This is a genomic window from Streptomyces sp. NPDC096324 (assembly GCF_044763015.1).
In the GTDB taxonomy this organism is placed as follows: domain Bacteria; phylum Actinomycetota; class Actinomycetes; order Streptomycetales; family Streptomycetaceae; genus Streptomyces.
The window spans coordinates 1-230,686 of record NZ_JBIWFK010000013.1 but is presented as its reverse complement, the minus strand read 5'-3'; the positions used below and the strand labels follow the sequence as shown (position 1 = coordinate 230,686).

The window sequence follows — 230,686 nt, the reverse complement described above, 5'->3', positions numbered from 1 at the left end:
GCGGGAAGGCGAAACGGGAGCGGGAACGGCGAAGGGCGTCCAGGGACGATGTCCCTGGACGCCCTTCGGGTGGCTCCGTCGGTCTCCGTCGGAGCCGCCGGCCTCCGTCAGCCGTTCTTGATGCGGTTCGTGAGCTCGGTGACCTGGTTGTAGATCGAGCGGCGTTCGGCCATCAGCGCCCGGATCTTGCGGTCCGCGTGCATCACGGTCGTGTGGTCGCGGCCGCCGAACTGCGCGCCGATCTTCGGCAGCGACAGATCCGTGAGCTCACGGCACAGGTACATGGCGATCTGCCGAGCCGTCACCAGGACACGGCTGCGCGAGGACCCGCACAGATCGTCCACGGTGAGCCCGAAGTAGTCGGCGGTGGACGCCATGATCGCGGTCGCGGTGATCTCGGGGGCCGAGTCCTCGCCGCCGGGGATCAGGTCCTTGAGGACGATCTCCGTCAGACCGAGGTCCACCGGCTGCCGGTTGAGCGACGCGAACGCCGTCACCCGGATCAGCGCGCCCTCCAGCTCGCGGATGTTGCGCGAGATCCGGGACGCGATGAACTCCAGCACCTCCGGCGGGGCGTTGAGCTGCTCCTGGACCGCCTTCTTGCGGAGGATGGCGATACGGGTCTCCAGCTCGGGCGGCTGGACGTCGGTGATCAGACCCCACTCGAAGCGGTTGCGCAGCCGGTCCTCGAGCGTGACGAGCTGCTTGGGCGGCCGGTCGCTGGAGAGCACGATCTGCTTGTTCGCGTTGTGCAGGGTGTTGAAGGTGTGGAAGAACTCCTCCTGCGTCGACTCCTTGTCCGCGAGGAACTGGATGTCGTCGACGAGCAGGATGTCCATCTCCCGGTACCGCTTGCGGAAGCTGTCGCCCTTGCCGTCGCGGATGGAGTTGATGAACTCGTTGGTGAACTCCTCCGAGCTCACGTACCGCACCCGGGTGCCCGGGTAGAGGCTGCGCGCGTAGTGCCCGATCGCGTGCAGCAGGTGCGTCTTGCCGAGTCCCGACTCCCCGTAGATGAACAGGGGGTTGTACGCCTTCGCCGGCGCCTCGGCGACGGCCACGGCGGCGGCGTGCGCGAAGCGGTTCGAGGCGCCGATCACGAACGTGTCGAAGAGGTACTTCGGATTCAGCCGCGCGGTGGGCTCGCCCGGGCCCGGGACCGGCCCGGGCTGCGCCGACTTCGAGCCGGGGGCCCCGCCCGTGGACGGCGGAGAGGGGACGCCCCTGCGCCCCTGGCCGCCGTCGGAGGGGTTCTGCAGATCGCGGCGGTCGGAGCGCTGGTCGTAGTCGGGGCGCTGCTGCTCGTAGGGCGGGCGCTCCACCGACTGGGGCCGGTAGTCCTGCGGCGGCGAGGCGTAAGGGTCCCGCTCGGGGAAGCCGAGGCGCTGCTGCTGCCAGCCGTAGTCGTCCTGGGAGTGGCGCGGCCAGGCGCCCGGTTCCGGGCGCTGGTAGTCCGGGTACGCGGGACGGGCGGTCGGGAGCTGGTCGCCCGGGGCACCGGGCAGCGGTTCGGCGCGGCCGCCGCGGTGGTCGTCCGCGCGGTGGCGGCCGTAGCCCTCGTAGCCGTCGCGACGGGAGTCGTACGGAGCACGGTCCTCACGGCCCTGCGGCTCGTACCCGCCGCGGTCGTCGCGGCCCTGATCGGCGTCGTAGCCGCCGCGCTCGTCCCGTCCCTGGCCCTCGTACGCCCCGCGCTTGTCCCGCGGCTGTGCGCCGTCGTACGCGCCGCCCTCGTAGCCGCCGCGGTCCTCGCGGCCCTGACTCTCGTACGGGTCACGGCCCTGGGCCGGTCCGGCGGGGAGCTCGGGCTCCTCGTAGCGGGGCGGGGCGGGCATGGAGGGATCGCCCGCGGAGTCGTCGACCGTGATGGCGATCCGGATGGGGCGCCCGCACTCGCGGCTCAGGGTCTCGCTGACGATCGGGGCGAGACGGCCCTCCAGTACGTTCTTGGCGAACTCGTTGGGAACGGCGAGCAGAGCGGTGTCGGCGACCAGGGCCAGGGGCTGACAGCGCTTGATCCAGTGCTCGTCCTTCCCCTCGACACCCTGCCCGCGGCCCTCACCCAGCAGTTGTTCCATCACGCGTGGCCACACTGCGGCAAGATCGGCAGGTACGTCAGCCACGGGGCACGCTCTCTCACGGGTCCCACGAACGTGTGGTTCTGGGAACAGGTTGGGAAGTCAGTCGCTTGGGGCGGGGGGAACAAAACCGCTGGGGCGGCGGGAAGGGAACGAATCGGAGTCCAGCCACGGTAGTCAGGGCGACGGGTACGGTTCAAGTTGTTGTCCCCAGCCTGTGGATAGTGTCCCCTGCCGGAGGTTGGTTTGACCGGATGGCGTAGCCGCGCGTACCGTAACCAGGTCGAGTTGTCGATGGCTGCTGCCGCCTGCCTCCGATGGGCACAGATCGCGAAGAGCGATCGGGAAGCGGTGCACTCGGGCGTAATGCGAGTTTCCTCGTGGGCGCACGGTGACAGCCAGGACGGCACCCCGCCACCACCGATTCTTTCTGGAGCCCCCGAGTGAGCAAGCGCACCTTCCAGCCGAACAACCGTCGTCGCGCCAAGACCCACGGCTTCCGCCTGCGGATGCGCACCCGTGCCGGCCGCGCGATTCTCGCGAACCGCCGTGGCAAGGGTCGCGCGAGCCTGTCCGCCTGATTACTCACAGGTCATGATCTCGTGCTGCCTACCGAGCATCGGCTGAGGCGGCGCGAAGACTTCGCGACCGCGGTACGCCGAGGACGCCGGGCCGGACGCCCGCTTCTCGTCGTCCATCTACGTAGCGGTGCACCGGACCCGCACGCGCCTGGGGAGAGCGCTCCCTCGACGCGTGCGGGTTTCGTCGTGAGCAAAGCCGTGGGCGGAGCGGTCGTCCGCAACAAGGTGAAGCGCAGACTTCGCCATCTGATGCGCGACCGAGTCGCCCTGTTGCCCCCCGGTAGCCTGGTAGTCGTACGAGCGCTGCCCGGTGCGGGTGACGCCGACCATGAACAGCTGGCCCGAGACCTGGATGCCGCCCTGCAGCGGCTGCTGGGAGGGGGCGCGCGATGAAGTACCCACTGCTTGCTCTCATCAAGCTGTACCAGTGGACGATCAGCCCGTTGCTCGGGCCGGTCTGCAAGTACTACCCGTCGTGCTCCCGATACGGCTACACAGCCATCGACCGGCACGGTGCGATCAAGGGAACGGCACTAACCGCCTGGCGCATCCTGCGGTGCAACCCGTGGTCGCTGGGTGGTGTGGACCATGTTCCGCCGCGCAAGCGTCCGCGCTGGCACGAATTGCTGCGTAACGCCTGGCGTGCACGCAGGGGCGGGACCTCCGCCGCCGAACCGGCCATCGGGGAGCCCACTGCCCCGAGCCCGGCCGCCGAGACCCCGTCCCATGCTCAAGGAGCTTGATTAGTGGACACGATTGCCAATCTGTTCAGCTTCATCACGACACCCGTTTCCTGGGTCATCGTCCAGTTCCACACGGTGTACGGCCACATCTTCGGCCCTGACACCGGGTGGGCCTGGGGCTTGTCCATCGTGTCCCTGGTGATTCTGATCCGCATCTGCCTGATCCCGCTCTTCGTGAAGCAGATCAAGGCGACCCGGGCCATGCAGACGCTGCAGCCCGAGATGAAGAAGATCCAGGAGCGCTACAAGAACGACAAGCAGCGCCAGTCCGAAGAGATGATGAAGCTGTACAAGGACGCGGGCACCAACCCGCTCTCCTCGTGCCTTCCCATCCTGGCGCAGTCCCCGTTCTTCTTCGCCCTGTACCACGTGCTCAACGGCATCGCGTCCGGCGAGACCGTGGGTGTCATCAACCAGAGCCTCCTGGAGAGCGCGCAGAAGGCACACATCTTCGGCGCCCCGCTGGCCGCGAAGTTCCTGGACAGCGCCGAGACCGTCGAGAAGCTCGGCGCCTCGCTGACGGACGTCCGCGTCGTCACCGCGATCATGATCGTGCTGATGTCGGGGTCGCAGTTCTACACGCAGCGTCAGCTGATGACCAAGAACGTCGACACGACGGTGAAGACGCCGTTCATGCAGCAGCAGAAGATGCTGATGTACGTCTTCCCGATCATGTTCGCCTTCTTCGGTATCCGCTTCCCCGTCGGTGTCCTCATCTACTGGCTGACCACGAACGTGTGGACCATGGGCCAGCAGATGTACGTCATCCGCAACAACCCGACGCCGGGCTCGAAGGCTCAGGCCGCGTACCTGGAGCGCCTGCAGAAGCACGTCACGCAGCACGGCAAGACGCGTGGCCGGGGCGAGAAGGCCATCGTGAAGGCCATCGTCGCCAAGGGCCGTGACCGCAACGAGTTCGAGCGCAAGTTCGTCAACGGCCTCACCAAGGCGGGTCTCGTGGCCCAGCCCGACGGTGCCGTGGTGGCCGGTGAGAACACGACGGTCGTCGAGTCCGAGGACGGCACCACGACCACCGCGGCCGCTGCTCCCAAGCGTCAGCAGCCGAAGCGTCAGACCAAGGCACAGCGTCAGTCGGGCGGAGCGTCCGGCAGTGCGTCGGCCGACACGTCGGCCGAGGACGCGGAGCCGAAGACCTCGCTGACCAAGTCCGACGAGCCGCAGGACGCCAAACCCTCCGCCGCCGCCAAGCCGGCCTCCGGGGGCGGCAGCAAGCCCGGCACCGGTACCCGCAGCAAGGCCCAGTCCGGACAGCGCAAGGGCCCGCAGCGGCCCAAGTCCCCGTCCAAGAAGTAAGAAGGAGTCCATCCCGTGACGGAAGGCACCACCTCCGCCGCCGCTGAGGGCGACACCCTGACCCGCCTGGAGCAGGAAGGCGAGATCGCCGCGGACTACCTCGAGGGTCTGCTCGACATCGCCGATCTCGACGGCGACATCGACATGGACGTCGAGGCCGACCGCGCCGCTGTCTCGATTGTCAGCGACTCGGGCGGCCGAGACCTGCAGAAGCTGGTCGGCCGCGACGGCGAGGTGCTGGAAGCACTTCAGGAGCTCACGCGTCTGGCCGTGCACCGGGAGACCGGAGACCGCAGCCGGCTGATGCTGGACATCGCGGGATTCCGGGCCAAGAAGCGCGAGGAGCTCTCCGAGCTGGGTGCCAAGGCCGCCGCCGAGGTCAAGAGCTCCGGTGAGCCGGTGAAGATGGACCCGATGACGCCCTTCGAGCGCAAGGTCGTGCACGACGCGGTCAAGGCCGCCGGCCTGCGCAGCGAGTCCGAGGGCGAGGAGCCGCAGCGCTTCGTCGTCGTGCTTCCTGCCTGATCGGTACGTACGTTCCTTCGGCCCCGTCTGTTGCGCAGACGGGGCCGAATTTTGTCAGCCTGATAGTCCTGGTGATCAGCGCCCAGTGCGCTCAAGCGGTACGGAAGGACGGTCCCCCGTGACGGAGGCAGCGGAGCTTCCCCCCGCGCCCGAGCAGGCGCGCGAGGTTTTCGGTGATCGCTTCGCGGACGCGGTCCGGTACGCGGAACTGCTGGCCGAGGCGGGAGTGCAGCGCGGGCTGATCGGCCCGCGGGAAGTGCCCAGGCTCTGGGAGCGGCACCTGCTGAACTGCGCGGTGCTCTCCGAGGTCGTGCCCGAGGGTGTGACCGTGTGCGATGTCGGTTCCGGTGCGGGACTGCCCGGCATTCCCCTGGCGCTCGTCAGGGAGGACATCAAGATCACACTGCTCGAACCCCTGCTGCGTCGGACGAACTTCCTCACGGAGGTCGTGGAACTGCTCGGTCTCGACCATGTGACCGTCGTCCGCGGCCGAGCCGAGGAGGTCATGGGCAAGCTCCAGCCGGTTCACGTGGTGACCGCCAGGGCCGTCGCTCCGCTCGACCGGCTGGCGACCTGGGGCATCCCGCTGCTGCGCCCGTACGGCGAGATGCTGGCCCTCAAGGGCGACACCGCGGAGGAGGAGCTGAAGGCCTCTGCCACGGCGCTGAGCAAGCTCGGTGCCGTGGAGACGTCCATCCTGCACGTCGGCGAGGGCATCGTGGATCCGATGTCCACCGTGGTGAGGGTGGAGGTGGGTGAGAGCCCCGGCGGCGTGCGCTTCGCCGCGAAGCGGGCCAAGGCCGCCAGGACGGGCCGGACGCGTCGTCGACGCTGACCCAGGTTCGATGCGAGCATCGCGACTCCCGGTTCCCCAGTGAGGGGGCCGGGAGTTTCGCGTTGAGAGCCGAAGCGGGCCGGGAAGGTCTCTGTTCGGAGCCGAGAGGGTGCCGTTCTCCGTGCGGAGTCAGGAGTTGTTTCTCACTCGGGCTCACTCCGGGCGGAGCGAGCCCGATGATGCGACCTATTGCGCAAAAGCTGCCAAACCTGCGCATATCGGAGTGTCGCGCCGCGATGATCCGGGCGGCTAGGCATCGTGTTTCACGTGAAACGTCGCTCACTGTTGCACGGCATCATCAGTCGCGGCCGAGCTGCGGCCGAACCCCGCGATCGGCGGCCTCTCGGGGCACTCGGAGGAGGTCCGGAGTTGTCCACAGAGGTGGATTTCTCCACAGAACAACGGGCCTCGCTGGTTCGCGACCCCAAAGGCATGGGAGGCTCTGTTCATTGCGAGCCTGAAGTCGAGGAGAGTGAATCCTTGCGGTCCGACGCCAACATCGCGGGACCGATGACCGATCCGGTCCCCGGTCCCCGTACCGAGTCAATGGGGGACGATGTTTCACGTGAAACACCGCCCCCGATGGACGACACTCCCATCGGTCGTGCTGCCCAACTGGCTGTGGAGGCGCTAGGTCGCGCCGGCGAGGGCCTGCCACGGCCCGAGCAGACCCGAGTCATCGTGGTCGCCAACCAGAAGGGTGGGGTGGGTAAGACCACGACCACGGTCAACCTTGCCGCCTCGCTGGCACTGCACGGCGGCCGGGTCCTGGTGATCGACCTCGACCCTCAGGGCAATGCCTCCACGGCGCTGGGTATCGATCACCATGCCGAGGTTCCATCGATCTATGACGTGCTGATCGACAGCAAGCCGCTCTCCGAGGTTGTTCAGCCGGTCCCCGATGTCGAGGGTCTTTTCTGTGCCCCCGCCACCATCGATCTCGCCGGTGCGGAGATCGAGCTGGTGTCGTTGGTGGCCCGTGAGAGCCGGCTGGAACGAGCGATCCTGGCGTACGAGCAGCCGCTGGACTACATCCTCATCGACTGCCCGCCGTCGCTCGGTCTGCTGACGGTCAACGCCCTGGTGGCCGGCGCGGAGGTGCTCATCCCTATTCAGTGCGAGTACTACGCACTCGAAGGCTTGGGGCAGCTCCTGCGCAACGTCGACCTGGTGCGCGGGCACCTCAACCCCGACCTCCACGTCTCGACGATTCTGCTCACCATGTACGACGGTCGGACCCGCCTCGCGTCCCAGGTCGCGGAGGAGGTGCGCAGCCACTTCGGCAAGGAGGTGCTGCGAACGAGCATTCCGCGCTCAGTGCGTATTTCGGAGGCCCCGAGTTACGGTCAGACGGTTCTGACCTACGATCCGGGTTCGAGCGGTGCTCTCTCGTACCTTGAGGCGGCGCGCGAAATCGCCCTTCGAGGAGTCGGAGTGGCGTACGACGAGCAACATGCCCATCTGGGCGGACAGAACGATCAGAGCATGGTGGAGGGGATCCAGTGAGCGACCGACGACGGGGTCTGGGGCGGGGCCTGGGCGCGCTGATCCCTGCGGCTCCGACAGGCGAGCGGCCGGGTGTTTCGGCGAGTGGGTCTCCCTCCTCGCAGACTGCCGTACCGGTACTCACCGCGGAGCGCGGGGTCGCGGCGGCGAAGGTGACCACGCTGCCGTCTGTTTCACGTGAAACGGACGAGGGGGAGGGCAACGCGTCGCTGGAGACGCTTCAGGCTCCCGTCGGGGCCCACTTCGCCGAGCTGCCCCTCGACGCCATCACGCCGAATCCGCGCCAGCCGCGTGAGATCTTCGACGAGGACGCTCTCGCCGAGCTGGTCACCTCCATCAAGGAGGTCGGACTCCTCCAGCCCGTCGTCGTACGCCAGGTGGGTTCCGGGCGCTACGAGCTCATCATGGGAGAGCGTCGGTTCCGGGCCTGCCGTGAGGCGGGGCTCGAGGCCATTCCCGCGATCGTGCGCGCGACGGAGGACGAGAAGCTTCTCCTGGACGCGCTCCTTGAGAACCTCCACCGGGCTCAGTTGAACCCGCTGGAGGAGGCGGCGGCCTACGACCAGCTCCTCAAGGACTTCAACTGCACGCACGACCAGTTGGCGGACCGGATCGGGCGGTCGCGTCCTCAGGTCTCCAACACCCTGCGGCTTCTGAAACTCTCCCCGTCGGTTCAGCGTCGCGTGGCTGCCGGAGTTCTCTCCGCGGGGCACGCCCGGGCGCTCCTCGCGGTCGACGACTCGGAGGAACAGGACCGCCTGGCTCACCGCATCGTCGCGGAGGGTCTCTCGGTACGGGCTGTGGAGGAGATCGTGACCCTGATGGGGTCGCGTCCGCAGACCGCTCAGCGCTCCAAGGGGCCGCGCGCCGGCAGCCGGGTCTCTCCGGCGCTGAGCGATCTGGCGACGCGCCTCTCCGACCGCTTCGAGACGCGGGTGAAGGTCGACCTCGGGCAGAAGAAGGGCAAGATCACTGTCGAGTTCGCTTCGATGGAAGACCTCGAACGCATCCTCGGCTCCCTCGCTCCGGGAGAAGGACCGGTCCTTCAGAAGAGCCTTCTGGACGACGACTCGGACGACGCGGAAGCCTGAGTCGGCTTTCGGTGGTCCGATGTCCGATCGGGTTCACCTGAAGAGCGGGCCGTGTCCGGCGTGTGCCGGAATACGGTCCGCTCTTTGCTTTCCGGCGGTATCGATGGAATCGCTTCGTGGATACGATGCGATGGGTATGGCGCATCCACCTGGCAGCACCTTCATCGGGGAGGCGGGGGTCATGCAGACCGTGAGCCGTACCGGACTGGTGACCGCGGGTCTGGGTCTGGGAGCGGTCGGCGGGTTCGTCGGCAGCCTGCTCAGAGAGCGGAGCCATCTGACAGCCGCCCGTGAGGCCGCGGGCGAGGGAAGCGAGGAACAGCCTTCATGGGGCGCCGGTTCGTACCGCTCACGCTGGACAACCTTCCGGACCTTCCCCAGCGCTGTCGCACGTGCGTCTTCTGGGAACTGGATCCTGTCAGCGGTGAAGCCGCGCTGAAGGCGGGCACGAGCACCGTGGAGAAGGAATCGTGGATCTCCTCGGTGCTGCTGGACTGGGGGTCCTGCGGCCGGGTCGCCTACGTGGACGAGGTGCCGGTGGGCTACGTGCTCTACGCGCCGCCTGCCTACGTCCCCCGTTCCACGGCGTTCCCCACAAGCCCCGTGGCGCCGGACGCGGTTCAGCTCATGACCTCGTTCATCATGCCGGGCTACCAGGGACAGGGGCTGGGGCGAGTCCTGGTCCAGACGGTGGCCAAGGATCTGATCCGTCGCGGATTCAAGGCGATCGAGGCTTTCGGAGACGCCCGGTGGAAGGAACCCGCCTGCGTGCTCCCCGCCGATCATCTCGTCGCGGTCGGCTTCAAGACCGTGCGCCCTCACCCCAGATACCCGCGCCTGCGGCTGGAACTGCGCACCACGCTCTCCTGGAAGGAAGACGTGGAGTTGGCGCTGGACCGTCTCCTCGGAGCCGTGCAGAAGGAGCCTGCGCTTCGTCCTCTGTGACGTCGGCCGACTACTGCGTTCGCGTCCGGGGTCAGCGTGTCCTTCCGACCGTTCGGCCGCCCTCCGGCAAAGCGAATTCGGCCGCCCTCCGGCAAAGCGAATGGGCCAGCCCGCTCGGGCTGGCCCATTCGTGTTTCACGTGAAACACACGCGCCGCATGCGCGGCCGTCGCCGACTACTCGGCGATGAAGTCCTCGAGGTCGCGCACGATCGCGGCCTTCGGCTTCGCACCGACGATGGTCTTGGCGACCTCGCCACCCTGGTAGACGTTCAGGGTCGGGATCGACATGACGCCGTACTTGGCGGCCGTCGCCGGGTTCTCGTCGATGTTGAGCTTGACGATCTCGATCTTGTCTCCGTGCTCGGCGGCGATGGCCTCGAGCGACGGGGCGATCTGGCGGCACGGACCGCACCAGGCGGCCCAGAAGTCCACCAGGACGGGCTTGTCGCTCTTGAGGACGTCCTGCTCGAAGGAGTCGTCAGTCACGTTCTTGAGGGTGCCGGCCACGGCGGGCTCCTTAACTTGTTGGTGCGGTGGGGAGGAGGGAGGTGATCAGACGGTGGCGGCAGCGGTCTCGCTGTCCGTCAGGGCGGCGAGGTAACGCTCGGCGTCGAGGGCGGCGGAGCAGCCGGTACCGGCCGCGGTGATCGCCTGGCGGTACGTGTGGTCGACGACGTCACCGGCGCCGAAGACACCCGTCAGGTTGGTGCGGGTCGAAGGCGCGGCGACCTTCAGGTAGCCCTCGCCGTCCAGGTCGAGCTGACCCTTGAAGAGCTCGGTGCGCGGGTCGTGGCCGATCGCGATGAACAGACCGGTCACCGGCAGTTCGGAGGTCTCCCCGGTCTTCAGGTTGCGCAGCGTCAGACCGGCCAGCTTCGGGTCGCCCTTGATCTCGGCGATCTCGCTGTCCCAGATGAACTTGATCTTCGGGTCCGCGAAGGCACGCTCCTGCATCGCCTTGGAGGCGCGCAGGCTGTCCCGGCGGTGAACGATGGTGACGGACTTGGCGAAGCGCGAGAGGAAAGTGGCTTCCTCCATCGCGGTGTCGCCACCACCGATGACGGCGATGTCGTGGTCCTTGAAGAAGAAGCCGTCACAGGTCGCGCACCAGGAGACGCCACGCCCGGAGAGCGTGTCCTCGTTCGGGAGACCGAGCTTGCGGTGCTGCGAACCCGTCGTGACGATGACGGCCTTGGCACGGTGCACCGTGCCGGCGGTGTCCGTGACGGTCTTGATCTCGCCCGTCAGGTCGACGGCGACGACATCGTCCGGGACCAGCTCGGCACCGAAGCGCTCGGCCTGGGCGCGCATGTTGTCCATGAGCTCGGGGCCCATGATGCCGTCCTGGAAGCCGGGGAAGTTCTCGACCTCGGTGGTGTTCATCAGCGCACCGCCCGCGGTGACGGCGCCTTCGAAGACCAGCGGCTTCAGCGACGCGCGCGCGGTGTAGAGCGCCGCCGTGTAGCCGGCGGGCCCAGACCCGATGATGATCACGTTACGGACGTCGCTCACGGCTTGATTCCTCGTCTCTGGAGACTGCTGCGTTCCGGTGGGAGCATCTCTCAGTACTCTCACCCCACCCAACGGATCCTAAGGGGCTTCAATTCCCGCTGTGTCGGGGCACACGGAGACCGTTCAGGAACGGCCGTACGACCGGGTCAGGAGCAGCTTGCCGGGCGACGGAGAGGACTGCTTCTCACAGGAGGCGTCGACGAGGTAAGCGGTGACCTTCGTCTTGTCGGCGGCGTCGGACACCACGAGGAGATAGACGTTCTTCCCCTTGAACGAGCCCGTCTTGGCGGCGAGGAGCGCCCCGGGGTCTCCGGTCCCCTGCTGGACGCACTCGGGAACCGCCGGGGTGGGGGTGATCAAGGTCTTCACCCCGCCCGAGTCGGTTCCGGCGTCCTGCGACTCGGCACTCCAGGGCTTGACGCTGGGCGAGCCGTCACCCGACGTCTTGTTCTTGGCGAGAAGGTTCGAGACCTCGCCCTTCAGCGTCTCCGCGGAGAAAGCCGTGGGCGATCCCGACTCGTGCCGCGTCGCCGTCTGGCCGGTCTTTCCGGAGCCGTCGCCGTCCAGGGACTGCACGAGGATCGCGCCCAGGCCCAGAGCCGCCGCCGCGAAGGCGGCGGTGAGGAGGGCCGTCCTGCGGCGGCCGTGGCGGGCCCGGTGGGAGCGACCGGGGCCGGTGGCCCCACGAGGATGTCCGGAAGGACTGCCGGCGGGTGACGCGGTTGATGCGGGTGACGCGGTCGACGTTTCACGTGAAACATGAGCACGGTCGTCGTCGGCGGCGGTCACTTCGTCGGGAGCTGTGGAGCTCAGCAGAGCTTCCGCGGCCAGGGCGGCGTCGATGCGTTCGGCGACATCGTCCGGCATACGCGAGGGACCAGGCAGGGTGCCGAGCAGGCCGCGGATCTCCTGCAAGGAGTCGTAGACGTCTGCGCAGAGCTCGCACTCGTCGAGGTGCTGGCGCACGTCCTCGGTGCGGGAAGGCGAGAGCAGACCTTCGGTGAGGTCGGAGATCTCCGCGACGTCCGGGTGTCCGGCCTTGTCCGTCGTGGATGTCACGCCCGCCCACCTCCGCCCTTCACAGCCGCTGAATCGCTTGGCCCTGTCTCGCGGGCACCCGACGAGGGAGGTCCCGCTGCGGGTGGGACGGATGTCCCCTGCGTCCGGTTCCGTCCGCCGCCCGACTTCTTCGTCTCCTCGTCCCCCGGGCTCTCCGTGCGGAGATGGGTGAGCAGAGGAAGGAGTCTGGCTCTGCCACGCGCGCAGCGGCTCTTCACGGTGCCGGTCGGTACATCGAGGATGCGGGCCGCCTCGGCCACGGGGTAGCCCTGCATGTCCACCAGGACGAGGGCGGCGCGCTGATCGACGGGGAGGGTGCCGAGGGCGCCGATGAGCTCGCGGTGGAGGTCGTTGCGCTCGGCGGGAGCGGCGGCGGACTCGTGCGGTTCGAGAAGCTGTTCCAGGCGCTGGGTGTCGTCGACGGGCGACGTCTTCCTGGAGGCTGCCTTGCGGGCGCGGTCCAGGCAGGCGTTCACCGTGATGCGGTGCAGCCAGGTCGTGACGGCCGACTGGCCCCGGAAGGTGTGGGCGGCCCGGTAGGCCGAGACGAGTGCGTCCTGGACCGCGTCAGCGGCCTCCTCGCGGTCTCCCAGCGTCCGCAGGGCCACGGCCCACAGTCGGTCGCGATGGCGCCGCACAAGCTCACCGAAGGCGTCCGGATCGCCTTCGACGTGGCGGGCCAGGAGATCCTGATCGCTTGCTATGCCGTGTTCGGCTTCATCGGCCATCGGACCCCCCTCCCCTCCGTCGACGAGCGTCAGCCGCTGAACTTCACATCCGTGATGCCCTGCTTGTAGCCGGCGCCGCTGTACTGGTCACCGGATGCGTAGGGCATCGCTGTGATCCAGAGCAGTACGTACTGGGTCGGCGCCTTCTTGGTGACGGTGATCTTCGCCGTGGTGCCGTTCGATGTGATGGTCCCGATCTTCGTCATCGAGTCCACCGGTGTCGAGGAGCTCGTGGAGTCCGTCGCGTAGAGGGTGATCGTGGTGTGATCACCGGCGTAGCGGAGCCCTATCGAAGCCGCGGACACGGTCTGCTTCGAGCCGAGGTCGTAGACGATGCCGACGCCGGGCTTGAAGGACGGCTTCATCTCCGGACCGTCCAGGAAGCTTCTGCTCCGCCAGTACGTGGAGCTGGCGCCGTCGTACGTGTTGTGCACGTCTTCGGGGGCCTGGGCGTCGCCCTTCGCGACATACTCCTCGGCACCCTTGATCGCGATCGGCTTGAGCGGCGCGGGCTTGGTGCCGCCCTTCTCGTTGCCGTCCGTCGTCTGGGTCTTCTTGGTGTCATCGGGCTTGCTGTGGTCCATGAGCGCGTCAGCGAGCTGCCAACTGCCCAGGCCCAGTGCGGCGATGAGGAGAGCCGAGACGGCCCACTTCAGGGCTGTGCCGGTACGGCTCTGCAGCGGGGGCGGCGGAGTCGGCAGGACCTGGGTGGCGCCGGGACGCGGCGACTGACGGCCGTAGGTGCCCTGCTGGTACGTCGTGCGCTGGTACTCGGGCGGTGCGGTGAACGCGGGCTCCGGCGGGCGGATGCGCGGCATCTCGCCGATCGCCTTCACGAGCTCCTCCGGCGTGGTGCACGGGGACTCATGGCGGGAGGCGGTCGCACCGTCGTTGGCGAGCGCGCGCATGGCGAGCTCCGACAGGCCCCGGTGGACACCGGCACGCACCTGGTCGGGCGCGATGAGGCCGACGCCCTTGGGCAGCCCCGACAGGCCGTAGGCGTCGCTCTCGTACGGCCAGCGCTGGGTGAGGGCGGCGTACAGGAGTGCGCCGATCGCCTCCGTGTCGGTGCGCTGCGGGGTGTCCGAACTGATACCGCGCAGCGCCGCGTTCACGGCGAGCCCGCGGATGCGCCACTGGCCGGTGGAGGTGCGCAGCACGGCACCCGGGGTCAGCTTGAGATGCGCGAGGCCCTCGCGGTGCGCGGCGGCCATGGCCCCCGAGACCTGACTGACCATCTGGTAGGCCTCGTGCACCTCGAGGGGCCCCGAGGCGAGGAGGGCGGTGAGCTCCGTGGCGTCCGGCAGCCACTCGTGCACCACGTAGACGAGGTCGTTCTCCTCGACCGCGTCCAGGACCTGGACGAATCGGGGATCGCCCAGCAGGGCGGAGGAACGGGCCGCCGCCAGGACGGAGCGGGCACGCGGATGACTGGCGGGCAGCAGGTGCACTCCGACGGCGCGGCGGAGCTTCTCGTCCATCGCGCGCCAACTGCTGAAACCGTCCAGTCGGGTGACGCACTCTTCGAGGCGATAGCGCCTGGCGAGTTTGTGACCACTGTGCAGTTCGGGCGGTGAGGCCTTTCCGGGACCCTCGGTCCCGCCGCTCCCCTGTGCCTCTTCGCTGTCCGTGTCCCGCTCCTGGTTGAGGGCCACCCCGTCGGACGTGGTCTGGTCCGCCTTGGCGGTCAGCGGTTCGTCACCGCTGTTGTCTGCCACGTCGACGGCAGCCGTGCTCCGTTCCGCCACCGTCGTCCCTGCCTCCCCATCCATTGCGCGCTGTCCGACGCAGAAACCAATTGTGCCCACAGTCCGGCGCTATGCACGACACACGGCGACGGACGATGGTTGTGCGCCTACCCCCGCCTCAGCGCCCCAGGCGCCCGCGGACCATTCCGACCATTGAGTTGAGTTCTTCGATGCGCATCTTGCGCGCCGCGACGTAGAAGACACCGAGCAGGGCGATCGATCCGAGGACGAGCGCCGCGATCGAACCGAACACGCCGTACCCGAGGACTCGGGTGATCGCGAAGCCTACGGTGCCGCCCACCACGGCGCCAGGGACGGAGGCCAGGCACAGACGCGCGTACGTGCGCAGCACGCGGGCACCGTCCAGGTCGCCGCCCAGCCGCCTGCGCAGTCGCTGCCAGGCCACACCGACGCCCACGGCGTACGCCAGTCCGTAGGCGCCGGCCATGCCGACGACCGCCCACTGCGCGGGCAGGACCATGTAACAGGCGGCCGAGGCGGCCGCGTTGACGGCGGCCACGATGACCGTGTTGTAGAACGGCGTGCGGGTGTCCTCGTAGGCGTAGAAGCCGCGCAGGATCACGTACTGCACCGAGAACGGGATCAGGCCGAGGGCGAAGGCCATGAGGACGTAGCCCTGGGACTGGGCGGACTGCAGGCCGCTGGAGCCGAAGAGCAGGGTGCACATGGGGACGCCCAGGGCGACGAACATGAAGGCCACCGGGACGATCGCGACGGCCGAGGTCCGCAGACCCTGCGAGATGTCGTCACGGACGGCTCCCGGGTCTCCGTCGTGGGCCGCTCGCGAGATCCGCGGAAGCATGGCCGCCATGACGGAGACCGTGATGATCGCCTGCGGCATGCCCCAGATGAGCTGGGCGTTGGCGTAGGCCATGATGCCCGCGCCGCTCTTGCCCGAGGCCTTGCCCGCCGCCGTGGCGAGCTGTGTGACGACGAGAACGCCGGCCTGGTTGGCGAGGACGAAGAGCACGGTCCACTTGGCGAGCTTGATGGCCTTGCCGAGGCCGTGGCCCCGCCAGTCGAAGCGCGGACGGAAGCGGAAGCCGGCCTCGCGCAGGTACGGAACCATCGCCGTGGCCTGGACGACCAGGCCGAGCAGGGTGCCGATGCCCAGCAGGCGGACGCCGTCCGGCGGGATGTTGGTGACCGCCATCCCGGAGTGCCGGGCGGTGCCGTAGACCCAGAGGAACATGCCGAACGTGAAGATCATGACGATGTTGTTCAGGACCGGGGTCCACATCATCGCGCCGAACTTCCCGCGGGCGTTGAGGATCTGGCCCATGACCACGTGCACGCCCATGAAGAAGATCGTGGGCAGGCAGTACCGGGCGAACGTGACCGCCACGTTGTTGGCCGCGGGGTCGCTCGCGATGGGCGACGACATCAGCTTGATCAGCAGGGGCGCGATGAAGACCGCGGCGGTGACGATCACACCGAGGGCGACCATGACGAGGGTCAGCAGGCGGTTGGCGTATGCCTCGCCCCCGTCGTCGTCCTCCTTCATGGACCGCACGAGCTGGGGCACGAAGACCGAGTTGAGGCCGCCGCCGACGGTGAGGATGTAGATCATCGTCGGCAGGGTGTACGCGACGGTCCAGGCGTCACCGAGGGTCGCCGCACCCAGGGCGGCGGTGATGATCATGGTGCGTACGAAGCCGGTGAGACGGGACACCAGCGTGCCCGCCGCCATCACGGCGCTCGACTTCAGCAAGCCGGAGGCGCGGCCGCCCGACTTCGCCTGAGCGGCCGCGGGCGGCTGAGCGGCGGCCGGAGCCGGCTCAGGGGCCGGTGCCGGGACCGCGGGGGAGGCGGCGGGGGCGTAGCCGTGTCGGGCGCCGCCCTGCTGCTGGTCGCGGAAGAGATGAGCGAAGGCGTCGGGCTCATGCTGTTCCTCGCCGGCCTGGGTGACCAGATCGTCGACGCCCACGTACTGGGTGGTCCGGGCGTCATCGCCGTACGGCAGGTGACGCGTCGGCCCGGCCGGCTCCGGAGGAGGTGTCTGGGCCCACAGTCGCGGGTCGGGCGCGTACTGCGACGCGGGCGGCTGTGCGTAGAGCGGCTGCTGGGGGGCGTACGAGCCGGGCGGCGGCGGAGGGTGCGCGGCACGGTCGTAGAGCGCCTCCGCGACCGGGTCCTGTGCCGAGAGGTCCTGAGCCCGGTACGGATCCTGGTCGTAGGCGTCCTGGAGGTACATGTCCGCGGGAGACCCCTGCGGCATCTGAGCGTTCTCCGGCGTGCCCTCGGGGTGGCCGGGGCGGCCCGAGGCCCGGTCCGGGTGGTCCTCGGGGTAGCCCGAGGATCCCGCGCCCTGGCCGCGGTCACCGTCGTACGGCGCGTTCATGGTTACCCCACCTCATCGTCCCCGGGCCCACCGGCCACGACATCGCTCAACGGTCCACTCTCTCACCCGTGCCGGACGGGTCGGCGCTTTCCGGTGCGGTGTCCGGTGACGGGTCACTCGGCTGCTCCGGGTCGTCTGCCCCGGACTCCGGGGCGGAAGCCCGTTCGGGACCGGCCTCGGAATCTTCGGTGGAGTCAGTGTCCACGGTGGCTGCGGCGTCCTCGCCGTCGCCCCCCGCCTCGGGACCGTCCTCCGCGTCCTCCTCGGCCCGCCGGGCCGCGGCGCGCTTACGCTGCGTGTACATCCGGAAACCGGCGAGTACGAGAAGCAGGACGCCGCCGCCGATGACGAGCATCACGGTGGAGGTGATCTCGGTGACCTTCACCTCGAAGGGAACCGGGTCGCCGTACGGCTGCCCGTCCTCCGTGTAGAGCTGGGCGACGACCTGCACCGGGCCGTTGGCCTGGGTGGACGTCGTGAACTTGACCGACTGGCTGTGCTCGCCCGCGACCTGGATCTTCTGCTCGTCGTACGGGCCGTTGCCGATCTTGAGTCGGGTGGGCTGCTGCGAGGTGAGGCGCAGCACCAGATGGCCGACACCCTGCACGAGGTTGTTCTGGACCGTCACGGGGATCGTGGCGCTGCGCCCGGAGAGCTTCGCGTCCGACTTCTGGATGAGGTGCACGAGGCCCATGAGCCCGTCGAGGTAGGTCTCCACGCCCTGCCGGAAGTCCGCCGCCTCAGCGGTCCGACCGCGCCAGGACGACGACATCCCCCGCTCTATGGCTCGTCCGAACGGCGTGACCACACGGGACTCGTCGGTCAGGATCACGCGGAACTTGTCGAGCTTGGCCTGGGTCGCCTGGATCCGCTCGAACGCAGAGCGCGGCAGCTCCCGGTGGCGCAGCGAAGAAGGGTACGAGGACCCGGAGGGCACCCTCGTGGTGGCGCCGGGGTCCGGCTTGGCCTTGGCGGCCTCGGTCAGGCTCTGCGACTGCGACCAGTTCCCCTGCTGGAGCGCCCGCAGGGCCTCGGCCATCGACTGTGCCTGGCTCGCCGTGGGCGTGCGCTGCGGAGCGACGACGATGCTGCGCTCCTTCTTCGGCTCCTGCAGGTTGATCATCAGGCTCTGCGCGAGGAACTTCTGGACGGCGAGGGCCGAGGTGTCCGCCTTCATCATGTCGCCCTGGAACGCGGTCGACATCCGCTCGTCCGCGACCACCGCCGTGGTCCCGCCGCCGATGGGGCGGGCGGCGCTGGGCGTGTAGGACAGGCCGCCCGTCTCGCGGAGGCTGTCGCTGCGGGCGATCACCTTGTCCGCGCCGGCCGACGTGGCCACCTTGATGATCGACGGGTCCACCGCCCCGTCCGCGGGCCAGGCGAACTCCGTGCTCGGCTTGACGTGGACGATCGTCTCGACCGTGTCGGCCGCCACATCGGTGGCGTCCTTGAGGTGGCTCAGGGAACCGGTGACGTCCTTGCCGTGATGGGCCAGCGACGCGAGATCGGGGTCGGCGAAGGGGAGGGCCACCAGGCTCTGGCCCTGGACCGCCTTCTCCAGCTTGTCGAGCCAGGCAGTGGCCACCGCCTGGTTCTTCCCGGCGACGGTGGTGCCGTTCTCCTGCTGGATCCGGTAGCCGCCCCTCATCGCGTCCACGGAGGCCAGCAGGTCGGGGTCGAGGACCCAGGTGACATCGAGCTGGCTGCCCAGCGACAGGAGCTGGTCCAGGCGGCCGCCCGGGGAGATCTCCTTGGCCAGGTCGTCGTTCTTGAAGACGGGCGTCTGCTGCGCGTCCGAACCCGTCTCCGCCGTGAGGTGGACGGTGGAGATGAGCGGCCAGAGGTACGTCGTCTTCGTCTTCGTGTCCGCGGCGTCGGGCTGCCAGGGCAGGAACGTCCGCTCGATGCCGAGGACCTGGTCCCACGGCTGTGCGGTGGTCCGGCCCGTGAGCGACACACCGAGCTGGTAGACCCCGTCGGAGCCGAGGTCGAGATCCTTCACCGGGACCGAGAGGGAGAAGTGCTGCGAGCTGCCGGCAGGGAGCCTGGTGACCTTCGCGACGTACTTGCCGCCGATCTCCAGCGGGTCGACGCCCGGCTGGAAGCTGGAGCGCTTCGCGACCGTGTCGATGGCGGTGCGGGTGTTCAGGGACGGTCCGACCCGGATGCCCACGTGGGCGTCGGTGACCGTCTGCTTGCTCGTGTTGGTGACCGAGCCCGAGACCGTGACCGTGTCGCCGTCGGTGGGGGTGCTGGGCGTCAGCGCGTCGAGGCTGACGTCCACGGGGCCGGACGACCCCGAGGCAGTGGCCATGGACTCGGAGGCGGTGGTCGCGGAAGCCTTCTCGGCGGCCTGTGAGGGCGTACTCAGGGGGAGCTGGAGCAGCCCGGCCAGCAGCGGCGCCCCGGCCAGCAGTGCACCGCCGCGCCGGAGCCACCGGCGGGCAGGTGAGGGACTCGTCCCTTGGAAGTCTGCCGCCTCGGCCACGCGCTCGCCCGTCCCTCGTCGTCGTCAGTGGTCGTCGGAATGTGCGTCCACGCATGGTAACGAGGTGCGCTGAGAGTAAGTGCCGCGGAGTGGTCCGCAAGATCAGGGATGAGGGCCGACTGTCCTGTATGTGCGCGTATTCTGCCCGCGAAAAGATTGTGGGGCACGGGTGTGGGATTTATCCGGGCGCCCCCACCCCCTCGGCCACGTACCCTTTTCTGTTGTGCCGAACGCCAACGAAGACAATTCCAGTGCCCTGAGCCAGGTGCAGCGCCGCGCGGTGAGTGAACTGCTGCGGGTGTCTCCTGTCGCCGACGAGCTCGCCCGCCGTTTCCAGGAGGCCGGGTTCTCGCTCGCCCTGGTCGGCGGCTCGGTCCGGGACGCGCTCCTCGGCCGGCTCGGCAATGACCTGGACTTCACGACGGACGCCCGGCCCGAGGACGTACTGAAGATCGTCCGGCCCTGGGCGGACGCGCTGTGGGAGGTCGGGATCGCCTTCGGCACGGTCGGTGCGCAGAAGGAAGCCCGTGTGGGCGATGTGGAGCAGTCGTTCCAGATCGAGATCACGACCTACCGCTCCGAGGCGTACGACCGGACCTCGCGCAAGCCGGAGGTCTCCTACGGCGACTCCATCGAGGAAGACCTCGTGCGTCGCGACTTCACGGTGAACGCCATGGCCGTCGCGCTGCCGGAGAAGGAGTTCATCGACCCGTACGGCGGTCTGGACGACCTCGCCGCCCGTGTTCTGCGCACCCCGGGCACCCCGGAGGCGTCCTTCTCCGACGACCCGCTGCGGATGATGCGCGCCGCGCGGTTCGCCGCGCAGCTCGACTTCGAGGTGGCACCCGAGGTCGTCGCCGCCATGACGGACATGGCCGGGCGTATCGAGATCGTCTCCGCGGAGCGGGTGCGGGACGAACTGAACAAGCTGATCCAGTCCGCCCACCCGCGCAAGGGTCTGACGCTGCTCGTGGACACGGGGCTCGCCGAGCACGTACTCCCGGAGCTTCCCGCCCTGCGCCTGGAGCGGGACGAGCACCACCGTCACAAGGACGTCTACGAGCACACGCTGATCGTTCTGGAACAGGCGATGGCACTGGAGGAGAACGGGCCCGATCTCACGCTCAGGCTCGCCGCGCTGCTCCACGACATCGGCAAGCCGCGGACCCGTCGCTTCGAGCAGGACGGGCGGGTCTCCTTCCACCACCACGAGATGGTGGGTGCCAAGATGACCAAGAAGCGGATGACGGCGCTCAAATACTCGAACGATCTCGTCAAGGACGTCTCACGTCTGGTCGAGCTGCATCTGCGATTCCACGGGTACGGCACGGGTGAGTGGACGGACTCGGCCGTCCGCCGCTATGTACGTGACGCCGGCCCGCTTCTCGACCGCCTCCACAAGCTGACCCGCTCCGACTGCACCACGCGCAACAAGCGCAAGGCGACCGCCCTCTCCCGCGCCTACGACGGGCTGGAGGAGCGCATCGAGCAGCTCAAGGAGCAGGAAGAGCTCGACGCGATCCGCCCGGACCTCGACGGCAACGAGATCATGGGAATCCTGGGTATCGGCCCCGGCCCCGCGATCGGCCAGGCCTACAAGTTCCTGCTGGAGCTGCGGCTGGAGAACGGGCCGATGGAGCACGACGCGGCGGTGGCGGCGCTCAAGGAGTGGTGGGCCGAGCAGGGCTGAGAGAGCGCCGGACCGTCATGTTTCACGTGAAACATTGACGTCGGCCAACGCGAAGGGGCGGTGTTTCACGTGAAACACCGCCCCTTCGCGTTGGCGCCCGGCCCTACTTGGCGGAGAGCTCCTCCAGGCAGAGGGTGAAGTCGTCCTTGCCCGTCTCGGTGTACTCGGCGTACTTGGTGCGGTCGCAGCCGGAGTTGTCGGTCTTCTTCTGCGCGACCTTGTACTTCGCCTTGGCGTCGCCGCAGCCCACGACCTTCAGGCCCGGGTCCGTGCTGCTGTCCGGGTTGCTGATGCTCATGCAGTCGCCGACCTTGGCGGTGTCCGGGTCGTGCCGGCTCGCCAGGTAGCCCACGCCGGCGGCTATCACGGCAGCGATGATGACGGCGCCGCGCAGGTACTGCTTGATGCCGCGCTTCGGGCGCTGCGGCGGGGCCGGGGCGAAACCGGCGGCCGGCTGCTGCGGGAATCCGGGCTGACCCGGCTGCTGCGGGTATCCCTGCGGGGGCTGCCCCTGCGCGAACGGGTTGCCACCCTGGGGCGGCTGCCCCTGCGCGTAGGGGTTCTGGCCCTGAGGCGGCGGCGGAGTTGTCACTGGAGTTCCCCCTGGAACGTAGGTGCGTGACGCGAACGTAAGACGCACGTAAGTTATCGGTCCCCTGTGACAACGCAGTAGTCAGAAGTGGCTCTGTGGCATTGATGTGACACTTACTGAAGCTCAAAGCGGGCCATAGCGGCCGCAATTGTTGCGTAGACCGCCGCCACGGTGAGGACGAGGGAAACGGACCGCCCGTCAGAAGGCAGCATCAGCGCGGCGACTGCGGCCGCTCCGACGAACGCGACGTTGAACAGGACGTCGTAGACGGAGAAGATCCGGCCGCGGAAACCGTCGTCCACGGAGGACTGCACGATGGTGTCCGTGGCGATCTTCGCGCCCTGGGTGATCACACCCAGCACGAAGGCGGCGCCCAGTGTGGGTGCGGGGGCGAAGGGCAGACAGAGCCCCGGTACCAGGACCGCGGCGGCGCCGGCGCAGACGGCGATCCAACGCCCCGGTCCCAGCCGTCCGGCGGCCGAGGGCGTCACCACGGCGGCGACGAAGAAGCCGGCTCCCGAGACGCCCACGGCCAGCCCCAGGAGAGCGAGCCCGTCGTCCGAGCCGGACGCCCACGCGTAGCGGCAGAGCATCAGTACCATGACCGTCAGGGCGCCGTAGCAGAAGCGCATCAGGGTCATGGTCATCAGAGCCCAGGCCGCCTCCCGCCGTGGGAGCTCCGCGAGATGGCGAACGCCGCCGGCAAGGCCCCGCGCGGTGCCGGCGAGGGCCGTGCCCACATAGGGACGGACCAGTTCCTGGTCGGGCCCGAGGATCGCCGGGGCGATACGCAGCGAGGCGAGGGCGGCGCACAGATACAGCGCCGCCCCCACGAGGACCACCGCCGCGTCGGAGTCGGCGACGAGCAGTCGTACGGCGAACGCGAGGGCCGCGCCCGCGGTGGCCGCGAGCGTTCCGGCGGTCGGCGAGAGCGAGTTGGCCACCACCAGACGGTCGGTGTCGACGACGCGGGGCAGCGCGGCCGACAGCCCGGCCAGGACGAAGCGGTTGACGGCGGTGACACAGAGCGCGGAGGTGTAGAAGAGCCAGTCCGGCGCCGGGCTCAGGATCAGGAGGGCCGTCACGGACGCCAGTGCCGCGCGCAGCAGATTGCCGTACAGGAAGACCTGTCGCCGTCGCCATCGGTCCAGCAGGACGCCCGCGAAGGGACCGACGAGGGAGTACGGGAGGAGGAGCACCGCCATCGCGGAGGCGATGGAGGCCGCGGAGGTCTGTTTCTCCGGCGAGAAGACCACGTAGGTGGCCAGCGCGACCTGATAGACGCCGTCGGCGCCCTGGGACAGCAGCCGTACACCGAGAAGGCGTCTGAATCCCTGGAAGCGCAGGAGGACGCGCAGGTCACGCACGACGGCCATGGGTCACACCCTCACATACGAGGAGGGTCCCCGGGCAGTAAGCCTGGGGACCCTCCTCAGCAGCGAGCACGGAATCGTGCTTAGCGCTCGACCTCGCCCTTGATGAACTTCTCGACGTTGGCGAAGGCCTCGTCGTCGAAGTACTGGACCGGCGGGGACTTCATGAAGTAGCTCGACGCGGAGAGGATCGGGCCGCCGATACCGCGGTCCTTGGCGATCTTCGCGGCGCGCACGGCGTCGATGATGACACCGGCCGAGTTCGGGGAGTCCCAGACCTCGAGCTTGTACTCCAGGTTCAGCGGGACGTCGCCGAAGGCACGGCCCTCGAGGCGGACGTACGCCCACTTGCGGTCGTCGAGCCAGGCCACGTAGTCCGAGGGACCGATGTGGACGTTCTTCTCGCCCAGCTCACGGTCGGGGATCTGCGAGGTGACGGCCTGCGTCTTCGAGATCTTCTTGGACTCGAGGCGGTCGCGCTCCAGCATGTTCTTGAAGTCCATGTTGCCGCCGACGTTGAGCTGCATGGTGCGCTCAAGACGGACACCGCGGTCCTCGAACAGCTTCGCCATCACGCGGTGCGTGATGGTCGCGCCGACCTGCGACTTGATGTCGTCGCCGACGATCGGGACGCCCGCCTCGGTGAACTTGTCCGCCCACTCCTTGGTGCCGGCGATGAAGACCGGGAGAGCGTTGACGAAGGCGACCTTGGCGTCGATGGCGGCCTGGGCGTAGAACTTCGCCGCGGCCTCGGAACCGACGGGCAGGTAGCAGACGAGGACGTCGACCTGCTGGTCCTTCAGGACCTGGACCACGTCGACCGGGGCCTCGGCGGACTCCTCGATGGTCAGGCGGTAGTACTTACCGAGACCGTCCAGGGTGTGACCGCGCTGGACCGTGACGCCCTTGTTCGGGACGTCGCAGATCTTGATGGTGTTGTTCTCGCTGGCACCGATAGCGTCGGAGAGGTCGAGGCCGACCTTCTTCGCGTCGACGTCGAACGCGGCGACGAACTCGACGTCACCGACGTGGTAGTCGCCGAACTGGACGTGCATCAGGCCGGGCACCTTGGTCGCCGGGTCGGCGTCCTTGTAGTACTCGACGCCCTGAACCAGCGAGGCGGCGCAGTTGCCCACGCCGACGATGGCTACGCGAACCGAACCCATTCCGGTTGCTCCCTGTGTCTATCGGTGAAACCCCGAGCGGGGTCTCACGTGGCGGTGTCGTCGGACGGATCCGGCCGGGGGCTGTCCCGGTGCCGGGGCAGGCCGCCCGTCTCTCCAGATGAATTGTCCTGCTGAGCGGAGCCTTCGAGGCCGGGGCGTTTGACGTCCCGGCCGGCCCGCTCACTCTCGATGAGCTCGTTCAGCCAGCGCACTTCGCGCTCCACGGACTCCATTCCGTGGCGCTGGAGCTCAAGCGTGTAGTCGTCGAGGCGCTCCCGGGTGCGCGCCAGCGAGGCGCGCATCTTCTCGAGGCGCTCCTCCAGACGGCTGCGGCGACCTTCCAGTACGCGCATGCGTACATCGCGTGACGTCTGCCCGAAGAAGGCGAAGCGAGCCGCGAAGTGCTCGTCCTCGTACGCGTCGGGACCCGTCTGCGCGAGAAGCTCCTCGAAGTGATCCTTACCTTCCGCCGTCAATCGATAGACGATCTTGGCGCGACGCCCCGCGAGTGTTGCCGACAGGGCGTCTTCGGGTGTGGATCCCTCCTCCTCGATCAACCAGCCGTTGGTGACCAGCGTCTTGAGGCAGGGGTAGAGCGTTCCGTAACTGAAGGCACGGAACACACCCAGTGACGTATTGAGTCGTTTGCGCAGCTCATAGCCGTGCATCGGAGACTCGCGGAGCAGGCCGAGTACGGCGAACTCGAGGATCCCGGCACGCCGGCTCATCGTCGCCTCCTCCCTGTCGCTGTCTCGTCGGCACGGTCTTTATGCCGCACTGATGTATCGACTCGATACATCAGCACGATAGAACGGCCCTGCGGATGCGACAAGAGGGAGCAGAGTGAACGGCGTCACATCACCGATTCATACGAAGCAAGTTGCCTGATTTGGGGTGAACTTCGATGCTAGGTGGGTTTTGACGGTGCGTACTCTGTGCGGGATGGACACCACCGGGAACCGAGTGACGTCTGAGAACGTCAACGTCTTTGGTGCAGTACGGGTGAATGCGCAATCGACCGCATCCGTACTTCGGGGGGACCGGAAACCAGCCGCCGTTTCCAGGCGCGCAAAGGTGCGCCTGCCCGAGGAGTAATCGTTCGATGAGCGAGCACCGTCGCAAACCGCCGCAGCCGCAGGGCGGCGGACGTGCCGCGGCCCGGCGCGGCCAGCCGCAGGCAGGCCCGTCCGCAGGCCGCCGCGATGCACCGCGAGACGCCACCGGGTCTCCTTCCGCTCCGTATGGCCCGGGAGGTGAAGAGAGCCCGTTCGGCAGCCGTGCCGAGGCGCGGCGCGCCCCGCAGCGCGGGGGCGGCGGAAGCCGGCGCAGAGCCGCCGACGGCGCGGGTCACGGCGGCGGCCCCGGTGGAGGGGGCGGCCGACGCGGTGGTCCCCCGGGCCCGGGCGGTCCCGGACGCGGCCGCGGCCGCGCTCCCGAGCCCGCCAAGAAACGCATCATCGACTACCCGCGCGCGGGCCGGTACGGCGCCGCGCGCTGGGTGCCGTCCTGGAAGCTCGTGACGGGCCTGTTCATCGGGTTCTGCGGCAGCATGGTCGCGGCCGCCGGTGTCGGGTACGCCCTCGTGGGCATCCCGGACATCGGCAAGACCGCCAAGGCGCAGAACAACGTCTACTACTGGGCCGACGGCAGCGAGATGGTCGCCACGGGTGGCGAGGCCAACCGTCAGATCATCGGCTACGCGCAGATCCCCAAGGAGATGCGCTGGGCGGTGATGTCGGCCGAGAACAAGACGTTCGAGACCGACAGCGGCGTCGACCCGACGGGTATCGCCCGTGCCTTCGTGAACATGGCCAAGGGCGGTCAGACGCAGGGTGGCTCCACCATCACCCAGCAGTACGTGAAGAACGCGATGCTGGAGGACCAGTCGCAGACGGTCTCCCGCAAGCTCAAGGAGCTGTTCGTCTCCATCAAGGTCGGCGCCAAGGTTCCCAAGGAACAGATCATGGCCGGCTACCTGAACTCCGCGTACTACGGACGTAACGCCTACGGCATCCAGGCCGCGGCCCATGCGTACTTCAACAAGGACGCCACCGACCTGAACCCGAGCCAGTGCGCGTTCCTGGCGGCGGTGCTCAAGGGCGCCACGTACTACGACCCCCAGGGCCAGGTGTCGATCGACCCGGTCAACGCCACGCCGGAGAAGAACCGCAAGCGTGCCGAGGAACGCTGGGGCTGGATCCTCGACGAAGAGGTCAAGGACGGTCGTCTGGACGCGGCGACGCGCGCCAAGTACACGAAGTTCCCCTCGATCCAGTCGCCGCGGTCGAACGCCGCGCTCGGCGGGCAGGTCGGCTACCTGGTCGACCTGGTCAACTCCTACCTGGTCAAGAACAGCGGAGACACCGGGATCACCGAGACCAAGCTCCGCCAGGGTGGTTACCAGATCCACACGACCTTCGACAGGAACAAGGTCGACGCGCTCGAGAACGCCGTGAAGAAGGTGCAGAAGGCCAACATCAAGCCCGAGCTGCGCCCGAAGAACGACAAGTACGTCCAGTTCGGCGGGGCGTCTGTCAACCCGGACACCGGCGCGATCGAGGCCATCTACGGCGGTGAGAACGCGACCAAGCACTTCACCGACAACGCCGACCAGACCGGTGCCCAGGTGGGTTCGACGTTCAAGCCCTTCGTGCTGGCCGCCGCCATGACCTGGGGCGTCCGGGATCCCGACAAGGGCCCGGAACAGGCACAGGACGAACGCACCATCGCCTCGCCGAAGAGCCTGTACAGCGGCAAGAACAAGCTCAAGATCAAGGACTACAACGGAACCGACTGGACGGACGACAAGGGCAAGGAGTGGCTGCAGACGAACGACGGCGGCCAGTCCCTCAACCCGCCCACGTACCAGATCGACCTGCGTGAGGCCATGCGCGAGTCCGTCAACTCCGCCTACGTCCAGCTCGGCATGGACGTGGGTCTGGACAAGGTGAAGGACTCCGTCCTGCGCGCGGGCATCAAGGAGTCGAGCCTCGCCAGCTCCAGGTTCCCCTCGTTCTCGCTGGGTACCTCCTCCCCGAGCGCGATCCGTATGGCCGGCGCGTACGCGACCTTCGCGGCCAGCGGCAAGCAGCGGGACCCGTACTCGGTGGAGAAGGTGACCAACAAGGACGGCACCGTCTTCCAGCACGACAAGATCGCGAAGGCCGTGGATGCCTTCACCCCGGCGGTCGCCGACAACGTCACCGACGTCCTGAAGACCGTGGTCGAGAAGGGCACCGGCACCAACGCCCAGCTCCGGGGCCGCGAGGTGGCCGGCAAGACCGGTACCACCGACGGCAACAAGTCCGCCTGGTTCGTCGGCTACACCCCGCAGCTCTCGACGGCGATCGGCATGTACCGCCTGGACGACGACGAGACCAAGAAGCACCGCGAGTTCCTCCAGATGTACGGCACGGGTGGCGAGAAGACCATCCACGGTGCCTCGTTCCCGTCCCAGATCTGGCGGGACTACATGGAGGTGGCGCTCAAGGGGGAGAAGGCGGAGTCCTTCCCGGTGCCCGAGGACATCGGTGAGGTCCTCAACGACGCTCCGAGCCCGACGCCGACGCCCTCGGCCACCGAGAGCGCGACGGAGAGCCCGAGCCCGACCCCGAGCGCGACGCTGACGTCTCCCACGCCCTCGGCGACCGAGACCTGCCGGAAGTTCGACTTCAACTGCAACAACAACGGCGGGACGGTCAACGGCGGGACCGACACCGGTGGCACGGACACCGGCGGCACCGATACCGGCGGCACGGACGGTGGTGTGAGCACGTCACCATCGGCCACCGCCACGACCGGTACCAACAGAGGAAACGGCAACGGTAACGGAGGCCTCTTCGGAGGCTCCGGCTGACGGTCGCCGACCTTCCTTCGCGCGTGCGCCCCCTCGGGGCGCACGCGCGAAGCCGTTTCCGGGCCCCGATCCGCGGCCCGGAGACCCGGCCCCGGGCGCCGGGTGACCACGAGGGACGTGAACCTGGGTCGTCCCTGCTTCCCTTCTCAGACACGTACGGCAGGATGTGCGGCATGCCAGGTGCAGAGACGACGCGAGCGAGCGTTCACGAGCCGGAGCCGGTGCGGCCGACCAGGGATGACGAGGTGGCCGCCGGCGGCAGTGAGCTGATCGGCGGCCCCATCGGGCGGCGGGCCGTCCTCGGGACGTCCTGGTGGACGCCCGTGCGGGTGGTGGCGCTGGTGATGATCGGCATGTTCGCCCTCGGCATGGTGCAGAAGATGCCGTGCTACGACGGCGGCTGGTTCTTCGGCGCCAGCTCGCAGTACACCCACGCGTGCTACTCGGACATCCCGCACCTCTACCAGGGACGGGGTTTCGCCGACGGACTCGTGCCGTACTTCGACAAGATCCCCGGCGACATGGACTACCTCGAATACCCGGTGCTGACCGGCGTGTTCATGGAGGTCGCGGCCTGGCTCACGCCGGGCGGCGGGAGCATCCAGCACCAGGAACAGATCTACTGGATGGTCAACGCGGGGATGCTGATGGTGTGCGCGGCCGTCATCGCCGTATGCACCGCGCGCACCCACCGCCGTCGCCCCTGGGACGGCCTCATGGTCGCCCTGGCGCCCGCCTTCGCGCTCACGGCCACGATCAACTGGGATCTCCTCGCCGTGGCCCTGCTCGCCGCCGCGATGCTCATGTGGTCCCGCGGACGCGTCCTGGCCTTCGGCGTCCTGATCGGCCTTGCCACGGCCGCCAAGTTCTACCCGTTCCTGCTCCTCGGGCCGCTCTTCCTGCTGTGCTGGCGCACCGGCAGATGGCGTGAGTTCGGTACGGCGCTGCTCGGCGCCGTGGGCGCCTGGCTGGCGGTGAACCTGCCCGTCATGTACCTCGCGCCCGAGGGGTGGGCGAAGTTCTACAGCTTCAGCCACGACCGCGGCGTCGACTTCGGTTCGGTCTTCCTGTTCGTCTCGCAGTGGCTGAAGATCGCGATCACACCCGACACGGCCAACGCCTGGGCGCTGGTCCTGATGCTGATCATCTGTGGGGGGCTGAGCGCCCTCACGCTCGCCGCTCCCCGCCGCCCCCGCTTCGCCCAGCTCGCGTTCCTGATCGTCGCGGCCTTCATCCTCACGAACAAGGTCTACTCGCCGCAGTACGTGCTCTGGCTGGTCCCGCTCGCGGTGCTGGCCCGGCCGCGATGGCGGGACTTCCTGGTCTGGCAGGCGTGCGAGGTCGGGTACTTCCTCGGTATCTGGATGTACCTCGCTTACACGACCAGCGGCGAAGCCCACAAGGGTCTGCCCACCGACGGCTACCAGGTCGCCATCGCCGTCCATCTGCTGGGGACGCTGTACCTGTGCGCCGTGGTCGTACGGGACATCTTCATGCCGGAGCACGACGTGGTGCGCCGTGCCGGCGACGACGACCCGTCCGGCGGGATCCTCGACGGCGCGGAGGACGTCTTCGTCCTCGGCCCGGCCGCCCATCCGCCGCGGCACGCGGCGCACTTCGACGCGGTCCCCCACGGCGACTGGCCCGAGGACCCGGCCCCCGGAGAGCGTTCGCTCTGAGCGAACAAGCCGCGGAAGAGTCACGCGAAAGGCCGTACACGGTGTCCGTGTACGGCCTTTCGTCGGTCCGGAGCGCGCCGGATCCGGGGTCAGCGCTCGACGACGCGGTCGAACTGCGTGGTGGTGTGCCGCAGATGGGCCACCAGCTCGTCGCCGACCTTCGGCTCCGTGGCGTCGTGCGGCACGAAGAGGATCGAGACCTGCATGTGCGGCGGCTCGGCGAACCAGCGCTGCTTGCCCGCCCAGACGAACGGAGAAAGGTTCCGGTTGACCGTCGCGAGGCCGGCGCGCGCTACGCCCTTGGCGCGCGGCATGACGCCGTGCAGGGCCTTGGGGGCCTCCAGGCCCACGCCGTGCGACGTACCGCCGGCCACGACCACCAGCCAGCCGTCCGAGGCCGCCTTCTGCTGCCGGTAGCCGAAGCGGTCGCCCTTGGAGACACGGGTGACGTCCAGGACGGCTCCGCGGTACTCCGTGGCCTCGTGGTCCCCCAGCCACAGCCGCGTCCCGATGCGGGCGCGGAAGTGGGTCTGCGGGAACTGCCGCTGGAGCCGTGCGAGTTCTTCGGCCTTGAGGTGGCTGACGAACATCGTGTGGAGGGGCAGCCGGGCCGCGCGGAGGCGGTCCATCCACCCGATGACCTCCTCGACGGCGTCCGAGCCGTCGGTGCGGTCCAGCGGCAGGTGGATCGCGAAGCCCTCCAGTCGGACGTTCTCGATGGCGGAGTGCAGGTGCGGCAGATCGTCCTCGCTCACGCCGTGCCGCTTCATCGAGGACATCACCTCGATGACGACACGGGCGCCCACGAGGCCGTACACGCCGTCGATGGACGACACGGAGCGGATGACGCGGTCGGGCAGCGGCACGGGCTCCTCGCCGCGCCTGAACGGCGTCAGGACCAGCAGATCGCCGCCGAACCAGTCCTTGATCCGGGCGGCCTCGTACGTGGTGCCGACGGCGAGGATGTCCGAGCCCAGACGGGTGGCCTCGTCCGCGAGCCGTTCGTGGCCGAAGCCGTAGCCGTTGCCCTTGCAGACGGGGACGAGCCCCGGGAACTGCTCGGACACCTGCTTGTGGTGTGCCCGCCAGCGCGCGGTGTCGACGTAGAGCGTGAGCGCCATGGCCGGTCCCGGAACCTTTCTCGTGGCTGCGGTGTATCAGAGGTATGAAAAGGAATTGTCGCTGATTCGCCGGGCCGATGGGGCTGTCCCGGGCCGGTTGGGCGGCCCGGGATGAGATTCGGGGCGGATCGGCGGCCCGGGAGGCTGTCCCCGGGACGGCTCAGCGGCGAGACATGTACATGTCGAGAGCCTTGTGGAGCAGCTTGTTGAGCGGGAAGTCCCACTCGCCGAGGTACTCGGCCGCCTCGCCGCCCGTACCCACCTTGAACTGGATCAGACCGAAGAGGTGGTCGGTCTCGTCCAGCGAGTCGGAGATGCCGCGCAGGTCGTAGACCGTGGCACCCAGCGCGTACGCGTCGCGCAGCATGCGCCACTGCATCGCGTTCGAGGGGCGGACCTCACGGCCGATGTTGTCCGAGGCGCCGTAGGAGTACCAGACGTGGCCCCCCACGACGAGCATCGTCGCGGCGGACAGGTTCACGCCGTTGTGACGCGCGAAGTACAGCCGCATGCGGTTCGGGTCCTCGGTGTTGAGGGCCGTCCACATGCGCTGGAAGTACGAGAGCGGGCGCGGGCGGAAGTGGTCGCGGATCGCGGTGATCTCGTAGAGCCGCTGCCACTCCTCCAGGTCCTGGTAGCCGCCCTGGACGACCTCGACGCCCGCCTTCTCGGCCTTCTTGATGTTGCGGCGCCAGAGCTGGTTGAAGTTCCTGTGGACCTCTTCGAGGGAACGATTGGCCAGCGGCACCTGGAAGACGTAGCGGGGCTGGACGTCGCCGAAGCCGGCGCCGCCGTCCTCACCCTGCTGCCAGCCCATGCGACGCAGCTTGTCGGCGACCTCGAAGGCGCGCGGCTCGATGAAATCGGCCTCGATGTCGCGCAGGCGCTTCACGTCCGGGTTCTGGATGCCGCCCTTGATGGACGTGGCCTCCCAGCGCCGGATGATCACCGGCGGGCCCATCTTCACGGAGAAGGCGCCCTGGTGCTTGAGGTGCGCGAGCATCGGCTGCAGCCAGTCGTCGAGGTTCGGCGCGAACCAGTTGATGACCGGGCCCTCGGGCAGATAGGCGAGGTAGCGCTTGATCTTGGGAAGCTGGCGGTACAGCACCAGGCCCGCGCCGACCATCTGGCCGGTCTTGTCGTCGAACCATCCGAGGCTCTCTGAGCGCCACTCCGCCTTCACGTCCGCCCATGCGGGGACCTGCATGTGGCTGGCCGCGGGCAGGCTCTGGATGTATGCCAGATGCTGCTCTCGGCTGATGGTCCTCAGGGTCAGGCTCATTCGGGGCGCTCCTCGGGCTGGTGTGTCCCCATGGGTACAAGGGCTCCGGCTCTCGCGCCGAAGCCTACTGCGCCCTGCGAGCGCCCCGAATGGCCGTATGGAACCTGGGCCCCGGGGGTGCCGTGCGAAGCCCCCCGAGGTCAGGGGAAAACGGACGTTCGACTCAGATCACACCGCCGAAGAGGCCTCCGTGGGCCAGCCCGAGGTAGAAGCCGACGCCCGAGAGACCGAGTCCGACGATGAGTCCGAAGCGTTCCCGGGTCGTCTCGGAGATGAACTGGCCGTAGGCGCCGGTGAGGATCCCGACCAGGCCGGCCCACGAGCTGAGCAGATGGAGGCTGTGGAACATCGACGTGACGAACGCCAGGACTCCGCACACCAGGGTCACCACGAGCAGGGTGTCCTGGAGCGGATGCGGCTTGCCGTCCGTGGCGAAGAGTGAGCCGGTCGTGCTGGGACGCATTACCTGTGCCATAGGGCACCTCCTGCGGAAGGCGGCGCATCGTAGCGCCATACACACCCGATGTGTACAGATTGACCGCCAACCCGGCCGGATTTCAACCGGAAGCGGGTGTGCAGGTAGTCTGTACCCTCTGCACCGGTGTCTGCCCAGGCTCAACGCCAGGTCACGACAGGGATCACCGCTCGGTTTCACCGATCGGCGGCCCGATTGTCAGTGGCGGCCGATACCGTTGCGTACGCATCACAACCCTCCTGCCACGGAACGACCGTGGCCGCTGAGTCCAAAGGAGGTGGGTTCCACATGCGTCACTACGAAGTGATGGTCATCCTCGACCCCGATCTGGAGGAGCGCGCTGTCGCCCCCCTGATCGAGAACTTCCTCTCCGTCGTCCGTGAGGGCGCCGGAAAGGTCGAAAAGGTCGACACCTGGGGCCGTCGTCGTCTCTCGTACGAGATCAAGAAGAAGCCCGAGGGCATCTACTCGGTCATCGACCTGCAGGCCGAGCCTGCGGTCGTCAAGGAGCTCGACCGCCAGATGAACCTGAACGAGTCGGTCCTCCGGACCAAGGTCCTCCGTCCCGAGACTCACTGAGCTTCCCAGCTCAGCTGATCTCGGGCATCGAGTAGCACCAGCAGCCAGCAGCAAACCCGCCGAGAGGTTCCCCCATGGCAGGCGAGACCGTCATCACGGTCGTCGGCAATCTTGTCGACGACCCCGAGCTGCGCTTCACCCCTTCCGGTGCGGCGGTCGCGAAGTTCCGTGTCGCGTCCACCCCCCGCACCTTCGACCGTCAGACCAATGAGTGGAAGGACGGCGAGAGCCTGTTCCTGACCTGCTCGGTCTGGCGGCAGGCGGCGGAGAACGTCGCCGAGTCGCTCCAGCGCGGCATGCGCGTCATCGTGCAGGGCCGCCTGAAGCAGCGGTCCTACGAGGACAACCAGGGCGTCAAGCGCACGGTCTACGAACTGGACGTAGAGGAAGTCGGCGCCAGCCTGAAGAACGCCACGGCCAAGGTCACCAAGACCACGGGCCGCGGCGGTCAGGGTGGTTACGGCGGCGGTGGCGGCGGCCAGCAGGGCGGCGGCCAGCAGGGCGGTGGCTGGGGCGGAAGCTCCGGCGGTGCCCCGCAGGGCGGCGGCGCTCCGGCCGACGACCCCTGGGCGACCGGCGCTCCCGCCGGTGGCAACCAGGGCGGCGGCGGTGGCGGCGGCTGGGGCGGAAGCTCCGGCGGCTCCGGCGGTTCCGGTGGCGGCTACTCGGACGAGCCCCCCTTCTAGGCCTCAGGGCCGAGGGTGGGCCGTACTCCCACTTCTTGATCACACAGGAGATACACCATGGCGAAGCCGCCTGTGCGCAAGCCGAAGAAGAAGGTCTGCGCGTTCTGCAAGGACAAGGTCACGTACGTGGACTACAAGGACACGAACATGCTGCGGAAGTTCATTTCCGACCGCGGCAAGATCCGTGCCCGCCGCGTGACCGGCAACTGCACGCAGCACCAGCGTGACGTCGCCACGGCTGTGAAGAACAGCCGTGAGATGGCACTGCTGCCCTACACGTCCACCGCGCGATAAAGGAAGGGTGACCGACACATGAAGATCATCCTTACCCACGAGGTCTCCGGCCTCGGTGCCGCCGGCGAAGTCGTCGACGTCAAGGACGGCTACGCTCGCAACTACCTGATCCCGCGGAACTTCGCGATCCGCTGGACCAAGGGTGGCGAGAAGGACGTCGAGCAGATCCGTCGTGCTCGCAAGATCCACGAGATCGCGACCATCGAGCAGGCCAACGAGATCAAGGCCCGCCTCGAGGGTGTCAAGGTCCGTCTGGCCGTCCGCTCCGGCGACGCCGGTCGTCTCTTCGGCTCCGTCACCCAGGCCGACGTCGCTTCGGCGATCAAGGCTTCCGGTGGCCCCGAGGTCGACAAGCGCCGCATCGAGCTGGGCTCGCCCATCAAGACCCTGGGCGCCCACGAGACGTCCGTGCGTCTGCACCCCGAGGTTGCCGCGAAGGTCAACATCGAGGTTGTCGCTGCCTGAGTGCAGCACTCGGCATAGCTGAGAGGAAGGGCCGCACCCTCGGGTGCGGCCCTTCTGCTTGTCCTGGAGTCGTGAGGGGCGTGGGTGTTCTCTGGATGCCGGGACCGCCGTTTCACGTGAAACCGGCGGCTTGTTTCCCGTGAAACGTCCGGCGTGTGTACGACGAGGTGCTTCCCGTGTGTCGACCCGCGTACGTCAGCGGGTGCGCGGCCCTGAAACGTCCGGCGTACGTCAGCGGGTCGCGCCCGTGACGATCCAGCGGCCCGAGCGGGAGCGCAGCCACAGGGTCAGCATCCGCACCGCCATCATCAGCGTCATTGCGCCCCAGAGCGCGGTCAGTCCGCCACCGAGGACGGGCACGAGCAGGGCGGCGGGGGCGAACACCGCCAGGGTGAGCAGCATGGCCCAGGCCAGGTACGGCCCGTCCCCCGCACCCATCAGTACGCCGTCCAGCACGAAGACGATCCCGCAGATCGGCTGGGAGACGGCCACCATCACCAGGGCCGGCAGAGCGGCGTCCCGTACGCCCGGGTCACCGCTGAACAGCGGAAGGAAGAGGGGGCGAGCGGCCATGACCAGCACGCCGAGCACGAGCCCGGTGACGAGACCCCACCGCAGCATGCGGCGGCATGCCTCACGGGCGCCGCGAACGTCGTCCGCACCGAGATGGCGCCCGATGATGGCCTGTCCCGCGATGGCGATGGCATCGAGCGCGAAGGCGAGCAGACTCCACAGCGACAGGATGATCTGGTGGGCCGCCATGTCGGCGTCCCCGAGCCGGGCGGCGACCGCCGTGGCGATCAGGAGGATCGCCCTGAGCGACAGCGTTCGGACGAGCAGCGGGGTGCCGGCCTGGGCGCAGGCTCGGATGCCGGCCGCGTCCGGGCGCAGGGAGGCGCCGTGCTTCCGTGCTCCGCGGAGGACGACGTGGAGATAGACGGCGGCCATGCCGCACTGGGCGATGACCGTTCCCCAGGCGGACCCGGCGATGCCCAGACCGACTCCGTAGACGAGGACGATGTTGAGGGCGGCGTTGGCCGCGAACCCTCCGACGGCGACATACAGCGGGGTCCTCGTGTCCTGGAGTCCACGCAGGATGCCGGTGGCGGCCAGCACGACCAGCATGGCGGGGATCCCGAGCACCGAGATCCGCAGATAGGTCGTCGCGTACGGGGCGGCGGAGCCGGACGCGCCGAACCATTCCATGAGGGCGGGTGCCGTGGGCAGGGCGACGGCGATCACCGCCATGCCGATGAGCAGGGCGAGCCAGATGCCGTCCATGCCCTGGCGGATCGCGGCCCGCGGATCACCGGCCCCGACACGGCGGGCGACCGCGGCGGTCGTTGCGTAGGCGAGGAAGACGAAGACTCCGACGGCTGTCATGAGAAGAGCCGATGCGACGCCGAGTCCGGCCAGCTGCGCGGTGCCGAGATGGCCGACGATGGCACTGTCGGCCAGCACGAAGAGGGGCTCGGCCACGAGTGCGCCGAACGCCGGAACGGCCAGGGCGACGATCTCACGGTCGTGCCGGTGCCGGGCGGTCCTGGGCGCCGTTGAAGCCTGTGTCATGGGCATCAATCTAATCTTCCACAGGTAAGAGATGCAAAAGGCAAAAGACCCTTACTCGATGGCGTGCGGGCTGTGGTGTGGCGCACTGTTCGAAGGGATCTTGATTCTGCTGGGGAAGTTTTTCTTCTGCACAGCCAGTGGACGGGAAAACACCAGGTCAGCAGTCATTCTTCCGAAACCCTGAGGGCTTGTTCACAGGGCTGTCCACCGGCTCGTGCACAGGTTTCACGGAGTTCTCCACAGCATCGGGGCCGTCGTCCACATGGCCTGTGGATAACCAGATTGGCTGACGGTGCCCGCGGGCCTAACGTGGTGCGGCGCCCGTTCTCCTCTCCGTCCTCGGAAAGCACGCAAAACCGACGCGCGAGATCCGGAGTCGGGCCGCTCACTTGTCAGTGCCGTGCCGTAGAAATTGAAGGCACTGCTAGGTCCGCTCTGCGGACGGGAGGAGGTGGCTCGGTGACTATTTCCGAGCCCTTGGACGACCCCTGGGCGGACAGCGGACCCAGTGATCGTCTGCCCTCGTCCCGTCGCCGCGGGAACGGCGGCCGAGGCCGCGACGAGCAGCACGACCGGGACAACGGGTCCTGGGAGAGCGGCGGTTCGTCCTTCGAGCGAGTGCCGCCGCAGGACCTCGACGCCGAGCAGTCCGTCCTCGGTGGCATGCTCCTGTCGAAGGATGCCATCGCCGACGTCGTCGAGGTGCTCAAGGGCCACGACTTCTACCGTCCGGCGCACGAGACCATCTACGGAGCGATCCTCGACCTGTACGCGAAGGGCGAGCCGGCCGACCCCATCACGGTCGCGGCCGAGCTCACCAAGCGCGGCGAGATCACCAAGGTCGGCGGAGCGCCGTATCTGCACACCCTGGTGCAGACGGTCCCGACCGCGGCCAACGCCGAGTACTACGCGGAGATCGTGCACGAGCGCGCGGTCCTGCGCCGCCTGGTCGAGGCCGGCACGCGCATCACACAGATGGGGTACGCGGCCGACGGAGACGTCGACGAGATCGTCAACAGCGCCCAGGCCGAGATCTACGCGGTCACCGAGCAGCGCACCACCGAGGACTATCTGCCGCTCGGCGACATCATGGAGGGCGCGCTCGACGAGATCGAGGCGATCGGATCGCGCTCGGGGGAGATGACCGGTGTACCGACCGGCTTCACCGACCTCGACTCGCTCACCAACGGTCTGCACCCCGGCCAGATGATCATCATCGCGGCCCGTCCCGCCATGGGTAAGTCGACGCTGGCCCTGGACTTCGCCCGTGCCTGCTCGATCAAGCACAACATGCCCAGCGTGATCTTCTCGCTCGAAATGGGCCGCAACGAGATCGCGATGCGCCTGCTGTCCGCCGAGGCGCGCGTGGCGCTGCATCACATGCGGTCCGGCACCATGACCGACGAGGACTGGACCAGGCTCGCCCGGCGTATGCCGGACGTCTCGGCCGCCCCCCTTTACATCGACGACTCCCCGAACCTGTCGATGATGGAGATCCGCGCCAAGTGCCGCCGCCTCAAGCAGCGCGCCGATCTCAAGCTCGTGGTCATCGACTACCTCCAGCTCATGCAGTCCGGCGGCAAGCGTTCCGAGAGTCGCCAGCAGGAGGTCTCCGACATGTCGCGAAACCTGAAGCTGTTGGCGAAGGAGCTCGAACTGCCGGTGATCGCGCTGTCCCAGCTCAACCGTGGTCCCGAGCAGCGTACGGACAAGAAGCCCATGGTCTCCGACCTGCGTGAGTCCGGGTCGATCGAGCAGGACGCGGACATGGTCATCCTGCTCCACCGCGAGGACGCGTACGAGAAGGAGTCCCCGCGCGCCGGTGAGGCGGACATCATCGTCGGCAAGCACCGTAACGGCCCGACGGCGACGATCACGGTGGCCTTCCAGGGTCACTACTCGCGCTTCGTGGACATGGCCCAGACCTGATCCGCCGCCCCACGGGGCGGCTTCGGTTCAATCCGCTCGACGTCCGGGGCCCGGGCGGGTGGACTGGTGTCATGACGACATCCCACGATGATCTGCTTCCCGGTACGCGCCGGGCCCTGCTGCACCGCATTGCCGTCGCGCAGAGCGAGGGACGGGCGCCGTCGCTCGTCGCCTCGGTGGTACGGGACGGGAAGGCGGTGTGGAACGGAGCACGGACGTCGGTGGCCGGTCACGGCCCGGACGAGAACGTGCAGTACCGGATCGGGTCCATCACCAAGACCTTCACCGCCGTTCTGGTGCTGCGACTGCGTGACGAGGGCGTCCTGGACCTCGGCGACCCGCTGGAGAAGCATGTGCCGGGCACCGGCGCGGGGGAGGTCACCATCTCCCAACTGCTCGCCCACACCGGAGGACTGGCCGCCGAGTCGCCGTCGCCGTGGTGGGAGCGGACACCCGGCTCCCTGCGTCCCGAACTGACCGACGTCCTGGGCGAGCAGCCCTTCCGTCATCCGGTCGGACGCCGGCACCACTACTCGAACCCCGGCTACACGTTGCTCGGGGCGCTGGTCGAGGAGGTGCGCGGCGCGCCCTGGGAGGAGGTGCTGCGCCGCGAGATTCTCGAACCGCTCGGCCTGCACCGTACGAGCGCTCACCCGCAGGCGCCGCACGCGGGGGGATGGGCGGTCCACCCCTGGGCGGACGCGATGATGCCCGAACCCGCTGAGGACCTCGGACGGATGGCTCCGGCCGGACAATTGTGGTCCACCACCGGGGACTTGGCCCGCTTCGCCGTCTTTCTCGCGCACGGTGACGACCGGGTGCTGAGCGCGGAGTCCGTCAGGGAGATGCACGCGCCCGCCGCTCCGCCCGAGACCGCGGATCTGGCGGCGGGGGCCTCGTACGGACTCGCCCTGCAGATCGTGCACCGTGACGGCCGGACCCTCGTCGGGCATTCCGGATCCTTGCCGGGATTCCTCGCCGGACTGGTGATCAGCGTGGAGGACGACGTGGCGGCGGTGGTGCTCTCCAACTGCACCTCTGGGCCGCCCGTGTTCACCGTCGCCGCCGACCTGGTGCGGATCGTCGCCGAGGCGGAGCCTCGGATCCCTGAGCCCTGGAAGCCGCTGCCCGAAGTGGACCACAGTGCCTTGGAGTTGGCGGGCCAGTGGTACTGGGGGACTCAGGCGTTCGGGCTGCGGTTGCCGGCCGACGGGGGGCTCGTACTGGGCCCGCTCTCGGGTGTCGGCCGGGGAGCCCGCTTCCGGGCGAACGGCGACGGGACATGGACGGGGCTCGACGGCTACTACGCGGGCGAGCCATTGCGGCCCGTACGGCGGCCTGACGGCACCGTGAGCCATCTGGACCTCGGGTCCTTCGTGTTCACGCGGCAGCCGTACGACGAGGGCGCCCCGGTGCCCGGTGGAGTGGACCCCGAAGGCTGGCGAGGAGTCCGGTAGGCGCCGCCGGACGCGAGGCGGCCTGTTTCACGTGAAACAGGCCGCCTCGCTGCGTTTGGCCGCCAACTGCTCTCAGAGGGGCAGCTTGAAGCCGACGTGTGAGGCCTCGAAGCCGAGCCGCTCGTAGAAGCGGTGGGCATCGGTGCGGGAGACGTCGGAGGTGAGCTGGACCAGTTGGCAGTCCTGACGGCGGGATTCCTCGACCGCCCACTCGATGAGCTCCGTCCCGAGACCGCTGCCGCGCTCGTCGGCCTGGATGCGTACCGCCTCGATGATGGAGCGCGTGGCTCCTCTGCGGGAGAGTCCGGGAATCACGGTGAGCTGCAGGGTGCCGACAATGCGGCCGTCGCGGACGGCGACGACCAGGTGTTGGTTGGGGTCGCGGCTCAGCCGCTCCAGGGCGGCCAGATAGGGGCCCAGGTCGTCGGGTGATTCACGTCGGGCACCCAGTGGGTCGTCGGCCAGCATCGCGACGATGGCGGGCAGGTCGTCGGCGACCGCGGCTCGTATCTCAAGATCTGCCATGAGCGCACCCTACGAGGGCACGCCCACGGAAGGCACGGGCTGGACGGGCGTGCTCGCCGACTCCACGACCCGGACCAGGGGTGCCAGGTCAGGGTTCTCGGCCGCGTCGTCGAGTGCCTCGCGCAGTGCGGCGTCATTGGTGGGCCGCGCTTCGGCGAGAAGCGTCAGTCCCGCGTCGCTGACGTTCGTGTAGATGCCGCGCCGGTCGGTCGGGCAGAGATAGCGGGCCAGCAGTCCGCGGTCCTCGAGGCGGGTGACCAGTCGTGTGGTGGCGCTCTGGCTGAGCACGACCGCGTCCGCGACCTGCTTCATCTGGAGATGACCGCCTTCACCGTCGTGCTGACGGCTGAGGACGTCGAGCAGGGAGTACTCACGGGCGCTGAGCCCGTGCTCGGCCTGCAGGGCCCGCTCGATGTGGGCCTCGATCCTCCCGTGCAGCAGGGAGAGCGCGCACCATCCCTGGGCGAGGGCGGTCAGCGCGGGGTCCGTGGCTGTCATGGCGTTTCCTCCGTCCAGGAGCGGCTGAATCCAGGATAGAGCACAGGCGCAATAGCCCGCGCTTGCATATAGCCAGCGCCTGCAACTATTGTGAACGCAGGTAAAGCGCTCGTGCAATTTTCTGGAAGGTGTACCCACCATGCCTCTCGCGCTCCTGGCCCTCGCGATCGGGGCCTTCGGAATCGGAACGACCGAGTTCGTGATCATGGGCGTTCTGCCCGAGGTCGCGGGAGACTTCGGAGTCTCCATCCCCACGGCCGGACTGCTGGTCACCGGCTATGCCCTGGGGGTCGTCATCGGTGCGCCGATCATGACCGCGCTCGGCACGAAGGTGTCCCGCAAGCGGATGCTCATGGCGCTGATGGGACTGTTCGTCCTCGGCAATCTGATCTCCGCGGCGGCTCCGACGTTCTGGCTGATGTTCGCGGGCCGGGTGGTCGCCTCCCTCGCGCACGGTGCCTTCTTCGGCATCGGGTCCGTGGCCGCCGCCGAACTGGTCGCGCCCGAGAAGAAGGCCGGCGCCATCGCGATGATGTTCAGCGGACTCACGATCGCCAATGTCGTCGGTGTCCCCCTGGGAACCCTGATCGGGCAGTCCGCCGGCTGGCGCGTCACGTTCGCCGGAGTCGCCGCGCTCGGCGTCGTAGGACTGCTGGGTATCGCCAGGCTGGTCCCCGAGATGCCGAAGCCCGAGGGCGTGCGTCTGCGTCATGAACTGGCCGCCTTCAAGAACGTCCAGGTCCTGCTCGCGATGGCGATGACCGTGCTCGGATTCGGCGGAGTCTTCGCGGCCGTCACCTACATCGCGCCGATGATGACCCACGTCGCCGGTTTCGCCGACGGATCGGTCACCTGGCTGCTGGTCCTCTTCGGCCTCGGCATGGTCGGCGGGAACCTGATCGGCGGCAGGTTCGCCGACCGCGCGCTGATGCCGATGCTGTACACGTCGCTGGGCGGCCTCGCCGTCGTGCTCGCCCTCTTCACCGTCACCGCGCACAACAAGATCCTGGCGGCCGTCACGATCGCCCTCATCGGCGCTCTGGGCTTCGCGACCGTGCCGCCCCTGCAGAAGCGCGTTCTCGACCAGGCGCACGGCGCCCCCACCCTGGCCTCGGCCGTGAACATCGGCGCCTTCAACCTCGGCAACGCCCTCTCGGCCTGGCTCGGCGGCGTCGTCATCGCCGCGGGCCTCGGTTACACCGCCCCCAACTGGGTCGGCGCGGCTCTCGCCGCCGGCGCACTCGTCCTCGCCGTCATCTCGGCCGCTCTGGAGCGCCGCACGTCCAGGCCCGGCGTCGTGGTCGCCGGAGGCGTCCCCGCCGAACCGCGGACCGCCGTCCACCACTGACCGGAATCGGGCCCGCCGCGGGACCGGGGCCGCTTCCGCGGCGCTTCGGTCCGGCACGTTCCCGACCCGACACAGAACACCCCCACAAGGAGAACAGCCTGATGAGCACCACCACCGCCGTCACCCCCCTGAGCATCGAGGACGCGGAGGTCCTCGTGACCGCCGCCCGACGCGCCGCCGAGGCCGCGGGTGTCCGCGTCAGCGTCACCGTCCTCGACGCGGGCGGCCACCTGCTCGCCTTCCGGCGCGACGACCGGGCCGTGCTGATCTCGGGAGAGACCAGCACGCGCAAGGCCTACACGGCACTCCAGCTCGACTCGGCCACCGTCGATCTCGTCGACGCGGTACAGCCCGGGGGCCTCTTCCACACCCTGCCCACCGCGCTCGACCGGCCCCTGCTGTTCATCGCGGGCGGCGTACCGGTCCGCCGCGACGGCCGGCTGATCGGCGCGATCGGCGTCGGCGGCGGTATGCCCGAGCAGGACCATGGCTTCGCCGCCGCCGCGACCGAATCGCTGGTCTGACCCCCGCCGGACAGGCCGCCCGTCCGACGGGTGACGGATGACGGATGACGGATGACCGACGACGGTCCGGCTGTGCCGGTCCCCCTGTGCTCCGGGGGACCGGCACAGCCGTGCGCCTGGAGGGGCCTTCGTATCGCCGGCGCTAGCCGGCGGCCACGGTCAGCGGCGCGAAGCGGCGGGTCCAGTCACCGGGCAGTTCCGGGATCCGGTGCGTCATCACCGCGTTGAAGCCGACGGAGGCCAGCCCACGCTCCTTCAGCCAGCCCAGCAGGTCCTCGTGGCGCATGTCGATGTCGGTGCGCAGCGGCCGGTCGGTGTGGGCGGCAAGGGAGGAGACGAGGGCCTTGGCCGTCTTCGTGTCCCGGGCGATCAGGGGGCCCACGACCTGCGTGGCCATGTTGGGCCAGGCGGCCGCGTAGCCGATGATCCGGCCGTTCTCCTCGGCCACGCGGAGCTGGTCGGCGAAGGCGGGCAACCGCGCGATCATGTGGGTGCGGTCGGTGCCGAAGACCTCTTCGTCCAGCCGCAGGACGGAGGCGAGATCCTCCGCCGTGGCCGGGCGGGTGAAGACACCGGAGTCGGAGTCGTCGGAGATGAAGACACCGCGGACCATCTCCGCCCGGCCGATGGCCTTGAATCCCAGCTCCTCGTAGAGCGGGCGCCCGTACGCGGTGGCGTGCAGGGTCAGCGGGGTCGTGCCCGTCTCCTCGACGACGTGCCGCATCAGACGGCGGCCGACACCTTGGCGCGCGTGTCGCCCGGCGACGAGGACCATGCCGATCGCGGCCAGTTCGGGACGCTCACGTGGTCCGTATTCCGTCACCACGCACGCGGTGACGAGACCGCCGGCGGGGTCGTCGATGCCGTATCCGGTTCCCCCGGCGAGCAGGAGACCCCACTTGTGCTCCTCACGGGGCCAGCCCCGGTCCTCGGACAAGTCGGCACAGGCGACGAGGTCGCGGGGCGTCAGGCGGCGAATGGGCAGAGCGGAGAGGGAAGGAATCGACACGCAGGTCAGGCTGTCCGAGATCGACCCCTGTCGTCCACCGCTTTCCCGGTACTCCCACCGGCTTTTGGCCATGCTCAGCGCCGACAGCGATGAGCGGCAGGGGTTTCACGTGAAACGCCGCTCCCTGAAAGCCGATTGGGCCAGTAGCCTCCACGGACATGGCGAGACTTCACCTCTTCGACCTCGACGGGACGCTGCTCCACGGAAGCACCGCGCCCTTGGAGATCTCCCGGCAACTCGGTCTGGAGGCCGAGACCATCGCGCTCGAAAGGGCCATCTCCGAGGGGCGCATAGGCCCGCCGGAGTACGCGACCCAGGTGCACGCTCTGTGGACGGATCTCACCGAGGCGCATGTGACCGCTGCCTTCGACGGTGCCCCCTGGATGTCGGGGATCGAGGACGTCTGGAGGGAGATCCGGCGAAACGGCGACTACTGCGCCGTCGTCTCGCTGTCGCCCTCCTTTTTCGTGGAGCGCCTGCTGACGTGGGGAGCGCACGCGGCTCACGGCTCGCGCTTTCCCGCGGTGCCGTTCGCGGAGCCGTTGGACCCGGCGGGTGTTCTCAGCGCCGCAGCGAAGGTGCAGATCGCGGATCTGCTCTGTGCGGAGTTCGGGGTGAGCCGGGCCGACTGCGTCGCCTACGGCGACTCGGGCTCGGACAAGGAACTCTTCGGTGTCGTACCGGTGTCCGTCGCGGTCAACGCGGACCGGCATCTGAGCGGCCTCGCCACGCATGCCTACGAGGGGCGGGACTTGGGCGCCGCCTATCGACTGGTACACCGCGCCGGGTGACCGAGGGCCGCCGGAACGGCGTTGGGTTCTCTCCGGATCAGCCCAGGTCGGGCGCGTGCATGGCGCGTACGCCCTCGATGTTCCCGTCGAGGTAGTGCCTCAGCGACAGGGGTACGAGGTGGACGGAGGCGATCCCGACCCGGGTGAACGGGACGCGGACGATCTCGTATTCGCCGATGGGCTCGTCAATCTCGGGACCGTGCCGCAGGGACGGATCCATGGACTCCAGCCGGCAGACGAAGAAGTGCTGGACCTTCACACCGGTCGCGCCGCCGTCGTCGCCGATGTGCTCGACCGTGTCGACGAAGCAGGGAACCACATCGACGATCTTGGCGCCGAGTTCTTCGTGCACCTCGCGATGGAGTGCCTCGACGACAGTCGTGTCCTCCGGTTCGACCCCGCCACCCGGTGTGAGCCAGTAGGGATCGATGCCGGGCTTGGTGCGCTTGATCAAGATCAGGTCGTCGCCGTCGAGCAGGACGGCACGTGCGGTTCGCTTGACCACGGGTCGGACGGTCATGGGAGAAATGTGGCCCGGCTGGTTCCACGTGAAACATCGCGTGGCCGCGATTCCGTGTGAAAGCCCCGAAGAATCTCCGGAGTCCCGGAGTCCCGGAGTCCCGGAGTCCCGGAGTCCCGGAGTCCCGGAGCCCGAGCCCTGGGGGTGTGGGGGTCCGGGGCTGCGGCTTTCCGCCGGTACCCGCCTCAGCTCCAGTCGGCGGCCGCCCTCAGCAGCCATGCGTGCGCTCGGGCGATGTGCGGCATCGCCAGCGTTCCGGTCCGCGCGACCAGGAAGTACGTACGCAGCGGGGGCACCGCGGGATCGAGGAGCGCCACGACGTCTCCGCGCTCGATGGCGCCGGAGCAGAGGTACTTGGGCAGGACGGCCAGGCCCGCGCCCGCGGAGGCGCAGGCGAGGACCGCTCGGAGATCCGGGACGATCACCGTGCCCGAGGCGGCGGGGCGGCAGTCGAAGACCGAGGCCCAGTAGCGGGCGACGAGCGGCAGCGACTCGTGGACCTCGACGAGGGGAAAGTTTTCGAGAGCGTGGGCGCCCTTGCGGCGGAGTTTGCCCGGTCCGATCTCGGCGGCCCAGCGCGGAGCGGCGACCAGGACGTGCTCCTCGTCGCAGAGCGGAGTCGCGGTGAGCAGCGCACCCCGTGGCTGGGCCGTCGTCATGGCCAGATCATGATGTCCGGCGGCGAGCCCCTCCATCGTCTCCTCCGCGTTTCCGAAGGAGGCGCGCAGCGCGAAGCCCTGGCCGTCGTCGCCGGTCAGTTCCATGAGAGCGGGCAGCGCGCGTTCCGCGGTGAACTCGGGTGGCCCGGCGAGATGCAGCGTGCGCAGCGACGAGTCCTCGTCGAGACCGGTCTCGGTGATCTCCACGAGAGCGTCGAGATGCGGCGCCGCCTTGTGAGCGAGTTCGTCGCCGATGGTCGTGGGCGTCACGCCGCGCGCCTGGCGCAGAAACAGCGGCCGCCCCAACTGGCGCTCCAGCGTGCGGATCTGCGAGGTGACGGCCGGCTGGGACAGGCCGAGCAGTGCGGCGGCACGAGTGAAGGAACCGGCCCGGTGCACGGTCACGAACGTGCGCAGCAAGGCCAGGTCCATGGTGCCTCTCCCCTTTCAGCACCCCGCGCGAGCCCCAACTATAAATAAGTCGATAGGTCTCTGTCGCTACTGTGATTGGACACTGACACAGAGTCAACTAGCCTTGTTCGCGCGGTTCTTCGCGCGCAGAACCGGGACGGTCCGAGCCACGAGGGGGGAGGCTCGGACCGTCCGTTGTGCGTAGCGGGGGTACTGATCCCGTGGTGAGGGGCGACCTACTCCGCGGAGGCGTCGAGGGCCCTCAGGATGTCCGCGACCAGGTCCTCGGGATCCTCGGCACCGGCGGACAGGCGGATGAAGCCCTCCGGGACGGCGTCGCCGCCCCACCGGCCGCGCCGCTCGGCCGTGGACCGCACCCCGCCGAAGCTGGTGGCGTCGTCGACCAGGCGCAGCGCGTCGAGGAAGCGCTCCGCGCGCTCGCGCGAGGGCAGCGTGAAGGAGACCACGCAGCCGAAGCGGCGCATCTGCTGCGAGGCGATCTTGTACGAGGGGTCGTCGGGCAGTCCCGGGTACCGCAGCCCCGTCACCTCGGGGCGGTCCCGCAGGACTTCGGCGATCGTTTTCGCGGTGGCCGTCTGCCGGTCGGCCCTGAGCTGGAGCGTCGCGAGCGATCGGTGGGCGAGCCAGGCCTCCATGGGCCCGGGGATGGCTCCGACGATCTTGCGCCAGCGCCGTACGGGAGCCATCAGATCGGCGTTCTTGCCGGTGACGTACCCGAGGAGGATGTCGCCGTGCCCGGTGAGCATCTTGGTTCCGCTGGCCACGGAGAAGTCGGCGCCCAGCTCCAGCGGGCGCTGTCCGAGCGGGGTGGCCAGCGTGTTGTCCACGGCGACGAGCGTGCCCTGCGCGTGCGCGGCGGCCACGAGGCGGCGCAGATCACAGACGTCGAGTCCCGGGTTGGACGGTGTCTCGATCCACAGCAGCTTCGCGCCGTCCAGCACCTCGAGCTGAGCGTCGCCGGCGGTGGGAGCGGTGCGCACCTCGACTCCGAACGCGGTCAGTTGCTCGCGCACCAGCGGCAGCACCTGATAGCCGTCGTCGGGGAGGACGACGACGTCGCCGGAGCGCAGATGGGAGAAGAGCACCGCGGAGATGGCGGCCATGCCGGAGGGGAAGGACAGCGTCTCGACGGACTCCTGCCCCGGAGCCTCCAGCTCCCCGATGGCGCGCTCCAGAAGCGTCCAGGTCGGGTTCTCGTCGCGGCCGTAGGTGTAGGGGCCGGTGGGGTCACCGGGCAGATGGAAGTGCGCGGCGAAGACCGGGCCGGGGAGGGTCGGCTCGTACTTGACGGGTTCGGGCAGCCCGGCACGTACCGCCCGTGTGCCGTCGCCCTGGACCCTCGCCCACGTGTCCGCGCGCCCGTCCGTGGGGCCGGTGCCCTCGTCGTCCGCCGTGACGAAATCCCCTGACGTCATACCGCTCGTTCCTCCATCTGCTCTCGTACCGCGGCGAGCAGCCCGGGGCTCGCCGCCTCCACCATCTCAAGACATTCCTCGAAGCCGCCCATCTGTCCGTAGTACGGATCGGGGACGTCCAGGTCGTCGCCCGCGGCGGGGTCGTACGAGCGCAGCAGCCGGACCTTGCCGGCGTCCTCCGCGCTGTTCGCGAGGCGGCGCAGGGCCTTGAGATGGCCGGTGTCGAGGGCGATGACGAGATCGAGACGGGAGAACCACCCGGCCTGGAACCGCCGGGCCGCGTGGTCGCTCTCGTAGCCGCCGGCCTCCAGCACGGCGACGGTGCGCTCGTCGGCTCCGTCGCCCTCGTGCCAGCCGTCCGTGCCCGCGCTGTCGACCTCGACGAGTTCGTCGAGTCCGGCCCGCGCCACGTGGGCGCGGAAGACGGACTCGGCCATCGGCGAGCGGCAGATGTTGCCGGTGCAGACGAAGCAGACGCGGTAGGTCATCGGACCCTTTCGGTCGTTTCAGTCGCCGTCGGGCAGCACGACATTGAGCGCCCAGGAGACGACGGAGATGATCAGGCCGCCCAGGACGGCGGTCCAGAAGCCCTCCACGTGGAAACTCAGGTCGAGTTTGTCGGCGACCCACGAGGTGAGCAGCAGCATCAAGGCGTTCACCAGCAGGGTGATCAGGCCGAGGGTGAGGATGAAGAGCGGGAAGGTCAGTACCTTCACGACCGGCTTGACCAGGAAGTTCACCAGTCCGAAGACCAGTGCGACGAGGATGAGCGTGCCTATCTTCTTGCCCGTGCTGTCGCCCGTCAGGGTGATCTTGTCGAGCAGCCAGACGGCGACGGCCAGGGCCCCCGCGTTGGCGAGCGTCTTGACTACGAAATTCTTCATGTGTCTGATCGTGGCAGAGAGATCGACTGGCCAGAAGAGGCTGTGGAAACAGCCTTCGGTGTACAAGAGCGGACGAGGGCGATGAAGGCATTCCGGCTGGATGAACTGGAGGCGGAACGCGCCGCCAACGACGGTGCCTACCTGCAGTTTCTGCGTGAGCGGAACATGTCGGTCGGGCTGTACGCGCTCGACGCGGGCGCCTTCGATCCACAGAAGCCGCACGCCCAGGACGAGGTGTATTTCGTCGTCAGCGGACGGGCGTCGGTCACGGTCGGCCTGGAGACCACGCAGGTGGCCCGGGGCAGCGTCGTCTACGTGCCCGCCGGGGTCGCCCACAAGTTCCACCACATCACCGAGGACCTGCGGGTCCTGGTGGTGTTCTCTCCGCCCGAGAGCTGACCCCGCGTCTCAGGGTTCCCTAGGGGAACGGTCAGGGGAGGACAAGGGATGCGAGGCCACCGTACGGGCCTCCTCCGGCCTAGCATCGGATGCGAGACAACCAGAGAACCCGGAATGAGTGTCCCGGAGTCGGGGCCACGGGCGAGGAGAGGTAAGGACAGGGCGATGCAGGAGATCTTCGGCGGTATGCCGTGGTGGGTGAAGTGGGTCGCGGTGCCGGTCATCGCCCTCGTGGTGTTCGGCGGTCTGATAGCGAGCGTCGTCGGGTTCGTCATCGGCCTGCTCTTCAAGCTGCTCGTCTTCGTCGCGCTCGTCGGCGGGCTGATCTTCGTGGTGCGGAAGTTCATGTCGGGTTCCTCCTCGCGCAGCGACTGGTGAGGCGCGCGGGGGCGGGTGACAGGTAACGGAGAAAGGGGAAAGGGAACCCAAGGTTCCCTCGGCCGGGGGAAGTTTTCCGGTGAGGCCCTGTCTGAGCGGTGACGGGCCGTTAGAGTCCGGAACTCGACGCGGGGCCGACCCCGCGGGCAGCGCACAGCCCCCTCCCGTGACTCCCCGCACGGGCGGTCCTCCTCGCTCTTCGGAGTGCTCCTTGGCCACGGTTGACATCGCACCCGTACCATCCGTCGCTCCACCCTTCCGGCGACCGGGTACGCCCGCGGCGGCACGCGTTCCGCCGGTCCAGCCGCGTACCTCGCCGGGGGAGCCGACCCCCTCGCACACCCCGCCCAGGAAGCGGGCCGAGGGCCGGGCCCCGGCGACCGGGGAACCCGCCCGGCGGGCGCGCACTCGGTCGGCGGAGCCGGAAGCCGCTCCCCTGGACTCGCACACCACCACGTTGATCGGCTCGGTCCAGCGCGCCATGCGTCTGCTGGAGGCCGTCGCCTCCCGTGAGCAGGGCGCCCCCGCCAAACAGCTCGCCCGGGAGGCGGGACTGGCGTTGCCGACCGCCTACCACCTGCTGCGCACCCTGGTCCACGAGGGCTATCTGCGGCGCGACAGGGGGCTGTTCTTCCTCGGCGAGGCCGCCGAGCGGCTCGGCAGCAGCGGAGCCCGGCAGAAACGTCGCAGCACGGTGCGGGACACCCTCGAGCACTGGCGCGACGCGATCGGCGCACCTGTGTACTACGCGGTCTACCGCGAGGGTGAGATCGAGGTCATGTGCGTCGCGGACACCCCGGCGAACCCCGCCGTCGAGGAGTGGGCCGACTTCCGCGAGACCGGGCACGCCCACGCGGTCGGCCAGTGCCTGCTGGCCCAGTTGGACGACAAGTCCCGGCGCGACCATCTCGACCGCTACCCGGTGCGGGCGCTCACCCCGTACACGGTGCGTGACGAGGACCGTCTGCTGCGCCGGCTGGAACGGACGGGCCGGATGGAACCGGTGATCGAGCGGCAGGAGTACGCGCTGGGCACGGTCTGCGCCGCGATCCCGGTCACGGTGGGCAGTTCGGCCGCGGTCGTCGCCTTCTCCCTCCCGTCCCACCAGGGCGACCGGCTGATCCCCACGGCACGGAGGCTCCAGAGCGAGGTGGGCCGCCTACTAGGAACACTCGCCATCTCTATCAGTATCTGAAAACTCACTCCTTGTAATTAGGCATGCACGTTGAGCAATATTTCCAGCAGTGTCAGGTGGGACGACTGCTGGCCAGTCGACAGCAAACGACGGGGTAGGCGATGCGCGAGTCGGTGCAGGCAGAGGTCATGATGAGCTTCCTCGTGTCCGAGGAGCTGTCCTTCCGCATTCCTGTCGAACTGCGATACGAGACCTGTGATCCGTACGCGGTGCGGTTGACCTTCCACTTGCCCGGCGACGCGCCGGTGACCTGGGCGTTCGGGCGGGAACTGCTCATCGACGGGGTGGGCAGGCCCTGTGGTGACGGCGATGTGCACATCGCTCCGGCCGACCAGGAGGCCCTGGGAGAGGTGCTGATCCGGCTTCAGGTCGGCGGTGATCACGCGCTGTTCCGGTCCGGGACCGCGCCGCTCGTCGCGTTCCTCGACCGGACGGACCGGCTCGTGCCGCTCGGGCAGGAACGCTCTCTCGAAGGATTCGACACATCCCTCGACGCGGTGCTCGACCGCATCCTCTCGGAGGAGCAGAGCGCGGGCTGACGCCCCGGTCGGCCCGAAGCGGAGGAACGCTTCCTCACAAGGGCCGCCGGTGCAGGATGGTTTCAGCGCTTACTGGGCACGCGTCAGTGCTTGCGGCGACGTCCCTTGCCGCTCCGCGCCGGGGTCCTGTCGGCCGTGGACTGGGCGGGGACGGGCGCGCCGTCCTCACGGTCCGCGGCGACCACCAGGGCGGCCAGCGCGGTCGTCACCGGCACCGCGGCGACCAGACCGATCGATCCGACGAGCGTCCGCACGATCTCCTCGGCGACCAGCTCGCTGTTGGCGACGGTGTCCACGCTGCTCTGCGCGATCGAGAAGAGCAGGAGCAGCGGCAGCGCGGCGCCCGCGTAGGCCAGGACGAGCGTGTTGACGACCGACGCGATGTGGTCCCGGCCGATACGGATACCCGCCCGGTACAGGGCGCGCCGGCCCATCGTGGGGTTCGCCTCGTGCAGTTCCCAGACGGCGGACGTCTGTGTCACCGTCACGTCGTCCAGGACGCCGAGCGAACCGATGATGACGCCGGCCAGCAGCAGACCGCTCATGTCGATGGACGGGTACAGGCCGTGGATCAGGCCGGTGCTGTCGTCGGTGTTGCCGGTCAGTACGGCCCAGTCGATGAAGAACGAGCCGAGGAAACCGATCAGCACCAGCGAGAGCAGGGTGCCGACCACCGCCACGGACGTCCGGGCCGACAGACCGTGACACATGTAGAGCGCGATCAGCATGATCGCGCTGGACCCGACAACGGCCACGAGCAGCGGGTTCGAGCCCTGCAGGATCGCGGGCAGGATGAAGAAGTTCAGGATCACGAAGCTGATGGCCAGGGCGACCAGCGCCATGATGCCGCGCATCCTGCCGATCACCACGACGACCACCGCGAAGATCACGGCGAGCAGCGTCAGCGGCAGCTTCCGGTTCGCGTCCGTGACCGAGTACTGGAGGTCCTTGGGAGCGGACGGCTCGTACGCGACGACGACCTTCTCGCTCTGGTGCAACTGCCGTGACTGGTCCGGCTGGACGATCTCGGTGAACGTGCGGCCCTTGTCCTTTCCGGTGTCGATCCGGACGGTCGCTTTCTTGCATTCCCTCGAGGACCCGCTCCGAGCCGAGGAACCCCCGGTCGCGGAGGTGTCGCCCACCGAGGTCCCCGAGGAGGCGTTCACGGACTTGCAGTCCACTTGGTCGATCTTCGTGACCGTCGCCTGCTGGGTCTGCCGGTCGAAGCCGACACCGGTGCGCTCGTGGGCCGGTGCGCCGCCGGGCCACAGGAGCACGAGACCCGCCACGACCGCCGCCGCGAAGGGGATCAGTACCGCGGCGATGACCTTGCGCAGATGCTTGGAGACCGGCGCCGCGGGACCGTGGCTGTGGGAATGCCCGTGCCCGGCACCCGCAGGTTCGCTGTGCCCGCGGCGGGAACCCGGCTCGTGCCCGTCGCCCGAACCGTGATGATCACCGTCCGGTCCGTGCCCATGTCCGTGCCCATGTCCGTGCCCATGTCCGTGCCCCTGCTCATGCCGGTGCTCGGGGCCGGTGCCGGAGCCATGTCCGCGGCCGCCGTCGGAGCCGGGACGGCGTGGTGGCTCGGACGGGGGGAACGAGTGCTGCCGGGTCGTCGTCACCGCCCGATCATCGCAAGAACGTCAAGGGCCCTCTGTTCACCGCGCCAAATATGGCGCTAGCGTGGAGGCACCTTTGCACACGCGGGAGCTCGGAGCACCGGGCTGAGAGGACGCTGACCTCCGTCTTCGCGATGTTTCACATGAAACATCGGCGATCGGAAGCCGCTGCGTCGACCGCTGAACCTGTTACCGGGTAATGCCGGCGTAGGGAGTAGGTCAGATGACCGACAAGGATGTACGCATGCCTGCCTCCGGGCGGACGGACGGGGCTTCCCCGCTGTCTCCGGACGGCCAGGACAGGCAGTCCATCGGCTGGCACAAGGCGTACGTCGGGGGCACACGCCCCGATCTGCGGGTGCCGGTCCGCCAGGTGCACCTCACCAACGGGCAGTCCGTGACGCTGTACGACACGTCCGGCCCGTACACCGATCCGACCGTCGACACCGATGTGCGCAGGGGGCTGGCGCCGCTGCGTGAGAACTGGATCATCGCGCGCGGAGACACCGACGAGTACGCGGGCCGCCCCGTCCGCCCCGAGGACGACGGGATCAAGCACACGTCCCCGCGCGGAGGACTGCGCAACCTCGACGCGGTCTTCCCCGGCCGGCCGCGACAGCCACGCCGTGGGCGGCCCGGCCAGGCGGTCACCCAACTCGCCTACGCGCGACGCGGGGAGATCACGCCCGAGATGGAGTTCGTGGCGCTCCGCGAGAACGTCGATCCCGAGGTCGTACGGGAGGAGATCGCCGCGGGCCGAGCGGTGCTGCCCGTGAACGTCAACCATCCGGAGATCGAGCCGATGATCATCGGCAAACGGTTCCTGGTGAAGGTCAACGCCAACATCGGCAATTCCGCGGTGACTTCCTCCATCGAGGAGGAGGTGGAGAAGATGACCTGGGCGACCCGCTGGGGTGCTGACACGGTCATGGACCTGTCCACCGGTCGCAACATCCACACCACCCGTGAATGGGTGCTGCGCAACTCCCCCGTACCCATCGGCACCGTGCCGCTCTACCAGGCGCTGGAAAAGGTCGACGGTCGTGCGGAGGAGCTGACCTGGGAGATCTACAAGGACACCGTCGTCGAACAGGCCGAGCAGGGCGTGGACTACATGACGGTCCACGCGGGCGTGCGCCTGGCGTACGTACCGCTCACCGCGAACCGCAAGACCGGCATCGTCTCGCGCGGCGGCTCGATCATGGCCGCCTGGTGCCTCGCGCACCACAAGGAATCGTTCCTGTACGAGAACTTCGAGGAACTCTGCGAGATCCTCGCCGCGTACGACGTCACCTACTCGCTCGGCGACGGGCTGCGGCCGGGTTCCATCGCGGACGCCAACGACGCCGCGCAATTCGCCGAGTTGAGGACGCTCGGGGAACTCAACGCGGTCGCGAAGCGTTTTCAGGTACAGACGATGATCGAAGGCCCGGGACATGTCCCGATGCACAAGATCAAGGAGAACATCGACCTTCAGCAGGAGATCTGTGATGAAGCTCCGTTCTATACCCTCGGCCCGCTGACGACGGACGTCGCGCCGGCGTACGACCACATCACTTCCGGCATCGGTGCCGCGATGATCGCCTGGTGGGGCACGGCCATGCTCTGCTATGTCACGCCCAAGGAGCACTTGGGCCTGCCCGATCGTGACGACGTCAAGACCGGCGTCATCACCTACAAGATCGCCGCCCACGCAGCCGACCTCGCCAAGGGGCACCCAGGTGCGCAGGAATGGGATGACGCGCTCTCCGACGCCCGCTTCGAGTTCCGGTGGGAGGACCAGTTCAACCTGGCTCTCGATCCGGACACGGCGCGGGAGTTCCACGACCAGACTCTGCCGGCCGAGCCCGCCAAGACGGCCCACTTCTGCTCCATGTGCGGGCCGAAGTTCTGCTCGATGAAGATCAGCCAGGACATCAACGAGCGATTCGGCGGTGAAGCGGCCGACGGCGCCTCCGCCGCGGAGATCTCCGAGGGCATGCTCCAGAAGTCCCGGGAGTTCGCGGAGGCCGGCAACCGCGTGTACCTGCCGCTGGCCGACTGAGCCATCCCGCGGGGGCGCGGTCCGGGGAGCACACCCGGACCGCGGTCCCCGGCCCGGTCACGGTGTGACGTCCTGCGGGTACCAGCGCAGTTCGACGGTGTTGGCGTCCGGGTCCCGGACATAGACCGAGGTCGCGGTGCCGCGCGCGCCGAAGCGTTCCACGGGCCCTTCGAGCACGGTGAAGGATCCCGACGCGATGACCCGGTCCCAGTCCAGCGGTTCCACGGTGAGACAGATGTGGTCGACGTTGGACCCCTCAGGGGCATGGGCGATCAGGTCGATGATGGTTTCCGCGGTGACCCTCACCGACGGGAACGGGGCCTGCCCGAGACGCCATTCGGCGACGCGTACGGGTTCCAGGCCGAGAAGTCCGGTGTAGAAGTCCAGGGACCGTTCGACGTCCTCCACCTTGAGGACCAGATGGTCGAAGGCCTTCACGCGCAGGGTGGTCATGTCGTCTCCAGGGCGACGGCGTGGCGAAGCCACGCGCTGAACAGGTCGGGGTCGATCTCGTCGGCTCGGCCGAGCTTCACCGAGGCCATCCGGCGGGCGCCGGCGACCAGCCGGCCCGATGGGTCGGCCACGTCCTGGCCGCGCCACAGGCCGAAGGTGACGTAGGACGTGTGGGCTTTCAGCAGGCAGACCGGGGTCCGGCCCGGCCTGTCCCCGAGGCTCCAGGCGGGATGGCCGTGCCACATCGCGCCGGAGCCGTCGGGGAGGACCGAGTCGATGACGTGCCTGGCCCTCTCGCCGATGTCGCGCAGTGGGCCGTCGAGCCCGTTCAGATGGGCGGTGATGTCCGCGGAAGTCATGGGGTCCCCGCTTCGGAAAGGGTGTGATGGGGGTGGCGGACGCGGTGGGCGGAGCCGGGCACGGAGGCGCCGTGCCCGCGGAGTGCCGGGGACTGTCCGGCTTCCTCCCCCGGCCGGGTGGACGCCTTCTACGATCCGCCGTGGGACGGACGCCATCAAGGCATGATCGCTGCACGACCGTTGAGCTGGATTTAACGCTGGGGGGTTCATGCTGGAGCGCCTGGAGATCGAGACCTTTCTGACGCTGGCCGAGGAACTGCACTTCGGCCGGACCGCCGAGCGGCTACTGATCACCACCGGGCGGGTCAGCCAGGTGATCAAGACGCTGGAGCGCAAAGTCGGCGGCCTGCTGTTCGAACGCACCAGCCGTTCGGTCCGGCTCACCCCGATCGGCCGACAGCTCGCGGACGACCTGACGCCCCTGGTCGCCGGGATCGAAGCCGCGCTGCGCAGGGCCGCCGACGCGAGCCGGGGCATCACCGGAGAGCTGCGGGTCGCCTTCCTCGGTGAGTGGACGGCGCCCGCGCTTCTCAGAGCGGTCGCCCTGTTCGGTGAGCGTCACCCGGACTGCCGGGTCGACGTGCGGGAGGTCCAGCTCTCCAACTCCCGTGCGAGTCTCGTGGACGGTTCGGTCGACGTGCTGCTCGCCTCGTTCCCCTTCGACGGAATGGCCCGCGGACCCGCCCTGCTGCGGGAGGAAAGGGTCCTGGCGGTCGCGGCCGGTCATCCGCTGGCCGGTGAGGAGCGGCTGTCCCTGGAGGTGCTCGCGGAACACCCCGTGGTGCAGTACCCCGCGGTGACCTCGGCGGGGTTCAAGCGGGACCGCACACCGGACCACACCCCATCGGGCAGACCCGTCCCGAAGGGCCCGGTCGGCGGTTCGTTCTCCGAGATGCTGACCCTGGTCGCGATGGGCCGGGGCGTCCTTCCGGTCGGAGAGCACTCGCGGCAGTACTACCCCCGGCCCGACATCGCCTACGTACCCCTTCACGACGCCCGGCCGATCGAGCGGGGACTGGTGTGGAGGGAGAGCAACACCACCGAACGCCTGCGTGAGTTCGTCCGGGCCGCCTTGGACGCGGCCGGTTCCTCCCACGCGCGGGCCCATCGGTCGGATCCACCGACGGCTTCTCCAGGGAGACTGGGCGCATGACACCGACATCGATGAGCAAGGGTGCCAACCTTCCCGTTGCCGCGCAGGCGGTGCGGGTCGTACTCGGCTGGACGGGAGGCCCCGGCGCGCCCGACGCCGATGCCTCGGCCCTGCTGCTGCGCGCGGACGGGAAGGTCCGCGACGACGGTGACTTCGTCTTCTACAACCAGCCCCGGCATGCCTCCGGCGCCGTGCGCCACGCGGGCAAGCGGCGGGAGGGCGACGGGACGACGGACACCGTCGAGGTGGATCTGCGCGCCCTGGAGCCGGAGATCCAGCGGGTGGTCCTGGGTGCCTCGGCGGACGGAGGCACCTTCGGCGAGCTGTCGGGACTGAAGCTGAGGCTGCTCGACGCCGGAACCGGCGAGGAACTGGCGTTCTTCGAGATGGAGGCGACGACGGAGACCGCCTTCATCGGAGGCGAGCTGTACCTGCGGGGCGGTCAGTGGAAGTTCCGCGCGGTGGGCCAGGGGTATGCCTCCGGACTCGCGGGCCTGGCCACGGACTTCGGGATCAGCGTGGACGAGGAGCCGGGCGCTTCCGGGAGCACGGACGCGAGGAGCGCGTCCCCCGGAACCGCCTCACCGGCACTCCCGTCGGCAACGACTCCGCCGTCGGTCCCGATGAGCCCCGCCGCGCCCGTTCCCCCGTCACCTCTGTCACCTCCGCCGGCACCGGCACCCCCGCAGGCCCCCGCGGCCCCGCCGACCCCTGTGCCCCCGGCCGCGCCCCTCCCGTCTGCACCCCTGGCACCCCCGGTGCCCCAGGCGCCCCCGGCCCCGGGTTCCGGCTCGGCTCCTCGTCTCGTCAAGGGAGAGGAGCGGTTGCCCGTGGACATGCGCAAGCGGCTCTCCCTGCGCAAGGAGCAGGTGGCGGTCAGTCTGCGCAAGCACGGGGCCGTGGGCATCAGAGCCCGCGTCATCCTGGTCCTGGACGCCTCCGGCTCGATGTCGTTCCTGTACTCCAGGGGCGTCGTGGCCGACGTCGTGGAGCGGATGGCCGCGGTGGCGGCCCAGTTGGACGACGACGGGGAGATGCAGGCGTGGACGTTCGCGTCGAACCCGGCCCGGCTGCCGGACCTCGCCCTGGGCGATCTGCCGGAGTGGCTGGAGCACCATGTCCGGGTCGGTGAACTGACGCTGTTCCGGCGGAAGAAGCCGAGGAAGGGCCTGCTGCCGGGCCAGGTGGACATGCGGGCGGTGGGCATCCAGAACGAGGAGCAGAAGGTGATCGCCGAGGTCCGGGCGTTCGTCCGCGCGCATTCGGCCGCCGATCCCACGCTGGTGCTCTTCTTCTCCGACGGCGGCGTCTACCGCAACAAGGAGATCGAGAACGAGCTGCGCGAGGCGGTGGAAGAGCCGGTCTTCTGGCAGTTCGTCGGACTGGGGCGCTCCAACTACGGCGTTCTGGAGAGGTTCGACACCCTGCCGGGCAGGCGCGTCGACAACGTGGGCTTCTTCGCGGTCGACGACATCAGCGACGTCCCGGATCCGGAGCTCTACGACCGGCTGCTGTCCGAGTTCCCGTCGTGGGTGAAGGAGGCGCGTCGGCTGGGCATCGTCTGAGACGGCCCGACAGACGGAGGGGGGAGCCCGCGGGACGGCGTCGACAGATCCCGGGGCAGCCGTGAGAGCCCGCCGGTGCCGGTGGCCGGAAAGCACCGCACCGGCACGGGTGTACGGGCCCGCGCACCCGCGCGGGCCCTCTCCTGCCTCGGACCCGGCCGTCGGCCGGCCGGGTCACTCGGGCTGGTGTTCCGGTCCTCCGAAGTCCGGGCTGGTGAAGTCCGGGCTGGAGAAACTCGGGCGCGGGCCCGCCGCGGGTCCGCCGTCGGGACTGCTGAACCCCGGCCGGCCGTACCCGAGGTGGGGCATGCGGCTGGGGGCCGGTGCGGGTCGGCTCAGTGCCGCCGAGCCCGGGTCCGCGAGGGCTTCCCGGAGGAACGGCATGATGCCGCGCTCCAGCAGGGCGTCACGCCAGGCCTCCTTGGCCCGGGCGACCTGTCCGGTCAGCTCGTCACCCGCTCCCGCATGGAGGGAGGACGAGCTGTTGCGCAGGGCGGTCAGCAGCAGTCCGGCCGCGGCGACCAGAATGGCGGCCGCCGTGACCGCGCCGAAGACCCATCCGGTGGTGAGAAGGGTTCTGGCGATGGTCGGCTCGGGATCGAGCATCCTCAGGACGTAGCCCACGAGCAGGAATATCGCCGCGGCTGTCCCGGCGAGGACGGGGGCGAGCACCGCGACGACGGCGACGGCACCGGCCCCGGCGGTCTCGGTGACCTCCCCCACGGTGGCGGCGAGCCCCATCGCGGTCGTGCCCGGCTCCGTGGAGCCGGCTTCCTCGCTCACGGCCGGGGCGGACCGCACCGGCCGGCGCAGTTCGCTGCGGATCTTCACATAGTGCGCGTACTCGTCCGACGCGGCCGTCGTGATGAGGGCCGTGGCGTTGAGCGCCATGGTGCGCAGTTGTTCGAGGTTGAGCCGCTGGCCGACAGCGGCGAGTTCCGGGCGGTGTGGTGCGGAGCGCAGCGCCTCATCGAGGATCCGCTCGTATTCCTGGCGGTCCTCGCTCAGCAGGTGCTGCGGAACGCTGTTCATCTGCATCCCCCGATGCTCCGTAGGGCTGGTGGCTCGCACGCTGACGAGCCGTCGGGCAGAAACGGAGGGGAGCCTGCTACGGATAAGCCGATGGTAGAGCGGCGACGGCACGCCGTGACAGGGGGTTTCCAGAAATTGGCCCCTGTCCGGAGTGGTCCGTCGGCCGGACGCCTGCCCGGTGAACGCTCAGATATCCAGCGGAAGTTGTTGGACCAGCAGCTTTCCGGCCATGGTCACTCCACCGTCCATCGCGATGGCCAGACCGTCGGCGTAGACGTGCGGTCCTTCGATGACGGGACCCGCTCCGGCCTCGCCGTCCTCCGGGTTCACCTCGCCGAGGAGGTAGGGAATGGGGCTGTGGCCGTGGACGATGCGGGTGCCGCCGTACGCGCCGAGCAGTGCGTGGACCGCCTCGGCGCCCTCGTCGCGGAAGGCGAAGCGACGGGTGAACTTGCGGAACAGGTCCCAGCAGTCCTCGGCGTCGTTGCGGGTGAGGGTTTCGCGGACGGTGTCGTTGACCGCTTCGATTGAGTCGCCGTAGTCGAGGTAGGCGGTGGTGTCGGAGTGCACCAGAAGGTGTCCGTCGACCAGTTCCATGGCGTCGAGGCGGGCCATCCACTGCAGGTGGTGGTCCTGGAGGCGGTCCATGTCCGTCTTCTGGCCGCCGTTGAGGAGCCAAGCGGCCTGGAAGGTGGCGGTGCCGGCGCCGGAGCTGACCGGGGTGTCGCCGAACCGCTTGGCGCCGAGCAGCAACAGCTCGTGGTTGCCCATGAGCGCCTTGCAGTAGCCGCCGGCCGCGGCCGCCTCGGCGGACAGCCGCATCACGAGGTCGATCACGCCGATGCCGTCCGGACCCCGGTCGGTGAAGTCGCCGAGGAACCACAGGCGCGAGGTGCCGGCCGACCAGTTGCCGGCGGCGTCGACGAGGCCCTTGGCCTGGAGCGCGGCGACGAGCTGGTCGAGATAGCCGTGCACGTCCCCGACGACGTACAGCGGGCCGGGTCCGGCGCCGGGTGCCGGGGCGGGTGCGCCGGAGGGGTCGACGACGACCTGCTGGGTGTCGCCGCGGTGGATGACCGGCAGATCGCGCTGCGTGGGCGTGTACCCCTCGGAGAACTCGCCCGGGAACTCCGGCGGAGCCTCCCCGGACGCGTACGGGGAGGACTCTCCCGACGCGTACCGCGCGGTCATGGGTCCGGCGCCCTCGCCGTGAGGCGTGTCCTGCGCATACGGACCGGTCTCGTGGACGTACCCGGGTACCCGGAAGTCGCGCAACGTCGCCGTCCGCACCACCTCGGGTCCCTGACCGGCCCCCTGAGTCATCGACCCCTCCACCACCATCGCGCCGCATCTGCACCCGTTCGGACTGCCTGGTCGCAGCGGCCCGCGGTGTCGTCCGCCCATCATAGGAATGCGGATCGCGCCATGTGATGACCCAGGGGTGGTGAATCGGAACAGGAGCCCAGTTCACCGCGGTTTTCGCCCGAATTGGGCGGAGCTCGCCCCACCCCGTTCGGATCGTGCCTCAGCCCTGCTCGGGTGATCGTGGCGGACTGACGGTCGTCCGGGGCGGCCGCCGCTGCGACGAGGTCCGCACGATCAGCTCCGTGGGTATCACCTGCTCGACCGGTTGGTCCGATTCGACCCCCTCGATGGCGTCGATCAGCAACTGGACGACCGCCGTGCCGATTCTGCGCGGTTTGAGGGACAGCGTCGTGACGGGTGGCTCGGTGCTGGCGTAGACGTTCGACTCGCTGCAGCACACCAGAAGCAGGTCGTCGGGTACGCGCAGACCGTAGCGGCGGGCGGCCGCCAGCAGGTCGGTGCCGTTCGGGTCGAAGAGGCCGTAGACGGCGTCCGGCCGGTCGGGCCGGGCGAGGAGCCGGTCGGCGGCCACCGCTCCGGCGCATGGATCGTGCGCCGGATAGGCCTCGTACACCGGATCCTGGCCCACGCGCTCGCACCAGCGCAGGTACGCGGTGGTGGAGAGGCGGGTGTACGTGTCCGTGGTGGTGCCGGTGAGGAGGCCGATACGCCGGGCTCCGGCGTCGGCCAGGTGGTCGAGGATGCCGAGGACCGCGGCCTCGTGGTCGTTGTCCACCCAGGCGGTGACCGGGAGCGATCCCACGGGCCGGCCGTCGGAGACGACGGGCAGCCCCTGGCGGACCAGCTCGCTGACGACCGGATCCTGGTCGGACGGGTCGATGACCACGGTTCCGTCCAGGGCGACGTTCGACCACACGTCGTGGCGGGAGGTCGCCGGGAGGATGACCAGGGCGTATCCCCGGGCGAGCGCGGCCGAGGTGGCGGCTCTGGCCATCTCGGCGAAGTACGCGAACTCGGTGAAGGTGAAAGGTTCATCCCCGTACGTGGTGACGGTCAGGCCGATCAGGCCCGACTTGCCGGTACGGAGGGTTCGGGCCGCGGCCGAGGGGCGATACCCCAGCCGGTCGGCGACTTCGCGGACATGGCGTCGGGTGGCGTCCGGGAGCCGCCCCTTGCCGTTGAGGGCATCGGACACGGTTGTGATGGAGACCCCTGCTGCCGCGGCCACGTCTCTGATGCCCGCCCGGCCCGGCCGACCGCCTCGGCGGGAGGTCTCCGCCCGGCTCACCTGGTGCTTCCCTGCTGCTGTCATGGCGAGCCGATAGTAGGGCTCATACGGTGGGGTAGTGCGGACGCATATGCACGCGTTGACAGGCACGTTTCTGCATGATCGAAATGCGCTAACTCCCTTTGAAGCGAAGGTAGTTGAGCGATCCCATCCCGATACGTGACTTGTCGGCGTGCGCGCGCCTGCCAAGCGGGTCATGTTTCGAAGAGGTCTCAACTCACCTGTACGAGGGATGCGCGCCACGGCGTGAGCCACCGGCGCATGTGGTAGCCCTCGACGCGCCCCCTTTTCGTACGACTTCGTACGAGGAGGGGGCCCCGGGTGGGCGACGGCGACGCCCCGACCGGATGTCACCGGCGTCCGCGGATGATCACCCGGCGGGGCGCGCGGCGGTGTCGGGTTGTCCACAGGCCATTCGCAGCGGCGCGGAATCCTCATAAGGTGAGAAGTATTGGTAGCCGGTGGTGGTCATGAGCCGCTGGTGGTCACGAGGAGGACTGCGGTGAGCGACACGAACCCCAAGCTGCGTGCCGAGCTGGCGGGGATCCCCACCTACAAGCCCGGCAAACCCGCCGCCGCCGGCGGCGCCGTGGCGTACAAGCTGTCCTCCAACGAGAACCCGTATCCGCCGCTGCCGGGCGTGGTCGAGAGCCTGACCGCGGCGGCCGGTTCGTTCAACCGCTACCCGGACATGGCGTGCACCGGGCTGATGAACGAGCTGGCGGACCGTTTCGGCGTCCCGGTCTCCCACCTGGCGACCGGCACGGGCTCGGTCGGTGTCGCGCAGTCGCTGCTGCAGTCCACGAGCGGTCCCGGTGACGAGGTCATCTACGCCTGGCGGTCCTTCGAGGCGTACCCGATCATCACGCAGATCAGCGGGGCGACCTCGGTGCGGGTGCCGCTGACCCCGGGCGAGGTGCACGACCTGGACGCGATGGCCGACGCCATCACCGACCGGACGCGGCTGATTTTCGTCTGCAACCCGAACAATCCGACCGGCACGGTGGTCCGCCGGGCGGAGCTGGAGCGGTTCCTGGACCGAGTGCCGAGCGATGTGCTGGTCGTCCTGGACGAGGCGTACCGCGAGTTCATCCGTGACGTCGAGGTGCCGGACGGTGTGGAGATCTACCGTGACCGGCCCAACGTCTGTGTACTGCGCACGTTCTCCAAGGCGTACGGGCTGGCCGGACTCCGGGTCGGCTTCGCGATCGCTCACGAGCCGGTGGCGGCCGCGCTCCGGAAGACGGCGGTGCCGTTCGGCGTGAGCCAGCTCGCCCAGGACGCCGCGGTGGCGAGTCTGCGGGCCGAGGACGAACTGATCGGCCGGGTCGGTTCGCTGGTCTGCGAGCGCACCCGGGTGGTCGACGCCCTGCGCGGTCAGGGCTGGACGGTGCCTGAGACGCAGGCCAACTTCGTGTGGCTGCGACTGGGGGAGCGCACTCTGGACTTCGCCGCGCACTGCGAGCAGGCCGGGGTCGTCGTGCGTCCCTTCGCGGGTGAGGGCGTCCGCGTCACGATCGGTGAGACCGAGGCGAACGACATCTTCCTGAAGGCGACCGAGAGCTTCCACAAGGGGCTGTAGTCACCCGCCGAGGGGCCCGTACGCGTCGATCGCGTACGGGCCCCTCGGCGTTGGGGCCGTTCGGTCCCGGTTAAGGACCCCCCGCCCCTACGCCGTCGAACGAGCATGCGTCATAATTGCTTGTGAATGTGAACGCGTTCACAAGCGTGTCCTGTTGCTCCCATGATGTCTGTGACGAAGCGGGCACACTGCCGCTGTGACAACGGCGACGTAAGGAGACTGACGACGTGGAATTGGCTTTGGCGCCAGAGACCATGGCGCGATGGCAGTTCGGAATCATCACCGTCTACCACTTCTTTTTCGTGCCCCTGACGATCTCGCTCGCGGCGCTCGTCGCCGGCCTGCAGACCGCCTGGGTGCGTACGGAGAAGCCGAAGTACCTGAGCGCCACCAAGTTCTGGGGCAAGCTGTTCCTGATCAACATCGCGATGGGCGTGGTCACCGGCATCGTCCAGGAGTTCCAGTTCGGTATGAACTGGTCCGCCTACTCACGCTTCGTCGGCGACATCTTCGGCGCTCCGCTCGCCTTCGAGGCCCTGCTCGCCTTCTTCTTCGAGTCCACCTTCATCGGGCTGTGGATCTTCGGCTGGGACAAGCTGCCTAAAAAGCTCCACCTCGCCTGCATGTGGATGGTCTCCATCGGCACCATGCTGTCCGCGTACTTCATCCTCGCGGCCAACTCGTGGATGCAGCACCCGGTCGGCTACCGGATCAACAAGGAGAAGGGGCGCGCGGAACTCACCGACTTCTGGCATGTGCTGACCCAGAACACCGCGCTCGCCCAGGTGTTCCACACCCTGACCGCGGCGTTTCTGACCGGCGGCGCCTTCATGGTGGGCATCGCCGCGATCCACCTGGTCCGCAAGCGGCACGTCGCCGTCATGAAGACCTCGCTGCGCCTCGGCCTCGTCACCGTCGTCGTCGCCGGTCTCCTCACGGCGATCAGCGGCGACACCCTCGGCAAGATCATGTTCAAGCAGCAGCCGATGAAGATGGCCGCCGCCGAGGCGCTGTGGGACGGCCAGGACTCCGCGCCCTTCTCGATCTTCGCGTACGGAGATGTCAGCAAGGGCCACAACACCGTCGAGCTGTCGATCCCCGGGATACTGTCGTTCCTCGCCGACGACGACTTCAACTCGTACGTCCCCGGCATCAACGACACGAACAAGGCCGAGCAGGAGAAGTACGGCCCCGGCGACTACCGCCCCATCATCCCGGTCACCTTCTGGGCGTTCCGCTGGATGATCGGCTTCGGCATGGCCTCCTTCGCGATCGGCATCGTCGGACTCTGGCTGACCCGCAAGAAGTTCATGCTGCCGCAGCACCTGAGGGTCGGCGAGGACGAGGCACCGCATCTGGTCCTGTTCAAGAGCAAGGCACTCGGCCCGAAGCTCACCAAGTGGGGCTGGCGCATCGCCATCTGGACCCTGGCCTTCCCGCTGATCGCCAACTCCTGGGGCTGGATCTTCACCGAGATGGGCCGTCAGCCGTGGGTCGTGTACGGCGTTCTGCAGACGCGGTACGGGGTCTCCCCCACCGTCTCGCAGGGCGAGGTCATCACCTCCCTGACCGTCTACTCGCTGATCTACGCGATCCTCGCCGTCATCGAGGTCAAGCTGCTCGCGAAGTACGTCAAGGCAGGTCCGCCCGAGCTGACCGAGTCCGACCTCAACCCGCCCACCAGGATCGGCGGCGACTCCAGGGACGCCGACAAGCCGATGGCCTTCTCCTACTAGGCTCAGGGAGCTGCTGAGTCATGGAACTTCACGACGTCTGGTTCGTCCTCATCGCGATCCTCTGGATCGGCTACTTCTTCCTGGAGGGCTTCGACTTCGGAGTCGGCATCCTCACCAAGCTGCTGGCCCGCGACCGCATCGAGAAGCGGGTGCTGATCAACACGATCGGCCCCGTGTGGGACGGCAACGAAGTGTGGCTGCTCACGGCCGGCGGTGCGACCTTCGCGGCCTTCCCCGAGTGGTACGCCACCCTCTTCTCGGGCTTCTATCTGCCCCTGCTGATCATCCTGGTCTGTCTGATCGTGCGAGGCGTCGCCTTCGAGTACCGGGCGAAGCGACCCGAGGAGCGCTGGCAGCGCAACTGGGAGACAGCGATCTTCTGGACCTCGCTGCTCCCGGCGTTCCTGTGGGGTGTGGCCTTCGGCAACATCGTGCGCGGAGTGAAGATCGACAGGAACTTCGAGTACGTGGGCAACTTCTGGGACCTGCTCAACGTGTACTCCATCCTCGGTGGTCTGGTGACACTCACTCTGTTCACCTTCCACGGAACGGTGTTCGTCGGACTCAAGACGGTCGGAGACATCCGGGAGCGGTCCCGGAAGCTCGCCCTGCGGGTCGGCCTGGCCACGGCCGTGCTGGCGCTGGTGTTCCTCATCTGGACGCAGATCGACAACGGTGACGGCGCGTCGCTGGCCGCGCTGATCGTGGCCGTGGTCGCCCTGGTCGCGGCGCTGGCGATGGTCAGCGTCGGTCGTGAGGGATGGGCGTTCATTCTCTCGGGGCTCACCATCGTGGCCGCCGTCGCGATGCTCTTCCTGTCGCTCTTCCCGGACGTCATGCCGTCCTCGCTCAACGAGGACTGGAGCCTCACGGTCACCAACGCCTCGTCGAGCCACTACACCCTGACGATCATGACCTGGTGTGCCGTGATCGCCACGCCGATCGTCCTGCTCTACCAGAGCTGGACCTACTGGGTGTTCCGCAAGCGCATCGGCACGCACCACATCGCCGTGGACGCGTCGCACTGAATCCGATGGGTCGGCATGTTTCACGTGAAACGTGCCCTGATGGGCCAAAGGTGTGTTTCACGTGAAACCTATCGATCCGCGTCTCCTCCGGTACGCCCGGGCCACCCGCGGCTTTCTTGTCGCGGTCGTGGGGCTGGGTGTCGCCGGAGCGGCTCTGGTCATCGCTCAGGCGATGCTCATCGCCGAAGTGGTGGTCGGCGCGTTCCAGCACGGGTCCTCCGTCACCGAACTGCGTACCCCCCTGATCCTGTTGACAGCGGTGGCGCTCGGGCGCGCTTTGGTGGCCTGGCTCACCGAGCTCGCCGCACACCGCGCGAGTGCCGCGGTCAAGTCGGAGCTCAGGGGACGGCTGCTGGAGCGGGCCGCGTCGCTCGGGCCCGGGTGGCTCAGCGGCCGGCGCACCGGCTCCCTGGTCGCCCTCGCGACACGCGGTGTCGACGCGCTCGACGACTACTTCTCGCGCTATCTGCCGCAGTTGGGCCTCGCGGTGGTGGTCCCGGTCGCCGTGCTGGCGCGGATCGTGACCGAGGACTGGGTGTCCGCGGCGATCATCGTCGCCACCCTGCCGCTCATCCCCCTGTTCATGGTGCTGATCGGCTGGGCCACTCGCAGCCACATGGACCGCCAATGGCAGATGCTGTCCCGGCTGTCCGGCCACTTCCTGGACGTGGTCGCCGGGCTGCCCACGCTCAAGGTGTTCGGCCGGGCCAAGGCGCAGGCCGAGTCGATCCGGAAGATCACCGGCGAGTACCGCCAGGCGACCATGAGGACGCTCCGGATCGCCTTCCTGTCGTCCTTCGCCCTGGAACTGCTCGCCACCATCTCGGTCGCCTTGGTCGCGGTGACCATCGGAATGCGGCTCGTCCATGGCGAGATGGATCTGTACGTGGGGCTCGTCATCCTCGTGCTGGCGCCCGAGGCCTATCTGCCGCTCAGGCAGGTGGGAGCCCAGTACCACGCCGCCGCCGAAGGGCTCGCGGCCGCCGAGGCGATCTTCGAGGTGCTGGAGACCCCGGCGCCGGGCTCCGGTTCGCGGCACATGCCCGCGGGGGAGATCGTCTTCGACGGCGTGACCGTGCGCTATCCGGGACGCTCCACGGACGCGGTCTCGGACGTCTCCTTCACCGTCGGACTCGGTGAGACGGTCGCCCTCGTCGGCCCCAGCGGGGTGGGCAAGTCGACCCTGTTGAACGTCTTGCTCGGGTTCGTGGAGCCCACCGCCGGCCATGTCCGCGCCGGGGGAGCCGACCTCGCCGACGCCGACCTCGCCGAGTGGCGTTCGCGGATCGCGTGGGTGCCGCAACGGCCGCACCTGTACGCCGGCTCCATCGCCGAGAACGTACGGCTGGCACGGCCCGACGCCGACGACGCGGCGCTGCGCACGGCGCTCGCCGACGCCGGTGCGGCGGAGTTCGTGGACGCCCTGCCCGCCGGGGCCGACACGGTCCTCGGCGAGGACGGCGCCGGACTGTCGGCCGGCCAGCGCCAACGCCTGGCACTCGCGCGGGCGTTCCTCGCGGACCGGCCCGTGCTGCTGCTCGACGAACCGACGGCCGCGCTCGACGGGGCGACCGAGGCCGAGGTCGTCGCGGCGGTCCGGCGGCTGGCCGTGGGACGGACCGTGCTGCTGGTCGTGCACCGGCCGGCCCTCCTGGACGTCGCGGACCGGGTCGTCCGTCTGGAAGCAGCCGTCGTCGGCGCGCCGAGGCCGGCGCCCGAGGCCGGTGTCGCAGGCTCCCCGACGCCGACACGCACACAGGCGCCCCGAGGAACCGCGCCGGAGAGCCTGTCCCCGGCAGAAGGACCTGTCGCGATGCCTCGGGGCCGCGACGGCGTGCTCGCCCGCGTCCGGGCGATGGCGGCACCCAGGCGTGGCCCGCTCGCGCTCGCCCTGCTCCTCGGCAGCCTCGCCCTCGGGAGTGCCGTCGGCCTGATGGCGATCTCCGGCTGGCTCATCTCACGGGCCTCCCAGCAACCGCCCGTCTTCTATCTGATGGTGGCCGTGACGGCCACCCGGACGTTCGGCATCGGACGGGCGGTGTTCCGGTACGCGGAACGGCTCGTCTCGCACGACGCCGTGCTGCGGATCCTGGCCGACACGCGGGTCGCCGTCTACCGGCGTCTGGAACGGCTCGCGCCCGCCGGACTGCGGACCACCAGGCGCGGCGACCTGCTGTCGAGGCTCGTCGCCGACGTCGACGCCCTCCAGGACTACTGGCTGCGCTGGCTGCTGCCGGCCGGAGCCGCTGTCCTGGTCTCCGCCGCCTCCGTCGGGTTCACCGCCTGGCTGCTCCCCGAAGCCGGAGCCGTTCTCGCCGCCGGTCTGCTGGCGGCGGGTGCCGGAGTCCCCCTGGTGACCGGTGCCGTCGCGCGCCGCGCCGAACGACGGCTGGCTCCCGCCCGTGGCGAGCTGGCCACCCAGGTGGCCGATCTGCTCACGGGGACCGCCGAACTGACCGTCGCGGGCGCGCTGCCCGCCCGCACCGCCCAGGCACGGCAGGCCGACGGCGTCCTCACGAGGATCGCCTCCCGGGCCGCCACCGCGACCGCCCTCGGCGACGCGCTGACGGCACTCGTCTGCGGGCTCACCGTCGCGGCCACCGCTCTCGTCGGCGCCCAGGCGGTCGCCGCGGGGCGTCTGCACGGCGTGCTCATGGCCGTCGTCGTCCTCACCCCGCTCGCCGCCTTCGAGGCCGTCATGGGACTGCCGCTCGCCGTCCGGTACCGGCAGCGGGTGCGCAAGAGCGCCGAGCGCGTGTACGAGGTGCTGGACGCCCCCGATCCCGTACGCGAGCCCGCGCAGCCGCGGCCGGCACCCGCGTCACCGTTCCCGCTCCGGGTGTCCGGACTCCGGGCCCGGTACGCGGGCCGGGACCGGGACGCGCTGGCCGGACTCGACCTGACCCTCGAAGAAGGCCGCAGGATCGCCGTGGTCGGCACCTCCGGAGCCGGCAAGACGACGCTCGCGCAGGTGCTGCTGCGGTTCCTGGACCCCGAAGCGGGGACGTTCACGCTCGCCGGGGCGGACGCGTACGGCATGGACGGGGACGCCGTGCGCCGGCTGATCGGACTGTGCGCCCAGGACGCGCACCTCTTCGACAGCACCGTGCGCGAGAACCTGCTGCTCGCCCGCAAGGACGCGACCGAGGGCGCGCTGCGCGACGCGCTCGGGCGGGCCCGCCTCCTCGACTGGGTGGACGGACTGCCCGACGGGCTCGACACCCCGATCGGAGAACACGGGGCACGGCTGTCCGGCGGCCAGCGCCAGCGGCTCGCCCTGGCACGGGCGCTGCTCGCCGACTTCCCCGTGCTCGTCCTCGACGAACCGGCGGAACACCTCGACCTGCCGACGGCCGACGCGCTCACCGCGGACCTGCTGGCCGCGACCGAGGGCCGCACGACCCTGCTGATCACGCATCGGCTGGCCGGACTCGACGCCGTGGACGAGGTGATCGTGCTCGCGCGGGGCCGCGTGGTCCAGCGCGGTTCGTTCGCCGAGCTGTCGGCCGTCGATGGGCCGCTGCGGGAGATGGCGGAACGGGAGACCGCCGCGGACCGGCTGGTGAGCGCCGTGGCGCCCTGAGCGGCGCACGGGCGGATCGTGGGCGGTGTCCACCGTGGGCGGGAGCGGGGTGTCCGGGGGAGGTGTCCGCAGTTCCGCTCCCTCCCGGCATCCATCCGACTTTCCCTGACAAAAGGTACTCATTAGGCTCAAGGCATGTCAGCGGCGAGGGGCTCCCCCGTCCCGGGCGACGACACGGGCGCGGCGGCCCCGGCGGCTCGCGCTCCGGGAGCGCCGACCGGCGAGCCGGACACCCGGGTCCCCCGGCTGCTGGAGGCCGTGCGGTCGGTCGGATCGGGACTGGAACTGCACTCCAAACTCGACCGGATCTGCGAGACGGCCGCCGACCTCACGGACGCGCGGTACGCGGCCATCGGAGTCGTGGACGAGAGCGGTGAGGGCCTTTCGGACTTCATCCAGCGCGGCGTCGACGAGGAGACCGCCCACCGGATCGGCCGGAGGCCCGACGGCCACAAGGGGCTGCTGGGCGCGCTCATCCGCGACCCCGATCCGGTGCGCCTCGCGAACCTGACCGACGACCCGCGCTCCTGCGGGTTCCCGGCCGGCCATCCACCGATGCTCAGCTTCCTCGGCGTACCGATCCGGGTACACGGGGAGATCTTCGGAAACCTGTACCTCACCGAGAAGCGTGGTGGCGGCACCTTCGGCGACGACGATCTCCACATGGTCCGGGTACTCGCCACCGAGGCCGGTATCGCCATCGGCAACGCCCGCCTGTACGAAGCGGCGAAGCAGCGGGAGCGTTGGATCGACGGTTCGGTGGCCGTCACCACCGCACTGCTGGCGGGCGGCGACGCCGAGGACGCGTTGCAGATCGTCGCCGAACAGGCCCGTCGGCTCTCCGGGTCCGCGGCCGGGATCGTGCTGCTCCCCGCGGAGGACGGCGGCCTGGAGGTCGTGGCGGTGGCCGCGGACCACCCGTCGAAGGCGCTCGGCGTGGTCGTACCGCCGGAGAGCGAACTGGTCGGCGAACTCCGCGACGGGAATCCTGTGTTCCTGGCGGACGCGTCCGCCGACCCGCGTCTGCGAACGGATCTCACCCACGCCTACGGGCCCGTCATGATGCTCCCCCTGCAGTGCGACGGACGGGTCCTCGGCGCCCTCCTGACCCCGAGGCCGCGCGACGGACGCCAGTTCACCGGGACCGAGCGGACCGTCGCCACGCAGTTCGCCTCCCAGGCGGCCCTGGCGCTGATGATGGCCGAGAGCCGGCGTGACCGGGAACGCCTTGTGGTGTACGAGGACCGCGACCGGATCGCCCGCGACCTGCACGACCTTGTCATCCAGCGGCTGTTCGCCACCGGAATGATGCTGGAGAGCGCGCAGCGCAGGTCGGACGTGCCCGAGGTGCGGCGGGGTGTCGGCAAGGCGGTCGATGAACTCGACGTCACCATCCAGGAGATCCGCACCGCGATCTTCGCGCTCCGGCAGGGTCCCGCCGAGACGCCGTCCGGACTGCGCACCCGCGTCCTGCGCGAGATCAACATGGCCGCCGTCCCCCTCGGTTTCCACCCCGGGCACCACTTCGCCGGGCCCGTCGACACGCAGGTCGGCGAACTCACCGCCAAGAACCTCATCGCCGCGCTGCGCGAAACCCTCTCCAACGCCTTCCGGCACGCGGGAGCCTCCCGGATCGAGGTCTCCGTCGACGCGGACGTGCCGCTGCCGGACGGGCGACCCGGTGTCCGCCTCGCCGTCGCGGACGACGGGGTCGGCATTCCCGAGGGCGGCCGGCGCAGCGGCCTGAAGAACCTCAAACGGCGTGCCGAGTCGCTCGGCGGGGCGAGTTGGTACGGGCCGGGGATCGGTGAAGGCGGTGGCGGTACGACGGTGGTGTGGCAGGTCCCGCACTGAAGCCCCTTGTGCGGGTGCCCCGTTCACGAACGGCCTCGCCCGACGCGCGTCGTCCGGCCGAGCCGCTGAAGAGCCGTCAGACCCGGCCGCTGGGCCATTCGTGAGGTCCTGTCCCCCAGGTGTACGCCTTGAACGGGCCGGGCCCGCGGGCGCGGGCCACGATCGCTGTCATGCGCTCATCTCGCCGCCATCCCCTTCTCGTACCGGCCCTGTTGTCCGCTCTCGTGATCGTCGCGGCGCGGCCGGCGATGGCCGACGGAGACGGCGTGGACCTCGACATCAGCGCCCAGGTGGCGCGGCTGTACGAGGACGCCTCGGTCGCGACGGGGCAGTACGAGGCGGGGCGTCAGGACGCCGAGGCGCAGCGCGGGCGGGCGGAGCAGGCCGAGCGCCGTCTCGTCCGGGAGCGGCAGGAGATCGCGGTGCTCCACGAGGATCTGGGCCGTATCGTGCGCGCCCAGTACCGGCAGGGCGGCGGGCTGCCGTACACGGCGCAGATCCTGTTCGCGAAGGACCCCGACGGCCTGATGCGCGGTCAGCACGCCGTGCGGCGGGCCGATCTGGCTGTCGCCGGCGCCGTCGCGAAGAGCCGGCGTGCCGAGGTCCGGCTCGCGGCGGACGAGGGGAAGGCCCGTTCCGAGTGGCAGGCGCTGGAGAAACGGACCGGGGAACTCGCCGCGGTCAAGCGGACCATCGAGGCCAAGCTCGACGAGGCGCGGTCGGCGTTGCAGAGCCGGGCGGACGCCTCCGTGGCGGCCGGCTCCTGCCGCGGGGCGGTCCGTCTCGACCAGCCGCCGTCGGCGTTCACGAGCGCGTGGGTCGCGCCTGTGGAGACGTACGAACTCTCCGCGGGGTTCGGCAGCGGAGGCGAGCACTGGGCGCACCGGCACACGGGGCAGGACTTCGCGGTGCCCATCGGCACCCCGGTGCGGGCGGTCGGGGCGGGCCGGGTGGTGAAGGTGTCCTGCGGTGGCGCGTTCGGCATCGAGGTCGTGGTCGAGCACCCCGACGGCTACTACACGCAGTACGCGCATCTCGCGTCGGTCGCCGTCGACCAGGGCCAGCGGGTCTCGACCGGGGAGTGGATCGGCCAGTCGGGCACGAGCGGCAACTCGACCGGTCCGCATCTGCACTTCGAGGTGCGGGTGACGCCGGAGATGGGATCGGCGATCGACCCGGTCCCGTGGCTGGCGGAACACGGGGTCGTCGTCTAGGACGCCGGCCCCCGTCGAGGCCTCCGGCACGGATGCCGGAAACCCTCCGCCGGACCGGCGGAGGGTCGCGCACGGGAGGCCGGAAGCCCGTCAGCCGGACCGGCGGAGGCCCAAGCGTGGATGCCGACGAGGCCCGGCCGTACCGGCAGCGGGCACACGCGGATACCGGAGGCCCTCGGTGTCGGCCGCGAAGGGCTACGCGCCGTCCGCCAGGATCCGCTCGATGACGACCGCCACCCCGTCCTCGTTGTTCGCGACCGTGCGCCCGGAGGCGGCGGCGATCACGGCGGGGTGGGCGTTGCCCATGGCGTACGACCGGCCGGCCCAGGTGAGCATCTCGACGTCGTTCGGCATGTCGCCGAAGGCGACGACCTCCTCGGGCGTGATGCCCCGCTCGGCGCAGCACAGCGCGAGGGTGCTCGCCTTGGAGATGCCGGGACCGCTGATCTCCAGCAGGGCGCTGGGGCTCGACCGGGTCACGTTCGCCCGGTCTCCGATGGCGGGGCGGGCGACGGCGAGGAATTCGTCCGGGTCCATCTCCGGGTGGAACGCGAGCACCTTGAGCACCGGCTGATCGGCGTCCATGGCGTCCTCGGCGAGGAGCTTCTCGGCGGGCAGGACGATCTCCGGGGGCTCCATGTGCATCAGGGGGTAGCCCGGTTCGAGATGGAGGCCGTACGTCCGCTCGACGGCGCACACCGTGCCGGGTGCGGCGGTCCGCAGGATCCGGACGACGTCCAGCGCGATGTCGGGCGTCAGCTCGCGGATCTTGACGAAGCGATGGGTGCCGGGGCCGCCGTGCAGGTCGACCACGGCGGCGCCGTTGCCGACGATGGCCAGGCCGTGCCCGTGGACGTGGTCGCTGACGACGTCCATCCAGCGGGCGGGGCGGCCGGTGACGAAGAAGACCTCGATGCCGGCCTGCTCGGCGGCGGCGAGGGCGGCGATCGTGCGGTCGGACACCGATTTGTCGTCGCGCAACAAGGTGCCGTCGAGGTCCGTGGCGATCAGCCGGGGCGGGACGGTGTGGGCCGGGGTCTCGGGCCGGCGAGTCGCTGAGGTCACGTGCCCAGTCTCCCGCATATATGCGCACGGTCGTGCGGCGGTCCGCACACTTGAGTGGTAACCGTCCTCACGCCGCCTCACCTCGTCCCTCCCTCACCCCACCCGTGCCGTCGTTCCACCCGTGTTGTGGTGCCCGGCCGGGCCACGGGGGCGTGGCGGCCGGGTTCAGCGGAGCTGGGCCACCGCTTCCATGGCGATCCTCTCGAAGACCTTCGGGTCGGCGGCGAAGTCCGAGTCGGGGATCGGCCAGTGGATCACGATGTCGGTGACGCCCAGTTCGGCGTGCCTGCCCGCGAAGTCGACGAACGCGTCGAGGGACTCCAGGGGACGGCCCCGGTCGGGGGTGAAGCCGGTGAGCAGGATCTTGTCGAGCTCCGCCACGTCCCTGCCGATCTCGGCGCACGCGTCGGCGAGCTTGCCGATCTGTCCGCGAATGGCCTGAACCGACTGTTCGGGGGTGCCCGTCTCGTACAGCTTCGGGTCACCGGTCGTCACCCACGCCTGCCCGTGCCGGGCGGCGAGCTTCAGTCCGCGCGGGCCGGTGGCGGCCACGGCGAACGGCAGCCGGGGGCGCTGGACGCAACCGGGGATGTTGCGGGCCTCGTGCGCCGAGTAGAAGTTGCCGCCGTAGGAGACGGAGTCCTCGGTGAGGAGCCGGTCGAGCAGGGGCACGAACTCGGCGAAGCGGTCGGCGCGCTCCCGCGGGGTCCACGGGTCCTGTCCGAGCGCGGTGGCGTCGAAACCGGTGCCGCCGGCTCCGATGCCCAGCGTGATCCGGCCGTCGGAGACGTCGTCGAGGGAGATCAGGTCCTTGGCGAGGGTCACCGGGTGGCGGAAGTTCGGCGAGGTCACGAGCGTGCCGAGGCGCAGCCGGTCGGTGACGGCGGCGGCGGCGGTCAGGGTCGGCACGGCCCCGAACCAGGGGCCGTCGCGGAAGGTCCGCCAGGAGAGGTGGTCGTAGGTGAACGCGGTGTGGAAGCCGAGCTGCTCCGCGCGCTGCCATGCGGAACGCCCGCCCTCGTGCCAGCGGACGTACGGCAGGATCACGGTGCTCAGACGCAGACTCATGCGTCGAGCGTAGACGGATCCGGGGCACGGTCGCCGCAGGGCGGTCCGGCGGGGGCCGGCGTCCGGGGTCGGCACGGACCGGCGCCCGGGATCGCTGCGGGCCGGCGCCCCGGGATCGGTGTGGGCCGGCACTCCGGGATCGGTGCGGGTCGACACCCCGAGATCGGTACGCACCGGGACCTGGACCGGGACGGGGACCGGGACCGGTTCGGACGGTGTCCGGGATCAGTGCGAGCCGGGAAACCGCAGATAGCGCGGGGGCACGGCCTCGGTCAGCCAGACTCCGTTGGCGCTGACCCTGAAGACATGGCCGTCACGGTGCATGGCGCCGGCGTCCACGGAGAGGACGACCGGCCGGCCGCGGCGGGCGCCGACGCGGGTGGCCGTCTCCCGGTCCGGGGAGAGGTGCACGTCGTGCCGGTTCATGGCTCTCAGGCCCTCGGCGCGGATCGCGTCCAGGCTGTGGGCCACGGTCCCGTGGAAGAGGTACGCCGGCGGGGTCGCCGGGGGCAGCCCGAGGTCGACCTCGACGGAGTGGCCCTGGCTGGCCCGGATCCGGGTGCCCTCGACGGCGAAGCGCCGCTTGTCGTTGGTGGCCACCACATGATCGAGCTCGGCGCGGGTGATGCGGAAGCCGTGCCTGGTGGCCGCAGAGATCAGGGTGTCGATCTCGACCCAGCCGCCCTCTCCGAGCGTGAGCCCGATCCGCTCGGGCTGGTGCCGCAGATGCTTCGAGAGGTACTTCGACACCTTTACGGTGCGCTTCTCGTCCATCGGTTCATCGGCCTGTCTTTCCGTCCGATCATCCGCCTGCTCATGTTCTTTCATCCTCCCAGCGTGCCTGGAGAGAGGCGGATCACGCATTTGATTTTGGGTCGGAGGTTTGATCCACAACCAAGTGTCGTTATCCACAGGCGAATTGACGAATCTGTGGACAACGCGCATGTGATTTACGGTGTTTCGTCAACAACTGTGGAGAGAGGGCCGTTTGCCGTCAACCGGTCCAAAGTCCGTGCCTGTACCTCACGTTCGGCGGCTGCCGTCACGAACGCCGCCGCGTGCTCGACGCCAACCAGACGCTCCACGGCCCGCATTGTCCCGGCCGCTACCTCCACCCGACGCGCGCCGTCCGGTTCCACAGGCAACTGCCCCGCCGCGAGGTGCCGGCTCAGGTGGCGTGTCGCGAACAGCCTCATGGCCCTGGCCAGTTCGGCGTCCACCGTCTGCTGTGCGAGCGGCCGCAGCCGTCGTACGAGCGAGGCCGCCTCGGTCGCCTCCGCGTCGCTCGGCGGATGTTCTCCCAGATAGCGCGCGAAGACGTGCTCCGTCGTGAACTCCAGGAAACGGGAGGCGATGTGCTCGACCTGTCCCCTCAACTCCCTTAGATGACAGGTGATCGCGGACAGCGGAACGCCCGCGCGGTGCAACTCGACCGCCGCGGACAGCTCTTGAGGGCTCGGGACGAGGAAGGTGTCCTCGTCGCCCGGAACGGGCTCCAGCACGCCCAGCTCCACAGCCTCCGCGACCGACGCGTCGTCGGGACGGCCGCCGAACCGCTCCACCAGCTCGGCCCGGGAGATCCGGGCGGCCTCCTCGTCGGTCCACGGACCGTGGACCTCCGCGACCAGGCCGAGTATCCCGCCCAGCCCCCGGCCCGCGTCCCAGGCCTCCAGCAGCTCCTTGATCGAGGCCAGTGTGTAGCCGCGGTCCAGGAGATCGGCGATCTGCCGCAACCGCGCCAGATGGGCGTCCGCGTACACGTTGGCCCGCCCGCGCCGCTCGGGGCGGGGCAGCAGTCCGCGGTCCTGATAGGCGCGGATCGTCCGGACCGTGGCACCACTGCGGTGGGCCAGGTCCTCGATGCGGTAGGCGACGCCGCCCGGCTCGTCACTCATCTCTCCCGCCCTCCCGGCCCTCCCGACTCGGAGAAGCGGCCGCCCGCCCGATCGCTTCCGCCGCCGACGGCCGGCCGGCCGCTCACAAGGGTGGCTCCATGCGGGCGATCGCGCGCAGCGTCCGGGGCGCGAAGCGGTGCAGGAGATGGGCGCCGCGCGCCTCCGGGGTGACCGGAACCACCGCCTCGTCGCGGACGACCGCGCGCAGGATCGCGTCGGCGACCTTCTCCGGCGGGTAGTTGCGCAGTCCGTAGAGCCGTGCGGACTTCTTCTGGCGCCGCTTCTCCTCGGCCGCATCGACCCCGGCGAAACGGGCGGTCGCGGTGATGTTCGTGTTGACGAAGCCGGGGCAGACCGCCGAGACGCCGATGTCCTTCCTGGCCAGCTCCGCGCGCAGACACTCGCTGAGCATCAGCACGGCCGCCTTGGAGGTGCTGTAGGCGGGCAGCGCCTTCGAGGGCTGGTACGCCGCCGCCGACGCGATGTTGACGATGTGTCCGCCCTGCCCGCGCTCGGCCATCCGCTTCCCGAAGAGCCGGCAGCCGTGGATCACCCCCCACAGATTGACGTCGAGGACCTTCCTCCAGTCCTCCGCCGTGGTGTCGAAGAACGAACCGGAGAGTCCGATGCCGGCGTTGTTCACCAGCACGTCCACCACGCCGTACTCGGTGGCGACCTTGTCGGCGAGTTTCTCCATGGCCTGCTCGTCGCTGACGTCGGCCGTCTCCGGCCAGGCCGCGGGCGAGCCGATCAGCCGGGCCATCTCCGCCGTGCGGGCCGCGGCCTCCGCGTCCCGGTCGACGGCCACCACCCGGGCACCCGCCTCGGCGAACGCGAACGCGGTGGCCCGCCCGATACCGCTGCCGGCGCCGGTGATCAGCACGAGCTGCCCGCCGAACCGTTCCGCGTACCTTCCGGAGGCTGTCGGCCCGGGCGCGGGCACCCCGGCTTCGCGACCCTCGTGGACCGTCACGAACTCGGATATCCAGGAGGCCAGTTGGTCGGGCCTGGTCCGCGGGACCCAGTGCTTGGCCGGGAGCGTGCGGCGCACCGATTCGGGGGCCCACTTCTCCAGTTCGTCGTAGAGCCGCTCGGAGAGAAAGGCGTCCCCCAGGGGCGTGATGAGCTGCACGGGCGCGTGCGCGTACGCGTCGTCGCGGGGGCGGCCGAGCCGGGACCGTACGTTGTCGCGGTAGAGCCAGGCGCCGTGCGCCGCGTCGGAAGGCAGTGACGCGGTCGGGTAGTCGCCCGCCGGCACCTTCTCGATCCGCTGGAGGATCTTCGGCCACCGCCTGCCCAGGGGGCCGCGCCAGGCCAGCTCGGGCAGCACCGGCGTGTGCAGCATGTACACGTACCAGGACTTGGCGCCCTGCCCGAGGAGCTGGCCGATCCTTCGCGGAGTGGGCCGCCGCATCCGCCGCTTGATCCAGTGGCCGAAGTGGTCCAGGGACGGTCCTGACATCGAGGTGAAGGACGCGATCCGGCCCTCCGTACGGGCGACCGTGACGAACTCCCACGACTGCACCGAACCCCAGTCGTGGCCCACGAGATGCACCGGCTCGCCGGGGCTGACCGCGTCGACCACCGCCAGGAAGTCGTCGGTCAGCTTCTCCAGCGTGAACCCGCCGCGCAGGGGCCGCGGCGCCGTCGACCGGCCGTGGCCCCGCACGTCGTACAGCACGACATGGAAGCGGTCGGCGAGCCGCACGGCGACCTCGGACCACACCTCCTTGGAGTCCGGATAGCCGTGCACGAGCACCACGGTCGGCTGTCCGGCGTCACCCAGCTCGGCGACACACAACTCGACCCCGCCCGTCCGCACCCGGCGCTCGCGCGCGCCCACGAGACTCACTTGTCCTCCGCCCAGCGCCGCACGTGCGGCAGATCGTCGTCGAGCCAGAACGCGCTCTGCTCGGGGTCCCGGGAGTCCGTGACGACCAGGAGCTCCTCGAACTTGGCGCCCGTACCCCGGAATCCGAGGTGCGGTTCGACCGCCCACAGCCCCGGCCGGGGCGGGTGGTCGGAAAACGTGTACGGCGACCACAACGGGGACCAGCCCTCCCGGTGCCCGCGCAGCGCGTCGCCCGCCAGTCCCTTCAGGGACTGGACCCCGAACCCGAACAGACGCGGCGACCAGGGCCGCTCCCGCACCCGGTCCACCTTGTGCGCGATCACGCCGAACGGATACGCCCGATGCCGGTTGGCGTGGCCCTGCCGGACCATCAGCCGGTCCACGTCCTCGTAGATCTCCCGCAGCGACCGCCGTTCGCGCACCTCGCGCAGGATCAGCTCGCGGTGCGCCTCCAGGTCGGCGAGCAGCTTGTCCTGCACGGGGTTCGGGCCCAGCGAGCCCGAGTAGCCGATGTCCGCGGTGAAGCCCTTGTGCACCGGCGCCATGTCGAGGATGAACGGCATCCCCGGCTCCAGCCGGCGGCCGGTGGGGAAGAACTGCAGCGGGATCCGGAAGCCGGCGAAGGCCGTGCGGTCACCGAACCAGGCGAACGGCAGATGGAACCAGTCCCGCACCCCGCGCTCGCTCAGCCACACCCGCTGCATGCGCGCCGCCTCGCGCTCGGTGACGCCGGGCTTCAGCTGTGCCGCGACGGCCTCCGCGCACTCGTACGCGAGGCGCTGCACCTCTCTGAACCCCCGCAGCTCCGCGGAGACTTCGCCTGCCACTGCCGTCGTCATGCCACCGCCTCACCCTGTCCGCACCGACTGCGGTACGTGCCCGTAACGTGACACTGGCGAATGTGACAGTTGTTAGAGGCTGCGTCAATAGGGGTGCGGGGAACCTGTGGACAACCGGCCGGTTATGGATGACCGGCTCCCCAGGGACCGTGGCTGAGGGTGATCCCTGCGGGTTTGTGCGGTTCGAGGTTCACGCGGATCGACCACGGAATGTCCTGGCCGGTGCAGGACCTTCACCACACCAGGCGCGTGCTTCCACCTGCTCCAGCCTCGTCCGTGGCCTCAAGCGATCGTCTGGCCTCAGCCCCCGTGCTCCGTCTCGCCCCTAGCTCCGTACCCTGCCGTAACGCCAGAGAGCCCAGGTCGCTTGGACGACCTGGGCTCTCTGGCGCCATCAACCACCTACGCCGGAATGAAGCATCTGCCCAGACCACGTAGCGAAACGCTACTCAAGTAGGTTGCACAGCTCCCCTGCCAAGCCGCATTGGGCCGGCACTGGACACGTTTGATCAAGCGATCAGGTCGCAAGATACGGGCCCCCTCATTCGTTAACCAGGTATCCACAGGCGGATAAAGCCCGCAAGATCGGCCAACCAAGCGAAACCGGGAAGTGAGACACTTCACGTTTGCTTTACGAATTCATCATGGTTCGGTACGCGCGTCCAAATTGTCATGTACGCCTCGTGTTGGCCTCGAAAACCTCGCCACGTACCAAGTGGGGGCAGGTGGTCGCCTTGCTCCACCACGCGGTCTCACGCCGTGTCCGGCCTCCGTGACGAGCACCCCCGCCGCGTGCGCCCCGGTCCCTGCCGGGAAGCACCCGTACCTGAGGCTGACCCCTACGGGCCCGTACGACTGGAGGCTGACGCGGATCCACCTCCGTGGGCTGACGACCCCTGTGGTGTGCGCCACTACCGTCGAACCGTGACTGTGATCGTGACCGAAAGCCTGAGCAAGCGGTACCCCCGGGTGACCGCGCTTGACCGGCTCTCCGTGGACGTCGGGCCCGGTGTGACCGGACTCGTCGGAGCCAATGGAGCCGGCAAGTCCACACTGATCAAGATCCTGCTGGGTCTGTCCCCCGCCACCGAGGGCCGCGCACACGTGCTCGGTCTCGACGTCGCCACCGAAGGCGCCGCCATCCGCGAGCGGGTCGGGTACATGCCCGAGCACGACTGCCTGCCGCCCGACGTCTCGGCCACCGAGTTCGTCGTCCACATGGCGCGGATGTCCGGACTGCCGCCGGCCGCGGCCCGCGAGCGCACCGCGGACACCCTGCGCCACGTCGGTCTGTACGAGGAGCGCTACCGCCCCATCGGCGGCTACTCCACGGGCATGAAGCAGCGCGTCAAACTCGCGCAGGCCCTCGTCCACGACCCCCGGCTCGTCTTCCTGGACGAGCCGACCAACGGCCTGGACCCGGTCGGCCGCGACGACATGCTCGGACTGATCCGCCGCATCCACACGGACTTCGGCATCTCGGTCCTGGTCACCTCGCACCTCCTGGGCGAACTGGAACGCACCTGCGACCACGTCGTGGTCGTCGACGGCGGCAAGCTCCTGCGCTCCAGCTCCACCACGGACTTCACCAAGACCACGACGACCCTCGCCATCGAGGTCACCGACAGCGACGAGCACCCGAACGGCACGAGCGCCGTTCGCGACGTGCTCCACGCGCGCGGGATCGAGACCCACGACGGCGGCGGACTCCCGGGCGCCGGACACATCCTGCTGCTCACCACCGAGAGCGAGGACACGTACGACCTCGTCCGCGACGTGGTCGCCGACCTCGGCCTCGGGCTGGTCCGCATGGAACAGCGCAGGCACCACATCGCCGAGGTCTTCACCGACAGCGACGCACAGCGGAAGGAGGCGGTCGGCCATGGCGGTTGAGCACCCCCTCACCCAGCCGGGTGAGCAGACCCGTATCCACAACATCGGCTACCGCAACTACGACGGACCGCGCCTCGGCCGCGCCTACGCCCGCCGCTCCCTGTACTCGCAGTCCCTGCGCGGCGCCTACGGACTCGGCCGCTCGGTCAAGTCCAAGGTCCTGCCGATGCTGCTCTTCGTGGTCATGTGCGTCCCCGCACTGATCATGGTGGCGGTCGCCGTCGCCACCAAGGCGAAGGACCTGCCCGTCGACTACACGCGCTACGCGGTGATCATGCAGGCGGTCATCGGCCTGTACGTCGCCTCGCAGGGCCCCCAGGCGGTCTCCCGGGACCTGCGCTTCAAGACGATCCCGCTGTATTTCTCGCGCCCCATAGAGACCTCCGACTACGTGCGCGCCAAGTACGCGGCCCTGGCCTCGGCGCTGTTCGTCCTCACGGCCGCCCCGCTGGTCGTCCTCTACGTGGGCGCGCTGCTGGCCAAGCTCGACTTCGCCGACCAGAGCGAGGGCTTCGGACAGGGACTGCTCTCCGTGGCCCTGCTGTCCGTGCTCTTCGCCGGCATCGCCCTGGTCATCTCGGCGATCACCCCGCGCCGCGGCTTCGGCATCGCGGCCGTCATCGCCGCCCTGACCATCTCCTACGGAGCCGTCTCCACCGTCCAGGCCATCGCCTTCGAGCGGTCCAGCAGCGGAGCCGTCCCCTGGATCGGGCTCTTCTCGCCCATCACGCTCATCGACGGAGTCCAGACGGCCTTCCTCGGGGCGTCCTCCGCCTTCCCCGGCCAGGTGGGCCCCTCGTCCGCACAGGGCGTCGTCTATCTCGTCGTCGTCCTCGGTCTCATCGCCGGCTGCTACGGCCTCCTGGTGCGCCGCTACCGAAAGGCCGGGCTGTGACCACGCTCAGCATCGACCACGTATCGCGCTGGTTCGGCAACGTGGTGGCCGTCAACGACATCACGATGACGATCGGCCCCGGTGTCACCGGCCTGCTCGGCCCGAACGGCGCCGGAAAGTCCACCCTCATCAACATGATGGGCGGCTTCCTCGCCCCCTCCACGGGCACCGTCACCCTCGACGGCAAGCCGACCTGGCGCAACGAGGACATCTACCGGCACATCGGCATCGTCCCCGAGCGGGAGGCGATGTACGACTTCCTCACCGGACGCGAGTTCGTCCTCGCCAACGCCGAACTCCACGGACTCGGCCCGAAGGCCGCCGACCGCGCGCTGGCCACCGTCGAGATGCAGTACGCGCAGGACCGCAAGATCTCCACGTACTCCAAGGGCATGCGTCAGCGCGTGAAGATGGCGTCCGCGCTGGTCCACGACCCCTCGCTGCTGCTCCTCGACGAACCGTTCAACGGCATGGACCCGCGCCAGCGGATGCAGCTCATGGACCTGCTGCGCCGCATGGGCGACGAGGGCCGCACCGTGCTGTTCTCGTCCCACATCCTCGAAGAGGTGGAGCAGCTCGCCGCCCACATCGAGGTCATCGTGGCCGGACGGCACGCGGCGAGCGGCGACTTCCGGCGCATTCGCCGGCTGATGACCGACCGCCCGCACCGCTATCTGATCCGCTCCAGCGACGACCGGGCACTGGCCGCCGCCCTCATCGCCGACCCGTCGACCTCGGGCATCGAGGTCGACCTCGCCGAAGGCGCGTTGCGCGTCCAGGCCGTCGACTTCGGCCGGTTCACCACCCTGCTGCCGAAGGTCGCGCGCGAGCACGGCATCCGGCTGCTGACGGTGTCGCCGTCCGACGAGTCGCTGGAATCCGTCTTCTCGTATCTCGTCGCGGCGTAGGAGGCCAAGATGTACGACCCCACAGTCGCCCGGCTCACCTACCGGGGCCTGCTCGGCCGCCGGCGGGCCCTCATCCTCGGCGTCCTGCCCGTCCTGCTCATCGTGATCTCCCTGGCCGTCCGGAGCTTCTCCGGAGCCGACGACCAGGTGGCCTCGGACCTGCTCGGCGGGTTCGCCCTCGCCACCATGGTGCCGATCATCGGCGTCATCGCCGGCACGGGAGCGATCGGACCCGAGATCGACGACGGCTCGGTGGTGTACCTGCTGGCCAAGCCCCTGAAGCGGCCCACGATCATCTTCACCAAGCTGATCGTCGCGATCGCCGTCACCATGGCCTTCTCGGCGGTGCCGACCTTCATCGCGGGCATGATCCTCAACGGCAACGGCCAGCAGATCGCCGTCGCCTACACCGTGGCCGCCCTGGTCGCCTCGATCGCCTACGCCGCGATGTTCCTGCTGCTCGGGACCGTGACCCGGCACGCGGTGGTCTTCGGGCTCGTCTACGCGCTCGTCTGGGAGGCCCTGTTCGGGTCCCTGGTGTCCGGCGCGCGCACCCTCAGCGTCCAGCAGTGGGCGCTCGCCGTGGGCCACAAGGTGACCGGTGGCGACATCGTCACCTCGGACGTGAGCCTGCCGACCGCGACGGTCCTGCTGATCGTGGTCACCGTCCTCGCCACCTGGTACGCCGGTCAGCGGCTGCGCTCGCTGACCCTGGCCGGCGAGGAGTGAAAGAGGGCTCCCCGCGCGCGGTGTCCGTCACCGGCACCGCGCGCGGGGAGCCCTCCTTTCCTTGACAGCGGCTTCACCCCGGTCCGGGCACACTGGGCCGAACGGGGGACGTACGGCCGGGAGGAACGGGGATGACGACCGAGGAACCGGGAAGGGAACCGGCGGGGGAGCCGTGGGACGACCTCGTGCTCGACGAGGACTTCGTCCGGTCCGCCGAGACGACCGAGCCGTCGGCCCGCGCGCGCATGCTCGCCGCCCGATGGCGCGAGGGCGGCCCCGATCCACAGCCCTGGCGCTCCGACGAGCCGCCCGCCGGCTGGTTCTTCAGCAAGGGGCGCCGGCGCAGATGGCGCCGCAAGTGAGCCGGCGGGAGCGCGCCCTTTAATCAGTGGCGCCCAAGTCGGCGTACGGGCACAGTGGTTGCTGTCCACGCCGCCGCGTCGAGCCGGCGCCACACGCTGGGAGAGGAGCGCGACGATGTTCATCAGGAGCAGTACGTCGAGCTCCCGACAGGGCAGCCCGCGGCAGGTTCCGGAGTAGTCACTACCTCCGTCGAACCCGCTCCGCAGGGGGAGTTGCCCGGGGCGGCCGCTTCGAGCGCGCGTCACGCGCGGGCCGCCCACCCGGAGGATTGGCCGAGTGGAAAGGCACCGGCTTGCTAAGCCGTGGTCGGGGGTGAAACCCCGCGCGCGTTCGATCCGCGCATCCTCCGCACAACCGTGAAGCACGGGGCACCACCGCGTCGGCGGTCGTGCCCCGGCGTCCGGCCGACGCTACGGACGCGTCAGCAACCGCTCCAGCACTACCGCGATCCCGTCCTCCTCGTTCGAGGACGTCACCTCGTCCGCGATCGCCTTGAGATCGTCGTGGGCGTTGGCCATGGCCACGCCGTGGGCCGCCCAGGCGAACATCGGGAGGTCGTTCGGCATGTCGCCGAAGGCGATGGTGTCCGCGGCCTTGATGCCCAGGCGCCGGGCCGCCAGGGACAGCCCTGTCGCCTTGGAGAGGCCGAGCGGAAGCAGCTCCACCACGCCCGGGCCCGCCATCGTGACACCGACGAGTCCGCCCGCGACCTTCACGGCCACGGCCGCGAGCTCGTCGTCGGAGAGCTCCGGATGCTGGACGTACACCTTGTTCAGGGGCGCCGACCACAGGTCCGCCGCGTCCTTGATCGGGACGACCGGCAGCGCGCCCTCCAGCCTGCGGTAGCCGGGGCCGACCAGTACCTCGCCGTCCAGCCCGTCGCGACTAGCGGCCAGCAGCAGGGGGCCGACCTCCGCCTCGATCTTGGCGAGCGCGAGACCGGCGAGCTGCCGGTCCAGCGTCACGGACGTGAGGAGGCGGTGTTCTCCCGCGTGGTAGACCTGCGCGCCCTGACCGCAGACCGCGAGACCCTCATAGCCGAGCGCGTCGAGGATGTGCCGCGTCCACGGCACCGCCCGCCCGGTGACCACGATGTGGGCGGCGCCCCGCTCGGTCACCGCGGCGAGCGCGTCACGCGTGCGCGGCGATACCGTCTCGTCGGAACGCAGCAGCGTCCCGTCGAGATCGGTCGCGACGAGCTTGTACGGGAACGCCCCGGGCCCGGTGGCCCCGGACGCTCCCGTCGAACCGGTGGTGCTGGTCACTTGGAGATCGGCTCCAGAACCTCGCGGCCGCCCAGGTACGGACGCAGCAGCTCGGGCACCCGCACCGAACCGTCGGCGAGCTGGTGGTTCTCCAGGATCGCCACGATGGTGCGCGGGACGGCGCACAGCGTGCCGTTCAGCGTGGCGAGCGGCTGGACCTTCTTGCCGTCGCGCATACGGACCGACAGACGGCGGGCCTGGAAACCGTCGCAGTTCGAGGCCGAGGTCAGCTCGCGGTACTTGCCCTGGGTCGGGATCCACGCCTCGCAGTCGAACTTGCGGGAGGCCGAGGCCCCCAGGTCGCCGCTGGCCACGTCGATCACCTGGAAGGGCAGTTCGAGGCCGGTCAGCCACTGCTTCTCCCACTCCAGGAGCCGCTGGTGCTCGTTCTCGGCGTCCTCGGGAGCCACGTACGAGAACATCTCGACCTTGTCGAACTGGTGCACGCGGAAGATGCCGCGGGTGTCCTTGCCGTACGTGCCGGCCTCGCGGCGGAAGCACGGCGAGAACCCGGCGTAGCGCATCGGCAGCTTGTCGGCCTCGAGGATCTCGTCCATGTGGTACGCGGCGAGCGGGACCTCGGAGGTGCCGACGAGGTAGTAGTCGTCCTTCTCCAGGTGGTACACGTTCTCCGCGGCCTGGCCGAGGAAGCCGGTGCCCTCCATGGCGCGCGGGCGGACCAGCGCCGGGGTCAGCATCGGCGTGAAGCCGGCCTCGGTGGCCTGGGCGATCGCCGCGTTGACGAGGGCGAGCTCCAGGAGCGCGCCGACACCGGTCAGGTAGTAGAAGCGGGAGCCGGACACCTTGGCGCCGCGCTCGACGTCGATGGCGCCGAGTGCCTCGCCGAGCTCCAGGTGGTCCTTGGGCTCGAAGCCCTCGGCGGCGAAGTCGCGGATGGTCCCGTGCGTCTCCAGGACGACGAAGTCCTCCTCGCCGCCGACCGGGACGTCCGGGTGCACCAGGTTGCCGACCTGGAGGAGGAGCCGCTTGGTCTCCTCGTCCGCCTCGTTCTGGTCGGCCTCGGCGGCCTTGACGTCGGTCTTGAGCTGCTCGGCCTTCTTCAGTAGCTCGGCGCGCTCGTCCGGGGTGGCCTTGGGGATCAGCTTGCCGAGCGACTTCTGCTCGGAACGCAGCTCGTCGAAGCGGACGCCGGACGACCTGCGCCGCTCGTCGGCGGAGAGAAGGGAGTCGACGAGCGCGACATCCTCTCCACGGGCGCGCTGGGAGGCGCGAACACGGTCGGGGTCCTCACGGAGCAGGCGAAGGTCAATCACCCCTCAAGGCTACCGGTGCGGATCTCCGGCCAACGACCCGATATTCCAGAGCGTGACGGCTGTCACGGTATGAGTGAAATGCCGGATCGAATCCCTTGATCACCGAACAGCGTCAAGGAAAAGGGGCCCATCCCCCGGAACGGGGCAGACGACCCCACACCGGTTGACCGGATTTCCTTGCGAGCGGCGGGACTTGCTGTGTGGGTTGTCCACAGGGTTAGGCCCTCGATGAGAGTTATCCACAGGGTGTGTGGATGATCTGTGGATGTCGGAATTGATCATTCCGATACCCCTTCGGTGGCCGTGGAATTCCCGGTTCAAACCCTCCGCACAGCCACTTTCGGGTGTAAATGATTCGCCCCATCGGGTTGATCAATGGAAAAGGGTAGACGAAGAGGGACGTGCGAGGGTGTGGACGGACTTGGGTCGAGTAGCCGATTTGTCGACCATGTAGTGCTTCGTTGTCGACTTGTCCCCAGGTCGAGAAGCATGCCTGTGGATAACTCTGTGGATGACGAAAATCGGCAGGCGGGACCTGGGGGAAACGCTCGGACGGGCGTGGATCCGCCGTTCAGAACCGGCCGTCGGCGCAGCGCGCCAGCCAGTCCGAGGCCGAGGAGAACTCGTTGTCCGACGTCCCCGGACGCAGCGGGCGTACATCCTCCAGGGCGACGCCGGCGCGCGGATAGGAGCCGAGGAAGCGCACCTGGGGACAAATCCGCTTGAGGCCCATCAATGCCTCGCCCACCCGGCGGTCGGTGATGTGTCCCTCGGCGTCCACCGAGAAGCAGTAATTGCCGATGCCCTGGCCGGTCGGGCGAGATTCGATCCGCATCAGGTTGACGCCGCGCACGGCGAATTCCTGGAGCAGTTCGAGCAGCGCTCCGGGGTGGTCGTCGCCGAGCCAGATGACCACGGACGTCTTGTCGGCGCCGGTCGGCGCGGCGGGCCTGGCCGGTCGGCCGACCAGCACGAAGCGGGTCTCGGCGTTCGCCGCGTCGTGGATCTCGGTCACCAGCGGTTCGAGGCCGTACGTGGCTGCGGCGAACTCGCCCGCGAAGGCCGCGTCGAACCGGCCCTCCTGGACCAGTCGGGCGCCGTCCGCGTTCGAGGCAGCCGACTCCCAGACGGCCTCCGGCAGATGCGCGGCCAGCCAGTTGCGCACCTGCGGCTGGGCGACGGGGTGTCCGGTGACCGTCTTGACGTCCTTCAGCGCCGTGCCGGGCCTGACCAGCAGGGCGAAGGCGATCGGCAGCACGACCTCGCGGTAGATCATCAGCGGGTCGCCCTTGGCGAGCTCGTCCAGGGTGGCGGTGACACCGCCCTCGACGGAGTTCTCGATCGGGACGAGCGCGCCCGCGGCCTGGCCGCCGCGTACCGCGTCGAGCGCGGCCGGGACGGACACCATGGGGACCAGCTCCCGCGTCGCGGCCTCGGGAAGCGTGCGAAGGGCGGCCTCGGTGAACGTACCCTCGGGGCCGAGATAGGTGTAGCGCGTCGCCGACATACCGTCACCCTAATGGGCCCCGTCCGACGCGTCCGACGCCCGCGATCCCCCGGAAGCGGGCCTGGTACGGAGACCGGTACCGCGGTACGGGACTCGGTACGGAACTCGGTACGGACCCTCATCCCTCCAGCAGGCGCTGCCCCACGTACTCGCCTTCCGCCGCGCCGCCCGGCACCGCGAAGAGACCGCTCGACTCGTGGCGGATGTACGTCGAGAGCGCGTCGCCCCGGTCGAGTTTGCGCTGGACGGGGACGAACCCGCGCACCGGATCGGCCTGCCAGCACACGAAGAGCAGACCGGCGTCGGGCGCCCCGGTGGCGTCGATGCCGTCGTGGAACGAGAACGGGCGGCGCAGCATCGCGGCGCCGCCGTTCTGGTCGGGCCGGGTGATGCGGGCGTGCGCGTTGACCGGCACGACCAGGTTGCCGTCGGCGTCGGTCTTGTCCAGGTCCATCGCGGTGGTCTCGGTGCCGCCGCTCAACGGCGCGCCGGTGGACTTCTTCCGCCCGATGACGTCCTCCTGGGCCGGGCCCGAGAGCTTCTCCCAGTCGTCGAGCAGCATGCGGATACGGCGGACGACGGCGTAGGAGCCGTTCGCCATCCACTCCGGCGTGCCGGAGGCGGGGACGAAGACGCGTCCGTCGAAGTCGGGCTCGGCGGGCTTCGGGTTACGGGTGCCGTCGATCTGGCCCATCAGGTTGCGGGCGGTCATCGGTTCGGCGGTGGCGCCCGGGGAACGGTTGAAGCCGTTCATCTGCCAGCGCACCCGCGCCGCGGCGCCCGCGTCCTTCTGGATCGCGCGCAGGGCGTGGAAGGCGACGAGGGCGTCGTCCGCCCCGATCTGCACCCACAGGTCGCCGTCGCTGCGCGCCTTGTCGAGGTGGTCCGAGGAGAAGTCGGGCAGGGGGTCCAGGGCCACCGGGCGCTGCTTCTCCAGTCCTGTCCGGGCGAAGAAGCTGTGGCCGAAGCCGAAGGTGATGGTGAGCGAGGACGGGCCGGCGTCCCGCGCGATGCCGGTGTCCTCGTGGGCCGCGGCCTCGCCCGCCATGAGCCGCTGAGCCGTCACCGACCAGCGGCGCAGCAGGGCGGCGGCCTCCCTGCGGCCCGAGCCGGCCGTCAGGTCGAAGGCGACGAGGTGGCCGCGTGCCTGGAGCGCGGTGGTGATGCCCGGCTGATGTTTCCCGTGAAACATTGCCATGTCCGCGCCGACCGAGGTCAACGGGACGGTTTTCGCGGGGGAGGGTGCCGCCGCGTATCCCACGGCCGCGCCCGCCGCTCCGAGGGTGAGCCCGGTGGCTCCGGCGGTGCCGAGCAGCCGGCGCCGTGACATGACCGCCTGCGGGGCGTCACCCGGCGACACGGTGCCGGGGGACGGGGTGCCGGGCGACGCCTCGGAGGACGGGGCCGTTCGGGTGGAGCGGGCGGAGGTCCCGGGGGTGGACTGGTCAGCCATGGTCAGGTTCAGCCGATCTGCGCGTTCTTGTTCACGGTGGCCTGGTCGATGTCGGAGGTGCGCACGGTCACCGCGATCTTCCAGTCGCCCGCCAGGGGGATCTGCACGGCGCTCGCCGCCCAGTGCCCCGTGGCGACCCGGTCGGGGGTCACGGGCAGCGGGCCGATGTCCTTGGCCTTGAGGGTGAAGGCGACCTTCACCTCGGGGACGTCGAAGGCCTTGCCGTTCGGCCGGAGCACGAAGACGTGCATCTGGTTGCCGCCGACGCGGGCCGGATCGAAGGTGACCTCCACCGTGCCCTTGCCGTCCTCGCCGCCCGTGTCGAACGGCATCTTCAGGGACAGCGGTCCGGAGCGCTGCGAGGCCGACGCGGTGGCCCGGCTGGCCGCTTCCGCCGTGCGTCCGGGCTCGGTGGCCGTCAGCGCGGTCGTGACCGCGAGCAGGACGACCGCGACCCCGGCCTCGGCGAGCACCGAGCGCCGCAGGCCCGAGCGCTGCGGGTCCGCGTCACGGACCCGCTTGTCGCGCGTGGAGTCCACGGCGGCCTGCTGCCGGGCGAGCTGCGCGGCGCGCCGGGAGTCCGTCCCGGCGGGGACGGTGGCGGGCGTCCTCAGCTCGGTGCGCTGCTCCACGACGACGGCGGCCTCGGGATCGGTGGTCTCGGCGAGCTGGGCCGTCCAGCGCCGCGAGATCCACGCGATGCCCACGAGAACGGCCACCAGGCCGACCTTGACGAGCAGCAGTTGTCCGTACGACGTGTCGGTGAGCGCCGACCAGGAGCCGAGCTGTCGCCACGACTGGTAGATCCCGGTGGCGACCAGGACGAGGACGGCGCCGAACGCGAGGCGGGAGAACCGGCGGACGGCCGCGGCCTCGACGGGTGCCTCGGCGGGAGCCCGGAACAGGGCCACCACGAGCGTCGCCAGACCGCCGAGCCAGGCGGCGACGGACAGCAGGTGCAGGACGTCGACGGGCATCGCGATGCCCGGTTGGACGCCGGTCGAGGCGTGCTCGGCCATGGCCCAGGTCGCGGCGAGGCCGGCGGCGACGACCGTGCCGCCGACGGCGAGCCCGAAGGTGAGGTCGTTCTTCTCCGCGGCCAGGTGCCCGGCCTCGTCGGTCGGGTCCCCGGCGGCGGTGGCCTCGGCGGTGTCCGCGGCACCGGCGTCCGTTCCCCCGGCCGGTTCCGCCTCACCGCTGTTCTCGCCGTCCGCGCGCTCGTCCTCGTCGCGTCGGGCGTAGGCGCCGAACAGCACCGCGATGAACAGCGCCGCGGCCGCGAGCAGGAGCAGCCTCGACACCAGCGCCGCGCCCGACTTGGTCTGCAGCACCTCGCCGAGCAGGTTCAGGTCGAAGATGTCGCCGGCCTTGCCCGACCCGACGTAGGAGCCGCGCAGGAGCAGCAGGGCGAGGGTGGAGGCGGTGAGCGTGAGCCATCCGCCGACCACGAGCCGCTGTACCGGCCGGATGCCCGACCCACGCTGCCAGCAGGCCAGTACGAAGGCGGCGCCGCCGACGAGCAGGATGAAACCGGCGTACGACAGGTAGCGCGCGGCTCCGTAGAGGAAGCCCACCAGGCCGCCGCCCACCGCCTGGCCGGACAGTGCGACGGAGGTCTGCGAGGGGGCGCCGACGGAGAAGGTGAAGGCGCCCGAGACGGGGTGGCTGTCCGCCGACACCACTTGGTAGGTGACGGTGTACGTGCCGTCGGGCAGCCCCGGCCGGACCTTCAGACCGTAGGTGTCGCCGCCCAGGTCGCTCGCGCCGCCGGTGTCGACCCGCTTGCCCCGGGGGTCGAGCACCTGGAGCGAGCCGTCGTTCAGCGAGACCTGTTCGGAGAAGGTGAGCGAGACCTGGGCGGGTGCCTCGTCGACCACCGATCCCTGCGTCGGGTTGCTTCCGGTCAGCGCGGCGTGCGCGGAGGCGGGCGCGGCGCCCGCCAGGAGCGCTCCGGTGACGGCGAGGAACAGCAGCAGGAGAGTCCTGAGGCGGGGGGCGATGGTCGGTGTCACGGTGATGCCTCCCTCAGCGTCCGGTCTTCGGGTTGTAGGTCGCGGGCTTCACCGGCATGGAGATCCTGACCGTGCCGGACTTGGCGAAGTGCAGTTCCACGGACACCTTCTCGCCCTGTCCGGGCTTGTGGGTGAGCTTTGCGAACATGAGGTGGTTGCCGCCGCTGGCGAGGTCCAGGGTGCCTTCGGCGGGTATGGCGAACGACCTCCTCTCCTCCATCGCGCCGTCCACGGTCGCGTGCATCGTCACGTCGTCCGAGAGGTCGCTGGTGACCGAGGTGAGGGTGTCGGCGCCGCCGGAGTTGGTGACGGTGAAGAAGCCCGCCGCCATGGTGTCCATGCTCGGGGCGGGCATGTAGGCGCCGGTGACCTTGAGTTCGGGAGCGGCGGAGGACGACGAGGAGCCGTCCGAGCCGCAGCCCGCCAGTGTCCCGGCGGCCAGGACGAGGGAGCAGACGGCGAGGAGTCCCGTACGGCGGCTCACGGGGTCTTCCCCTCGGCGATCTCGGGCAGGTCCTTGGTGTAGTCGTCGACGGTGGCGCCCTCGCCGTACAGCACGTAGCCCGCGTCGGTCTTCGGCGAGAAGGCGATGACCTGGGTGCCGTGCACCGAGACGGTCTTGCCGTTCTTGTCCTTGCTCGTCGGCTCGATGGTGATGCCGAGGCGGCGGGCGCCGGCCTGGATCGTGGCGAAGTCGCCGGTGAGGCCGATGAAGTCGGGGTCGATGCCCTTGAGCCAGGTGCCGAGCGCGGCGGGTGTGTCGCGGGCCGGGTCGGTGGTGACGAACACGACGCGCAGCTTGTCCTGTTCGGCCTTCGGGAGCTGCTTCTTGGCGACGGCGAGGTTGTTCATCGTCAGGGGGCAGACGTCGGGGCAGTGGGTGTAGCCGAAGTAGATCAGCGTGGGCCGGCCCTTGGTCTCCGCGCGCAGGTCGTACTTCTTGCCGGTCGTGTCGGTGAGCACGAGGTCCGGCTTCTCGAACGGGTTGTCGAGGACCGTCGCGGCCTTGGTGGCACCGGCGTCGGCGGACACGGCGGCGACCGGCTCGTCGCCGGCGCCGTCACTGCCGCAGGCGGAGAGGGTCAGAGCGGCGGCGGCGAACAGGGCGGCCACCGCGTACGTCTTCTTGCGCATAGAAAAATGTCCCAGATGTGAGCGCTCCGGTGGACACCGGGGGTCGGACGGGGCCGAGGGCCGGGCCGGACGGGGCCCAAGGGCCGGGCCGGCCGGCGGCCGGCCCGGAGAGCCGCGTCCGCGACCCCCCGGTGCCCACCAGGAGCGTTTTGTGTCTCAGTGCCTCAGATGCGTGCGGGCACCTCAGGCGTTGGTACGCCGCCGGCCGGCCAGAACGCCGTACGCCACGCCCGCCAGGCCGACGAGGATGCCCACGACGCCGAGGACGCGCGCGGTGGTGTCGCTGCTGTCACCGGCGGAGGCGGCCTCGTCGGTGTGCTCGGCGGTCTCCTCCGTGTGGGAGGCGTCCTCGGCGGCGGCACCACCGTGGTGTCCGCCCTCGGTCGCCGCGCTGAGCGCGAGGGCCGGCGCCGGGTGCTCGGGCTCCTCCGCACCCTCCTTCTGCGGCTCGATCCAGCGCACGACCTCCTTGTCGGAGTACGTCTGGATGGCCTTGAAGACGAGTTCGTCGGTGTCCTCGGGCAGCGCGCCGATGGAGAGCGGGAACTTCTGGAAGAAGCCCGGCTCGATGCCCTTGCCGTCGGCGGTCCAGGTGACCTTGGTGACGGCCTCGCCGATCTTCTCGCCGTGCGCGGTGACCGGCTTGTCCAGCTTGGACTTGGTGACCTTCACGGTCCAGCCGTCGAGGGGCTGGGGCATGACCGAGGCCAGCGGGTGGTCGGCCGGGAGGTTCACCTCGACCTGGGTGGTCGAGGCGTTGTCGCGCTCGTTGGGCACCTTGAAGTTCACGACGGTGTAGCCGCCCTTGGCGGCCACGCCCTCGGGCTGCACGCTGACGTGCGCGAACGCGGGGGCGGACAGGGCGAGAACGGCCGTGGCGGCGACGGTGCCGGCGGCGGCGAGACGAGAAGCCTTCATGTGAGGAGACACTCCACTTTCAGTCCGGTGACGAAGGGGACGCGCGTGCGCCTCGGTGTCCCGTGGAAGGGGCGGAAGGACGCCCGGGGGGAGACCCGGCGGGCACGCGCGCGTGCGGCACGACCGCGTCCCCTCCGAGAAGGTCCGTGAAGTCCCGCCGGGCCGGTGGGAGTCGAGGACTCCGGGGACCCGGGGAATTCCGTGGATTTCCGTGAAGTGGCGCGTCGTGTCAGGCGACGAGGGAGAACGCGGCGGCGGGCGGCCCGCGCCGGACGACGGTGTGCTGAAGCGCGGTCGTCCGTGGAGTGAGGGGCGCGAGCAGCGCGGTGCACGGCGTGCGCGCGATCTCGGGTGCCCCGGGAAGTCCCGTACGCAGGGCGCGTACGAGGGTGAGGGCGGCGCGCAGGGAACGTACGAGCGCCGCTTCCGTGACTCCCTGGGCCGACAGGCGCATGAGCCGCAGGAGGGCCAGGTCGCCGTGGCGCAGCACCCAGCCGGCGGCGAGGGCCGCGAGCACGTGGCCGAGCAGCATCGGCAGGGAGGGCAGCACCGGCATCGAGGTGCCCGCGGCGGTGGGCAGGGCGTCCGCGGCGTGGCTCATGGACGACGTCATGCCCGTCGTCCCGGTCGCGCCCGTGTCGATCCGCGCGTCGGCGAGGATCTTCATGGCCTGCGCCGGGCTGATCGCCGCCGCGGCCGTCCCGCACACCAGGCGGGCGGCCCGCTCGACGAGTGTGGCGTCGGACATCGGCATTCCCGGCGCCATCGCGCCCATGGACGACCCGCCGGCCGCCGCGCCGCTTACCGGGCCCAGTCCGAAGAGGGTGTGCAGCACCGTCTGGCCGAGCGCGAGGAGCGCCACGATGCCCGGCAGTGCACGTTCCCGGCCCGCCAGCGTCCCGGCGACCGCGAAGACCGCGAGGAAGCCGGCGCCCAGGGTCCACGGGGGGACGGTGGCGCAGGAGGCGATTCCGTGACCGGCCGCGGCCAGCACGACGCAGACCGCGGCGAACACCGCGGCCCTCAGGGTCCGGAGGCCTGCTCCGGAACGCGCCGAACGCTGGTGGGGGGCAGTCATGGCGCGCTCATCATCGCACTGGGCCCCGACACCTCGTGCGGCAGGTCCGATTGACGGCTTGTGACCGGTCCGTCCTCCGTGCGGCGGACGCCCGGAAGGGCCACTGTCCGGCCGAAGATCACGCGTGCATACACCGTCGACTCATGTGAGCGCGTCGGCCGTATGGGCGGCATCACGTCGCGTATGCGATTGCGCACGGGTGGTTGCGGCAATACGTAACGGTATGTCGAGCCGCGGCCGGGAGGCTGGAGCATGAGCATCTGGTGGTCACTCCATTTGCGGCGCGAGGCTGCGAGTGTTCCGCTCGCCAGACGCCTGTTGCTCGGCACGATGGAGAGCGCGGGCGTGGACCCGGACATCTCGTACGACCTGTCCGTCGCTCTCACGGAGGCCTGCGCCAACGCCGTCGAGCACGGCGGGGACGACGTCCGGGGCTCCTCCTGCGGGGCGTACCGCGTGACGGCCTATCTCGACGGTGACCAGTGCCGTATCGAAGTCGCCGACTTCGGCCCCGGTTTTCCGGCCGGGAACGCCCGCGCCGTCCTCCGCACGGCCGGCGAGGACGCGGAGCACGGCCGGGGGCTGTGCCTGATCCGTGAGCTCGCCGACCACGTCCACATCGGCAACAGGCCGGGACGCGGCGGCGCGGTGGTGAGCTTCGACAAGATCCTCAAGTGGAGGACGGCCCCCTCGCTGCTGCCGGCCTGACCCGCCGGACGACGCCGGCCCCTGGGAGTCGTCCCGGACAGGCCGATGACCCTTCGTGAGCTGCCCCGGACAGGCCGATGGCCGGGAGCCTCGGAAGGCGCCCGGCCATCGGTCGCGTGTCCGCCCTCGCGGGCACGCTGTCGGCCCATGTCAGCCCTTGAGGGACGCCATCCAGGCCTCGACCTCGTCCGAGCGGCGCGGCAGGCCGGCCGACAGGTTCCGGTTGCCGTCCTCGGTGACCAGGAGGTCGTCCTCGATCCGGACGCCGATGCCGCGGTACTCCTCCGGCACGGTCAGGTCGTCCGCCTGGAAGTACAGGCCCGGCTCGACGGTCAGGCACATACCCGGCTCCAGCGTGCCCTCGACGTACGTCTCCGTGCGCGCGGCGGCGCAGTCGTGGACGTCCATGCCGAGCATGTGGCCGGTGCCGTGCAGGGTCCAGCGGCGCTGGAGACCGAGCTCCAGGACACGCTCGACAGGACCTTCGAGCAGACCCCACTCGACGAGCCGCTCGGCCAGCACGTGCTGCGCGGCGTCGTGGAAGTCGCGGTACTTGGCACCCGGCTGGACGGCCGCGATACCGGCCTCCTGGGCGTCGTACACGGCGTCGTAGATCTTCTTCTGGATCTCCGAGTAGGTGCCGTTGACCGGGAGCGTGCGGGTGACGTCGGCGGTGTAGAGGGTGTGGGTCTCCACGCCCGCGTCCAGCAGCAGCAGGTCGCCGGAGCGGACCGGGCCGTCGTTGCGCACCCAGTGCAGGGTGCAGGCGTGCGGTCCGGAGGCGCAGATCGAGCCGTAGCCGATGTCGTTGCCCTCGACCCGCGCGCGCAGGAAGAAGGTGCCCTCGATGAAGCGCTCGCTGGTGGCCTCGGCCTTGTCCAGGACCTTCACGACGTCCTCGAAGCCGCGCACGGTGGAGTCGACGGCCTTCTGCAGCTCGCCGGCCTCGAACTCGTCCTTGACGAGTCGTGCCTCGGACAGGAAGACGCGCAGTTCGTCGTCGTGCTCGCGGGTGACCTTGTCGGTCAGCGCGGCCTCGATCGCGGCGTCGTAGCCGCGCACGACACGGACCGGACCGGTGGCCTCGGTCAGCGCGGCCGGCAGTTCGCGGACGTCCGAGGCGGGGATGCCGTAGAGCTGCTCGGCCTCGGCCAGGGAGTGGCGGCGGCCGACCCACAGCTCGCCCTGCCCGGACAGCCAGAACTCGCCGTTCTCACGGTTGGAGCGCGGCAGCAGGTAGATCGTGGCCTTGTGGCCCTCGGCGGCGGGCTCCAGCACGAGGACGCCGTCCTCGGTGAGGTTGCCGGTGAGGTACGCGTACTCGACCGAGGCACGGAAGGGGTACTCCGTGTCGTTCGAGCGGGTCTTCAGGTTGCCCGCGGGGATCACCAGGCGCTCGCCCGGGAAGCGCGCGGACAGCGCGGCACGGCGGGCCGCGGTGTACCCGGCCTGGGCGATGGGCTCGAGGCCCCGCAGCTCGGTGTCGGCCCAGCCGGACTTCATGCTGTCGGCCAGCTCGTCGGACACGCCCGGGTACAGGCCGTTCTTGCGCTGCTTGATGGGCTCTTCCTCGCCCGCTTCGTCAGCGGCTTCGTCGAGCACGGCTTCCGGGGTCTCCGGGGTGAGCGCCTCCGACACGGTCTGCCTCCTTCATACGACTTTGGACCTCCCCATCGTACGGTCGTACTGAAGGGGGCCCAGGGCCGGAAGGCCTGTTACACCGGGTGAGGGCGCTCTCAGTCGAAGCGGGCCGCCAGGAGGACGACGTCCTCGTCGCTGTCCGCCTCGTCGAGGCCGTCCGGCAGCACACCGCGCAGCACGTGGTCGGCGATCGCGCCGGGGTCGTCGCGCAGCGCCCTCGGGACGCTCGCCGCCGCCGCGTGCAGCCGGGCGAAGGCGCGGTCCATCGGGTCGCCGGTGCGGTGCAGCAGACCGTCGGTGTAGATGAGCACGGTCTCGCCCGGGTCCGCGGTCAGTTCGACGCTCGGTGCCTCCCAGCAGGCGAGCATGCCCAGCGGCGCGGACAGGGAGGTCTCCACGAACTCGGTGCGCCGCGGGCCGATCACCAGGGGCGGGCTGTGTCCGGCGCCGGCGAGCGTGAGCTTGCGCAGGGCGGGCTCGCAGTACGCGAACAGGGCGGTGGCGGAGCGCGCGGGTTCGGTCAGTCGCAGCAGCAGTTCGAGGTCGGAGAGAACGGCGACCGGGTCCTCGCCCTCCATGACGGCGTAGGCGCGCAGGGAGGCCCGCAGCCGGCCCATGGCGGCGACGGCGCTGGGGCCCGAGCCGGTGACGGAGCCGACCGCGAGGCCGAGCGCGGCGTCGGGCAGCGGCAGCGCGTCGTACCAGTCGCCGCCGCCGCGCGGGCCGGTGCGGTGCCGGGCGGCGAGCTGGACGCCGGAGACCCGGGGCAGCCGTGGGGGAAGCAGTTCCTCGGACATCGTCGTCACGCACGCGCGGGCGCGTTCGAGTTCCAGCAGCCGGGCGAGGTGCTCGGTGGCGTAGCGGGCGTAGAGGCCGATGAGGTGGCGCTGGCGTTCCACCGGCTCGGCGGGCTCGTCGTAGAGCCATACGGCGGCACCGAGACGGCCGGCCGCCTCGGTGGACAGCGGGAGCGCGTAGCTGGCGGCGTAGCCGAGGCGGGCGGCGACCTCGCGGTGGCGCGGGTCGAGCCCGTCCTCCGAGAGGAGGTCCGGCTGGGTGATCTCGCCCTCGCCGCCCGGCAGCCCGTCGAGGATCTTCCCGTACGACATGGAGCTGCGCGGCACCGTCTCGATGTGGCCGAGATCGGCTCGGGCGAGGCCGAGGCCGATCGTGGTGTCGGGGCCCAGTCCGTCGCCGGGTTCCAGGACGACGAGACCGCGCCGGGCACCCACCAGAGCGGCTCCGGCGCGCAGCAGTTCCTGCAGCGCCTCGTCCAGTGTCGCGGTGCGGGCGACGCGCTCGGTGAGTTCGTGGAGCGTGGTGAGATCCGAGACCCAGCCCGCGAGGCGGTCCTGGAGGGCCGCTCCGGGGCCGGCCGGCGGGGCGGCCGAGGAGGCGCCCGCGGGCGCGGGCGTCGGCGCGACAGTGTGCGCGGGCGAAGGAACCGTTGAATCGATTCCGGCCACTTTGGGAAGGTGAGGGGCGGTCATGACGTCCGGCTTTCCGACCGGTGCGTTTTGCTCAATAGCATCGCAAACCCCCATGTCGTTCTGCGCCGCTAGCGGTGTCTCCACATGTACACGTACTCGTGAGGGGATGTCCAGCATTGTCCTGCCGGGATTCCTGGTGTCCGTGCGACCGGTGGTAACCCTTGCGGGAAATTGGAATTGGCCTAAAACTGACTCGGGCAACGGCTTATTGAGGTCGACTGGCCTCGTTCGACGGAGCGTCACAGCGGTCGTGGTGGGTACGTACTCGGTGAAGGCCAGGGGTGGTTGAGATCCGCCCGGAACCTGGCGACGGACCCGGGCGTCCTAACCACCGACGACCGTGCCCCATCCTCCCGTGGCGGAGGCGGCTAGGAATACGCGGGACGTAAAACGCCAGGCGCCGCCACCCCACGCCACGCCCATGCTTTGGATGTACGCGGTATGGGCGCGGACACAGCCACATGCTCGGCCCAGAGGGGTTCCCCTTGTCTCCAGCAGGGGTGTGATGCGCCAGCAGGTACGCACAGTGAAGTGATCGACACATGGTGTGATGTGATCCTCGGTGTTGCCAGGCGTGCAACGGAAAGGAACGAGCGCTCATGCGCGAGATCCTCGGAAGGCGACGCAGGCTCCTGTCCAGGCGAAACAACGGGAGGCCTGAGATGCTCAGCGCGGCCCTGACGTTCGCGGCCGCATGGCGGTGGCCCGTACTCCCGGGTGTGGCGGCCGACCCGCAGGGGCGTGCCCGCTGCGGCTGCCCCGACCCGGAGTGCACGGTGCCGGGCGCCCATCCCTTCGACCCCGGCCTCCTCGCGGCCACCACGGACGAGCGCATGGTGCGCTGGTGGTGGACCAACCGGCCCTCGGCCCCCATCGTGCTGGCCACCGGCGGCGGCGCCCCGTGCGCGGTGAGCCTGCCCGCCGTGGCGGCGGCCCGCGCGCTGGACGCCCTCGACCGCACGGGCATGCGCCTCGGCCCGGTCGTCGCGTCCCCCTCCCGCTGGGCGATCCTCGTCGCCCCGTACTCCATGGAGCAGCTCGGCGAACTGCTCTACGCCAAGGACTTCGTCCCCGGCTCCCTGCGCTTCCACGGAGACGGCGGCTACATCGCGCTGCCGCCGTCCGAGACGGGCCAGGGCCAGATCCGCTGGGAGCGCGCTCCGCTGCCCGGTTCGGCCGCCCCCTGGGTGCCCGGCGTGGAGGCCGTGGTGGATGCCGTCGTCGAGGCACTCACTCGTACGGGTGTGAGCGCGCCCGAGTTGTAGGGGCGTCCGGCGCGCGGCGTGCCGCGCGCCCTCCCCCGCTCGTTATCGTCCGCCCATGCAGCGTCATTCCGGGGCGTACGGGGCCGAGGTGCCGCCGGGCGGCGGGCCGGACCCCCGACGAGTCCGCCTGGTGGCCCTGGCCGGAGTCGTGGCGTTCGTCCTCGCCGTGCCGCTGGCCGTGGCCTCGGCCGGTCCGGTGGGCGACGCCGGCTCCCCGGCGGCGGTGCGCGCGGCGGCTCCCGCCGACGACCGGCCGTCCGCGTCCGGACCGCGGCGCTCTTCCGCGCGGCTCGGGCTCGGTCTCGCCACCGCCGCCCGGTGCGGCCCCGAACTCTCCTCGCCCGACGGCGTCGAGGCGCAGACCTGTGTCCTGACGCAGGGCGAGGAGACCTGGGCGCGTACCTACTACCGCAACGCGACCGGAGACGCGCTGAGCTCCGCCCTGACGTTGATGGGTCCCGGCGGCCGCACGGTGCAGATGAACTGCGCCGTGGACGCGGAGGACGACCCGGGTGCGTGTGAGACGCCCAGGGAACACGTGGCGGGGGATCCGATGGCCTACTCGGCGGTAGTGGAATTCGCGCGGAGTGGCGACGGGCCGCTGCTGCTGCGCTCGGGCAGCAACTCGGTTCGCGGGCAAGCCGATTGATATTGTTCGGGATTCCGAACATGGAAAGACCCGGTTGCTGGCGACGGGGGATGCACCAGCAACCGGGCTACTCGAACGGTAACAAGAGATCGGCGGTTCGCAAATTCGATCTCGGCTATTCGGACACGGATTTACCTGTCACAACGGGGAGTTGTGACAGGAGTCACCCGTTTCCGAGGCCCTGACGAGCTGACCGGTCGGTCAGTTTCGCGTTCTGTGGGTTCGCTGTGGACTAGCTGAGTGTCACCTGGCGGTTGGTGAGACCCCCGCGTGCGCGGCGCTCGTCCGCCGTCAGCGGCGCGTCCGTGGCCAGAGCGGTGGCGAGGCGCTCGGCGAACTCGGCCGCCGGCTTCTCGACGTCGTCCGCCGTGACACCGCTCGGCAGGTCCCAGACCGGCACCGTGAGCCCGTGCGCCCGGAAGGAACCGACCAGCCGGGTGCCTTCCCCGAGGCTCGAACGGCCCTCGGCGTGCAGCCGCGCGAGAGCGTCCAGAAGCCGCTCCTCGGCGTGGGGCATGACCCAGCGCAGGTGGTTCTTGTCCGGCGTCTCGCACCAGTAGGCGGCGTCGACCCCGGACAGCTTCACCGTCGGGATGGCGGCGGCGTTGGCCCGCTCCAGCGAGGCGGTCACCTCGGGCGTCGCGTTCTCCGCGTCCGGGACCCAGAACTCGAAGCCGCTGTGCACAACTGGCTCGAAGGCGCCTTCGGGGTCGAGCAGGTCCTGGAGCCGGGGACCGTCCGCCGGGGCGCGCCGCCCCTCGACCGGGGTGCCGGGCGGCGCGACGAGCGCGCGCCGGAGGGTGTCGGCCAGGTCGCGGCTGATGTCGCCCGACGGCGTGTCGTTCTGCAGGCCGAGCAGCACCGAGCCGTCCTCGCGGCGCAGCGCGGGCCACGCCATCGGCAGGACCGTGGCGAGGGTGACCGAGGGGACGCCCTCGGGCAGGCTCTCCTTGAGCGTCAGCCCGACCGTCGCGGCGGGCACCAGTTCGCGCAGCGCGACCCAGTCGCCCTCGCCCCGCAGGCCCTCGAACGGGCGGTGCACCAGCTCGGTCGCCGCGTGCGCGGCGGTGCGGCCGTGGCAGGCCTTGTACCGGCGGCCGCTGCCGCAGGGGCAGGGCTCGCGTGCTCCGACGACCGGGATCTCGCCGCCGTCCGTCAACTGCGGCTGCTTGGCCTTGGTCTGGGGTCGCTTCTTGGCCATCGTGGGTGTCTCCCGATCACGGCTCGTCTCGTACTGGCGCGAGCCTAGCCGTTCGTACGGAGACGGACGGGATCCTGTGGACAACGCACCGCGTGGCCCGTGGCCCGGCGGTCCGTCCGCGCGTCCCGGTGCGTTCGGCCGAGGTCGTCCGGTCCGGCTCAGTCGAGGTCGTCGAAGGCGTCCGCGAAGTCCAGACCGGGGATCCCGGACACCCTCGGTGACGCGACGCGCGTAGCGAAGTCGTCGTGCCGGTGGGCCCTTTGCACATCGTCCTGGACGACCACCCACACGGTGACCTCGCCGTGGACGTCGTCCCGGACACCCCAGTCCTTGGCGAGCGCCGTGATGATGTTCAGCCCGCGGCCGCCGCGGGCCGTGACCGACGGGGTGGCGGGCACGGGGCGGGTCGGACCGCCGCCGTCCGTCACCTCGACCGTCAGCCGGCCCGCCGGGTCGACGCGCCAGGCCGCGCGCACGTCCCCGTCGCCCGCGAGGGCGTCGCCCAGGGGCCTGCCATGCCGGCACGCGTTGCTGAGCAGCTCGGAGAGGATCAGTACGGCGTCGTCGATGACCGTTTCCGCCACACCCCCCGAACGCAGTTGATCGCGCATCCGGTGTCTTGCCTTCCCCACGCCCGCAGGGCCATGGGGTACGGCCATGCTCGACGACGTGGGCACCTCCTGTGCCACCACCAACGCCACCCCCGAGACCTCCTTCACCCCACGCCACGGTGTGAATGCCCCTCTGGACTGGACCGGAAACCGGCCAGTGGGCGTCTGCTGACGCACTCGTAACCATCGATCGCGGAACGAACGCGCCGGAGCACTCCCTGTGACCGGGTGGCTGATTCTCGATGGTTTTCGATGGGCGATCATGGTGATTTCCGGGGGGTCGCCGGCCTTGGGCCGGGCCAGGTCAGCGGCCCAGTTGGCGGAGCACCGCGCGCGGGCGGTTGGTGATGATGGCGTCGATGCCCAGTTCAACGCAGAGATCGACGTCCTCGGGCTCGTTCACGGTCCAGACGTGCACCTGGTGACCGGCGCGTTTCAGCCGTTCGACGTATCCGGGGTGACTGCGGACGATCCGCATGGAGGGGCCCGCGATCCGGACACCGGCGGGCAGTCGTCCGTCCCGCAGCCGGGGGGAGACGAACTGGAGCAGATAGACCGTCGGCAAGGCCGGGGAGGCGGCCCGGACGCGGTGCAGCGAGCGCGCCGAGAAGCTCATGACCCGTACCGCGGACTCGGCCGGGGAGGCGGGGGCGTCCAGGCCGAAACGCTTCAGCAACTGGAGCAGCCGCTCCTCGACCTGGCCGGCCCAGCGGGTCGGGTGCTTGGTCTCGATGGCCAGTTCCACACGGCGGCCGGCGTCGGCGACGAGTTCGAGCAGGCGCTCCAGGGTCAGGACGGAGGTGTCCGTCAGACTCCCCGGGGCATGTTCCCAGTCGGGCGACTCGTCGCGGTTTTTCCACGAGCCGAAGTCCAGTGCGGCGAGCTCGGCGAGCTCCAGGGCGGAGACGGCTCCGCGGCCGTTGGACGTCCGGTTCACGCGGCGGTCGTGGACACAGACGAGATGGCCGTCGGCGGTCAGCCGTACATCGCACTCGAGGGCGTCCGCACCGTCCTCGATCGCCTTCTTGTACGCGGCCAGTGTGTGCTCGGGGGCCTCTTCGGAGGCTCCGCGGTGGGCGACGACCTGAATCGGGTGCTGTCGTGCGAGGGTCACCGCGTCATGGTGCCACCGTCGCCGGATCTGTGTGAGGTGAGATATGTCGCAAAAGATTACGTTTGGTAATAAAAGTCCGTTATAAAGAATGGCCTCGGACGCACAGCCACCGCTTATGGTGCCCTGACGCCCTGTGGGAAAAGCTGTCGGCGTACAAAAGCACATGCACAGCTGCATCGCGCCGGGCCATCGACAAGCGTGAGTGGGCGTGACCGAGTGCGACCGAGAACAACAGCCGTGGATCGAGGAGAAGAGCTGTGAGCACCGAGAACGAGGGCAACGCAGTACCCCCGGCCCCGTCCGCACCTCCCGTGCCGGTGGAAACTCCCGCTGCTTCCGCGCAGGGCGCCTCGCACCCGGGGGGCGCGCCGACCGCTCCGATCCCCGCGGTGCCCGGCACTCCCGGCGCACCGGAGCACCCGTCGGCGCCCGCGGGCATGCCGGCGTACGCGTCGAACGGCGCCGGGCAGGGGGCCGACCCCTACGGACAGGCCCCGACCCAGGGCTCCGCCCCCGAAGCGGGCTGGCCGCCTCCGCCGCCCGCCACCCCCTCGTACGCCGACGGCGGCGGCTCGGGTGACGGCGGCTGGGGTTCCTCCTACCAGCAGCCCGCGCCGCAGCCGAAGAACAGGCGCGGCGGTCTGATCGCCGCCGTCCTGGTGGCCGCGCTGGTCGCCGGCGGTGTCGGCGGCGGCATCGGCTACTCGCTGGCCAAGAACGACGACAACTCCACCGACTCGACGACCGTCTCCGCCCCGAGCGGCAGCGGCGAGGTCAAGCGCGCCTCGGGCACGGTTGCGAACGTCGCGGCCAACGCGCTGCCGAGCACCGTCACCATCGAGGCCCAGAGCAGCAACGGCGAGGGCGGCACCGGCACGGGCTTCGTCTTCGACAAGCAGGGCCACATCCTCACCAACAACCACGTGGTGGCGGACGCGGTCGACAGCGGCAAGCTCACCGCCACCTTCCCGAGCGGCAAGAAGTACGACGCCGAGGTGGTCGGCCACGCGCAGGGGTACGACGTCGCGGTCATCAAGCTGAAGAACGCGCCCTCGGACCTGAAGCCGCTCGTCCTCGGCGACTCCGACAAGGTGGCCGTCGGCGACTCCACGATCGCGATCGGCGCGCCCTTCGGGCTCTCCAACACCGTGACCACGGGCATCATCAGCGCCAAGAACCGCCCCGTCGCCTCCAGCGACGGCAGCGCCAGCAGCAAGTCCTCGTACATGAGCGCCCTGCAGACGGACGCCTCGATCAACCCGGGCAACTCCGGCGGTCCCCTGCTCGACGCCTCGGGCGCGGTGATCGGCATCAACTCGGCGATCCAGTCGTCGAGCAGCGGCGGCCTCGGCGGCTCCGGCCAGTCCGGTTCCATCGGCCTGGGCTTCGCGATCCCGATCAACCAGGCCAAGCACGTGGCCCAGCAGCTCATCCAGACCGGCAAGCCGGTGTACGCGAAGATCGGCGCGTCGGTCTCCCTGGAGGAGGGCACCGGCGGCGCGAAGATCACCGAGCAGGGCGCGAGCGGCACCTCGGCGGTCGAGTCCGGCGGCCCGGCCGCCAAGGCGGGCCTCAAGCCCGGCGACGTCATCACCAAGCTCGACGACCTGGTGATCGACAGCGGACCGACCCTGATCGGCGCGATCTGGACCCACAAGCCGGGCGACACCGTCAAGCTCACCTACACGCGCGACGGCAAGACCCACACGGTCGACGTCACCCTCGGTTCGCGAGAGGGCGACAGCTGATCGTTCGATCCACCGCGCGAGGGGTGTCTCCCAGGGGGAGGCACCCCTTCCGCGTTGTCAGACGCGCGGCTTCTTCGCGGACGACGACCCCTTCTTGCCGCCCGCGCGCTCGGGGGGCGCGGGCGGGCAGGGACGCTGCCGGTGGCGGGACGTGCTCTGGCGGGGCGGCCGGGTCAGCGTGATCTGACGGATTAACTGCTGGAAGCAGGTCAACGACGCGAGGGCGGGGACGACGGCGGTGGCCACGCCGGTGATCGTCTGGTGGGCGTCGGCCACACAGAACATCATGGCGACGGACGAGAACAGCAGCACCACGTACCACGAGTGCACGGCACGGCGCTGGTGCAGGGCGGCCCGCAGGATGGAGAGCGAGGCCACCATCCAGGGGCCGTAGATCAGCAGAGGCCACCAAGGCCCCGTGCCGCTCTGCGCGTTGGAGGCGATGCGCTGCAACGGCGAGTAGGCCACCATGCCGCTGAAGACGCTCACCATCGACACGGTGGCGGCGGCGACCGCGGCGAGCACGAAGCTGACGGTCTGCAGCCAGTTGCGGTGATTGCGGACCCGCACCTTGCGGTGCCCGGCCGAAGAGCGTCGGATGGGCGGCAACTCGGCGGTGATCTGTACCAGGTTGTCCATCGGGTCGCCGGTGAACTCGTCCGTGTAGTCCGCCTCGCCGCGCGGGGACGGCACGGTGGCTTCCTGGTCCGCCGCCGCGGCGTCCTGCAGGAGGTAGGTGAGTTCCTCGACGGGGTCCCAGCCCTGTTCGTTGAAGGGGGTCACGGGATCGCCGTACGGGCCGGTCTCCGTCCCGGCGGGATATCCGGGATTCTGGCCGTACCGGGCGAACGAGAGGTTCGGGTAGTCGTCATTCACGGAATTCGCCCCGGTCACGTGAGCGGCGCGACGGCCGTGCCTGCCGGCGGTGCGTGCCGGTCGCGCACGACGGGCCGCGGACGTCGGGCGACGCGCACGCGGCGGCGTACGCGCCGGCGCGTCGCCCGGCCGGTATGGCAGGGGACGGGGATGACATCGCGGGGGCCGGGGCCGGGGCCGGCGCCACGGGGGCCGGCCGCTCTGCCGTCGCCCCAGGGACGGTCGGAGCGAGAGATCTTGCTTTCGCCATGTTCCGCTAACGCGGCTCCCCTGCCTCCAGGTGTGCGGCAATCGAGTGAGCGGGCGGCGGCGGAGGTATTCACCAAAGCGGCTTTTCGTGTACGTCGGCGCGGTCGTCCGGCGCGTCGCCCGGCGGCCCCCGCCGACACCCGGCCGGGGACTCCCGCGAGCCGGATCGGTGCTGGTGGATCCGGTGTGGACCATGCCCCCGCGACACACTCGGAGGCGGGTACTCTGTACCCGCTCCACCCGCCTGGGCGGGAGCGGGGTGGGTTGCCCGAGCGGCCTAAGGGAACGGTCTTGAAAACCGTCGTGGCGCGAGTCACCGTGGGTTCAAATCCCACACCCACCGCAGGTGAAGGCCCCTGACCGGGAGAAACGGTCGGGGGCCTTCGTCGTGTCCGTCCACCGCGGTCCGGGCGCGTTCACCCGGTGCGGGATCACCCCCCGTCGGGCTGCCGCCGGGGCGGAGGGGCGGTCATCCGGGCCGCCGAGGCGATCGTGGAGCGGGCCTCTCGTTCGGTCAGGCCCGTGCGGACGGCGGCCCGGACGAGCGGGGCGGTGAGCTGGGGGCCGAAGCCGTTCTCGTAGGCGCGGCAGGCGGCCCAGAAGAGACGGGTGTTCCGCTGGCCCTCGTGGGCGGCGAGGACGAACTGGACCAGCCCCTGGCCCTGTCGTTCGTTCACGGAATGCGCGGAATGCGCGGAATGCGCGGAGTCCGTGGAGCGGCGGTCGCGGGCCGGAGGCGTGGGCGGGGGCAGGAGCAGACGCAGGAGTTCGGGCGGGCAGGGCGCCGGTGCGAGCCCGGAGGTGCCGGGAGCCGTTCCGTACACGCCCTGTTCGGTGCGTGAGCCGGGGCCGACGAGGTAGCCGCCGGCGCCGCGGATGTCGATGCCGGGGGCGAGCCGGCTCGCCGAGTTGGGGACGACGACGTCCGGCGGTCCGCTCAGCCACAGATGACGGCCGCCGCTGGGAGTCACGACGACGACCGTGTCCGGGATCGTGAAGAGATGGCGCAGGGCCAGTTCGCGCAGGGCGGTCGAGGAGTCGGTGTCGGACTTGGTGTCGAGGTCGACGCCGATGAGGTGGTGCGGGTGCAGCCCGCAGGCGATGCCGTAGCCGGTGGCCCAGGGGGCGGCGGCGAAGAGTTCGCGGATGCGCCGGGGTTCGATCGAGGCGTCGTACACGCCGTGCCCGAAGCGGCCGCATTCGCCGTGGCACGGTCGGGGGTCGGGGTCGTCGCGGTGGGGGGAGCGCAGGGCCGGGAGCTTCGTACGGGACAGCGGGATCACCGCGAGTCCGCGCTCAGCTGCGGACAGGGCGTGAGCCAGGGCCAGAGTGGTGGCCCGCCGGTCGATGGTGGCCATGGCTCCATAATCGTACGAGTGTTCGAGAAAGGGAAGGGCTCTTCCGGTCCGCTCGGGGGCCGGTCGGGTGAGAGGCGGGAACGGCCGGAAAGGTGCCGGAACGCTTCAGCGGTTGCGGGGTCAGGGCCTCTCGGTCGGCAGGGGTCTGAGCAGGGGTTTCGTGTCCGTGAAGGGGGTTTATCGACATGTCCTCACGCTTGCGGGGGAATAGCGGCTTCCGGTGTGGTTCACCCGGGATGACCTGGGCAACTCTGGACTCGCGACGTCGTGGACAGCGCCGGGGCGGCCGGCCAACCGCCCTGGAACAAGCCGAATTTCCCGTACGTCCGGCTCGACGCCGGTGCGTGCGACCGCTTCTGGAGGAACTCGCATGGCAACCATCCGTACCGCTCGCGTTCTCGCCGCCGCCGCGGCCGACAACGGCGCCGTCGCGGACACCGGATCGAACGCGGGAGTGGCGACCGCCGGCGACGGAGTCGGACGCGACAACAGCGGCAACTCCTCCGGCACCCAACAACAGGCGGTCGGCACCGGAGCCTCGAATCAGAGCGATACGGCCCAGGTGAACGGCTCCGCGCCCACGGCCCTCAACCAGGGCAACGCGAACGTCGTCGTCACCTTCGCCCGACTCTGACGAGCGGGGCCGACGGACTTCCGTCGGCCGGGGGGGCTTGTTCGTGGGGTGGGGTTCCGGGGCGGGGGTGCTGCGCCGGGGTGCAGCGAGGCGGGACGGGGTGGAGTGGGGCGGGATGGGGTGGGACGGGGTGGAGTGAGGCGGGGTGGGGCGGGACGGGGGGATTCTCAAGGTCCGCGCGACGGTGCTTCGGCGCCGTCGCGCGGACGTGTCCCGGGGCCGGGCCCACGACCTTGACAGGCAACGGTATCTGACGGACAGTCAGAAAACCTTGTTCGTACGAGGTCCGGGAGGGCCGCCGCCGTGCACCTCGCCCCCACCGAGCGCCAGCAGCGGCTGCGCGCCGAACTCCGCACGTACTTCCGGGATCTGATGCCGGACGGACCGCCGTCCGCCGACGACCCCGCCCGGCAGCGGGCGCTGCTGCGCCGCATCGGGGCCGACGGTCTGCTCGGGCTCGGCTGGCCGGTCGCGTACGGCGGGCAGGGGCGCGGAGCGGACGAGCAGTTCGTCTTCTTCGACGAGGCCCACCGGGCCGGCGCGCCCGTCTCGATGGTCACGCTGAACACCGTCGGACCGACCCTCATGAAGTACGGCAGCGAGGAGCAGAAGGAGTTCTTCCTGCCGCGCATCCTGAAGGGCGAGCTCGTCTTCGCCATCGGGTACTCGGAACCGTCGGCCGGCACCGACCTCGCCTCGCTGCGCACCCGCGCCGTCCGCGAGACCGGGGAGAACGGCGCCGGGGGAGGGCTCTGGCGGATCGACGGGCAGAAGATCTTCACGTCCAACGCCCAGAACGCCGACTGGATCTGGCTCGCCTGCCGGACCGACCCGGAAACGCCCAGGCACCGCGGCATCTCGATCCTGCTCGTCCCCACCGACGTTCCCGGCTTCTCGTGGACACCGATCGAGACCGTGGGCGGCCAGATCACCACGGCGACCTACTACGACGGGATCCGCGTCCCGGCCGGGAACCTCGTCGGCGAGGAGAACGGCGGCTGGGGACTCATCACCAGCCAGCTCAACCACGAGCGGGTCGCGCTCGCCGCGATCGGCATGCAGGCAGAGGACTTCTACGCGGCCGCGCTGGAGGCGGCCCGCACCCCCGACCCGGTGACGGGGAGGCGCGCCGCGGACGAGCCGTGGGTGCGCTCGCAGCTCGCCGAGGTGCACGCCCGGCTGGCGGCGTCCCGCCTGCTCAACTGGCGTCTGGTGGGGGACGTGGGGGCGGGCGGACCGGCACCCGGGGACGCGAGCGGCGTGAAGGTCATGGGGACCGAATCCGCGGTCGCGGTGTACCGGATGTGCCAGCACGTCGTGGGACCGGAAGCCCTGGTCCGCTCCGGCTCCGCCGGGGCGTTCGGGGGCGGCGCACTGGAGCGGATGAACAGGGCGGCCCAGATCAACACGTTCGGGGGCGGGGTGAGCGAGGTGCAACGGGAGATCGTCGCGACGATGCGGCTCGGTATGCGGCGGGGGCGGCGGTGAGCGGCCGGGCCGCGCCCGGCGAGGGCCAGGCGACGGGACACGGCGTCGTGCCAGACGGCGTGGCGCGGGAAGAGACAGGGCGGGACGAAGCCGGGCGGGAAGGGGCCGGGGGGTCCATGGCCGGGCGGGAAAGGGCCGGCCGGGACGAAGCCGGGTCCCGGGGCGGCGGGCCCGACGGGGACGAGCTGTCGGCGCGTCTGAAGGAGTACCAGGGGCGTGAGGCCACCGCCGGGGGCGTCGGCCGGGACCCGGTCAACGCGCCGATGATCCGGCACTGGTGCGAGGCCATGGGCGACACCAACCCGGCCTACACGGGGCCGGACGCGGTGGCCCCGCCCACCATGCTCCAGGTGTGGACGATGAGCGGCCTCTCCGGCCACGCCGGCCGGCCGGGCCGTTCAGAGACCTACGACGAGCTGTTCGCCCTGCTCGACGGCGCCGGATACACCTCGATCGTCGCCACCGACTGCGAACAGGAATACCTGCGGCCGCTGCGCCCCGGGGACGAGATCACCTTCGACTCGATGATCGAGTCGGTGTCCGGACGCAAGACGACCAAACTCGGCACGGGGTACTTCGTCACCACGCGGATGGACATCCGGGCGGGCGGCGAACTCGCCGGGACGCACAGATTCCGCATCCTCAAGTACGCGCCGGCGCGCCGGAGTCCGCGAGACGCGGACGCCGCACCGGTCCCGGCGGACAGAGCGGAGCCGCGGAGCGGGCGTCCGCGTCCGGTGGTCAACCGGGACAACGCCGGGTTCTGGGAGGGCGTCGGACGGCATCGGCTGCTCATCCAGCGCTGCACCGCGTGCGGGACGCTGCGGTTCCCCTGGCTGCCCGGGTGCGGGGCGTGCGGCGGCCCGGACTGGGACACCGTCGAGTCGGGCGGCGAGGGGACCGTGTACTCGTACGTCGTCATGCATCATCCGCCGTTCCCGGCCTTCGACCCGCCCTACGCCGTCGCCCTGGTCGAGCTCGCCGAGGGCGTGCGGATCGTGAGCAACGTGGTGGGGGTGCCGTACGACGAGGTGCGGATCGGGATGCCCGTGCGGCTCGAATTCCGGCGCTACGGCGAGGACGTGGAACTGCCCGTCTTCCGGGCCGCCACCGCTGCCGTCGGAGCCCCGGGCGAAGGGAGCTGACATGGACTTCACGCCCACCGAGGAGCAGTCCGCCGCCGCGGACCTGGCCGCGCGGATCCTCGGCGACCACTCCACCCACGAACGCCTCGCCGCGGCCGGTACGGGCAGTGACGCCGGACTGTGGAAGGAGCTGTGCGCCGCCGGACTCGTGGGGGCCGTCGCGGACACCGGGCTCCTCGGGCTCGTCCTGCTGCTGGAGGAGCAGGGGCGGGTCACGGCCCAGGTGCCGTTCGCCGCGAGCTGTGTGTACGGACTGCTCGCGGTGACGGCGCACGGGTCACCGGAGCAGCGCGAACGGCTGCTGCCGGGGATCGCCGACGGAACGGTGGTGGTGACCGGCGCGATATCGGACGCACCAGCCCCGTCCGCCTCCGCACCCCTCCCCGGTTCCTCCTCCCCCTCCCCCTCTTCCTCCCCCTCCTCCCCCTCCTCCCCCTCTCCCTCTTCCCCCACTGTCTCCTCCCCCTCTTCCTCCCGCTCCGTCTTCGGGATGCTGACCGGGGTTCTTCCCGCCGTGCCCTGGCTGCGCGAAGCCACCCATGTGCTCGTCGCCGACGACCGCCGCCGACTCTGGCTGGTCCGCACGGCGGAGGCGGCGGCGAGCGAGCCGGTCGAGCTGACCGCCCCCTGGTCGGCGGGGCGGCTGACGCTGGACGGGACGCTGGGGGAGGCGCTGGGCGCGGCGGGGGCGTACGAGGACCTGCTGGCGACGGCCCGTACGGCCTTCGCCGGGCTCCAGGCCGGGGTGTGCGCGGGTTCGCTGGCCCGGGCGGTCGAGCACACCAACACGCGTGAGCAGTTCGGGCAGCCGCTCGCGGCCCGGCAGGGAGTCCAACTGCGCGCCGCCGACGCGTACATGGACATCGAGGCGATACGGGTGACGGCGTACGAGGCCGCGTGGCGACGCGACGAGGGGCTGCCGTACGCGACGCACGCTCTCACGGCCGCCTGGTGGGCGTCCGAGGCCGGTCGGCGGGTGGTGCACACGGGCCAGCATCTGCACGGAGGGGCGGGCGCCGACCTCGGGCACCCCGTGCACCGGCACTTCCTGTGGGGCAGGCAACTGGACGCGTATCTGGGCTGCGGAGGCGAACTCCTCCAGGAACTGGGGGAGTTGATCGCGAACGGGAAGGTGGAGACATGAGAGTGGGCGACGTGCTGCCGCCGCTGGAGATCGAGATCACCCGCACGCTGATCGTGGCCGGGGCGATCGCCTCACGGGACTACCAGGACGTCCATCACGACGCGGACCTGGCGCGGGCGAAGGGATCGCCGGACATCTTCATGAACATCCTGACGACCAACGGCCTGGTCGGCCGGTACGTGACCGATCACTTCGGTCCGGCCGCCGTGCTGCGCGGGGTGGCGATACGGCTCGGCGCCCCCAACCACCCAGGAGACACGATGGTGTTGACGGGCTCCGTCGAGGAGGTCGAGGGCGACACGGCGACGGTCAGGATCCTCGGCGCCAACGGCATCGGCCGGCACGTCATGGGCACGGTGACGGTGACGGTCCCGGCGGGCGGTGCGGCATGAGCGTGCGCAGGCGGGACGGCCTCGGCGGGCGGGCGGCGATCGTGGGTATCGGGGCCACCGAGTTCTCCAAGGATTCGGGGCGCAGCGAGCTGCGGCTGGCGGTCGAGGCGGTGCGGGCCGCGCTCGACGACGCGGGACTGACGCCGGGGGACGTGGACGGCCTGGTGACGTTCACGATGGACACCAGCCCCGAGATCACCGTCGCGCAGGCCGCCGGGATCGGAGAGCTGTCGTTCTTCTCGCGCGTCCACTACGGCGGCGGCGCGGCGTGCGCGACCGTCCAGCAGGCGGCGCTCGCGGTCGCCACCGGCGTCGCCGAGGTCGTGGTCTGCTACCGGGCGTTCAACGAGCGGTCGGGGCGCAGATTCGGCTCGGGAGTGCAGCGGCGGGAGCCGTCGGCGGAGGGCGCGGCGCTGGGCTGGGCCCTGCCGTTCGGTCTGCTCACCCCGGCCTCCTGGGTGGCGATGGCGGCCCAGCGGTATCTGCACACGTACGGACTGACCCCCGAGGCGTTCGGTCATGTCGCGGTGGTGGACCGGAAGTACGCGGCGACGAACCCGGCCGCGTACTTCCACGGCAGACCGATCACGCTCGCCGAGCACGCGGCCTCACGGTGGATCGTGGAGCCCCTGCGGCTGCTGGACTGCTGTCAGGAGACCGACGGCGGTCAGGCCCTGGTGATCACCACCGTGGAACGGGCCCGCGACCTGCGGCGCCCTCCGGCGGTGGTCGCGGCCGCCGCCCAGGGAGCGGGCCGCGCCCAGGAGCAGATGACCAGTTTCTACCGCGACGAGCTGACCGGGCTTCCGGAGATGGGCGTGGTGGCCCGGCAACTGTGGCGCACCGCGGGGATGAGCCCGGCGGACATCGACGTGGGCATCCTGTACGACCACTTCACGCCGTTCGTCCTGATGCAGCTCGAGGAGTTCGGCTTCTGCAAGCCGGGGGAGGCCGCGGACTTCGTCGCCGAGGAGAGGCTGCCGCTGAACACGCACGGGGGCCAGCTCGGGGAGGCCTATCTGCACGGGATGAACGGGATCGCGGAGGCCGTACGACAACTGCGCGGCACGTCCGTGAACCAGATACCGGGCGCCGGCCGCGTCCTGGTGACCGCGGGAACCGGCGTCCCGACCTCGGGCCTGATCCTCGGCTCCGACGCCTGAGAACCCTGCCACCAGGAATCACCCCCGCTGAGGCCCGGTGGCCACCGGCGGCTTCCCGGCCCCGAAGGACCGCCCCGCCCGGCCGGGCGAGACTCCGACCCGCCCGCCCGGGGGACCCCACCCCTCTTCTCTCGCCCCCTCCGCCCCTACCCTCCCCCAAGGTCTCGGCTTCGCTCGACCAGGGGGGACCCCCATCGCACCTGGGGCTCCGCCCCAGACCCCGGCTCCTCAATCGCCGGAGGGGCTGAATCTTGCCCGGCACCCGAAAAGGCGCCCCGCGGGGAGGCCGCCCCCTGGGGCTCCGCCCCAGACCCCGCTCCTCAAACGCCGGAGGGGCTGAAACTTTCCCCGGCCGGCGCTGAAACTCGCTGCGGCCGGGGTTGGGACTTCCCCGGCCGGGGCTGTGACCGTCTGGATCCCGCACCCACAGCCGGGAACGCGCCGTCGGGGACGTGCCGGTACATCGATGCCCGTCGCCACCGACGGGCACATCTCCGTCCAACGGCGACGGGCTGATGCACCGGCACGGCCCCGACCCACCCACCGGACCGAACCGCGTCCGGCGGCCGTCTCTCAGGGGTCAACCCTCAGACGGGCTGACCCGCTTGTCCACCTTCAGGAGGTGGGACCGACCCCGTCTCTACAACCTGAGGCGGACACCGCTTCGGGACCTGCGGCCGATCCGCCGGACGAGGGGGCGAACCTAGCGTGGAGCCATGACCACACTCGTCTGCACGAGCGCCGCGAACGCCGCCACCGGGGCGGCCCGGACCCTTTCGTACCCGTCGTTCTCGTCGTACGTGAAGGCGCGGCAGCCGGTCCTGCTGCGTACCGCCCGGTCGCTCACCGCGAACCCGAGCGACGCGGAGGACCTGCTGCAGACGGCCCTGACGAAGACGTACGTCGCCTGGGACCGGATCGAGGACCACCGGGCGCTGGACGGCTACGTACGGCGCGCGCTGCTGAACACACGGACGTCGCAGTGGCGCAAGCGCAAGGTCGACGAGTTCGTCTGCGAGGAGCTGCCGGAGCCGGAGGGCCTCCCGGCCGCCGACCCCGCCGAGCAGCAGGCCCTGCACGACGCGATGTGGCGGGCGATCATGAAACTGCCGGCGCGGCAGCGGGCGATGGTGGTGCTGCGCTATTACGAGGACCTGAGCGAGGCTCGGACCGCGGAGGTCCTCGGGGTCTCCGTCGGCACGGTCAAGTCGGCCGTCTCCCGTGCGCTGGGCAAACTGCGCGAGGACCCCGAGCTGATCCCCGTCCGTCAGGAAGTGGCCCGTCCGCCGGTCGCCCCTCAGCAGGGCCTCCGTCCGGCCGCCGAGCAGGCCCTGAGGTGATCGATCATTCCGGGGCCTAGTGACATACCGCGCGGTATGTGCGCAGAATCAGCGCAACCATTACTACCGCGTAGGCAATGTCGCCCCCGGGAGGACGCCGTGCTGAGCACGATGCAGGACGTACCGCTGACTGTGACCCGCATTCTGGAGCACGGGGCGCTGGTGCACGGAGGGTCGCAGATCACGACCTGGACGGGCGAGGCCGAACCGCACCGCCGCAGCTTCCGCGAGGCCGCCCGGCGCGCGCACCGGCTCGCGCACGCCCTGCGCGACGACCTGGGGGTCACGGGCGACGAGCGCGTCGCGACCCTGATGTGGAACAACGCCGAGCACGTCGAGGCGTACTTCGCGATCCCCGCCATGGGCGCCGTGCTGCACACCCTGAACCTCCGCCTCCCGGCCGAGCAGCTCGTCTTCATCGTCAACCACGCGGCCGACCGCGTCGTCCTCGCCAACGGTTCGCTGCTCCCGCTCATCGCGCCGCTCCTCCCCCAGCTCCCGACGGTGGAGCACGTGGTGGTCTCGGGCCCCGGAGACCGTTCGGTGCTCGACGGGACGGGCGTGCGGGTCCACGACTACGAGGAACTGCTCGCCGGCAAGCCGGACGTCTTCGACTGGCCGGAGATCGACGAACGGCAGGCCGCGGCCATGTGCTACACCTCCGGGACCACCGGGGACCCCAAGGGCGTGGTGTACTCCCACCGTTCGATCTACCTGCACTCCATGCAGGTGAACATGGCCCAGTCGATGGGGCTCACCGACTGCGACACGACCCTCGTCGTGGTCCCGCAGTTCCACGTCAACGCCTGGGGCCTGCCGCACGCGACCTTCATGTCCGGCATCAACATGCTGATGCCGGACCGTTTCCTCCAGCCCGCGCCGCTCGCCGAGATGATCGAGAGCGAGCGGCCCACGCACGCCGCCGCCGTCCCGACGATCTGGCAGGGACTGCTCGCCGAGCTGACCGCGAAGCCCCGTGACGTCTCCTCCCTCGCCCAGGTCACGATCGGCGGCTCGGCCTGCCCGCCCTCGCTCATGGCCGCCTTCGACGATCTGGGCATGCGGGTCAGCCACGCCTGGGGCATGACCGAGACCTCCCCGCTCGGCACCGTCGCCCGCCCGCCGGCCCACGCGGTGGGCACGGAGGAGGAGTTCGCCTACCGCCTCACCCAGGGCCGCTTCCCGGCGGGCGTCGAGGCCCGTCTCACCGGCCCCGGCGGCGAACGGCTCCCGTGGGACGGCGAGTCCGCGGGCGAGCTGGAGGTCCGGGGGCCGTGGATCGCCGGCGCCTACTACGGCGGCAACGACGGGGAACCGCTGCGCCCCGCCGACAAGTTCAGCGAGGACGGCTGGCTCAAGACCGGTGACGTCGGCACGATCAGCGCCGACGGCTTCCTGACCCTCACCGACCGCGCCAAGGACGTCATCAAGTCGGGCGGCGAGTGGATCTCCTCGGTCGACCTGGAGAACGCCCTCATGTCCCACCCGGACGTGACCGAGGCCGCGGTCGTGGCCGTCCCCGACGAGAAGTGGGGCGAGCGCCCGCTGGCCACCGTCGTCCTGAGGGAGGGCTCCGCCGCCGACTTCGAGACCCTGCGCGCCTTCCTCGCCGAGGAGGGCAGGATCGCCAAGTGGCAGCTCCCCGAGCGCTGGTCGATCGTCGAGGCCGTCCCGAAGACGAGCGTCGGCAAGTTCGACAAGAAGGTGATCCGCAAGCAGTACGCCGAGGGCAGCCTGGACGTGACCAAGCTCTGAGGACGACCTGAACGCGCAGGCCGGGCGGGGAACCCCAGGGTTCCCCGCCCGGCCTGCGCGTGTTCACGGTCGTACGGGCACGGGGCCCCACGGCGCGGTCGTACGACGGCTCGTACGGCCTAGTTGGTGCCGATACGGGCCAGGAGGTCGACGATCCGGTCCTGGACCTCGTCGCTCGTCGAGCGCTCGGCGAGGAACAGCACCGACTCCCCCGCGGCCAGCCGCGGCAGCTCGGACGCGTCGACGGCGGCGGTGTAGACGACGAGCGGTGTGCGGTTCAACTGCCCGTTTGCACGCAGCCAGTCGACGATCCCGGCCCGTCGGCGCCGTACCTGCAACAGGTCCATCACCACGAGGTTCGGCCGCATCTGCGCGGCCAGCGTGACCGCGTCCTCGTCCGTCGAGGCGCGCGCGACCTGCATCCCGCGCCGCTCCAGCGTCGCCGTCAGCGCGAGCGCGATCTCCGCGTGCTCCTCGATGAGGAGCACGCGCGGCGGGTGCTGCTCGGAGTCGCGCGGAGCGAGCGCCTTCAGGAGCACGGCGGGGTCGGCGCCGTACGCCGCCTCGCGCGTCGCCTGTCCGAGTCCGGCCGTCACCAGGACAGGAACCTCCGCCGCCACGGCGGCCTGGCGCAGCGACTGCAGCGCCGTGCGGGTGATCGGACCGGTCAGCGGGTCGACGAACAGCGCCGCGGGGAACGCGGCGATCTGCGCGTCGACCTCCTCGCGCGAGTTCACGATGACCGGCCGGTAGCCGCGGTCGCTCAGCGCCTGCTGGGTGCCGGCGTCGGGCGCCGGCCACACGAGCAGCCGCCGCGGGTTGTCCAGCGGCTCCGGGGGCAGTTCGTCGTCCACGGGCCGCGGCTGCGGCGCGTCGGCGACCTCGACGGCACCGCCGGGACCGTCGAGCGGCTCGGGGCCCTCGGCGGCGTTCTCGTCCGGCGCTCCTATGGCGTAGGACCGTCCGGCGCCCTCGGTGGTACCGGGCCGCCGGGGTCCGCCACCGGGCTGGGTGCCCTGCGGAAGGGCGCGAGCGGCGGTCTCCGGGCGCTCGGCGGCGGGCTCGGGCGGAGTGGCGAGCTTGCGGCGGCGGCCCGCGCCGTTCGTCGCGTGCGGGGGAGGAGTCGGGGCCTGGACGCCGCTGCCCGGATGGGCCGCCGGGGCCTGACGGGCGAACGGGACGCCCTGGCCGAGCGTGCGCACGCTTATGGCACGGCCCTGCGTCGAGTTGGGGTCGGCTGCTGCGGACGTGGGCGTCGCCTCGGCGGGCAGCGGCTGGGCGACCCGCGCGGCCGGGCGCTCCGGGGGGAGCGGGGCGGGAGCCGCCGCCGGAGCGGCCGGGGCCGCCCCGTTCACCGAGGTCGCCGCCGGGAGCGCGGGCTGCGCGCCGGCGCCGGTGGTGTTCGCGTCCGGCCAGGGCTGGGCCGCCGGAGCGGGCGCGGAACCCTGCGCCGGGACGGCCTGCGCGGAAAGCCCCTGTGCCGGAACCGCCTGCCCGAGCGCGGGAACCGGCTGCCCGGGAAGTCCGAGCGCGGGAACCGGCTGCCCGGGAACACCCTGCGCCGGAACCGCCTGCCCCAGCGCGGGAACCGGCTGCCCGGGAACACCCTGCGCGGGCACTGGCTGTCCGGGAAGTCCCTGCGCGGATACCGGCTGTCCGGGAACGCCCGGCACCGGAAGGGCCTGGGCGGGTGCCCCGGGTGCCGCTTCGGGCGCGCCCTCGGCGAGCTGACGGGCGCGTCGCCGGCCCGTCGGGGCGGCGGCCGGGTGCGGCTGCGCCGGGGTGTGATCGTCGTCGGGGTCGTGCCGCATCGCGTCGTGGCGGCCGTCGGGCTGCTGGGCCAGCGCCACCTGGGCCTGCACCTGGTCCTGCGCCGCCTGGGCCACCTGCGCCCGCGCGGCCTGGACCTCGGCCGCGTGGGCCTCGGCGGCCTGTTCCTGCGCGGCCTGCGCCTGCGCCGCGGCCTGGACGTACTCCGGCGAACGGTCCGCCTCCGCCGGCGGCAGCGCGAACACCGCACGGGAGCCCGTCTCCTGCGAGGCGGCACGCTCGGCCGCCGCGGCCAGCGCACGGCGGCGCCGCCCGGTCGGCCGGCCCGCCTCGTCGAGGGCGCCGTCGTCCTCGTCGGGACCGTCGGCCGGGGCCGCCGCGGCGTGTGCCGCCGGCAGCGCGTTCTGTTCGCCGTCCCGGCGCGCACGCCGGCCGGAGGGCGCTGGCACTCCCTGCGGAGGCACCGTCCCGCCCAGCCCGGACCCCGCGGCGGCGGTTCCCGCCCCGTGCTCGCCCGCCATCACGACCGCGCCCTCGGCGACCCCGTCGGGCGCGCCCGGGGCGTCGCCCGCGCTGGGCCGGCCACGACGTCGTCCGGTACCGCCGGAGCCGTCCTCGGAGCCGTCGCCCTGCTGCTCCTGCGCGGGAACCGGCGGCTCGCCCGCCGCCTGTTCCTCCGCGGCACGCCGGCGACGGCGCCCGGTGGGAGCGGTCGCGCCCGCCGCCTCGACGGCGTTCGCGCCGGACTCCCCCGACTCCTCGCTCTCCAGGAAGGCGTCCGTCGAGGCACGCCGGGCCCGCCGTCGGCCACCGCTCTGCTGCGGGGCCTGCTCGGGAAGGGCGACCTCGGCGCCGACGGGTGCCACGGCGTCGAACGGGACCGCGCCCGCCCCACCGCCGATGGGCACCTCCAGGACGTACGCGCTGCCGCTCATCCCCGGCACCTCGTGCGTCTGGAGCACACCTCCGTGCGCGCGCACGATCCCGCGCACGATCGGCTCGTGCACCGGGTCTCCCCCGGCGTACGGCCCGCGCACCTCGATACGGACGACCTCGCCGCGCTGCGCGGCCGCCACGACGACCGTGTTGTCCATGTAACCGCCCGCCGACACCGGCGCGTTGCCGGTCGCGTCGACACCCGCGACGTCCGCGACGAGGTGGGCGAGGGCGCGCGCGAGGCGCTGCGGGTCGACCTCGGCCTCGATGGGCGGCGCGTGCACGGCGAACTGCACGCGTCCGGGCCCGATCAGGTCGACGGCACCTTCGACACCGGCCGCGACCACGGCGTCGAGCATCACGTTCGTACGGAAGATCGTCTCGACGCCCGCGTCCAGCCGCTGGTAGCCGAGGACGTTGTCGACGAGCGTCGTGATCCGCGAGTAGCCGGCCGCGAGGTGGTGGAGCACCTGGTTGGCCTCGGGCCACAGCTGCCCGGCGTCGTCGGCGGCGAGCTTGGCGAGTTCGCCACGGAGCTGGTCGAGGGGGCCGCGCAGGGAGTGGCCGAGGACGGCGAGCAACTGCTCGTGCCGGGCGGTCAGCGCCTCGAACCGGTCCTTCTCCCGCTCACCGAGCGCCGCGTACCGGTCCTCGCCGGCGGCGAGTTCCTCCTCGTGGCCCTCGGTCAGCCCGGTGAGCTCGGCGGTGTGCCGCTCACGCAGCTCCGCCAGTTCGGCGGCGTGCTCCTCGCCGATCCGCTCCAGCTCCTCGGCGTGCCGGGTGTCGGCCGCCTCCTTCTCCTCGACCAGGGTGTCGTACGGCCGCCGGTCGGTGAAGGTCATGACGGCGCCGACGAGCTGCTCCCCGTCGCGCACCGGAGAGGTCGTCAGGTCGACCGGGACCTTGTCCCCGGACTTCGACCACAGCACCTGGCCGCGCACCCGGTGCTTGCGCCCGGAGCGCAGCGTGTCGGCGAGCGGCGACTCCGCGTAGGGGAAGGGCTCGCCGTCCGCCCGCGAGTGCAGGATCAAGGTGTGCAGTTCCCTGCCGCCGAGATCGCTGGCCCGGTATCCGAGGATCTGGGCGGCGGCGGGGTTGACGAGAACGACCCGGCCGTCGGTGTCCGTCCCGACGACACCCTCGGCCGCCGCGCGCAGGATCATCTCGGTCTGGCGTTGCGAACGCGCGAGCTCGGCCTCGGTGTCGACGGTGCCCGACAGGTCGCGCACGACGAGCATGAGCAGCTCGTCGGGGAGGGGGCCGTAATTGTCGTAGGCCTGCTGGCCGCTCTCCAGATTCGCACTGGTGACCTCGACCGGGAACTCCGAGCCGTCGGTCCGCCGCGCGATCATCCGGGTCGGCTTGGTCCGCCCGCGCTCGTCGGTGCTGTCGGGGCGCCGCATCGAGCCGGGGATCAGCTTCGAGTCGAACTCGGGAAGCAGATCGAGGAGCCCGCGGCCCACCAGAGCCGTGCCCGGGGTCTCGAAGGCCTCCAGGGCGATCGTGTTGGCGTTGACGACGGTCCCGTTGGCGTTGACCAGGACCAGCGCATCAGGCAGCGCGTCCAGTATGGCTGCGAGGCGAGCAGCGCCTCGGGATGGCCTGCTGCTCACGAGACGCTTCCTCCCTGTTACTGCACCTTGCCGACCGCGGAGGCCATCTTGCCAACCGGCCCGCGGCGTGTCACGCGAGGGAGTCTACGGGCAGAGGTTGCGCTCGCGATGCCGGATGAGAGGGAGGTCGCACACATATGAGACGCAGAAGCGGCGTAGAACCTGTGACCACGCATTTCACCGTACGGAACCGTGAGAGCACCGTGAGATCACTGTGACTCCACCGTGTCCTCGGCCCTCCGGCATTCAGGAGCGGGCGTCGGGCAGCACGGGCACGAGGGCGTTCCAGCGCGAGATCTCGCACCCGTTCGCGCGGTCGTAGCGCGCGTCGACGGGGCGCCCCGCCCAGGTTCCGGTGACATGCGCGGTGGCCGGGCCCCCGTAGACCATCGTGCACAGGGCGTCCGGCGGCACCGGGGCGAAGGTGTCCTTGCCCCAGGTGGTCATCCGGTCCAGCCGGTCGCAGGCCTCCGCCGCGCGCGGATGGGTGCCGCCGGCGGGGTGGCAGTCCAGCTCGAACGTCCCGTCCGCGCCGCCGCCCGCACCGGCGACGGTGACGGTCAGCCGGTCGGAGGAGTCCTCCGGACGGGCCGGCGGGGGCATGAGCGCCGGCAGGACGACGCCGGACGCGGCGGCGACGGCCCGCGCGGACGGCGTTCCGGCGGGGAAGAGCGACGATCCTCCGCCGGTGAACGAGGCAGAGGATCCGGAGGGGGACGCCGCCGGTAGAGGGGACACGCCGGGGGCGTGGGAGAGAGTCCCGGCGACGGCGCCGGGCACCGAGGAGAGCGCGGCGGAGGCTGACACGGCGGCGGTGAGGAGCAGTCGGCGCAACATGACCTGCCTAACGCGGGGCGACCCGCCCGGTTGCGTGTCCGCGGGGGCTTTGCAGTGCGGCGTATCGGCCTAGTACCGTAGGGGGCGATTGGTGACACCGCGCTCGTCTGTGTCATCATCTGCACGCACCACTCGCGCTCGCGTGAGGGGTTGTGCGGGAGGCGTCGCCTAGTCCGGTCTATGGCGCCGCACTGCTAATGCGGTTTGGGACTTCAATCCCATCGAGGGTTCAAATCCCTCCGCCTCCGCGCGAAGATCCGAAACCCCGGTCCACTGGACCGGGGTTTCGGCGTTCCAGGGGTCGGTGAGACCCGCCGAGCGTGTCGGCGTCCAAGGTGTCCAGGAGCGCCCAGAAGCACGTTTGCCCAGCTCACAAGGGGTGAGGCAAATGGATTTCACATGGCGGCGGCAGTCATGTAATGTTCTTCCTGTCGCCGCGAGCGGGGCAAAAGCCCGGGGAGCGAAGACAAGAACAAAAACAGAACAAGCACTCGTAGCTTAACGGATAGAGCATCTGACTACGGATCAGAAGGTTGCAGGTTCGAATCCTGCCGAGTGCACACAGATCAAAGGCCCCGCCGGTTGAACCGGTGGGGCCTTTGGCGTGAGCGGGGGAGATCAACCCCTCGGGAACCGTGAGCGGTTCGGTCGGGGCGCCTTCGAGGCCGGAACGGAAAGAGACGCCTCAGTGCCTCGCGGGCTCCTGGATCCAGCGTCCGGGTGAATCGGCGTACCGGTAGAGCGGGAGCCCCGCGATGCCGGAGGTGCGGAAGGGGCGGCCGTGGTCGTCGATCCGGATCGTGCCGGTGGTGCCCTGCGAGGACCAGTCGAGATCGAGGTACCAGTCGCACGCGCAGTGCTCGGTCCCCGCCTTGACGAGCAGCACTTCCGGGTCCTCCACGGAGACCCGGTACGGGAGGCGCCTCGCGGGCAGGGTCACGTCCCCCTTGCTCCCGGCCACGGCCCGGGGGACGGGGGTGTGCGCGTCGAGATTCACCGCGAACGAGCTGGGCTTGACGCCCCCGGCGCAGCCCAGGTCCGTGTCGTAGACGAAGGCTCCGTCACCGGGGGGCGCGGCACGGCGCACCACCCGGACGTGCAGGGCCTCCAGGACGACGGCGGCCGAGCTGCGCCCCCGCACCGACACCCGCACGATCGTCTCCCCGCCGTGCACCGCGTCCTGGGCGTCGGCCCACACCTCGGCGTCCTCGGCGGGCGGGGGCGGCGGGACCTGGGCCGGGGGTTTGGCGATGACGTAGTCGTGGCCGCAGTCCTCCTCCCACACATGGGAGTTCACGGTCCAGGTGAACGGGAGGGCTTGGGCGGACGGCCCGGCCGAGGCCTCGGCGGTCGACGCCGCCGGACCGCTGCGCGGGGTGGTGTCGCCGCCGGGCGAACCGTGCGCCGGGAACCCCGGGAACGCGTTGAACGCCGCGAACCCGGCGGCGGTCAGGAGGAACACGCCACCGAGGACGGCCGACACGACGGCCGGCCGCCGTCGCCGGTACCAGGATCGGGAGGACGGCTCGCCGGAGCCCGGGGTTCCGGATGCCACGTCCGGTGCGGGTGGTGTCTTCGACCCGTCTGACCCGTCTGACCCGTCTGACCCGTCCGACCCGTCCGACCGACGCGACCCGTTCGGCCGGTGGGGTTCGTCCGACCCGTTCGGCCGGTGCGACCCGTCCGGCCCGTCCGGCCCATGCGACCGACGCGACCCGTCCGGCTCGTGCGATCGGTCCGACCCGTCCCGCGTGGGGTGCGGGTCCGCCGCGTCCGGCGCGGATGAGGCGAGGGGGCCGGGGCTCGCGGGGGGCGTGGACAGGGCGGCGGTCGGACGGGAGCGCCTTCGCTCCGCGACCGCCAGGATCCACAGGCGGTGCAACTCCACCCGCTCCTGGGGCGAGGCTCCGCACAGCGCGGCGAACCGCTCCACAACGGCGAAGTCCAGCGGCACCGCCTCGCCCGCGCAATAGCGGTGCAGCGTGGAGGCGTTCATGTTCAGGCGCCGGGCCAGGGCCGCGTAGCTGCGATCCGTACGGGCCTTGAGCCGCGCCAGCAGCTCCGCGAACCTCGTCACGTCGTCGTCGGCCGCGGCCATGGCGCGTGCCCACCTCCGCTCGTATCGGTCCGTCCCGTCCCGGAACGGCATCCCAGGGGACCCACTTCTCTGCACGTCAACTGCCCTGGGATGGTTCCACTGTTGCGGATCCGGCGGCGGTGATTGCCGCGGCTTCCCAGGGCCGCCGATGCTCTTGGTGTCGCCACCAGCGGTACGGCCCGACCGGCCGGCCTGTTCAGGGGAGCGGCATCCAGACCACGCACTCGTCCACGGGACTCCCATGGCCGGACGCACCCTCGACGGAGCGCCGGCGGTCCCCCGCGACGACGTACAACGAACCGGAACGAGGGACACGCCATGCACGGCAACACCACCGGACGCCGCGGCCTCCGCCGCATCGCCGCCATCACCGCCGGCCTCGCCCTGGGCCTGGGGCTCGGCGTCTCGGCGCACGCCTCGCAGACCGACGCGCCGCACCGCTCCGTACAGGCGGCCGCCGCCACCCCGCGGACCGTGAGTGGCAAGACCGGCGACGCCCTGACCGGCATCGCCGACTTCTACGGCGCCTACATCGACGCGCAGAACGATTCCGACCCCGCCAGCAAGCTGATGAAGGACCTGCGCGCCCACTACCTGGACCCCGCGTTCAGCAAGCGGCTGGCGGCCTGGGAGCGCACGAACCACGCGGACGGCGTCCTGCGCGCCCAGAGCATCCCGGCCCGCTGGACGGTGACCGAGAAGAGCAAGGGCGACTCCACCGAGGCCCTCGTCACCCTGACCTGGAGCCAGGGAGGCGGCGCCGTCAAGCTCTCGGTCGTCATGACCCCCAATCACCGCATCGTCAGCATCAGCCCGGCCAAGTAGCCGACGGTTGCCGCAGGCCCGTGCGTCCCGGGCCCGTCCGTCCCGTGCGTGTTTCCACAGGTCAGGGTCTATGTCAGTGGGGACCTCTACTGTCGTTGTGTGCGGCGGGTGTGGGTGTGTTCGGGGGTGCGGTGGTCGGGGGACGGGGCCGTGCTGGTGTGGGGCGGGGGGCGGACCAGCCCGCTGGTCCGGGGGCGGCGGATCGCGTTCGGTGTCGTGGACGGGGGTGTGCGGACATGCGTGGGGGCTCGGGGGAACGCGTGTCCCGTGCGGGCCGTCGTGTCGCCGCGCGGCACGGGCGCCCGGTGCGAGGAGTGCGCGCGCCTGGACCGCGCGCACTCCGTGGCCGCCGACACGCTGGCCGACGACCCCCGGCCGTACCGCGTGTATCTCGCGTGGTTCGGGCCCGGCCTGGTCAAGGTCGGGATCACCCGGGCCGAGCGGGGTTCCGTCCGGCTCCTGGAACAGGGTGCCGTCACCTTCACCTGGCTGGGGCAGGGGCCGTTGATGGCGGCGCGCCGGGCCGAGGAACTGTTGCGCGCCGCGCTCGGGGTGCCGGACCGGATTCCGTACGCCCACAAGCGGGCGGTGCGCGCGGTGCTGCCGGGGGCCGGGGAGCGCGTCGCCGAGATCCGGGAGCTGCACACGCGGGCCGGGGCTCTCGACGGCTGGCCCGAGTCGCTCGCTCGCGCCCCCTTCGAGCCCGTGGACCACACGGACCTGTTCGGGCTCGCCGGGCTGCCGCCCGCGCAGGCGGTCGTGCGCGAACTGGCCGAGGGCGGCTCCGTCGCCGGCGAGCTGTGCGCTGCCGCGGGTCCCGACCTGCACCTCCTCACCGGGCGGGGAGTCGTCGTCCTCGACACCCGGCTGATGACGGGGTGGGACCTGACCGGCGTCGAGGCCACGGACGCGGAACCGGGCTCCGGAATCACCTTTCCCGTACGGGAGTTGCCCGCGCCGGACGCCGGCGTTCAGGACGGGCTGTTCTGAAGGGCCGGAAGAGGGGAGGAGAGAGGGGAGAGGAAGGAGAGGGGGAGCCCAAGGGCGTGCGGCGAGGCGGAGGGCGGGAAGGTCAAGACTTCGATCCCTTTCGGATCCCGTTCGGAAAGGCGCTGGACGACGGGGCGCGCCCGGAAGGAGAGTGGCGGACATGAGCGATCACTCTCCCGCGCCTGTCGCGGCCTTCGAGCCTCCCTACTACGCCGCCGTGTTCACCTCCATGAGGACCGAGGGCGACGGCGGGTACGGGGAGACCGCCGAGCGCATGGACGAACTGGTCAAGGAGATCCCGGGCTTCCTGGGAATGGACTACGCGCGGACACCGGGCGGACTGGCCATCACCGTCGGGTACTTCCAGGACGAGGACGCCATCAAGGAGTGGAGCGCGCACGCCGAGCACCGGGCGGCACAGCGGCGCGGCCGTGCCGAGTGGTACGAGCGCTACACCCTGCACATCGCCAAGGTCGAGCGGAGCCACGGGTTCGAGCGTGCCGACGGCTGACCGGGAGGGCGCGGCGGGCGAAGGGACCGAGGACGTGGACGTGCGGGACGAGGCGCGGGACGTGCGGGACTTCTGGCAGGGGCTCGGGCTGCCCGGACTCGTCGACGTCCACACGCACTTCATGCCCGAGCGGGTCCTGCGCAAGGTGTGGGACTACTTCGACGGACTCGGTGAGCTCACCGGCGGCATCGAGTGGCCGATCGCCTACCGTGCGGACGAGGACGAACGGCTGGCGCTGATCCGGGAGTTCGGCGTACGCGCTTTCACGGCGATGCTCTATCCGCACAAGGCCGGCATGGCCGAGTGGCTCAACTCCTGGGCCGTCGACTTCGCCCGCCGGACGCCGGACTGCCTGCACACCTCGACGCTCTTCCCCGAGCCGGGCGTCGAGCGGTACGTACGCGAGGCGGTGGAGGCGGGCGCGCGCGTCTTCAAGGCGCACGTCCAGGTGGGCGCGTACGACCCGGCGGACGAGCTCCTCGACCCGGCCTGGGGGCTGCTCGCCGAGGCGGGGATCCCCGTGGTGATCCACTGCGGATCGGGGCCCTCGCCGGGCAAGTACACCGGCCCGGCACCCGCCGCGGCCGTCCTTCGCCGGCATCCCCGGCTGCGGTTCGTCTTCGCGCACATGGGGATGCCCGAGTACGAGGACTTCCTCGGGCTCGCCGAGCGCCACGACGAGGTGCGGCTCGACACGACCATGGCGTTCACCGACTTCAGCGAGCGGCTCGCGCCGTTCCCGCCCGGACTCCTGCCCCGCCTCGCGGACCTCGGGGACCGGGTGCTCCTCGGCACGGACTTCCCGAACATCCCGTATGCCTACGTCCACCAGTTGCACGCGCTGCGACGGCTCGGTCTGGGGGACGACTGGCTGCGAGCGGTCTGTCACGAGAACGGCGCCCGCCTCTTCGGTCTGCGCGACACCTGAGAGTCCCCCGCGCCCGGCACCCGAGGGCTTCGGCCTGCGCCCGCGCCGGAAAGCGGTACCCAGCAGTTTCCTGAGAGGCGCCTGTGTGTTTCTCAGGGAAATCACAGGTTGGCGAAAGGATGCTCTCAGCGGGGCCCACCAAGGTGTTCGCTATGACCACGACCTCGCCCCAGGGGCGCACCGAACTGCTGAGGCCGGACGGGAGCCCCGTCCGAGTGCTTGTGGTGGACGACGAGCTGTCGATCACCGAGCTGCTGTCCATGGCCCTTCGCTACGAAGGCTGGCAGATCCGCAGCGCGGGTGACGGAACCGGCGCGGTGCAGGCCGCGCGCGAGTTCCGGCCCGACGCCGTCGTGCTCGACATGATGCTGCCCGACATGGACGGCCTGACGGTGCTCGGCCGGCTCCGCCGTGAGCAGCCCGACGTCCCGGTGCTGTTCCTGACCGCGAAGGACGCCGTCGAGGACCGTATCGCCGGTCTCACCGCCGGTGGCGACGACTACGTGACCAAGCCGTTCAGCCTGGAGGAGGTCGTGGCCCGGCTGCGCGGCCTGATCCGGCGTTCCGGCGCCGCCGACCGGCGGTCCGAGTCCGTGCTCGTCGTCGGGGACCTCGCCCTGGACGAGGACAGCCACGAGGTGTCGCGCGGCGGGGAGAACATCCACCTCACCGCGACCGAGTTCGAGCTGCTGCGCTTCCTGATGCGCAACCCGCGCCGCGTGCTGAGCAAGGCGCAGATACTCGACCGCGTGTGGTCGTACGACTTCGGCGGTCAGGCCAATGTCGTCGAGCTCTACATCTCGTATCTGCGCCGGAAGATCGACGCCGGGCGGGAGCCGATGATCCACACCCGGCGTGGGGCCGGTTACCTGATCAAGCCCGCCACGTCATGAGCGGACGACGACGGCCGCGGGCACAGAAGAGGCGGGGACGACAGCCGCGCACCCTTCGGACGCGGCTCGTCGTCTCGGCGGTCGCGCTCATCGCGGTGGTCTGCGCGATGATCGGCACGGTCACCACCATCGCGCTGGACCGGCATCTGTACAACCAGCTGGAATCGCAGGTCACCGACGCGGGCCGACGGCTCTCGGGTCCGCCCGGGGACGTGCGGGGCGTGAATCCGGGCGACGGAAGCCAGACTCCCGGCAAGCCGAACGGCGACGGGCTGCCGGCTTCCGCCCTCGGTTCCTCCGGCGAGGACAGGCTCAAGAACTTCGTCACCATGGGCGGAACCCAGACGAAGACCATAGCGGCCGAACTCGGCACCGACGGAGCGGTCGACGAGGCGGTCGTCGCCGCGGAGCAGTCCAGCAGCAGCGTCGGCTTCCAGCGGATGAAGCCCGTCGCGCTCAGCGACGCGCAGAAGGCCGCGCTCGCCTCCGTCTCCAAGGACGGCGACCCGCACGCTACGGACATCCCGAGCCTGGGCGAGTACTACGTCATGTATGTGACCGGTGCTCACGGCAGCTACTACGTCGCCCTGCCCACCGAGTCCGTGAACAACACCGTCAACACCCTCATCCTCGTCGAGGCGAGCATCACCGGAGCCGGACTCGTCGCCGCCGGCATCGCGGGCAGCGTGATCGTCGGCCTGGCCCTGCGCCCCCTGCGCAAAGTCGCCGCGACCGCCACCCGGGTCTCCGAACTCCCCCTGCACACCGGCGAGGTCACCCTCTACGAGCGGGTGCCGGAGTCCGAGGCCGATCCGCACACCGAGGTCGGACAGGTCGGAGCGGCGCTCAACCGCATGCTCGACCACATCCACGGCGCGCTGCACGCGCGGCAGCAGAGCGAGATGCGCGTACGCCAGTTCGTCGCCGACGCCAGTCACGAGTTGCGCACCCCGCTGGCCTCCATCCGCGGGTACGCCGAGCTGACCAGACGCGGCCGCGAGGAGACCGGGCCCGACACCCGGCACGCGCTCGGACGGATCGAGTCCGAGGCCGGCCGGATGACGCTGCTCGTGGAGGATCTGCTGCTGCTCGCCCGCCTCGACGCCGGGCGGCCGCTCCAGTGCGAGCAGACCGACCTCGTACCCCTGGTGATCGACGCCGTGAGCGACGCCCGGGCCGCCGGGCGCAGCCACAACTGGCGGCTCGAACTGCCCGAGGAGCCCGCGCTGGTGTCGGCGGACGCCGCGCGCGTGCAGCAGGTCATGGTCAACCTCTTCGCCAACGCCCGCACGCACACCCCACCGGGGACGACCGTCACCGCGCGGGTGCACCGGCACGGGCCGTGGCTGTGCGTGGACGTCCAGGACGACGGACCCGGCATTCCGCCCGATCTGCTGCCGCGTGTCTTCGAGCGGTTCGCGCGCGGCGACTCGTCGCGCTCGCGCGCCTCCGGATCGACCGGTCTCGGGCTCGCCATCGTGCAGGCCGTCGCGGCCGCCCACGGGGGCGCGGTGACGGTGGACAGCGTCCCCGGAAGGACCGTGTTCACCCTGCATCTGCCCGCCCTCGCCCCCGAAACGTCCTGGCAACAGCACTCACAGGCACAGCACAGCACCAGCACATGGGTGCAACAGCGCGCTTGACGAGAGTCGGTTCCATGCGAACCGAACCTTCTCCCGGCAACCTGCCGGCGCGGGAGCACCTCCCGGCCGCGGACGCGGGTACGCCTGTCCTGGATGTCGTGATCCCCGTCTACAACGAGGAGAAGGACCTCCAGCCATGCGTCCTCAGACTGCACGACCACCTCAGGCGCACGTTCCCGTACACGTTCCGCATCACGGTGGCGGACAACGCGTCCACGGACAGCACCCCGCTCGTGGCGGCCGGGCTGGCGGCACGGATCCCGGAGGTCAGGTCCTTCCGGCTGGAACAGAAGGGCCGCGGCCGGGCGCTGCGGACCGTCTGGTCGGCGTCCGACGCGCCGGTCCTCGCCTACATGGACGTGGACCTGTCCACCGATCTGAACGCCCTGCTCCCGCTGGTCGCCCCGCTGATCTCCGGTCACTCGGACCTCGCGATCGGCTCCCGGCTGTCCCGCTCCTCGCGTGTGGTGCGGGGAGCCAAGAGGGAGTTCATCAGCCGCGCCTACAACCTGATCCTGCGCGGCTCGCTCCAGGCCCGCTTCTCCGACGCGCAGTGCGGCTTCAAGGCGATCCGCCGTGACGTCGCCCAGGTGCTGCTGCCGCTCATCGAGGACACCGGCTGGTTCTTCGACACCGAGATGCTGGTCCTGGCCGAGCGCGCCGGGCTGCGCATCCACGAGGTCCCGGTCGACTGGGTCGACGACCCTGACTCGACCGTCCACATCGTGAAGACCGCGACGGACGACCTGAAGGGCGTGTGGCGGGTGGGCAGCGCCCTGGCCACCGGCTCCCTCTCGCTCGACCGGCTCGCCCGGCCCTTCGGGGACGACCCGCGCGACCGCGAACTGACCGACGTACCCAAGGGACTGGCCCGCCAGCTCGTCGGCTTCTGCGTCGTGGGCGGCCTGTCCACCCTCTTCTACCTGCTGCTCTACAGCGTCTTCCGCTCCTTCTCCGGGGCGCAGGTCGCCAACGCGCTCGCGCTGCTCGTGTCGGCCGTCGCCAACACGGCGGCGAACCGGCGGCTCACCTTCGGCGTGCGCGGCCGGGGCGGCGCCGTCCGGCACCAGGCGCAGGGCCTGGTCGTCTTCGGCATCGGGCTCGCCCTGACCAGCGGATCGCTCGCCGCGCTCAACGCCGCGACGAGCGACCCCGGGCACTCCACCGAACTGGCGGTGCTCATCGCCGCCAACCTCGCGGCGACCGTGCTGCGCTTCCTGCTGTTCCGCGCCTGGGTCTTCCCCGACCGGCAGAGCGGGACGCCGTCGCCGTCCCCGGTGGTGGCCTCGCGCCGGCCGTCCCCGCCGTTCCGCGCGCCGGGGGTACGGCAGGACGCGGACGCCCATCCCCTGCTGCCCCAGCGCCCGACGGCACCCTCCTCCCACCACGACACCGACAGGTTCCGCGCCGACGAGGCCGCGGAGCGCTCCTGGCGGGATTCGACCATGCAGTTGCAGGCAGTGCGCCCGCACGATCACGATCCGAGGAACGCGCGATGACGACACAGCCCTACACGAGCGCCGGTACCGGTTCCGGTGGCGCCGTCAGTCCCTCCGGTCACGGCTGGGGTCCTTCCGCCACGGCTCCGCCCCCGGAACATGCCCCGCCGGCGGCCGCCCCCGAATCCGGCGAGCCCCGGCAGCCCCTCTTCCGGCGGGTCTGGAGAGGCCGGCCCGAGGATCCCCGCTGGGCGCGCCCCGCCTTCCTGGGACTGCTGCTCGCCACCGCGGTGCTGTACCTGTACGACCTGAGTGCCTCCGGGTACGCCAACTCCTTCTACTCCGCGGCCGTGCAGGCCGGCAGCCAGAGCTGGAAGGCCCTCTTCTTCGGCTCGCTCGACTCGGCCAACGCCATCACCGTCGACAAGCCCCCGGCCTCGCTGTGGCCGATGGCCCTGTCGGTCCGGATCCTCGGCCTCAGCTCCTGGGCGATTCTCGCTCCCGAGGTGCTCATGGGCGTGGCCACGGTCGGCGTCCTGTACGGGGCCGTACGCCGCCGGTTCGGCGCCGCGGCGGGTCTGATCGCCGGCGCCGTGCTCGCGCTCACTCCGGTCGCCGCGCTGATGTTCCGGTTCAACAACCCGGACGCGCTGCTCGCGCTGCTCATGACCGTCACGGTCTACTGCGTGATCCGCGCCCTGGAGGACGGCCGTACGAAGTGGCTGCTGTGGGCGGGCGCCGCGGTCGGCCTCGCCTTCCTCACCAAGACGCTCCAGGCGTTCCTGATCCTGCCGCCGCTGGCCGTGTTGTACGCGGTCTGCGCGCCGGTGCCGGTCCGCAGGCGGTTCACGCAACTGGGGCTCTCGGCCGCCGCGATGGTCGTCGTCGGCGGCTGGTGGGTCGCGATCGTCGAACTGTGGCCAGCGTCCTCCCGCCCGTACATCGGCGGCTCGCAGAACAACTCCTTCCTCGAGCTGACCTTCGGCTACAACGGGCTCGGCCGCATCAACGGCGACGAGACCGGCAGCGTCGGTGGCGGTGGCGGTGGCGGCGGCACCGGGCAGTGGGGCGAGACCGGCTGGGACCGCATGTTCAACTCCGAGATCGGCGGCCAGATCTCCTGGCTGCTCCCGGCGGCCCTGATCCTGCTGGTGGGCGGCCTCGTCCTGACCCGGAGGGCGAAGCGGACCGACCTGGCCCGTGCCTCGTTCCTCGCCTGGGGCGGCGCGCTGCTGATGACCATGCTGGTGTTCAGCTACATGGCCGGCATCTTCCACCAGTACTACACGGTGGCCCTGGCCCCCTACATCGCCGCCGTGGTCGGCATGGGCGCGACGGCGCTGTGGGCGGAGCGGGGCAGGGTGTGGGCGGCGCTCACCCTCGCCGGTTCGGTCACCGCGACCGCTGCCTGGGGCTACGTTCTCCTCAACCGCACCCCCGACTACCTGCCGTGGCTCAAGTGGCTGGTCCTCGTCGGCGGTCTGACCGCCGCGCTCGGTCTGATCTTCGTGGCCCGGCTGGGCAGGCAACTCGCCCTCGCCGCGGCCGGACTGGGCTTCGTGGCGGCGGTAGCGGGTCCCACCGCGTACACGCTCTCCACGGTGAGCACCGGGCACACCGGCTCCATCGTGACGGCCGGTCCGGCCGGGGCGAGCATGATGGGCGGCCGGGGCGGCGGTCCCGGTGGCGGCGGTGGCATGGGGGGCGGTTTCCCCGGCGGCCAGAACCGGCAGAACGGCAACGGCGGCACGGCGAACGGGCAGCAGGGCATGCCCGGTGGCGGCACGGGGCAGCCCCCGACAGGCGGCACCGGGGGCCTTCCCGGTCAGAATCAGCAGGGCAACGGCGGTACCCAGGGCGGGAATCAGCAGGGCGGAATGCCCGGCGGCGGCACGGTCGAGGGCAGTATGGCCGGCGGCGGTGCCGGAGGACTGCTGAACGGCGCGAGCGTCAGCTCCGAGGCCGAGGCGCTGCTGTCGAAGAACGCCGGGGACTACACCTGGGCGGCGGCCGCGATCGGTTCCCAGAACTCCGCGAGCTACCAACTGGCCACCGGCAAGCCGGTGATGGCGATCGGCGGCTTCAACGGCACCGACCCGTCTCCGACTCTCGCCCAGTTCAAGAAGTACGTGACGGACGGCAAGATCCACTACTTCATCTCGGGCGGCGGTATGGGCGGTGGTATGGGCGGTGGCGGCACCTCCGGCACCACCTCCACCTCCTCGCAGATCAGCTCGTGGGTCACGGCCAACTTCAAGAAGGTGACGGTGGGTTCGGCCACCTTCTACGACCTGACGCAGCCGACCGGATCGAGCTGACCGGTTTCGGCGGGCGGGTTTCGGCAGGCGGGTTCCGGTGGTCCGGTTCCCCGGTGAACGGGCGGCGGTCCGGGGCGAGTTCGCTCCGGACCGCCGCCCGTTCCGGTAGGCCTTCCGACAGCCGTTCCCGTGGCTGTTTCCGGCGGTGGGCCGGCCGTGTCCGTGCGGGGCCCGCTTAGCATCGTCGGGGAGGGTGACCGGGGAGTCCGGCCCGGTCCGTGGTCGAGTTCCGAGGGAGGGGCGCCATGGTGGGGGCAGCGGACAGGGCGAAGCGGCTGGCCGGGCTCGACCGGGAGCGGGTCACCGCGGCCGCGGTGCGGTTGCTGGACGCGGAGGGGCCGGCCCGGTTCTCCATGCGGCGGCTGGCGGCCGAGCTGAACGTCACCGCCATGTCCGTGTACTGGTACGTCGACACCAAGGACGAGCTGCTGGAGCTCGCGCTCGACGCCGTGTTCGGTGAACTGGAGCTGCCGGACCCCGAGTCGGAGGCGGACTGGCGGGATCGGCTCCGGGGGCTGGCGACCGGGTACCGGGCGATGCTGGTGCGTCACCCGTGGGTGTCGGCGCTGATCGGGAACCCGGTGGACGTCGGGCCGTGTTCGGCGGCGTTCTCGGAGTGTGTGCGGCGGGTGGCCGCGGACACCGGGATCCCGCCGTACGGGCAGGTGGGGGCGGTGTCGGCGGTGTTCCAGTTCGTGTACGGGGCGCAGTTCGCCGGTGCGGAGTCGGGGGAGCGGGATTCCGAGTTCGCGCTGGACCTGCTGATCGCGGGCATCGAGGCGATGGTGGCGCGGTCCGGGCGGTGACGCCGGTGGGTGGGTCGGGGCCGTGCCGGTGCATCAGCCCGTCGCCGTTGGACGGAGAGGTGACCGTCGGTGGCGACGGGCATCGATGTACCGGCACGTCCCCGACGGCCCACGGCCGACTGCGGGTGCGTCGTGGTGACGGCGCCGATCCCTTTGGCGCGCGTCCGGCTGCGGGTGCGTCGTGGTGGCCGGTCCATATTTGAGCCGCGGCCGGTCCACATCTCAGCCGCGGCCGGTCCACACTCTTTGCCCGGCCGGGCAAAGTTCCAGCCCCGGCCGGGAAGATCCAGCCCCTCCGGCGTTTGAGGAGCGGGGTCTGGGGCGGAGCCCCAGGTGCGATGGGGGTCCCCCCTGGTCGAGCGAAGCCGAGACCTTGGGGGAGGGTAGGGGCGGAGGGGGCGAGAAATAGGGTTGAGCCAGGCCGACTTGGCGGGTCAGTCCTGGGGGGCCAGGTGGGCCGGGAAGCCGCCGGTTGCCACCGGGCCCCAGCGGGTGGGGGTGATCCGGATGATCGACTTGGCCTGCTTGCGCATCGCCGCGCGATATTCGTCCCAGTCCGGATGCTCACCCGCGATGTTCCGGTAGTAGTCGACGAGCGGCTCGACGGAGTCCGGGGAGTCGATCACCTCGGCGGTGCCGTCGACCTGCACCCAGGGCCCGTTCCACTCGTCGCTGAGGACGATCAGACCGACCCGCTCGTCCCGCTTGGCGTTACGGGTCTTGGCACGCTCGGGATACGTCGACACGACGATGCGGCCCGAGTCGTCGACACCACAGGTCAACGGGGACCCCTGGGGCCCGCCGTCGGCGCGGCGGGTGAGCAGGATCGCCCGGTGGCGGGGGCGTACGAAGTCCAGCAACTCGTCGAGGGAGACGGAGGTGTTCGTCGCGATGTTGGGTGCCATGCGATCAGCGTAGGGCGCGTGCCCCGCGATCGCCCGCGGGCCGGGCCGGTGGGCGGCACCCGACCTCGGCAAAGCGGCTAAAGTGCTCTTCATCCTGTGCTCGCAGTCGGGAATGTGCTGCGGAGCTCTCCTGCGCATGGCCGTATGGCTTTGCATGCCGAAGAGGTTCGTGGTGGCTGCGTCTGACTTTTCTGAATTGTCCCGTTCTGATACGGGTTTTGATCTGGCCGAGGGCCTCACGGCCGCCGCTCAGCAGTTGCACGAGACATCGAGCCCCCACGCCACTCTGCGCACCGCCGTCCGGCTGGCCGTGCGCATCCTGCCCGGCGTCGAGTACGCGGGCATCTCCGTCATCGAGCCCAAGGCCGACCGCCAGACGCTGGCCTGGACGGACGAGGTCGTCCGTTCCGCTGACGCCCTGAACGCGGGCCGTGAGCATCCCCCGTACTGGAACCGGCTGTGGACGTCTCCGGTGGCCGGGATCGAGGACAGCGCCGCGCAGGGCGGCGACGGGGATCTCGCCCTGTCGGGCCTCGGGCTGAGGTCGGTGCTGTCGCTCCGGCTGCGGGCCGACCGGCGTCGGCTGACCGTCCTGACCGCGTACGCGCGGGCGCCGCGCGCCTTCGACGAGTCGGCCACCCGGATAGGGCGGCTGTTCACCGCGCACGTCGGCATCGCGCTGGACTCGGCGACCCTGCGCGAACAGCTCACCGAGGCGATGCGCACCCGGGATCTGATCGGGCAGGCCACGGGCATCCTCATGGAGCGGCTCGACATCGACGCGTCCGAGGCGTTCGACAGCCTCGTGCGCACCTCCCAGCGGGAGAACGTCAAGCTCCGTGACCTGGCCCGACGGATCGTCGACGCCAGCGAGGGCGAGTGAGCCGGGCTCAGACGGCCGGCAGCGACTCGCCCTGCACGGCCTGGATGTCGAGCTCCACCTTCAGGGTCGTACCGATGGCGGAGATGCCCGCCTGGACGATCTGGTTGTAGTGCAGGGCGAAGTCCTCGCGGTGGAGCTCGGCGGTCGCGCGGAACGCGGCGCGGGTGCCGCCCCAGGGGTCGGCGCCGGTGCCGAGGTAGGCGAGATCGAGGTCGACGGGACGGACGACACCGTGCAGGGTGAGCTCGCCGTGCACGGTCCAGCGGTCGGAGCCGGCCGGTGTGAGGCCCGTCGAACGGTAGGTGATCAGCGGGTACTTCTCGGCGTCGAGGAAGTCCGCCGACCTCAGGTGCCCGTCGCGCATGCCGTTGCCGGTGTCGATGGAGGCGGCCGTGATCGTCGCCTCGACCCGGGAGGCGGTCACGTCGCCGGGGGCGATCTCGATGCGGCCGGTGAAGTCCGTGAAGCGGCCGTGCACGCTGGAGATCCCCAGGTGCTGGGCGACCGCGCCCACGGAGGAGTGCGCCGGGTCGACGGTCCAGGGTCCCGGCGGGGGCAGTTCGGTGCCGCCCCGACGGGCCAGCGTCACCTGGCCGACCTCGGCCCGGCCGGCCGCCGTGACGATGGCCCCGGAGGCGGCGGGCGCGTAACCGAGCGCGGTCACGATCACGGTGTAGGCGCCCGGCGGAAGGCTCGTGGTGTCGCGTACGGCTCCGTCGGTGTCCGCCTCTGCCCGCAGCACCTGCGCGCCGGTCGAGTCGGTCACCGTGACGACCGCGTGCGACACGGCCCATCCGTCCCGTGTGCGGATCTTCGCGGTCAAGCCCATGGCAGTAACTCCTTGCGGTGTACCAATGAAAACCGGCCCGTGGGGGGCGCACCTCCGCTCAGAGTGCGCGCATCCCCACGGGCCGGGGCTCGGACTACTCGCCCGGGTGGGCGAGTTCGATGTCGTGGTCGTCCGCCCCACGGCCGCCGACGGTCAGCGCGGTCGCCACCGGCGGGTAGCCCGCCGCGATGACGGTGTACTCGCCGCCGTCCAGATCGGTGAAGGCGTACGCCCCGTCGCTGCCGGTCCTGGCCGTGCCGACCACGTTTCCGGCCGCGTCCACCAGCGTCACGCGGGCGTCCGACAGCGGGCCGTGCGGGGCCCGTACGACACCCTGGACCTGGGCGCCCGAGTCGAGGTCGACCTCGATGCGGGTGACGCCGGTCCCGCCGACCTCGACGGGCAGCGCCCGCGGCCGGTGGCCGGCGGCGTTCACCGCGACCGTCACGACGCCGGGCACCAGCTCGGTGAAGGCGAACTGGCCCTGCTCACCGGTGGTTCCGGTGGCCAGCACGTCACCGCGCACGTCGGTCACGACGACCATGGCGTCCTTGACAGGGGAGGCGCCTTCGGCGGCCCGGACGACACCGCTCAGCCCGCTGGTGCCGCTCAGCAGGATGTCGTACGCGAGCGGCTCCTCGTGCACGACGATCGTCGCGGCCTGCGGCTGGAAGCCGTCGGCGGAGGCGATCAGGACGTACGAGCCCACACCGGGCGCGTCGAGGGCGTAGGAACCGTCGGCCTGCGCGACCGAGCGGCCGAGCTGGCGCCCCTCGGGCGAGATCAGCGTGACCGCGGCCTGCGGCACGGGCGCGCTCTCGGCGCCGCGGACCTGACCGTGCACGCTGATGCCGCCGGACGCGGGCAGGGGGTCGCTCTCCCGCGTCGCGGTGGCGACGGCGGCGAGCTGCCGGGTGCCCTCGGGAGCGGTCTCGGCGGCGGCTTCGGTGGTGGCGACGGCCGGGGCGAGGGCCGCGGTGGCCGCGGCCTCGACGGCCTCGGCGACGGGCGACTCGGTGACCGGGGCCCCGGACTTCTCCGCGGCGGCCTGGGCCATCGCGCCGGACGTCCGCAGCGGGACCTCCTTGATGAACAGCACGATGAGGAAGGCGACCAGCGCCAGACCGGAGGCGATCAGGAAGACGTCCGCGATGCCGTGGCCGTACGCGCTCTCCATCACGGTGCGCAGTGGCGCGGGCAGCTTGTCCATGTCCGGGATGCTGGAGCTGGAGTCCGAACCGGCTGCGAGGGCCGCGTACTTGGGACCGAGGTGGGTCAGGCCGTCCTTGGCGTAGTCGGTGATCCGGGTGGCCATGACCGCGCCGAGCGCGGAGACACCGATCGCACCGCCGAGGGAGCGGAAGAACGTCACAGTGGAGCTGGCCGAGCCCAGGTCGGCCGGCGCCACCTGGTTCTGCGTGGAGAGCACCAGGTTCTGCATCATCATGCCGACGCCCAGGCCCAGCAGCGCCATGAAGATCGCGATGTGCCAGTACGTCGTGTCGTAGCGGATCGTGCCCAGCAGGCCGAGGCCCGCGGTGACCAGGAAGCCGCCGCTGACCAGCCAGTACTTCCACCGTCCGGTCTTGGTGATGACCTGGCCGGAGACCGTGGAGGAGATGAACAGGCCGCCGATCATCGGGATCGTCATGACGCCCGACATCGTCGGGGACTTGTCCCGGGCGAGCTGGAAGTACTGGCTGAAGAAGACGGTGCCGGTGAACATCGCGACACCCACGAAGAGCGAGGCGAGGGAGGAGAGGGTGATCGTGCGGTTGCGGAACAGCCGCAGCGGGATGATCGGTTCGCTCGCCCGGGACTCGACCAGCACGAACAGCAGGCCGAGCGCGATCGCGCCGCCGACCATCGTGAACGTCTGCCACGAGACCCAGTCGTACTTGTCACCGGCGAAGGTGACCCAGACCAGCAGCAGCGAGACCGCGGCGGAGATGAAGAACGCGCCGGCCCAGTCGACCTTCACGTCCCGCTTCACGACGGGCAGGTGCAGGGTCTTCTGCAGCACGATCAGCGCGATGACCGCGAACGGCACACCGACGTAGAAGCACCAGCGCCAGCCGAGCCAGCTCGTGTCGGTGATGACACCGCCGAGCAGCGGGCCGCCCACAGTTGCGACGGCGAACGTCGCGCCCAGGTAGCCGGAGTAGCGCCCGCGCTCACGCGGGGAGATCATCGCGGCCATCACGATTTGCGCGAGGGCGGACAGACCACCGACGCCGATGCCCTGGACCACACGGCAGGCGATGAGCATGCCGGGGTTCTGGGACAGACCGGCGGCGGCCGATCCCAGGACGTAGATGATCAGCGCTATCTGGACGAGCGCCTTCTTGCTGTACAGGTCGGACAGCTTGCCCCACAGGGGCGTGGTCGCGGTCATGGCCAGCAGCGAGGCGGTGACGACCCAGGTGTAGGCGGACTGGCCGCCGCCCAGGTCGCCGATGATCTCGGGGAGCGCGTTGGTGACGATCGTCGACGACAGGATCGCGACGAACATGCCGAGCAGCAGCCCGGAGAGCGCCTCCATGATCTGCCGGTGCGTCATCGGAGCGCCGTCGGCGCCTCCGTGCTTGGCGTGAGAGCCCCGCACACCGGCTGGTGTGGTCGTTGCCATGGGGTTCCTTTTCTTACGCGGGTGTACGGGTGGTCGGTTCTGATACGTCTGTCGCGTACGGGGGAGGGTGCGCGGGCGTCCACTGCGGGGAGCGGCAGTCGCCGAAGCTCTCGCGCAGCCGGCCCATCAGCTCGATGAGCAGTCCGACCTCGTCGTCGGACCAGTGGCTCAGCCGGTCGGAGAGCAGTTGTGACGTGCGCAGGGACAGCTCGTCGAGCTGGGCGTGCCCGGCCGCGGTGAGGCGCAGGATGCGTGAGCGTTTGTCAGCCGGGTCGGGGGACCGTTCGATCCAGCCACGGTCGGCGACGTGCGCGACGTGGCGGCTGGTCACCGACATGTCCACGGACAGCAGCTCCGCGAGCCTGCTCATCCGCATCTCGCCGTACCGGCCGAGCAGGGTGAGCACGGCGGCGGATCCCGCGGGGCAGTCGGGCGGCAGGATCCGTCCCATGCCCCGCTTCACGGCACCGATGGCACTGAGCTGACGAGCCAGTTCCTCGTACTGCGCCTGCTCGGCCATCGCACCCCCTTATTCGTTGCTTAGGGCAACCATAAAGAAGTTGGTTGCCGCAGGCAAACGAGTTCGAGGCTTCAGGGCTAAAAAGTTGGCAAAGGCAAGTGTTGGCGAACGGAAACGTGCAGGCGGGAGGGGTGGACGGGGCGGGAGATATGGACGGGACGGCCTTCGAGGTGAGGAGGTGGCGCGGAGGCGGTGAGCGTGCTGGTCGCGGGTGGTGTGCGGTCGGTCGGGATCGGCGTGAAGGGGAGCCCGGCACTTGGGCAGCCCGCGCGCATTCGCTAGGGTCCGGCCTATGGCAAACACCCAGGGCCCCGAGGGCAACTACGACCCCGCGGGCAGCACTCAGATGTTCCGTGCGTTCGTCGACGAGGCCCCCCAGGGCCGGCAGCAGCAGGCGGCCGCTCCGGCAGGCCCCCGCGTGGGTCTGATCGTCGGCGTCGTCCTCGCCGTCGCGGTCGTCGCCGCGGTGGCCTGGCTCGCCTTCATGTGATCGGTCGGGACCGTGTGACCGCGCGGGAACGCGTGGGTGTGCGGGATCGGCGGGCCGGGAGCCGTGCGGGGATCGTACGGGCGTGCGTGACCCGTGGGTTCCGCGCGGGACGGTACGGGCGTGCGCGTGCGGTGGGTTCCGTGCGGGATCGTACGGGCGTGCGTGACCGGTGGGTTCCGTGCGGGACGGTACGACCGTGGTCCCGGCGCGACCGGCGTGTGAGCGGGGCGTCGTGACCCGGCAGGGCCGCGCCCCTACTTCCACTCGACGGACACGTCCTGCGTCTCGACGTGCATGCCGAGCGGCACCCGCCAGGAGTCGACGCACACCGTCCAGGTCCCGCTCTTCCTCGCGCCGGCGGCGATCGGTGCCGGAAGGGACTCGGTCGACCGGATCGTCGCCCAGTCGATCCCGAGCGCCCCGATGATGTGCGTCCCGAAGGTCACCGTGCCCGAACGGACCGCCGTACCACCGGTGTTGCTGAAGGAGAGCGTGACCTTCTCGCACCACCGCTGACCGGTGGCCGCGCGCGTGGGCTCACTCACGGAGAGCGCGGCGGGCCGGGCACTCGCCGTCGGGCCGGGCGCGGGCGGCGCCGAGGAGTTTCCCGAACTCCCGCCCGCACGACCGGAGTCGGTGCCGGAGGACGAGCCGGTCGACGAGCCGGAAGACGAGGAGGGCCCGCCGTCGGCGCCGGTTCCCGTGCTTCCCGAACCGTCCGTCCCGGTTCCGGAGCCGCTTCTGCCGGCATCCGGGCCGCCCGGACCGGCGGAACCGACCGCGGAACCGTCCGCGTCATCCGTCCCGCCCGTCGAGGCCCCGCCGCCCGGACCGGTGCCCGACGACTTCTTGCCGGACCCGGAACTCCCCCTGGTCCCGCTGGGATTGGAGCCGTCCAGGGGTGCCAGGGACACCTCCCCCGACGGTGCCACCGCCGCCCCCGACGCCCGCGGGGAGCCGTCCGCGGCCCCGACTGCGGCATAGCCGCCGTCCCCGCCGGTCCCGCACGCGGCCAGCAGCCCGCCCAGACACAGCGCGGCCGCCGAGGTGCTCACCAGGAGGCCTCGGCGACCGCTTGTCGATCGGTGACGCATCGGCTCGTGACGCATCGCGCCAGTGTGGCTGACGAGCCGTCAATTATGAACCCCGCGTGGGACGGTCAGTCGGAGATGAGGCCTTCGCGGAGCTGCGCCAGTGTGCGGGTGAGCAGTCGGGAGACGTGCATCTGCGAGATGCCGACCTCCTCGCCGATCTGCGACTGGGTCATGTTCGCGAAGAAGCGGAGCATGATGATGCGACGCTCGCGGGGCGGCAGCTTGGCGAGCAGCGGCTTGAGCGACTCGCGGTACTCCACGCCCTCCAGCGCGGTGTCCTCGTAGCCGAGGCGGTCCGCGAGGGAGCCCTCGCCGCCGTCGTCCTCGGGGGCGGGCGAGTCGAGCGACGAGGCCGTGTACGCGTTGCCGACGGCGAGGCCGTCGACCACGTCCTCCTCGGACACCCCGAGGGCCGTGGCGAGTTCGGCGACCGTCGGCGAACGGTCGAGCTTCTGCGAGAGCTCGTCGCTGGTCTTGGTGAGGGCGAGCCGCAGCTCCTGGAGCCGGCGCGGAACGCGGACGGACCAGGAGGTGTCACGGAAGAACCGCTTGATCTCACCGACGACGGTCGGCATCGCGAAGGTCGGGAACTCGACACCGCGTTCGCAGTCGAAGCGGTCGATCGCCTTGATCAGGCCGATGGTGCCGACCTGGACGATGTCCTCCATCGGCTCGTTGCGGGAGCGGAAGCGGGCCGCCGCGTACCGGACGAGCGGGAGGTTGAGTTCGATGAGGGTGTCCCGGACGTAGCCGCGCTCAGGGCTGTTCTCGGCGAGTGCCGCCAGCCGCAGGAACAGGGAGCGGGACAAGGTCCGGGTGTCGATGGCGCCCGAGGACTCGGGGACCAGAGCGGCTACCGGGGCCTCGGCGGCAGGGACGTCGTGAAGCGCGGCGTGCGCCTCGGGCACTGCGTCGCTCTTCGTGAGCGTGAGCACCTTCGAGCTGCCCTGATCTGCGGACATGCCACCCCCTTTGGGTCGCGGACGGTCGCGGCAGTCGCTCCCGTCGGAGGAACGCAGCCTCCACCTGAATACCGGAGGCGAGGCCGCGGCAAACGCGCTCCCGGAAGAATGTCACATGTCGGCAACACGCTGTAGAGACTTGTCGACATGTAGAGGGTGGATCGGCCCTGGAAAAAGGGGGTCTGACAGATAATCAGCGCTGAACCGACGTAAAAAACGACCTTGGGCGATTAACTCTTTCCGGTCACGCTTCGATCCTGTTTGCGGATCGAAGACGCGCGAAGCTGCGGGCGAGGAGCCTTGACACATGCATCTGGGAGACACCCAGCTCCGCGCTGATCTGTGACTGGGTGAGATTGCTGTAGTAGCGGAGGAGCAGGATCCGCTGCTCGCGCTCGGGCAGTTGTACGAGCAGATGCCGTACGAGGTCGCGGTGTTCGACTCCGTCGAGCGCGGGGTCCTCGTAGCCGAGCCGGTCGAGCAGCCCCGGCAGGCCGTCGCCCTCCTGGGCCGCTTCGAGGGAGGTGGCGTGGTACGACCGTCCGGCCTCGATGCAGGAGAGCACCTCCTCCTCGCTGATGCGCAGCCGTTCGGCGATCTCCGCGGTGGTGGGCGAGCGCCCGAAGGCGGTCGTCAGGTCCTCGGTGGCGCTGTTCACCTGCACCCACAGTTCGTGCAGCCGGCGCGGTACGTGGACGGTCCGAACGTTGTCACGGAAGTACCGCTTGATCTCGCCGACGACCGTCGGCATCGCGAAGGTCGGGAACTGCACGCCCCGGTCCGGGTCGAAGCGGTCGATGGCGTTGATCAGGCCGATGGTGCCGACCTGGACCACGTCCTCCATCGGCTCGTTGCGGGAGCGGAAGCGGGCCGCCGCGTACCGGACGAGCGGCAGGTTCGCCTCGATCAGGGCGCCGCGGACCCGGTTGTGCTCGGAGGTGCCCGGCTCCAGCACCTTGAGTTCGCCGAAGAGCACCTGGGTGAGGGCCCGGGTGTCGGCGCCCCGGCGCCGCTCCTGAGGGGCCTCCTGGACCGTTTCGGGGGCGGCCGGGGGGTCCTGGGTGCCCGGTGCGGCGTTCGGTGCCGTGGTCTGCGTCGTGGACTGTGCCGGGGGTGACGGCGGGGTGGAGGCGAGGGCCGTCGCCCGGCCCTGGGCCGGGGCTTCCTCCTGGGGCGGCGCAGTACTGGCCGGCACGGTCAACGCCACCTCTTCGTTCGTCAACGATCCGTCGACGTATCCGTCAACTCATCCGTCAAAAGCGGTCATAGCATCACAAGACATGTGCACTGTGTGCAAGCACCGCATAACGCCGTGTTGAGAGTGAATTGGAGGTGAGTTGGGGTTCAAGACGTCGAAAACCCCTGACCGGTTGCGGTCAAGGGCTCGGTAAGAGTGTGCGATCAAAAACGGTCAGAACGGGTAGTCGGCGATCACCCAGGTGGCGAACTCGCGCCAGAGGGCGACGCCGGCCACGTGGGCCGGGTGCTCCAGGTAACGCTTGAGGGCGTCGGCGTCCTCGACGGCGGCGTTGATGGCGAAGTCGTACGCGATGGGCCGGTCGCTGATGTTCCACTCGCACTCCCAGACCCGCAGCTCGGGGATCTGCCCGCCGAGCGCGCGGAAGGCGGCGACGCCCTCGACGACGCGGGGCTCGTCACGGCCGACGCCGTCGTCGAGCTTGAAGAGGACCAGATGGCGGATCACGGGTACTCCCTGGTGATGAGGTGGTTCTTCGCACGGTCGCGCCCTCGCGGGGACGCGTCTCGTTCCGTCGGGCCTGCTCGGTGCCGGGTGGGCGGAGTCCCTGGCGCGCCGGCGTCGGTGCCGGACGTCAGTTCTTCGCTCCGTCGGCGATCCAGGTCATGAAGTCGCCTATCGCCCCGGCGGCGCTCGATATGCCCTCGAACGCTATCTGGACGTAGTCGGCGGCCTTGGCCGGATCCGTGATGATCACGTAGAGCGCGAAGACCACGAGCACGTAGATGGCGATCTTCTTCGAATTCACCGCCATGGCGGCCTCCCCTGTGACTCCTGCGCCCGTCGGCCCCCTGCTGCCGGCGGTGAGTGTAACCTTCACGCCGCCTTTAAGGACCAACGGCCCGCTGGTAGAGGTCCTTTGCGGGGCCTGGGTGGCGTTCTCGCGGTCCAGGATGGAAGGGAGCCCCGGCGGGAACCGTCAGGAGTCCCCGGGGCCGGGAGGGACCCCACTGCGGGGTTCTCGCCGCCCGACTTTCCCCCGAGACGGCGGCGTGGACTTGCGGGTCCTTTCGTGGGGGAAGGGGCGCCCCCCGAATTGCGCCCCTTCCCCCTCCTCTGTGGGAGCGGAGAACCCTTTCGGGTGCGGAAGCCCCGGCGACCGAGCGGCGCCGGGGCTTCTCCGCGTCACGGCCTCCGCCCCGGAACGCAAGAAGGGCCCCGTCTTTCGACGAGGCCCTTCGGAAGCGGTAGCGGAGGGATTTGAACCCTCGGTGACTTGCGCCACACTCGCTTTCGAGGCGAGCTCCTTCGGCCGCTCGGACACGCTACCGAGGGAGACCCTACCCCAAGGTGGCCCGTGGTCTGAAATCGTTTCGGCGGCCCGGTCAGCGGTCGCGGAAGAAGTCGGTCAGCAGTGCGGCGCAGGCGTCGGCGAGAACGCCCTCGATGACCTCGGGCCGGTGGTTGAGCCGCCGGTCGCGGACGAGGTCCCAGACGGATCCGGTCGCGCCCGCCTTCTCGTCGCGGGCGCCGTAGACCACCCGCTCGACACGGGACTGGACGAGCGCGCCCGCGCACATCGTGCAGGGCTCCAGGGTGACCACGAGCGTGCACCCGGACAGCCGCCACTCGCCGAGTCTCGCGGCGGCCCGGCGCAGCGCGAGGACCTCGGCGTGCGCCGTCGGGTCACCGGTGGCCTCGCGTTCGTTGTGCCCGGCCGCCAGCACGGTCGTCCCGTCCGGGGACAGCACGACGGCGCCGACGGGAACGTCCCCGCCCCGGACGGCCAGCCGCGCCTCGTCCAGCGCGAGCCGCATCGGGGCCCGCCACCGGTCGCGTACGGGATCGGGCGGCGGGGGTACCTGACGCGGGGTGCTCATCCGGGGAACCTAGCGGAATCCCGCCTGGTACGGCGGAAGGCCAGGAGCCGGTGAGCGGCGGACGGCAGGCGAGGGTCCGGCCCGCTGGATCGGGCCGGTTCGCCGGTACGGGGGCAGGGACGCGGGGCGCGGGCGGAGGGGCCGGGCCCGCCGTTGCCGGAGGCCCTGACCTGTTCCGGAGGTCCTAGCGGACGGTCTCCAGGACCTCTGCCGCTCCCAGGGCCTCGGCGATCGTGCCGAGCGCGTCGCCTTCGTCCAGGGCCAGCAGTTCCTTCTCGCTCACTCCGAGGTCCGCGAGGATGTAGCGGTCCCCGACGGGGCTGTGCGAGACGGCGTCGCCGGACACGCTCCCCTGGTCCTCGTCGTCGTCCTCGGATTCCCCTGGTTCACCGTCCTCGGTGCCGTCCAGATCGAGGGAGTCCAGGTCGGCGTCGTCGTCGCCGGGCTCCCGTCCTAGTAGTTCGTCCGTGAGCAGGATCTCGCCGTACGAACTGCGGGCGGCAGCGGCGGCGTCCGAGACGTAGATACGAGGATCCTCCTCGCCGTCCACGCGGACGACGCCGAACCACGCGTCCTCCTGCTCGATGAGCACGAGCACCGTGTCCTCGTCCGAGACCTCACGGGCCAGATCGGTCAGATCCGACAGGGTTTCCACATCGTCGAGCTCTGTATCGCTCGCTTCCCACCCGTCTTCGGTGCGCGCGAGCAGTGCGGCGAAGTACACCGTGACTCTCCCACTGGTCATAGGTGTGCCGGTTGGGGTTCCCCCCGGCGGAGGCTGTGGGCGAGGAGTGCTGCTGCTCCGAGTCCCGCCCACTCGGAATCGTGGCAGAAAGACAGCGTTGAGGGGACGTCTTCGGCCTGCTGTGTCCGCCTCTTTTGATCGCTAACAGCGGATCGTACGCGGATGCTCGCGCCGTGTGGACACCTCATCGCCCGACACGTCCGCCACACGGCCCCTCGTGGGGCGGGCGCGGCCCGGTTCCGTGGCGGGCGCGCGGCCGGGTGCGTCCGCCCGCGCGCCGAACGGCGAGCGGGCGCGTTCCCTTGTCGGGGCGGGTGTGCCACGGGTGCCGGCGCGGCTCGGTCGCGGGAGGGGGGCCGGTTCGTCCGCGCCGACTCCCTGCGTGGGCGTGTCGACCGGGTGCGGCGCGGCGGGTCCGGGTCGGCGCCGTGCGCGGGCTCAGGTGGTGGCGCGTCCGGTCACCAGCGGAACGTGCGCATGCGCATCGCGTGGCGCAGGCGGGCCGTCTTGGCCCGGCGGGGCTGGACACGGTCACGCAGTTCGCGTGCCTCGGCCAGGTCGCGCAGGAACTGGGCCCGCCGCCTCCTGCGCTCGGCGTCGCTCTCCAGCCGTTCGGACGACTCCTCTTGCTGGTTCCGCATAGGCACACCACCCCAGGTCCGTCCCTCCCACCTTCCCTCCGATGGATGGTTTGATGCCAGCGGACGGGTGATGCCGGGGGACGGGCCTTGCCGGGCGGGTCAGTGGCGGGTGCCGTGGGCCCCGCTACTGTTGTGGACATGCGTCTTCACGTCGTCGACCACCCCCTGGTCGCCCATAAGCTCACCACCCTGCGCGACCGGCGCACCGACTCCGCGACCTTCCGGCGGCTGGCCGACGAACTGGTCACGCTCCTCGCCTACGAGGCCACCCGCGACGTGCGCACGGAGCAGGTCGACATCGTGACGCCGGTCTCCCCGACCACGGGCGTCAAGCTCTCCTACCCGCGCCCGCTGGTCGTGCCGATCCTGCGCGCGGGCCTCGGCATGCTCGACGGCATGGTCCGGCTGCTGCCGACCGCCGAGGTGGGCTTCCTGGGCATGGTGCGCGACGAGGAGACGCTCGAGGCCTCCACGTACGCCACCCGGATGCCGGACGACCTCTCCGCCCGTCAGGTGTACGTCCTGGACCCGATGCTGGCGACCGGCGGCACGCTCGTCGCCGCGATCCAGGAGCTGATCAAGCGGGGCGCCGACGACGTCACCGCCGTGGTTCTTCTCGCCGCCCCCGAGGGTGTCGAGCTCATGGAGCGCGAGCTCGCCGGCACCCCGGTCACCGTGGTCACGGCCTCGGTCGACGAGCGCCTGAACGAGCACGGCTACATCGTGCCGGGCCTCGGCGACGCGGGTGACCGCATGTACGGCGCCGCCGAGTAACCCCGTGGCTCCGCGGCACCCGCGGAGCGCCCCGGTACGCACACGACTCCGAAGCCGGCGCCTCGCACGCGAGGGCGGCTCCGGAGTCGCGGGTGCTTCTCCGTGACCGGTCCCGGGGTCAGCAGTTCTTCTTCGAGCCGGCCGCCGCCGGCTTGGGCTGCGTCAGGACGGTCAGCGCCTTGTCGGCGTCCTCCTTCTTCGACAGCGCCTTGAAACCGTTGCCGATGATCAGGTCGACCGTGGTGGCCTGGGCGCGGCCGTCGGTCTTCAGCTGGGCGCCGGAGAGCTGGGTGTTGAGGACGGGCAGCGCGGCCTGGCCGGCGGCCTTGGCGCCGAGCAGTATCCCGGCGCCCGTGACCTTCTTGTCGTACGCGGCCGTCGCGTTGCCCACGTCACCGATCTTGAAGCCGCGCTTCTTCAGCTCGTCCGCCGTCTGCTTCGCGAGCCCGCTGCGGGGTGTCGCGTTGAGGACGTTCACGGTGATCTGGGCGGGCTTCGGCAGCGTGGACGCGACCGCGGCGGCGGCAGCGGCGGACGCCTTCGCCTCCGGCGTGACCTTCGACGCGCAGTCCGACTTGGTCCCGGCCGCCGTGGCCTCGCTGCCGCCCGTGTAGATGTCGATGAGCTGCAGCGACCCCCACCCGATCAGCCCGAGGACGGTGACGGACGTGATGCTCACGAACACGAACTTGCGACGCCCGCGGGGGCGGCGCATCCGCGGGTACTTGTCCCCCGTGATCCGATACTGGCCACCCATGCCAGGGGGAGTAAGCATGCTCATGGGCGCAGCGTAGTGCGCCGGGGCGCCAATGCCTACTAGATGATCATTGCCCGGCGTTCAGTTCAACCCATTGGGGTCAAGCCGTGGCCATTAGTCCAGTTCAAGAACGCGCGCGTGCAGCACCTGGCGCTGCTGCAGCGCGGCGCGGACGGCGCGGTGCAGGCCGTCCTCCAGGTACAGATCGCCCTGCCACTTGACGACGTGGGCGAAGAGGTCGCCGTAGAAGGTGGAGTCCTCGGCGAGGAGGGTCTCCAGGTCGAGCTGGCCCTTCGTCGTCACGAGCTGATCGAGGCGGACCGGGCGCGGCGCGACGTCCGCCCACTGCCGGGTGCTTTCCCGGCCGTGGTCGGGGTACGGCCGGCCGTTTCCGATGCGCTTGAAGATCACACGGAAAGCCTACCGGTCAAGACCTTCCGGGCGCAGCCATGGCGGCGGAGTGCGACGCTGGAAAACATGTCGTAAATCCTTGCAAACCGGGAACAGGGGTCTGATATGAGTGACGGTGAGACCGTCCGGTCGGCTGCCGCCGGGACCGCTCCCGAGCGGGCCGGCGGCGCCCCCGCGCTCCCGCGGGAGGCCCTGGACATCGCGGCCGGCTACGCCTTCGCGGGCCCCGCTCTCGACCTCGGCGCGCTGCTCTGGGACGGGGCGTGCCTGCCGGACGCGCAGATCCGCGTTCCGCTGCCGATGCTCAACCGGCACGGCCTGGTGGCGGGCGCCACCGGCACCGGCAAGACCAAGACGCTCCAGCTCATCGCCGAGCAGCTCTCCGCACAGGGGGTCCCCGTCTTCCTCGCCGACATCAAGGGCGACGTCTCCGGGATCTCGGCTCCGGGCGAACCGGGGACGAAGGTCCGGGAACGGGCCCAGGAGGTCAACCAGGAGTGGACACCGGGCGGCTGCCCGGCCGAGTTCTACGCGCTCGGCGGCCTCGGCCACGGCATTCCCGTACGCGCCACGGTCACCAGCTTCGGGCCGGTGCTGCTGTCCAAGGTGCTCCAGCTCAACCGGACCCAGGAGCAGTCGCTCGGGCTGATCTTCCACTACGCCGACCAGAAGGGCCTGGAGCTGGTCGACCTCAAGGACCTGCGCGCGGTCGTCGCCTTTCTGACCTCGGACGAGGGCAAGCGGGAACTGAAGGGGATCGGCGGGCTGTCCACCGCCACGGCGGGTGTCATCCTGCGCTCGCTGACGGCCTTCGAGGCGCAGGGCATGAGCCCCTTCTTCGGGGAGCCGGAGTTCGACACGAGCGAGCTGACGCGGCTCGCGCCGGACGGCCGCGGCGTGGTGTCGGTCCTCGAACTGCCCGCCGTGCAGGACAGGCCGCAGCTCTTCTCGACGTTCCTGATGTGGATGCTCGCCGATCTCTTCCACGACCTCCCGGAGGTCGGCGACGCGGACCGGCCGAAGCTCGTCTTCTTCTTCGACGAGGCCCATCTGCTCTTCAGCGACGCGTCGAAGGCGTTCCTGGACTCGATCACGCAGACGGTCCGGCTGATTCGCTCGAAAGGAGTCGGCGTCTTCTTCGTGACGCAGACGCCGAAGGACGTACCCGCGGACGTTCTCGCCCAGCTCGGCAACCGCGTCCAGCACGCGCTGCGGGCCTTCACGCCGGACGACCAGAAGGCGCTGAAGGCCACCGTGAAGACGTTCCCCGACTCCCCGTACGACCTCGAAGAGGTCCTCATGGGGCTGGGCACCGGCGAGGCCGTGGTCACGGTGCTGAGCGAGAAGGGCGCCCCGACGCCCGTCGCGGCGACCCGGCTGCGCGCGCCGGGGTCGTTGATGGGTCCGGTGGAGGCGGACGCGCTCGACCGGGCGGTGCGGGAGTCGCCGCTGTACGGGCGGTACGCGCAGGCGGTGGACAGGGAGTCGGCGTACGAGAAGCTGACGGCGGCCGAGGCCTCCGAGGCGCGGCCCGCGCCTTCCGCGTCGTCCTCGCGAGCGGGGGGCGGGACGGACACCCGGCCCGCGTCCGGGGCCGGACGCTCCGGCGGTCGGAGCGCGCCGAAGGAGGAGCCCTCCATGGTCGAGCAGGTCGTCGGCAGCGGGCTGTTCAAGTCCCTGGCGCGGTCGGTGGGTACCCAGATCGGGCGGGAGATCACCCGCTCGGTCTTCGGAACGGCGCGCAGGCGGCGCTGACACCGCTTCCGGTTTCCGTGGACGTCCGGAGGCCGGGCCGGCGCTCGGCGGGTGGGAAGCCGCGCAGGTCCCTCGGGCTGTCAGGAAGCGGTCCCCCCCGGCGGCCGGAAGCGACCCGTGCCCCCGGGCGGCCGGGAAGCCGCGCCGCCCCGGCGGAGGGGAGCGGGGTGGGCCGGGTCAGCCGCGGGCGGCCTTCGCCGCCGCCTTCATCTCCTGCTTGTGGGCGCGGACCTTGGTGAGGGACTCCGGGCCGGTGATGTCGGCGACCGAGCGGAACGAGCCGGATTCGCCGTACGGTCCCGCCGCCTCGCGCCAGCCCTCGGGAGCGACCCCGAGCTGCTTGCCGAGGAGGGCCACGAAGATCTGGGCCTTCTGCGCACCGAAACCGGGCAGTTCCTTGAGCCGGCGCAACAGCTCCGCGCCGCTCTCGGCGTCCTTCCAGACGGCGGCGGCGTCTCCGTCGTAGTGCTCGACGAGGTACTGGCAGAGCTGATGGATGCGCTTGCCCATCGAGCCGGGATAGCGGTGCACGGCGGGTTTGGCCGAGAGCAGCTCGGCGAACTTCTCCGGGTCGTACGAGGCGATCTCGTGCGCGTCGAGATCGTCCGCCCCCATGCGCCGGGCGATCGTGTACGGGCCCGCGAAGGCCCACTCCATCGGCACCTGCTGGTCCAGCAGCATGCCGACCAGGGCGGCGAGGGGGCTGCGGCCGAGCAGTTCGTCGGCCTCGGGCTGCTGGGCGAGGTGAAGCGTGACGTCCATGGACCGATGATCCCGCGTACGGGGGCGGGCCGCGCGGTCGCGGCCGTGCCGGCCGACCGGCTTCACCGGGTCCTCACCACCGACGTACGATCCCCAAGATTAAATTAGGTTAGCCTAACCTGACATGACTGGGGATGGACCGTGACCGCCGAGATCTACCGTGACCCCTGGGGCATCCCGCACCTGCGCGCCGGCAGCGCCCCGGAACTCGCCCACGCCCAGGGCCGGGTCACCGCCCGGGACCGCGCCTGGCAGCTCGAGGTCGAGCGGCACCGCTACCAGGGCACCTCGGCCGCGTTCCTCGGCGCCGAGTCCGTCGGATGGGACCGGTTCGCCCGGCAGGCCCGGCTCGACGACACCGCGCGACGCTGCTTCGCCGCCCTGGAGCGACGCGATCCCGAGACCGCCGCGTGGGTCGTCGCGTACGTCGACGGCGTCAACGCCGGGCTGGCCGAAGGGGCCGCGCGGGCACCCGAGTTCGCGGCGAGCGGGCTCACCCCGGGGCGCTGGGAGCCCTGGAGCCCGCTGGGCGTCTGGCTCGGTACCCACATCCTGTTCGCCGGATTTCCCGCCAAGCTGTGGCGCGAGGAGGTCGCCCGGCGGCTCGGCGCGGACGCGGTCGGCCTGTTCGCCATGGACGGCCCGGGCACGTCCGGGAGCAACGGATGGCTGGTGAGCGGCGAACGCACCGCCACCGGACAGGCGTTGATCGCCGGTGACCCGCACCGCTTCATCGAGGACCCCGGCGTCTACCAGCAGATCCGCCTGTCCTGCCCGGAGTTCGACGTCGTCGGCATCGCCGTCCCCGGTGTCCCCGGCATCGCCCACTTCGCCCACACCGGAACCGTCGCCTGGGCGATCACCAACGCGATGGCCGACTACCAGGACCTCTACCGCGAGCGGCTGCGCGACGCCGGCGGCGGCGCCGTCGAGGCCCTCGACCCCGACGGGGTGTGGCGGGCCGCCGCACGGCACACCGAGCGGGTGGAGGTGGCCGGCGGCGAGAGCGTCGAGGTCGAGGTGATCGAGACGGCGCGCGGGCCCGTGGTGATCGGGGGCACCGGCGCCGAGGAGTCCGTCAGCCTGCGCTACCCGCCCCGCGTGACCGCTGACCTCGGCTTCGGCGCGCTCCTGCCGCTGCTGCGGGCCCGCCGGGTCGCCGACGTGGACCGGGCCCTCGACGCCTGGGCGGAGCCGGTGAACGTCGTGCAGGCCGCCGACACCGAGGGCGGGGTGCTGCACCGGGTCGCGGGCCGGGTCCCGCTGCGCGCCACGGCCAACCGCGTGCGGGTGGTGAACGCGTGGGAGGCCGGCCACGAGTGGACCGGCTGGCACGAGATGCCCCGCGGCCCGGTCGAGGACGGACTCGCCGTGATGGCGAACCAGCGCGGGCCCGCGACCCCGCTCGGAGTCGAGTTCGCGCCGCCGCACCGCGCCGACCGCATCCACGAACTGCTCGACACGGGACGGACGTGGGCGGCGGCGGACATGCCGGCCGTCCACATGGACACCCGTCTCGGATCCGCGGCGGCCCTGCTGGACCCGCTGGCCGCGCTCGAACTCTCCGGCGCGGCGGCCGAACTCCGGGACCGGCTCCTGCGCTGGGACCGGCACATGGACGCGGGCAGCGGCACGGCCGCGCTGTTCGCCCAGGTGCGCGACGCGGTCGTACGCCGGCTCGTGGCGCACCCGGCGCTCGCCGTCCTGGCCGACCCGCCCGCCCTTCCGGCCGTCTTCCTGCCCTGGCTCGCGCTCACCCCGCGCGTCGCCTTCGCCCTCGAGAACCTGCTGACGGCGGGGGAGTCGTACGGCATCGACCGCGACGCCGTGCTCCGGGCCGCCGTCGAGGAAGCGGCCGCCGTGCCCGTCTCCCGCACCTGGGGCGACACCCATCGCCTCGCCCCCTGGCGGGCGCTCCCCGGCACCCCGTACGACGAACCGGCCCTGTCCGGCGACAACGACTGCGTCCTGTCCACCTCGTCGCTCCCCGGACTGACCGACCTGAGCGCCCGCGGACCCGCGGCCCGGTACGTCTGGGACCTCGCCGACCGGGACGACAGCCGCTGGGTGGTCCCCTTCGGAGCCGACGGCGTTCCCGGCGCGGTCCACCACCGCGACCAACTCCCCTTGTGGCTCAAGGGAGACCTCGTTCCGGTGACCACCGACTGGAACACGCTGACCAAGGAGAGCGATGACGACTGAGACGTACGCCGGCACCCGCGAGGCCGTCCACGAGCAGCGGATCGACGGGTTCGGGACGGTCCGCGTGCTGCCCGTGGACCCGCACGCCGACCTCGACGTGCTGCACGGCTGGGTCACCGAGGAGCGGGCCGCGTACTGGGGGATGACCGGGTTCACGAGGGAGCAGGTGCTGGAGACCTATCTGCACCTCGACTCGCTCGACACCCACCACGCCTTCCTCACGCTCAAGGACGGCGTCCCGGCCGCGCTCTTCCAGACCTACGAGCCCGAGGCCGACCGCGTCTCCGAGTGCTACGAGGTCCGGCCCGGCGACATCGGCGTCCATCTGCTCATCGGGCCTCCGGCGCCGGGCGCCGGCGAGCGGCCGGGCTGGTCGTCCACGCTGCTGTCCGCGTTCCTGACGTACGCGCTGACCGGACTCGGCCGGCGGCGGGCCGTCGTCGAACCCGACGCCCGCAACGCCAAGGCCATCGCCCGGCTGACCCGGCAGGGTTTCGTCCCCGCCGGAGAGATCGTGCTCCCCGGGATCGACCTGCCCGAGGTCCGGCTGCCCGAGAAGCGCGCCCGGCTCGCCTTCCTCACCCGTGAGGCCTTCGAGAAGGGCCCGACGGCCCCGAGGTGAGCCGGACGCGGCCCGATTCCGTACATGACCGAGACTCTGGACATGCGGATACGGAGACGGCGTGTGAACGGAAGCGGGCAGCGAGAGCGACGGCTTTACGCCAGGGCCCTGGCCCTGCTGGGCGGTGTCCTGGTCCTGGTGCTCTTCGGCGGCGTGGGCGGCGCGTCCGCCCACGCCGCGCTGACGGGCACCGATCCGCGGGAAGGCAGCGTGCTGAAGTCGGCGCCCCGCCGGGTGACGCTGACGTTCAGTGAGTCGATCGGCCTGTTCGACGACTCCTTCCGCGTGCTCGACCCGGAGAACCGGCGCGTCCGCACCGGTGAACCCGAGCACGCGGACGGCCGTTCCGACACCGCCGGCGTCACCCTGCCGCGCGGCCTCGGCGACGGCACGTACACCGTCGCCTGGCGAGTCGTCTCGGCGGACAGCCACCCCGTCTCCGGCGCCTTCACGTTCTCCGTCGGCAAACCCTCCGCGACCCCCGCCCCGCCGCCGCCCACCGCCGGCGACCCCCTGTCCTCCGCCCTCTACGACATCGCCCGCTACGCCGCGTACACCGGACTCGCCCTGCTCATCGGCGCGGTCACGTTCGTGCTCGCCTGCGGCTTCCCGGGCTCCGTACGGCGGCTCCTCGTGACCGGCTGGTGGATCCTGCTCGGCTCCACGTTCGCGCTGCTCCTGCTGCGCGGCCCCTACGAGCGCGGCACCGGCGTGTCGGAGGTCTTCGACCCGGACGGCCTCAGCGACACCCTGGCCAGCCGGCCCGGTGTCGTCCTGGTGGCGCGGCTGGCGCTGCTCGCCGCCGTGGCCTTCGTGCCCCCGCGGCCGCCGGTACGGGACCGGGGAGCCGGCCGTGGCGTCCTCGTGCTCGGGGTGCTGTTCTCGCTGGCCCTGGCGGTCACCTGGGCCGCCAGTGAACACGCGTCCGCCGGGATCCAGGTGCCCGCCGCGATGGTCTCCTCCGTGCTGCATCTGCTCGCCATGGCGGTGTGGCTCGGCGGTCTGGCCGCCCTGCTGGCCGCCCTGCACCGCCCCGCCGAGCCGGTCCCCCCGGCCGTCGTCACCCGCTTCTCCCGGCTCGCCCTCGCCTCGGTCGCCGTCCTCGCGGTCACCGGCGTCTACCAGTCCTGGCGCGGACTCGGCTCCTGGGACGCCCTGACCTCGACCGAGTACGGCAGGCTCCTGGTCGTGAAGGTCGTCCTCGTGGCGCTGCTCCTGGCGGGAGCCGCGTTCTCACGGCGCTGGACGGCCCGGCTGGCAGCGACGCGGGCCCCCGCCACCGTCCCGGCCGCCCGCGTCCCGGTCCCGGTCGCGGTGCCGGCCTCGGACGGGTCGGCTTCGGACGGGTCGGCCTCGGAGGAGTCGCCTTCGGCGGGAGACGGGACGACGGGAGACGGGGCGAAGGGAGACGGGGCGAAGGACGGGCCGGGGGACACCGAGTACCACCGGGGACTGCGCCGCTCGGTGCTCGCCGAGGTCACCGTGGGCATCCTGGTGCTGGTGATCACGACGATGCTGACCGGGACCCAGCCGGGCCGTGCCGAGGCGGAGGGCGCCGACGCGGTCGCGGCCGTGCGCCGGGTGACCTCGAAGACGACCCTGGTGCCCTTCGACGTCGGCACCCCGGGCGGTCACGGCAAGGCCCAGGTCGAGCTGACGCCCGGCCAGGTCGGGGAGAACTCCGTGCAGGTCGTGATCTTCGGCCCCGACGGCGGCCTCGTCACCGTCCCCGAGGTGCGCCTGACCTTCACCCTGGAATCCCGGAAGGTCGGCCCGATCGACGCGGAGATCACCGACAAGGGCGGCTACTGGACCTCCGACGGCCTCACCCTCCCCCTGCCCGGCACCTGGACGATGAAGGTCACCGTCCGCACCAGCGATCTGGACGAGGTCACGGTCTCGAAGAAGGTGACGATCGACTGAGCCCGACGGGCGCGGGTCCCGGCCACGACGGTGGCCTGGACCCGCGCCCACCCGATCATCGGGCGGGACAACGTCGAAGGGCCCCGCTGCAAGCAGCGGGGCCCTTCGACGTTAGTGCCCGGTGAGGCACTGGCGGAGGATACGAGATTCGAACTCGTGAGGGGTTGCCCCCAACACGCTTTCCAAGCGTGCGCCCTAGGCCTCTAGGCGAATCCTCCGGGGCAAACAATACAAGACGTTGAGGAGTGCTCGCGAACTCGTTCCCCGCCCCGCGGATCCTGTACTCTTTGCGGAGCCCCTCACGTGGCGCTATCTGACTGAACTCCCCCAGGGCCGGAAGGCAGCAAGGGTAGGTCGGCTCTGGCGGGTGCGTGGGGGGCGCTTGCGTTTCCGGGGCGGCCGCCCGGACGGCCCAGGGGCCGGCGGCCGTGTCCGCCGGGGACCGGATGCCGTCGGGGGTCGCGCACGGGATGCGCTCGGGGCGGTCCTTGATGTCAGTGGGCGCCTATAACCTCGTAGACGTGTCGTCTCTCGCGCTGTACCGCCGCTATCGCCCGGAGTCGTTCGCCGAGGTCATCGGGCAGGAGCATGTCACCGACCCGTTGTCGCAGGCGCTGCGGAACAACCGGGTCAATCACGCGTACCTGTTCAGCGGTCCGCGCGGGTGCGGCAAGACGACGAGCGCGCGCATCCTGGCCCGCTGCCTGAACTGCGAGCAGGGCCCCACCCCGACCCCGTGCGGGCAGTGCCAGTCCTGTCAGGACCTCGCCCGCAGCGGCCGGGGATCCATCGACGTCATCGAGATCGACGCGGCTTCGCACGGTGGTGTGGACGACGCCCGTGACCTGCGCGAAAAGGCCTTCTTCGGGCCCGCGAGCAGCCGGTACAAGATCTACATCATCGACGAGGCCCACATGGTCACGCCGGCCGGGTTCAACGCGCTGCTGAAGGTCGTCGAGGAGCCCCCGGAGCACCTCAAGTTCATCTTCGCCACGACCGAGCCCGAGAAGGTCATCGGGACGATCCGGTCGCGGACCCACCACTACCCGTTCCGGCTGGTGCCGCCCGGCACCCTGCGCGAGTACCTCGGCCAGGTCTGCGGGCAGGAGGGGATCCCCGTCGCGGACGGCGTGCTGCCCCTCGTCGTACGGGCCGGCGCGGGGTCCGTGCGTGACTCCATGTCCGTGATGGACCAACTGCTCGCGGGTTCCGCCGACGACGGTGTGACGTACGCCATGGCGACCTCGCTGCTCGGGTACACGGACGCCTCCCTGCTGGACGCCGTCGTGGAGGCGTTCGCGGCCGGGGACGGCGCCGCCGCCTTCGAAGTGGTGGACACCGTCATCGAAGGCGGCAACGACCCGCGGCGGTTCGTCGCCGACCTGCTGGAGCGGCTGCGGGACCTGGTGATCCTGGCCGCCGTCCCGGACGCGGTGGAGAAGGGGCTCATCGACGCCCCGGTCGACGTGGTGGAGCGCATGCAGGCCCAGGCCGGGGTCTTCGGCGCCGCCGAGCTGAGCCGCGCGGCCGACCTCGTCAACGACGGGCTGACGGAGATGCGCGGGGCCACCTCGCCGCGCCTTCAGCTCGAACTCATCTGCGCCCGCGTCCTGCTGCCCGCCGCCTACGGGGACGAGCGGTCCGTCATGGCCCGCCTCGACCGTATCGAGCGCGGGGTGAACTTCTCGGGCGGTGGAGCCGCCCCCGCCATGGGGTACGTGCCCGGACCCGAGGCGCACGGCCCGATGCCGGTCCCGCAGGCCGGCCCTGCGGCTCCCCCGGTTCCTCCGGGCGGCGGCCTCGCGGCGGCCCGCGCGGCGGCCCGGGGAACGGGACAGGGCGCGCCGCAGGGCGCGGGCCAGGTGGCGGGGCACGGGGGTGCCGGGGACAGCGCCGGTGCCGTGCCGGGCGCGATGCCCGGCACGACGGCTCCCGCGGTGTCCGCCGCTCCCGCGACGCCCGTCGCCCCCGCGGTGCCCGCCGCGTCCCACACCGCCCCGGCTCCCGCGGCGGCGCCGTCACCGGCTCCCTCCGCCCCCGAGCAGCCCACGGCTCCGTCCGGCGCCCCCACGGGGGCCGCGCCCGGTGCCTGGCCCACCGCGACGGCGGCCGGCAGCGGCCGACGGCCCGGCGGCTGGCCCACGACGGCCTCCGCCGGCGGCGGGCGCCCCCCGGCGCAGTCCGCACCGGCGACCGGCGCCGCACCCGCGGTTCCGGCCGCCGCTCCGGGAGCGCCCCAGGCCGCGGCTCCGGCCGCGGGCGGTCTCGACCCGCGCGTGCTGTGGCCGAACATCCTGGAGGCGGTGAAGAACCGCCGCCGCTTCACCTGGATCCTGCTCAGCCAGAACGCGCAGGTCACGGCATTCGACGGCACGACCCTGCAGATCGGCTTCGTCAACGCCGGGGCGCGGGACAACTTCGCGAGCAGCGGCAGCGAGGACGTGCTGCGGCAGGCGCTGGCCGAGCAGTTCAACGTGCAGTGGAAGGTCGAGGCCATCGTGGACGCCTCGGGCGGCTCGGCACCGCCGCAGGTCCCGGCGGGAGGCGGTTACGGCGGCGGAGGGGGCTACGGCAGCGGTGGCGCGGGAGGCCACGGCGGTGGCACCGGAGGCGGCGGGTACGGCGGGGCTCCGGCCGGTCAGCGCCCCGCGCCCCAGCAGCCGTCCGCTCCGGCCTCCGGGCCCGCGGCCCCGCAGTCCGGCCCGTCCGGCGGCCGTCCCCAGTCCATGGGCATGTCCGCGCCCGCGTCGGCCCCGGCGTACGAGCCGCCGCCGGTCGCCCCGGAGGACGACACCCCGGAGGACGACGACCCCGACCTGGACGAGTCCGCCCTCTCGGGCCACGAACTGATCGTCCGTGAACTCGGCGCGACGGTGATCGAGGAATTCTCGAACGAGTAGGTCCCGACCCCCGGGAACGGTCCCACGGGCCTGAGGCACCGCCGACCGCGCTGCGGCGGCGTCAGCCAGGCCTCCGCGAGCCCCGGCCCTGCCCCACCGACTCGGGCCCCGGCACGGCAGCTTTCGGCCCTGCCCCCGCCTCGCATCCGCCGTGCGCCGGCCGCCGGAGGTCGGGCACTCCGGGACGGGCAGGCAGGTCGGCCGTCATCGGGTTTCGGCCCTGCCCTCGCCTCGAACCCGCCGCGCGCCACCCGCCGGAGGTCGGACACTCCTGGACCGACAGGCAGGCCTGTCGGCCGCCGCTGGGTTTGTGGGGCGCTTGTCCGCCGGTGCGCGGCCGGTCCGTCCCGGACGCCGGGCCCCGGACGCCGGGCCCCGGACGCCGGGCCCCGGACGCCGGCGCCCCGGACGCCGGCGCCCCGGACGCCGGACGCCGGTCATCGGCCCTTGGGGTGCCTCCGTCGGTGCGCGGGACCTCCCCGCCCGGTACGCCGGAGCCCCGCTTCCTGGAGGATCGCACCAGGCCCGTACCCCCGGTGGCTCGGAAGCCCCTACAAGGGCCGGGCCGGGGGACGGCTAGGCTGGGGCTGTGAAGGTCCTTGTCATCGGTGGTGGCGCCCGCGAACACGCCCTGTGCCGCTCCCTGTCCCTCGACCCCGAGGTCACCGCCCTGCACTGCGCTCCCGGCAACGCCGGGATCGCGGAGGTGGCGGAGCCGCACGCGGTCGACGCCCTCGACGGCGCCGCCGTGGCCGCGCTGGCCACGGAGCTCGGCGCCGAGCTGGTGATCGTGGGCCCGGAGGCCCCGCTCGTCGCCGGTGTCGCCGACGCCGTGCGCGCCGCGGGCATCCCCTGCTTCGGCCCCTCGCGGGAGGCGGCGCGGCTCGAAGGCTCCAAGGCGTTCGCGAAGGACGTGATGGCGGGTGCCGGCGTCCCCACGGCACGCTCGTACGTCTGCGCGACGCCGGAGGAGGTCGACGAGGCGCTCGACGCGTTCGGAGCCCCGTACGTCGTGAAGGACGACGGACTGGCGGCCGGCAAGGGCGTCGTCGTGACCGACGACCTCGAGACGGCGCGGGCGCACGCCAACGCCTGCGACCGCGTCGTCATCGAGGAGTTCCTCGACGGCCCCGAGGTCTCGCTCTTCGCGATCACCGACGGCACGACCGTCGTCCCGCTCCAGCCCGCCCAGGACTTCAAGCGCGCGCTGGACGGCGACGAGGGTCCGAACACCGGCGGCATGGGCGCGTACTCGCCGCTGCCGTGGGCCGACCCGAAGCTCGTCGAGGAGGTCATGGAGACCGTCCTCCAGCCGACCGTCGACGAACTGCGCCGCCGCGGCACCCCGTTCTCCGGACTCCTGTACGCCGGTCTGGCGATCACCAGCCGTGGCGTGCGGGTCATCGAGTTCAACGCCCGCTTCGGCGACCCCGAGACCCAGGTGGTCCTCGCCCGGCTGACGACCCCGCTCGCGGGTGTCCTGCTGGCCTCCGCGAACGGCACGCTCGCCGATCTGGAGCCCCTGCGCTGGAGCGACGACGCGGCGGTAACCGTCGTCGTGGCCTCGCACAACTACCCGGACACCCCGCGCACCGGCGACCCGATCACCGGGCTCGACGAGGTGGCCGCGAAGGACGCCCCGCACGCGTACGTCCTGCACGCCGGCACCCGCCACGAGGGCGGCGCGGTCGTGAGCGCGGGCGGTCGTGTGCTGTCCGTCACAGCGATCGGATCCGGCCTCACCGAGGCCCGCGAGCGCGCCTACGCGGCCGTCGCCCGCATCGGCCTGGACGGTTCGCAGCACCGCACGGACATCGCCGCGAAGGCGGCGGCCGAGGCGTAGCCCACGGTCCCGGCCGGGGCATGACCCACGGTCCCGGCCGAGGCGCGGCCCACGGTCCCCATAGCAGTACCCGGCCCCGGACTCCGTACGGAATCCGGGGCCTTGTCTTGTTGCGTCCAGGCCTCTCCACCTGCGGATTTCTGTACGGAACCGGAAGCCCGTCCGGGTTCCGCCGTCATCCACCTCTCCCCAGAGCCATTCCATCGAGTGACCGATGCCGTATCCGGCTGACGAGGGCCGGGGCCCCAACTATGGTGCGGCGAAAGCATTCCGGCACTTGGCCCACCGGCATTGCGATGTCGGTGGCGGGTGCCACAGTGGGGGAGTGACCAACGCCAGGGCATTCGTCGGCACCGGCAGCGACACGGCCGGTGCCAGGCGGACAAGAGGGGGTGACGTCCGGTCGTGACCGGTATGGGTGTGGAGGTGGGCGCGCAGGCAGCGCGCTCCCGGGCTCTCGCTGTGCTGCGCGTCCGCAGCCGGGCGCTGGCCGTCGCCCTGCTGCCCGCGGCCGTGGCCGTCGTGCTGCTCGTCGCCGGCGCCACCGGCCGCGTCACCGGCAGGCCCTGGGGAATCGCGGGATGGACCGTGACGGTGTTCGCCGTCCTCGTCCTCCTCGCGGCGGCGGGCATCGCGCTCGTCGTGGCGCGCGCCCGGCCGGCCATGAGCCCCACGGTCCCGATCGCCGAGGCATCGGCCCCAGATCTGTACCGCATGGTCCGTGACCTGGCCGACCGTCTCGACGTCCCGGCCCCCTCGGCGATAGCGCTCACCCCGGACTGCGACAGTTGGCTGGAGGACCGCACCCACCGGGCGCACGGCCGTTTCTCACCGAACGGACGGGACGAGCAGGACGGCCGGCGCGGAGGTCCGGGCGGAAGCGGCACGGTGGTGACCGCGCTGACCGACCGTGCCGCCCGGCTGACCACCGCCCCCGTCCTCGTCATCGGCTCTCCCTTCCTGTGGTGGATGCGGGTCGGCGAACTGCGGGCCGTCCTCGCCCCCGTCGTCGCCGGTACGGGCCCCTCGGCGCACCCGGACATAGCCGCGGCCCGCCGCTTCGTCCGCGGTCTGGACGCGGCCGTGGCCGTGGCCTCGGCGCCCGGCCGGGGCCCGCTGTCCCGCACGGTCCTGGCCGGCGTCGGCTGGGTCACCCGGCTCCTGCTGCGCGGCTGCCGGGGGCACGCGGCCGAGATGGAGCGGGCCGTGGCGTCGGCGGCGGCCGAGCGCGCACAGGCCGTGGACTACGGCGTGCGGATCGTCGCCCAGGAACAGGTGGGCCTGGCCTACGCGGGCTGGGACCGCCTGCTGACCCGCGTGGCGCTGCCCGCCTGGCGGATGGGCCGCTGGCCCTCCCGCCTGGACGTGGGTGTCGTCGCCGCCCTGACCGAACTGTCCCGCCGCGACCGCCTCGCCGAGGGTTTCGCCTCCCGGCTCGGCGAGCGCCCCGCCTGCGACCTGCTCGAAGAGCCCGGCGCCGTGGACGAGGCCGCCTCGCTGCTCGCCGCCCGGCTCTTCCACGGCGGTCCCGCCGAGGCCGGCCCCGACTGGGCGCCGGTCGACTGGCAGGACTATCCGGACGAGGTCGTCGACCGCAAGTGGCGCACCGACGCGGCCCGGCTCCACCGCGTCCTGGACGCGCTCGGCGTCCGCCACCCCGCCGACCCCGCGCTGCCCGAGGCGGACGGGCCCACCCTGGCCCGTGTGCTCGACCACCTGTCCGCGCCCTCGGCAGTCGCGCCCGCGGAGGATTCCGGCCGTGCGGCCGTCCTCGCCGAGCACCGCACCGAGGCGTACGGAGAGATGGGGATCGCCGAGAGCGACGACCCGGACCTCGCCGTGGGCAACGAGCGGTCCGCGGCCCTCGCCGCCCGGCTCACCGCGGAACTGGCCCGCGAGGAGGCGTCCGCACCGGCGAAGCCCCGGCCCGCCGGGAGCGCCGGGCAGCGGGACACCGACCACGACCTGTGGGACGACCGGATGCTGCCGCTGTTCCCCCTCCAGCCGCCCAGGACCGGCCGCGAGCTGCTGGCCGACCACGTCACGGCGATGGTCTGCTGCTCCGCGATGGACACCGCGGGGGCGGTTCCCGGACTCGACTGGCTGGACGGCCCGTCCCTCCTCGTCGGCGGTGAACGGGCCGCCGACATCGGCCCCCGTGTCCTGACCCTCATAGAGACGGGGGACCCCGTGCCCCTGCGGGACTGGCTCCGCCATCTCGGCGTCCGCCCGGAGAAGCCGGTCCGACTGGTCTGACGGCGGCCCGTCGGGCGGCCGTCCCGCCGCATCGGTCCCCGGTCCTGCCCCACCGTTCGCAGGCGCCCCGGCCCAGGCGGAGCGACCCGTTCCACTCACGCCAATTCGCGACGAACGGTGACGGACTGCGTGCGTAATGTGATGTGCTGGGACCGATCGAGCACGGCGCAAGGGCTTGCCAGTACGACGGGGGCACGAGAAGGGGGTGCGGGCATGGGGTCGGAGCAGATCCGCCGCTGGGAGTCGGGAGCACTCGCGCACGCCGTCACGGATCCCTTCGGCCTGGGACCCGTTCCCTGGCTCCGCGGCAGCGAGACCTATTTCGACGACACCGGCCACGTCGTCCCCTGGTACCTGGACACCGACGCGCCCCAGCCCGCGGCCGGGGCCTCCCGGATCCCGGCCCCGCGTTCCACCTCCTCCACCCGCTCGCGCACGGGACCCGGAGGCCCCCGCTCCGCCGACGACGTCCACCGGCAGATCAAGGGCTTCACGAGTACGGGTGCCGCGGCGCCCGGCGAGTCCATCGACTTCCACGTGACGGTCGACCCGCCGCAGGAGTTCAGCGTCGACATCTACCGCATCGGCCACTACGGCGGCGACGGCGCCAGCAAGATCACCACGAGCCCCCGGCTCTCCGGGATCGTCCAGCCGCCGCCACTGACGGCCGACCGCACGGTCTCCTGCCACCACTGGTGGCTGTCCTGGCGTCTGCAGATCCCGTCCTACTGGAGCGTCGGCGCCTATGTCGCCGTCCTCACCACCCTCGACGGCTACCGCTCGCACGTGCCCTTCACCGTCCGCAACCACCAGACGGCCGATCTGCTCCTGCTGCTCCCGGACATCACCTGGCAGGCGTACAACCTGTATCCGGAGGACGGCCACACCGGTGCCAGCCTCTACCACGCGTGGGACGAGCACGGCCGGCTCCTCGGCGAGGCCGACGCCGCGACGACCGTCTCCTTCGACCGTCCGTACGCGGGCGCGGGCCTGCCCCTCCACGTCGGTCACGCCTACGACTTCATCCGCTGGGCGGAACGCTACGGCTACGACCTCGCCTACGCCGACGCCCGCGATCTGCACGCGGGACGCGTCGACCCCACGCGCTACCGAGGCCTGGTCTTCCCGGGCCACGACGAGTACTGGTCGCCGCAGATGCGCCGCACCACGGAACTCGCCCGCGAGCACGGCACCTCGCTCGTCTTCCTCTCCGCCAACACCATGTACTGGCAGGTGGAGCTGGGCCCGTCCCCGTCCGGCGTCACGGACCGGCTGCTGACCTGCCGGAAACGCCGGGGCCCCGGCAAGCCCGTCCTGTGGCGCGAGGTCGACCGCCCCGAGCAGCAGCTCATCGGCATCCAGTACGCCGGGCGCGTGCCCGAGCCGCACCCCCTGATCGTCCGCAACGCCGACCACTGGCTGTGGGAGGCGACCGGGGCGCACGACGGCGACGAGGTGGAGGGCATGGTCGCGGGTGAGGCGGACCGTTACTTCCCGCGCACCCCACTGCCGGAGCACCAGGACCGGATCCTGCTGGCGCACTCCCCGTACCCCGACAGCGAGGGCGTCCTGCGTCATCAGGAGACCTCGCTCTACCGCGCCCCGTCCGGCGCCCTGGTCTTCGCGTCCGGAACGTTCGCGTGGTCCCCGGCCCTCGACCGTCCCGGCCACGTGGACCCCCGTATCCAGCGGGCTACCGCCAATCTCCTCGACCGCATCTGCAAACACGACTGAGGGATACCGGCGGGCAGCCGCCACGCACGGCCGTCACGGGCGTCCGTGACGGCCCGCTCCCGGGGCGCCCGCGCCCGCTCGGCACGCCCGGTGTCCACACCCGCTCGCCCCATACGGGAGAATCGAGCGCATTGGACAGAACCACGGGGAGGAACCGTGTCCGGATTCGTCGAAAAGCCCGAGCCCCTTCAGGTGCCGGGTCTGGTACATCTGCACACCGGCAAGGTGCGCGATCTGTACCAGAACGAGGCGGGCGACCTCGTGATGGTCGCCAGCGACCGCATCTCCGCCTACGACTGGGTTCTCCCCACCGAGATCCCCGACAAGGGCCGCACACTCACCCAGCTCTCCCTGTGGTGGTTCGACCAGCTCTCCGAACTGGCGCCCAACCACGTGCTGAGCACCGAACTCCCGCCGGGCGCCCCGGCCGACTGGGCCGGCCGCACCCTGATCTGCAAGTCCCTGCGGATGGCTCCGGTCGAATGCGTCGCCCGCGGCTATCTGACGGGCTCGGGCCTCGTCGAGTACAACGACACCCGCACGGTCTGCGGTCTCGCGCTCCCCGAGGGGCTCGTCGACGGCTCGGAGCTTCCCGCGCCGATCTTCACCCCGGCGACCAAGGCCGCGGTCGGCGAGCACGACGAGAACGTCTCGTACGAGGAGGTCGTCCGTCAGGTCGGCGCCGACACCGCGGCCGAGCTGCGCCAGGCGACCCTCGCCGTCTACGGCCGTGCCCGTGACATCGCCCGCGACCGGGGCATCATCCTCGCGGACACCAAGTTCGAGTTCGGCTACGACGGCGAGACGCTCGTCCTGGCCGACGAGGTGCTGACCCCGGACTCCTCGCGTTTCTGGCCGGCCGACGTCTGGGAGCCGGGTCACGCGCAGCCGTCGTTCGACAAGCAGTACGTCCGCGACTGGCTGACCTCCGCCGAGTCGGGCTGGGACCGCAAGAGCGAGCAGCCGCCGCCCGCCCTGCCCGAGAACGTCGTGGAGGCCACCCGCGCCAAGTACATCGAGGCGTACGAGCGTCTGACGGGCGTGAGCTGGTCCTGACCCCCGTCCACGGGCCCGGCCGTCGGCCGGGCCCGTGTCTTCCGGGCTCCGCACCTTCTCCGCCCGGGGTGATGAACACGAAGAAGCCCCCGACCGAAGTCGGGGGCTTCTCTCTCTGAGCGGACGACCAGGTTCGAACTGGCGACCTCAACCTTGGCAAGGTTGCGCTCTACCAACTGAGCTACGTCCGCTTGCGCCGTGGTGCGAGAGCAACTATACCCAACCTCTCTCCCGTGCGAGACGCACCGCGGTGTGCCGGTTTTCCGCGCCGAGCTTGGAGGCGGCCGAGGACAGATAGTTCCGTACCGTCCCCTGGGACAGCGCGGCCCGCTCCGCGATCTCCGCCACGGGTGCCCCGTCGGCGGCGAATTCGAGTACCTCGGCCTCGCGCGCGGTCAGCGGCGAGTCCCCCGCGGAGATCGCGTCGGCCGCCAATTCCGGGTCCACGTAACGATTTCCCGCGTGCACGGTACGGATGATCTCCGCGAGCCGCCGTGCGCTGACCGTCTTCGGCACGAACCCCCGCACACCGGCCGCGAGCGCCCGCTTCAGGTGTCCCGGCCGCCCGTGACTCGTGACGATCAGCACCTGGCAGGCGGGCAGTTCGGCCCGTAGCGATGTGGCCACGCTCACACCGTCCGCTCCCGGCATCTGAAGATCCAGGACGGCGACGTCGGGTGCGTGCGCCCGTGCCATCGCCAGTGCCTCCGGTCCGGTCGCGGCCTCCGCGACCACGACCAGGTCGTCCTCCAGCCCGAGCAGCGCGGCCAGCGCTCCCCGGATCAGATGCTCGTCGTCGGCGAGCAGCAGCCGTACGGGAGCGTCGGGCGCCGGCGTGCCGGACGACGGGGATGTCATGGGGTGGCCTCTCTCACCTGCTGCGAATCCTGCGGTCCCGCCGACTCCCCGAGCACCTCGCCATGTGCGGGGGCAGGGATGCCGGGGGTGGTGGTGTCCGGGGCCGGGTTGCCGGGAGCCGCTGCGTGCGGCTCCGGGGCAGGGTGGCCGGGTGTCGCTGTGTGGGGTTCTGGGGACGGGTGCAGCGGGACGTCCGCCGTCAGGTGGAAGACTCCGTCGCTCGCGCCGGCCCGCAGGGTGCCGTCCACCTTCTCCAGCCGCTCCCGCAGCCCCACGAGTCCGCTGCCTCGCGCCGGCCCCTCGTGCGGACCGGGGGCCGGTCCCGCCTCCCGCGGTACCCCGTCGTTCTCGACGGTGAGCGTCACCCGCTCCCGCGTCACCCGCAGGGACAGCGCGCACGTCCTGGCGTTCCCGTGCCGCAGCACATTGGTCGTCGCCTCCCGTACGACCCAGCCGAGCGCCGACTGGACCTGCGCCGGCAGCCCCGCGGCCGTGCCGGTGACGGAGCAGTCGATGCCCGCGGCCGTCAGCACGCCCTGGGATCCCGCCAGTTCGGTCGCCAGGTCGGCGTCGCGATAGCCCCGTACGACCTCGCGCACCTCCCGCTGGGACTCCCGCGCGATCCGCTGCACCTCGGTCATCTGGTCCACGGCCTCGGACCGCCCGCGCCGGGCGAGCTGTACGGCGAGTTCGCTCTTGAGGGCGATCACCGCGAGGTTGCGGCCCATCACGTCGTGCAGATCGCGGCCGAAGCGCAGCCGTTCCTCGGCGACGGCGAGCCGGGCGCGGGTCTCGCGGGCCGCGTCGAGTTCGTACACGGCGTCGAGGAGCCAGACGGAGAAGGCCGCGGTGAACGTCAGGAAGCCGGCGGTCAGCAGCACCAGAACGGCCGTGATCAGCGCGGCGGGGGCCGCGAAGCCCAGGGGCAGGGAGAGCACCCCGGTGCCCGCGGCCGCGCCCAGCACGACGTACGTCATCCGGCGCCGGTCACGGATCCCGAGCGCGACCGTGCCGGTGCCGAACGCCGTGACGCCGACGAGCAGCGAGGAGGCGACCAGGAACGCGTCGTCGTTCGCCGGGCGCCAGGGGGTGCCCGAGAGGACGCTCCCCGCGACGGCCGTCACACAGGTGTACGCGGCCAGGGCCAGCAGCGTCCGCCGGGGCTGTTCCCGGGTGCCGCGGGTCCAGTCCAGCGCCCGCGAGGCGGTCACCGCGCAGAACACGGCGTGTCCGCACACCATCAGGAACACCGCCCAGGAGCGGGCGGGAGGCATGGTCCCGAAGACGGGCAGCCCGATCGAGACGGCTTCGAGGAGCGCGAAGAAGTGGAACGACCACCGGGTGTACGTCTCGACCTTCGCCGGTGTGCTCTTGCCCCGCCACCAGCCGGACGGCCTGCCCATGCCCACCCCCGTGTCCGTGGTCACCGCCGTGGTTCCCAGCGGAACCACCGGCGTACAGCAAACACCGCGATCACGGTCCAGGCCACCGCCGTGACGAGGGCGCCGACGGTGTCGTGGGCGGAGAGGTGTCCGGTCCAGCCGCCGCGGATCAGGGTGATCACCGGGGTGAGCGGCAGCAGTTCGCAGAACGGGGCCATGCCGTCCGGCAGCAGTTCGAGGGGGATGAAGGTCCCGGAGCCGAGCAGCGACACCACGGTGAGCGGGGTGGCCGCGATCTGGGCGCCCTCGACGCTCCTGCTGAGGCTCGCGGTGACGGCCGCGAGCGCCGGCCAGGTGACGAACGCCGACAGCAGCCCCAGCAGGACGAGTTCGGGCCTCGCGGGCATCCCGATCCCGAGGGTCGCCCGGAAGGCGGCGGTCAGGATCAGGCATTGAGTGAGACCGATCGCCACCGAGGGCAGCGCGGCGCCCGCGAGGATCTCCAGGTCCCGCAGTTCCCCGGTGCGCAGCCGCTTGAGGACGAGTTCCTCCCGGCGGGCCGCGTACACGCTCACCAGGGAGCCGTAGACGGCGAAGAGGAGTGCGAAGCCGATGGAGGAGGGGAGCAGAACCGAGCCGACGGTGAGTCCGGTGCCTTTCAGATGCATCGACCCGAGGTTCGAGCGGAGCATGAGCGGCATGACCATCGGGACGAGTACCGCGGTGGCGAGCGTCGCCCTGGTGCGGCTCAGCAGCGTGAGTTCGGCGCGTGCCAGTGCTCTCGTCCGGCCGACCGCCGTGGTCCTGGCCGGGCCGGCGCCGGTGGTGAACGCTGTTCCGCTCATGCCGTGGCTCCCCTCGTGCTCGTCTTCCGCGTGTCCGTGGTCTTTCCCGGCCCGTCCGGGCCGTGGGCCGCCGCCTCCCGCGAGATCCGCAGGAACGCCTCCTCCAGTGAGGCCGAGCGGACGTCGAGTCCCCGCAGTTCGACGCGCGCCCGCTCGGCCCACACCAGGAGGGCGGTGGCCGTCCGCTGGAGGTCGCCGGTGCGCAGCCGGATCGTCCGGCCCGCCGTCTCGTGGCCGCTCACCCCGAGTTCCGGCAGTGGTGGCAGGTCGCCGGGGAGGTAGCCGTCGGGCAGTTCGAAGGAGACGTGCGAGGGCTGCGAGGCGGTCACCTCGGCCGGGGTGCCGAGAGCCGCGACCCGTCCTTCGTGCAGGATCGCCAGCCGGTCGGCGAGCGCTTCCGCCTCCTCCAGGTAGTGGGTGGTCAGCAGGACGGTGGTCCCGCCGTCGCGCAGTTCGCGGACCAACTCCCAGGTGCCGCGGCGGCCTTCCACGTCGAGGCCGGTGGTGGGTTCGTCGAGGAAGAGGACCTCGGGGTCGCCGATGAGGGCGAGCGCCAGGTCCAGGCGCCGCTTCTCACCGCCGGACAACTGCTTCACGCGCACCTGCGAGCGGTGCCCGAGGCCGACCCGGTCCAGGACCTGTCCGGCGGGCCGCGCCCCGCTGGTGCACGCCGCCCACATCCGGGCGGTCTCGGCGACCGTCAGCTCGGACGGGAAGCCGCCTTCCTGGAGCATCACGCCGATACGGGGCCGCAGGGCGGCCCGTTCCGCGTGGGGATCGTGTCCGAGGACCCGTACGGTCCCGCCGGCCGGGGGAGCCAGGCCCTCGATCAGTTCGACGGTGGAGGTCTTGCCCGCGCCGTTGGTGCCGAGGAGCGCGAAGATCTCACCGCGGCGCACGGAGAAGGTGACTCCGCGGACCGCCTCGAAATCCGTTCCGCCGCCCCCGTACACGCGCCGCAGATCAGTGACCACGATCACGTCGTCGTGCTCGTTCGTGTTCATGGGTTCAGCGTCGGCGCGGACGGGTCCCGGCAGCAGTGCGCGTTGTCATCACTCGGCATGACAAATGTCAGAGGCCGGACGGCATTCCGTCGCGAGGGTGCCGGTCCGCACGGGGATACGAGAAAGGCCCCGGTCGATGACCGGGGCCTTTCTTTCGCTGAGCGGACGACCAGGTTCGAACTGGCGACCTCAACCTTGGCAAGGTTGCGCTCTACCAACTGAGCTACGTCCGCATTGCCTCCGACCAGCTTCCACTGATCGGCGCGAGCACCACCCTACCCGATCGGCAAGCGATCGGTGAACGATGCAGAGCGGGTGACAGGAATTGCACACTGCGCCTTCCCCCTGGAAGGGGGATGTTCTGCTACTGAACTACACCCGCACGACCTTCGGGTTCCGGCTTTTCGGCCTTGCCCCTCGGCGTGTTCCAGACTCTAGCCGATCGGGCGGGGGTCAGCGCAAGTCGGTTGTTCCGGGGGCCCGCGGAGGGCTCCGGCGGGCACCCCGGGCGGGGCGCCCGGCCGGTCCGGGGCGCCGGCTCAGTGCGACTCGGCGAACGCCTCGTAGACCTTCTTGGGGATCCGGCCGCGCGGCGGGACGTCCATCTTGTTGGAGCGCGCCCAGGCGCGGACCGCGGCGGGGTCGGGCGTCAACGCGGTGTGCGTGTAGGCCTTCCCGGACTTCGACCGCTTGCGGCCGGCCTCGACGTACGGCTCGAGGGCCTTGCGAAGTTCCTCGGCGTTGGTGGGATTGAGGTCGATCTCGTACGACTTGCCGTCGAGTCCGAAGGCGATCGTCTCCGCCGCTTCCGAGCCGTCGATGTCGTCAAAGAGAGTGACCACGACACGCTGCGCCACGAATATCGGTCCCTTCGTGCGACACCTTCGCGATCAACGGTCATGACGTGCGCGGACGTCACGGAGTTGTCGGGGAGATGTCGACTGTCCGGCTGTTATCGAGCAAAGTATCGGCTATTGCCAATTCATTTGTACAGTGCCCGGCATTGCATTGTGAAGCCCGACTAAATCCTTCCGCGTGTCCGGTGGCAATGGCCCCCTGCCGCTCTTCTGCGGTTTTTCCCAGGATTTTCCGTGCATGCCCCCGGGCCGATGCGTGATCGTGATCGGGGTCACGTAGGATTCTACGAATCTACGCGAGTAGAAATTTTGTACGGGTAGTCTGAAGGGACCTGCTCAGCACCACACACCGGGAGTGCCAGTGGCACGCGTCGTAGTCGACGTCATGCTCAAGCCGGAGATCCTCGACCCCCAGGGCCAGGCGGTGCAGCGTGCACTGCCGCGCCTCGGTTTCGAAGGTGTCTCCGACGTCCGTCAGGGAAAGCGATTCGAACTGGAAGTGGACGGACCGGTGGACGACGCCGCGCTCGCCCGCATCCATGAACTGGCGGAATCCTTCCTCGCCAACACCGTGATCGAGGACTTCACCGTCAAGGTCGAGGAAGTCGCGGAGGCCGGGAAGTGACCGCTCGTATTGGAGTCGTCACCTTTCCGGGCAGTCTGGACGACCGCGACACGCAGCGCGCGATCAGGCTCGCGGGCGCCGAACCCGTAGCCCTCTGGCACAAGGACAAGGACCTCAAGCAGGTCGACGCCGTTGTGCTGCCCGGCGGTTTCTCGTACGGCGACTATCTGCGGGCCGGCGCCATCTCGCGCTTCTCGCCGGTGATGGAGACCGTCATCGAGCAGGCGAAGTCCGGAATGCCGGTTCTCGGCATCTGCAACGGCTTCCAGGTCCTCACCGAGGCGCACCTCCTGCCCGGCGCGATGCTCGGCAACAATCACCTCCACTTCATCTGCCGCGACCAGAAGCTGCGGGTGGAGAACGCGGAGACCGCCTGGACCGCCGACTACACGGCCGGCCAGGAGATCCACATCCCGCTGAAGAACATGGACGGGCGGTACGTCGCCGACGAGCACACGCTCGACATGCTGGAGGCGGAGGGCCGGGTCGTCTTCCGTTATGAAGACTTCAACCCGAACGGCTCGCTGCGCGACATCGCCGGCATCACGAACGAGGCGGGCAACGTCGTCGGTCTGATGCCGCACCCGGAGCACGCCGTCGAGCCCCTCGTCGGCTCCGGCCGCACCGACGGCCTCCCCTTCTTCACCTCGATCCTCAAGAAGCTGGTCAACGCATGAGCCGGACGCCTCTGGACACGGTCGAGCACGCGGCCGAGACCCCCGACGTCGAGCTGCCCTGGGCCGAACTGGGTCTGAAGAAGGACGAGTACGAGCGGGTCGTCGAGATCCTCGGCCGCCGGCCCACCGGCGCCGAGCTCGCCATGTACTCCGTCATGTGGTCCGAGCACTGCTCGTACAAGTCCTCGAAGGTCCACCTCCGCCAGTTCGGCGAGAAGGCCCCGCAGTCGGACGCGCTGCTCGTCGGCATCGGCGAGAACGCCGGTGTCGTCGACGTCGGCCAGGGCTACGCGGTCACCTTCAAGGTCGAGTCGCACAACCACCCGTCGTACGTCGAGCCCTACCAGGGCGCGGCCACCGGCGTCGGCGGCATCGTCCGCGACATCATCGCCATGGGCGCCCGTCCGGTCGCGGTCGTCGACCCGCTGCGCTTCGGCGCGGCCGACCACCCCGACACCAAGCGCGTCCTGCCGGGCGTCGTCGCCGGCATCGGCGGCTACGGCAACTGCCTGGGCCTGCCGAACATCGGCGGCGAGGTCGTCTTCGACGCCTGCTACCAGGGCAACCCGCTCGTCAACGCCGGCGCCATCGGCGTCATGCGGCACGAGGACATCCACCTCGCGAAGGCCTCCGGCACCGGCAACAAGGTCATCCTGTACGGGGCCCGCACGGGCGGCGACGGCATCGGCGGCGCGTCGATCCTCGCCTCGGAGACCTTCGACGACGCCAAGCCGTCGAAGCGTCCGGCCGTCCAGGTCGGCGACCCCTTCCAGGAGAAGCTCCTCATCGAGTGCACCCTGGAGGCCTTCGCCGAGAAGCTGGTCGTCGGCATCCAGGACCTCGGCGCGGCCGGTCTGTCCTGCGCCACCAGCGAGCTCGCCTCCAACGGCTCCGGCGGTATGCGGGTCACCCTGGACGACGTACCGCTGCGCGACTCCACGCTCTCGCCCGAGGAGATCCTCATGAGCGAGTCGCAGGAACGCATGTGCGCGGTCGTCGAGCCGGAGAAGGTCGACCGCTTCCTGGAGATCTGCGACAAGTGGGACGTCATCGCCACCGTCATCGGTGAGGTCACCGACGGCGACCGGCTGGAGATCTTCTGGCACGGCGGCAAGATCGTCGACGTCGACCCGCGCACGGTCGCGCACGACGGCCCGGTCTACGAGCGTCCCTATGCCCGCCCGTCGTGGCAGGACGCGCTCCAGGCCGACGACGCGAACAAGCTCCCCCGCCCGGCGACCGGCGACGAGCTGAAGGACCAGGTCCTCAGGCTGGTCTCCTCCCCGAACCAGGCCTCCAAGTCCTGGATCACCTCCCAGTACGACCACTTCGTGCAGGGCAACACGGTGCTGGCGCAGCCCGAGGACTCGGGCATGATCCGCATCGACGAGGAGACCGGGCTCGGCGTCGCCATCGCCACCGACGGCAACGGCCGCTACGCCAAGCTCGACCCGTACACGGGCGCGCAGCTCGCCCTCGCCGAGGCCTACCGCAACGTCGCGACGACCGGCGCCAAGCCGCTCGCCGTGTCCGACTGCCTGAACTTCGGCTCGCCCGAGGACCCGGCCGTCATGTGGCAGTTCGCCGAGGCGATCCGCGGACTGGCCGACGCCTGCCAGCAGCTCGGCACCCCGGTGACCGGCGGCAACGTCTCGCTGTACAACCAGACCGGCGACGTCGCCATCCACCCGACCCCGGTCGTGGCCGTGCTGGGCGTCATCGACGACGTCGCCCGCCGCACCCCGGTCGCCTTCCAGGAAGAGGGCCAGCTCCTCTACCTGCTCGGTGACACCCACGAGGAGTTCGGCGGTTCGGCCTGGTCGCAGGTCGTCCACGACCACCTCGGCGGTCTGCCCCCGAAGGTCGACCTGGAGCGCGAGCGGCTGCTGGCCGAGATCCTCATCTCGGCCTCCCGCGACGGCATGATCGACTCCGCGCACGACCTGTCCGACGGCGGTCTGGTCCAGGCGGTCGTCGAGTCGGCGCTGCAGGGCGGCAAGGGCGCGCGGCTGGTCGTGCCCGACGGTCTCGACGCGTTCACCTTCCTGTTCTCGGAGTCGGCGGGCCGCGCGGTCGTCGCCGTCCCGCGTTCGGAGGAGCTGCGCTTCAACGACATGTGCGGTGCCCGGGGTCTGCCCGTCACCCGCATCGGTGTCGTCGACGGTGACGCGGTGGACGTCCAGGGCGAGTTCGCGCTCCCGCTGGACGAGCTGCGTACGGCTCACGAGGGGACCATCCCGGCGCTGCTGGCGTAACCCGCCCGCTTCGCTTCCGCGGGAGTCCGCCCGCTCGCGCGAAGGCCCCGCCCGTTCCGACGGGCGGGGCCTTCGCCGTGTTCGTCCCGCCGTCGTCCCGCCGTCACGCCGTCACGCCGGGACGGGCTCGGTCTCCCGGGGCGGGGCCGCGGAATGCAGGGGGACGGTCCGGAAGAAGCGGATGGCCCGGCTCGTCAGACCGACCCGGCGCGGGGCGGAGTTCGGGACGACCGGATCAGCCGGCCGACGAGCCGACCGACGAGGCGGCCGATCCAGGCAGGAGTTCGCCGCGGAGTCCGCCACGGCGAGGTGCGCGGCGGTTTGGCCGTCTTCCGGCCCGCGCATCCGGGCCGGATGACTAGGCTCCCCGTATGACCACAGCCCGGAAGCGCGCGCGCACCTATGACTCCGCCAGGATCCGTGCGGCGGTGCTCGCCCAGTTCGGGAACGTACGGGACGGTGTACGCGCCCTGGACGACGAGCGGTTGGCGCGGCCCGCTGGACTCGGGGACTGGAACGTAAGGGAGTTGGCCGCGCACATCACGATGTCCCTCGACGTCGTGAGCCGGCAGCTCGGCCTGCCCGCACCCCCCGTGAAGGAACTCGCGCTGCTGGACTGGCCGTTCGGGACGGCCTCCCGCGCCGGGGCCATCGCCGACGGCACGCGCGCGCTCGCCGACGCCCACCCCGACCTCGACGCGCTCTACGCCGCCGTCGGCGCCCGCATCACCGAGCACCTGGCCACGGCCCCCGGCGACCGGCTCCTCGGCGTGCCCGCCGGGGCGATGACCCTCGCCGACTTCCTCGTCACCCGTACCGTCGAACTCGTCGTCCACACCGACGACCTGAACCGCGCCGCCGGTACGGACATCCCCTTCGACCGCCAGGCCCTCGCCGCCTGCACCCGGCTGCTCGCCGACACCCTCGCCGTGAAGGCCCCCGGCGCGTCGACCGAGGTCAGGATCCCGCCGTACGCCGTAGTGCAGTGCGTGGAAGGGCCCCGGCACACCCGTGGCACCCCGCCGAACGTCGTCGAGACCGACCCGCTGACCTGGATCCGCCTCGCCACCGGGCGCGCGGAGTGGAAGGCGGCGCTGGACGAGGCGAAGGTCAGCGCGAGCGGCGAGCGCGCCGACCTCGGCGGCCTGCTCCCCCTGATGGGTTAACCGTCCCGCACCCCGTCCAGCACCCCGTTCGCGAGCGGCCCCGGAGCAGCGCCCGGACCACCCGCGAAGGGCCCGCCCGGTCTCCGCGAACCGGCTCCGCCGACCGGTCTCCGCGAACCGGCTCCGCCGACCGGCTCGGCACCCCGGGCGGGAACCGCCCGCCCGACCCTCCCGTCACATCGGCATGGACAAGCAGCGAACGACCCTCGCAGTCCTGACCCTGCTGCCCCTCGCCGCCGCGTGCGGCGGCACCCAGGCGGGGAACGGCTCCGCCCGGACGGAGACCGCGCCGCTGACCGGCGTCCACTGGACCGTCGACAGCCTCACCGCGGACGGGAGGACCACGCGGGCGCCCTCGGGGGCGTACCTGCGGATCGGCGCCGACGGTCGCGCCGACGGCAACCTCGGCTGCAACGGATTCGGCTCGAAGGTCACCTTCACGGGTGACCGGGCCGACTTCGGCGAACTCCGGACGACGGACATGGCCTGCGCGAAGGGCCCGATGGACTTCGAACGGAGTCTGAGCCGCGCCTTCGCGGACCGGGGCCCGCTCACGGCGAAGGCCGCCGGCGGCCGGCTCACGCTCACCGCCGACAACGGCGACCGGATCGGTCTCACCCGGGAGAAGGACGCCCCGCTGCGGGGGACGAGGTGGAAGGTCACGGCACTGGGGGACGGCGATACCTCCCAGCCGCTCCCGAAGGGGGCGAACGCGTACTTCGTCCTGCGCGAGGACGGCACCTTCGAGGGCCGTCTCGGCTGCAACCACGCGTCGGGCCGGGCCACCGTCGGCGACGGACATATCACCCTCGGCCGGGCCCGGACGACCCGCATGATGTGCCAAGACTCACTCATGAGGACCGAGAAGACGCTCCTGGGAGTCTTCGACGGCAAGGTCGCCTATGAATTGGATCATCGATCCATCGCGCTGACCAGCACAAACGGCACAGTCGTCAGCGCGGTGGCCGACGAGTGATCCACTCGGGGCCCTCATCCCCAATTCGGACCAGTGGTCGATCTCGCCTACACTCGGTGCCGTGCCACGTGGTGACGGTCGACTCAATCATGATCTGCTCCCCGGTGAGAAAGGCCCCCAGGACGCTTGCGGCGTCTTCGGTGTCTGGGCTCCGGGCGAAGAGGTCGCCAAGCTCACTTACTTCGGGCTCTACGCCCTCCAGCATCGGGGTCAGGAATCCGCGGGAATCGCGGTCAGCAACGGCTCCCAGATCCTCGTCTTCAAGGACATGGGCCTCGTGTCCCAGGTCTTCGACGAGACCTCTCTCGGTTCGCTCCAGGGTCATATCGCGGTCGGTCACGCCCGCTACTCGACCACCGGTGCCTCCGTGTGGGAGAACGCCCAGCCGACGTTCCGTGCCACCGCGCACGGTTCCATCGCGCTCGGCCACAACGGCAACCTCGTCAACACGGCGCAGCTCGCCGAGATGGTCGCCGACCTGCCCAAGCAGGAAGGCCGCACCACTCGCGTGGCGGCCACCAACGACACCGACCTGCTCACCGCGCTCCTCGCGGCCCAGGTCGACGACGACGGCAAGCCGCTGACCATAGAAGAGGCTTCCGCCAAGATCCTCCCCCAGGTCAAGGGCGCCTTCTCGCTCGTCTTCATGAACGAGCACACCCTGTACGCCGCCCGCGACCCGCAGGGCATCCGCCCGCTGGTCCTCGGCCGCCTGGAGCGCGGCTGGGTGGTGGCCTCCGAGTCCGCGGCCCTCGACATCTGCGGCGCCAGCTATGTGCGCGAGATCGAGCCGGGCGAGTTCGTCGCCATCGACGAGAACGGTCTGCGGACCTCGCGATTCGCGGAAGCGAAGCCCAAGGGCTGTGTCTTCGAGTACGTCTACCTGGCCCGTCCCGACACGGACATCGCCGGCCGGAACGTGTACCTCTCGCGTGTCGAGATGGGCCGCAAACTCGCCAAGGAAGCGCCTGTCGACGCCGACCTGGTGATAGCGACCCCGGAGTCCGGGACGCCCGCCGCGATCGGTTACGCGGAGGCCTCCGGCATCCCCTTCGGAGCCGGCCTGGTCAAGAACGCCTATGTCGGCCGGACCTTCATCCAGCCCTCGCAGACGATCCGCCAGCTCGGAATCCGCCTGAAGCTGAATCCGCTCAAGGAAGTAATCAAGGGCAAGCGTCTGGTCGTCGTCGACGACTCGATCGTGCGCGGCAACACCCAGCGCGCCCTGGTGCGGATGCTCCGCGAGGCGGGGGCGGCCGAGGTCCACATCCGGATCTCCTCCCCGCCCGTGAAGTGGCCCTGCTTCTTCGGCATCGACTTCGCGACCCGCGCCGAGCTGATCGCGAACGGCATGACCATCGAGGAGATCGGCACCTCGCTCGGCGCCGACTCGCTGTCGTACATCTCCCTCGACGGGATGATCGAGGCCACGACGATCGACAAGCCGAATCTGTGCCGCGCCTGCTTCGACGGCGTGTACCCGATGGAGCTTCCCGACCCCGAACTGCTCGGCAAGCAGCTCCTGGAGACCGAGCTCGCCGCGGGTCCCGCAGCCACGGCCGCGGCTGACGCCATCCGTCGCCCGTAGCGCCGCAGAGCCCCGTTTCACCAACCGAAAGATCCCAGGCAATGTCTGCTGTATCCGATCAGTCGACTTCGTCGACGGGCACTGCTTCCGGCGCGTCCTACGCGGCCGCCGGAGTCGACATCGAGGCGGGCGACCGCGCCGTCGAGCTCATGAAGGAGTGGGTGAAGAAGACGCAGCGCCCCGAGGTCCTCGGCGGCCTCGGCGGCTTCGCCGGTCTCTTCGACGCCTCCGCCCTCAAGCGTTTCGAGCGGCCGCTGCTCGCCTCCGCCACCGACGGTGTGGGCACCAAGGTCGACATCGCCCGGCAGCTCGGCGTGTACGACACCATCGGCCACGACCTCGTGGCGATGGTCATGGACGACATCGTGGTGTGCGGCGCGGAGCCGCTCTTCATGACCGACTACATCTGTGTGGGCAAGGTCCACCCGGAGCGCGTCGCGGCCATCGTGAAGGGCATCGCCGAGGGCTGTGTCCTCGCGGGCTGCGCCCTGGTGGGCGGCGAGACGGCCGAGCACCCCGGTCTGCTGGGCCCGGACGACTTCGACGTGGCGGGTGCCGGCACCGGCGTCGTCGAGGCCGCCGAGCTGCTCGGCCCGGATCGCATCCGTACGGGTGACGCGGTGATCGCCATGGCGGCCTCCGGTCTTCACTCGAACGGGTACTCGCTCGTCCGGCACGTGCTCTTCGACCGGGCGAACCTGCGCCTGGACCAGCACATCGAGGACTTCGGCCGCACGCTCGGCGAGGAGCTCCTGGAGCCCACCAAGATCTACTCGCTGGACTGCCTGACGCTGACGAAGAGCGCCGAGGTGCACGCGTTCAGCCACATCACCGGCGGCGGTCTGGCGGCCAACCTGGCGCGGGTGATCCCGGACGGTCTGCACGCGATCGTCGACCGTGGCACGTGGACCCCGGCGCCGGTGTTCGACCTGGTCGGCAGGACCGGCGGTGTCGAGCGTCTGGAGCTGGAGAAGACGCTGAACATGGGCGTCGGCATGATGGCGATCGTGCCCGAGGAGTCCGCCGAGGTCGCCCTCGCCGTCCTTGCGGACCGCGGCGTGGAGGCCTGGGTCGCCGGTGAGATCACCGAGCGCGGGGACCACACGACGGGCGCGGCGCTCGTCGGCGACTACGCGAGCTGAAGCGGGTGTGACGGGAGCCGAGGCCCGCGGTCACGCGGGCCGAAGCTCCCGGAGCAGCACGAAACCCGGTCCGGCGTTGAAGCCCCGGACCGGGTGAAGTGCAGTCGCTACGAGAAAACCGCCAGGCGGGATCTGCCAGGAACCCACGCCAGGAGATCCGCCACCAGAAGAGATCGCGGAAACTGCGAGGGACGCTGTTGCGTCAAGCGCCGCGACGTTGCGACTGGGGACCGGACTGGTCGTCCTCGTCCTCGTCGTCGTCGTTGTAGAGATCCGCGTACTGTGCGTACGGGTCGTCTTCCTCGTCGTCGTCCTCGAACGGCTCGCCATTCGGCGGCTGGTTCGAAGTCGAAGCGCCCAGCTCATTGGCCAGACGCGAGAGGTCAGTCCCGCCGCTGCTGTACTTCAGCTGGCGGGCGACCTTCGTCTGCTTGGCCTTTGCCCGGCCGCGCCCCATGGCTCGACCCCCTCGGATACGAGGCTCGACGGCCTCAGAGTCTTGACACGCGTTCATGATCTGGAACGGACTCTCCGTGGAGAGACCGGTCCGTAGGGCTTCCACGGTACCTGAGCCCGCGCCCATACGGTACGTCGCCCGCAGCACGCGCCTTCGCCCAGCCCCAGCGAGGTGCCCTGTCCTCGCTGGTCAACCGCGATTTTAACCTCTTCTTGGCGCCCGACCCGCCGACAGACGTGAGAGTTCTCTCCCAACTGCCCGTCGACGGGTCCCTGACAAGCGCCGATGGCCCCGGAAGGGGTCAGTGGCGGCGCGCCTCCGCCATCCGCTGCTCGGCGATCCGGTCGGCCGCCGCGGCCGGCGGGATCCCGTCCTGCTTCGCACGTGCGAATATGGCCAGCGTGGTGTCGAAGATCTTCGTGGCCTTCGCCTTGCACCGGTCGAAGTCGAAGCCGTGGAGCTCGTCGGCGACCTGGATGACACCGCCCGCGTTCACCACGTAGTCGGGCGCGTACAGGATCCCGCGGTCCGCGAGGTCCTTCTCCACGCCCGGGTGCGCGAGCTGGTTGTTGGCCGCGCCACAGACGATCCGGGCCGTGAGCACCGGCACGGTGTCGTCGTCGAGCGCGCCGCCCAGCGCGCAGGGCGCGTAGATGTCGAGGCCCTCGGTGCGGATGAGCGTCTCGGTGTCCGCGACGGCCGTGACGCCGGAGGGGTGCCGGTCCAGGATCCGCCGCACGGACTCGGCCCGCACGTCCGTGATCACGACCTCGGCGCCGTCCTCGCGCAGGTGGTCGACCAGGTGGTGGCCCACCTTGCCGACGCCGGCCACGCCGACCTTGCGGCCGCGCAGCGTCGGGTCGCCCCACAGGTGCTGAGCGGAGGCCCGCATGCCCTGGAAGACACCGAAGGCGGTCAGGACCGACGAGTCGCCCGCGCCGCCGTTCTCCGGGGAGCGTCCGGTCGTCCACCGGCACTCGCGCGCCACGACGTCCATGTCGGCGACATAGGTGCCGACGTCGCACGCGGTGACGTACCGGCCGCCGAGCGAGGCGACGAACCGGCCGTAGGCGAGGAGCAGCTCCTCGGACTTGATCTGCTCGGGGTCGCCGATGATGACGGCCTTGCCGCCGCCGTGGTCGAGCCCGGCCAGGGCGTTCTTGTACGACATCCCGCGCGCGAGGTTGAGGGCGTCGGCGACGGCCTCCTGCTCGCTCGCGTACGGGTAGAAGCGCGTGCCGCCGAGGGCGGGGCCCAGGGCGGTGGAGTGGAGGGCGATGACGGCCTTGAGGCCGCTGGCGCGGTCCTGGCAGAGCACGACTTGCTCATGACCCCCCTGATCCGAGTGGAACAGGGTGTGCAGTACATCAGCAGGCGCGCCGGTTACGTCGGTCACTGTGGTGACTCCCAGGTAAAAAGCGGCGGTTGGGTGCGGGGCCCGTGCGGATGGCGGGCTCCGTGGGAATGAGACTAGAGCCTGTGCCGACCCGCCCTCGGCGCAGTGGTCAGGATCACCTACGGGCGGGGCACGGCCATGGTTCGATTTGCATAGATTTCTCTTCAGGTTCCGATCGGTTCTCGCTGGTTTTCCCGGTGCTCGGCGGGGGAGGGAGCAGGCGTGCCCAAGGTGTCCGCGGTGATCGTCCCGTACACGTCGTACTTGCGGGTGTACGAGCCACTGGCCGCGTTCCCCGAGTCGGAGCGCGCCCACTGGACGCGCTACGCCCAGCGCGCCGAGCGCCCCTCCTATCAGGACGAACTGCGCCGCTCGCTGGCCGATCTGCTGCCCACCCCGCCGGTCCCCGTCCCGGTGCACGAGAGCGGTGACGCGTTCGTCGCCGAGGTCGACGGGGTGGTGTGCGTCTGCCCCTGGCGCACCCGGCTGCGCGGCTGGCAGGCCCTGGACGAACTGGGCGAGGAGCTCCCCGCGTCGGTCCTGGACGCGGTGCTGCCGCCGCTGGTGCGCCGTCAGGCCGCCCTCGACTACGAGCGCTGGCTGGCGCGCAACCCCGACGCCCGCCCGTGGATCCGCACCTCGACCTGGCAGGTGCCGCTGAACTGGTTCGTGCTCGTCACGGACGAGGAGCGGGAGTACGAGAAGGGGACGGGCCCGGCCGGAGCCGCGCCGCTGCTGCGGTACCGGACGCCGATGGTGCAGGCGCGGCGGCGAACGGCCCGGGCCCTGCGGACACTCCGGGACGCGCTCGACGAAGGGCCGCTCATCGAGGGCCTGGTGGACGTCGGCCGCTGGCTGGAGGAGTTCCATCCGCGTTCGCTGGTCGAGCTGGACTACGGCGGGCTCGTTCACACGCTGCCGGCGGGCCAACTGGAGGGCGACCACTCCGCGGCGGACGTGGCCGAGGGCGTCGAGGCGCTGCGCACCGGGGACGGGGCGACGGCGGGTGAGGCGTACGGCCGGCTGGTGGAGCGCTGGCGGTCGGTCAGGGACCGGCGCTCGGCGAACTGAAGTCACCCCCTCCGGTTGTGATCTGGCTCTCACAGGTTTGGGGTCGAACTCGCGTATGGTCCTCACACGCTGAAGAACCCTCACGTCCAGGACGTAGGCCCCGATCCGGGCTTATGCGTCAACGAGTGTCAAGCGTGACGGACGGCACTTACCCGGCTCTTGCATCGCTTCCCCCTCCTCGTGTCAAAATAGGACAAGGAGCCCGGGGGAGGGCTCCCTCCGCCCGCTTTTGGGGGGGAATCTCGGCATTGCACGCTTTTAGGACGTCTGGTGACTCCTGATCGCCCTGTGACTGATCGTCACAGTGGCGTGACTGTCCGCTATGGCATGGTCCATCGGCTTCCGTCGCTGATGAACACCTGGGAGGGCAATTCCATCGGTTTGGCCGACGCGGCTGGACGGATGGTGTAGTTGTAGTGCCGAGGACAAGCCGTTCGTCCTATAACCGACTCGACTCGCGTCCGCCATTTCGGGCAACGCGGGTCAAGGTGCAGAATTTAGAGGAAAGAACCGAGAAGGTTCGGTTCTCCCGAGGAGGCCGCTCATGACCGCTCGCACCCCTGATGCCGAGCCGCTGCTGACCCCCGCTGAGGTCGCCACGATGTTCCGCGTCGACCCCAAGACGGTCACGCGGTGGGCGAAGGCCGGCAAGCTCACGTCCATCCGCACGCTCGGAGGACACCGTCGTTACCGCGAGGCTGAGGTCCGCGCACTGCTCGCGGGTATCCCGCAGCAGCGCAGCGAAGCCTGAGTCACCGCATAACCGGACAAGTCGACGGATCCCCCAACCCGTCGAGGCGTCCACACCACAGCTCCAAGCGACGCGGGTTCTGCCCCAACAGAGCTCACGCCCAAGCGTTTTTGCCACATGAACAGGGTGCGTCGTAGATCGCGCTGGACTCCGCCGGGTCCAGCGCGATTTTTTTTGTGCGTTCCACCGGCCCCGGCGGGCGGCCTGTGAGCGGCCTTGTCGGAGTCTGGGGGCGGGTGTCGGATCGGCTGTGGAACCCCTCGATCAGTGGTGCAATTGCACATATTAAATTGACTGGTTGTAGGAGGGGGGTAAGTTCCACACTTCTGAAAACATATGCGGTGACTCCCGTCACATGCCACAGTCCTTGTCCCCCGAGAGCCTTCTGCGCTAGGGGAGTTGGGCTCGTGAGGGGGCGCGTCACCCCTGGTCGCGCAGGGGCGGCGAGGGGCGCGGAGGCGGCCCCGGGTCACGCCGGCGAGGAGCTCTCGTCCTCGGGGGAGCTCTCGGGGTCCTGCTCGTCGTTCGGGGCGGCTTCCATGGCCAGCCGGGCGAGCTGATGGCAGATCGGACAGTGCCGCGTCAGATGGCGGTACCCGGAGGCCGCCGCCAGGTGGGCTCGGAGCAGAGCCCGGGTCTCGTGCCGAGCGGACACCGCCATACGCACCTCCAGAGGGCCGGCAGGGCGAGTGGCCCTGGATTCCGGGGTACCGGCGGAATGTGACGCCGTCAAGGGACGGGAACGGGCCGCGGAGGCGGTTCCGGAGGCCCTGAAGGCCGTACAAGGACGGGTGCGCGCACGCGAACAGTCGGCCCGGGCGGGTGCGGACACGCGAAAAGGCCCGGAGCCGAAGCTCCGGGCCTTTTCTCAATGCGGTCCTGACGGGATTTGAACCCGCGGCCTCCACCTTGACAGGGTGGCGAGCACTCCAAACTGCTCCACAGGACCTTGATTCGCAGCGACTTGTTCTTGCGCTGTGCTGCGAAATGAGACTGTACATGAGCTCGGCGCCAGGGTCGAACTCACCACCCGTGCGGGCTCCGTCACGGCGCGGCGGCGTCGATCGCCTTCACGATCCGCTTGTCGGAGACCGGGTACGCCGTGCCGAGCGCGTGGGCGAAATAGCTGACCCGGAGCTCCTCGATCATCCAGCGGATGTCCAGGACCGACGAGGGCACCGGACGGCCCTGAGGGAGCTGTTCCAGGAGCCAGGCGTACTCGTCCTGCATCTCGTGGACCTTCTCCATGCGGCTGGTGTCCCGCTGGGCGCCGGTCGGCATCTGCTGGAGACGGCGGTCAGCGGCGACCAGATAGCGCATCAGGTCCGGCAGCCGCCGCAGTCCCGTCGCGGTGACGAAACCGGGCTTCACGAGGGCGTCGAGCTGCTTCCGTACGTCCGTCAGGTTCGCGAGCAGGGTCGGGCTCCTGACGCCCTTCAGACGGCGCTCACAGGCCTGCCAGGCGGCGAGCACCTGCTGCACCTGCCCGACCGTGCGCACGGTCGTGTCGACGATCTCGGCGCGCACCTTGTCGTACAGCTTCCGGTAGGACTCCTCGTCCCACACCGGACCGCCGAAGTCCGCGATCAGTTTGTCCGCCGCCGCCGTCGCGCAGTCGTCGAAGAGCGCCTGCACCGAGCCGTGCGGGTTCGCCGACAGGGCGAGCTTCTGGGCGTTGGTGAACTTGTCCGAGGCGAACTTGCCCGGATTCACCGGGATGTTCCGCAGGATCAGCCGGCGGGTGCCCTTCCACATGGCCTCGGCCTGCTCGGCCTCCGTGTCGAAGAGCCGCACGGAGACGGTGTTCGCCGCGGGACCGTCGTCGACGAGCGCCGGGTACGCCTTCACCGGCTGGCCGGCCCGGCGCGTCTCGAAGACCCGCCGGAGCGAGCCGATCGTCCAGTCCGTCAGTCCCGAGCGTTCGAGGGACTCCCCGCCCTCGCGTTCCGCCGTCGCCGCGGCGGCCTGTGAGATCGCCTGGCGCGCCTTCGGCTTCAACCGGAGCTTGAGGGCTTCCAGGTCCTTGTCCTCGGCGAGCTTGCGGCGCCGCTCGTCGACGATCCGGAAGGTGATCCTCAGATGCTCGGGCAGCCGCGACCAGTCGAAGTCGTCGGCCGTCAGCGGCACGCCGACCATGCGCTTGAGCTCGCGCGCCATGGTCGTGGTCAGCGGCTCCTGGAGCGGTACCGCCCGCTCCAGGAACTTCTGGGCGAAGTTCGGGGCGGGGACGTAGTTCCGCCGGATCGGCTTCGGGAGCGAACGGATCAGCTCCGTCACCACTTCCTCCCGCAGTCCCGGGATCTGCCACTCGAAGCCGTCGTCCGTGACCTGGTTCAGCACCTGGAGCGGGATGTGGACGGTCACGCCGTCCGCGTCCGCGCCCGGCTCGAACTGGTAGGTCACCCGGAACTTCAGCCGCCCCTGGAGCCAGGAGTCGGGGTAGTCGTCCTTCGAGACGTCCCCGGCCCGCTCGTTGATGAGCATCGAGCGTTCGAAGTCGAGGAGTTCGGGCTCCTCGTGCCGCTTGTGCTTCCACCAGGAGTCGAAGTGCGCCCCGGACACGACGTGTTCGGGCACCCGCTGGTCGTAGAAGTCGTACAGGGTCTCGTCGTCGACCAGGATGTCGCGGCGACGGGCCCGGTGCTCCAGCTCCTCGACCTCGGTGAGCAGCTTGCGGTTGTCCGAGAAGAACTTGTGGTGCGTACGCCAGTCGCCCTCGACGAGGGCGTTGCGGATGAACAGCTCGCGGCTGGCCTCGGGATCGATCCGGCCGTAGTTCACCTTCCGCTGCGCGACGAGCGGTACGCCGTACAGCGTGACCTTCTCGTACGCCATCACCGCGGCCTGGTCCTTCTCCCAGTGCGGTTCGCTGTACGTCCGCTTGAGGAGATGGCCGGCCAGCGGTTCCACCCACTCCGGCTCGATACGGGCGTTGACGCGTGCCCAGAGCCGTGAGGTCTCGACGAGTTCGGCGGACATCACGAAACGCGGGGGCTTCTTGAACAGCGCCGAGCCCGGGAAGATCGCGAACTTGGCGCTGCGCGCGCCCAGGTACTCGTTCTTCCCCGTGCTCCTGCCGCTCTCGGCGCCGGTCTCCTTCACGTCCTTCATGCCGATGTGCGAGAGCAGACCGGCGAGCAGGGACACATGGACGCTCTGCTCGGGAGCGTCCTCCTCGTTCAGGTGGATGCCCATCTGCTTGGCGACGGTGCGGAGCTGGCTGTAGATGTCCTGCCACTCACGGATGCGCAGGAAGTTCAGGTACTCCTGCTTGCACATCCGGCGGAACGCGGAGGAGCCCCGCTCCTTCTGCTGCTCGCGGATGTAGCGCCACAGGTTGAGGAAGGCCAGGAAGTCGGAGGTCTCGTCCTTGAAGCGGGCGTGCTGCTGGTCCGCCTGCGCCTGCTTCTCGGAGGGCCGCTCGCGCGGGTCCTGGATGGAGAGCGCGGCCGCGATCACCATGACCTCGCGCGCGCAGCCGTTCTTGTCGGCCTCCAGGACCATCCGGGCGAGCCGGGGGTCGACGGGGAGCTGGGCGAGCTTGCGGCCGGTTTCCGTGAGCCGCTTGCGTACGTCCTTCTCCGTCGGGTCCAGCGCGTTCAGCTCCTGGAGGAGCTGGACGCCGTCGCGGATGTTGCGGTGGTCCGGCGGGTCGATGAAGGGGAACTTCTCGATGTCGCCGAGGCCGGCCGCGGTCATCTGGAGGATGACGGAGGCGAGGTTCGTACGGAGGATCTCGGCGTCGGTGAACTCCGGCCGGGCGAGGAAGTCGTCCTCGGAGTACAGCCGGACGCAGATGCCGTCGGACGTACGGCCGCAGCGGCCCTTGCGCTGGTTGGCGCTGGCCTGCGAGACCGGCTCGATGGGCAGCCGCTGCACCTTCGTGCGGTGGCTGTACCGCGAGATGCGTGCGGTGCCCGGGTCGATCACGTACTTGATGCCCGGGACGGTCAGGGAGGTCTCGGCGACGTTGGTCGCCAGAACGATCCTGCGCCCGGTGTGCGGCTGGAACACGCGGTGCTGCTCGGCGTGCGAGAGCCGTGCGTACAGCGGCAGCACTTCGGTGAAGCGGTAGTTCTTCTTGGTGATGGCGTCGGCCGTGTCGCGGATCTCGCGCTCGCCGGAGAGGAAGACGAGGATGTCGCCCTTGCCCTCGGCCTGGAGCTCCTCGACGGCGTCGCAGATCGCGGTGATCTGGTCGCGGTCCGCGTCCTCGGAGTCCTCCTCCAGGAGCGGGCGGTAGCGCACCTCGACCGGATACGTCCGGCCGCTGACCTCGACGATCGGGGCGTCGCCGAAGTGCCGGGAGAAACGCTCCGGGTCGATGGTCGCCGAGGTGATGACGACCTTGAGGTCGGGCCGCTTGGGCAGGAGCTGGGCGAGGTAGCCGAGCAGGAAGTCGATGTTGAGGGACCGCTCGTGGGCCTCGTCGATGATGATCGTGTCGTACGCGCGCAGCTCGCGGTCCGTCTGGATCTCGGCGAGCAGGATGCCGTCCGTCATGAGCTTGACGAAGGTGGCGTCCGGGTTCACCTGGTCGGTGAAGCGGACCTTCCAGCCGACGGCCTCGCCGAGCGGTGTGTCCAGCTCGTCCGCGACACGCTCCGCCACCGTACGGGCGGCGATACGGCGGGGCTGGGTGTGCCCGATCATCCCGCGCACGCCACGGCCCAGCTCCATGCAGATCTTCGGGATCTGGGTGGTCTTGCCGGAGCCGGTCTCACCGGCGACGATCACGACCTGATGATCACGGATGGCCTCCGCGATCACGTCCTTCTTCTGGCTGACCGGAAGCTGCTCGGGATAGGTGATGGCGGGCACGCGGGCACGGCGCTCGGCCATGCGGACCTCGCCCTTGGCGACCTCCGCCTCGATCTCGGCGAACACGGCGGAGCGGGCCTCGGGCTTGCGGATCTTGCGCGCGCCTTCGAGCCTGCGCCCGAGCCGGTGCGCGTCGCGCAGGGACAGCTCGGACAGGCGGGCGGCGAGATCGCCGAGGGCGGGGGCGGGGTGCGTAGACATACGCGATCCAGGATCTCATCCCGGGGAAATCCCTGGCGAACCCTTTTGCGCCCGCCGCGGCGGGCGCGGGTCAGGGGGCGCGCTGCGGGGGCGGCGCGGGCGCCTCGGCGGCGGGCGTGGCGGGCGCCGGGGTCCCGGCATCGGGCGCGGGGATTTTGGCCGGGGTGTGGGCGGGCTCCCGTCGGGACGCCGATCCCAGGGCGATGGACCGGGCGGTGTTGGAGATGGCCTTGATGCCCAGGTAGGCGGTGGTCATGCTGCTCACCGCGGTGAACGCGGCGGTGAGCACGCCGACGATCACGGCCTTGTCCCCGTCGAGCCGCCAGACCCCGAAGACCGCCACGCCGGCGATGGCGAGATTGCTCATGACGACCGCGATCAGCCCGTACCGCGCCCGGTCCTTCTCCAGTTCGGTGTCCCGCGCCGCCGCGGTCTCGTCCCGGCTCATGTCCATCCCCCCGAAGGAACCCGATCGATCACCCAGAAGCTAGCGCCGGGCCGGGGGTGGTGCCAAGGGAATCGCGATCCGGACGACCGCAGGCTTCATCGCGAGCTTCACCGCGAGGTTCCGCGAACGAAGAAACCCCCTCCGGGTGACCCGGAGGGGGTTTCGTTCTGGTGGCTGGGGCCGGGGTCGAACCGGCGACCTATCGCTTTTCAGGCGATCGCTCGTACCAACTGAGCTACCCAGCCACGAGGTTTCCGGAGAAACCTCAGCGGTCCTGACGGGATTTGAACCCGCGGCCTCCACCTTGACAGGGTGGCGAGCACTCCAAACTGCTCCACAGGACCAAGCTTTTGCGTGCGACGTGTAACCAGTGTCCCACACGGTGTTGCGTACCCCCAACGGGATTCGAACCCGTGCTACCGCCTTGAAAGGGCGGCGTCCTAGGCCGCTAGACGATGAGGGCGAGCCGGTGACGCTCTGCTTCGTCTTCGCGTTCCCGAAGGGACGTGAGAAGCATGTGACTCCGCTTTCCCCCGAAGGGTTCCACTTCTCCTCCGCTTCGACGGAAGCTTCGGACGGTCAAGCCCTGACCGGCGCCCTTGGGCACGAACAGACTGTACTACGTGGCCCGGACGCGGACCAAACCAGATACGGCGGGCCGGGCTCAGGGCCGATTCTCCTCGGGGAGATGGCGGCTGACCTCGGCCGTCGTGAGGCCGAGACCGCCCAGCCTGATCTCGTCCCAGGCCTGGAGCCGGCGGGTGTCCCGGTCCAGGTAGAGGACCGAGGCCTCGATCGGGGCCGGGTACTCGCGCTCGACGGCCCGCAGCCCGCTTCCGCCCGTCGAGCCCTCGACGCGCAGCCGGGTCCCGTACTTCATGACCTCCATCTCCTCGTGGTGCAGATGCCCTGCGAGCACGAGGGGCACCTGCCCGTCCGTCCCGCGTGCGGCGAGCGGTTCGTGGGCGACGGCGATGTCGACCGGGGTGCCCGCGGCGCGCTGGTCGCGCAGGGCCGAGGCCAGGCGGGCGCCCGCGAGGTCCTCCGCCGCGTCGCCGCCCGGCGCGACCGCGCGGTCCGGGGTGAACTGGGGGTCGCCGATGCCGGCGAAACGCAGACCCGCGACCGTGACCGCGCGGCCGTCGTCGAGGACGCGCACGTTCTTCAGGTGTTCGAGGTAGCGCTGCGTCTCCCGCGAGTCGTGGTTGCCGCGGACCCAGACGTACGGCGCTCCCAGGTCGGGGATCGGGTCGAGGAAGCCGTTCTCGGCCGCCGAGCCGTGGTCCATCGTGTCGCCGGAATCGACGATCACGTCGATCGCGTACTGCTTCACGAGCGAGGCGATGATCTTCCAGCTCGCCGGGTTCAGATGGATGTCGGAGACGTGGAGCACCCGGATCGTGGTCGGGTCGGGCTCGTAGACCGGAAGGGTGGACGTGACGTCGTACAGCTTCGTCACGTTCGTCACCAGGCGCGCCAACTCCTTCTGGTAGACGTCGAATTCGCTGACGATGCTGCGGGCGTCGCCGACCAGGGACGGTGCGGAGGCGAGCAGGCCGGAGTACTTCGGCTCCAGGACCGATTCGGGGTTCCAGGTGGCGAAGGCGGTCGCTCCGGAGGCGGCCAGGAGGCAGAGGGCGAGACCTCCGGCGGCGAGGGCGCGGCGGGGGCGGCGGTAGACCGCGAGACCGAGGGCGCCGGCTCCGGCGCCGACGGCTATGCAGGAGCGGACGGCCAGGTCGAGGGTGCCGTGCTCGACGTCCCGTACGACCTCGTCCTGGAGTCCGGCGAGACGCTCCGGGTGTTCGACGAGGGCCTGCGAGCGTTCGGGGTCGAGCCGGTCGACGTCCACGTCCAGGCGCAGGGGGGCCTCGTGGCTGCGCAGCTCCAGCGCGCCGAGAGGAGAGATGTTGATCTTCGTGCCGCCGGTGAGGGAGGGGCGCAGGGTCATGGTGGTGTTCATGGGGCCGACCGGGACGCGGACGTCGCCCACGACCAGCAGGCCCAGCCAGGCGCCGAGCAGCACCACGCACAGCAGCCCGAGGGCGCGGGTGTACGGGTTCTCCCGGGGGGCGAGTTCGAGCACCGGGCCCGTGCGGCGGCGGGGGCGGCGGGCGAGCGCGTGGAGCGCCCGCCCGGCGCGGTCGGCCGTGCGGCGGACGGTGGCGGTTGCGGCAACGGGGACGCGGACCATTTGTCCCGTCTGCCCAAGGGGTGGTGCGGGTATGCGGGATTCCGGTGCCCCCGCGGGAGGGGCGCGCGGACGGCCCGGTCAGCCCCAGCCGAGTTCGTGCAGACGGTCGTCGTCGATGCCGAAGTGGTGGGCGACCTCGTGGATCACGGTCACGGCGACCTCGTGCACCACCTCGTCCGTGGTCTCGCACCGGCGCAGGGTGGGGCCCATGTAGATCGAGATGCGGTCCGGGAGCACTCCGGCGTACCACTCGCCGCGGTCGGTGAGCGGGGTGCCCTCGTAGAGGCCCAGCAGTTCGGGATCGTCGGCGGGAGGCTCGTCCTCGACGAACACGGCGACGTTGTCCATGACCCGGGTCAGCTCGGGCGGGATCCGGTCCAGCGCCTGGCTCACGAGCTCTTCGAAGGTTTCGCGCGTCATCTCCAGCACGTGGCCATTGTCGGGGATGGCGCCCCGGTGGCGGTGTACGACGGAGACCCGGAGAGGGCCGGATCCGCGGAGGGGACGTGGCGCCTGCCCCACATGGGGTGTCTCGTAGCATTTTCGGAGTGTTCTGACGAATCGGGATGACCCGTCCGGTGATAGTGCGGGCATGACACGCACCCCCTCCCCGGCCCGTCCGGGTGCCCGCGCCCGGGCCCGTACGGCCCTCCTCTGCGCCGCGCTGCTCGCCGTCACGGTCCAGACGACCGCCGCCGCGCCGGCGTTCGCCCAGGCGCCCGCCCGTTACGGCGAGAACGACTGCGTGAGGACCGAGAGACCCCTGGGCGGCGAGGCCCGCGAGGTCCTCGCCATCGCCCGAAAGGCCAAGGCCGACCTTCATCTGAAGTCGGTGGAGCTGAAGGTCACCAGCCACGGGCGCGAGATCCTGACCGACGCGCTCGGTGAGTCCATGACCGGTGTCCCGGCCGAGCCGGACATGCACTTCCGTGCCGGTTCCGTGGCCTTCTCCTACGTCGGCACGGCCCTGCTGCAACTCGTCGAGGAGGGCAGGGTCGGCCTGGACGACACCGTGGAGCGCTGGCTGCCCGGCGTGCCCAAGGCGAACCGGATCACCCTGCGGATGCTGGCCAGCAACACCACCGGGCTGCACGACTACGTCACCGACCCGGCCTTCCTGGCCGAGCTGGAGGCGCACCCCTTCCGCCACTGGACCCCGCAGCAGTTGCTCGCGTACCCCTACAGCCACCCGTTCTGGTACGAGCCGGGTACCAACTGGAGCTATTCGCACGCCAATTACCTGCTGCTGATCCAGGCGCTGGAGAAGATCACCGGCACCCGGATCGACAAGCTCCTGCGGGAGCGGGTCACGGGTCCGCTGGGTCTCGACAACACCCGGAACAACTTCACCCCCGACATCCCGCGTCCGGTCGTGCACGCCTTCACGTCCGAACGCGGCCTGTACGAGGAGTCCACCTTCTGGAACCCGTCGTGGACCACCGCGCCCGGCGCCGTGATCACCACGCACGTCTGCGACCTGGCCCGTTCGGCGGCCGCCATCGGCAGCGGCGCGCTCATCTCGCGCGGCTCCTACCGCACGCTGCTCGACCCGGGGACGGTCGGTCTCGGTCACCCGACCGCCACGTGCCCCGCCACCGTCTGCCTGGAGCAGACCGAGGCCAAGCACTTCGGGCTCGGTGTGATCGTGATCAACGGCTGGGTCCTGCAGAACCCGTCGTTCTCGGGTTACGCGGCGATCCAGGCGTATCTCCCGTCCGACGGTCTCGCCATCGCGGTCAACGCGACCAAGACCAAGGACACCCCCGACGGCAACCAGGCCGAGGTGGTCGCCCAGCGCATCGCGGCCGCGCTGGCCCCGCAGGCCCCGCTGGCGATCGACTGACCCGCGGCGTCTCCCCGGCCGCGCTCGCCGCGCGGGGAGCGCGGGCTCCACGGCGGCGCCCTCCGGGCCCGGTTGGGCCCGGAGGGCGCGTGTCCTCCCGCGGGCGGCGGGAGTTGGACGGGGAGAACTCCCGTTTCTCCCCACGCTCCCGGCTCCTTCCGAGCGGGGGACACCCCGTTCGGAGGTGGCCGCCCGTGCGCGCCTTGTACGTACCCGTCCGTCTGGCCGCCGCGGTCCTGGCCGTGGCCGCCACCGCCGGCTGCATGAGCGTCGGCGACGACGCGGGGCGGCCGGGGCCCTCCCACTCGGCGGACAGACGGGCCGACGGGGTGCCCGGCGACGGGTCCGCGGCGGTCGGCGGCGGGGTCGGTTCGTACAGCGGGAAGAGCGGGAAGGGCGGAAAGGGCGGCAGACACGGAAAGGCCTCCGCGAAACCGGGGGAGTCAGCGTCCGGCGACGCGTCGGCGTCCCCGGGCGCGAAGCCGTCCGCGAAGGCGACGGAGAAGGACGGGGCCCCCTCCAAGGCCTCCACCCCGCCCGGGGGCGAGCCGACTCCCCCGCGTACGTCGGCGGAGCCGTCGCCCGAGCCCCCGCCGGTCTCCCCGCCGTCGCCGCCCGACCCCGGGACCCCGGAGCCGTCGTCGTCGGCGCACGAACAGCCGGTGACCCAGCTGATCCAACGGGAACCGGCCCCCGAGGCGGGCTCACCGGTGTAGCCGGCACGGGGAGCCGGGCGGGCGCGGCTCCCGCCCCCGTGGCCGGGCGGGTCCCGCCGCGGCGGGTGTGGCGGGGTTCACGGCCGCCGGAGGCGTGGATGTGGCCTGTTCAACAGCGCCGTCGGCGTGGGCGCGGTAGCGTGGAGGACGCGAACAGGTGGCTTGGAATGCACCCTCACCTGGTCGTATGGGGCTCAGTTTGCCTTCATGGGGGAAGGGTGCGTATGGTAGTAGATCGTTTGATCCCATTTGCCCGGCGCCGCCGCAGAGAGCGCCGCGTGGCGCGTACTCTCCCTTGCCGTGGCCGGACCGCATAGAGGCGGTCGTTTGCGACTTCACGGAGTTTGGGCGCGTGCCGAAGAAACTCCGGAAGGTTCGCATTTCGCATGTCTGTTTCCAGTACTGATCACGTCGTCGTGCCCGAGAACAACGAGAACAACGACGCGGTCGAGGCCACGATCGAGGTAGTCGAGACCACCGAGTCCGCCGCCCCCGAGCTCACCTTCGCCGACCTCGGTCTCCCCGAGGGCGTCGTCCGCAAGCTCGCGCAGAACGGCGTGACCAGCCCCTTCCCGATCCAGGCCGCGACCATCCCGGACGCCCTGGCCGGCAAGGACATCCTCGGCCGCGGCCGCACCGGCTCCGGCAAGACCCTCTCCTTCGGTCTGCCGACCCTGGCGCAGCTCGCCGGCGGCCACACCGAGAAGAAGAAGCCGCGCGCCGTCATCCTGACGCCGACCCGCGAGCTGGCCATGCAGGTCGCCGACGCCCTCCAGCCCTACGGCGACGTCCTCGGCCTCAAGATGAAGGTCGTCTGCGGCGGTACGTCGATGGGCAACCAGATCTACGCCCTGGAGCGCGGCGTCGACGTCCTCGTCGCCACCCCGGGCCGTCTGCGCGACATCATCAACCGCGGCGCCTGCTCGCTGGAGAACACCCAGATCGCCGTCCTCGACGAGGCCGACCAGATGTCGGACCTGGGCTTCCTGCCCGAGGTCACCGAGCTGCTCGACCAGATCCCGGCCGGCGGCCAGCGGATGCTGTTCTCCGCCACGATGGAGAACGAGATCTCCACGCTGGTCAAGCGCTACCTGACCAACCCCGTCACGCACGAGGTCGACAGCGCCCAGGGCAACGTCACGACGATGTCGCACCACATCCTCATCGTGAAGCCCAAGGACAAGGCGCCGGTCACCGCCGCGATCGCCTCCCGCAAGGGCCGCACGATCATCTTCGTGCGCACCCAGCTCGGCGCCGACCGCATCGCGGAGCAGCTCCGCGACGCCGGTGTGAAGGCCGACGCGCTGCACGGCGGCATGACGCAGGGCGCCCGTACGCGGACGCTGGCCGACTTCAAGGACGGTTACGTCAACGCGCTCGTCGCCACCGACGTCGCCGCCCGCGGTATCCACGTCGACGGCATCGACCTGGTCCTGAACGTGGACCCGGCCGGCGACCACAAGGACTACCTGCACCGCTCCGGCCGTACCGCTCGCGCGGGCCGCTCCGGCACCGTCGTGTCGCTGTCGCTTCCGCACCAGCGCCGCCAGATCTTCCGCCTGATGGAGGACGCGGGCGTCGACGCCGCGCGTCACATCATCAACTCGGGTACGGCCTTCGAGCCCGAGGTCGCCGAGATCACCGGCGCCCGGTCGATGACCGAGGTCCAGGCCCAGTCCGCGGGCGACGCCGCCCAGCAGGCCGAGCGTGAGGTCACGCAGCTCACCAAGGAGCTGGAGCGCGCTCAGCGCCGTGCCGCCGAGCTGCGCGGCGAGGCCGACCGCCTGGTCGCCCGTGCCGCCCGTGAGCGCGGCGAGGACCCGGAGGTGGCCGTCGCGGCCGCCGCCGAGGCCGCCGAGCAGGCCGTCGTCGAGGCCCCGGCCGTCGAGGCCGTCGCCGCCGAGCAGGACGAGCGTCCCGCGTACGAGCCGCGTCAGCGTCGTGACGAGCGCGGCAACTACGAGCGTCGTGACAACGACCGTGGTGGCTTCCGCCGTGACGACAACCGTGGTGGCGGTTTCAACCGCGATGACCGTGGCGGCCGTTCTTTCGAGCGTCGTGACGACAACCGTGGTGGTGGCTTCCGCCGCGATGACAACCGTGGTGGCGGTTTCAACCGCGATGACCGTGGCGGCCGTTCTTTCGAGCGTCGTGACGACAACCGTGGTGGTGGCTTCCGCCGCGATGACAACCGTGGTGGCGGTTTCAACCGCGATGACCGTGGCGGCCGTTCTTTCGAGCGTCGTGACGACAACCGTGGTGGTGGCTTCCGCCGTGACGACAACCGTGGTGGCGGTTTCAACCGCGATGACCGTGGCGGCCGTTCTTTCGAGCGCCGCGATGACAACCGTGGTGGTGGCTTCAACCGTGACGACCGTGGCGGCCGTTCTTTCGAGCGTCGTGACGAGCGTGGCGGCCACCGGGGCAGCGACCGTCCCTTCAACCGTGACCGCCAGGGCGACCGTCCCGCGAGCGGTGGCTTCCGCTCCGGCCACGACCGTCCGGCCGCCCGCCGCGACGACCACCGCGCCACGGGTGCCGGTTCGTTCCGCCGCGACGAGAAGCCGCGCTGGAAGCGCAACGGCTGACGCCTGACAGCTCAGTGACCTGATGTGGCCCCCACCCGGACCGGGTGGGGGCCACATCGTCGTTTCCGGGGCTCGTCGTTTCCGGGGCTCGCCGTCTCCGGAGCGAGCCCCGGAAAAGCATTTCCTGTCGACCCGTCAACTCCCTGTAACATCAGGCGACTTGTGTGGGGGATGTGAGAGCTGGGGGCCGGGTCGACACCCGGGACGGCAGACGCTTCCCCGCGGTGTTCCGGGAGGGGTTTTCCTTGGTCCGTCATTTCTTCGTCCGCCCTGTGCGAGCAGGCCGCGTCGCCGTCACCGCGGCGGCTTCCGCGCTGCTCGCGGGCGGCGTGATCCCGCTGCTGCCGACGCCCGCCTCCGCGGTGGGAACCGCTCAGGAGACGGTGGTCCCCGCCGCGCTGCGCAGTTACAACACGACGGCCACGATCCGCACCACCTCGACGGGCTCCGGCCACGACGGCGCCGGGGCGCAGGGCGTCTTCCACACCCAGGAGGGCCGGACGGGGCTGCTGTGGACGCGGTACTCCGACGGTGAGTCCGTCCCCGTTCCGCCGCGGGCCGGGTTGTCCCCCACGGGCACCGGCAGCGATGTCCTGGCGGACAAGGACGCCAACGGCCGGGTGGTGTTCTGGGACGCGACGGACGGCACGTCCCGCAGCATCCAGGTCCCGGCGGGTCTCGGCTATCTGACGGCCTTCGACAACCTGGCCGTCGGGTTCCGCAACGAGCCCGCCGCGGACGGGACGAGCACCCGGGTCATCCACCTGCTCACCCCGGGGGCCGACGGCGGCACCCGTGACGTGACCGTCGGCGGTGGACCGGCGGGGCTCCAGCTCGGCCAGCCCGCGGGTGCCGACGCCAGGAGTGTCTTCCTGCGGGCGTCGCTGGACGGCGAGATGCGTCTGGTCGCGGTGGACCGGGAGAGCGGCCAGGTGCAGAGCTGGAGCGGTCCGCTTCCCCTCGCGTACAGCAGGGTGCTGATCGCGCCGGACCATGTCGTCGTCTTCGCCTACGACAAGGCCAAGGTCCTGGTACTGCCCCGCGCCGACCTGTCGGCGGCACCGGCCGAGGTCGTGCTGAAGGGGACCGCCGACGGAGTGAACGCCACCCACGACCTCGCGGTCGTCGGCGACTGGCTGGTCAACGGCGTCAGCCAGGTCACCGCGCAGCCGATCGCGGGCGGGCCCGCGGTGACGCTGATGCCGTCCGCGGACTACGGGCTCGCGGCCGGCCCCGGCGGCTCCGCCGTGAAGATCGGCCGCACGGGCGCCGACGACTGGGGGATCCAGCGCATCACCTCCGGTGCGGACGGCGTCCCGGTCGTCACCCAGGTCAGGCCGCTGCCCAAGCCGCCCTTCCCCGTCCAGGGGATCTCTCTCGACCAGGGCCGGCTCGTCGTCACGGACGACAGCCTGCGCGGGCACCGGGACGACTACGTCCGGACCGTCGCCGCGACCGGCACCCCCGCCTACGGTGCGCGGTCCGACTTCTCGCCCCCCGAGGAGACCGTGTCCATCGCCCCCTGCGCGACGACGGACGTCGCCTGCTCCGAGATCCACGGGACGGCCGACGGCCGGATCGCCTGGCTGGAGCACTCCACGGCGACGAACGACCTGATCCGGGTCAACGGGCCGGGGAGCAACGACCTCTGGGAGCGGAGCGTGCCGGCGGGCGGGCGTATCACCGACGTCTCGGGCCGGTACCTCGTCCACACCGGTGCCGACAAGCAGTCCGTGTACGCGCTCGACAACGCCGGAGCCCCGGTGCTCACCCGCGCCCCCGGAGCCGCCGCGCTCTCCGGCGACGTCCTCTGGACGGCGGGATCCACGCCCGGCACCCTCACCGCGTACGACCTGACCACGAGGAGGACGACCGAGACCCTCACCACCGACGCGGGCTGCGTGCCCACCGAACTCCAGGCACTGGGCCGCTGGATCTACTGGACCTGTGACGGCAGGGCCGGTGTCTGGGACCGTACGGCGAAGAAGTCCGTCGCCGTGCCCGCCGGCGAGGCGAAGCTCGGCGACGGATACGTCGTCACGCACGACAGGGCGGCCGGGAAGCTGACCCTCACGACGGTCGCGGACGGCGGCGCCGCGAGCCGGGTCGTCGGAGATCTGCCCGACACCGGGATCTCCCAGCGGGACGTGCGCTGGACGGTCGACGAGTCCGGCGCGAACGCCGCGTACGTGGACGGCCAGGAGCGCGTGCACCTCGTACCGTCCGGGGTGGCCCAGCAGTCGCTGCGGCTGCTGGCGCCCTCCGAGAACGCGTCGTCCGTCCGGGCGCGCGCGATCGACACCGTCCCGGACACCCTGACCACCCTGCTGCTGTCGAAGCCGGCCGCGAACTGGACCGTGACCGCGCGCAACCGTGCCACCGGCAAGACCTACGACGACGGCCGCGACAGCGGTCCCGAGCGCGGTGAGGTGAACGTCGGCTGGTTCGGCGCAGACCCGGCGCTCCCCGGCAGTGCCTTCGCTCCGGACGGCTCCTACGACTGGACCGTCACCGTCACCCCCGCGGACGGCGTCGGCGCCCCGCTCCAGGTGCGTGGCACGGTCCGGCTGAAGGGCGGCAGCCCGGTGCGCCACGACCACGTCGGGGCCGAAGGAGCCCCGGACGGTACCGGCGACCTGCTGACGCTCAACTCGTCGGGAGGACTGACCTTCCAGCAGGGCGACGGGAAGGGCGGCTTCGCCGGAAAGGTCACGGGGAACGGCTGGCCGGCCAGGACGGTGGCGGTGCCGTTCGGCGATCTGAACGGCGACCGCTGCAACGACGTCCTGGTGCGCATGGGCGACGGTTCCCTGCGCGGCTACAGGCCCGCGTGCGGCACGGCGCCGACCCCGTCGACCTCGTACAAGACGCTCGGCACCGGCTGGAACGCGTACGACGTCCTGACCTCGCCCGGCGACCTGACCGGTGACCGGCGGCCGGATCTGCTCGCGCGGAAGGCCTCGACCGGCGACCTCTACCTGTTCGCCGCGAAGAGCGACGGAACGCTCGCCGCGGCCAAGAAGATCCGTACGGCGTGGACGGGATACACGAAGATCGTCGGCGCCGGTGACCTGAACGGCGACGGGATCGGGGACGTGCTCGCGCGGGACAGGGCGGGAACGCTGTACCGCTACAACGGCACCGGGACCGGCCTGTTGAAGGAGCGGGTGAAGGTCTTCTCCGGCTGGGGCGCGTCCTACAACGCGGTCGTCGGGGTCGGCGACATCACGGGCGACGGGAAGAACGACCTGGTCGAGCGCGACACCTCCGGCAACGTCTACCGCAACGCCGGTACGGGGACGGGTTCGTTCGGCCCGCGCGTGAAGATCGTCGGCGGCTGGCAGGGCTACAAGGGCCTTTTCTAGCCACATTTGCCATCGGTACGGCGCATGTCATGCACCCGGTGAGGGAATCGCTGGGTGCATGACAGATGACGCCAGAGCGACTGGGCTGTCGGACGAAGAGCGGCTCGCCCAGCTCGGCTACACGCAGGTTCTCGCTCGCCGCATGTCGGCTTTCTCCAACTACGCGGTCTCCTTCACGATCATCTCGGTCCTGTCGGGCTGCCTGACGCTGTATCAGTTCGGGATGAACACCGGCGGCCCCGCCGTCATCACCTGGGGCTGGGTCGCGGTCGGACTGATGACGCTGTTCGTCGGGCTCGCGATGGCCGAGATCTGTTCGGCCTATCCGACGTCCGCCGGGCTGTACTTCTGGGCCCACCGGCTCGCCCCGGAACGCAGCAGGGCCGCCTGGGCGTGGTTCACGGGCTGGTTCAACGTCCTCGGCCAGGTCGCGGTGACCGCCGGCATCGACTTCGGCGCGGCGCTGTTCCTCGGCGCCTACCTGAACCTCCAGTTCGACTTCGAGGTGACGCCGGGCCGCACGATCCTCCTGTTCACCGCGATCCTGATCCTGCACGGTCTCCTCAACACCTTCGGCGTGGGGATCGTCGCCCTGCTCAACAGCATCAGCGTGTGGTGGCACGTCGTCGGCGTCGCCGTCATCGTCGGCGCGCTGACCTTCGCGCCGGACCACCACCAGTCGGCGGACTTCGTGTTCACGAAGTTCGTCAACAACACGGGCTGGGGCAGCGGGGTCTACGTCGTCCTCGTCGGACTCCTCATGGCCCAGTACACGTTCACCGGGTACGACGCCTCCGCCCATATGACGGAGGAGACCCACGACGCCTCGACGGCCGGGCCGAAGGGCATCGTGCGCTCCATCTGGACCTCATGGATCGCCGGCTTCGTCCTGCTCCTCGGCTTCACCTTCGCCATCCAGTCCTACGACAAGGAGCTGGGCTCCGCGACGGGCGCGCCCCCGGCGCAGATCCTGCTGGACGCGCTCGGCGCGACGGCCGGCAAGCTCCTGCTGCTCGTCGTGATCGGCGCGCAGCTCTTCTGCGGCATGGCGTCCGTGACCGCCAACAGCCGTATGATCTACGCCTTTTCGCGGGACGGCGCGCTGCCGTTCTCCTCGGTGTGGCACACGGTGCATCCGCGCACCCGGACCCCCGTGGCGGCCGTCTGGCTGGCCGCGGGGGGAGCTCTGGTGCTCGGCCTGCCGTACCTCATCAACTACGCGGCCTACGCGGCCGTGACGTCGATCGCGGTGATCGGCCTCTACGTCGCGTACGTCATCCCGACACTGCTGCGGCTGCGCAAGGGCGACGCCTTCGAGCGCGGGCCCTGGCATCTGGGCCGCTGGTCACGACCGGTGGGCGTGATCGCGGTCGGCTGGGTGGCCGTCATCACGGTCCTGTTCATGCTGCCCCAGGTCTCCCCGGTCACCTGGGAGACGTTCAACTACGCCCCGGTTGCCGTGCTCGTCGTCCTGGGCTTCGCCGCGGCCTGGTGGCTGGCCTCGGCCCGTCACTGGTTCCTCAACCCCGGGCATGAGCGCACGATCGCCCGTGAGGCCGCCCGCAAGGGTGCACCCGAACCGGTCGATCCCTGACCTTGTGGGGCCTTCGGCGTGGCCGGGTCACCGATACCCGATCGGAGTCCCGGCCACGTCCCGCTATGCTCGGGGATGCGTCGGCGCGGGCCGGTGCGCCGTGCCGGTGTTTTCCGGTGCGGGGACCCTTAGCTCAATTGGCAGAGCAGTGGACTTTTAATCCATTGGTTGTGGGTTCGAGTCCCACAGGGTCTACGGAAAGGCCCCCGGTTCGGAGTGATCTGAACCGGGGGCCTGTTTCGTTCCCGGGGTGTCAGCCCGCCGAGAGGCCGGAGAGCCCCGCGTGCTCCGTGAGTTCCGTCAGCGGCAGGGTGTGCTGGGTCTGGAGGACCTTGGCGCGCAGGTAGCGGACGTTGTGGGCGGTGGTGAAGACGCCCGTCGGGACGCGGTGGGAGACCGTGATGCCGAGTTCGCGGAGCTGTTCGGCCTTGTCCGGGTTGTTGGACAGCAGGTCCAGGGAGTCGATGCCGAGGGCCCGGAGCATCTGGGCGGCCGCCGTGTAGTCACGGTCGTCCTCGGGCAGGCCGAGGGCGGCGTTGGCGGCGTAGGTGTCGAGGCCCTGGTCCTGGAGGGCGTACGCGTCGAGCTTGTTGTAGAGGCCGATGCCGCGGCCCTCCTGGCGCAGGTACAGCAGGACGCCGCCGCGGTCCGCGATCTGCTCCACCGCCTCGCGCAACTGGGGTCCGCAGTCGCAGCGGGCCGAGCCGAACACATCGCCGGTCAGGCACTCGGAATGCAGCCGCACCAGCGGGTTCGCGCCGGGCTCGCCGAGGACGACGGCCAGGTGTTCCTTGCCGTCGTCGAGGCCGTGGAAGGTCACGAGTTCGGCGTCGACGGAGTAGCCGTCGCCGAAGCGCAGGGGAACGCGGACGCGGGTGCGCACGGTGGCGGTGGGGTGGTCGCGCATGGTGTCTCTCCGTCCGGCGGGTTCGCACGGGCTGTGCTTCAGATTTGAAGCACAGCCTCGAAACGAGACCCTACATCTGCTTAAAACTTCAAGCAACGGGGTTCACGCCCGCCTCGGGTGTTCTACGAGGAGCAGGAGCGCCGCCGCCAGGGCAGATCCTCCCCGGGAGCCCCGGGATCTCCGCTCTGGATGGCCCGGGTGATGGTTCCGCAGATCTCCTCGAGCTGCCCCACCTGCTCCGGGGTCAGATGGTCGAAGACCGCCGTCCGCACCGTCTCGACGTGCGCGGGCGCCACCCGCTCCAGGAGGGCCATCCCCTCGTCGGTGAGAACGGCCATGTGCCCGCGCTTGTCGGTGGGGCAGCCCTCGCGGCGTACCGTGCCGTCCTTCTCCAGCCGCGCCACCGCGTACGTCAGCCGGCTGCGGGTGATCTTCAGGGCCTCGGCGAGGTCGGTCATCCGCAGCCGCCGGTCCGGAGCCTCGGACAGCCGGGACAGGATGGAGTAGTAAAGGTGGGGCATCCCCGCCTCCGCCTGCAGCCGGCGGTCGATGGCGTCCGCCAGGAGGGAGGTCGCGGAGATGTACGAGCGCCAGGCGCGCTGTTCGGCGGCGGAGAGCCAGCGGGTCGTCATGAGACCAGTCTAGGTATTGTTTAAAACTTGAACCACTGCGCTCGGATTCCCGCGCGCGTGCGACCGGAGGATGCGTCCCGATGCCCCGTCCCTACGTCCTGCTGTCCGCCGCCGTCTCCCTCGACGGCTTCCTGGACGACACCGGCCCCGAGCGGCTGCTGCTCTCGGGCCCGGCCGACTTCGACCGGGTCGACGAGGTGCGGGCGTCCAGCGACGCGATCCTGGTGGGCGCGGGCACGCTGCGCACGGACAACCCGCGGCTCCTGGTCAATTCCGCCGAACGGCGTGCGGCCCGGGTCGCCGGCGGCCGTCCCGAGTACCCGCTGAAGGTCACCGTCAGCGGTTCAGGAGAGCTCGACCCGCGGGCGCAGTTCTGGCACACCGGCGGCGAGAAGGTCGTCTACACGACGGACGAGGGCGCGTCGCGAGCCGCCGCCGCGCTCGACGGCCTCGTCGGCGTCGACGTCGTCCCGACCGGCCCCCGGCTCGACTGGCGGGTGCTGCTGGAACACCTTCACGACGTACGGGGGGTACGCCGCCTCATGGTCGAAGGCGGCGGCAAGGTCCACACCCAGCTCGTGCGCGAGCAGCTCGCCGACGAACTGCAGCTCGCCGTCGCCCCCCTCTTCGTCGGGCAGCCGGACGCGCCGCGGCTGTTCGGGACCGGGGAGTACCCCCTGGGCCGGATGCGGATGGTGGAGACCCGGCCCGTCGGCGACGTCGTGCTCATCCGGTACGTCCCCACCGCGCCCGGCACCGGCCCGCTCGCCTCCGCCGCCGACCGGCGGTGGCTGGAGCTCGCCTGCGAGCTGGCGGAGCTGTGCCCGCCCTCGAAGACCGCGTTCAGCGTGGGCGCCGTGGTGGTCGCGGCCGACGGGACCGAGCTGGCCCGCGGGCACTCCCGCGAGGGCGGCGATTCCGTCGTGCACGCCGAGGAGGCCGCCCTCGCCAAGATCGACCCGGCCGATCCCCGGCTGGCCGCCGCCACCGTCTACAGCAGCCTGGAACCGTGCGCCCACCGCGCCTCCCGGCCCGCGCCGTGCGCCCGGCTCATCCTCGACGCCGGTGTACGGCGGGTCGTCACCGCCTGGCGCGAGCCCGACACCTTCGTCACGGACGCCGACGGGAACGGACTCCTCGCCGCCGCGGGCGCCGAGGTCGTCGTCCTTCCCGAGTACGCGGACCGCGCCGAGGCCCCCAACCGGCATCTGGCGGCCCGGTAGAAGCCGGGGAGAAGCCGGGTGCCGGCGGCGCCGGAGGGGCGGGTTTGAACGGGTGTGCTTCGGGTCCCGCGGATGGCGTACACTGGTTTCAACGACGCGGGGTGGAGCAGCTCGGTAGCTCGCTGGGCTCATAACCCAGAGGTCGCAGGTTCAAATCCTGTCCCCGCTACTCAAGGCCAAGGGCCGGAACTCGGATTTACGAGTTCCGGCCCTTGGTGTTTGTCCCGGCGCCTTTTGCCCGGCGTCTCCGCCCGCCTTTCTCCGGCCGTCCTTCCCCGGCCGGTTCCGTTCCGGCGGGGGGTGCCCTTCTCGGGCGGTGCCTTTCTCCCCCGGTCGGGCCACAGGGGTCGCCCGCCGCCTCCGCGCCGGTTCTTCTGGACGGGTGGGGCAGCCAGGAGGTGAGCGGCGGACCGGACAGTTTCCTGACCGGGCCGGGCGGCCGTCCCGCGGTGTCCACGGGCCCGGGAGTCGCCCGTCGCCCGGTCCGGCGCCGGCGCACCCGCGCCGGATCGTGTGGGCGCGCGCCTTCGTCCGGGCCCTGCCCGTGCTGCTCGTCGCCGCCGGGATCGTCTACGACTACTTCACCCCGTCGGAATTCACCGCCGCCCCCTTGTTCGCGGCCGCGCCCCTGGTCGCCGCGCCCTTCTACTCGCTGCGCGGAACCGTTCTCGCCGGCGTCCTCGCCGTGGGCGCGGTCCTCGTGACGCACTGTGTGCTCGGCATCGTCCTCCAGGTCGACGCGGTCACCGAGGTGGTCACCGTGACGACGGCCGCCGTCCTCGCCGTCCTCATCAACACCGTGGTCCGGCGCGGCGACGAACGGCTCGCCTCCGTCCGGGAGATCGCCGAGTTCGCGCAGCGCGCCGTGCTGCCCGAGCCCGAGGCGCGGATCGCCGGGCTCGACGTCGCGGCCCGGTACGAGGCGGCGCAGGAGGACGCGTTCATCGGCGGGGACCTGTACGCGGTGCAGGACTCCCCGTACGGCGTGCGGCTGGTCGTCGGGGACGTACGGGGGAAGGGGATGACCGCGGTGGCCGCCGTCGCGACGGTGGTCGGGGCGTTCGGGGAGGCGGCCGAGCGGGAGGCGACCCTGGGGGGAGTCGCGGAGCGCCTGGAGCGGGCGCTGACACGCGCGGGCACCCGGCGCGACAGCGTCGACGCGGTCGAGGGGTTCACGACCGCCGTCCTCGCCGAGATCCCGCGGGGCGAGGACGTCGTACACGTCGTCAACCGCGGCCATCCGCCGCCCCTGCTGCTGCGTCCCGACGGCACGCTCGTCATCCTCTCCGCCGAGTCCTTCGCGCTGCCCCTCGGGATGAGCGAACTGGGAAGCCTGCCCGCCCCGACGCTGCGGGAGGGATTTCCGCGCGGGGCGACGCTGCTCCTGCACACCGACGGACTGTCCGAGGCCCGCGACGCGCGAGGGGAGTTCTTCGATCCGGCCGCCTGGCTGGCCGGACGGGTCTTCCCCGGCCCCGACGCGTTGCTGACCGCTCTCTTCGAGGCGGCCCGCGAGCACACGGGCGGCCCGCTGACGGACGACATGGCGCTGCTCGCCGTCCGGCGTCACGACCAGTGATCGGACCGTATCCCTCCGCATAACGACTGACGCACCGTCAGGGAAATTCGTGCAAGCGGCATGCGGTCAACTCGCCCGTTTTTCATCGTCCATGACCCCAAAGTCCTGGCCAAGTGGCGTTAATGATCAGTCGGAACAGCTTGGAATTCGGTGCCCGGGTCTATTAACGTTCGATAACGCAGCGCGGTCGTCACAACCGTCACAAGAGGCGGCTCCGTGCGCACGCGCCGAATCCCGCAAGGGAACCGGGGAACCAACTCGTGGGGTGAATCGAGCGTATTCCGCCGTGGAAGCACGGTGGCCGTACGCGCGTAGGAGACCTTCCTGCTCCGAACCCGTCAGCTAACCCGGTAGGCGGCAAGGAAGGAAAGGAGTGCGCCCAGGTGGCGTCCAACCGGCCCGCTCAGCCAACCTCGTTCGCGCCGAACGAAGCCCACACCTTCGGCTATGGCAAGGACGAGGGACCCTGGGAGGAGTGGAACCCCACAGCGGATTCCCTCGCTCCCGTCCGCGGCCGGCACCGCACGGGCAAGCAGCGCGGCGGAGGACTCGCCCGCAGCTCCACGGTTCTCGGCGTCGGTGTCATAGCCGCCGTCGGTGGTGGTGGCATCGCCAGCGCCGCTCCGGGCAAGGCGCCCGTCTCGATCTCGCTGCCCGACCTGTCGTCGGTCACCGCGTCGGCCAAGGCCCTGATATCGGACGGCGGATCCAGCACCCCCAAGGGCTCCACGACTCCGCTCACCACCGCCGGTCTGACCAGCGCCGACGCGGCCCAGGGCAGCACCGACGCCGGTGAGGCGCTGCGCGACCGCATCATGGCGCAGGCCCAGTCGCAGCAGAACCAGGCCGACACCGCCACGCAGAAGGCCGTCCAGACCGCCGCCGCGCAGAAGGCAGTCCAGGCCGCCGCCAAGCAGCAGGACGAGGCCGAGGCCAAGGAAACCGCCGCGAAGCAGAAGGCGGAGGAGGCGGCCAAGCAGAAGGCCGAGGCCGCGCGCCTCGCCGAGCTCGCCAAGAGCTACTCGCTGCCGACCTCGTCGTACACACTGACCTCGCGCTTCGGTGAGGCCGGCTCCATGTGGTCCTCCGGCTACCACACCGGACTCGACTTCGCGGCGCCCACCGGCACGCTGATCAAGGCGATCCACAGCGGCACCATCACCGAGGCCGGCTGGGCCGGCTCGTACGGCTACCGCACGATCCTCACCCTCGACGACGGTACGGAACTCTGGTTCTGCCACCAGTCGTCGATCAGCGTCACCGTCGGCCAGAAGGTCGCCACGGGCGATGTCATCGGACGCGTGGGCGCCACGGGCAACGTCACCGGGCCGCACCTGCACCTCGAGGTGCACCCCGGCGGCGCCGCCACCGGCATCGACCCGATGGCGTGGCTCCAGAGCAAGGGCATCAACCCCTGACCTCCGATCTCCGGCAGCCCTGACGTCAACCCCCCCGACGTCAGGGCTGTTGGTCGTCCGGGCGCGGACGGCGGCGCACCATACCCAGTGCGTGTGGAATACATCCATCCGGTACGGGCGTTGTGGCCCTACATGACTTCCCTTCGCAAGCTCGGTTCGTCCGACCTCGAGGTCTTCCCGCTCTCCCTCGGGGGCAACGTCTTCGGCTGGACGGCCGACGAGACCCGGTCCTTCGCCGTGCTCGACGCCTACGCCGCCGCCGGCGGCAACTTCCTCGACACGGCCGACTCCTATTCGGCCTGGGTCGAGGGCAACGAGGGCGGCGAGTCCGAGACCGTCATCGGCAAGTGGCTGAAGAGCCGCGGCAACCGCGCGGACATCGTGGTCGCCACCAAGGTCAGCCAGCACCCCGCGTACCCGGGCCTGTCCGGTGCCAACATCAAGGCCGCGGCCGACGCGTCGCTGCGCCGCCTGGGCACCGACCACATCGACCTCTACTACACGCACTTCGACAAGCCGGAGGTGCCGGTCGAGGAGATCATCGGCGCCCTCGACGAGCTGGTGAAGGCCGGCAAGGTGCGGAACATTGCCGCCTCCAACATCTCCCCGGAGCGGCTGCGGGAGTCCCTGGAGTTCTCCGACCGCGAGGGTCTCGCCCGGTACGTCGCGCTCCAGCCCCACTACAACCTCGTCTCGCGCGACACCTACGAGGGCACGCTGCTGGAGGTCGCCTCCCGGGCCGGTCTGGCGGCCGTCCCGTACTTCGCGCTCGCCGCCGGCTTCCTCACCGGCAAGTACCGCCCCGGCACCACGGTCGACTCCCCCAGGGCGGCCGGCGCGGCCAAGCACCTCGGCACGGAACGCGGGCCGCGGGTTCTCACCGCCCTCGACGAGATCGCGGCGGCCCACGACGTCGCCGTCGCGACGGTCGCCCTGGCCTGGCTGGCCGCACAGCCGACGGTCGCCGCGCCGATCGCCTCCGCCCGCACGGTGGAGCAGCTCCCGGCCCTGCTCGGCGTCGCGGACCTGGTGCTGACGGACGACGAACTGAAGCGACTGTCGCAGGCGTCGGCGTAACAGCGGGACCGTCGGCGCGGTGCACCGGTGATACCCACCGGTGCACCGCGCCGTGAACGTCCCGCGCTACGAGCTGTACGGGTTGTACGCGGGATACGGGGCCGGCGCGGACGCCTGGGCCGGCCACCCGTACGGCCGCGCGGGCGGGACGACGTACCCGTACCCCTGAGGCGGCCAGGGCGGCGGTGCGGGCAGCGGTGCCGTGGCGCGGGCCGCGTAGGCGAGAGCCGGACGGGCGATCTCCCGGCGGCGCCACAGCTCCTCCAGCAACTCGCGCTCCCGTACGACGAAGTCGGCGCCCGCGCGGCCCCGGCGCCCCCGGTGGCGCAGGAACGCCAGCGAGGTCGCGTACGCCTCGTACTCCGCCACCGAGCGTGCCGCGCCCTTCCCGAAGTGGTGTCCGGCGTACTCACGCGCGAGCTGCCGCGCCCGCATCGAGCCGAGCGCCCACGGCTCGGCCGCGCCCAGCCAGCCCGCGGCGGTGTACACGGGCAGTTCGGTCCGGACGGTCCGCAGCTCGCGCTGCCGCGTCCAGACGACGAGCCAGGTCAGCAGCCCGAACGCGGGCACCATGAACGCCGCGTACACCCCGAAGAACCCGAACCGGCCGAAGCCCGAGGAGCCGTTCCAGATCGCGTGCATGCCCATCGCGAGCAGCAGACCGGTCAGAGGGAGCAGCACCCGGCGCACGTGCTGGCGTTCGGCGGACAGGGCCGCGACGCCGAAGCCGATGCCCGTCAGCACGGTGAACAGGGGATGCGCGAAGGGCGACATCACCACCCGGACGAAGAACGTCGCCGCGGTGACGGAGGCGATCCCGCTCTCCCCGCTGAGCTGGTCGGTGCCGAACGCGGTGCCGAGATAGAGGATGTTCTCGGTGAACGCGAAGCCGGTGGCGGTGACCCCGGCGATGACGACACCGTCGACGATCCCGGTGAAGTCCCGTCTGCGGAAGAGGAAGACGAGCAGGACGGCCGCCGCCTTCGCCGACTCCTCGACGACCGGCGCTATGACGGTCGCGCCGAGCGTGTCGGCGCCCGAGGGATCCGCCGTCGTCATGGCGATCCAGCGGGTCGCGAAGCTGTTGGCGACGATCGCTATGAGCGCGGCCGCGCAGGCGCCCCAGGCGAAGGAGAAGAACAGGTTGCGCCAGGGGCCCGGTTCGACCCGGTCCAGCCACCGGAAGGCGGCTATGAGCAGCGGCACGGGGAACACGGCCAGTCCGAGACCGACCAGGAAGCCCTCGGTCCCGGTCTGTTCGCGGACGAGGGCGAGGATCACCAGACCCGACATCGCGAGCAGGGTGATCAGTGCTCCGTACCGCACCCAACCGCGCTGCCACCAGTGCGGATGTCTTGGCGCACGCCCGGTGGGGGCACCGGGCCGGTTCGGGTACGGCGGATGGATGGCCACGGCATTGACCCTAACGAGGGAGGGCGTGGCCCGCGACGGCAACCGGGGTCCCCGGGATGTCCCGGTGGACGCCGGCAGGTGTGTGCGGGTCAGACGCCCGGGGTGTGCTGGTCTCGATGCTGTACGCGCCGGAAGAGGAGGTCGTTCACCACATGACCCTTGTCCAGTCCCTGGCCCTCGAAACGGGTCAGCGGCCGGAACTCCGGACGGGGCGCGAAACCGCCGTCGGCCACGGTGTTCTCGAAGGCGGGGTGCGCGCTCAGGACGTCGAGCATCTGTTCGGCGTACGGTTCCCAGTCCGTCGCGCAGTGCACGAGCGCGCCCGGCGCGAGACGGGTCGCGGCGAGGTCCAGGAACTCCGGCTGGATCAGCCGCCGCTTGTGGTGCCGCTTCTTGGGCCAGGGGTCGGGGAAATAGACGCGCAGCCCGTTCAGCGAGGCGGCCGGCAGCATCTCGCGGAGCAGGATGATCGCGTCGCCGTTGGCCACGCGGACGTTGGTCAGACCGTTGCGCTCGGCGAGGTTGAGCAGGTTGCCCTGCCCCGGGGTGTGCACGTCCACGGCGAGGATCCCGGTTCCCCGGTCGTCGGCCGCCATCTGCGCGGTGGCCTCGCCCATGCCGAAGCCGATCTCCAGCACGACGGGGAGGTCCGCCCCGAACAGCTCCGCCAGGTCGAGCGTGCGCCGTCCGTCGATGTCCAGACCCCACTTCGGCCACAGCCGCTCCAGCGCGTCGGCCTGGCCGGTCGTCACCCGGCTCCGGCGCGGCTGGAAGCTCCGGATTCGCCGCTCGAAGTGCGAGCCGGCGGGATCCGGCTGTGGACCGCCGGGGAAACGGGGCTCGCCCTGGGCACGGTGGTGACGCGGCGAGCCGTCCTCTGCGGAGGCGGGCCGGGTCTCTTCGGTGGAGTCGAGGAAATCAGACACAGTGGGGTCGATTTTACGGGCGCGGCACCGGGGGCCGGTCCGTCCCGGCACGAGCCGACCGGTCCGTCCTGGCGCCGGGGCGTCCGCGGGCAGACGGCGGGCCGGTTCCCGGTCGCGGGCCAGGAGGGCCTCGCGGCTCTCACCCGGCGTCCGCGGGCGACGGCAGGGCGCCCCGGCCGGTGGGTGGGCCATGGCCGGGGTGGGGCGCCGGGGTGGGTGGGGCGCCACGGCCGGGCGGGCCGAGCGTTCAGACCGCCGCCAGTGACGCCAGTGCCCGGCGGGCGACCTCCCGGCCGATCGGGAGGGACGCGGTGGCCGCGGGGGACGGCGCGTTCAGCACGTGCACGGTCCTCGGGCCCTCCTTGATCAGGAAGTCGTCGACCAGGGTGCCGTCCCGCAGGACCGCCTGGGCGCGGACACCGGCGGCGGCGGGAACCAGGTCCTCCGGGTTCACCGCGGGCAGCAGCCGCCGCACGGCCTCCGTGAACGCCGCCTTCGACACCGACCGGCGCAGCTCACCGGCTCCGTAACGCCAGTGCCGCCGGGCTATGTGCCAGGAACCGGGCCAGGACAGGGTCCCGCCCAGTTCACGCGGCCGGACGACTCCCCAGTCGTATCCCTCTCGCGCGAGCGCGGGCACCGCGTTGGGGCCGACGTGGACACCGCCGTCGATGCCCCGGGTGAGATGGACGCCGAGGAACGGGAACGCCGGGTCGGGAACCGGATACACCAGGCCCCGCACGAGCTCCGGCCGCGCCAGCGTGTAGTACTCGCCACGGAAGGGGACGATCCGCATCCCCGGGTCGTCGCCCGTGAGCCGGGCCGTCTCGTCGCAGTGCAGTCCCGCGCAGTTGACGAGCACCCGCCCGCGGACGATCGTCCCGTCGGCCGTGCGCACGGCGACACCGAGGTGGGGGCGGCGGTCGGCGCGCACGACCCGCGCCCCGTACCGGATCTCCGCCCCGGAGGCCTCCGCGAGCCGGCGGGCCACCGCCACGTAGTCGCAGATGCCCGTGGTGCCGACGTGGATGGCGGCGAGACCGCGGACCTCCGGCTCGTACTCCGTGAGCTGGGCCGGGCCCAGTTCCTTGACCGGGATGCCGTTCTCCCGGCCGCGCTGCACCAGGCCGTGCAGACGGGGGAGCTCCGACTTGTCCGTCGCGACGATCAGCTTGCCGGTGACGGCGTGTGCGATGTCGTACTCCGCACAGAACTTGACCATCTCCGCGGCGCCCTTGACCGCGTACCGCGCCTTCAGGGATCCGGGGCGGTAGTAGATCCCGCTGTGGATCACCCCGCTGTTGCGCCCGGTCTGGTGCCGGGCGGGGCCCGGCTCCTTCTCCAGCACCGTCACACGGGTGCCCGGTGCCGCCCGTGTGATGGCATACGCCGTCGACAGACCGACGATCCCCCCGCCGATCACCAGCACATCGCAGTCGTACGCGCTTCGCATCCGCACCACCTCCCGGCCTCGATAGTGCACTGCGCCACTGACAATGCCCTCAAACCCGGGGACGGCGCCCCGTGTTTCCTTCGCGCCGCGGAACCGCGGCGCCCTGTCCGCGCCCGGGCTGCCGGGCGCTCCCCTCCGGACCGGAGCCGCCGGCGGCCTAGGCCGGGGCCATCAGCAGCGGACGGGCCCGCTCCCGCAGCTCCACCACGCGCGGTTCGTCGCCGTAGGGCTCCAGCCGGTGCAGCAGGTCCTTCACGTACTCGGTGGTGCGTGCCGAGGAGATGCGCCCCGCGACCTCCACCGCCCGCACGCCCTGCTCGCACGCCGCGTCCAGATTGCCGGACTCCAGCTCGGCGACCGCCGACACCACCAGGCGCAGCCCGTGCGAGCGCACGAACTCCTCCGTCGGCTTCGACAGCGCCTGCTCGGTGAACCGGCGCACCTGACGCGGGGCCTTCAGGTCCCGGTAGCACTCGGCGGCGTCGGCCGCGAAGCGGTCGTATCCGTAGAAGCCGAGCCAGGACGGGTCGTTGTCGCCGTCGCGGGCCCGCTCCAGCCAGCCCTCCGCCGCCTTCAGCGCCGCGCCGGCCGCCTGGGCGTCGCCCGCGCGTGCGTGGGCCCGTGCCTCCACGAGCCGGAAGAAGCTCATGGTGCGGGCCGTGGCGAGACCGCGGTTGCGCTCGAGCGCGGCCTGGGCGAGGTCGACGCCCTCGTCGCCGAAGCCCCGGTAGGTCGCCTGGAGGGACATGGAGGCCAGGACGTAGCCCCCGAGGGGCACATCGGCGGCCGCGCGGGCCAGCCGCAGCGCCTGGATGTAGTACCGCTGGGCGGCCTCCTGCTGGCCCGTGTCGAAGGCCATCCAGCCCGCGAGACGGGTGAGCTCCGCCGACGCGCCGAACAGTGCTCTGCCGACCTCGTCGGAGTAGGAGCCGAGCAGCAGCGGCGCCGCCTCGACCCGCAGACACTCGGGCACCATCGACGAACGCCAGTCACCGCCCCCGTACTTGGAGTCCCAGCGCCTCGCGTCCTCGGCCGCCTCGCGGAGCTTCAGCACATCGCTGTGGCCGACTTTCAGCGGCGCCCCGGAGCCCTCGCCCGGACTCACCTCGCGCGCCACCGAACTGTCGGCCGGGGTTATCAGCCAGCGTGAGGCGGGAGTCGCGTAGGCGCTCACGGCGAAGGAGCCGGCCAGTGACTGCCAGATGCCGCCGCCGGCCCGGCGCCCGGCGAGATCGAGGCGGTACAGCTCCGTCGCCGACCGCACCGCCTGCCCGACGTCACGGGGGAAGGCGAGACCCACCTCCGGCGCGGGATCCGCGTCCGCCAGGCCGATCTCGTGGAGCGGCACGGGACGGCCGAGCTTCTGGCCGATGGCGGCCGCGATGAGGTGCGGCGCGGCGCCCTGCGGCACCATGCCCTTCGACACCCAGCGCGCCACCGACGTCTTGTCGTAGCGAAGAGTCAACCCGCGTTGAGCGCCAAGATCGTTGACGCGACGCGCGAGTCCTGCGTTGCTGATTCCCGCGAGGGCGAGAACGGCGCCGAGTTTTTCGTTCGGCCCGCGTTGCTCCCTGGACATGCGCCACCCCTCGACACAGACGGCTGCCGCGGTGGCATAACCACGCGGCATTCGTAAACTCAGCGTAGTTCGCCCGATCCCCAGCGTTAAGGGGTGTACGTCCGGTTGGCGGGATTGTGGTCCGTACGACTGTACGGACTGTCGCGACGTGCTCCTGTTGTGTGGCTGTGCGCCCGTCCGTGCGCTCTTCTCCGGCCACGGTGGGGAGCGCTTCCATGGAACGTGCGTGGGTCGGCCCGCTGTACTGGATCCAGTGGGCTGGGGGACACCGCCGCCTACATCCCCGCGGGCGGCGGACCGGTCCGGGGGGCGAACTCCGCCTCCCGGACTGTGCGTTGCCGAAGTGGTGCGCAAGGCCTGTACGGAGCGTGTCCGTGCCCGTCCGTCGTTCGCCGATTTGGCCGAAAATCGACGGCCCCTCGGGAGGGCAATCAGGGCTCCCACCATATGAGTTGAGGGCGCGAAGGGCGTCCTGAGGGAGCGTATCGGGGGCGCATTCGCGTCGAACCGCCGGGGGCGGTGGTGCGCGAGGTGCGCCTCACCCGGGCGCCGGGTTCACCGGATGTCCGAGCGGCTCGGCCCGGGCTGGTGCGGAGGGCGTGCCGGGGTGGCTGTGGGCGCGGGGGTGGGCGCCGGGGTGGAGCGGCCAACTGCCGCGCGGTAGGCGCCCCGTGGGCCGGATCCCGTCGGCCGGACGGCCCGATGGGTCGGAGCCTGTCGGGTGCGGGACCCTGTGGGCCGGAGTCCGTCGGGCGGAGGGTCCCGTGAGCCGGAGTCCGTCGGGCGGAGGGTCCCGTGGGCCGGAGTCCGTCGGGCGGAAGGTGCCTCCGGAGCCCGGAGGTCCGTTCGGCGGCGGTCCGGAGTGGATTTTCCTCCGGCGCGCCGCGGGGGTCGTCATTTCCCTCAACAGGCCCTGTATGAAGGGGATTTGCTGGCAACCACCCCCAGCGCGGCGGCGCGGGCGGTCACGTGGGGGCGCACTCCGGGGAGCGCAAGCCGCCGCAGGGGCCCTCCCGTACGCCTCCTTCGTGGCAGCATGGTGCCGAGTTCGTACGGTGCACTGGTTGTCCACAGCCTGTGGAGGCGGCGATGCGATGGTTGGTGGGGTGGAGCAGCACCGTCGCCAGAGCGCCCGCGATCGGCTCGGCGGGCGCCACCGGCAACGACGGCGAGACCGTTCACCCCGTCGGCTCCCAACTCCTGTGGGGTGACCCGGATCCGCTCTGGGCCGTCGGCGACTGGCGGCCCGACGAGGTGCGCGTGGTGAAGGCCGACGCGGAGAACCGGATCGCCGTCCTCGGTACCTGCGGAGCCTCCGACGACGAACTGCGCGTCGGACTGTTCGCCGCGCGCGGCGGAGCACTCCGCCACCTCACCAACTGGTCCGGCAGCTACACCGCGGTCGTCCAGGTCGGCCGCCGCGTCACCGTCTGCGGCGACCTCGCCGGTGCCCGGCCCGTGTTCCACACCCCCTGGGCCGGCGGTACGGCCTACGCCACCGCCGCCCTCCCGCTCGCCGACCTCATCGAGGCCAACCTCGACTTCGGGCACCTCGCCGCGATGCTCGCCGCCCCCGACGTACCGGCCGCGGTCCACGACTCCACGCCGTACGAGGGCGTGCGCCGCATTCCGCCGGGGCACACGCTCATCCTGCGGGCCGGGGCACGCGAGATCGCCGGGTACGAACCGGTCGCCTCCCTCGCCGTCGCCGCGCCCATCGCCGATCCCGCGATCGCCGTGGACGCCGTGCGGGACGCCCTGGTGGAGGCCGTCCGCACCCGCCTCTCCGCTCCCCGCCACGTGCCCGGCACCGACGTGGACCCCGGGCCCGTGCCCGGCATGGGACCCGCCGAGCGACGCGCCGCCCGCGGGACGCCGGTGCCCGGCATCGGGGCCGACCTCTCCGGGGGGCTCGCCTCGGGAACCCTTGCGCTCCTCGCCGCCGGCCTTCCCGGGGCGCCCGGCACCGTCCTCGGACACGGCACGGGTGCCGGGGAACGGCTCCTGGCGGTCACCTTCAACGATCTCGCCGTGCGCGGGCGCGAGGCCGAACTGGAGCGGGCCGGGACGCTGGCCGCGAACCCCCGGCTGCACCACGTGGTCGTCACCGGGGGCGAGGAGACGCTCCCCTACGCCGACCTGGATGGGCCGCTGACCGACGAGCCGGGGCCCTCCCTGGTGACCGCGGCACGCCACCGCGCGCGGCTCGCCTCCGGCAGCGCGGACCACTTCACGGGCTACGGCGCCCGCCAGGTGCTGGACGCCCACCCGGCCCGCCTCGCCGACCTGCTCATGGACCGCAAACGGCGCCACCTGGTCCGTCCCGTCGCCGCGCTGACGAAGGCCGACGGCTCGGTGATGGTCCCCGCGCGCGTGTACGGCGCCGCGCGCAAACTCGCCCGAACGCCGTACCGCACCGGGGTCGACGTCCTCGCCGAGCAGTTGCTGCACCGGCGGTTCGAGGACACCGGAGGCGCGGTCGGGGCCTCGCTCGCCGCGCTGAGCTGGGCGAGACCCGGGCCGGCGGCGCGCTGGCTGACCGGGGAGGCACTGGCCGAAGTATCGGTTCGCCTCCAAGGGGGCGGGGGGCGGCCGAACGTCTCCCCCGGGCAGCGGCCGGGGGATTTCCGTGCCCGTGCCGCGCTCGCCCGCCACGCCGCCGACGTCCGTGTCCTGGAGCAGGCCGCCGAGATCCGCTTCCAGCGGCTGCACACGCCGTTCCTGGACAACCAGGTCGTCCGGGCCTGCCGTGAACTGCCGGAGGCGCTGCGGGTGCAGCCCGGGGCGCGGGCGGCGATTCTCCGTACGGTGCTGGAGGGGGCCGGGGTGGCGGATCTGCCCTCCGGCTGGGGGGCTCCGTCCCACGAATCCTCCACCGCGGCGGCCCGGACGGGTGTGCGGGTGGCCGCGGACTCCCTCGTCTCCCTGTTCGACACGCCGTTGCTCGCGCAGGCGGGGCTCGTCGAGGCGCGCGTCGTCCGCAAGGCGCTGCGCTCGGCCGCGGAGGGGGCGCCGGTGCCGCTCGACGGACTGGCGGATCTGGTCTCGCTCGAACTGTGGCTGCGGCGGTTGCTGGCGCGTCGCGGCACGTGCTGGACCGGCACACCGGCCCGCCAACGCGCGGTCCCCGCGGGGATAGTGCCGCAGGGGCGGGCGCTGGGGGCGGGGGCACGACCGGCCTGAGCCGGTTCGCCGCGGCGGCGTTCGCGGTGCCGGGGTTCGCGGTGCCGGCGTTCGCCGTGCCGGGGTTCGCGGTGCTGGGGTTCGCGGTGCCGGGTTCCGGTCGGTGGGTGGGTCGGGGTCGCGCCGGTACATCCGCCCGCATCCGAACGGATCCCACCGGCACCTACCAGTGCGGGTTCGTTCCGATCCGTCCGGCCTGTCGGGCATTTGATGTACCGGCACGTCCCCTCACGCCGGATTCCGGCTGCGGGTGCGGGATCCAGACGGTCACAGCCCCGGCCGGGAGAATCCAGCCCCTCCGGCGCTTGAGGAGCGAGGTCCGGGGCGGAGCCTCAGGGGGTGCCTCCCTGCGGGCCCCTTTCCGGGTGCCGGGCAAGTTTCAGCCCCTCCGGCGCTTGAGGAGCGGGGTCCGGGGCGGAGCCCCGGGTACGGGTCGGGTAGGGGCGGAGGGGGCGAGAGAAGGTTGGGTGGGGGCGGAAGGGACCTTGGGAAAAGGGGCTCGGGGTGGGGTGACACGGTGACCCCGGGCGGGTGGGCGGTGAGAATGGGGGCGTGCGGTACAGGATTCTGGGGGTTGCCCAGGCGGAGGACGACCGGGGAACCCTCGTCGCGGTGGGCGGCCCCCGGGTACGCAGGCTGCTCACAGCCCTGGCCCAGCACCCCACCCGAACCATCTCCCCGGACACCCTCATCGACGAGGTCTGGGCGGACACCCCACCCCAGGACGCCCCCGCGGCCCTCCAGGCCCTGATCGGCCGCCTCCGCCGGGCCATCGGCAAGGACACGGTCACCTCAGAGCCCGGCGGCTACCGCCTCCACGCCACCCACGACGACGTGGACCTGTTCGTGTTCGAGCGACTCGTCACGGAGGGCAGGACCGCACTCGAAGAGGGCGACCCCCGCACCGCCGCCGCCCGCCTGCGCGAAGCCCTCGCCCTGTGGCGCGGCCCCGCCCTCGCGGACCTCCCCGACCGCACCGCCGCGACCCGCCCGGAGGCCCTGCGCCTGGAGGCGACCCGCAGCCGCGTCGAGGCGGACCTGCTGCTCGGCCGCGCCGCCGACGTCGTACCGGAGCTGAAGGAGCTGACGACGGCCCACCCGTACGACGAGGCGCTGCACGCCCTGCTCATCCGCGCCCTGCGGGAGACCGGCCGGGGCGCCGACGCACTGGCCGCGTACGAGGACGTACGCCGTGCGCTCGGGGACGGTCTCGGCGCGGACCCCGGGCCGGAACTCCGCAACCTGCACGCCGCGTTGCTGGACCCCCGGGACCCCCGGGACCCCCGGGACACGCCCGGACCGCGGGAGCCCGTATCCGGCACGGACGGCCCCGGGGCGACCGCCGGCCCCCGCCCGGGGGACCCCTCCCGTGCCCAGCGGACCGGCAACATCCGGCCCCGGCTGAACTCGTTCGTGGGACGGGAACGCGAGGTCGGGGCCCTCCGTTCGGAGGTACGGAGGGCCCGACTGGTCACGCTGACCGGACCGGGCGGTTCGGGGAAGACCCGCCTCGCCGAAGAGGCCGCCGCCGGCCTCGACCAGGCGTGGCTGGTCGAGCTGGCCCCGCTCGACCGCCCCGAGGCGGTCCCGGGCGCGGTGGTCAGCGCCCTCGGTCTGCGCGAAACCGCCCTGATCACGAACGAGATGGCGGTCGCGCAGGACGACCCGGTCGCCCTGCTCGTCGAGTACTGCGCCCCGCGCAGCCAGCTCCTGATCCTCGACAACTGCGAGCACGTGATCGACGCGGCGGCCGAACTCGCCGAGACCCTGCTGACCCGCTGCCCGGGGCTCACGATCCTCGCCACCAGCCGCGAACCCCTCGGCATCCCGGGCGAGTCCGTGCGCCCGGTCGAGCCGCTCCCGCCCGATCCCGCGCGCCGCCTCTTCACGGAGCGGGCCTCCGTGGTGCGCCCCGACGCCGCCACCGCGCTCCACGACTCCGCCGCCGTGGACGAGATCTGCCGACGGCTCGACGGACTGCCCCTGGCCATCGAGCTGGCCGCGGCCCGGCTGCGGATGCTCACCCCGCGGCAGATCGCCGACCGGCTCGACGACCGCTTCCGGCTGCTCACCTCCGGCAGCCGCACGGTGCTGCCCCGCCAGCAGACCCTGCGCGCCGTCGTCGACTGGTCATGGGACCTGCTCGACGAACGGGAGCGGACCGTGCTGCGCGAGGCCTCCGTGTTCGCGGGCGGCTGGGACCTGGCCGCCGCGGAGGCCGTGTGCACCGGCCCCGCCGCCGACCTCATCGGCGCGCTCGTCGACAAGTCCCTCCTCGTCGCCACCCCGGCCGGCACGGGCGGCGACAGCCCTCCGTACGGACACGGCGACGGACTTCGAGACGCCTGGAGCGATGGCGGCGACGCGGGCGGCGGGATGCGCTATCGCATGCTGGAGACCATCCACGAATACGCCACCGAACGTGCCGCCGAGGTCCCCGAGCTGCGCGCCGCGGCCGAGCTGCGCCACCGCGCGTGGGTGCGCGCCCTGGTCGAGGAGGCCGAGCCCCGGTTGCGCTCGGGCGCCCAACTCCCCTGGATCCGGCGCCTGGAGAACGAACACGACAACATCCGGGCCGCTCTCCAGCGCGCGCTCGTCGCCCGGGACGAGGAAGAGGCCGGTGCTCTCGTCCTCGACATGGGCTGGTTCTGGTGGCTGCGCAACTTCCGGTACGAAGCCATCGAGTGGACGGAACTCGTCCTGAGACTCGGCACGTTGCTCGACATGCCGTCGGACGGCCGTCCGACGGGGGCCGTCGGTTCCGTGTCCGGCTGCGGTGACGCCCTCTTCGCCGAACTCGAAGCCGTCGATCCGGTGGCCGTCTTCCTCGACCATCCCGAGCGGGAGGAGCGGCACCCGTTGCGCGCCATGCGGATGCGGGTGCGCATGCTCCATCTGTTCATGAAGGTGGACGTCGTCCCCCTGGACGAGTGGGGGGAGAAGAGGCTGCGGGAGTACGTGGAACGGGTGCGCGGCGCCTTCGACCGGGGCGGTCCGGACGCCGCGCGCATGCCGGGGATCATCTGGCCGATGGCCGCGCACTTCCTGGGCGATCCCGACGACGTGGGACCGGCGATGGACGCGGCGGTCGCCAACTGCCGTGAGTTCGGCGGCGAATGGGAGATCGGCGTCGCCCTGATGTTCCGTACGCACATGGTCGTCGACGCCCCGGGCGGTATGCCGGGTGTGGACGAGGACCTGGCGGAACTGCGTGTGCTCAGCCGACGGGTCGGGGACCGCTGGATGCGCGCCCAGGTGTGCAGCGCGGCCGGTGAGGCGGCCATGGCACGCGGCCTGTACGACGATGCGAAGGGCGAGTACGAGGAGGCGCTGCGGCTCGCCTACGAGGTGGGGGCGTACGCGGAGGTGCCGTTCCTCATGGCGCGGCTGGCCGAGATCGCCTACCGCGCCGGCGGGCGTTCCGTGGCCCTGGCGAAGCTGGACGAGGCGAGCGCCGCCGCCGACCAGTACGGGGTGACGGACTCCCGGGCGTTCGTCCATCTGCTGCGCGCCCAGGTGGTCCTCGACGACGGGGAGGTCGCCCTCGCGCGCGAACTGTGCGAGAGGTCGCGGGCGGAGAGCCTCCGCGGCACCCCGCCCCCGCAGTTCACCGTCGGGATCAACGGCATCGACGCCATGGTCACGGCCGCCGAGTCCGGCCCTCTCGCGGGCCTGCGGAAGCTGAGCGCCACACTCCGGCACGCGATGGACACGCGGTGCGCGGACGTGGTGGCGTCCGCCGTCGTGGAGGGCGCCGCGCGTCTCTTCGGCGAGCTGGGCGCCCACGCGGTGGCGGTGCGGCTCGCGGCCGCGGGTACCGCCTGGCGCGGCGGGGATCTGCGGCCCGTCCGTGAGAGCGCCGACGTGCGGCGCACCGAGGCCGCGGCCCTCGCGGCCCTCGGCGCCGAACGCTACGAGTCCGAGCGCGCCCGCGGTTCCGGCTACACCCAGGAAGAGGCCCTCGGCGAGCTGGCCCGGACGGTCGAGGCCTACCCCGCGGGGTAGGTGTTCACCGGCACGCACCCCGTGGAGCGGGTGCTCACCGGCACACGAACCTCGACTCCGCCCAGTCGCCCAGCGTCGTCGCGTCGAACGGGCTGTCGGGTTCGACGACGAAGCGGACCGTCCGGTGTCCGGTGAGGTTCACATGGACGGGGACCGCCGGGTCGCCGCCCTCGATCAGCGGCGACCGCCACAGCCGCGACCCGTCCGCGTAGACGGAGAAGCGCACCTTGCCCAGCCCCAGCATCAGATCGTCGACACCGGCCAGGGCGTCGTACGCGTCGCAGTCGCGGTTGAGGTCGACGGTGACCGAGGACCGGCCGTGGACGGTCACGCCGTACGCGTACCGGGTGTCCCCGATGCTCATCCTGTGGCGCTGCCACACCCAACTGCTCTCCCGGATCCGCATCTCCGGCTCGGTGTGGTCTCCGACGACGTCGTAGTCCAGGTCGCTCCACCGGTAGACGACGGCGGCGGGTGGGGGAGGCGTCGGCGCGGGCTCCGGTTCGGGCTCCGGCGGGGGTGGCTTCGGCAGTGGAGACGGGGTGGGGGCCGGGGTCGGCGTGGGGCGCGGAGTCGGGCTCGGGGCCGCTTTCGGTGTCGGTTTCGGGGCGGGCTTCGGCTCGGCCGAGGGGGGTGGGGCGGGCGCCGGCCCGTGCGCCACCGCCGGTGGCTTCGGCGCGGGGGGCTTCTCGGACGGCGCGGGCGGGGTCACCGGCGCTTCGACGGCGGGCGAGGCGGCCGGTCCCGCCTCCGGCCGCCGGGCGGGACTGCCGTTGCCGACCAGCGACAGCGCCACCGCCGCCGCGGCCACCGCGACGACACCCGCCGCGATACCGGCCTTGACCGGCGCGCCGAGTCCCTCGGAGACCGCGGCGCCACCTCCGGCGCTCGCGCCTCCCGACCCGCCACCGGCCACGGCCGCCGCTCCCGCGACTCCGGCCGCGCCCGCTCCGGCGCCCCCGGCGATGAGCGCGGCCGCCTTCGCGTACCCGGCGGCACCGAACCAGCCGATGACCGCGACCGGCACGACCGCGGGGATCCCGCCCGCCACTTCCTTGATCTGGCCGGCGGCCAGACGGCACCCGGCGCACTCCTCCAGATGCTTGCGCAGGCCCCGTTCGGCACGGGTGCGCAGGCCGCCGCGGGCGTAGGCGCCGAGCCGGTCGGCGTAGCGCGCGCACTCCTCGTCCCTGGTGAGCGTGGTGCTCACGTGCGCCTGGAGGTAGGCCTGTCTGAGCCCCTCGCGGGCGCGACTGGCGAGCACCCGGGTGCCGTTCGCGTCGAGACCGAAGAGCGTGGCGACCTCGCTCGGGGACTCGTCCTCGACCTCGGTGTGCCACAGCACGGCCTGCCAGCGCTCCGGCAGCGAGCGGAAGGCCCGCATGGCCATGGACTGTTCGGCCTCGTGCATCGCGCGCACGTCCGCGCCGAGGTCGAGGGTGTCGTCGTCGGAGACCTCGGATCCGCGGACGGCCTGCGCCGCGAACACGGCGAAGTCGTCGACCAGTTGCTCCCGCCTGGCCGTCCTCGTCCAGTTCGCGGCGACCCGGCGGACGGTGGTGAGGAGATACGCGCGCACGGCGTGCTCGGGGCCGCTGCCGCCGCGTACGGCCTGGAGCATGCGGGCGAACACCTCGGCCGTGAGGTCGTCGGCGGTGTGCGCGTCGCGGCAGCAGGTGCGGGCGTAACGGCGGACGGCCTCCGCGTGCCGGCGGTACAGCTCCTCGTACGCCGTGTCGTCGCCCGCGCGCATCCGCTCGATCAGACCGGCGTCGGCGGGTGGGGCCACCGGGGACGCCGGCTCCCGCGGGGGCGGCAGGATCCCGCTCTCGCGCACGTCCCACCGGTCACGCTGCGCGGGCACGCCGACATCGGCCGCCGTTCCGGGGTCCGGGCGGTCATGGGGCGGGGCGTCGTCATCGCCGCCGGGCGCACCGCCGTCCGGCGCACCGCCGCTCGGGTCCCGGTCTTCGCCGTGCGGGCTCCCGTCGTCCAGGCTTCCGCCGTACGGGCCGCCCTGGCTCGGCACCTGCCGTGACGGTGAACCGCCCGTTTCCGTGCCGCCGTCGGCGCCACCGTCACCGGGTGACTCGTCCCGCCCGTCCACACTCATCGCGGAAAGCCCCCGCCTGCACACTCGGACCCGAATACCGGGCCAGAGTGCCACAGGCTCCGTGGCCGGAACGTGCTCGTACGGACCAACCACTCGTCCGAGGGGACTTGTCGCTCTGGAGTACTAACCATCACCCGTTCGGGGAATGGTCAACGGTCGCCGTCCGCACGGAAGCGGGTTTCCGTACGCGAGCGGGTTTCCGTACGGGAGTGCCGCCGAAAGCACGATGCTCCCGGGGCGAGTGACCTCACTCGCCCCGGGAGCATCGAGCATCCATGTGCTCACGAACGGCCGGCCGCGCGGCGGTTCCTACGGACACCTGCGCCCACGGACACCCGGGCCGACGGCCCGCGCGCGCGGGCGTTCTCGTGCCCCGGAGTGCCCTCGTGCATCCGTACGCCGGCGCCGACGTGACCCGCCCGCGCCGCGGTCGCCTTCGGTCCGGCTCACGCAGGGCGCGAGCGCAGGCCCTCCAGCAGGATGTCGAGCAGCCGGGCCGAGGCCGCCGCCTGCTGGGCCGCGTCCGGCAGCGAAGGGGCCGCCGTCGCGATGACCAGCAGGACGTCCGCCACGGTGACGTCGGCGCGCAACTCGCCCGCCGCACGCGCCCGGTCGACGAGCCGCCCGACGACCTCCAGCAGCGCCGCCGCACCGGCGTCGTCCACCTCGGCGATCACCTGCTCGTCCTCGGGAGCCGTCCGCTGCTCGACGAGCCGCAACTCCGGCGCGGGCTGGGACCGCTGCTGCGGCACCCGCGCCTCGTCCTGCTCGGAACCGTCCTCGGCCACACCGACCCGCAGCACCTGCGGCGGCAGCAGCCGCCCGGCACCCGAGGCCACCGACGTCCGCAGGAAGCGCGAGAGCGCCGACCACGGCTCGTCCTCCTGACCGAGCGCGGAGCGGGCCTGGTCGGTCAGCCGGGAGGTCTCCTCCTCGGCTATCCGGCGCACGAGGACGTCCTTGCTCGGGAAGCGCCGGTACACCGTGCCGACACCGACCCTCGCCCGTCGGGCGACGTCCTCCATCGGCGCGCCGTACCCCAGTTCGCCGAAGACCTCGCGCGCCGCGCGCAGTACGTGTTCCAGATTGCGCTGTGCGTCCACACGCAGCGGCGTCGTGCGCGATCCGTCCGCCGGACCGCGGCCGTTGCCGCTCGTCGCCGCCGCGCCGATCGCACCACCAGGTGCGATGGCTGACGCGGAAGCCCAATGAGAGTCCTGAATATGCATAAGCGTTCCCCCGGTAATGACGTCTCCCCCCGGAGACTCTCCCCGCCATCGACAGACCGGAGCGCGTGGAACAAGCTTGTGCGCGAGCCCGTCGTACGGACTCGCCGAGCGCATCCCCCTACACCCCGTCGACACACGAACATAGTTGAGAGGGGGTCAATTCAGAAGGGGCAGGTTCCGCACGGAGCGCCCCCCGATCGGAGTACGGACCCTTTACGTCCCGGTTGCGCCAGTTCCGAGTACCCCCCTCACCCACCATGACCTGCGGGTTTTCCCTAGAGTCCGGCAAATCGGCCAACTCTGCACGTTGTCGGCGACCGGTCACACAAATTGTCGGGGCTGTGGACAAACTCCGGAGCGGGGTGCGTCATGGGATGGTGAAGGAACGTGCGCGCATTCTCATCGTCGGCGGCGGCTACGTCGGGATGTACACCGCCCTGCGCCTCCAGCGGCAGCTCAAGCCCGAACTGAAGCGGGGCGAGGTCGAGATCACGGTCGTGTCGCCCGACCCGTACATGACCTATCAGCCGTTCCTTCCCGAGGCCGCCGCGGGCTCCATCTCGCCGCGTCACGTGGTCGTTCCGCTGCGCCGGGTCCTCGACCGCTGCCGGATCGTCATCGGCGAGGTCCGGTCGATCGACCACGCCAAACGCACCGCCACGCTCACCACGCTCGCCACCGAGGAGGAGGGCGCGGGCGCCGAGCAGATCACGTACGACGAACTCGTGCTCGCTCCCGGCTCGGTCTCGCGCACCCTGCCGATCCCCGGACTCGCCGACCTCGCCATCGGCTTCAAGACGGTCGAAGAGGCCATCGGCCTGCGCAACCACGTCATCGAACAGATGGACATCGCCTCCTCCACCCGCGACCCCGCGATCCGCGACGCGGCCCTGACCTTCGTCTTCGTGGGAGGCGGTTACGCCGGCGTCGAGGCGCTCGGCGAGCTCGAGGACATGGCCCGCTACACCGCGCGGTACTACCACAACCTCAAGCCCGAGGACATGAAGTGGATCCTCGTCGAGGCCTCGGACCGCATCCTGCCCGAGGTCGGCGAGGAGATGGGCAGGTACACCGTCAGCCAGTTGCGCAGGCGCAACATCGAGGTGCGCCTGGAGACCCGCCTCAACAGCTGCGCCGACCGGATCGCCGTCCTCAGTGACGGCGCGCGCTTCCCGACCCGCACCGTCGTGTGGACCGCCGGCGTCAAACCGCACCCCGTCCTCGCCGCGACCGACCTCCCCCTCAACGAGCGCGGCCGCCTCAAGTGCACCCCCCAGCTCACCGTCGACGGCGTCCCGCACGCGTGGGCCGCGGGCGACGCGGCGGCGGTGCCCGACGTGACCGCGGAGCCCGGCAAGGAGACCGCGCCCAACGCCCAGCACGCCGTGCGCCAGGCGAAGGTCCTCGGCGACAACCTCGCGCACACCCTGCGGGGTGAGCCGCTGGAGACGTACTCGCACAAATACGTGGGTTCGGTCGCCTCCCTCGGACTGCACAAGGGAGTCGCACACGTCTACGGGCGCAAGCTGAGGGGCTATCCTGCCTGGTTCATGCACCGCGTCTACCACCTCAGCAGGGTGCCGACCTTCAACCGCAAGGCCCGTGTGCTCGCCGAATGGACCCTGGCGGGTCTCTTCAAACGGGAGATCGTGTCGCTCGGTTCGCTCGAACACCCCCGTGCGGAGTTCGAACTGGCGGCCGGGGGAAAGCCTCCGACCGACCCGAAGGGGTCGTCCTGACCGGACCGAGGAACTCCACCGGCAGGGACGGCGTCTGACGGATGCAGACCCGGTCGGCCAGACTGCCAGACAGGTCCACGACTTTGGGCGGGTGAACCGCTCGCCCTTCTAACACGAGGCTTTTCCCACTGTGAACTTCACGCGCTGGAGCGCCCGGCTCCCCGGAACGCAGCGCCGCGCCGCAGCGCGGACCGAGCACACGGCCGCACACACCGCCGCCCCGGACCGGCGCGGGGAAGGCTCCGTGCCGGCGGCCCGCGCCGAGCGGCTCACCGACGACACCCCTCCCGGGCTCGCCGTCGACGAACTCCCGGTGCGCGCCGTCCTCGACCGCGTCCCCGCCCTCGTCGCCCTCGTGCACGGCCCCGAGCACCGCGTCTCGTACGTCAACGACGCCTACACCGCGGCCTTCGGCTCCCGCCCCGCCGGCGCACCCGCGCGCGAGGCCCTGCCCGAACTGGACGAACTCGGCCTGCTTCCCCTCCTCGACCAGGTCCTGCGCAGCGCCAAGCCCCGCACGGTCAAGTCCCGCAAGGTGTCCACCGGCCGCTCCTACACGTTCACCTGCACCCCCGTCGACACCTCCGCCGAGAGCGACGGCCGCGGCGTCCTCGTCTTCGCCACCGACGTCACCGATCACGCCGAGGCCGCCGAGCGGCTGCGCGCCAGCGAACGCCGCCAGCGCGAGACCGCCGTCACCCTCCAGCGCTCCCTGCTCCCGCAGGAACTGGAGGAGCCCGACGACCTGCGCATCGCCGCCACCTACCTGCCCGGCGGCACGGAGGCCGCGGTCGGCGGGGACTGGTACGACGTCATCACCCTCGGCGGCGGCCGCACCGCGCTCGTCATCGGCGACGTCATGGGCCGCGGGGTCCGCGCCGCCGCCGTCATGGGCCAGCTCCGCACGGCCGTGCGCGCGTACGCCCGTCTCGACCTGCCGCCGCACGAGGTCCTGCAACTCCTCGACGGCCTCGCCACCGAGATCGACGCCAACCAGATCGCCACCTGCGTGTACGCGATCCACGACCCGAACGAGGGCCGGCTGGTGTACGCCTCCGCCGGCCACCTGCCCATCCTGGTCCGCGACGAGAACGGCACCATCCACCGCGCCGACGAACCGACCGGGCCTCCGCTCGGCACCGGCGGCTGGCTGCACGCCTCCGGCTCGGTGCCGCTGGGCCCCGGCTCCACCGCCGTCCTGTACACGGACGGCCTGGTCGAGCGCCGCGACGAAGACCTCGACGAGGGCATCGCCTCCCTGGAGCGCGCCCTCGCCGGAGCCACCGGCAGCCCCCAGGTGATCTGCGACCGCCTGGTCCGCGCGGCCGGCGTCACCGCCGACCACGACGACGACGTCGCCGTCCTGGTCCTCCAGCACCCCTCCCGTACGGGCGCCGACGGCGAGCTCTTCCGCAACGCCGCCCTGGAACTGCTCGGCGGCATGGAAGCGGCCCCACGCGCGCGTGCCTTCGCCTCCGGCGTGCTGGCGAGCTGGCGCTTCCCCAACGATCTGCACGACCTCGGCGTCCTGGCCGCCAGCGAACTCGTCGCCAACTCGCTCCAGCACGGCACCCCGCCGATGCGCCTGCGTCTGCGCCGCACCGACCGCCGCCTGATCATCGAGGTCACCGACGGCGACGACCACCTGCCGCGCCGCCGCCGCGCGGAACCCGGCGACGAAGCGGGCCGCGGCATCGCGATCGTCGCGACGATCGCCTCCGGCTGGGGCTCCCGCCGCACACCGGGCGGCGGCAAGGCGGTGTGGTGCGAGTTCGCACTCCCGCGCGCGGGGAACTGAATTCCGCGCGCCGGGTACGCGATCCCGAGCGCCGGGTACTGAGTCCCCACTTCTGGAACCGGTCCCGTACGCCCGGCACCGAACCGCGGGCCGGACATCTGCCGCGCGTCCCCTGGCCGAGCGGCCCGGCCGGTGCTAAGAGCTCCCCATGGCAGACGAATCGGGCTTTCAGCTCAAAGGAAGTGGCCCCGAGCGCTACGAGCGGTACGCGGCGCCGTTCATGGCGCCCTTCGTGGAAGCGATCCTGGACGCGGTCGACCTGTACCCCGGCGCCAAGGTGCTCGACCTGGCCTGCGGCACCGGCTTCGCGGCCCGCGGGGCGGCGGCCCGGGTCGGCCCCGCCGGCCGGGTCTCGGGGGCGGACGTCAACGCGGGCATGATCGGCACGGCCGTGGAGCGCGCGCCCCGCATGTACCCGGACATCCGGTTCACCGTCGCTCCCGCCGAAAGACTCCCCTACGAGGACGCCGCCTTCGACGCGGTGGTGTGCCAGCAGGGCGTCCAGTTCTTCCCCGACCTCGACGCGGCCTTCGCGGAGACGGCCCGCGTGACACGCCCCGACGGCCGCTTCGCCGCCACCGCGTGGGCCGCCAGAGACCTCATCCCGTACTTCGTCGCCCAGTACGAGGCGGTCGAGGAGTACGGCGGCAAGGAACTCGCGGCGGACTACGAGGGCGCGTTCTCCGGCACCCCCGAGCGGCTCTCCGCCGCCCTGCGCGGCGCCGGGTTCCACGACGTCGCCGTCCGCCAGGTCACCTTCGGCATCCCCTTCCCGCCCCTCGACGCGTACGCCCCCGGCCAGCTCTCTTCCACATCCTGGGGACAGGCGATCGTCGACACCGCCGGCGAGGAAGCACTCCTGCGCGCCGGCCACGCGGTCCGCACCCGGCTCGCCGGCCACACCGCCCCCGACGGCACCGCCACCCTCCCCTTCACCGCCAACCTGCTGACCGGCATCCGCTGAGCTTCGCCCCGCGCACACGAAACGGCCGCCATCACGTCACTCCGTGATGGCGGCCGTCATGAGCCACGCCTGTCCCGCGGGCCCGGCGGTCAGGCGCCGGCGGGCACCGGCTCGGCCGGAGCCCCACCCTGCGCGACCACCCGGCTCCTCGCGAGCGACGGCTGATTCTGTACGGGGGTGAGCTGCCGTCCGAGCCGCACGGCCAGGACGGTGATGCCGAGCGAGAAGAGAAGGAACGTCACGACGTACGGGCCGTGCAGCGAGGCCCCCATCGGGCCGCCCACCGCCGGGCCGATCGCCAGCGCGAGCTGCTTCACCAGAGCGAAGGCGGAGTTGTACTGGCCCGCCATGCCGGACGGCGCCAGATCGGCGACCAGCGGAGCCACCGTCGGCGACAGCATCGCCTCACCGAGCCCGAAGAGCGCGTACGTCGAGACGAAGGCCGCCGTGGCCATGGTCTGGCTGCCGTGCCCGAGGCCCGCGTACCCGGCGGCCAGCCAGGCGACGGCCCAGATGAGCCCGACCGCGGCGATCACCCGGGACCGCTTGCGGCGCTCGACGAACTTCAGCACCGCGAACTGCGCGACCACGATCATCGCCGTGTTCGCCGCCATCGCCGTACCGAGCGCGGACGTGGAGATCCCGGCCGCCTCGACGCCGTACGCGGAAAGGCCCGACTCGAACTGTCCGTAGCAGGCGAAGAACAGCACGAAGCCCAGTACGGAAAGCTGCACCATGGCCCGGTTGCCGAGGAGCTGCTTCCAGCTTCCGCCCGCGGACCGCGGCGCGTCGTCGCCGATCCGCGGCGCGTGCGGCATCCGCACCGTCGCCATGATCACGACCAGCACCAGGAACATCGCCGCCTCGATCGCGAACAGCAGCGTGAAGGAGCTCGCCCGGTCCGGGTCGACGATGTGGCCCCCGATGAGACCACCGACACCGAGGCCCAGGTTCTGCAGGAAGAACTGTGTGGCGAAGGCGCGCGACCGGGTCTCCGCCGAGGAGCAGTCCACGATCATCGTCGCGAGCGCCGGCTGCATCACGGCCTGCCCGGCACCGAGCGCCGCCGCCGACAGCACCACGGTCGTCGCGCTGCTCGCCAGCCCGAGGCTCAGCGCACCGAGCGCGGCGGTGACCAGGGCGGCGAGCAGAACCGGCAGCGGACCGCGCCGGACGATCGCCCGTCCGGCGAACGGCAGCACGACGAGAGCGGCCACGGCGAAGACGGCGAGCACGACGCCCGCCGTCATGGAGCCGAGTCCCCGCACCTGCGCCACATAGACGTAGAGGAAGGGGACGGTAAAGCCGAGCCCGAACGCGCCGAGCGCGTTGCCCACGTGGATCCGGCGCATCGCCGCGCCCATCGCCCTGGTCACTTTCACCTGCCTTGGTCGTGAAGCCGTACAGGCCCGCTGCCGGGCACCGTGTCCGTGACAGGTTCCCTACGCATGAATGCAAGCCTGAAGACTTCAAAGCTAAAGTTCGAAGTTGAACTGTACACCTTGAAGGACTTCGACACCAAGCGGCCTCATGCGATACTCGGGCCATGGGCGACACCCCCGGCGTCAGTGAGCCGACACTCGAAGAACAGATCGCCGCCTACCAGCGCGAGTTCCAGGACCTCGACCCCCAGGTCGAGAAGATCGTGTCGGCGCTGTCCCGCCTCAACCGGCGGATGAACGTCGCCTACGGCCGTCAGACCGCCGCACTCGGCATCAGCAACGCCGAGTGGGAGGTCCTGAAGGCACTCGTCCTCGCCGGCGCCCCGTACCGCCTCGGCCCGAGCGAGCTCGCCAAGCGCCTCGGGCTCACCCCGGCCGCCATGACCCACCGCATCGACCGCATGGTCGCGGAGGGACTGGTCACCCGGGAGCGCGACGAGTCGAACCGCGTGCGCGTCATCGTCGAGCTGACCGACGAGGGCCGGGAGAAGTGGCTGGAGGCCATGCGCCTCGCCACGGTCTTCGAGGAGGACCTGCTCCAGGACCTCTCCACCGAGGACCGAGGCGTCCTGGGTGAGGTCCTGACCCGCCTGCTGCGGCGGGTGGAGGACGCCCAGCCGGACGCGGGCGGCCGGCTCAGCGACCTGGATTAAAGATCTTGACAGGGCGTGTTGACACTGCCTGGCCGGATGAGTAAAGTTCTTCGAGTTGTCACGGAGCCGGTCTGGTTCCGGGGCAGCGCCTCCGCCGCTCTAGCGGCAATCAAATCTTCAGCACGATCTCCCAGCCGGGGTGAATTCGGTGTGCCCGAATTCAATTCGATTGGGGCCTGGCGGCCCGATTAGGAACTGCCGGGAAGATCCGCTAAAGTTTGAGACGTCGGAACGGCCCAACGGCCGGGAAGACAAACCCCGCTGACTGGGAGTCAGGCCCGAAAGAGTCTGATAGAGTCGGAAACGCAAGACCGAAGGGAAGCGCCCGGAGGAAAGCCCGAGAGGGTGAGTA

General features: G+C 70.9%; 187 protein-coding genes, 15 tRNA genes, 1 other RNA gene and 2 riboswitches. Of the genes, 103 read left to right on the top strand and 100 right to left on the bottom strand.

The genetic code is table 11. The annotated features are described in order from the left end of the window. Positions 1-107: 107 nt before the first annotated feature. Positions 108-2,123, bottom strand: coding sequence for a chromosomal replication initiator protein DnaA (dnaA, locus tag ACIQ7M_RS32065; RefSeq protein ID WP_403650896.1), 2,016 nt, complete (start codon positions 2,121-2,123; stop codon positions 108-110). A 398-nt stretch (positions 2,124-2,521) separates the two neighbouring features. Here dnaA and rpmH point away from each other — a divergent pair, with 398 nt between their 5' ends. From rpmH to ACIQ7M_RS32020, 9 genes are all read left to right on the top strand, one after another. Continuing rightward, positions 2,522-2,659 (top strand): 50S ribosomal protein L34, encoded by a 138-nt coding sequence (gene rpmH / locus ACIQ7M_RS32060; RefSeq protein WP_006381191.1) that lies wholly within the window; start codon positions 2,522-2,524, stop codon positions 2,657-2,659. A 21-nt stretch (positions 2,660-2,680) separates the two neighbouring features. Then, the gene (gene rnpA, locus ACIQ7M_RS32055; protein ID WP_078942937.1) at positions 2,681-3,052 is read left to right on the top strand and encodes a ribonuclease P protein component; all 372 of its coding nucleotides are present in this window, start codon (positions 2,681-2,683) and stop codon (positions 3,050-3,052) included. Next, positions 3,049-3,402, top strand: a complete 354-nt coding sequence (gene yidD / locus ACIQ7M_RS32050) for a membrane protein insertion efficiency factor YidD (protein ID WP_355768753.1) — start codon at positions 3,049-3,051, stop codon at positions 3,400-3,402. Before rnpA ends, yidD begins: the two co-directional genes overlap by 4 nt. 3 nt (positions 3,403-3,405) lie before the next feature. Then, positions 3,406-4,716 (top strand): membrane protein insertase YidC, encoded by a 1,311-nt coding sequence (yidC, locus tag ACIQ7M_RS32045; RefSeq protein ID WP_355768756.1) that lies wholly within the window; start codon positions 3,406-3,408, stop codon positions 4,714-4,716. Positions 4,717-4,731: 15 nt separating this feature from the next. Next, positions 4,732-5,241 (top strand): R3H domain-containing nucleic acid-binding protein, encoded by a 510-nt coding sequence (locus ACIQ7M_RS32040; protein WP_355768758.1) that lies wholly within the window; start codon positions 4,732-4,734, stop codon positions 5,239-5,241. 118 nt (positions 5,242-5,359) lie between these two features. Continuing rightward, the gene (gene rsmG / locus ACIQ7M_RS32035; protein WP_351869328.1) at positions 5,360-6,076 is read left to right on the top strand and encodes a 16S rRNA (guanine(527)-N(7))-methyltransferase RsmG; all 717 of its coding nucleotides are present in this window, start codon (positions 5,360-5,362) and stop codon (positions 6,074-6,076) included. Positions 6,077-6,508: 432 nt separating this feature from the next. Next, the gene (locus ACIQ7M_RS32030) at positions 6,509-7,582 is read left to right on the top strand and encodes a ParA family protein (RefSeq protein ID WP_355768789.1); all 1,074 of its coding nucleotides are present in this window, start codon (positions 6,509-6,511) and stop codon (positions 7,580-7,582) included. Then, positions 7,579-8,673: a ParB/RepB/Spo0J family partition protein gene (locus ACIQ7M_RS32025; RefSeq protein ID WP_403650892.1), complete on the top strand. Its 1,095-nt coding sequence runs from the start codon at positions 7,579-7,581 to the stop codon at positions 8,671-8,673. Before ACIQ7M_RS32030 ends, ACIQ7M_RS32025 begins: the two co-directional genes overlap by 4 nt. A gap of 327 nt (positions 8,674-9,000) precedes the next feature. Then, a complete protein-coding gene (locus ACIQ7M_RS32020) occupies positions 9,001-9,618 on the top strand; it encodes a GNAT family N-acetyltransferase (RefSeq protein WP_355768764.1) in 618 nt (205 codons plus the stop codon). Positions 9,619-9,793: 175 nt separating this feature from the next. On the opposite strand, the gene trxA is transcribed toward ACIQ7M_RS32020, so the two are convergent. The 7 genes from trxA to ACIQ7M_RS31985 all read right to left on the bottom strand — a co-directional run bounded on the left by trxA (position 9,794) and on the right by ACIQ7M_RS31985 (position 19,516). Beyond that, on the bottom strand, positions 9,794-10,126 hold the full coding sequence (gene trxA / locus ACIQ7M_RS32015) for a thioredoxin (protein WP_326786756.1): 333 nt from the start codon (positions 10,124-10,126) through the stop codon (positions 9,794-9,796). Positions 10,127-10,171: 45 nt separating this feature from the next. After that, complete coding sequence (gene trxB / locus ACIQ7M_RS32010; protein WP_355768768.1) at positions 10,172-11,131, bottom strand: thioredoxin-disulfide reductase; 960 nt, start codon at positions 11,129-11,131, stop codon at positions 10,172-10,174. A gap of 123 nt (positions 11,132-11,254) precedes the next feature. After that, positions 11,255-12,190 carry an anti-sigma factor family protein gene (locus ACIQ7M_RS32005; protein ID WP_403650889.1) on the bottom strand — a complete coding sequence of 312 codons (936 nt, stop codon included), beginning with the start codon at positions 12,188-12,190 and terminating at the stop codon, positions 11,255-11,257. Beyond that, positions 12,187-12,918, bottom strand: a complete 732-nt coding sequence (sigM, locus tag ACIQ7M_RS32000) for an RNA polymerase sigma factor SigM (protein ID WP_355768774.1) — start codon at positions 12,916-12,918, stop codon at positions 12,187-12,189. The genes ACIQ7M_RS32005 and sigM overlap by 4 nt, the downstream gene beginning before the upstream one ends. A gap of 29 nt (positions 12,919-12,947) precedes the next feature. Continuing rightward, on the bottom strand, positions 12,948-14,666 hold the full coding sequence (locus tag ACIQ7M_RS31995) for a protein kinase family protein (protein ID WP_403650887.1): 1,719 nt from the start codon (positions 14,664-14,666) through the stop codon (positions 12,948-12,950). A 118-nt stretch (positions 14,667-14,784) separates the two neighbouring features. After that, positions 14,785-17,028 carry a murein biosynthesis integral membrane protein MurJ gene (gene murJ / locus ACIQ7M_RS31990; RefSeq protein ID WP_355768780.1) on the bottom strand — a complete coding sequence of 748 codons (2,244 nt, stop codon included), beginning with the start codon at positions 17,026-17,028 and terminating at the stop codon, positions 14,785-14,787. Positions 17,029-17,074: 46 nt separating this feature from the next. Continuing rightward, a complete protein-coding gene (locus ACIQ7M_RS31985) occupies positions 17,075-19,516 on the bottom strand; it encodes a DUF6049 family protein (protein WP_403650884.1) in 2,442 nt (813 codons plus the stop codon). 223 nt (positions 19,517-19,739) lie between these two features. Here ACIQ7M_RS31985 and ACIQ7M_RS31980 point away from each other — a divergent pair, with 223 nt between their 5' ends. Further along, the gene (locus ACIQ7M_RS31980; RefSeq protein WP_403650882.1) at positions 19,740-21,206 is read left to right on the top strand and encodes a CCA tRNA nucleotidyltransferase; all 1,467 of its coding nucleotides are present in this window, start codon (positions 19,740-19,742) and stop codon (positions 21,204-21,206) included. A gap of 103 nt (positions 21,207-21,309) precedes the next feature. On the opposite strand, the gene ACIQ7M_RS31975 is transcribed toward ACIQ7M_RS31980, so the two are convergent. The 4 genes from ACIQ7M_RS31975 to ACIQ7M_RS31960 all read right to left on the bottom strand — a co-directional run bounded on the left by ACIQ7M_RS31975 (position 21,310) and on the right by ACIQ7M_RS31960 (position 25,065). Continuing rightward, the gene (locus tag ACIQ7M_RS31975; protein WP_403650880.1) at positions 21,310-21,798 is read right to left on the bottom strand and encodes a hypothetical protein; all 489 of its coding nucleotides are present in this window, start codon (positions 21,796-21,798) and stop codon (positions 21,310-21,312) included. 113 nt (positions 21,799-21,911) lie between these two features. Next, positions 21,912-23,174, bottom strand: a complete 1,263-nt coding sequence (locus ACIQ7M_RS31970) for an MFS transporter (protein WP_403650878.1) — start codon at positions 23,172-23,174, stop codon at positions 21,912-21,914. Between the two features lie 80 nt (positions 23,175-23,254). After that, complete coding sequence (locus tag ACIQ7M_RS31965; RefSeq protein WP_355760350.1) at positions 23,255-24,337, bottom strand: inositol-3-phosphate synthase; 1,083 nt, start codon at positions 24,335-24,337, stop codon at positions 23,255-23,257. A gap of 44 nt (positions 24,338-24,381) precedes the next feature. Continuing rightward, positions 24,382-25,065 (bottom strand): PadR family transcriptional regulator, encoded by a 684-nt coding sequence (locus tag ACIQ7M_RS31960; RefSeq protein WP_355760347.1) that lies wholly within the window; start codon positions 25,063-25,065, stop codon positions 24,382-24,384. A 374-nt stretch (positions 25,066-25,439) separates the two neighbouring features. On the opposite strand from ACIQ7M_RS31960, the gene ACIQ7M_RS31955 reads away from it, so the two are divergent. Both ACIQ7M_RS31955 and ACIQ7M_RS31950 read left to right on the top strand, forming a co-directional pair. Further along, entirely contained in the window at positions 25,440-28,193 is a 2,754-nt protein-coding gene (locus ACIQ7M_RS31955; protein ID WP_403650875.1) for a transglycosylase domain-containing protein, read from the top strand. Positions 28,194-28,366: 173 nt separating this feature from the next. After that, complete coding sequence (locus ACIQ7M_RS31950; protein ID WP_403650873.1) at positions 28,367-29,872, top strand: glycosyltransferase family 87 protein; 1,506 nt, start codon at positions 28,367-28,369, stop codon at positions 29,870-29,872. A gap of 89 nt (positions 29,873-29,961) precedes the next feature. On the opposite strand, the gene ACIQ7M_RS31945 is transcribed toward ACIQ7M_RS31950, so the two are convergent. From ACIQ7M_RS31945 to ACIQ7M_RS31935, 3 genes are all read right to left on the bottom strand, one after another. Further along, complete coding sequence (locus ACIQ7M_RS31945; RefSeq protein ID WP_355760338.1) at positions 29,962-30,993, bottom strand: alanine racemase; 1,032 nt, start codon at positions 30,991-30,993, stop codon at positions 29,962-29,964. A gap of 160 nt (positions 30,994-31,153) precedes the next feature. After that, entirely contained in the window at positions 31,154-32,275 is a 1,122-nt protein-coding gene (gene femX, locus ACIQ7M_RS31940) for a peptidoglycan bridge formation glycyltransferase FemX (protein ID WP_328450519.1), read from the bottom strand. 163 nt (positions 32,276-32,438) lie between these two features. Continuing rightward, entirely contained in the window at positions 32,439-32,750 is a 312-nt protein-coding gene (locus ACIQ7M_RS31935; protein ID WP_355760333.1) for a hypothetical protein, read from the bottom strand. A gap of 288 nt (positions 32,751-33,038) precedes the next feature. Between ACIQ7M_RS31935 and rpsF the strand changes: the two genes are divergently transcribed. The 4 genes from rpsF to rplI all read left to right on the top strand — a co-directional run bounded on the left by rpsF (position 33,039) and on the right by rplI (position 34,774). Continuing rightward, a complete protein-coding gene (gene rpsF / locus ACIQ7M_RS31930) occupies positions 33,039-33,329 on the top strand; it encodes a 30S ribosomal protein S6 (protein ID WP_037615007.1) in 291 nt (96 codons plus the stop codon). A 74-nt stretch (positions 33,330-33,403) separates the two neighbouring features. After that, positions 33,404-34,015, top strand: coding sequence for a single-stranded DNA-binding protein (locus tag ACIQ7M_RS31925; protein ID WP_403650870.1), 612 nt, complete (start codon positions 33,404-33,406; stop codon positions 34,013-34,015). A 57-nt stretch (positions 34,016-34,072) separates the two neighbouring features. Beyond that, positions 34,073-34,309: a 30S ribosomal protein S18 gene (gene rpsR / locus ACIQ7M_RS31920; RefSeq protein ID WP_003949403.1), complete on the top strand. Its 237-nt coding sequence runs from the start codon at positions 34,073-34,075 to the stop codon at positions 34,307-34,309. Positions 34,310-34,327: 18 nt separating this feature from the next. Beyond that, positions 34,328-34,774 carry a 50S ribosomal protein L9 gene (gene rplI, locus ACIQ7M_RS31915; protein WP_355760326.1) on the top strand — a complete coding sequence of 149 codons (447 nt, stop codon included), beginning with the start codon at positions 34,328-34,330 and terminating at the stop codon, positions 34,772-34,774. A gap of 231 nt (positions 34,775-35,005) precedes the next feature. On the opposite strand, the gene ACIQ7M_RS31910 is transcribed toward rplI, so the two are convergent. Next, entirely contained in the window at positions 35,006-36,343 is a 1,338-nt protein-coding gene (locus ACIQ7M_RS31910) for an MATE family efflux transporter (RefSeq protein ID WP_403650867.1), read from the bottom strand. Between the two features lie 459 nt (positions 36,344-36,802). On the opposite strand from ACIQ7M_RS31910, the gene dnaB reads away from it, so the two are divergent. After that, a complete protein-coding gene (dnaB, locus tag ACIQ7M_RS31905; RefSeq protein WP_355760321.1) occupies positions 36,803-38,272 on the top strand; it encodes a replicative DNA helicase in 1,470 nt (489 codons plus the stop codon). Positions 38,273-38,343: 71 nt separating this feature from the next. Next, positions 38,344-39,729: a serine hydrolase domain-containing protein gene (locus tag ACIQ7M_RS31900; protein WP_403650865.1), complete on the top strand. Its 1,386-nt coding sequence runs from the start codon at positions 38,344-38,346 to the stop codon at positions 39,727-39,729. A 72-nt stretch (positions 39,730-39,801) separates the two neighbouring features. Here ACIQ7M_RS31900 and ACIQ7M_RS31895 read toward each other — a convergent pair whose 3' ends face one another. Continuing rightward, positions 39,802-40,254 carry a GNAT family N-acetyltransferase gene (locus tag ACIQ7M_RS31895; protein WP_403650863.1) on the bottom strand — a complete coding sequence of 151 codons (453 nt, stop codon included), beginning with the start codon at positions 40,252-40,254 and terminating at the stop codon, positions 39,802-39,804. 9 nt (positions 40,255-40,263) lie between these two features. Further along, on the bottom strand, positions 40,264-40,752 hold the full coding sequence (locus tag ACIQ7M_RS31890; protein WP_355760312.1) for a MarR family transcriptional regulator: 489 nt from the start codon (positions 40,750-40,752) through the stop codon (positions 40,264-40,266). 139 nt (positions 40,753-40,891) lie between these two features. On the opposite strand from ACIQ7M_RS31890, the gene ACIQ7M_RS31885 reads away from it, so the two are divergent. Both ACIQ7M_RS31885 and ACIQ7M_RS31880 read left to right on the top strand, forming a co-directional pair. Then, positions 40,892-42,100: an MFS transporter gene (locus ACIQ7M_RS31885; RefSeq protein ID WP_403650860.1), complete on the top strand. Its 1,209-nt coding sequence runs from the start codon at positions 40,892-40,894 to the stop codon at positions 42,098-42,100. Between the two features lie 101 nt (positions 42,101-42,201). After that, complete coding sequence (locus tag ACIQ7M_RS31880) at positions 42,202-42,624, top strand: heme-binding protein (RefSeq protein WP_403650858.1); 423 nt, start codon at positions 42,202-42,204, stop codon at positions 42,622-42,624. A gap of 142 nt (positions 42,625-42,766) precedes the next feature. On the opposite strand, the gene ACIQ7M_RS31875 is transcribed toward ACIQ7M_RS31880, so the two are convergent. Continuing rightward, a complete protein-coding gene (locus tag ACIQ7M_RS31875) occupies positions 42,767-43,633 on the bottom strand; it encodes a GNAT family N-acetyltransferase (RefSeq protein WP_403650856.1) in 867 nt (288 codons plus the stop codon). Between the two features lie 158 nt (positions 43,634-43,791). Here ACIQ7M_RS31875 and ACIQ7M_RS31870 point away from each other — a divergent pair, with 158 nt between their 5' ends. Beyond that, positions 43,792-44,424, top strand: a complete 633-nt coding sequence (locus ACIQ7M_RS31870) for an HAD family hydrolase (protein ID WP_403650854.1) — start codon at positions 43,792-43,794, stop codon at positions 44,422-44,424. Between the two features lie 37 nt (positions 44,425-44,461). On the opposite strand, the gene ACIQ7M_RS31865 is transcribed toward ACIQ7M_RS31870, so the two are convergent. From ACIQ7M_RS31865 to ACIQ7M_RS31845, 5 genes are all read right to left on the bottom strand, one after another. After that, positions 44,462-44,944: an NUDIX hydrolase gene (locus tag ACIQ7M_RS31865; RefSeq protein ID WP_355760299.1), complete on the bottom strand. Its 483-nt coding sequence runs from the start codon at positions 44,942-44,944 to the stop codon at positions 44,462-44,464. A gap of 185 nt (positions 44,945-45,129) precedes the next feature. Beyond that, positions 45,130-46,035: a LysR family transcriptional regulator gene (locus ACIQ7M_RS31860; RefSeq protein WP_403650852.1), complete on the bottom strand. Its 906-nt coding sequence runs from the start codon at positions 46,033-46,035 to the stop codon at positions 45,130-45,132. Between the two features lie 215 nt (positions 46,036-46,250). After that, complete coding sequence (locus tag ACIQ7M_RS31855; RefSeq protein ID WP_386981792.1) at positions 46,251-47,450, bottom strand: cystathionine gamma-lyase; 1,200 nt, start codon at positions 47,448-47,450, stop codon at positions 46,251-46,253. Continuing rightward, the gene (locus tag ACIQ7M_RS31850) at positions 47,447-47,938 is read right to left on the bottom strand and encodes a low molecular weight protein-tyrosine-phosphatase (protein WP_355760292.1); all 492 of its coding nucleotides are present in this window, start codon (positions 47,936-47,938) and stop codon (positions 47,447-47,449) included. Before ACIQ7M_RS31850 ends, ACIQ7M_RS31855 begins: the two co-directional genes overlap by 4 nt. A gap of 18 nt (positions 47,939-47,956) precedes the next feature. Then, positions 47,957-48,334: a phage holin family protein gene (locus tag ACIQ7M_RS31845; RefSeq protein ID WP_355760289.1), complete on the bottom strand. Its 378-nt coding sequence runs from the start codon at positions 48,332-48,334 to the stop codon at positions 47,957-47,959. An 81-nt stretch (positions 48,335-48,415) separates the two neighbouring features. On the opposite strand from ACIQ7M_RS31845, the gene ACIQ7M_RS31840 reads away from it, so the two are divergent. The 4 genes from ACIQ7M_RS31840 to ACIQ7M_RS31825 all read left to right on the top strand — a co-directional run bounded on the left by ACIQ7M_RS31840 (position 48,416) and on the right by ACIQ7M_RS31825 (position 50,845). Continuing rightward, the gene (locus ACIQ7M_RS31840) at positions 48,416-48,733 is read left to right on the top strand and encodes a cupin domain-containing protein (RefSeq protein ID WP_355760287.1); all 318 of its coding nucleotides are present in this window, start codon (positions 48,416-48,418) and stop codon (positions 48,731-48,733) included. A gap of 165 nt (positions 48,734-48,898) precedes the next feature. Further along, entirely contained in the window at positions 48,899-49,111 is a 213-nt protein-coding gene (locus ACIQ7M_RS31835) for a DUF5326 family protein (protein ID WP_355760284.1), read from the top strand. 436 nt (positions 49,112-49,547) lie between these two features. Continuing rightward, a complete protein-coding gene (locus ACIQ7M_RS31830; RefSeq protein WP_403650925.1) occupies positions 49,548-50,306 on the top strand; it encodes an IclR family transcriptional regulator in 759 nt (252 codons plus the stop codon). Positions 50,307-50,407: 101 nt separating this feature from the next. Continuing rightward, a complete protein-coding gene (locus tag ACIQ7M_RS31825) occupies positions 50,408-50,845 on the top strand; it encodes an SsgA family sporulation/cell division regulator (protein WP_355760282.1) in 438 nt (145 codons plus the stop codon). Between the two features lie 83 nt (positions 50,846-50,928). Here the strand turns inward: ACIQ7M_RS31825 and ACIQ7M_RS31820 are convergent, their stop codons facing one another. Next, positions 50,929-52,470, bottom strand: a complete 1,542-nt coding sequence (locus ACIQ7M_RS31820) for a YibE/F family protein (RefSeq protein ID WP_403650848.1) — start codon at positions 52,468-52,470, stop codon at positions 50,929-50,931. A 71-nt stretch (positions 52,471-52,541) separates the two neighbouring features. Beyond that, positions 52,542-52,698: riboswitch (TPP riboswitch) on the top strand. Here ACIQ7M_RS31820 and thiC point away from each other — a divergent pair. Continuing rightward, positions 52,691-54,511, top strand: a complete 1,821-nt coding sequence (thiC, locus tag ACIQ7M_RS31815) for a phosphomethylpyrimidine synthase ThiC (RefSeq protein WP_403650846.1) — start codon at positions 52,691-52,693, stop codon at positions 54,509-54,511. Its footprint overlaps the riboswitch before it by 8 nt. Positions 54,512-54,568: 57 nt before the next feature. Here the strand turns inward: thiC and ACIQ7M_RS31810 are convergent, their stop codons facing one another. Both ACIQ7M_RS31810 and ACIQ7M_RS31805 read right to left on the bottom strand, forming a co-directional pair. Next, positions 54,569-54,964, bottom strand: coding sequence for a VOC family protein (locus ACIQ7M_RS31810; protein WP_355760275.1), 396 nt, complete (start codon positions 54,962-54,964; stop codon positions 54,569-54,571). After that, the gene (locus ACIQ7M_RS31805; protein WP_386981780.1) at positions 54,961-55,323 is read right to left on the bottom strand and encodes a DUF1801 domain-containing protein; all 363 of its coding nucleotides are present in this window, start codon (positions 55,321-55,323) and stop codon (positions 54,961-54,963) included. The genes ACIQ7M_RS31810 and ACIQ7M_RS31805 overlap by 4 nt, the downstream gene beginning before the upstream one ends. Positions 55,324-55,531: 208 nt before the next feature. Here ACIQ7M_RS31805 and ACIQ7M_RS31800 point away from each other — a divergent pair, with 208 nt between their 5' ends. Then, positions 55,532-56,476, top strand: coding sequence for a LysR family transcriptional regulator (locus ACIQ7M_RS31800; RefSeq protein ID WP_403650843.1), 945 nt, complete (start codon positions 55,532-55,534; stop codon positions 56,474-56,476). Next, positions 56,473-58,041 carry a VWA domain-containing protein gene (locus ACIQ7M_RS31795; RefSeq protein ID WP_403650841.1) on the top strand — a complete coding sequence of 523 codons (1,569 nt, stop codon included), beginning with the start codon at positions 56,473-56,475 and terminating at the stop codon, positions 58,039-58,041. Before ACIQ7M_RS31800 ends, ACIQ7M_RS31795 begins: the two co-directional genes overlap by 4 nt. 174 nt (positions 58,042-58,215) lie before the next feature. Here ACIQ7M_RS31795 and ACIQ7M_RS31790 read toward each other — a convergent pair whose 3' ends face one another. The 3 genes from ACIQ7M_RS31790 to ACIQ7M_RS31780 all read right to left on the bottom strand — a co-directional run bounded on the left by ACIQ7M_RS31790 (position 58,216) and on the right by ACIQ7M_RS31780 (position 61,711). Beyond that, on the bottom strand, positions 58,216-59,079 hold the full coding sequence (locus tag ACIQ7M_RS31790) for a hypothetical protein (protein WP_389838335.1): 864 nt from the start codon (positions 59,077-59,079) through the stop codon (positions 58,216-58,218). A gap of 180 nt (positions 59,080-59,259) precedes the next feature. Then, entirely contained in the window at positions 59,260-60,396 is a 1,137-nt protein-coding gene (locus tag ACIQ7M_RS31785; RefSeq protein ID WP_403650839.1) for a metallophosphoesterase, read from the bottom strand. Positions 60,397-60,598: 202 nt separating this feature from the next. Beyond that, a complete protein-coding gene (locus ACIQ7M_RS31780) occupies positions 60,599-61,711 on the bottom strand; it encodes a LacI family DNA-binding transcriptional regulator (protein ID WP_355760258.1) in 1,113 nt (370 codons plus the stop codon). 478 nt (positions 61,712-62,189) lie between these two features. Here ACIQ7M_RS31780 and hisC point away from each other — a divergent pair, with 478 nt between their 5' ends. The 6 genes from hisC to ACIQ7M_RS31750 all read left to right on the top strand — a co-directional run bounded on the left by hisC (position 62,190) and on the right by ACIQ7M_RS31750 (position 72,684). Beyond that, on the top strand, positions 62,190-63,269 hold the full coding sequence (hisC, locus tag ACIQ7M_RS31775; protein WP_389838342.1) for a histidinol-phosphate transaminase: 1,080 nt from the start codon (positions 62,190-62,192) through the stop codon (positions 63,267-63,269). Positions 63,270-63,496: 227 nt separating this feature from the next. Then, a complete protein-coding gene (locus tag ACIQ7M_RS31770; RefSeq protein ID WP_403650836.1) occupies positions 63,497-65,005 on the top strand; it encodes a cytochrome ubiquinol oxidase subunit I in 1,509 nt (502 codons plus the stop codon). Between the two features lie 20 nt (positions 65,006-65,025). After that, a complete protein-coding gene (cydB, locus tag ACIQ7M_RS31765; protein WP_403650834.1) occupies positions 65,026-66,033 on the top strand; it encodes a cytochrome d ubiquinol oxidase subunit II in 1,008 nt (335 codons plus the stop codon). Between the two features lie 61 nt (positions 66,034-66,094). Continuing rightward, complete coding sequence (gene cydD, locus ACIQ7M_RS31760) at positions 66,095-69,616, top strand: thiol reductant ABC exporter subunit CydD (protein WP_403650832.1); 3,522 nt, start codon at positions 66,095-66,097, stop codon at positions 69,614-69,616. A 135-nt stretch (positions 69,617-69,751) separates the two neighbouring features. After that, positions 69,752-71,470, top strand: coding sequence for a GAF domain-containing protein (locus ACIQ7M_RS31755; RefSeq protein ID WP_403650830.1), 1,719 nt, complete (start codon positions 69,752-69,754; stop codon positions 71,468-71,470). Between the two features lie 170 nt (positions 71,471-71,640). Beyond that, positions 71,641-72,684 (top strand): peptidoglycan DD-metalloendopeptidase family protein, encoded by a 1,044-nt coding sequence (locus ACIQ7M_RS31750; RefSeq protein WP_355760240.1) that lies wholly within the window; start codon positions 71,641-71,643, stop codon positions 72,682-72,684. A gap of 195 nt (positions 72,685-72,879) precedes the next feature. Here the strand turns inward: ACIQ7M_RS31750 and ACIQ7M_RS31745 are convergent, their stop codons facing one another. The 6 genes from ACIQ7M_RS31745 to ACIQ7M_RS31720 form a co-directional block, all read right to left on the bottom strand. After that, positions 72,880-73,767, bottom strand: a complete 888-nt coding sequence (locus ACIQ7M_RS31745; protein WP_403650828.1) for a Cof-type HAD-IIB family hydrolase — start codon at positions 73,765-73,767, stop codon at positions 72,880-72,882. Between the two features lie 147 nt (positions 73,768-73,914). Further along, complete coding sequence (locus tag ACIQ7M_RS31740; RefSeq protein ID WP_355760234.1) at positions 73,915-74,817, bottom strand: LLM class flavin-dependent oxidoreductase; 903 nt, start codon at positions 74,815-74,817, stop codon at positions 73,915-73,917. Positions 74,818-75,042: 225 nt separating this feature from the next. Further along, the gene (locus ACIQ7M_RS31735) at positions 75,043-75,591 is read right to left on the bottom strand and encodes an RNA 2'-phosphotransferase (RefSeq protein ID WP_403650825.1); all 549 of its coding nucleotides are present in this window, start codon (positions 75,589-75,591) and stop codon (positions 75,043-75,045) included. A 176-nt stretch (positions 75,592-75,767) separates the two neighbouring features. Further along, positions 75,768-76,712: a MerR family transcriptional regulator gene (locus ACIQ7M_RS31730; RefSeq protein ID WP_403650823.1), complete on the bottom strand. Its 945-nt coding sequence runs from the start codon at positions 76,710-76,712 to the stop codon at positions 75,768-75,770. Between the two features lie 82 nt (positions 76,713-76,794). Continuing rightward, positions 76,795-78,564 carry an SDR family oxidoreductase gene (locus tag ACIQ7M_RS31725; RefSeq protein ID WP_403650821.1) on the bottom strand — a complete coding sequence of 590 codons (1,770 nt, stop codon included), beginning with the start codon at positions 78,562-78,564 and terminating at the stop codon, positions 76,795-76,797. Next, entirely contained in the window at positions 78,561-79,403 is an 843-nt protein-coding gene (locus tag ACIQ7M_RS31720; RefSeq protein WP_355760224.1) for a M24 family metallopeptidase, read from the bottom strand. The genes ACIQ7M_RS31725 and ACIQ7M_RS31720 overlap by 4 nt, the downstream gene beginning before the upstream one ends. A 930-nt stretch (positions 79,404-80,333) precedes the next feature. Here ACIQ7M_RS31720 and ACIQ7M_RS31715 point away from each other — a divergent pair. The 6 genes from ACIQ7M_RS31715 (at position 80,334) to ACIQ7M_RS31690 (ending at position 84,540) form a co-directional block, all read left to right on the top strand. Then, positions 80,334-81,296, top strand: a complete 963-nt coding sequence (locus ACIQ7M_RS31715; protein WP_386985701.1) for an ABC transporter ATP-binding protein — start codon at positions 80,334-80,336, stop codon at positions 81,294-81,296. Continuing rightward, on the top strand, positions 81,286-82,191 hold the full coding sequence (locus tag ACIQ7M_RS31710) for an ABC transporter permease (protein WP_403650819.1): 906 nt from the start codon (positions 81,286-81,288) through the stop codon (positions 82,189-82,191). The genes ACIQ7M_RS31715 and ACIQ7M_RS31710 overlap by 11 nt, the downstream gene beginning before the upstream one ends. Then, positions 82,188-83,099, top strand: coding sequence for an ABC transporter ATP-binding protein (locus ACIQ7M_RS31705; protein ID WP_355760210.1), 912 nt, complete (start codon positions 82,188-82,190; stop codon positions 83,097-83,099). Before ACIQ7M_RS31710 ends, ACIQ7M_RS31705 begins: the two co-directional genes overlap by 4 nt. Before the next feature lie 9 nt (positions 83,100-83,108). Next, the gene (locus ACIQ7M_RS31700) at positions 83,109-83,828 is read left to right on the top strand and encodes an ABC transporter permease subunit (RefSeq protein ID WP_351869496.1); all 720 of its coding nucleotides are present in this window, start codon (positions 83,109-83,111) and stop codon (positions 83,826-83,828) included. Between the two features lie 131 nt (positions 83,829-83,959). Beyond that, on the top strand, positions 83,960-84,190 hold the full coding sequence (locus ACIQ7M_RS31695) for a hypothetical protein (RefSeq protein WP_151470985.1): 231 nt from the start codon (positions 83,960-83,962) through the stop codon (positions 84,188-84,190). A 263-nt stretch (positions 84,191-84,453) separates the two neighbouring features. Further along, positions 84,454-84,540 (top strand) — tRNA-Ser (locus ACIQ7M_RS31690). A gap of 61 nt (positions 84,541-84,601) precedes the next feature. Here the strand turns inward: ACIQ7M_RS31690 and ACIQ7M_RS31685 are convergent. From ACIQ7M_RS31685 to ACIQ7M_RS31645, 9 genes are all read right to left on the bottom strand, one after another. After that, positions 84,602-85,456 carry an HAD family hydrolase gene (locus ACIQ7M_RS31685; RefSeq protein ID WP_403650816.1) on the bottom strand — a complete coding sequence of 285 codons (855 nt, stop codon included), beginning with the start codon at positions 85,454-85,456 and terminating at the stop codon, positions 84,602-84,604. Continuing rightward, positions 85,453-86,730: a serine--tRNA ligase gene (gene serS, locus ACIQ7M_RS31680; RefSeq protein WP_386985888.1), complete on the bottom strand. Its 1,278-nt coding sequence runs from the start codon at positions 86,728-86,730 to the stop codon at positions 85,453-85,455. The genes ACIQ7M_RS31685 and serS overlap by 4 nt, the downstream gene beginning before the upstream one ends. 571 nt (positions 86,731-87,301) lie before the next feature. After that, the gene (gene pheA, locus ACIQ7M_RS31675; RefSeq protein ID WP_355760198.1) at positions 87,302-88,237 is read right to left on the bottom strand and encodes a prephenate dehydratase; all 936 of its coding nucleotides are present in this window, start codon (positions 88,235-88,237) and stop codon (positions 87,302-87,304) included. A gap of 118 nt (positions 88,238-88,355) precedes the next feature. Further along, entirely contained in the window at positions 88,356-89,690 is a 1,335-nt protein-coding gene (efeB, locus tag ACIQ7M_RS31670; protein WP_403650813.1) for an iron uptake transporter deferrochelatase/peroxidase subunit, read from the bottom strand. A gap of 8 nt (positions 89,691-89,698) precedes the next feature. Then, a complete protein-coding gene (locus ACIQ7M_RS31665; protein ID WP_403650811.1) occupies positions 89,699-91,702 on the bottom strand; it encodes a copper resistance CopC/CopD family protein in 2,004 nt (667 codons plus the stop codon). Positions 91,703-91,715: 13 nt separating this feature from the next. Further along, positions 91,716-92,186: a copper chaperone PCu(A)C gene (locus ACIQ7M_RS31660; RefSeq protein ID WP_403650809.1), complete on the bottom strand. Its 471-nt coding sequence runs from the start codon at positions 92,184-92,186 to the stop codon at positions 91,716-91,718. Continuing rightward, the gene (locus tag ACIQ7M_RS31655; RefSeq protein WP_403650807.1) at positions 92,183-92,836 is read right to left on the bottom strand and encodes an SCO family protein; all 654 of its coding nucleotides are present in this window, start codon (positions 92,834-92,836) and stop codon (positions 92,183-92,185) included. The genes ACIQ7M_RS31660 and ACIQ7M_RS31655 overlap by 4 nt, the downstream gene beginning before the upstream one ends. Positions 92,837-93,019: 183 nt before the next feature. Next, on the bottom strand, positions 93,020-93,754 hold the full coding sequence (locus ACIQ7M_RS31650; RefSeq protein WP_355768841.1) for a YcnI family protein: 735 nt from the start codon (positions 93,752-93,754) through the stop codon (positions 93,020-93,022). A gap of 229 nt (positions 93,755-93,983) precedes the next feature. After that, a complete protein-coding gene (locus tag ACIQ7M_RS31645; protein WP_403650805.1) occupies positions 93,984-94,832 on the bottom strand; it encodes a hypothetical protein in 849 nt (282 codons plus the stop codon). Between the two features lie 252 nt (positions 94,833-95,084). On the opposite strand from ACIQ7M_RS31645, the gene ACIQ7M_RS31640 reads away from it, so the two are divergent. Further along, positions 95,085-95,540: an ATP-binding protein gene (locus ACIQ7M_RS31640; RefSeq protein ID WP_355768836.1), complete on the top strand. Its 456-nt coding sequence runs from the start codon at positions 95,085-95,087 to the stop codon at positions 95,538-95,540. Between the two features lie 150 nt (positions 95,541-95,690). On the opposite strand, the gene ACIQ7M_RS31635 is transcribed toward ACIQ7M_RS31640, so the two are convergent. Both ACIQ7M_RS31635 and ACIQ7M_RS31630 read right to left on the bottom strand, forming a co-directional pair. After that, positions 95,691-97,178, bottom strand: a complete 1,488-nt coding sequence (locus ACIQ7M_RS31635; RefSeq protein WP_386985906.1) for an aminopeptidase P family protein — start codon at positions 97,176-97,178, stop codon at positions 95,691-95,693. A 98-nt stretch (positions 97,179-97,276) separates the two neighbouring features. Beyond that, positions 97,277-98,788, bottom strand: a complete 1,512-nt coding sequence (locus tag ACIQ7M_RS31630; protein WP_355768833.1) for a PP2C family protein-serine/threonine phosphatase — start codon at positions 98,786-98,788, stop codon at positions 97,277-97,279. A 482-nt stretch (positions 98,789-99,270) separates the two neighbouring features. On the opposite strand from ACIQ7M_RS31630, the gene ACIQ7M_RS31625 reads away from it, so the two are divergent. Continuing rightward, positions 99,271-99,936 (top strand): bifunctional DNA primase/polymerase, encoded by a 666-nt coding sequence (locus ACIQ7M_RS31625; protein ID WP_355768830.1) that lies wholly within the window; start codon positions 99,271-99,273, stop codon positions 99,934-99,936. A 55-nt stretch (positions 99,937-99,991) separates the two neighbouring features. After that, complete coding sequence (locus ACIQ7M_RS31620; protein ID WP_403650802.1) at positions 99,992-100,585, top strand: hypothetical protein; 594 nt, start codon at positions 99,992-99,994, stop codon at positions 100,583-100,585. 232 nt (positions 100,586-100,817) lie between these two features. On the opposite strand, the gene ACIQ7M_RS31615 is transcribed toward ACIQ7M_RS31620, so the two are convergent. The 3 genes from ACIQ7M_RS31615 to ACIQ7M_RS31605 form a co-directional block, all read right to left on the bottom strand. Continuing rightward, positions 100,818-101,786: a DUF5926 family protein gene (locus tag ACIQ7M_RS31615; protein WP_355768824.1), complete on the bottom strand. Its 969-nt coding sequence runs from the start codon at positions 101,784-101,786 to the stop codon at positions 100,818-100,820. 158 nt (positions 101,787-101,944) lie between these two features. Next, a complete protein-coding gene (locus tag ACIQ7M_RS31610) occupies positions 101,945-102,574 on the bottom strand; it encodes an ATP-binding protein (protein ID WP_386985911.1) in 630 nt (209 codons plus the stop codon). Positions 102,575-102,701: 127 nt separating this feature from the next. Then, positions 102,702-103,511, bottom strand: coding sequence for a glycerophosphodiester phosphodiesterase (locus ACIQ7M_RS31605; RefSeq protein ID WP_403650799.1), 810 nt, complete (start codon positions 103,509-103,511; stop codon positions 102,702-102,704). Positions 103,512-103,768: 257 nt separating this feature from the next. Between ACIQ7M_RS31605 and ACIQ7M_RS31600 the strand changes: the two genes are divergently transcribed. Further along, positions 103,769-105,259, top strand: coding sequence for a S1C family serine protease (locus ACIQ7M_RS31600; RefSeq protein ID WP_386985913.1), 1,491 nt, complete (start codon positions 103,769-103,771; stop codon positions 105,257-105,259). Positions 105,260-105,316: 57 nt separating this feature from the next. On the opposite strand, the gene ACIQ7M_RS31595 is transcribed toward ACIQ7M_RS31600, so the two are convergent. Beyond that, positions 105,317-106,135, bottom strand: a complete 819-nt coding sequence (locus ACIQ7M_RS31595; RefSeq protein ID WP_355768813.1) for a DUF2637 domain-containing protein — start codon at positions 106,133-106,135, stop codon at positions 105,317-105,319. Between the two features lie 507 nt (positions 106,136-106,642). On the opposite strand from ACIQ7M_RS31595, the gene ACIQ7M_RS31590 reads away from it, so the two are divergent. Then, a tRNA-Ser gene (locus tag ACIQ7M_RS31590) sits at positions 106,643-106,727 on the top strand. Positions 106,728-106,815: 88 nt separating this feature from the next. Here ACIQ7M_RS31590 and ACIQ7M_RS31585 read toward each other — a convergent pair. Further along, entirely contained in the window at positions 106,816-107,742 is a 927-nt protein-coding gene (locus ACIQ7M_RS31585; RefSeq protein ID WP_403650796.1) for a bifunctional DNA primase/polymerase, read from the bottom strand. Positions 107,743-108,112: 370 nt separating this feature from the next. On the opposite strand from ACIQ7M_RS31585, the gene ACIQ7M_RS31580 reads away from it, so the two are divergent. The 8 genes from ACIQ7M_RS31580 (at position 108,113) to ACIQ7M_RS31545 (ending at position 116,803) form a co-directional block, all read left to right on the top strand. Continuing rightward, entirely contained in the window at positions 108,113-108,376 is a 264-nt protein-coding gene (locus ACIQ7M_RS31580; protein ID WP_403650794.1) for a hypothetical protein, read from the top strand. 303 nt (positions 108,377-108,679) lie between these two features. Further along, positions 108,680-109,864, top strand: a complete 1,185-nt coding sequence (locus tag ACIQ7M_RS31575) for an acyl-CoA dehydrogenase family protein (protein ID WP_403650792.1) — start codon at positions 108,680-108,682, stop codon at positions 109,862-109,864. Positions 109,865-109,980: 116 nt separating this feature from the next. Beyond that, positions 109,981-111,009, top strand: a complete 1,029-nt coding sequence (locus ACIQ7M_RS31570; RefSeq protein ID WP_403650790.1) for a bifunctional MaoC family dehydratase N-terminal/OB-fold nucleic acid binding domain-containing protein — start codon at positions 109,981-109,983, stop codon at positions 111,007-111,009. Position 111,010: 1 nt separating this feature from the next. Further along, positions 111,011-112,153 (top strand): acyl-CoA dehydrogenase family protein, encoded by a 1,143-nt coding sequence (locus tag ACIQ7M_RS31565; protein ID WP_403650788.1) that lies wholly within the window; start codon positions 111,011-111,013, stop codon positions 112,151-112,153. Beyond that, positions 112,150-112,545, top strand: a complete 396-nt coding sequence (locus ACIQ7M_RS31560) for a MaoC family dehydratase (RefSeq protein WP_355768796.1) — start codon at positions 112,150-112,152, stop codon at positions 112,543-112,545. Before ACIQ7M_RS31565 ends, ACIQ7M_RS31560 begins: the two co-directional genes overlap by 4 nt. Beyond that, positions 112,542-113,708 (top strand): lipid-transfer protein, encoded by a 1,167-nt coding sequence (locus ACIQ7M_RS31555; RefSeq protein ID WP_403650785.1) that lies wholly within the window; start codon positions 112,542-112,544, stop codon positions 113,706-113,708. The genes ACIQ7M_RS31560 and ACIQ7M_RS31555 overlap by 4 nt, the downstream gene beginning before the upstream one ends. A 716-nt stretch (positions 113,709-114,424) precedes the next feature. Further along, on the top strand, positions 114,425-115,048 hold the full coding sequence (locus ACIQ7M_RS31550; RefSeq protein ID WP_403650783.1) for a SigE family RNA polymerase sigma factor: 624 nt from the start codon (positions 114,425-114,427) through the stop codon (positions 115,046-115,048). 111 nt (positions 115,049-115,159) lie between these two features. After that, positions 115,160-116,803, top strand: a complete 1,644-nt coding sequence (locus ACIQ7M_RS31545) for a long-chain fatty acid--CoA ligase (protein ID WP_386989666.1) — start codon at positions 115,160-115,162, stop codon at positions 116,801-116,803. Positions 116,804-116,922: 119 nt separating this feature from the next. Here ACIQ7M_RS31545 and ACIQ7M_RS31540 read toward each other — a convergent pair whose 3' ends face one another. Together ACIQ7M_RS31540 and ACIQ7M_RS31535 are read right to left on the bottom strand one after the other, a co-directional pair. Then, positions 116,923-121,122, bottom strand: coding sequence for a PAS domain-containing protein (locus tag ACIQ7M_RS31540; protein ID WP_403650781.1), 4,200 nt, complete (start codon positions 121,120-121,122; stop codon positions 116,923-116,925). 246 nt (positions 121,123-121,368) lie between these two features. Then, positions 121,369-121,959: an SSI family serine proteinase inhibitor gene (locus ACIQ7M_RS31535; RefSeq protein ID WP_403650779.1), complete on the bottom strand. Its 591-nt coding sequence runs from the start codon at positions 121,957-121,959 to the stop codon at positions 121,369-121,371. Positions 121,960-122,116: 157 nt separating this feature from the next. Between ACIQ7M_RS31535 and ACIQ7M_RS31530 the strand changes: the two genes are divergently transcribed. Continuing rightward, positions 122,117-122,207 (top strand) — tRNA-Ser (locus ACIQ7M_RS31530). A gap of 239 nt (positions 122,208-122,446) precedes the next feature. Beyond that, a tRNA-Arg gene (locus ACIQ7M_RS31525) sits at positions 122,447-122,519 on the top strand. 125 nt (positions 122,520-122,644) lie between these two features. Here the strand turns inward: ACIQ7M_RS31525 and ACIQ7M_RS31520 are convergent. After that, positions 122,645-124,057 carry a helix-turn-helix domain-containing protein gene (locus ACIQ7M_RS31520; protein ID WP_403650777.1) on the bottom strand — a complete coding sequence of 471 codons (1,413 nt, stop codon included), beginning with the start codon at positions 124,055-124,057 and terminating at the stop codon, positions 122,645-122,647. A gap of 318 nt (positions 124,058-124,375) precedes the next feature. Here ACIQ7M_RS31520 and ACIQ7M_RS31515 point away from each other — a divergent pair, with 318 nt between their 5' ends. The 9 genes from ACIQ7M_RS31515 to ACIQ7M_RS31475 all read left to right on the top strand — a co-directional run bounded on the left by ACIQ7M_RS31515 (position 124,376) and on the right by ACIQ7M_RS31475 (position 134,410). Then, positions 124,376-124,882 (top strand): hypothetical protein, encoded by a 507-nt coding sequence (locus ACIQ7M_RS31515; RefSeq protein WP_355767287.1) that lies wholly within the window; start codon positions 124,376-124,378, stop codon positions 124,880-124,882. Positions 124,883-124,981: 99 nt separating this feature from the next. Then, the gene (locus ACIQ7M_RS31510; RefSeq protein ID WP_403650775.1) at positions 124,982-125,872 is read left to right on the top strand and encodes a DUF2797 domain-containing protein; all 891 of its coding nucleotides are present in this window, start codon (positions 124,982-124,984) and stop codon (positions 125,870-125,872) included. A gap of 160 nt (positions 125,873-126,032) precedes the next feature. Beyond that, positions 126,033-126,383, top strand: a complete 351-nt coding sequence (locus ACIQ7M_RS31505) for an antibiotic biosynthesis monooxygenase family protein (protein ID WP_386988054.1) — start codon at positions 126,033-126,035, stop codon at positions 126,381-126,383. 34 nt (positions 126,384-126,417) lie between these two features. Then, positions 126,418-127,311, top strand: a complete 894-nt coding sequence (locus ACIQ7M_RS31500; RefSeq protein ID WP_403650922.1) for an amidohydrolase family protein — start codon at positions 126,418-126,420, stop codon at positions 127,309-127,311. Between the two features lie 152 nt (positions 127,312-127,463). Further along, on the top strand, positions 127,464-128,204 hold the full coding sequence (locus ACIQ7M_RS31495; protein WP_355767278.1) for a response regulator transcription factor: 741 nt from the start codon (positions 127,464-127,466) through the stop codon (positions 128,202-128,204). After that, on the top strand, positions 128,201-129,847 hold the full coding sequence (locus tag ACIQ7M_RS31490; protein ID WP_403650772.1) for a sensor histidine kinase: 1,647 nt from the start codon (positions 128,201-128,203) through the stop codon (positions 129,845-129,847). The genes ACIQ7M_RS31495 and ACIQ7M_RS31490 overlap by 4 nt, the downstream gene beginning before the upstream one ends. A 14-nt stretch (positions 129,848-129,861) precedes the next feature. Beyond that, the gene (locus tag ACIQ7M_RS31485) at positions 129,862-131,346 is read left to right on the top strand and encodes a glycosyltransferase (RefSeq protein WP_403650770.1); all 1,485 of its coding nucleotides are present in this window, start codon (positions 129,862-129,864) and stop codon (positions 131,344-131,346) included. After that, on the top strand, positions 131,343-133,604 hold the full coding sequence (locus ACIQ7M_RS31480; protein WP_403650768.1) for an ArnT family glycosyltransferase: 2,262 nt from the start codon (positions 131,343-131,345) through the stop codon (positions 133,602-133,604). The genes ACIQ7M_RS31485 and ACIQ7M_RS31480 overlap by 4 nt, the downstream gene beginning before the upstream one ends. 245 nt (positions 133,605-133,849) lie before the next feature. After that, positions 133,850-134,410 carry a TetR/AcrR family transcriptional regulator gene (locus tag ACIQ7M_RS31475; protein ID WP_403650766.1) on the top strand — a complete coding sequence of 187 codons (561 nt, stop codon included), beginning with the start codon at positions 133,850-133,852 and terminating at the stop codon, positions 134,408-134,410. A 434-nt stretch (positions 134,411-134,844) separates the two neighbouring features. Here the strand turns inward: ACIQ7M_RS31475 and ACIQ7M_RS31470 are convergent, their stop codons facing one another. Further along, on the bottom strand, positions 134,845-135,315 hold the full coding sequence (locus ACIQ7M_RS31470) for a PPOX class F420-dependent oxidoreductase (RefSeq protein ID WP_403650764.1): 471 nt from the start codon (positions 135,313-135,315) through the stop codon (positions 134,845-134,847). A gap of 154 nt (positions 135,316-135,469) precedes the next feature. Between ACIQ7M_RS31470 and ACIQ7M_RS31465 the strand changes: the two genes are divergently transcribed. After that, complete coding sequence (locus ACIQ7M_RS31465) at positions 135,470-136,198, top strand: ANTAR domain-containing protein (protein WP_389838686.1); 729 nt, start codon at positions 135,470-135,472, stop codon at positions 136,196-136,198. Between the two features lie 7 nt (positions 136,199-136,205). Here the strand turns inward: ACIQ7M_RS31465 and ACIQ7M_RS31460 are convergent, their stop codons facing one another. The 3 genes from ACIQ7M_RS31460 to ACIQ7M_RS31450 form a co-directional block, all read right to left on the bottom strand. Further along, the gene (locus ACIQ7M_RS31460; RefSeq protein ID WP_403650762.1) at positions 136,206-137,027 is read right to left on the bottom strand and encodes a YceI family protein; all 822 of its coding nucleotides are present in this window, start codon (positions 137,025-137,027) and stop codon (positions 136,206-136,208) included. A gap of 94 nt (positions 137,028-137,121) precedes the next feature. Continuing rightward, a complete protein-coding gene (locus tag ACIQ7M_RS31455; protein WP_403650760.1) occupies positions 137,122-139,656 on the bottom strand; it encodes an MFS transporter in 2,535 nt (844 codons plus the stop codon). Positions 139,657-139,669: 13 nt separating this feature from the next. Further along, the gene (locus ACIQ7M_RS31450; RefSeq protein WP_403650758.1) at positions 139,670-140,176 is read right to left on the bottom strand and encodes a MarR family winged helix-turn-helix transcriptional regulator; all 507 of its coding nucleotides are present in this window, start codon (positions 140,174-140,176) and stop codon (positions 139,670-139,672) included. Positions 140,177-140,468: 292 nt separating this feature from the next. Here ACIQ7M_RS31450 and ACIQ7M_RS31445 point away from each other — a divergent pair, with 292 nt between their 5' ends. Then, on the top strand, positions 140,469-140,666 hold the full coding sequence (locus tag ACIQ7M_RS31445) for a hypothetical protein (RefSeq protein WP_037615166.1): 198 nt from the start codon (positions 140,469-140,471) through the stop codon (positions 140,664-140,666). A 254-nt stretch (positions 140,667-140,920) separates the two neighbouring features. Here ACIQ7M_RS31445 and ACIQ7M_RS31440 read toward each other — a convergent pair whose 3' ends face one another. From ACIQ7M_RS31440 to ACIQ7M_RS31400, 9 genes are all read right to left on the bottom strand, one after another. Beyond that, on the bottom strand, positions 140,921-141,721 hold the full coding sequence (locus ACIQ7M_RS31440) for a hypothetical protein (RefSeq protein WP_403650756.1): 801 nt from the start codon (positions 141,719-141,721) through the stop codon (positions 140,921-140,923). 104 nt (positions 141,722-141,825) lie between these two features. Continuing rightward, positions 141,826-142,722, bottom strand: a complete 897-nt coding sequence (locus ACIQ7M_RS31435) for an RNA polymerase sigma factor SigF (RefSeq protein WP_355768509.1) — start codon at positions 142,720-142,722, stop codon at positions 141,826-141,828. A gap of 244 nt (positions 142,723-142,966) precedes the next feature. Further along, positions 142,967-143,917 carry a SigB/SigF/SigG family RNA polymerase sigma factor gene (locus tag ACIQ7M_RS31430; RefSeq protein WP_403650754.1) on the bottom strand — a complete coding sequence of 317 codons (951 nt, stop codon included), beginning with the start codon at positions 143,915-143,917 and terminating at the stop codon, positions 142,967-142,969. A 216-nt stretch (positions 143,918-144,133) separates the two neighbouring features. Continuing rightward, on the bottom strand, positions 144,134-144,427 hold the full coding sequence (locus ACIQ7M_RS31425) for a Dabb family protein (RefSeq protein WP_403650752.1): 294 nt from the start codon (positions 144,425-144,427) through the stop codon (positions 144,134-144,136). A gap of 127 nt (positions 144,428-144,554) precedes the next feature. Beyond that, entirely contained in the window at positions 144,555-144,734 is a 180-nt protein-coding gene (locus ACIQ7M_RS31420) for a hypothetical protein (RefSeq protein ID WP_355768504.1), read from the bottom strand. A gap of 431 nt (positions 144,735-145,165) precedes the next feature. After that, positions 145,166-145,250, bottom strand: a tRNA-Ser gene (locus ACIQ7M_RS31415). Positions 145,251-145,305: 55 nt separating this feature from the next. Continuing rightward, positions 145,306-145,800, bottom strand: coding sequence for a tRNA adenosine(34) deaminase TadA (gene tadA, locus ACIQ7M_RS31410; protein WP_355768502.1), 495 nt, complete (start codon positions 145,798-145,800; stop codon positions 145,306-145,308). Between the two features lie 184 nt (positions 145,801-145,984). Next, positions 145,985-146,524, bottom strand: a complete 540-nt coding sequence (locus tag ACIQ7M_RS31405) for a hypothetical protein (RefSeq protein WP_355768527.1) — start codon at positions 146,522-146,524, stop codon at positions 145,985-145,987. 479 nt (positions 146,525-147,003) lie between these two features. Further along, complete coding sequence (locus ACIQ7M_RS31400) at positions 147,004-147,186, bottom strand: hypothetical protein (RefSeq protein WP_355768499.1); 183 nt, start codon at positions 147,184-147,186, stop codon at positions 147,004-147,006. A gap of 138 nt (positions 147,187-147,324) precedes the next feature. Between ACIQ7M_RS31400 and upp the strand changes: the two genes are divergently transcribed. Further along, the gene (upp, locus tag ACIQ7M_RS31395; RefSeq protein WP_355768496.1) at positions 147,325-147,960 is read left to right on the top strand and encodes a uracil phosphoribosyltransferase; all 636 of its coding nucleotides are present in this window, start codon (positions 147,325-147,327) and stop codon (positions 147,958-147,960) included. Between the two features lie 118 nt (positions 147,961-148,078). Here upp and ACIQ7M_RS31390 read toward each other — a convergent pair whose 3' ends face one another. Then, positions 148,079-148,741 carry a LytR C-terminal domain-containing protein gene (locus ACIQ7M_RS31390; protein WP_355768493.1) on the bottom strand — a complete coding sequence of 221 codons (663 nt, stop codon included), beginning with the start codon at positions 148,739-148,741 and terminating at the stop codon, positions 148,079-148,081. 90 nt (positions 148,742-148,831) lie between these two features. Further along, entirely contained in the window at positions 148,832-149,128 is a 297-nt protein-coding gene (locus ACIQ7M_RS31385) for a type II toxin-antitoxin system VapB family antitoxin (protein WP_003999914.1), read from the bottom strand. Between the two features lie 105 nt (positions 149,129-149,233). On the opposite strand from ACIQ7M_RS31385, the gene ACIQ7M_RS31380 reads away from it, so the two are divergent. Further along, positions 149,234-150,883 (top strand): helicase HerA-like domain-containing protein, encoded by a 1,650-nt coding sequence (locus tag ACIQ7M_RS31380; RefSeq protein WP_403650748.1) that lies wholly within the window; start codon positions 149,234-149,236, stop codon positions 150,881-150,883. Between the two features lie 177 nt (positions 150,884-151,060). Here the strand turns inward: ACIQ7M_RS31380 and ACIQ7M_RS31375 are convergent, their stop codons facing one another. Then, the gene (locus tag ACIQ7M_RS31375) at positions 151,061-151,645 is read right to left on the bottom strand and encodes an HhH-GPD-type base excision DNA repair protein (RefSeq protein WP_355768488.1); all 585 of its coding nucleotides are present in this window, start codon (positions 151,643-151,645) and stop codon (positions 151,061-151,063) included. Positions 151,646-151,786: 141 nt separating this feature from the next. Between ACIQ7M_RS31375 and ACIQ7M_RS31370 the strand changes: the two genes are divergently transcribed. The 3 genes from ACIQ7M_RS31370 to ACIQ7M_RS31360 are packed head-to-tail and all read left to right on the top strand — an operon-like array spanning position 151,787 to position 156,392. Further along, positions 151,787-153,847 (top strand): penicillin acylase family protein, encoded by a 2,061-nt coding sequence (locus ACIQ7M_RS31370; protein ID WP_403650746.1) that lies wholly within the window; start codon positions 151,787-151,789, stop codon positions 153,845-153,847. Next, complete coding sequence (locus ACIQ7M_RS31365; protein WP_403650744.1) at positions 153,837-154,469, top strand: GNAT family N-acetyltransferase; 633 nt, start codon at positions 153,837-153,839, stop codon at positions 154,467-154,469. The genes ACIQ7M_RS31370 and ACIQ7M_RS31365 overlap by 11 nt, the downstream gene beginning before the upstream one ends. Positions 154,470-154,511: 42 nt before the next feature. Then, on the top strand, positions 154,512-156,392 hold the full coding sequence (locus ACIQ7M_RS31360) for a copper resistance CopC/CopD family protein (RefSeq protein ID WP_403650919.1): 1,881 nt from the start codon (positions 154,512-154,514) through the stop codon (positions 156,390-156,392). 130 nt (positions 156,393-156,522) lie between these two features. On the opposite strand, the gene ACIQ7M_RS31355 is transcribed toward ACIQ7M_RS31360, so the two are convergent. Beyond that, positions 156,523-156,610 (bottom strand) — tRNA-Ser (locus tag ACIQ7M_RS31355). A gap of 72 nt (positions 156,611-156,682) precedes the next feature. Here ACIQ7M_RS31355 and ffs point away from each other — a divergent pair. The 6 genes from ffs (at position 156,683) to ACIQ7M_RS31325 (ending at position 166,181) form a co-directional block, all read left to right on the top strand. After that, positions 156,683-156,781, top strand: an RNA gene (ffs, locus tag ACIQ7M_RS31350) — signal recognition particle sRNA small type. A 132-nt stretch (positions 156,782-156,913) separates the two neighbouring features. Next, positions 156,914-159,292 carry a DNA polymerase III subunit gamma and tau gene (locus ACIQ7M_RS31345; protein WP_403650742.1) on the top strand — a complete coding sequence of 793 codons (2,379 nt, stop codon included), beginning with the start codon at positions 156,914-156,916 and terminating at the stop codon, positions 159,290-159,292. Between the two features lie 589 nt (positions 159,293-159,881). Further along, complete coding sequence (gene purD, locus ACIQ7M_RS31340; RefSeq protein WP_355764570.1) at positions 159,882-161,135, top strand: phosphoribosylamine--glycine ligase; 1,254 nt, start codon at positions 159,882-159,884, stop codon at positions 161,133-161,135. 414 nt (positions 161,136-161,549) lie between these two features. Then, on the top strand, positions 161,550-163,391 hold the full coding sequence (locus tag ACIQ7M_RS31335) for a hypothetical protein (protein WP_403650917.1): 1,842 nt from the start codon (positions 161,550-161,552) through the stop codon (positions 163,389-163,391). Positions 163,392-163,604: 213 nt separating this feature from the next. Next, positions 163,605-165,125, top strand: a complete 1,521-nt coding sequence (locus ACIQ7M_RS31330; RefSeq protein WP_355764573.1) for a N,N-dimethylformamidase beta subunit family domain-containing protein — start codon at positions 163,605-163,607, stop codon at positions 165,123-165,125. Between the two features lie 156 nt (positions 165,126-165,281). Continuing rightward, complete coding sequence (locus ACIQ7M_RS31325) at positions 165,282-166,181, top strand: phosphoribosylaminoimidazolesuccinocarboxamide synthase (protein WP_403650739.1); 900 nt, start codon at positions 165,282-165,284, stop codon at positions 166,179-166,181. A 118-nt stretch (positions 166,182-166,299) separates the two neighbouring features. Here ACIQ7M_RS31325 and ACIQ7M_RS31320 read toward each other — a convergent pair. The 8 genes from ACIQ7M_RS31320 to ACIQ7M_RS31285 all read right to left on the bottom strand — a co-directional run bounded on the left by ACIQ7M_RS31320 (position 166,300) and on the right by ACIQ7M_RS31285 (position 171,127). After that, a tRNA-Gly gene (locus ACIQ7M_RS31320) sits at positions 166,300-166,372 on the bottom strand. Positions 166,373-166,394: 22 nt separating this feature from the next. After that, positions 166,395-167,039 (bottom strand): response regulator transcription factor, encoded by a 645-nt coding sequence (locus ACIQ7M_RS31315; protein ID WP_355764579.1) that lies wholly within the window; start codon positions 167,037-167,039, stop codon positions 166,395-166,397. After that, entirely contained in the window at positions 167,036-168,442 is a 1,407-nt protein-coding gene (locus tag ACIQ7M_RS31310; protein ID WP_403650915.1) for a sensor histidine kinase, read from the bottom strand. Before ACIQ7M_RS31310 ends, ACIQ7M_RS31315 begins: the two co-directional genes overlap by 4 nt. Positions 168,443-168,462: 20 nt before the next feature. Further along, complete coding sequence (locus ACIQ7M_RS31305; protein ID WP_355764582.1) at positions 168,463-169,266, bottom strand: ABC transporter permease; 804 nt, start codon at positions 169,264-169,266, stop codon at positions 168,463-168,465. After that, the gene (locus tag ACIQ7M_RS31300) at positions 169,263-170,270 is read right to left on the bottom strand and encodes an ABC transporter ATP-binding protein (protein ID WP_403650736.1); all 1,008 of its coding nucleotides are present in this window, start codon (positions 170,268-170,270) and stop codon (positions 169,263-169,265) included. Before ACIQ7M_RS31300 ends, ACIQ7M_RS31305 begins: the two co-directional genes overlap by 4 nt. A gap of 160 nt (positions 170,271-170,430) precedes the next feature. Further along, positions 170,431-170,503 (bottom strand) — tRNA-Gly (locus tag ACIQ7M_RS31295). Between the two features lie 77 nt (positions 170,504-170,580). After that, positions 170,581-170,652, bottom strand: a tRNA-Gly gene (locus tag ACIQ7M_RS31290). A 157-nt stretch (positions 170,653-170,809) separates the two neighbouring features. Further along, on the bottom strand, positions 170,810-171,127 hold the full coding sequence (locus ACIQ7M_RS31285; RefSeq protein WP_355764587.1) for an Lsr2 family protein: 318 nt from the start codon (positions 171,125-171,127) through the stop codon (positions 170,810-170,812). Positions 171,128-171,488: 361 nt separating this feature from the next. Between ACIQ7M_RS31285 and purS the strand changes: the two genes are divergently transcribed. The 7 genes from purS to purM all read left to right on the top strand — a co-directional run bounded on the left by purS (position 171,489) and on the right by purM (position 179,556). Further along, positions 171,489-171,752, top strand: a complete 264-nt coding sequence (purS, locus tag ACIQ7M_RS31280; RefSeq protein ID WP_005482678.1) for a phosphoribosylformylglycinamidine synthase subunit PurS — start codon at positions 171,489-171,491, stop codon at positions 171,750-171,752. After that, positions 171,749-172,429, top strand: a complete 681-nt coding sequence (gene purQ, locus ACIQ7M_RS31275; protein ID WP_386988028.1) for a phosphoribosylformylglycinamidine synthase subunit PurQ — start codon at positions 171,749-171,751, stop codon at positions 172,427-172,429. Before purS ends, purQ begins: the two co-directional genes overlap by 4 nt. Further along, positions 172,426-174,684: a phosphoribosylformylglycinamidine synthase subunit PurL gene (gene purL, locus ACIQ7M_RS31270; protein ID WP_355764593.1), complete on the top strand. Its 2,259-nt coding sequence runs from the start codon at positions 172,426-172,428 to the stop codon at positions 174,682-174,684. The genes purQ and purL overlap by 4 nt, the downstream gene beginning before the upstream one ends. 371 nt (positions 174,685-175,055) lie before the next feature. Continuing rightward, positions 175,056-175,850 carry a sterol carrier family protein gene (locus ACIQ7M_RS31265; protein ID WP_403650733.1) on the top strand — a complete coding sequence of 265 codons (795 nt, stop codon included), beginning with the start codon at positions 175,056-175,058 and terminating at the stop codon, positions 175,848-175,850. Between the two features lie 184 nt (positions 175,851-176,034). After that, the gene (locus ACIQ7M_RS31260) at positions 176,035-176,826 is read left to right on the top strand and encodes an META domain-containing protein (protein WP_403650731.1); all 792 of its coding nucleotides are present in this window, start codon (positions 176,035-176,037) and stop codon (positions 176,824-176,826) included. Between the two features lie 61 nt (positions 176,827-176,887). Continuing rightward, the gene (purF, locus tag ACIQ7M_RS31255) at positions 176,888-178,414 is read left to right on the top strand and encodes an amidophosphoribosyltransferase (RefSeq protein ID WP_403650729.1); all 1,527 of its coding nucleotides are present in this window, start codon (positions 176,888-176,890) and stop codon (positions 178,412-178,414) included. Positions 178,415-178,455: 41 nt separating this feature from the next. Continuing rightward, positions 178,456-179,556, top strand: a complete 1,101-nt coding sequence (gene purM, locus ACIQ7M_RS31250) for a phosphoribosylformylglycinamidine cyclo-ligase (protein WP_355764603.1) — start codon at positions 178,456-178,458, stop codon at positions 179,554-179,556. A 202-nt stretch (positions 179,557-179,758) separates the two neighbouring features. Here the strand turns inward: purM and ACIQ7M_RS31245 are convergent, their stop codons facing one another. Together ACIQ7M_RS31245 and ACIQ7M_RS31240 are read right to left on the bottom strand one after the other, a co-directional pair. Further along, the gene (locus tag ACIQ7M_RS31245; protein WP_328450774.1) at positions 179,759-180,013 is read right to left on the bottom strand and encodes a DUF3073 domain-containing protein; all 255 of its coding nucleotides are present in this window, start codon (positions 180,011-180,013) and stop codon (positions 179,759-179,761) included. Positions 180,014-180,314: 301 nt separating this feature from the next. Continuing rightward, a complete protein-coding gene (locus tag ACIQ7M_RS31240; RefSeq protein ID WP_386987875.1) occupies positions 180,315-181,409 on the bottom strand; it encodes a Leu/Phe/Val dehydrogenase in 1,095 nt (364 codons plus the stop codon). A gap of 222 nt (positions 181,410-181,631) precedes the next feature. On the opposite strand from ACIQ7M_RS31240, the gene ACIQ7M_RS31235 reads away from it, so the two are divergent. Together ACIQ7M_RS31235 and bldC are read left to right on the top strand one after the other, a co-directional pair. After that, complete coding sequence (locus ACIQ7M_RS31235; protein WP_355764608.1) at positions 181,632-182,480, top strand: hypothetical protein; 849 nt, start codon at positions 181,632-181,634, stop codon at positions 182,478-182,480. A 544-nt stretch (positions 182,481-183,024) separates the two neighbouring features. Continuing rightward, positions 183,025-183,231, top strand: coding sequence for a developmental transcriptional regulator BldC (gene bldC / locus ACIQ7M_RS31230; RefSeq protein WP_003949541.1), 207 nt, complete (start codon positions 183,025-183,027; stop codon positions 183,229-183,231). Between the two features lie 469 nt (positions 183,232-183,700). Here bldC and ACIQ7M_RS31225 read toward each other — a convergent pair whose 3' ends face one another. The 9 genes from ACIQ7M_RS31225 to ACIQ7M_RS31185 all read right to left on the bottom strand — a co-directional run bounded on the left by ACIQ7M_RS31225 (position 183,701) and on the right by ACIQ7M_RS31185 (position 191,324). Further along, a complete protein-coding gene (locus ACIQ7M_RS31225; RefSeq protein WP_355764610.1) occupies positions 183,701-183,892 on the bottom strand; it encodes a DUF6274 family protein in 192 nt (63 codons plus the stop codon). A gap of 213 nt (positions 183,893-184,105) precedes the next feature. Further along, positions 184,106-184,180, bottom strand: a tRNA-Asp gene (locus ACIQ7M_RS31220). A gap of 95 nt (positions 184,181-184,275) precedes the next feature. After that, on the bottom strand, positions 184,276-188,253 hold the full coding sequence (gene hrpA / locus ACIQ7M_RS31215; RefSeq protein ID WP_403650726.1) for an ATP-dependent RNA helicase HrpA: 3,978 nt from the start codon (positions 188,251-188,253) through the stop codon (positions 184,276-184,278). Between the two features lie 70 nt (positions 188,254-188,323). Beyond that, a complete protein-coding gene (locus ACIQ7M_RS31210) occupies positions 188,324-188,701 on the bottom strand; it encodes a hypothetical protein (protein ID WP_403650724.1) in 378 nt (125 codons plus the stop codon). 168 nt (positions 188,702-188,869) lie between these two features. Next, positions 188,870-188,946, bottom strand: a tRNA-Phe gene (locus tag ACIQ7M_RS31205). Positions 188,947-188,970: 24 nt separating this feature from the next. Next, positions 188,971-189,045: transfer RNA gene (locus ACIQ7M_RS31200), tRNA-Asp, on the bottom strand. Between the two features lie 46 nt (positions 189,046-189,091). Then, positions 189,092-189,164 (bottom strand) — tRNA-Glu (locus ACIQ7M_RS31195). Between the two features lie 201 nt (positions 189,165-189,365). Then, positions 189,366-190,895, bottom strand: a complete 1,530-nt coding sequence (locus ACIQ7M_RS31190) for a metallophosphoesterase (protein ID WP_403650722.1) — start codon at positions 190,893-190,895, stop codon at positions 189,366-189,368. A gap of 78 nt (positions 190,896-190,973) precedes the next feature. Then, on the bottom strand, positions 190,974-191,324 hold the full coding sequence (locus ACIQ7M_RS31185; RefSeq protein WP_355764621.1) for a metallopeptidase family protein: 351 nt from the start codon (positions 191,322-191,324) through the stop codon (positions 190,974-190,976). Positions 191,325-191,487: 163 nt separating this feature from the next. Between ACIQ7M_RS31185 and ACIQ7M_RS31180 the strand changes: the two genes are divergently transcribed. From ACIQ7M_RS31180 to ACIQ7M_RS31155, 6 genes are all read left to right on the top strand, one after another. Next, positions 191,488-192,738 carry a serine hydrolase domain-containing protein gene (locus ACIQ7M_RS31180; RefSeq protein ID WP_403650719.1) on the top strand — a complete coding sequence of 417 codons (1,251 nt, stop codon included), beginning with the start codon at positions 191,488-191,490 and terminating at the stop codon, positions 192,736-192,738. Positions 192,739-192,932: 194 nt separating this feature from the next. After that, positions 192,933-193,454 carry a hypothetical protein gene (locus tag ACIQ7M_RS31175; RefSeq protein ID WP_403650717.1) on the top strand — a complete coding sequence of 174 codons (522 nt, stop codon included), beginning with the start codon at positions 192,933-192,935 and terminating at the stop codon, positions 193,452-193,454. A 386-nt stretch (positions 193,455-193,840) separates the two neighbouring features. Next, a complete protein-coding gene (locus tag ACIQ7M_RS31170; RefSeq protein ID WP_403650715.1) occupies positions 193,841-196,042 on the top strand; it encodes a DEAD/DEAH box helicase in 2,202 nt (733 codons plus the stop codon). Positions 196,043-196,314: 272 nt separating this feature from the next. Continuing rightward, the gene (locus ACIQ7M_RS31165) at positions 196,315-199,407 is read left to right on the top strand and encodes an FG-GAP repeat domain-containing protein (protein WP_403650713.1); all 3,093 of its coding nucleotides are present in this window, start codon (positions 196,315-196,317) and stop codon (positions 199,405-199,407) included. 58 nt (positions 199,408-199,465) lie between these two features. Then, positions 199,466-201,001, top strand: coding sequence for an amino acid permease (locus ACIQ7M_RS31160; RefSeq protein ID WP_386988658.1), 1,536 nt, complete (start codon positions 199,466-199,468; stop codon positions 200,999-201,001). A gap of 122 nt (positions 201,002-201,123) precedes the next feature. Next, positions 201,124-201,196: transfer RNA gene (locus ACIQ7M_RS31155), tRNA-Lys, on the top strand. 58 nt (positions 201,197-201,254) lie between these two features. Here ACIQ7M_RS31155 and ribA read toward each other — a convergent pair. Together ribA and ACIQ7M_RS31145 are read right to left on the bottom strand one after the other, a co-directional pair. After that, positions 201,255-201,908 carry a GTP cyclohydrolase II gene (gene ribA / locus ACIQ7M_RS31150; protein ID WP_403650710.1) on the bottom strand — a complete coding sequence of 218 codons (654 nt, stop codon included), beginning with the start codon at positions 201,906-201,908 and terminating at the stop codon, positions 201,255-201,257. Between the two features lie 122 nt (positions 201,909-202,030). Further along, positions 202,031-202,540, bottom strand: a complete 510-nt coding sequence (locus ACIQ7M_RS31145; RefSeq protein WP_386988653.1) for a MarR family winged helix-turn-helix transcriptional regulator — start codon at positions 202,538-202,540, stop codon at positions 202,031-202,033. Between the two features lie 80 nt (positions 202,541-202,620). On the opposite strand from ACIQ7M_RS31145, the gene ACIQ7M_RS31140 reads away from it, so the two are divergent. The 5 genes from ACIQ7M_RS31140 (at position 202,621) to ACIQ7M_RS31120 (ending at position 207,837) form a co-directional block, all read left to right on the top strand. Continuing rightward, positions 202,621-203,763, top strand: a complete 1,143-nt coding sequence (locus ACIQ7M_RS31140; protein WP_403650708.1) for a dihydrofolate reductase family protein — start codon at positions 202,621-202,623, stop codon at positions 203,761-203,763. Positions 203,764-203,858: 95 nt separating this feature from the next. After that, a tRNA-Met gene (locus ACIQ7M_RS31135) sits at positions 203,859-203,932 on the top strand. A 342-nt stretch (positions 203,933-204,274) separates the two neighbouring features. Beyond that, entirely contained in the window at positions 204,275-205,342 is a 1,068-nt protein-coding gene (locus ACIQ7M_RS31130) for a PP2C family protein-serine/threonine phosphatase (protein ID WP_403650706.1), read from the top strand. A 215-nt stretch (positions 205,343-205,557) separates the two neighbouring features. Beyond that, a riboswitch (cyclic di-AMP (ydaO/yuaA leader) is annotated at positions 205,558-205,714 on the top strand. An 11-nt stretch (positions 205,715-205,725) separates the two neighbouring features. Continuing rightward, a complete protein-coding gene (locus ACIQ7M_RS31125; protein WP_403650704.1) occupies positions 205,726-206,760 on the top strand; it encodes a M23 family metallopeptidase in 1,035 nt (344 codons plus the stop codon). Positions 206,761-206,892: 132 nt separating this feature from the next. Next, a complete protein-coding gene (locus ACIQ7M_RS31120) occupies positions 206,893-207,837 on the top strand; it encodes an aldo/keto reductase (protein WP_403650702.1) in 945 nt (314 codons plus the stop codon). 66 nt (positions 207,838-207,903) lie between these two features. Here ACIQ7M_RS31120 and ACIQ7M_RS31115 read toward each other — a convergent pair whose 3' ends face one another. The 4 genes from ACIQ7M_RS31115 to ACIQ7M_RS31100 form a co-directional block, all read right to left on the bottom strand. After that, on the bottom strand, positions 207,904-209,250 hold the full coding sequence (locus ACIQ7M_RS31115; protein ID WP_355769038.1) for a PrsW family intramembrane metalloprotease: 1,347 nt from the start codon (positions 209,248-209,250) through the stop codon (positions 207,904-207,906). A gap of 89 nt (positions 209,251-209,339) precedes the next feature. Further along, a complete protein-coding gene (gene trmB, locus ACIQ7M_RS31110) occupies positions 209,340-210,176 on the bottom strand; it encodes a tRNA (guanosine(46)-N7)-methyltransferase TrmB (protein ID WP_403650700.1) in 837 nt (278 codons plus the stop codon). A 247-nt stretch (positions 210,177-210,423) separates the two neighbouring features. Beyond that, a complete protein-coding gene (gene lhgO, locus ACIQ7M_RS31105; RefSeq protein WP_355769032.1) occupies positions 210,424-211,629 on the bottom strand; it encodes an L-2-hydroxyglutarate oxidase in 1,206 nt (401 codons plus the stop codon). Between the two features lie 157 nt (positions 211,630-211,786). Then, entirely contained in the window at positions 211,787-213,208 is a 1,422-nt protein-coding gene (locus ACIQ7M_RS31100; RefSeq protein ID WP_382782819.1) for an MFS transporter, read from the bottom strand. Positions 213,209-214,297: 1,089 nt separating this feature from the next. On the opposite strand from ACIQ7M_RS31100, the gene ACIQ7M_RS31095 reads away from it, so the two are divergent. After that, on the top strand, positions 214,298-216,391 hold the full coding sequence (locus ACIQ7M_RS31095; protein ID WP_403650697.1) for an asparagine synthase-related protein: 2,094 nt from the start codon (positions 214,298-214,300) through the stop codon (positions 216,389-216,391). Between the two features lie 552 nt (positions 216,392-216,943). Continuing rightward, positions 216,944-220,396, top strand: a complete 3,453-nt coding sequence (locus tag ACIQ7M_RS31090; protein WP_403650695.1) for an AfsR/SARP family transcriptional regulator — start codon at positions 216,944-216,946, stop codon at positions 220,394-220,396. Between the two features lie 34 nt (positions 220,397-220,430). On the opposite strand, the gene ACIQ7M_RS31085 is transcribed toward ACIQ7M_RS31090, so the two are convergent. Next, positions 220,431-222,509: a sigma-70 family RNA polymerase sigma factor gene (locus ACIQ7M_RS31085; RefSeq protein WP_403650693.1), complete on the bottom strand. Its 2,079-nt coding sequence runs from the start codon at positions 222,507-222,509 to the stop codon at positions 220,431-220,433. Positions 222,510-222,955: 446 nt separating this feature from the next. Beyond that, the gene (locus tag ACIQ7M_RS31080) at positions 222,956-223,738 is read right to left on the bottom strand and encodes a helix-turn-helix domain-containing protein (protein ID WP_355774359.1); all 783 of its coding nucleotides are present in this window, start codon (positions 223,736-223,738) and stop codon (positions 222,956-222,958) included. Between the two features lie 374 nt (positions 223,739-224,112). Here ACIQ7M_RS31080 and ACIQ7M_RS31075 point away from each other — a divergent pair, with 374 nt between their 5' ends. From ACIQ7M_RS31075 to ACIQ7M_RS31065, 3 genes are all read left to right on the top strand, one after another. Continuing rightward, positions 224,113-225,477: an NAD(P)/FAD-dependent oxidoreductase gene (locus ACIQ7M_RS31075; protein ID WP_355774362.1), complete on the top strand. Its 1,365-nt coding sequence runs from the start codon at positions 224,113-224,115 to the stop codon at positions 225,475-225,477. A gap of 130 nt (positions 225,478-225,607) precedes the next feature. After that, positions 225,608-227,275 (top strand): SpoIIE family protein phosphatase, encoded by a 1,668-nt coding sequence (locus ACIQ7M_RS31070; protein ID WP_386987053.1) that lies wholly within the window; start codon positions 225,608-225,610, stop codon positions 227,273-227,275. Between the two features lie 148 nt (positions 227,276-227,423). After that, on the top strand, positions 227,424-228,239 hold the full coding sequence (locus ACIQ7M_RS31065) for a methyltransferase domain-containing protein (RefSeq protein ID WP_355774368.1): 816 nt from the start codon (positions 227,424-227,426) through the stop codon (positions 228,237-228,239). A gap of 89 nt (positions 228,240-228,328) precedes the next feature. On the opposite strand, the gene ACIQ7M_RS31060 is transcribed toward ACIQ7M_RS31065, so the two are convergent. After that, positions 228,329-229,603: an MFS transporter gene (locus ACIQ7M_RS31060; protein WP_355774371.1), complete on the bottom strand. Its 1,275-nt coding sequence runs from the start codon at positions 229,601-229,603 to the stop codon at positions 228,329-228,331. Positions 229,604-229,785: 182 nt separating this feature from the next. Here ACIQ7M_RS31060 and ACIQ7M_RS31055 point away from each other — a divergent pair, with 182 nt between their 5' ends. Beyond that, positions 229,786-230,334, top strand: coding sequence for a MarR family transcriptional regulator (locus ACIQ7M_RS31055; protein ID WP_326786919.1), 549 nt, complete (start codon positions 229,786-229,788; stop codon positions 230,332-230,334). Positions 230,335-230,686 lie beyond the last annotated feature (352 nt).

Bases quoted from the DNA above. Each gene is read 5' to 3' on its own strand.
- ACIQ7M_RS31485 (WP_403650770.1), top strand. From the start codon at position 129,862: ATGCGAACCGAACCTTCTCCCGGCAACCTGCCGGCGCGGGAGCACCTC.
- ACIQ7M_RS31570 (WP_403650790.1), top strand. From the start codon at position 109,981: ATGGCCGGGCGGGAAAGGGCCGGCCGGGACGAAGCCGGGTCCCGGGGC.
- ACIQ7M_RS31375 (WP_355768488.1), bottom strand. From the start codon at position 151,645: ATGGACGTCACGCTTCACCTCGCCCAGCAGCCCGAGGCCGACGAACTG.
- ACIQ7M_RS31700 (WP_351869496.1), top strand. From the start codon at position 83,109: ATGTACGACCCCACAGTCGCCCGGCTCACCTACCGGGGCCTGCTCGGC.
- ACIQ7M_RS31465 (WP_389838686.1), top strand. From the start codon at position 135,470: ATGCCGAAGAGGTTCGTGGTGGCTGCGTCTGACTTTTCTGAATTGTCC.
- ACIQ7M_RS31790 (WP_389838335.1), bottom strand. From the start codon at position 59,079: ATGCAGATGAACAGCGTTCCGCAGCACCTGCTGAGCGAGGACCGCCAG.
- ACIQ7M_RS31800 (WP_403650843.1), top strand. From the start codon at position 55,532: ATGCTGGAGCGCCTGGAGATCGAGACCTTTCTGACGCTGGCCGAGGAA.
- ACIQ7M_RS31055 (WP_326786919.1), top strand. From the start codon at position 229,786: ATGGGCGACACCCCCGGCGTCAGTGAGCCGACACTCGAAGAACAGATC.
- ACIQ7M_RS31640 (WP_355768836.1), top strand. From the start codon at position 95,085: ATGAGCATCTGGTGGTCACTCCATTTGCGGCGCGAGGCTGCGAGTGTT.
- murJ (WP_355768780.1), bottom strand. From the start codon at position 17,028: ATGAACGCGCCGTACGACGGTGACCGCGGCCAGGGCGCGGGATCCTCG.
- ACIQ7M_RS31865 (WP_355760299.1), bottom strand. From the start codon at position 44,944: ATGACCGTCCGACCCGTGGTCAAGCGAACCGCACGTGCCGTCCTGCTC.
- ACIQ7M_RS31520 (WP_403650777.1), bottom strand. From the start codon at position 124,057: ATGGCCGCGGCCGACGACGACGTGACGAGGTTCGCGGAGCTGCTGGCG.
- ACIQ7M_RS31545 (WP_386989666.1), top strand. From the start codon at position 115,160: ATGCAGGACGTACCGCTGACTGTGACCCGCATTCTGGAGCACGGGGCG.
- bldC (WP_003949541.1), top strand. From the start codon at position 183,025: ATGACCGCTCGCACCCCTGATGCCGAGCCGCTGCTGACCCCCGCTGAG.
- ACIQ7M_RS31335 (WP_403650917.1), top strand. From the start codon at position 161,550: ATGGGTGTGGAGGTGGGCGCGCAGGCAGCGCGCTCCCGGGCTCTCGCT.
- ACIQ7M_RS31785 (WP_403650839.1), bottom strand. From the start codon at position 60,396: ATGACTCAGGGGGCCGGTCAGGGACCCGAGGTGGTGCGGACGGCGACG.
- ACIQ7M_RS31420 (WP_355768504.1), bottom strand. From the start codon at position 144,734: ATGGCGGTGAATTCGAAGAAGATCGCCATCTACGTGCTCGTGGTCTTC.
- ACIQ7M_RS31400 (WP_355768499.1), bottom strand. From the start codon at position 147,186: ATGCGGAACCAGCAAGAGGAGTCGTCCGAACGGCTGGAGAGCGACGCC.
- ACIQ7M_RS31810 (WP_355760275.1), bottom strand. From the start codon at position 54,964: ATGACCACCCTGCGCGTGAAGGCCTTCGACCATCTGGTCCTCAAGGTG.
- ACIQ7M_RS31170 (WP_403650715.1), top strand. From the start codon at position 193,841: ATGTCTGTTTCCAGTACTGATCACGTCGTCGTGCCCGAGAACAACGAG.
- ACIQ7M_RS31735 (WP_403650825.1), bottom strand. From the start codon at position 75,591: ATGGACGAGAAGCGCACCGTAAAGGTGTCGAAGTACCTCTCGAAGCAT.
- ACIQ7M_RS31910 (WP_403650867.1), bottom strand. From the start codon at position 36,343: ATGACACAGGCTTCAACGGCGCCCAGGACCGCCCGGCACCGGCACGAC.
- ACIQ7M_RS31900 (WP_403650865.1), top strand. From the start codon at position 38,344: ATGACGACATCCCACGATGATCTGCTTCCCGGTACGCGCCGGGCCCTG.
- ACIQ7M_RS31300 (WP_403650736.1), bottom strand. From the start codon at position 170,270: ATGAACACGAACGAGCACGACGACGTGATCGTGGTCACTGATCTGCGG.
- ACIQ7M_RS32020 (WP_355768764.1), top strand. From the start codon at position 9,001: ATGGGGCGCCGGTTCGTACCGCTCACGCTGGACAACCTTCCGGACCTT.
- ACIQ7M_RS31310 (WP_403650915.1), bottom strand. From the start codon at position 168,442: ATGGGCAGGCCGTCCGGCTGGTGGCGGGGCAAGAGCACACCGGCGAAG.
- rpsF (WP_037615007.1), top strand. From the start codon at position 33,039: ATGCGTCACTACGAAGTGATGGTCATCCTCGACCCCGATCTGGAGGAG.
- ACIQ7M_RS31160 (WP_386988658.1), top strand. From the start codon at position 199,466: ATGACAGATGACGCCAGAGCGACTGGGCTGTCGGACGAAGAGCGGCTC.
- femX (WP_328450519.1), bottom strand. From the start codon at position 32,275: ATGAGCCTGACCCTGAGGACCATCAGCCGAGAGCAGCATCTGGCATAC.
- ACIQ7M_RS31245 (WP_328450774.1), bottom strand. From the start codon at position 180,013: ATGGGGCGCGGCCGGGCAAAGGCCAAGCAGACGAAGGTCGCCCGCCAG.
- ACIQ7M_RS31180 (WP_403650719.1), top strand. From the start codon at position 191,488: ATGACACGCACCCCCTCCCCGGCCCGTCCGGGTGCCCGCGCCCGGGCC.
- ACIQ7M_RS31365 (WP_403650744.1), top strand. From the start codon at position 153,837: ATGACGACTGAGACGTACGCCGGCACCCGCGAGGCCGTCCACGAGCAG.
- ACIQ7M_RS31495 (WP_355767278.1), top strand. From the start codon at position 127,464: ATGACCACGACCTCGCCCCAGGGGCGCACCGAACTGCTGAGGCCGGAC.
- ACIQ7M_RS31780 (WP_355760258.1), bottom strand. From the start codon at position 61,711: ATGACAGCAGCAGGGAAGCACCAGGTGAGCCGGGCGGAGACCTCCCGC.
- ACIQ7M_RS31695 (WP_151470985.1), top strand. From the start codon at position 83,960: ATGACGACCGAGGAACCGGGAAGGGAACCGGCGGGGGAGCCGTGGGAC.
- ACIQ7M_RS31455 (WP_403650760.1), bottom strand. From the start codon at position 139,656: ATGGCAACGACCACACCAGCCGGTGTGCGGGGCTCTCACGCCAAGCAC.
- ACIQ7M_RS31490 (WP_403650772.1), top strand. From the start codon at position 128,201: ATGAGCGGACGACGACGGCCGCGGGCACAGAAGAGGCGGGGACGACAG.
- ACIQ7M_RS31750 (WP_355760240.1), top strand. From the start codon at position 71,641: ATGCGCTCATCTCGCCGCCATCCCCTTCTCGTACCGGCCCTGTTGTCC.
- ACIQ7M_RS31945 (WP_355760338.1), bottom strand. From the start codon at position 30,993: ATGGCGCTCACGCTCTACGTCGACACCGCGCGCTGGCGGGCACACCAC.
- ACIQ7M_RS31305 (WP_355764582.1), bottom strand. From the start codon at position 169,266: ATGAGCGGAACAGCGTTCACCACCGGCGCCGGCCCGGCCAGGACCACG.
- ACIQ7M_RS31835 (WP_355760284.1), top strand. From the start codon at position 48,899: ATGCAGGAGATCTTCGGCGGTATGCCGTGGTGGGTGAAGTGGGTCGCG.
- tadA (WP_355768502.1), bottom strand. From the start codon at position 145,800: ATGAGCACCCCGCGTCAGGTACCCCCGCCGCCCGATCCCGTACGCGAC.
- ACIQ7M_RS31435 (WP_355768509.1), bottom strand. From the start codon at position 142,722: ATGTCCGCAGATCAGGGCAGCTCGAAGGTGCTCACGCTCACGAAGAGC.
- ACIQ7M_RS31585 (WP_403650796.1), bottom strand. From the start codon at position 107,742: ATGGCCACCATCGACCGGCGGGCCACCACTCTGGCCCTGGCTCACGCC.
- ACIQ7M_RS31720 (WP_355760224.1), bottom strand. From the start codon at position 79,403: ATGACGACGGCAGTGGCAGGCGAAGTCTCCGCGGAGCTGCGGGGGTTC.
- ACIQ7M_RS31515 (WP_355767287.1), top strand. From the start codon at position 124,376: ATGCACGGCAACACCACCGGACGCCGCGGCCTCCGCCGCATCGCCGCC.
- ACIQ7M_RS31880 (WP_403650858.1), top strand. From the start codon at position 42,202: ATGAGCACCACCACCGCCGTCACCCCCCTGAGCATCGAGGACGCGGAG.
- pheA (WP_355760198.1), bottom strand. From the start codon at position 88,237: ATGTCGGCGACGCGCTACACCTATCTCGGCCCCGAGGGTACGTTCACC.
- ACIQ7M_RS31450 (WP_403650758.1), bottom strand. From the start codon at position 140,176: ATGGCCGAGCAGGCGCAGTACGAGGAACTGGCTCGTCAGCTCAGTGCC.
- ACIQ7M_RS31145 (WP_386988653.1), bottom strand. From the start codon at position 202,540: ATGACGACCCGCTGGCTCTCCGCCGCCGAACAGCGCGCCTGGCGCTCG.
- ACIQ7M_RS31100 (WP_382782819.1), bottom strand. From the start codon at position 213,208: ATGTCCAGGGAGCAACGCGGGCCGAACGAAAAACTCGGCGCCGTTCTC.
- ACIQ7M_RS31925 (WP_403650870.1), top strand. From the start codon at position 33,404: ATGGCAGGCGAGACCGTCATCACGGTCGTCGGCAATCTTGTCGACGAC.
- ACIQ7M_RS31960 (WP_355760347.1), bottom strand. From the start codon at position 25,065: ATGAGCCGGCGTGCCGGGATCCTCGAGTTCGCCGTACTCGGCCTGCTC.
- purL (WP_355764593.1), top strand. From the start codon at position 172,426: ATGAGCCGGACGCCTCTGGACACGGTCGAGCACGCGGCCGAGACCCCC.
- ACIQ7M_RS31825 (WP_355760282.1), top strand. From the start codon at position 50,408: ATGCGCGAGTCGGTGCAGGCAGAGGTCATGATGAGCTTCCTCGTGTCC.
- ACIQ7M_RS31740 (WP_355760234.1), bottom strand. From the start codon at position 74,817: ATGAGTCTGCGTCTGAGCACCGTGATCCTGCCGTACGTCCGCTGGCAC.
- ACIQ7M_RS31550 (WP_403650783.1), top strand. From the start codon at position 114,425: ATGACCACACTCGTCTGCACGAGCGCCGCGAACGCCGCCACCGGGGCG.
- cydB (WP_403650834.1), top strand. From the start codon at position 65,026: ATGGAACTTCACGACGTCTGGTTCGTCCTCATCGCGATCCTCTGGATC.
- ACIQ7M_RS31265 (WP_403650733.1), top strand. From the start codon at position 175,056: ATGACCACAGCCCGGAAGCGCGCGCGCACCTATGACTCCGCCAGGATC.
- ACIQ7M_RS31475 (WP_403650766.1), top strand. From the start codon at position 133,850: ATGGTGGGGGCAGCGGACAGGGCGAAGCGGCTGGCCGGGCTCGACCGG.
- ACIQ7M_RS31060 (WP_355774371.1), bottom strand. From the start codon at position 229,603: ATGGGCGCGGCGATGCGCCGGATCCACGTGGGCAACGCGCTCGGCGCG.
- ribA (WP_403650710.1), bottom strand. From the start codon at position 201,908: ATGCGCGACCACCCCACCGCCACCGTGCGCACCCGCGTCCGCGTTCCC.
- ACIQ7M_RS31710 (WP_403650819.1), top strand. From the start codon at position 81,286: ATGGCGGTTGAGCACCCCCTCACCCAGCCGGGTGAGCAGACCCGTATC.
- ACIQ7M_RS31745 (WP_403650828.1), bottom strand. From the start codon at position 73,767: ATGCGGGAGACTGGGCACGTGACCTCAGCGACTCGCCGGCCCGAGACC.
- ACIQ7M_RS31795 (WP_403650841.1), top strand. From the start codon at position 56,473: ATGACACCGACATCGATGAGCAAGGGTGCCAACCTTCCCGTTGCCGCG.
- sigM (WP_355768774.1), bottom strand. From the start codon at position 12,918: ATGGCCGATGAAGCCGAACACGGCATAGCAAGCGATCAGGATCTCCTG.
- ACIQ7M_RS31470 (WP_403650764.1), bottom strand. From the start codon at position 135,315: ATGGCACCCAACATCGCGACGAACACCTCCGTCTCCCTCGACGAGTTG.
- purM (WP_355764603.1), top strand. From the start codon at position 178,456: ATGTCTGCTGTATCCGATCAGTCGACTTCGTCGACGGGCACTGCTTCC.
- rpsR (WP_003949403.1), top strand. From the start codon at position 34,073: ATGGCGAAGCCGCCTGTGCGCAAGCCGAAGAAGAAGGTCTGCGCGTTC.
- ACIQ7M_RS31140 (WP_403650708.1), top strand. From the start codon at position 202,621: ATGCCCCGTCCCTACGTCCTGCTGTCCGCCGCCGTCTCCCTCGACGGC.
- ACIQ7M_RS31460 (WP_403650762.1), bottom strand. From the start codon at position 137,027: ATGGGCTTGACCGCGAAGATCCGCACACGGGACGGATGGGCCGTGTCG.
- ACIQ7M_RS31620 (WP_403650802.1), top strand. From the start codon at position 99,992: ATGCAGCGTCATTCCGGGGCGTACGGGGCCGAGGTGCCGCCGGGCGGC.
- ACIQ7M_RS31315 (WP_355764579.1), bottom strand. From the start codon at position 167,039: ATGACATCCCCGTCGTCCGGCACGCCGGCGCCCGACGCTCCCGTACGG.
- ACIQ7M_RS31970 (WP_403650878.1), bottom strand. From the start codon at position 23,174: ATGGCCGTCGTGCGTGACCTGCGCGTCCTCCTGCGCTTCCAGGGATTC.
- ACIQ7M_RS31210 (WP_403650724.1), bottom strand. From the start codon at position 188,701: ATGAGCCGGGACGAGACCGCGGCGGCGCGGGACACCGAACTGGAGAAG.
- ACIQ7M_RS31860 (WP_403650852.1), bottom strand. From the start codon at position 46,035: ATGGACCTGGCCTTGCTGCGCACGTTCGTGACCGTGCACCGGGCCGGT.
- ACIQ7M_RS31095 (WP_403650697.1), top strand. From the start codon at position 214,298: ATGCGATGGTTGGTGGGGTGGAGCAGCACCGTCGCCAGAGCGCCCGCG.
- ACIQ7M_RS31535 (WP_403650779.1), bottom strand. From the start codon at position 121,959: ATGTTGCGCCGACTGCTCCTCACCGCCGCCGTGTCAGCCTCCGCCGCG.
- ACIQ7M_RS31965 (WP_355760350.1), bottom strand. From the start codon at position 24,337: ATGGGTTCGGTTCGCGTAGCCATCGTCGGCGTGGGCAACTGCGCCGCC.
- ACIQ7M_RS31885 (WP_403650860.1), top strand. From the start codon at position 40,892: ATGCCTCTCGCGCTCCTGGCCCTCGCGATCGGGGCCTTCGGAATCGGA.
- ACIQ7M_RS31080 (WP_355774359.1), bottom strand. From the start codon at position 223,738: ATGCATATTCAGGACTCTCATTGGGCTTCCGCGTCAGCCATCGCACCT.
- ACIQ7M_RS31645 (WP_403650805.1), bottom strand. From the start codon at position 94,832: ATGACTGCCCCCCACCAGCGTTCGGCGCGTTCCGGAGCAGGCCTCCGG.
- ACIQ7M_RS31120 (WP_403650702.1), top strand. From the start codon at position 206,893: ATGACTTCCCTTCGCAAGCTCGGTTCGTCCGACCTCGAGGTCTTCCCG.
- ACIQ7M_RS31505 (WP_386988054.1), top strand. From the start codon at position 126,033: ATGAGCGATCACTCTCCCGCGCCTGTCGCGGCCTTCGAGCCTCCCTAC.
- ACIQ7M_RS31075 (WP_355774362.1), top strand. From the start codon at position 224,113: ATGGTGAAGGAACGTGCGCGCATTCTCATCGTCGGCGGCGGCTACGTC.
- ACIQ7M_RS31840 (WP_355760287.1), top strand. From the start codon at position 48,416: ATGAAGGCATTCCGGCTGGATGAACTGGAGGCGGAACGCGCCGCCAAC.
- lhgO (WP_355769032.1), bottom strand. From the start codon at position 211,629: ATGCGAAGCGCGTACGACTGCGATGTGCTGGTGATCGGCGGGGGGATC.
- ACIQ7M_RS31955 (WP_403650875.1), top strand. From the start codon at position 25,440: ATGAGCGAGCACCGTCGCAAACCGCCGCAGCCGCAGGGCGGCGGACGT.
- ACIQ7M_RS31650 (WP_355768841.1), bottom strand. From the start codon at position 93,754: ATGAAGGCTTCTCGTCTCGCCGCCGCCGGCACCGTCGCCGCCACGGCC.
- hrpA (WP_403650726.1), bottom strand. From the start codon at position 188,253: ATGTCTACGCACCCCGCCCCCGCCCTCGGCGATCTCGCCGCCCGCCTG.
- ACIQ7M_RS31890 (WP_355760312.1), bottom strand. From the start codon at position 40,752: ATGACAGCCACGGACCCCGCGCTGACCGCCCTCGCCCAGGGATGGTGC.
- thiC (WP_403650846.1), top strand. From the start codon at position 52,691: ATGACCGACAAGGATGTACGCATGCCTGCCTCCGGGCGGACGGACGGG.
- ACIQ7M_RS31845 (WP_355760289.1), bottom strand. From the start codon at position 48,334: ATGAAGAATTTCGTAGTCAAGACGCTCGCCAACGCGGGGGCCCTGGCC.
- ACIQ7M_RS31260 (WP_403650731.1), top strand. From the start codon at position 176,035: ATGGACAAGCAGCGAACGACCCTCGCAGTCCTGACCCTGCTGCCCCTC.
- ACIQ7M_RS31630 (WP_355768833.1), bottom strand. From the start codon at position 98,788: ATGCTGGACATCCCCTCACGAGTACGTGTACATGTGGAGACACCGCTA.
- ACIQ7M_RS31935 (WP_355760333.1), bottom strand. From the start codon at position 32,750: ATGGCACAGGTAATGCGTCCCAGCACGACCGGCTCACTCTTCGCCACG.
- ACIQ7M_RS31625 (WP_355768830.1), top strand. From the start codon at position 99,271: ATGCGCGAGATCCTCGGAAGGCGACGCAGGCTCCTGTCCAGGCGAAAC.
- ACIQ7M_RS31950 (WP_403650873.1), top strand. From the start codon at position 28,367: ATGCCAGGTGCAGAGACGACGCGAGCGAGCGTTCACGAGCCGGAGCCG.
- ACIQ7M_RS31555 (WP_403650785.1), top strand. From the start codon at position 112,542: ATGAGCGTGCGCAGGCGGGACGGCCTCGGCGGGCGGGCGGCGATCGTG.
- rplI (WP_355760326.1), top strand. From the start codon at position 34,328: ATGAAGATCATCCTTACCCACGAGGTCTCCGGCCTCGGTGCCGCCGGC.
- ACIQ7M_RS31850 (WP_355760292.1), bottom strand. From the start codon at position 47,938: ATGACCTACCGCGTCTGCTTCGTCTGCACCGGCAACATCTGCCGCTCG.
- ACIQ7M_RS31360 (WP_403650919.1), top strand. From the start codon at position 154,512: ATGCGGATACGGAGACGGCGTGTGAACGGAAGCGGGCAGCGAGAGCGA.
- ACIQ7M_RS31615 (WP_355768824.1), bottom strand. From the start codon at position 101,786: ATGGCCAAGAAGCGACCCCAGACCAAGGCCAAGCAGCCGCAGTTGACG.
- ACIQ7M_RS31755 (WP_403650830.1), top strand. From the start codon at position 69,752: ATGTCAGCGGCGAGGGGCTCCCCCGTCCCGGGCGACGACACGGGCGCG.
- ACIQ7M_RS31895 (WP_403650863.1), bottom strand. From the start codon at position 40,254: ATGGCAGATCTTGAGATACGAGCCGCGGTCGCCGACGACCTGCCCGCC.
- ACIQ7M_RS31730 (WP_403650823.1), bottom strand. From the start codon at position 76,712: ATGAGTGACGAGCCGGGCGGCGTCGCCTACCGCATCGAGGACCTGGCC.
- ACIQ7M_RS31380 (WP_403650748.1), top strand. From the start codon at position 149,234: ATGAGTGACGGTGAGACCGTCCGGTCGGCTGCCGCCGGGACCGCTCCC.
- ACIQ7M_RS31565 (WP_403650788.1), top strand. From the start codon at position 111,011: ATGGACTTCACGCCCACCGAGGAGCAGTCCGCCGCCGCGGACCTGGCC.
- ACIQ7M_RS32030 (WP_355768789.1), top strand. From the start codon at position 6,509: ATGGGAGGCTCTGTTCATTGCGAGCCTGAAGTCGAGGAGAGTGAATCC.
- ACIQ7M_RS31805 (WP_386981780.1), bottom strand. From the start codon at position 55,323: ATGACTTCCGCGGACATCACCGCCCATCTGAACGGGCTCGACGGCCCA.
- ACIQ7M_RS31560 (WP_355768796.1), top strand. From the start codon at position 112,150: ATGAGAGTGGGCGACGTGCTGCCGCCGCTGGAGATCGAGATCACCCGC.
- ACIQ7M_RS31390 (WP_355768493.1), bottom strand. From the start codon at position 148,741: ATGAGCATGCTTACTCCCCCTGGCATGGGTGGCCAGTATCGGATCACG.
- ACIQ7M_RS31580 (WP_403650794.1), top strand. From the start codon at position 108,113: ATGGCAACCATCCGTACCGCTCGCGTTCTCGCCGCCGCCGCGGCCGAC.
- ACIQ7M_RS31065 (WP_355774368.1), top strand. From the start codon at position 227,424: ATGGCAGACGAATCGGGCTTTCAGCTCAAAGGAAGTGGCCCCGAGCGC.
- efeB (WP_403650813.1), bottom strand. From the start codon at position 89,690: ATGGCTGACCAGTCCACCCCCGGGACCTCCGCCCGCTCCACCCGAACG.
- ACIQ7M_RS31445 (WP_037615166.1), top strand. From the start codon at position 140,469: ATGGCAAACACCCAGGGCCCCGAGGGCAACTACGACCCCGCGGGCAGC.
- upp (WP_355768496.1), top strand. From the start codon at position 147,325: ATGCGTCTTCACGTCGTCGACCACCCCCTGGTCGCCCATAAGCTCACC.
- yidD (WP_355768753.1), top strand. From the start codon at position 3,049: ATGAAGTACCCACTGCTTGCTCTCATCAAGCTGTACCAGTGGACGATC.
- ACIQ7M_RS31480 (WP_403650768.1), top strand. From the start codon at position 131,343: ATGACGACACAGCCCTACACGAGCGCCGGTACCGGTTCCGGTGGCGCC.
- ACIQ7M_RS31330 (WP_355764573.1), top strand. From the start codon at position 163,605: ATGGGGTCGGAGCAGATCCGCCGCTGGGAGTCGGGAGCACTCGCGCAC.
- ACIQ7M_RS31085 (WP_403650693.1), bottom strand. From the start codon at position 222,509: ATGAGTGTGGACGGGCGGGACGAGTCACCCGGTGACGGTGGCGCCGAC.
- ACIQ7M_RS31870 (WP_403650854.1), top strand. From the start codon at position 43,792: ATGGCGAGACTTCACCTCTTCGACCTCGACGGGACGCTGCTCCACGGA.
- ACIQ7M_RS31225 (WP_355764610.1), bottom strand. From the start codon at position 183,892: ATGGCGGTGTCCGCTCGGCACGAGACCCGGGCTCTGCTCCGAGCCCAC.
- ACIQ7M_RS31190 (WP_403650722.1), bottom strand. From the start codon at position 190,895: ATGGTCCGCGTCCCCGTTGCCGCAACCGCCACCGTCCGCCGCACGGCC.
- ACIQ7M_RS31855 (WP_386981792.1), bottom strand. From the start codon at position 47,450: ATGACGTCAGGGGATTTCGTCACGGCGGACGACGAGGGCACCGGCCCC.
- ACIQ7M_RS31655 (WP_403650807.1), bottom strand. From the start codon at position 92,836: ATGCGCAAGAAGACGTACGCGGTGGCCGCCCTGTTCGCCGCCGCCGCT.